Source organism: Saccharicrinis aurantiacus (assembly GCF_947489045.1).
Classification (GTDB): Bacteria; Bacteroidota; Bacteroidia; order Bacteroidales; family Marinilabiliaceae; genus Saccharicrinis; species Saccharicrinis aurantiacus.
The window spans coordinates 576714-807399 of sequence record NZ_CANLCN010000001.1 but is presented as its reverse complement, the minus strand read 5'-3'; the positions used below and the strand labels follow the sequence as shown (position 1 = coordinate 807399).

The window sequence follows — 230686 nt, the reverse complement described above, 5'->3', positions numbered from 1 at the left end:
GCCAATTGAAATCGATTCTCGATATAAACTCCCGATGTTTGAGACCATGCATTATGGCTCACCCGATTGGCAAAATTAATTTCCTCGATATAATCGACCGCATCAACAGGGGTAGAAATAGTAAACCAATAGGTTTCTGCACCAACAATAGCCGAATAAACATCGCTAATTTGAAGTTTAGATTGCATACTGGCGCCCCAATAATTATCAGAAAAATGCGTTGTTTCGGTATACGAAAGCATATACCCCGCCGCGGTATAAAACTTTTTTACCAACTCCCTACTTTCGTGCGAGTAGTATGCATTTATCTCGGTATTTTTAAATAAACCTTCGGAATCTATTTGATATTTTAAGGAATAATTATTTGAGTTCTCGTGGTGTGTTTGCACACGCATATAGTTGCTACCATTAAAACCAACAGGCTTTCCCCATGGTCCGCCTTTATGTGCATCTACATTAAACACCAAACGCTGTTGTTCTGAAAATTGATAGCCACTGGTTAAAAACAGATCCTTATCTGTATAAAAACTATTTTCGGCAATAGAACCATCTGGGTATCTAAAATTATCGGCATCGCGATAGCGAATACCCGACTTGATAGCAAATTTACCATCACTCCATCCGGCACAAGCCAACAGGTTACTTTCACTATTAACAGAACCGTATCCTGCTGTTAAGCGCGCATTAAAGCCCTCTTGCTTAAATGGCGATTTATCTATTAAATTTATGATGCCTGCCATAGCACCCGATCCGTATTGAACGGAGGCAGCTCCTTTTTCGACTTCAATTTTTTCTAAATCGTACACATTAATGGTGTGCGACATAAATCCCGACGGATAGCTACTAAAACGACGTGTTCCGTTACGCAAAACCAAAAGGCGTTTGCCCGACATACCGCGCAAAGTAAGTGGCGATTGATAGGCTTGTTTATTGGTAAAACCCACTTCCTCTTGTAATGCCTCTGCCACATTGCGAGGGCGAGTTGTTTGTATTTGTTTTTGATTTACAGTAATGGCTGAGACCGTACTTTTGCTTTGAATTGAATGTTGCTGCAGTACATTTATTTCTCCTATTGAATAATTGGCTTTTGCTAAACAATAATTGGCATTGTTGGCTGCAATTAAAAGCGTATCTGACTTAAATCCCAAAGCGCTCACCAATATATAATCTGGCATACCCTCAGTATAAGGTAACTGAAAATGTCCTTGTGGATCGCACATAACACCTTTACCTGCTTTTGAACATACGGCTGCATACGGAACCGGAATTCCATTCTCATCGGTAACGGTACCCAAAATGGCATTTTGCCCCATTAATGGTAACATTAAAAATAAGCTGTATGCGAGCAAGGTATGTTTCATTATTTAGTTTGTGGGTGTTTTATATTATTCGCTAATTACTTGCCACTGAACTAGGGTTTGTTTTTGGTTAGGTTGAGCTGGTTTAAACTGCTTTACCATAAACTTAACGTAAGCACCTTCTGCTGTTTTAACTAAATAAACAGCCTGTACTTCTTCTTCCGATTTTCCTTCTGGCACTTCTAACACACCGCTGCGAAACTTACGACCGATAATACATTTATCTACAGCCTCAAATAGCGACTCTCGCTCATAAAAACCTGTTTCTTCATCCTTATATTCATCATAATTAATAGTAGGTTCTGTAGTGAGTTGAGCAATCATTTCCTCTGTAATAGAGGTAAGTGATGTGAAAAAATCGAGGCCTTCACCCAACTTACAGGCCATTGTTGTAGGAGACAACAGCATAACTGGGCAACCTTCGTTTTTTAATTCGTTGTTATCTGTATAGTAATAACTTTTTACGGTATAAAACTTAATGTCGTACTCAAAATCATCGGAGGCATCTAAATATTTATAATCTAAATCTGTTTCTTGTTTTTTACATTCGCTGTGCACAAAATCCATACCTGCGCCCCATATGTTTACTTTAGGGTCGCGCTCTAAATAATATTCCTTAAGGGGATAATCGCCTTGATTAATAATTTGGGGTTCGTCGTCTTTCTGACATGATGTGAATAATCCAACTAATACTACCGCTAAACTTAAATACTGTTTCATTTGTCTATTTTTAGGTTATACTTTTAAGTGATACTGACGATGTACTTTTAGAAGTACCACGCCGATATTCTTTTCTCAGATAACGTGCCACAATATATACTCTAGTTTAACAGAATACTCAAACCATTATTTATCAGCCAATAATGAAACTAGCATGAATCTTAACTATATTTAATAACGAAACATTAATGTAGCGGTGAGATGGAAATACTACATTTTTGTAGGAATAATGACCTTTTAGCGCCCACAGTTATTATATTGTAAATGCCAAATGAACTTTATAATTGCGGCCAACTCCATACAAATAACTCCCGAAGGCCTGATATTCTGTATCAAGAATATTATTTACCGTAAACACCACACAAACATTCGATTTTAATAATCCGAAATTATAACTTACCCCTGCATCAAGCAAAGCATATGCATCCCGTTCGTTTTGTCCCCATGTTTTTTTTACGGCGTAAGGAGGCAATCTATTGTATGGAAGCACATAGGTATACTCGGTATATATATTGGCTAATTTATTATGTATATTTTTCCGATATTCGAGCTTACTCCTTACCCGACCAGGACTAATACCCTCTAAAGGAGTTCCTTCTCCTAGAATATTTGTACCACTAATATCGTCGCCAGCAGCAATGGTAAATGATGACGCGCTATTCCATTGACCTGCTTCGGATACTTTACCAGTATAAAGGTTAAGACTAGCATCAACGCCTAAAACTCGTGACTTTTCGATATTCTCAAATGTAAATTTATTTTGCTTTATAGCCACTTCGTTAATACGATTCACAAAGTAAGAAAACCAAGGATTAACAACGACATTTCCATGGTTAAACTTAAGCTTTAAATTCCATTCAAAATTATAACAAAGCTCAGGCTGAATATCTGGGTTACCTACAAAAACACCTCTGCCTCCGTAATGAACTCCTGCTGCTTCCATTGGGTCGGGAAAACGAAAATGCCTGCTTAAACTTAATGTGTTTTGCCAATATTTATTCACATCAACAGTCCAATCAGCCCCACCACTTATATTCGCATAAGTACCCGTATGCATCTGATCTTTTAAAAGTTTACCTATGTCTCCCCTAAGACTAAACCCCAATTGGTGTTTCTGCTTTTTATAGGTAATAACGGTATAAGCTCCTCCAATTTTTCGGTCTTGGCGCAATGTATCTTTATAATAATTATGAGTACTGTGTGCTATATCTCTAATTTGTAAATCCTGACTTAATATTTCTATATTTCCATCAATACCATATTCAGCACACCACACTTTGTTATATTGGTTTAGCAACTTTAGTTTTAGTCCTCCTGAGTTTTTAAATTGATAACGCGTTTCTGTTAGAGCAACTTTTTTTGTTCCTGCATTTACCTGATCTTGCTCCTGATCGGTATTAAGCGTATTAAACCAAATATTAGTGCTAAAACGATTATTATTTCTTGTTGTTTTATCGATATTTAAAACCGATTCAAAATTATACCTATCGTAAAATGTTCGATAATCGTAAGGGTTATTCTGGAAACCGAGGGGTTTCTGTCGCTCTCCATTGTAAAAGTTATTATTCCAATTAATGAATATCTTTTTTTCCTCGAAACAACGGCTAATTTTACAATTAAGATTATTGTATTGATATGCTGAATTTAAGGCCTCTACGTTGTTTGGATACCTAAAATTATCGGACCTTACAACACGTGCACCAAAACTTACTACCCCCTGATCGCTCTGGTGTTGCAGACGCAGATTACTTGCTTTCTCTTGATTATTATTGGCATACGATAATCCTACTTTTGCATGTAATCCTTTTTTAGAATAACTTGTTTTCTCATTAATAAGTAATACACCTCCAATACTTCCGCTACCAAAGGCGATACTACGAGCACCATGCAATAGTTGAATATCGGAAACATTATTGGGGTCAATATCCTCAAGAGTATAACCATTGCGACCTGTCCCTCTTTTTACAATACCATTTTTCTCAATATAAATTCTACTACCATACATCCCTCTGATTACAACCGGAAATGTAGCCTCATGAATTTTTGTTATACCAGGAAGCCGATCGACTATATTTACAAAATTCTCTGTATTTATAGCTTTTATATCCTCTTGCTTAAGACTAACTGCATTGAGGTTTGTTAAGGGCTTTTGGTATTTACAGCTTACCTCAACTTCTTTTATTTGTACATCGGTTATCGAATCTGATTTTGACTGAGCGACACCTATTGATTTAAGACCAATAATTATAGCAATTAATAAACATACTCGCATAATATATAAGTTATAGGGGTGGTATACCATCAGAACATTCAAATGCTTTTGATGATAAACTTCTGTATTAACTGACAGACTAAAGTGTTCTCAGCTTTTGTAATATTTTATTTGCAGCACTATTTTTCTATTTCATTATCTTTAAAAATATACCATCTGATAGGCACATGACCGCCTCCTTGGCGCTCTATATGTTGCCACTTTAATAGTTTTCCTTCGGTTGTTTCAATCAAGTACACAGGCGCCTCTACCTCCTCTAAACGTACGCCTCTACCACCAATTACTTGCGTATCGTATGCATCCATAAGTAATTGTTCGCTTATTTGTATGAAACCATCTTTCCAAGGATACTTTATCTCATCATCCGGATCAATGGGAAAGACTCCATCGGGCCTTAACCCTTCTATCATTTTCTTAGTTACAAAATTGAAACTATTAAACGCTTCGCGTCCTAATCCCATATCGTCAGATTCAGTCACATTCAATGCTTTTGTATTTGGATCTGTTGATTCATCGCCATATAAGATTACAATTGGTCGTCCGCCATAACTTCCTGTTTCTGGGTCCATTATACGCCATGCTTTCATACGCAAATCCCACTTAAAATCAGGAAATTCGTCAATTGACTTGATTTCTTCAGAAACAAAGTTAACACCAAACCCCTCGGGGTAATTTTGAGGTTTAGTCTCTAATGTACCTGTAGATGGTGTCTGATCGGCGTCAAATCCAAAATCAATATCATTATTTTTAGCACAACTAATTATAAGGCTTGCTAAAAAGGAAAGTATTAAAACTTTATGCGTTAAACTTTTCATAATAATTTGTTTACGTGGTTTAAAAATTAGTTGGAGATACTTTTGTAAGTAATACCTCATTGTAAAAGCACTGATTTAGATTACAGAACTAATTCGATTGTATTCAACCCCACTGGGTGTGCTTGCTTAGTAGGGTGTTAAACTCGCAATAGGTATTAGATTATTACTACTTGCTTTTTAAAGCTATTGCTTGATTGGGTAAGCCCAGTGGAGTGAATACAATTGAAAACATAGTTGATATAGTTAACCAGAAACTGGTCATATCTAATTTCAACCCGGGTTTGGTTTATTCTTCTTTCTCTATTGAAAAATAAATCTTTAGAGTGGGTATATTAGTACTATCGTTACCAAAATAATCTTTAGAGTAAAAACGTTTGGTGGTTCCTCCTCCGGCCTTTTCCTCATCGCCAATTAACATCCAACCATAATTCTCATTCGGATGATTAAGCCAATACCTAACATTCTGAGTCATTTTTTTGCTAGTCCAGTATTTAAAACCATATTCCTTATCGGTACCTACTTCAGTTGTGGCACTAGGCTCTAGTACATAATCGCCACCCGGTTTATTCCATTTGGTATTATAGTATGAGCTATAGTACCAACTTACATCACTTGTATCAGATGGTGCACCTTGCCCTCCCAAAAAGAAGGACTTTCCTTCTGTCCATTTACTGAGGACTTGATGTAAATTGATGCTACTACTAGCACCTGAAGTTCTATCGAAATACAAGCATAATATTACAGAATCAATTACACTATTGGTTTCGAGCAAAGAAGTAGTGCTTAAGTCAAATTGCAGCAAAGCTCGTCGGATACTCCTAATGGCACCATCAGAATCTTGCCTTGTTCTGCCTGCAAAGATATGCCCTAAACTATTGCTAAGCGATGGTGATGATTCATCGGGTATTTGAATTATGGTATTATCTATGGTAACCTGAAGGCTTATTGAATCAGCATCTCTTACTGTTGAGGTTTCAGGCTCATTATTCTCTGGCGCATCATTTTTTGGTAATAATGTTTCTTCTTTGCTACAACTAACTAATAATAGTACTGCAAAAAAAACTGCTTTTATAAGTTTCATAACTAATATTTTTTAGGGTTATTGTTTAATAAAACGTTGTGTTTTTACCTGATTTTGATACAACATTTGAAGAATATATGTACCCGATGCTAAAAAAGACACATCGATGTTAGCCAATTTGTCGCTTACAGTGTTAGTATAAACAAGCTGACCATTTATGTTAAAGATATTGATCACCGATTGATCTTCGATACCAGATGCTACGCACAAATGATCAATTACCGGATTAGGGTAAATTTTAAACTCAGAGCTTGTTTTACTCGGATTTAAAGTACTTACGGAAGTTGAATAATAAACAATTAATGTAGGTACATTATCAGAATTATCATCATTTAAATCTTTTGAATAAAACCTTTTGGCAGTGCCTCCTCCCGATTGAATTTCGTTACCCTTTAGCAACCATCCGAAATTTTTGCTAGGATTAGCTAACCAATAGCTAACATCATCAATAAGTGCATCATCCTCCCAATAAATAAATCCGTAATCATCACTGGTTCCTACTTCAGCTGTTGCACTTACTTTAGACTCAAAATCTCCACCCGGATTATCCCATTTACTGTTACTATAAGAGCGATAGTACCAACTTACATCACCATCTTGCGAAGGAGCGCCAATACCGCCATAAAAATAAGATGCTCCCTCGGTCCATCCGTTTAACACGCGATGTAAAGTTATATTTGCAGGATCACCGGAAGTTCTATCGAAATACAAACGTACTTTTACACTATCAATAACATAATTTGGCACTTCTGTTGGTAAGGATTCAATATCAAACTGAACAAGGCCTCGCCTTATACTTATGGTTGCTAAATCGCCAGGATCCTGACGCGTTCGCCCTGTAAAAATATGTCCTAAACTATTACTGAGTGAAGAAGATTCTTCATTTGCTAATTGAATAATTGTATTGTCTTGCACTACTTTAAATACCAAAGAATCGGGTTCATTGGCCAATACACGAATTGACAAAACAAATAATAATAAAACAAGGTTTAAACTTTTCATTTTATAGGTTTTTAGGAGTTATTAATACACCTAGCAGCATTAAAAAAAACACTACCAGGTATATTTAAAACAAATTATTAGGCTTCTACTTTTTTATAAATATCTGAGACGATATACCGTTACTGCTTTGCAAACTCACCATGTAACTTCCTTGCTTTAGGCTCGAAACATCAAGTTTGATAGATTTATCGGCAGCCATTTGATATGATTGTAAACATTGACCGCTCATACTTAAAATTCGTATGATATATTCGTTGCTATAAGGTACATTGATATTAATGCTATTTTGAGCTGGGTTTGGATATATACGAAGGTTCTCTGCCTCATCTTTCTTATCATCAAAGCCTGTTGGAGCGCCATCGTACGGTTCTACTTCATCATCGGAAAACACGTACCATCTAATGGGCACATGACCGCCACCCTGACGTTCTATATGCTGCCATTTTACAAACTTTCCTTCTGTAGTTTTTATCAGATAAACAGGAGCTTCACTTTCGGGCAACCTTACACCACGGCCTCCGATTACTTGAGTATCATAAGCATCAAATAGCAAACTCTCGCTCATGGTTATAAAACCATTAGCCCATGGATATAGCGCTTCATCATCAGGATTAATAGGAAAAACACCATCTGGCTTCAACTGCTTTTGCATATCAGCCGTAACGTATTTAAAGTTATCAAAGCCTAAATATGCCAATTCAACACCCGAAGATTCGCTCACATTAAGCCCCATTGTATTTGGGTTTGTTGATTCATCGCCGTAAAGAAACACAACGGGTCTTCCTCCGTAACTCATTGTTTCGGGATCCATGATACGCCAAGCTTTCATTTTTAAATCCCATTTAAAATCAGGATTTTCATCAAGCGACACAATCTCCTCCTTAACAAAGTTAACCCCAAAACCTGCAGGATATAGTTGTGGTTTTGTTTCTAACACTCCCGATGGATATAAGTATGCATTATAGTAGTTACTAAGATCAGTAGTTGATTCTCCTATTTCAAATGTACTTGAGCCACCTTTCCAATAGCAAACCGGAATAACCCTATCTGCAGGAAAAACAATCTCACTTAATTCATTTGAATAAAAAGCTTTTCTACCAATATATGTGAGCCTACTTGGTAGGGTAACTTCAGATATATCATTAGAGTAAAAAGTATACGACCCAATTCTATCTAATAAACTGTAATCTTCAAAATTAAGCGCTTCTATATTATTAAAAGCAAAAGTATAATCACCAATGGTGGTAACACTTTTAGGAATAGTTACTGTACTGAGTTGGTTATTTCTAAAAGCCCAATTACCTATAAAATTTAGCTTACTAGGTAACTGCAACACGGCAATGTCATTTTCATAAAAGGCTTTACTTTCAATTACTTCTACGGCAGAAGGCAAGCTTAACTCAGTTATTTTTAAAGATGCAAAGGCTTCTTGTGCAATTGTTTTTACCTGAGCGGGTAAAAAATTAATAAGCTTCGAACTTCCTCCGTACGAAACTACAGTACTATTATCCCACTGATAATCTTTGGTACGTTTAAAAATTAGACCATTTGATGCTTCACCATTAACCAATGTAATATTATTATTATTGAAAGCTGCAACACCAATAGAATCAATACCTTCTGAAAAAACGAGCGACGCTAGTTGATTTGAGCTGAATGAATACGCTCCGATTACCTTTGTGGATAAAGGAAATGTTAGATCTTGTAAATTGTTTCCTGAAAACGAATAAGAATCAAACTCTTTTAAGGTACTGCAATTGGTAAAATCCACTTGCGAAATTTTATTGTTACTAAAGGCCTCCTCGCCTATTTTCTCAATTAGAGCATTCTCTTCAAATAGTAATGTTTCTATTGCGTTTGTTTTAAAAGCACCTTTTTCAATGCTTATAATATAACTTGGAATAGTAAGTGATTGAAGTTTATTTACACTAAATGCTTCAACAGCGATGCTTTTTAAAGCCCCATCTGCACTAAAACTTATTGAGGTAATTTGATTATTCGCAAATGCATAGTATCCTATTTCTTCAACATTCTTTGGTATACTAATGGTTTCTAAACTATTCTCCCTAAAGGCTGAGTTACCAATTTTTGTTACTTTATCAGGAATAGAAACCGTAGTTAATTTATTCTTGTAAAAGGCATTTAAGCCAATATCTGTTATACCAGCCCCTAGCTTTACGCTGGCAATACTGTTGTTATAAAATGCCGAAGCTCCAATACCAACAAGCTCATCTGGTATTTCTAGGCTTGTAATTTTATTATAAGCAAAAGCATAAGTTTTTATCGCAATTAGGCTTTCGGGCAAAATTATCGCTTCTATTTTTTTATTGTAAAAGGTTTTCTCTTCTATATATTTAACTGTAGTCCCATCAATACTGTTGGGGATAATAATATTTTTATTTTCGAAATCGTAAGTACAATTGTGAATTACACCTAGCGATGTTATACTAATTTCATCTTTAGTTAAGGTATGGTAGGTAGTAGTATTCTCTTCGTGCAGCACAGCACCATTCCCAGTATCTTGATAGGATAGCAAGGCATGCCCTGCTTCAACATTAAATAGGTTAATAAATAGTACTAATAACAATAAACTGGTGGCTTTTAGTTTGGTACTTGGTTTTAATAGTTTCATAAAATGGTTTTTAAAGGATGTCTTATTATCTCATATGAGATAACGCTAGCTAAATTTTTTTGATGTTATTTTACGATAAGTTTGAATGAGCTAACACGCTGTGATTCTTGAGATATTTCGCATATATATATCCCTGGTATAAGGTTAGAAACATCAATGTGCTGACTGTTTTGATTGAGTTGAAGAAACTTAACCGGTGTACCCATGGAGTTATAAATAGATAAGGAACCATTAACCTTTAGGTTAGTTTCTAATATAAAAAACGAACTTGCTGGATTGGGATATGCTCTATGCCTTAGCTTTATTTGATCAGGTATATTAGTTGAAACTTGCTTTCGCTTACATCTAATTGATTGCCCTTCGGTATGGTGGCAGCCAGCAATCCACATATTGGCACTATTGGGCACAGCCATGCCGGGTGTTGTGCCATTATCTGACTTATCGCTAGGATAATCTCTATTTGTAATAACCATAGCCATACGTGCATTTGTCCATGGCTGAGAAGGTCGCATACGCTCCGTGCACCAGAAACGTGCGGTTTCGTCTAACTCACGATAATCAATAAGGGTAAATTGCGTTCCATTATACCTATTGCGAAAACCTGTAGCTAGCACATTAAACCCCGACGAGTTGGTTCCTTCTTCACCCGATTTCCAATAACTTGTGCTTTTTAATTCATAGCCTGCTCCGTTTACAAGTATGCTTCCAATATCGGTACCATTCATATTAATGGTACTATCATATTCTTCGCCCATAATATCTTTGGCCAAAGCCAAAAAATCATAAAACGATGGCAATTCCCATCCGCTTGGACACACATTTTTTTCGCTTACTGCAACATCCCACGAATAAAGTTTTCCATATGTTTCTGTGTAAGTTGGATCATCCTTAAAATCGAAAAAACCATCTGCAACATCAATGGGCGTGCCATCGTTGTATTTAGTTACCTTCAGGTTTTCAGTCATCCATTCTGTTGATCCGAATACTTTGGTGGAATACTCGTTTCCATCAATATCTATTACAGTACCTTCTTGCGCTGCAAGTGGCGTAATAGAAGCAATGGTTAATAGTGTTAAGAGTAATTGTTTTACTTTCATATATCTATCGGTTTTTGTTTACAATTGGTTTTGTTCGTTATATATCTTTAATAAGATAACCGCGATATACTTTCAACAGATAACGTGCCGCAATATAAAAAACCACTCCACCAAACAACCAAACAACTATATATCAACCCCCTAACAATATCACACCTCCAAATAATTAAAATTATTCATTGAACATAAATGTAATTCTATCGCCTTTAAATTACATTTATGTAGGATTTACACTTCAATTTTAGGACATAAAAAAAGCCACTTGAACTGAATCAAGCGACTTTCATATTTTTAGACTTTGAATTTATATTCAAGATTGAATACTTTAATTCTTACTATTATATAAGTGAATATGCTCAGTTAAATCTCTCCACTTACCATCAGGGTATGATTCAGCTATTTTTGAGTTATCACTCCAAAACATAGTAAATTGTTTTTGATAATCTTTCTTAGTCAATTTATAAGCCGCATTATCACTATTCTTTTTTAAGTAATATGATTTAGCAATTCCACCTGCTACATTAATGCCTCCAACACCTAATGATTTTGTTTCTTTAGCCTTTGGATCGTGGTAAACACTAATATTTTCACAAAAACTTGGATTTAATAATTGCACCAAGAGCATATTTGTTTTCTTCTTGATCTTAACATCAGTTTGTTCAAAATAAGCATATCCTTGATTTATTAGATCTTGATTTAAACGTTGATTATTCCACTTTTTAGAATCGAAGACAACATCATATGCTTTTGATAGCTTAGTTAAACCACTAGGTGGAAGATACATATGTTTAATATCATCCGGTTTCATTTTGTGCTTCTTTCCACTTCCATCTTTAATTTTAACCTGTTCAATTAGTCCTTTCTTTCTATCTAAATCTGTGATGTTTCCTTTTACTTCTGTTCCATCATTTAAGGTAACGTAAGCCAACTTTTTATGAGAAAAAGCAACAGAGGGGCTTAATAACATTTCTTGCTTAGATACTTTCTCCTCTACTACTTCTGGCTGCTCAGCTTGGGCTTGAGCAATTAAATTAGCACTACACACTAGTAGTGATAAGGAAAATAACGATAATAATTTCATGTATTAGGGTTTAATGTAATGCCTACTCTTTCGATTTTCGGCTAACTCGTTTTAGATTATATCCTATAACGGTATACATCGAGGTTATGTTACATAAACCCATCCATAGCATAACAATTTAGAATGATTATAAAAAAAGCCGCTTGAACTAAATCAAGCGGCTTTCATATATCTGAAACTATTTGTTTCTTAAATTAAATCGATGCTACGTTTAACAAACTTAGTTAAGGCCTCACCCTTAAGCATGTTGTTTGATAAAAGAGCCAAGTCAATTAATTGCGATACCAATTTATTATCAGTGCTAAACTTACTCAACACTTCTGTTTTCTTAGTATTTAACTCGCTAATTTTCTTGTCAACATCCGCTAACTCATCTTTCTGAGCTTGCTCAATCTCTTCTTCTTTTTTACCCTCTTTAGCTTTTTCAAGCTCTTGGCGCTTGCCATTTAAGCTCTCAATTTTGCTGCGTAAACTATCAGCTTCTTTACCTACAGCTTCGTTTTTATCAGCTAAAATACGCTCAACAATTGGGTGATTTTCGTTTACTACCAACTGGTAGCTATCTGGCATTTCGCCGTAGAAATTCATTCCACCGCCACCTTGCATAGCGCTCATCTCTTTCATACGACGCATAAACTCTTGCTGCGTAATAATAGCCGGACTAGAATCTTTACCCATTGCTTCAAAAGCAACAATAAAGTTCATTTTATCGCCATTAGGCACTTGTGCAGAGAATACCGAAGTTAAATCGTCTTTATCGCCAGCAGAAAGTTGCGACTCTAAAGTAGATTCTTTTGGTATTAATTTTTCAGCAACATCACTATCTACACGAACAAAACGCGATTTCTCAAACTTTTGCTCCAAGTGATTCACAAAGTGATTGTCAAGCTGACCATCCATTACTAACACATCGTAACCTTTGTTTTTAGCAGCCTCAATAAAGCTATGTTGCTCCTCAACATTAGTGGTGTATAAGTAAACTAACTGATCGTCTTTATCCGTTTGGTTTTCCTTAATAATATCTTTGTACTCATCAAAAGTAAAGTACTTACCATCGGTATTTTTAAATAAAGAGAACTTCTGTGCTTTATCGTAGAATTTCTCCTCAGTAAGCATTCCGTAACCAATAAATAATTTTAACGAGTCCCACTTGGCTTCAAAATCAGCTCTATCAGCTTTAAAAATTTCAGCCAAACGATCCGCTACTTTTTTAGTAATGTGGTTCGAAATCTTCTTCACATTACCATCAGCCTGAAGGTAAGAACGAGAAACGTTCAACGGAATATCTGGCGAATCAATAACACCATGTAAAAGCGTTAAAAACTCAGGTACAATATTCTCTACCGAATCGGTAATAAATACCTGGTTGCTATAAAGTTGAATTTTGTTCTTTTGAACCTCAACGTTATTCTTAATTTTTGGGAAATAAAGAACACCAGTTAAGTTAAACGGATAATCCACATTCAGGTGAATGTTAAAAATCGGATCTTCGCTCATCGGATATAAATCCTTGTAGAACTGATTGTAATCCTCATCTTTTAATTCAGATGGAGTACGTGTCCAAAGTGGAGCTACATCGTTAATTTGGTTCTCTTCAGCAGTCTCTTCTTCTTTACCATCTTTCCACTCAGTTTTGTTTCCAAAAACAACTGGTACAGGTAAAAATTTACAATACTTATTTAATAAAGTAGTGATCTCTGCTTTTTGCAAGAAGTTTTCGTTCTCCTCATCAATATGAAGCACAATATCAGTACCTCTATCCTCTTTCTCAACCTCTTCAAGCGTGTACTCAGGGCTACCATCACAAGTCCATTTAACAGCTTTAGCGCCATCTTTATGCGACTGTGTAATAATGTTTACCTTTTTAGCCACCATAAACGATGAGTAAAAACCTAAACCAAAGTGACCGATAATAGCGTTTGCATCATCCTTATATTTATCAACAAACTCCTCAGCTCCTGAAAAAGCAATCTGATTAATGTATTTCTCAATTTCTTCAGCCGTCATACCCACACCTCTATCAGAGATAGTAAGCGTTTTAGCCTTTTCATCAATACTAATCGAAACTTTTAATTCGCCTAGTTCACCGTTAAACTCACCAACGCTCGATAGCGTTTTCATTTTTTGCGATGCATCAACAGCATTCGAAACTAACTCACGTAAAAAGATCTCGTGATCTGAGTATAAAAACTTCTTAATGATGGGGAATATATTCTCGGTAGTAACCCCAATATTACCTTTTGACATAATATTTTAGTTTATATTGATAAAACAATTTCTTCACTCAGTTTATCAAAGCCTGTGCCAAGTCATTTCCCATGCCACAAAGGCAGTTTTGCTGACATCAGACTGACACATCTTCAAGCCAACACCCTTTGTTCTGACAAGCTTTCACCTCTCCCACAAATCACAATATAAACTTTCTATTATTTGGGCAGACAAACGGGCTATACACTATAATAAAGCTTCCGTTTTTGCAAACGCTGCATGGTCGGTGCGGGGGCTCCTATGGTCGCCTCCACTCTCCCTGCATCGTGGCAAAACAAAAGCTTTATTGCCGTTGCTATCCCTGCTGCACCCATGCACTACATCTTTGCACCTCGTCATGGCGAGGAACGCGGCCACCTCAAGGCGCCTTGAGATCGCTTCATGTTTTGCGAATACGAGCCGCATTAAAAATTCAAAAGCACTCTAATGCTTAGCAAACAAGCTATTGATATTTACGCCAACGTTAAACTCATAAAACTTATCACTAATGGATAAAGCACTATTATCATAAATACTACTAAATGGCGGACAATACTCAAATTCGATATAAACCAACTCTTTGTAATCAAAGCCAAGGCCTAATATTCCACTCAGTAATGTACTCTTATACTCATCAACAATCTCTTTATAAATGCCAATAGAATTCTCACCTTGCCCCACCTGAACATCGTTATATGCTATTAGAAAATCACTTCGTAAACCTAATAGTAAATAAGGTTTAAAAGTAGTCTCAATTGGTGTAAACCTACCTGCTAAATTTAGCACAATATTATGAAGCACTAGGTTCTGCTTTGTATCAGAAAATACAGGATCAGCCTCATCTGTCAAAATTTGAAGACTTTCGTTAAAGCCTTTCTGTGCATAGCCTATTTCAGGTCGGAGTGCTATAAACTTATTAAACTGCTTCTCAACATTGGCATAAACCGAGAAACCAGTGTAATTATCCTTCCAATCTGTTAAATCACCAAACATATCACTTTTATACTTCCATTGCTGATTAGCTAAACCCACCCCTAGTCGGATTCCATAATTATCAATCACTTGTGCTTTCGCAATACTACCTGCTACAAGTATTAGTACTAATACAATTACTTTTCTCATTATTATAGATTAAGTTAGTTAAAAATCGTGTTTCTCTTTTCTACTTATATTCCTTCATCAAGCTTTATGCAAGGCTCCATTGTTGGAATATAAATTATACCATCAAAAATATTTGCCCATTCCTTTTTCATTGAAACTTCATAAATGATATTGGCCGAAAACTTGGTGTTTTTATCAGGTAAACCCTTTAAATTAATAAATGAAGTTTGATGGTAATTCTTCTTCATCCAGGATTCCAATGATTTTGAGTTAGGCTTGTTTTTTTTACTTGCTACATTGCCACTTGCAAATTTAGAACAGCCATCGTATGAGGTGAAACCGATATTATACATATCCTCACCTAAAACATCGTGCAAGCCTGTACCAAAATAATAAAAAGACGTTTCAACATCTTTAGATATATGAACGTTATGCGCCCAAACAATAGCCTTTTTATTAGGATACCTTTCTTGTAACAACCACAATAAATTAGTAGTCATTGCACTATCCCTTACATTATGATATTCGTATTTTTTAACCCCTTTTCTATATTCTGTTTGCTTTAATTCAAAATACGCCAATAGGCATTTAACTTCTTGATGAAAAAAATCATTGTCTTCAATATGCCAGGCCTTAACATATTTAATTAGTTTACTTATTTCCTCTTTAGAGTTGCTGTTGCCAAACTTTAAGGACTTTCTAATGGCCGAATAAAACCAAGCAGTATCTGGTATAAGTACATTATTTTCGGTGCATAGCTCTTTTAATTCTGCAACATAGTCGAACTTATAGAAATACTTTTGGTTATCAATAGCACTTACAATTAGTGGCTTATTACTTTGGTAGCTTGATTCTAGATATGCAAATAAATCAGAACATTGGGTACAATTAGTCCAAATTGGAAAAATGTATTTCTTTACTTCATTAAAATCAGGATTGTCATCTTCTCGGAGTTTTTGTATGGGATAAAAATTAGATTCAAAAATGAGCAGATCAAAATCACACTCCTCATGAAGATACTTTACCAAACCTGTCTTAAATTGCATGGTAGTGCCATCGCCATGATTTTGTTCTCCCAATAGCACAACACGGGCATCTCCAATAGATTCTTTAATAATTTTAAAACGAGACTCATTATCAGAGTCTGATATTGAACTTACATTGGCCTCTAAATAAGTCTTTATATTTTGAGGTTGCGCATTGCTATTATGCGATAAGAATACTAGTAATAGAATTGTTAATTGTAGACATTTATGGTAGATCATGGTTCTGTTTATTATAAGGAATACCTAGAGTAATATCCCATTAAGGTTAATGCGCGCAAGTTAACAAAATATTTTATTGTGAATAAAAGCACCTCACTAGTAAATAATATTTGTCTATTCTTTAATTTGTTAATTCTTGTAAAATTATGAATACCCGAGGTTAATAAAACAATGACTTTGGTGAGCAAATATCTAGATCAATGCAACAGCTTAACGAAATTACGAAAGAACATAGTGCCAGCAGTGAGGAATTAAGTGCTAGTGCAGCACGCCTATTTCAGCAGTCGGATGATTTAAACAAACAGATTAGTGCTTTTGCAGTTTAGTGCTGCAATTCATTCAAAGAATACATATAAACAGGATAATCTAAATAACTCAGATAGCCTGTTTATGTATGGCAAATTCGTGACACTGTTTCATACACAACCCACACGAAGTGCAAGCATCAGTATTGATGTCGGCTTTGTTATTTCCCTTTATCCAAACTTTTAAACGCCCTTTAAACGGTAATTCCTTTACTTCATTTGATGATAAAGATTTAATGGATATAGCAGAAAATGGGCAAACATCAACACAGCTACCACAACCATCGCACGATGTTTGATTTACCTTAACAATACCATCCTTTATACTTAATTCTTCTGCTAACTTTTTAGCAATTATTTTCTGTTTAAAATTCTTCATTTTGTTTTCTTATTAATTTCAACACTTAGTTTTTGCCAAAAACGTTTTTAGTTAAGGCAACGATCCATTTAGAATAACTGAGTACATGGATTACAAAAAAGATGATTAATAATAAGCCAAATTTATTGTGTAATCCAAGCACTAGCTTTGAGCTACTTGTATCTTCCATAACAAGCCATGGTATTAGCGATGTGAGCGTTGTTGCTATAAATAGAATAAGTAAAATAAGGTTACGAATCCATTTTTTACTTTTGCCTACCTTGCTAAATAACTTTTTAAACCAACTTATATGCTGATATAAATGAACACACACCAAGCCTATTGTTATTAAGGATGTAACAATATGAGCATTAAGCCAGAAACCACTACTCATACTTAATGTATGATGAGAAGCAGGTTTACCTGCATGGTAGCCTAATAATATTATACCAGTAAATATCATTATCAGAAATGGCAACAGACTCGCCATATCCACATAATAATTCCTTTTGGCTTTCTGTAATTTATTAGGCTCCTTCATAACTCAATGCTGCTTCGTTTGTTTTTTTCTTTACCATCCCCCTTACTTTAATGCCAATACGCGTGCCAATAAGTAGCACAGAAAAACACAATACAATGGTACGCTCATTAACCGCAAGTCCTAAATGATCACCTGCAAAACCTGAACTCCATGAAGCAAATTCGTTAATGCCAATTTTTAATAGGTTACGAACCAAAGTGAATAATCCGAGAATGACAGGAATTATCGCATACTTCAAATTAGGATATTGATTTAAAACAGGGAATCGCTTTGTAAGCGGACTATATATATTGGTAATTTTTGTGTTAATGGTTTTATAAACCCATAACACAGCACTTTTGCCTTTTTGTAAAAATGTAGAATAAGTCATCTGTTGCAGCTTTAATTTTTGTACACCACAAAGTTGCGACTATACAAAACCTAAAACATTGACAAATGATAAAAAATCACTTTTTGGCCTTTATTCTGCTTAAACTTTCTTGAGTAATACCCAGATAACTGGCCAAGTTTTTATTGGAGAGACGCTGAACCATTTCTTTTTTATGAGTCAACAAATATTCATAACGTTCCTTGGCACTTAATCGTAAAAACGTTTCAATACGCCAGTGATTATTCAAATAAGTAGTTTCGAGCATTTTAATATAGAAATCTCTAAATAGAGTAGTTCTACTTATTAGTTTCTGAAAATCATTGTACGATATAAATTGCAATTCCGATGCTTCAATAGCATATATAAATTCAGTAGACGCAGTTTGTTTAATAAAGCTATGTAAGGAGGATAAGAACTGATTTTCGAAGGAAACATGACGAATGGTTTCTTGTCCTTTGGCATCAATAAAAGAAGTCTTTAAACTTCCACTAACAATAAAATAGAGCGAGTGACACACCATTCCGCTTTCTAACAAGAGCTCATCTTTGGCAACCTTAAGCGGTTTAAAATACTGAACAACTTCAGGTATCTCATTATCCGCATCGGTAAATCTATTGGCAAAAAATTGTTCTAAACTAGCTTTCATGTTGTTTCTGGTCTATTATCACAGGCAAAACAAATGTACAAAAAGCCTAGTCAACTTATTTACAATAATAAAATGATTTGATAAGTATGAAGGAAGTTTATAGCTATTTATTATTTTTGAGTCCTCACATAATATCTCGGAATATATGCGCTTTACTAAAAAAGTCACTCAAACTATAATACTCATACTTTGTATCTGTACGTATAGTCACGCACAAAGCATAGAATCGTTACAAAAGCAAATTAAAGATAGCTCGTCAGATACTGAAAGTCTGCGCCTTTACAATAAAATTGGCGTTGCCTACCGCGATATTAATTACCACAGCCAAGCCATACAAGCACACAATCAAGCATTAATATTGGCTAAACAAGGTAATGATAGTAGCACAATAGCTTCAACCCTTAGTTTATTGGGTACAGCCTATTTACGCAACATGCAAACAGAAGAGGCTGAAGGCAATTACCTAAAAGCTTTGTCCATAGCAAAAAACAATAATATCTATTCCGAAGAGATAAACACACTCAATAGTTTAGGTCTTTGCTACAAACAAATGGGCAAGCATACACAAGCGCTAAAATACCACAAACAAGCATTGGAGCTTATAAAAACCAACGATCAGACAGAGAAACAAGCTGCTACCTTAAATCACATTGCCAACCTATATTTATCAATGAATCAGCATAACAATGCGTTAAAATATTACAATGAGGCATTGGATTTTTATGCTTCTGAAAACGATAGTATTGGCATGGCAGATATCTATCGCAATTTAGGTATATCGTATCGTAACCAAGGGAAATATACCGATGCTGTGGCGCAAATAGATAATGCTATACAAATAGTACATAGCAGAAATATGGAAGCTAAAATGGCCGATTACCATCACTTATTAGGTGGTATTTATTGGCAAAGCAAAGCTTATAAAGATGCACTCGACAACTACCTAATTGCTTTGGAAATAAGGGAGCGCTTAAACTTGGCTATTCCAATGGCATCGACCTTAAATAACATTGGCCTCATTTATAAGGATCTTAATAATTATGAGATGGCCATTAATTATTACAAGCAATCGTTGGGTATCTATAAAAAGCTGAACGACATTAAACTAATGGCGCACATCTACAATTTATTGGGTAGTGTGAATTGGCAAATGAAGAATTTTGACCAAGCGTTGGATTATTACCTAGAAGCTTTGGCCCTCAGAGAGCAAATTAACGATCCTAAACTCATGGCTGCATCCTACAATAATTTAGGATTGGTTTATCGTAGTATGGGTGAATTAGAAACCTCGAAAGAAAATTACGAAACGGCACTTAATTTATATCAAAAAGCCAACGATAAAACCAACGTTGCGGCCGTATACCACAAACTGGGTAGCCTATATCTTAGTTTTGATGATGTAGCAAAAGCTGAAATTGAGTATAAAAAAGCGCTTGCTTTGCGCGAGGAAGCCAAGGACAAATTAGGAAAAGCCTCCACGCTGGTTGCTTTAGGTAAGATAGAACTAAACAAATCGAACACGGCCAAAGCAACGGAAATGTACAACGAAGCATTGGACATAGCTTTGGCTTACGATAATATTAACCTTGAAGCTAGCGTACGCAATGCCATTGCTGCTGCTTATGCAAAATTGGGTCAATATGATGAAGCCTACGAGCAGCTTCAGAAATACAATTCATTACGCTCTAAAATACTGAATAGCGAAAGCATCAAAAAAATTGCTGATATGCAAATTCGCTACGAAATGGAAAAGAAAGAACGTGCTTTGCAAGAGCAGAAACTAACCATATTCAAACAGCAAGAGCGCAACAAAAATCAACTCAACCTTATCTATTTTATATTAGCCATAGTATTGGTAACCTCGTATTTCTTGTTTTCTATTGCGCGCAAAAATAAGCTCATTAAAAAATCGAACTTACAATTGGCCGCTCAAAATACCGAGATATTAGAGCAGAAAGAGGAAATAATGGCGCAGCGCGATGCCATTGAAGTGCAAAAAAATGAAATTGAAAAACAACACGATATACTAGAGGTACAAAAGAAAAAAATAACCGATAGTATTTCCTATGCAGCCCGCATTCAACAGGCAGTTATGCCTCCCGAAGAACAAAAGAACAGCGTAATTCCTAATCATTTTATCCTGTTTAAACCTAAGGATATTGTGAGTGGCGATTTTTATTGGATGACCGAGATTGATGGTAAATCAATTGTGGCCACTGTAGATTGTACCGGACATGGTGTTCCGGGTGCTTTTATGAGTATGTTGGGTACTTCGTTACTTACCGAAATTGTGAATAGTCGCCAATGGAACGATGCCGCTGATATATTAAATGAATTAAGGACTAAAGTGAAAAAAGCCCTGCACCAAACAGGTAGTAAAAACGAAGCCCGCGATGGCATGGACTGTACACTTTGTATTATTGATTACAAAGCAATGCAGGTAAATTTTGCCGGTGCATACAATCCGCTTTATATTATCAGACAAGGCGAATTGATTGAGCAAAAATCGGATCGTATGCCTATTGGTGTATATGCCCGAGGCGAAAAACCATTTACCAACCATAATATACAATTACAAACTGATGACTTAATGTACACCTTCTCCGATGGTTATCACGATCAGTTTGGTGGCGAAAAAGGACGCAAGTTATTGGCCAAAAACTTTAAACAATTGCTACTCGATAATTCGCACCTACCAATGGAAAATCAGAAAGAAGTATTGGATTCGCATTTCGAAAACTGGAGAGGAAATTACAATCAGCTTGATGATGTTTTGGTTATTGGTGTTAAGGTGTGCCCTAAAGAAAAACAAATAGCAACAGAGCCTGAGTTGGTGGAGGCAAATACTTAGTAGTTTACAATGAAATGATATAAAAAAAACGCCCGATATTGATGGGCGTTTGAAATTATGGTTCCTCTTGTTTACAAATTATAAAGTAATACTTCATTTTCTACCCAATTACCATTAAATGCGCATTATTAGGTTTACACCATAACTGAAATAATTACTTATGCCAATTATTGACATTATGTAAATAATAAGTAATTTAGCGCACTTAATAAACCCAAAGCTATATTATGCGAATTATACATCTTGCCTTTACTATATCCTTATTCCTATTTAGTTTTTTAAATATCAATGGTCAATTCATACCCAAATGGTGTGAAACAGTTCATTATAACAAGGACTTTATTGCGCCTACAGAGTACCATTCTAGCGGCCTAAGCTATCTTTTATCCGATGTTCAAATAAATTTAATTTCAGAAGAATATTATACTCACATAGCATTAAAAATAACTGAAGAAAATGGTTTGGCTCAAGCATCTTCAATTACCCTAAATTATGATAGCACATATCAAACAGCAAAATTCCTTGCTATCAATATTATTAGAAACGGTACAGTGATTGATATCCTTAAATCTCAGAAACCTGAGATATTAAGACGGGAGCAATACCTCGAATTTGGGATAACAGATGGATCTTTAACTTCATATTTGGAGGTTAAAGATTTGCAAGTTGGTGATATATTAGAATATCGCTTTATAACTAAAGGGTTTAATCCAATATTAAAAGATTATTTACTAATATCTCAAAATACAAGTTATGATATTCCTATCGGCAAATTGCATATAAACTGTATTACAGACAAAACAAAAAAGTATAAACTAAACTTGACGAATAATGCGCCTACACCAATTATCAAAGAGGGTAATAATACTAGGCAATACATATGGGATATAAGCAATCCGCGTATTATTGATATCGAATCTGATATACCTTCGTGGTATTACCCAATACCAACTATTAACATTTCACCCGATACTAATTGGGAGTCTATAGCTAAATACGTTCTGAGCTTCTACAAATCAAACGAAAAATTTAGTGCCGAATATGAAACTTTATTAGATCGCATCAAATCTAGTTATACAACAAAGAGTGAACAAGCACGTTACGCAATACAGTATGTACAAAATAACATATACTATTTAGGTAATGAAGAAGGTATCTACAGCATCAAACCGAGACATCCAAACTTAGTTTTAAAGAAAAAATCAGGAGATTGTAAAGAGAAGAGTTGGCTTTTAACTTGTTTATTAAACGACATAGGTTACGAAGCCTACTCTGTATTGGTTAATACATTTCAAGGGCATGTTTTAGATGAAAAACCAATATCACTGGCAGCTTTCAATCATTGTGTAAATTGCTTAATCGACAATCAAGACACAATTTATATTGACCCAACAATAACAAATCAAGGGGGCAATTTGAATAATATTTTTTTTCCCAATTATGAAAAAGGACTGCTAATTAAAAATGGAACTACTAAGCTAAGTGCACTTCCTTTAAAGAATCCTGGCGAATCTAAAATAGAAGAAATATTTAATTCTAATAGCACCGAAGCTGCAACTCGTTTAGATGTAAAAACAATAATTACAGGTAGAAATGCAGATTTCAAACGTACAATATTCAAGAACATTTCGCTAAGTAACATTCAAAATGAATATTTAAAAAGCTATGCTAATAGATATTCTCGTATAGATACAATAGGTAAGTTTTGGTATAAAGATGATATTGAGGAAAATAGAATTGAAATTAGACACTCATATATAATTGATAATTTTTGGAATTATTTAGATTCCTTAAACACTAAAAACATATCTACAACATTGAGTGCTCGATCTATTCAAGATATATTACGACGTCAAACTTATCCGAACAGAAAGAGCCCATTAGCCTTAATTTATCCTTTAAATATTACTCAAACCATAATTGCAAACCTTCCCTATGAATGGCGCATAAAAAACGAAAAGGAAACCATAAGTGGTGATGGTTTCAATTTTTCAAGAACCGTTAAATACCATGATAAAGAACTCTATTTAAATTATAACTATAAGACTACGCAAGACCACATTAATAGTGATGATTATTTATCCTACCTTGATAACAATAAAAGTGTTTTCGATAAACTAAACTTTAATTTATGGTACAATACGGGCAGCCAAGCTAAAAATATTGAAGAAGGACCTCATCCATTTTTCGTACTCTTTATTGCCTTAATATTTGGCATCTGCATTATGCTTGCCTTTAAGGGGTATAAATATAATCCTGAAGTTGCACCTGAATTTAACGGAGCAAACAAAAAAATTAGGGGTTGGGTATTAATTCCTTCAATTGGCATAATAATATGGACACTATTAATGTTCGTATCCTTTCTTATTAAACTAAACTGGGGGATAAATTCTTGGCTTACACCAAATTTAAATAATAGCTCTAGTACAGATCTTTTATCTAGATTTGCTCTGCTCATAGGATTTATCTCAATAATAGTATTTGGCTTATTAAATTCAATCCTCTTTATCAAAAAACGAAGTAGCTTTCCAAAATTAATGATCGCCTACTTTATTTACTTTTTACTTTTTACTTTATTGGTTAGTACAATTATGTATTTTAGCTTAGGAGAAAAAGCACTCTTTTTAATAGGTTTGTGGCCTTTTATTAATTGCTGTATTTGGATTCCTTATTTTTTAAAGTCAAAACGAGTAATGGAAACTTTTACAAATAGAATAAAGTAACATCATGATAAATAAAATCTAATTAATACATTATCAAATGACATATATTTCATTGTAATGTTTTATATTTTAGCTTGACACATAGTTATGAACACTCTCCTCTGAGACACAAGCAAATCTCTCTGAATTTTAGATAATTTACTCACGGACTTCAAATTATTGCTCTGAAGCAGCTACTGCTTGCTCTGAAATTGCAAAAAGATACTCTGAGCGTTGCTAAAACTGCTCTGAGAATACCATAATTTACATTGAGACATAAAAAAAAGTCCCCGAGGAAGGGTAAGACCTACTCGGGGACTAGTAAAATAAGGGCTTTTGAGAATATTAACTAAGCACGTATTTCTTTTTCTTATCAGGATTATCCCAAAATATAAAACGGGCATACTCGCGCACTTCCCTATTTATATTAAGCAATAGCGTATATGCCTTATCGCGCAATACTTTAGATTCTGAGCTGCCATCACTATCACCATTGGCAATAGCCAATATTTCAGAAAGACTATGCGAAGTACTCCTTGAAACATCAAGCACTTCAAGATTAAAATTAATATCTGTTAGCGGATCAGGATATTTTTGTCCTAACACACCTAACTCTAATAAATCTTGAACCATATCAGCATTCCCGCTTCCTTCACGTATCCTACGCACCTTTTTCATTACATTAGGTAGTTTACGGTAAGCAAAGGTAAAATTACGCAACAAGTGCTTTTGTAATTCATACCCCTTAACACTTTCAATAGACCACTTTTGCTGTGCTTCCTTTTGGGCACGGTACTCGCCCATCCATTCTGCCTGGCAAAAGCGGAGTGCTCCCGCCAAGGGTTTAAGCTGCTCAATTAGGGTAGCATCCATTCCTACCGCTGTAAACGCCTCAACATCTTTGGCGGCCTCAATGGCTAGGGTTTCAGAATCAGCAGCAAGCTCATCGGCTGGAATTCTTAATTCAATAATTTCATCTGCTTTAACAGCATCAATTTTTTCTTCCCATAGTTCAAAATCACTTTGAAAACTCATATTTTATTCAATTTTAAATAAATATATTGCGGCAATTCCGTCGGCCTCTTCTTCCAAATCCATGGGTCCAATCAAGGTAGGTTGATGACCAGCCGACGGTTTATTACTGCAATACTTAAATTAAATTTAATAAAATAGATTAATATTATGTTGCGTTTTTAGAAGTTTTATTTTTCAACATCACACTAATAATGAACCAATAAGCTCTTGAAAACAGGACCTAGCTATACTAGAACAAGCTATTTGCATACTCGCGGCAACATTTCTTAGCACTTCAATCTGGAATTAATATAAATTAGATAGGATTTAGTTGGTTCTTTTGTTCCGAAAATATATTTGTTTACGTTTGCAGTCAAATAGGTGAACAATTAATGCGTCGCATTTTTTGTTAAAAGGGAATGCCGTTAAAATCGGCAACAGTGCCCGCTACTGTAAGTCTCACGTTCTTAATACAAGAACAGGCGTTTTACAACATACTCATTACCATTGCCAAGTTGGCGAGAAGGTTTTTGTAAAACAGAGATAAGTCAGGAAACCTGCCTATAGATTATACTAATGAAACTTCCGGGATAAGAAGTTAGTTTGTGACATTGAAATCCACATACTAAAACCACATTGCTTTATTGGCTATAAAGTAGTTATGGCATTCCCTCAGGTTTCAGTTTATAGAATATTTTAAACTGATCATGAAGACGAAAACTGTATTACTATTACTCATTTTGTGCTTGGGGCATCATCAGCTTAGTGCTTCTGACATTAAAGGAAGAGTGCTGAACAAGCATAAGCAACCCCTGCCCTTTACAACCATCAGTGTAAACCCAGGAGAACTTGGGGCTATTTGCGACAATAATGGAAACTTTGTATTAGAGAATCTGAAAAATGGTACTTATAATTTAACCATATCCTACCTTGGTTTTAATACCATTAAAAAAACCATCAACCTTAAAAACAAAGACTTAAACCTAAGCTTCATCCTTGAAGAAAACGACGAAAATATTGCAGAAGTAAGCGTTACCGCAGATAGGTATGCACGCGAAGTAAAAATGCAAAGTGTGGCTGCCGTTAAAGTTGATCAGCAATTTATTAGCGAAAATGCTTCGGGTAGTTTAATGCAAACGCTGAGTAAAATACCCGGCGTTAGTTCTATTGATGTGGGCTCATCGGCTTCAAAGCCGATAATTAGAGGCATGAGTTTTAACCGTGTGGCCGTAATTAATAATGGCGTTAAGTTAGAAGGTCAGCAATGGGGCGAAACACATGGACTTGAGCTCGATCAGTATGCCATTGAAAATGTAAAGGTGATAAAAGGCCCAGCCTCTATACAATTTGGTAGCGATGCCTTGGCCGGTGTTATTGAAATATTGCCCTCAAACATACCTGCTCCCAATAGTACGGTTGGCGAGGTGAAATTAATAGGTAAAACCAACAACGACCTTGTAGGAACTAGCTTTTTAATTAAGCAACGTAAAAATAAATATTACTATACATTGCGAGCCACTTATCTCGACTTTGCCGATTTGATGGTTCCTAAAGATTCTATTGAATACAACACCTACAATCTTATCCTTAACAACAATGTAAAAAACACGGCTGGACGCGAGGCTGCCATCACAACGGAAATAGGCAAACTGTTTGATCGGGGGAATACATCGTTTCAAATCTCAAACCTCTATCGAAAAACGGGCTTTTATGCCGATGCCTTTGGGGTGGAAATTAGAACACAAATTCCCATAGATCATGATGCAAGTAAACGCGATATCCAAATTCCGTATCAAATGGTAAATCACTTTCGAGTTTCGAACCATACGAGTATAAATTATGGCGAGAACCAGCTAAATACCAATATTGCCTATCAAAATAACATCCATAACGATTACGATCACCTTACGGATATTACAGGAAAAACTCAGGTATTTCCGGATGATCACCTCAATACCGGGCTGCAACTACACACCCTATCGGCCAATGCCAATTATAAAATAAAGTGGAGCACTGCTACACTAACTTCTGGCTTTAGCGGGCAGTACATTAAAAACCTGCGCAGTGGTTTTAACTTTAACATACCTGCCTACGAAAAGGCAATTGGTGGTATTTTTACGCACTACCAAAAACAACTTCGATCCGAAACTTTTTTTGATGCAGGATTAAGGTATGATTACGGATTTATTGATGTGGAAGAATACATTAATCCGCGTAACCAAAACGAAACGGATTCCATATTATCTACACCTATAAATCGAAGCTTTAGTAGTATTACAGGTACCATTGGTATATCTAGTCAATTGAGCGATAAGCTTCATGGCAAGGCCAGTTTTGGCAAAAGTTTCCGCGTTCCGTCAATACGAGAACTGAGTGCTTATGGTATGATTTGGAGCTCGGCACGCTTCGAAATAGGTAATCCTGAGCTAAACCCAGAAGAGGTGTATCAGCTTGATGGGGAATTGAGTTTCATAAGTGAATATATCGACCTTACGGGTGGTGCTTTCTATAGCTACTTTTCTAATTATATTTTTCCGCATCCTAGCGGTGGATTTAACGATATAGTGGGTGCCGGACAAATTTACAATTACCAAGAGACGGAAGCAATTAGAACTGGTGGCGAGCTTAGTTTATTTGTTAAGCCCAACGCTAATTTGGGTTTTGATGTATTGGCCGAATATGTATATGCCTTAAACCTGGATAACAATGCACCGCTACCGTTTACACCGCCTTTAAGTGTGGATGCATCTGTAAATTATAAAATCAAATTATCTAAAACCAAAGCGTATTTGCTCAATACCTTTTTAGGCGCCAAACATATGGCCGAACAAACTCGTGTGGTACAAAACGAGGTTCCTGGCAATTTTACCAATGCATCTACCATTGTATACTTGGGTGTAAGTGGCAAACTTGGAACTAAAAGCCAATCGCCCGATTTTATGCTGCGTGTAGATAATTTATTAAACACAGAATATTACAATCACCTAAGTATATACCGACGCATTAACATGCCCGAAGCAGGGCGCAACATACAACTCACAGTTAATATTCCATTCGGAAACTAATAGATAATCATAATAAATAAACAAACATGAAAAATTTTAAATCACTAGGCCTATTCGTAGCTATTGTTGCGTTAACATTCACATCGTGTGAAAAAGAAGACAATACCAAACAAGCTCTACACCCTGTTATTTCTGAATTTAGCGTTGGCGCAGAGATAGGCGATGGCGCAGAAATTCCTCTTGGCGGACAAGTATCATTTACTTTTAATGTAGAGATGGAAACTGAAGACAGAATTATCAGTTACCATGTTGAAATGCATAGCGAGGCAGCTACTGAAGCAGACGAATTTAAAGTTATTGATGAAACCTTTGAAGTTGCTGAATTACGAAATACCCATATTCACGATCATTTTGCTGTTCCTACAGATGCGCCGCTTGGCGCCTACCACTTTCATGTAAAAGTTACTAGTAAAGATGGTTACGAATCAGAAGTAGGTCAAGAGTTAAAAGTAATTGCCAACCCAGCCTTACCTATTATCCCAAACTTTTCGATTGAAGATGAATCTGGTGCACCTAAAAAAGACTTTAAAAAGGGCGATGTAATAGTTGTTAAATTTACTGCCGAAGCAACAGAGGGAAGTACCTTAGATCATTACGCATTAGAGATTCACGACGAGCCTAAATCGGGTGAGTTAGAAGATGAATTTAAACAAGTTGACGGTGAATTTACAACTGATACTGAAGGTACAACTGTAAAGGGTGAAACTAAGGTAAATGTAGTACACAAGGTGACCATTAACGAAGTTGGCGAAGCGGGCATAAACCACTTCCACCTGCATGTTTACGATAATAAAAATAACGGATCTGCCGCAACCGATAAATTAACGATCAATGAATAAGTTTATAATCAGTACGCTATTTGCAGGCATCCTATTATTAGGAGCCTGCTCTGAGGACAAAGAAGAGTTTGACACCGAGGCTCCAACTATTTCAGTTGAGTATCCGACCCCTTGTGCCATAGAAAAATTTGGCGATATGATTCGCCTAAAAGCCAATTTAAGCGACAACGAAGGTTTAGGAAGTTATAAGTTGAATATTCACCATAACTTCGACCACCATACACATGGCAACCACCAAGAAGTTTGTGAGATGGATGAGATAAAGACAGCCACAAATCCGTTTTTAAAAGACTGGTCGGCTAGTTTACCTAACGAAAAGTCAATGGTGCTGGATACCTCATTTCAGTTACCTGCCGATATGCAAGGTGGCGATTATCATGCATTATTATATGTAACCGATATTAACGGTAACCAAAGTTGGACAGGTATTAGCATTAAGATAATTGAAAACTAATAGAAGAGGTAAATGATAAGTGGTAAGTTATAAATTGACTTACTCCCTTGCCGTTAAATTACTTGATACTTGCTATTGTACAGCATAAAATAAACTAAGCCCATTGCAACACAAAAGCAATGGGCTTTTTTACGAATAATACTTACTTTAGCAGCATGACATCATTTGACTTTAGCAATCAAAACCATATTGTATTTTCCATTCTGGCTATCATTATTGTAGTCCTTATATTTTTATTACTGCGCTATAAAACCATTGCGTTCCTAAAGGAAAGAAAGGTAAAAAAACGCTTCGAACGAGGGAACAAACTCGAACTGCAAGCCAAGTCTTTTCTGAAAAGCAAAGGATATACGGTGGTAGATTATCAAAGCACCTACCAACATAAATACCGCGTGGATGGAGTTACCTATACTTCGGAAATTGAACCCGACTATATTGTAAAAAAGAAGGGCAAAAAATATATTGTTGAAGTTAAAAGTGGTACTTCGGCCATTAGTGTGCGTAACCGAAATACCCGCAGGCAATTGTTAGAGTATGATTATGTGGTTGAAAACGATGGTGTTTTTCTATTGGATATGGAGAATCGTAATTTACAACTCATCGAATTTAAACCCAAGGGTGAAAAACGTGCTAACAAATTGATTAAAGCCATAATAATATTGGCGATAATTGGAATAGCTATTCCCTATTGGCAAGTTAAAGTAGCCATTGGTGCTATTTTAGCTTTGGCCTTTTTTAAGGATCGGTTTTAGATAGATATCAGTAAACTAATCCTTTCTCAAAATTCGATAAGTCTCTAATTTCAATTTGAACAATGCGGAAATAAACGCCAAATATCTGTAAGCTATTTATTTTTACGGAAGCCAATAAGTATAGGTCGGGCAAGCCTACCCATACCCCGAGCATAGCTCACCAAGCCCAAAGCAAGGCTTACCTATACCCCAAGCAAGCCTTACCCTATCCCGGAGCAAGCCTTACCAGGCATCAAGCAATCACTTACCAAGCATGGAGCAATGCCTACCTATACCCGAAGCAAAGCAAACATTGAAGTGGCTTTATATAGCGAGCGTGACTCCCGCGACTAAGGAAGCGATCTCAAGCTTAGCTGCAATGCCTGTATTTTTACTTTTGGTTTGTCTTATTTATTGTTGCGCCTTGAGATTCCTTCGTGCCGCGGGACGGCTAGGCGCTTTGTTTTACTTCTTGCTTCACCCTCGCTCAGCGAAGCGTCTCCCTTCGATGTTGTAATCAGGTCTCTGCCCAACTAAATAAAAATGTTGCATTATAAGATTTGTACAAAACTGAAGCAAGAAGCCTTGCCAAATACGACATAGCGAGACGTTATGCCGAACTTATACTTTGTTACTTAGCTGAGGGGGCTAGTTATTCCTTCATTATTGTTGAAATATATTGCTTTTCGTCCTTACCTTTTGTTACTATTTCTATTTTATTTTCATCGATGCTGGCCATAAGTAATAATAATTCACAAATGCTTTTTTCTTGACAAGAAATATCATTCACAAATAATATTTCATCTCCTGCATGAATATTCGGCACCTTATCAGGTGACCAAACAAAACCCACTTGATACTTTCCATTTTTATAATTCGGATCTATTGGAAATTTAGCTTTATAGGCATTTTGTGAATCACTTTTAATAGGAGTGAAATAGATTCTTTCTTTTTTATAATCTAAAGTTACAACTGCATACTTCAAAATATCAGTGCCAATTCTTGAACTTGGGGACTTTGTAGTTTTTGCAGTTGCATTTTTTAATTCCATATTACCAAACCTGAACCTGTCAATTTGAAATTGGTAATGTAATGTGTCTTTAGTAATTCCAAAAAGTCCAATACTATTATTCCCTGATGCACTCTTTACTTTTGTAAATACTTCTAAGTTATTAAGAGTTGAAAAGTGACGTAAAGAAATGTCTAACAAACCTTCCATTCCTGTATCAAATAACAATTGCAACTTGTACTTATCATCTCCAACAAGCCTGATCCAAAATAAAGGGCAGCTCTGATTTGAAGTTAATACCATTCTTTGAGAACTCTTTCGCTCCAAATTTAGATTTTTTACCTTATTAGTAATTCTTACCTTCCTGTTTGGATAATCAAATTGGACAACAGAATTTCTTAATGAATTACTTCCAATATTACCATCTATGTCTAAGCACTTAAATAATAAATTATCACTATCTAATACTAGAGCAGGGGTATTCTTAATTGTTATATCCCCTATTTTTAGCGATTTCAAGGAAATAACATTAATGCTATCTTTTTCATTGTTCGCATCAAATATTTCTAATTTTCCAATTTTCGATGTGCTGAGTTTTTTATACAAATTATTTGAAACAGAGGTTGGAGCTCCAGTATCCAATGAAAACCGATAGGTTTTTCCCTCAATCGATACGTTTATTATAATTTGACCTTTCAAAAATTCAAAAGGCAATTCCTCGTAATACTCATTTGGCAAAAGACTCCCTTGATTTATAAGAAAATCAGTTTTCTGTGCAATGAGCACAAATGGGATGAAAAGAAAGAATAAAATCGTTTTCATTATTAGTTTATAGGTGATACTTGGTTTTAATAATTATGTCTGGCTTCGTTGTTCTTCTCAAGCCTTTAGCCTCTAATCTATTTTAAATGGCTCACCTACTCCCTGTTCAAAACCATTGTATATTTTATATACACACCTTTTATATTGCAGTAGGTTTATAATTGGCCAATGAAAATAGATAATTTAAATTTATATACAAGCGCTTATGTTCTATTTACATTGATACTAAACTGTAGGGATTGATGTAGAATACTAGGCAAAAGCCATCCGTATATGTAAGCTAGGAGCCTAATTAAAGAACATAGCGAATGCTATACCGAACGACCGCAAGTATTTTGCTATAATGAAAGAGGGAATGACTCAATAATATTCATCAATCCTTTTAATTTAAAGGTGAATTGTTTTTGGCACAATTCACCTTTGAAAAAGTTTATTAACGAATAACCACTTTGCCCTCTAAAATTACGGGTGGCTGATTATTTTGGAATATGGTAACTCTGGTATTTGCCACCTCGCCCCTATTGGCAAATTTACTTTTGTGCAGAGTGATGGTACTTTTTTGATAGGGTGCTATTGAAGCAATAACTGATTCGCCTAACTTAATCCATTTACCATCCTTAAATACCTCTATCAATAACTTAGAATTCTCAGACTTTACTTGTCCGAAATTCTGAAGCTCAATATCTACTTTCAATTTTTTAGAGTTTAATGAAAATGTAGGATAAGAGGCCGAAAGGGCAGCCTGATTATAATTTAACCAAGGCAAACGAGCAAAGCCAAACAATAAATCACCTCGCCTGGTTTTTCCCAATAACTTGGCTACAAAGTTAGCTTCTGTAAGTCCATTACCCTTGGCTTCAAAGGTTATAACTAGGTCATCACCTTGCTTGCGTGTGGCTTTAACTTTGGCTCCTCTTCCATAATCTACTTCTTCAGAAGCCCCAAAACGAAGCGACTTCAGGTTGATATCTTTATGCGGATTAAAAACGTCCTCAGCCTTTACTAAAACATCAATAGTTTTGGTATCATCGTTAATCGTATCAGTATCTAAAATGCTAATTAAACGACCCACAGTTAAAGGGATGCTGATGTTCTTTGAGCTATGATTATCACTCCCCTTATCTTGCTTTTTAATGGTATCGCAAACCGCAAAGTTGGCCTGCGTGGCTCTTCCATATTCATCTTGAAACATTTTAATCCGCTCAAATTTATACCAATCTTCTTTTATACCATTTTCATGGAAAGCAATACCGGGCGCATAGGCTTCTCCCTCATCAAGTTTCCAATGAATACCATCCTTTGAGCGCAGATAGTAAGCTATTCGTCCTAACCAATCGTTTACAATCATATGGTATTGAATATTGGTGCGCCAAACAACCGGATCTTCGTATTTTCCTTCAAAAGGAGGATAAGCACTTTTTTCGCTTACCTGATAATATGGAGGCAAACCGGTTTCGCTAATCCAGATACCACCTCCACGGCAAACCATTAAAAAGGAACCATCTTCGCGCTTGGCAAAAGTAAGGTTTGCCATGTGATCAAATATCGGTCGCCCCCGCTGATCGTATTCAAAGGCATATTTTTCCCAAGGGCCGTATAATGAGTTGGATAAATAATAAGCATCGCCAGCAAAATCGTTAACATAAATAAAATAGCGTCCATCACTAAGCTGTTGAATTTCGGGGTTATGCCCTTTGCCTATTGAATCCACAACCTGAAAAGGCCCAATAGTATTGTCACAAATAGCATGTACAACTTGCGAAGATGGCCATTGCATGTGTCCCTTAGGGGAATCCTCGCGCCAGCGACAAACGAATAAATGAAATTTCCCATCGTTGCCTTTAACAATATTGCCGCCCCAATACGACCAAGCATCATCTTCTAAACCATTACATATAATGCGAGGCTTAACAGCATCGGCACCCCAGGTTTCGCTACTTGGCTTGCAGGTAGATGGCATCGCTTTAAAGCGATCGATAAAACGCCCACCAGTAACAAGTTCATCCCAACCTTGGGGCAAAGGTCGTTCTACATCTTGGGCACTCAGGCTGAAACCTGAAAGTATCAAAACACAAATGGATATTAGATAGTTTCTCATGATTATATAGTTATAGTATTTTTAATTGCTTATGCGAATCAAGAGTTGAGCGTATTAGTTAACACTAAGGGATTTCATCCCTTAAACCCTGACTTACATTTCTTTTCTTGATAAAAGAAAGTAAGCAAAGAAAATCAAGGCTGCTTTTTAAATAGCCTTTTTATTATGCTAAAACTTAAGTGCGGCTGGGTGATCATCGAGCAAAGCTCTCTGCTTCCCAGTCTTACTAAAGTTTTATCACAAACAAAAGCTATTTAAAAATGAGGCCAATAAAACGAGGCGCTTTAAATAAATGCTTTTTAACCCTTGATTCACATCACTTAAATATAGTTGCAGTACATATCAGTTCAAATATAACTTACAGAAAATCCGCAAGACATATTTTTACTGAAATACACCTTGCGGAAATTCAGTTTATCTCATATATCTTTTATTGATTGGTAGAGAAGAAAACAGAACGGCCATTTGGTAATACCTTATTGGTACCCTTTATTAGAATATCGGCGCTCAGATGAATATCGGTACACGAACTCCCAATTTTAAACTCGTAGTTTCCTGCTTCAACTTCCCATGTTCCATTTTTATACTGAACCAATTGCTCTGGAGAAACATTAAATGTAATCAGTTTTTGTTCTCCTGCTTTTAGCTCCACCCTTTGGAAACCCTTTAATTGAATTGGCTTCATAGTTAAATTGGCCTCTTTTGGCGAAACGTACAATTGTACAATCTCTGTTCCATCTATCTTTCCCGTATTTTTCACACTACATGTAATAGAAAAACGTGCGTCATTTATGCCAACTTGTGTTGGAGCAGTAATTCCTGCGTAAGCATAACTAGTATAAGACAATCCATAACCAAAAGGATATTGAGGTTGATTATCGGAGGCATAGCCATTTTTATAGTTGATCTCTTGTTTTTTTCCGGTACTAGGATAAGTAACGCAAAGTTTAGCCGAAGGATTTACCTTACCGGTAAGAATATCTACCACAGCATTTCCACCTTCTTCGCCAGGGAACCAAGCTTGCAAAATAGCGGCACATTTACCCTCAAACTTATTCACCAACTGCTGTCTTCCACCAAAAATAACCAATACAACAGGCTTTCCTGTGGCAATCATTTTTTCAACAAACAACTCCTGATCTCCTGCCAGACTAATTCCTTTGCGCTGACGTCCCTCACCACACAGGTAAATATTTTCGCCCATGGCAGCCACAATCACATCGCTTTGATTGGCAATGTTAATGGCATTTTTCAAGTCTGGCTGCGGCAATCCTTTAATTGCAAGCATTTTTACCCTACTCAATCTATCATCTCCTAAACCATCGGTCATCACTTTTGATTCCAATTCGGCACTCCAATCACATCCGCGCTCGTGGGCTATTTTCACTTTGGCACCTAAGCTATTTTCTAAACCTTCTTTAAGGCTTACCAATTTAGGATTATTTGGATCGAAAGGCTTACTCCACCAAAACGAAGTCATGGATTGATAAGTGTAATCGCCCAATAAACCCTGCACAGTAGCAGCATTAGGCCCCACTAAAGCAATATTATCGATACCCTTTTGCAAAGGAAGAATTCCGTTATTCTTTAATAATACAATTGATTGACAAGCCGATTCATAGGCTAATTTTCTGTTAGCAGGAGGATCAAAATCTAGGTCACCATCAAATCCTATTTGCGGATTTTCATCCAGTAAACCTAATCTCGCCTTCATGGTAAGAGATCGCTTTACGGCAGCGTTAATCACATCCATAGAAATGATACCCTTTTCCACTGCCTCAACCAAAAATGGAAATGCATCAGGGTTTGACAATTCAATATCTATACCTGCTTCAATAGACTTTACTGCAGCATCCATAAGCGACTCCGCCTGCTTATGACCACGATAAACAAGACGAACAGCGCCATAATCACTTACCACAACTCCATCAAATTTCAATTCATCGCGCAGCATGGTGCCCAACATTTCTTTACTTATGGAAACTGCTTCGCCTTTATATTTTCCATAAGATGGCATCACACTTTTTGAACCCGCCACCTTAATAGCCGCTTCGTGAGGCATTATATACTCTTCGTATAATTCTTTCGGATTATTATTCTGAGTTCCATATCCTGCAAAATGCTTTGTTGTGGCAGCTACCCCCGTTTTTAAATCATCGCCTTGAAGGCCATTTACAAAGGCAACGCCTAAACGAGAAGTTAAATAAGCATCCTCACCATAACTCTCTTCAATACGTTCCCAATGTGCTGTTCTGCTAATATCGAGCATTGGCGACAAGGCAAATGTTGCTCCTGCAGCACGCATATTTAAACGAGTTGTATTGGCATTCTTTTCTATTAATTCCGGATTCCAAGTACAGCCCATTCCAATTTGCTGAGGAAAAGTAGTGGCTCCTAAAGTAGCAAAACCCGTTATGGCTTCCTCGTGAAATATCGCAGGTATTTGAGTTCGGGTTTCCGTTAATAAATAGTTTTGCACCTCTCTAACAAAATCGCGCAATTCGTTTGGACTCATGGTAAGCGAAGATGAAAACTGACAAAAGTGACCAATTCCATCTGGGATTACTTCTCTGGCTTTTTCTATTGAGAATTTACCATCCTCCATAACTTTGGTAGGTCTGATACCTTCTATTTGTACTAATTTCTCTTCTAATGTCATTTCATCCATAAGCGCATCAACTATTTTATCAGTTTCTGCAGTGGCAAACGGATGTTTAATTTCTTCTACTTTATTATTCTGGCATGCCACCAAAAGCGTTGTAAGCACAACAATAAAACTCATTGCTAATTTTTGTAATCTCATCATTATTAATTTAGATTTCATTTTTGATAAAGATGCAAGATGAGTAATGAAACCTCAAATATTTTATGTTAGTTTAAACATAGCAAGCCTTTTAATTTTTGAATTATTATATTAGCAAACCCTTAACATCACAAATACTAAACACTATAAAACAGCAGTTTATAAAACGATGCATATTACACAGCTCACATTTAAACTTTCAGTAGTAGTTCTGCTCAATTTCATAACAAACCTTGTTTTGGCCAATGATATTAATGCCGTTAGCTTTTATAAAGAAGGAAAGTTAACGCAATATAAAAACCCAGAAAAAGCATTAATACTTTACAACAAGAGCATAAAATACTTTGAGCAAATAAATGACACGAATACAATTGCTGATATTAAACTAAGGCAAATGGGTATTAACTCAGGGCTGGCAAAATATCAAACAGCATACGATATAGCTTGGTCGTTACAACCCTATTTAGAAAGCGACAGTTATATTAACGAGAGAATTGACCTTAATCTTAAAATAATTACTCTTTATCTTATTTATGAGCAATACAATAAGGCCGATACTTTAATAAAAAATACACATTCAATTGTAGCAAATGGTATTGCTGACACTGCGAAACAGCAAATTTTACAAGCTCAGATTAAATCACAAAAGGCATGGAGTATTAGCGAAAATACCAAACAATTTATAGAGGCTGAAAATTTAATACTAGATTGTATAAAAACCTTTACCGAGCACAAATTAGGAAGGCATAAAATAGATTACACCAGTTTACATTTGGCACAACTTTACATTACTATGGATAAGTTGGATGAAGCCTATAAAATACTCAGCTCCATTGAAAGCAAGCATCTGAATAAAAACAGTGCCATAAAATGCTTGCTCTACGAATACCTTGGCCGATATCATCAGAAATTGAATAATGATACATTAGCAATTTCATACTATAAAAAGGCCATAAACGCAATTGATAAACACAATGCCCATATTTCAAACAAGGTTAAGATTCTACAAAACTTATCTGACTTATACCAACAAAATGGGAACTTTAGTGAGGCATACGATTACCTGAAAGCTGCTAAGAACCTAAACGAATTAGTATTTAGCAGCACAAGTGAACAGAACAAAAAGTTGTTTGAGATTAAGGATGCTTATAAAACTAAATTAAAAGAGAATGAGGCTTCTTTGGATAAACAACAACTAAAGATACTACAACAAGAGAAACAATACTGGCTGCTACAAATGCTGAGTACTTCTGGTTTATTTATATTCCTACTGATAATAGCAATCGTGTTTTTTAGGAGAAGAAACAAACAACAAAAAATTAGCCGAGCATTTGAAGCTCAGAAACAGACCGAAATACTTGAAATTAAAAACAAGGAGCTTTTATCCTCAGCACTACAATTATTAGAACGCGATACGCAACAAGAGGAAATAAAGAAAAAATTAGAATCGATTAGTGTTAAAGATGAGAATGCGCAAATAATAAAGCAAATAGTAAAAACACTAGGCACAAATAAAAGCCAAAAGTGGGAAGAGTTTAATACTCACTTTACAGCCGTTAATACATCGTATTATGCCAAATTAAAGCTGCAGTTTCCTAACTTGACTGCAACCGATTTAAAAATATGTGCCTTTATTAAACTTGGGTTCTCAAGTAAAGAAATGGCCCAAATTATGGGTGTAGGGGTTGAAGGCTTAAACACGAGCCGAAGTCGATTACGGAAAAAAATGGACTTACGTAGAGAGGTAGTTTTAGTAGAATATTTGCAAAACTTTTAGATACTATTGTGGCTGTTTCTCTGTTTGAATAAACAGCCACAATAGGATATACCATCAGACATTATGAAGGAAGTATTGCCACTTACAGTAGGGGCAAAGCACCAACTATCTATATCCCTTTTAATTAAAACTGATTGAACCTTTATTCTCCTCATCAGATTCATAAGCATATATTTTACGGAGTAAATCAGCGTACTTATTATACAAAACTCTTCGCTTCAACTTTAATGTAGCTGATAACTCACCGCTAGCTGAGGTCCATGGTTCATAAACCACTCTAAAACGCTTTATTTGCTCGTGCTGCCCTATCTGCTTATTGGCTTTAGCAACTTCCTTTTGAAACACTTTTAAGAGTTCCTTATTTTTTATCAATTCTTTATTATCGCGATAGTGTATTTTATGATCGTGCGCCCACTTATGCAAATAATCAAAATTGGGAGACAATAGGGCACTCGCAAACTTTTCACTCTCGCCCACTACCATGGCTTGTTCAATATAATCTGATTCCTTCAGTAAATTTTCTATTGGCTGAGGTGCCACATACTTGCCACTTGATGTTTTAAACATCTCCTTTTTACGATCTGTAATCTTCAGGAATTTATTATCGACCAAAGTCCCAATATCTCCCGTATGAAACCATCCTTCGTTATCAATTACTTCCTTTGTTAACTCAGGCTCCTTGTAATAGCCCTTCATTATATTCGGACCTTTTACAAGGATCTCTCCATCCTTATCTATTTTAACTTCAACATTATTAATAACTGGCCCAACACTACCTATTAAAAGATTATCCGGTTCCGAAAGATGATTAGCAGCAATAACAGGTGCCGTTTCTGTTAAACCATAGCCTTCCATTAAATCAATACCTGCAGCTATAAACAATCTGCTCAATCGAGGCTGTAAAGCTGCCCCACCTGAAATTACAAAATCAAGTTCTCCTCCGAAGCTTTTTTGCCATTGACTAAAAACTAACTTACGTGCTAACTTTAACCTTAACTTATATATAAATCCGTTATCATTACGACTATTATACTTCTCACCTAGTTTCATCGACCAAAAGAATATAGTCTTTTTTATTCCGGATAAATCTTCTCCCTTAGATACAATTCTATCATAAATACGCTCAATTACGCGCGGAACAGTAACAAATGCATTAGCTTTAACAGAAGCCAAATCTGCAGCAATGGTTCCCAGATTCTCAGCATAATAAATACTACAGGCTTTTACCTGCATTAAGTAATTTACCATGCGCTCAAAAACATGGCACAATGGCAAAAAGCTAAGTGTACGAGAATTCTCACTCAAGGGATATAAATCATAAACTCCTTGCACATTACTCATGAAATTATCATGCGTAAGCATCACCCCTTTAGGCATTCCTGTAGTTCCTGATGTATAAATAATAGAGGCAACATCATCTGAAACAATCGAATCCCTTCTTTCAACAAGTTTGTTCTGAAACTCCGATTTATTAGCTTTTCCTAAATCCATGATTTTATGCCAATGATTCGCCCCTTTTATAGTATTAAAGGTATATACAGCTTCAACAGAATCAATTGGTTTTGTAAGGGGTTCAAGCTTTTTATGCAAGGCTAGATCTGATACAATAACTAAACGAACCTCGGAATGGGTAAATATATGCGTAAATTCCTCTTCGCTAATAGTTGGATATACGGGTACATGAATAACTCCAATCATACTCATACCCATATCTACAAAATTCCATTCAGGTCGATTGTTGGATACGGTTGCAATCTTATCTCCCTTTTTATAGCCTAATGCCAATAAACCTAGCGCAAAAAATTCCGCATTCTGCCTATAATCTGAAACACTATAAGCATTCCATTTTCCGTTTTGTTTTGAGCAAAGTATATCGGGTTTATTATGATTTTTTTCTAGGTGGCTTAGGATATCGAATGTCCTCTTTATATTCATAGCACTAATTATCAACCTTAATTAATTGTTAAGCATTGTAAATAAAGAAATCTATACGGACATGTACAATTATTGTTGCAAAAAAAATATAACTCTAATAAACCGAAATATTTTCACTCCTCCAATATTGTGCAGCATTGCAATACAATGTATATTTGCGTTATGTAACATCAAATAACTTCCTATATGAAATTAAACTTACTGGCTCTGTCAGTTATTCTATCAAGTATTAATGCCTTTTCACAAGAATCAAATCAGACCAAGAACCTCTCAAACTAGAACATGCAGAACCCCTATACATTGATTTAATAAGAGATTTGGGGGCACATAAAGGCGAAAAGGAATGGAATGTTGGGGTAGGTACCTTTGATAACAAAACCTTTGATAGTCATGAATTTTTAGTTGAATACGAATGGGCGGCAATTGACCGCTTAGGTTTTGAAGTTGAGCTTCCGTTTACCTTTTACAGTCCGATAACCGGGATATCCAACGATTCGTTACCTAGCAATAAACTAGAAAGTTTAAAACTGGCCACACAATATACATTTTTAGTATCTGAGAAGTACCACACCTCAATGGCCATAGGATATATGCACGAGTTTGAGTTTAGTTCGTTCAGAGATTGGGGTAACCCTACGGTACCAGGCATGGTATACAACCCGTTTTTTGTAGCTGCCAAAAAGTTTGCGAATAGCTTGCATACACTGCTTTATACAGGACCTATAATTACACAACATTTTAATAGCAATCATTGGGATTTTGACTACGAGTTTCATGCCAATTTCCATTATATGATACCGAACACCTCTAATTTTGTTGGAGTTGAAGTAAATAATTATGCAAATAGTGAGGGAATAGATTGTACAGTTCGCCCTCAAATGCGCGTTTCCTTAAACGAAGAACTGATGGTTGGTATTGTAACAGGAATACCCGTTGAAAGAAAAGAACAAGGATTTAGTATGTTTTTAAGGCTTATATGGGAGCCTCCTCATAAATAATAGAAGAGCTACAAATATAAAATGGGGTATCAGATGATACCCCATTTTATTTACCGTTATTTATTAAGTATGGTTTGGTAAAAATTCTATTATATCTTGAATAGTTACATAATATCTAAATAGAAGCTTTTAGGGCTTCTTGATCTGCAATCATTTTCTTAAGCGTGGCAGCTCCAGCTTTAAACGGGGTAATATTACCCGGACCATTCATACAGCCCCCTTCACATCCCATTACTTCAACAAAATTATAATCAGGCGTTTTTTTAGTAAAAGCTTTCATAAGCTTGATACTCTTCTTATTTAAACCATCTACTAAATACTCTTTGAATGCATAACCGTTTGGAATGGAACTACGAATTGCCTCTGCAACTCCTCCACTTAGGGCAAAACCACGAGCTTCAGCAGAAATGCTAGTTGCTAATAACTCATCGCTTGCTTGTTCAAGATTGATATCATAAGCCATAAAAAATGAGTGCAACTCTTCAAAGGTTAACACAAACTCAACGATGCCCGAGTTTTCTGCCTCTTGCCTTTTAGCTAAACATGGTCCAATAAAAACACGTTTCGCATTAGGATACCTTTGAGCCGCAATTTCGGCGGTATAATACATAGGCGTTTGCGTGTGTGAAACCATAGGTTTAATCTCAGGCAAATGCTTATCGGTTAATAAAAAATATGATGGACAACATGATGATGTTAAGAACGGCTCGTTTCTTTGCACAAAATCAATCCACTCAGCAGTTTCATTCTTTGCTGTTACATCAGCACCTTCAGCAACCTCCATTACATGAGTAAACCCAATAGCTTTCAGGGCTCCCATTAATTGCTCTGGTGCCGTTTTAAACTGACCGAAAATTGCCGGAGCAACCATTGCAACCATTTCTTGCTTATCCTTTAAACCGTGAGCAATTTGTAAAACCTGTGAACGCTCCATAATAGCACCAAATGGGCATGAAGTCATACACTTACCACAATAAATACATTTTGATGCATCAATAACTTCAATACCTTCCTCATTTTTCTTAATTGCCTTTACGGGGCAAGCTTCTTCACATGGAACAGGCAAGTATGCAATGGCATGAAAAGGACAAGCCTTTTGGCACAAACCGCAGTTTACGCAAGTTTGATGATCAATAATTGCTTTCCCATTTAAAACTCGAATAGAATCTTTTGGGCAGTTTACCTGACATGCTCGAGCCTCACAACCTTGGCATAAATTACTAACTGTATAATTTACTTGAACACATGAACTACATGCCTCATCCACTACAGTTAAGTGGTCGGATGGAAAGGAAGTCTTTTTTATGGCAGCTTTTGCATAATCTTTTAGAGGAGTTAATTCATCTACTTCATCATCTACACAAAACCCCATCATTGCCATAGTTTTGTATTTAATTACGGCCCTATCTTTATGTACACAACAACGTATTGGTGATTTTGATTTAGGACGCATTTCTAAAGGAATGCGATCTATCTTCTGATCTAATTCGTCGTCTTTTAATAACTTAATAATTCGCGTTAATAATTCACGTTTGGTCTGAATTGCGTTATTAAAGTAAGTCATATCTGCTTTTTAGTTTGTTTCTAGGATTTGAGATAAACAACTACCCCATTTTATGCGATTTCCTTAATCAAACCACATGCCAATTCGACCAAACAACTAACTAACAGTATATTGGTAAATTTAGAATTTAAATACTCTTTTAAAATACGTACTATTTAGATACAATATATCAATTTTATATTGAACTAAATTAGTACAATGAACTAAATTAGTACACAACAAAAGTATTATTTATTGAAGTAATTAAACACAATTAGGCTTTTGTATACTTTTTTACTTTTAAATACAAGGTATTCCTACTTATATTTAATATCGTAGCCGTTTTAGACATATTATTATTGTTTGCTTTTAATACACTCAAAATATAGTGCTTCTCCATTTCAGCTAAAGGTAAATTAAGCTGAGTTTGTTGAGAAACTAGGTCTTCAGAATGCGGTTGGTTTTTGGCTTTTATATTTTTAAAGCTATCTAAAGAAATATCACCCCCGAAGTTCACCAACTGCTCTACGTAATTCTCAAGTTCGCGAACATTTCCGGGCCAATCATAATCTAAAAGCTTTTGAAGGGCATCATATTCTAACATTGGCATATCCTTATGCAACATTGCACTTTTCTGATTTAAGAATAGACGTATTAGAACAGGAATATCGTCTTTCCTTTCACGTAAGGACGGAATACGCAATGGAATTACGCTAAGACGATAAAATAGATCCATACGGAAATTTCCTTTACCCACTTCTTCTAATAAATTCTTGTTCGTAGCAGCTATAATACGTACATCAATAGGTATATTTTTATCCCCGCCAATACGGGTAACACTACTTTCTTGAATGGCCCTTAATAGCTTAACTTGCATATTCAGCTCCATATCCCCAATTTCGTCAAGAAATATGGTACCATGATTGGCTAACTCAAACTTTCCAGGATGTCCTCCTTTTTTCGCCCCTGTATATGCACCGTCATCATATCCGAACAATTCACTCTCTATAAGATTCTCTGGCAAGGCAGCACAGTTAATTGCTACAAAAGAATTATGCTTACGGTTAGATGCATTATGAATACTCTGAGCAAAAACTTCTTTACCCGTTCCACTTTCCCCTTCAATTAATATGGTTGATGGACTATTTGATATTGTTTTTGCATAAGCCACGGTTTGCATTAACATTTTACTCTTTCCTATGATATCATCAAAAGAATAACGTGCTTGCATACCCGTATATTTATTTACCAACTGATATACCTTTTCAATTAGTCTAAAGGTAATTACATAGCCAATTTGATTTTGTTTGGCATTATTAATGGCAGAAATACTAACATTAAATCTGATAGAATCCTCGGGAGTAGTAAATACCCAATCATCATTATGAATTATTTCTCCATCTTGAATTGCTTGTACCGCATAATCCCAACGCGTAACCAAATCTTGAACTGGAATTTTGAGCAAGTCTCTCCTTCTAATATTTACAGTTCTACAGGCATGATCGTTTGCATATATAATTTCTCCCTTTGAATTAACTGCCATTACTCCAAAATGAGTAGAATTCATTATGGCGAAGGTAAACTGTTCATTATTATTAATGATTAACCTATTAATATTGGCATCTACAGCCTCCTTAGCAAGCAATTGCAGTAAATCGCAAAAAGATTTTGCAATAGGGTAAGGTTCTTTAATACAGAGTGCCATATAATATTTACGACGCGTAATAACCTCAAAACGCTGTACACATAAAGTCCACCCACCTACTGATTTTGGAATATGCTCTGTAGCAACAGCTTTTTCGAAACTATTAAAATCGAATGTACTTTCAGAATTATCAAATTTATAAAACAACTTCTTATGCTCATCGAGCAAAACCATAACATGATTACTTGGAATCAATTGTTTTAATTCCTTATTAAAATAGGTTTTAATAAAAGGGAGTTTCTTTGGGGTGCTAATTATCTTCATCCAAGCAAATATTTAGTCTACAAAACTATGCTTTTTTATAATAAATAAGCGACAATGGTTCGATAGTTTTTAGAGCAACTTAATGATTAAGCACAAGCGAAATTCTCTCAACAATAATCGACTATAAAACTCTCTGAAGATTGCAAAAGCAATTCTGTAGAATATTTTATATGATTCTTTCCTTTTTACGAAATTCGCTTGGCGTAAAGCCCGTAAGCTTTTTAAAAGTAGTATTAAATGCTGTTTTAGAATTAAAGCCCGAATCAAATGCAATTGAAAGCATTGTATTAACATCTTTACTTGGATCAACCAGCAGTTGCTTTGCATTATCAACCCTATACTTATTAATGAAACTAAAGAAATTTTCATTAAAACCTTCGTTTATTATATAAGATAATTGATGTGGAGAGACCAACAATCTATCAGCCAATTTTACCAAATTTAAATCATTATCGAGATAAACCTTATCCTCTAACATGAGTTGATTCAACTTTTGTTTATATATATGTAAATCGGCATCTGCAATAAGCTTTCTTTTTTCAATATTTCCAGAAACGTCCTCTTCGATAATAAATTCAATATCATCCTTTTGTTTTTCACTAATTGGGAAAAGCTCTTTTTGTTTTAAAGAATGGTATCCAATAAAATAGACTGTAAACAACAAAAAACTATTGGCAAATAAATTAAGCTGTTCAGAATTAACAACGATACTATAAACCGCTATTAAAACACTTATAATGATAACCTGAATAATTATATTCTCGAGCCACTTAAGGTTAAAATCGTTATTATCAGAAGCAAACTCTAAAATATTCTTTTGATGCTTGCGCAGTAATACAAAAGAAGCAAAGGAATAATATAACGCTTGAAGTAAAATAATGCTTAAAAGTACAAACTTCAACCATACTGAATCTGACAGAAAATAAGTACGCAAGAATACTAATGCTATGAACAGACATGGCAAAAACAAATGAATCAACTGTTGTTTCTTAAATACAAATTTGATGTTGGTAAAATGCCATACACACAAATAAAAACTAAACGGCGTAGATCCTTGTATGCCGTGCACTAATGACATAACGAATATATTAGGCTCATTAACACCCGCAAATTGGAAGATTTCTTCGAGCCAAAAAGATGAGAACAAGATAAGAAATAGCGCAAACCATCTATTTGCTCGCACGTTTATACTTTGAGGATTTGTTAGTTTGATAAAAGCCAGCAACAGTAATCCTCCGAAAATTAATATGACAGCAATATGATTTAAGGTATCTGCAATTATGCCCATTCTCAAACAATTCTTAACTATTACTAATGCAACAAAACCCTATTTGAAACCAACTAATTAGGTTTAATTTGTTTTACAATTTTTAATGAAAATGTTTTAGAGTCAGTATATAACTTAAGAATATAAAGTCCTGAAGGTAAAGCTGGGAAATCAAGTTTTATATCACAGCCCATTAAACCAACTTCGCCGAAATCAAGTTTTTGGCCATTTACACTATACAATTCATATCGCTTCACAAAATAATCATTGCTACATACGTGAACTGAATTTGTTGTAAACGGATTGGGTTTAACTACAATACCATCTCCGTCGGGAGTTGGAGTAATTGACGTATCACCTGACTCGATAATATCTACTAATGCATCAATCCATAGCGATGTATTGCCAATCCCATAATAATCAGAAGCTAACTTCCACTCGCCATTATCCTCGAGCATCATTGTATTTGACACCTTTGTTTGCCTATCTTCAACAGTGTGATATACGCTAAAGGTATCAACAACTGATGAAGCATACTCTAACTCATACGACACAAAAAAATTACCTTCGATATATATATCTGAATCAAAATCAATATATAATTCCTTATTAGATTTAAGATTACCTACCATAAATTCCTTTTCATATTTCAGATTTAATGGAGTTTCATTACCAGTGTATACACTAATCTTAACACTCTGACTTGAGCCTGAAACGTACTTGGATGGCATAATATAACATCCTCTCAAATTTGCTTTCTTAATTTGCCCAAACTTCTCTGCATATTTTTTTATTTGAGTAGCATTATGCCCTGTAATATATCCAAAGCCATCTGAAGGTCGTGTATTTCCATGCAGATTACCATATTCAACATTTGATATCCTATCATAGGCATCATTACCATATGGATCGATACCTGATATACTTTGCGCTCCTGTATTATCAGGATCTAAATATGTTTTCAGCTTATTAGATTGTGCAGTACTCGAATCCCAAGCTCTATTGAAACGCACAAAATAATCGTTTACGGAGTTTGCACAACTAGCCGCACCTCCAGATAAAGTACCTATTAAAAGATTGTTGGCATCAAATAATCCACAACCAGAAGAACCTCCTTCCGTAGTTCCTGAGTCCCATTCCTCAACATGCCAATGCATATCTGTATCAAATGGTGGTGAATAAAATGTTGTTTTACTTAATTCATTAAGTGCTGTACTTATTTTTTTCACATCCCCATTTGGGTGATGAATAGCCGCAAATGGAGCAATTGGTTGATCTACTAAAGACCATCCTACAAAATAAGGACGGTATGATTTTGGTGGCATCTCAGATAATTCCAATAAGGCGTAATCTTTACTTGTAACAATGCATTTCATATCTGCACCAGAAACCGACAAACTACCAACAACCATAGATTTATCGCCTTCAATTACAGAACTACAATGTGGTGTTTCGTAATTAAATAAAAAGACCGTTTTATCGTTAAATGGATCTCCTGTAAAACAATGCCCTGCTGTAATTACATAAGGTAATTTAGTATCGGAAGTATTATTAATTAAGGTGGCGGTACAATATTCTGTTCCATTTATAATCATTCGCATTACTCCGCGTTTGATATCTTCCACACCGTCAATATCACTGCAACTTACGTTTACATTACAACTTTGTGAATCACCGAACCATCCAACTTTCTCGTTATATTTTAAAATACCCACATAATCGTGATTTACAGATCCAATCAGTAATTCGCCTTCAAAATCTGCATCTAGTGGTTCTTGATATTCAACTATAATAGCATCCCCTACTATAGGACTTGTAGCTAAAACACCATTCTTTTTATTATTAGCACTAGTAAATGCTCCTTTTACATCCGACCTATCTTTGTTATATAAAAATAACTTTGCTCCATTTGGCAAAACATATCTATCAAAAATAAGATTAATTGAGTATGCTCCTGGGGATGTTATCTCTAACTGCCAGACTCTATAGTTGCCAATAATACGCCAATTCCCGGAATTCTGGGGCGTATAATCAACTTCAAACCCATGTGCGAAGGTGATGGATTCATGTTTCTGCATTGAAGCTATAGCCTGCTGCTTAAGTTTCGAATCTGTTTCATAATTCAAAACCTTTAAATTATCACTAGAGTTAAACTTTACCGATCCATTTGTTAAAGGTGCACCACCACTAGAAATTTGAGACAGAATGCTCACAGGGTAAAAAATGATGCACAAAAAAAATACAGCAGAATATATGATTCTCATCCTTATTAATTATCAATACTTGATTAGAATTTTAATGATTGAGCAATAGGCCTGAATTAAACATAAGACATAACAACTATGGTACTTATGTAAATGGATTACTTAATTACTCAATTGAAAGGGTTAAATATACGATAGATTATTAAAATTATTTTCATAAATATGATTTACAAATTGAATATTACAAACAACGCGATACAACAAAGCCAATGAAACAACTCATTGGCTTTGATAATAATTAAAAATATTTATTACTTATATATCTTTGTCTCCACTTTATTTTGAAGAACCATAAGTGCATTCTGCATTAAAGCAGTCATTTCATCCTCCCCAGGGTAAACGGCAACTGGAGCAATAAAATCGACCATATCCTTTATATAATTAACTACGTATTCAGAATGCGCAATACCACCAGTAAGAATAATACCGTTTATTTTTCCTTTTAGAACGGTAGCACATCCTCCAATGGTTTTACCAATTTGATAACACATGGCACTCAAAACAAGCTCAGCTTGCTTATCTCCTTTTTCAATACGCTGAACTACATCATAAGCTTGATTCGTTCCTAAGTGAGCCACCAAACCACCTTTACCATTCACCATTTTTTTCATTTCCTCATACGTATAGTCGCCACTATAGCAGGCCTTAATAATAGCGCCTGTTGGTAATGTACCGGCACGTTCAGGTGAAAATGGGCCATAACCCTCTAAGGCATTATTTACATCAATTACCTTTCCTTGTTTATGTGCTCCTACAGAAACTCCACCACCCATGTGAGCAACAATCAGGTTTAATTCTTCGTAAACAAAACCTCTTGTTTTAGCGAATACTCTAGCTACTGCTTTTTGATTAAGGGCGTGAAAAATAGAACGTCGTGGCATATCTGGATTACCTGTAATACGAGCTACATCTTCTAACTCATCTACCACAACAGGGTCCGTAATGAAAGCTCTAGCTCCGGGTAAACTTTTGGCAATATCATCAGCAATTAACCCCCCAAGATTACTCGCATGCTCACCCATAACCCCTTTGATCAAATCGTGCTTTAAAGCCTCATTAACTTCATAAACACCGGATTCAATAGGCTTAACAAGACCACCTCTACCCACAACTGCATTAATTTTTTCAATATCAATGTCCGCCTGAATTAATTCATTTAAAATTACTTCCTTTCTAAATTCAAATTGATCTGTTATTGATGCAAATTGATCAAGATCAGTATTTGAATGATTAATACTTTTAAGAAAAATTGATCTTTCATTATCAAACACAGCAATTTTGGTAGATGTTGATCCAGGATTAATTGCTAAAATTCTAAAATTATCCATTTATCGAGTTTATTTATCTGAGTTTTTGTCTTAATAATCTGTTAGAACCGTCTATGCTAAAGCTGCCAACAAAATACTATAGTATTTTGATTCATCTGAATCGCTGCGAGAGGTTAATACAATTGGTGCTGATGCTCCTAAAACTATTGATGCTACCTTCGCTTTTGCAAAAAACACCAAGGATTTATACAGCACATTTCCCACCTCAATATCGGGCATTAGCAAGATATCGGTATCTCCTGCCACAGCACTTTTAATATTTTTATGCTTGGCACTCTCAAAACTTACGGCGTTATCAAAAGCTAAAGGTCCGTCAATTATACAATTCTTAATTTGATCGCGCTGTTGCATTTTTGATAATAATGCAGCATCTAATGTAGCTTGCATATTTTCGTTAACCATCTCTATTGCTCCCAAAACAGCAACCTTCGGTTTTGGGATACCCATCTTATTTAAATAGGCTACTGAATTATTAACGATATGAATTTTATCTTTCAAGTTTGGTGCAATATTCATTGCTACATCCGTAACTCCGATAAGTTTATGGTAAGTATTTACCTCGAATAAAGCAAAATGTGATAACAAACTACTCTTTCTCAAACCCCACTCTCGGTTTAAAACCCCTTTTAACAATACTGGAGTTGCCACCTTCCCTTTCATTAGTGTATGCGCCTCTCCATCATGAACTAATGACACGGCAATTTTAACACACTTCTCATGATCTGACTCATCGATAAAACGAGCTCCTGTAAAATCATAATTATTAGCTTCTATAATTTCCTTTGTCAATTTCTCATCTCCAATTAAAATTGGTTTAATTATTCCCAATTGATAAGCTCGATGGACTGCATCTAAAGAATTGGAATCTTGCGAAACTGCTAACGCAAGAGTTCTACAAAGGCTATTTTTTATAATAAGCTGCTCTAAATCTGATAATTTCTTAAACATAGGCATAAATAAAAAAGACTACTAAATTTTACGATTTTGCTGTGATTCTAATTGTTAAAAGTACTAATGAATAGTATAATAACAACTAATATTTATCACGTAAAAATGTAAAACCTAGTAGTCTTTTTGTAAAACTTGAGCCTTAGCTTACCTGTTTGCTAATTCTTCAACAATTTGCTTCGTATCTTTCGCTATAACCATCTCTTCATCAGTAGGAACAACCATAACGGTTACTTTACTATCTGGTTTACTTATAGTAGTCTCTTCACTAAATAGCTTGTCGTTCTTCTCAACATCAAATTCTAATCCCATATATTCGAGATCAGCACAAACATCACGACGCACATAAAACGCATTTTCGCCTATACCTCCTGTAAAGATAATGATATCAATACCGCCCATAGCAGCGGCATAAGAACCAATAAATTTCTTAATTCGGTAAGTATACATATCCAAACCTAATTTGGCACGATCGTTACCCGCCTCTATAGCAGCAGTAATTTCACGCATATCAGAAGATACACCTGTTACGCCAAGCATACCACTCTGCTTATTAAATAGGATACTTGCCGATTTAGTACCAATTACTTCCTTATCCATAATGAATGTAGCAGCACCGATATCTAAATCACCAGCTCTTGTACCCATCATTAAACCTTCTAAAGGAGTAAAACCCATTGAAGTATCAACAGATTCTCCATCTTTAATTGCTGCAATAGATGCGCCATTACCTAGGTGACAAGAAATAATTTTTTGAGACTTATAATCAACACCCAATAGTTCACAAGCGCGAGCCGAAACATATTTATGACTTGTACCATGAAAACCATAACGACGAACGCCATATTTCTGATATAATGAATTAGGAATGGCATACATATAAGCATGCTTTGGCATTGTTTGGTGGAATGCTGTATCAAATACACCAACCTGAGGTACATGAGGTAATAATTGCTCGATAGCCTCAATACCTTTTAAGTTTGGTGGATTATGAAGAGGTGCTAACTCTATACACTCATTCATTTTCTCTATTACCTCGTTGGTAATAAACACACTAGAGTTGAAAGTCTCTCCCCCGTGTACAACCCTGTGACCTACAGCATCAATTTCTTCTAATTTAGAAATACAACCATGCTTATCACTTGACAATACACCTAATATATAATCAATTCCCGTTTGGTGATCTAAGATCTCACCTTCTAATAAAACTTTTTCTCCATTTTCTTTTTCGTGCTTTAAAAAAGAACCTTTTAGTGCAATCTTTTCAATTGCTCCTTTGGCCATCACTTCATGACCATTGTCATTCATATCGAACAACTGATATTTAATAGATGAACTACCGCAGTTTAAAACTAATATTTTCATTGTAACAAATTCTTTGTGAGTATAAATGGGATAATGATTTCGGATAAATAATATTATTCTCCTATTATTTTTCCTTGTTCATCGTACTTATAAAAACCTTCACCCGTGAGTTTGCCTAAATGCTTTGCACGAACTAAACGCTTTATAAGTGGTGATGGCTTATACTTACTATTTCCAAATTCCTCATAAAGATTATCCATCCATTTCGAAATCTTACTTAAACCAATGATATCTGCTGTTTCAAATGGTCCGAAACGCATTCCTAAACCAACCTGCATTGTTTTATCGATATTAGCCTTAGTTGCTACACCTTCCATAAAGGTTTGGCAAGCCTCGTTTAACAATGTTACGTACAAACGAACACTTACTAAGCCAGCTGATTCCTCTACCGGAATTACATCTCTATTAATGAGCTTAACAAAAGTACATACCTTAGAGTACACCTCTTCAGAAGTGTATAATCCTTTTACTACCTCAATAATTTTTGCCTCAGGAGATGTTACAAAGAAGTGTAAACTAATACAGCGCTCAGGCTTCTTCATTTCAGAAGCTAATTCTGTAATAATAATTGTTGTAGAGTTGGTTGCTATTATTGTATCTTCTCTAACAATCTCTTCAACCTTTGTAAACACCTCTTTGCGAGCATCTATACTTCTCGAACCTGTTTGATCGTCAGATCTAATGGCCTCAATTACAAAATCACAATCTGCCAAATCTTTATAATCCATCGTACCTTTAATACGACTCATGATAGCTTTTTTCTCGCTAGAAGTTAAACCCCAGCCTTCAATTCTATCATCTAATTCAGTACTTATATTGGTAATTGCAGTTGTTATTTTTTCTTCAGAAAGTTCAAGAAAAACCACTTCCATGCCATGCCAACTTGCAATACGCGCAATAGATTGTCCCTCTTTACCACATCCTATTACTCCAACCTTAGAAAAAAGAGTTGTGCTTTTCTTCTTTTTAGAACTTAGTGCATACCTTTCAATAGGTTCTACTAATATTTCAGCCATTATATATAGTATTTATTGATTCAAACTTAAATTATACAAGCCCTGCAGCTTGCGTTGCTGTGATGGCAACTAAATTTACAATATCACTTACAGAACATCCCCTTGATAAATCATTAATCGGTGCTGCCATCCCTTGCAAAACAGGACCAATTGCTTCAGCTCCAGCCATACGCTGTACTAATTTGTAAGAAATATTTCCTGTTTCTAAAGTTGGAAATACTAATACATTAGCCTTACCAGCAATTTCACTATCCGGAGCCTTAGATTTACCTATAGCTGGGATAATTGCAGCATCAGCTTGCATTTCACCATCAATTTTCATTTCAGGAGCCATTTTCTGAGCCAACTCAGTAGCTTCTCTTACTTTATCAACCATCTCGTGTTTAGCACTGCCTTTAGTTGAAAAGCTTAACATGGCAATTCTAGGCTCTATTCCTGCAATTGACTTGGTTGTTTTTCCTGTAGTAACTGCAATCTCAGCAAGTTCGCTCGCTGTTGGATTTGGATGAACCGCACAATCTGCAAAAACCATCATGCCGTTATCACCAAACTCTTTATCTTTCATTATCATGATAAAAGCTCCTGATACAACACTGATACCAGGCAATGTTTTAACAATCTGAAATGCAGGACGCAAAACATCTCCTGTTGCATTTAAAGCGCCTGCCACTTCTCCATCAGCATCACCATTTTTTATCATTAGTGTTGCCAAATAAAGTGGATCTTCAACTAAGGTAGCCGCCTTCTCCTCTGTTAAACCCTTACTTCTTCTGAGTTCTAGCAAAAGATTTATGTAATCTTCTTTTTTATCATTAGATAAAGGATTAACCACTGTTGCTTTTTCTATATTACCCAATCCATATTTAGCTTTACTCTCTGCAATTACTTCTGGATTACCTATCAAGATAATATTTGCAAAACCTTCACCAATTATGATATCTGCAGCCTTTAATGTTCTTTCTTCTTCCCCTTCTGGAAGAACAATTGTTTTTTTATTTGCTTTCGCCTTTGCCTTTAGTTGATTAATAAATTCCATTATGGAGCGAGTATTTTGTTATATAATTATAAAAATAAATGCGAGTGATTGTACAACCAATAATTGATTGTATAAAAAAGATGTATTTTTCTATTATGAGAATGCAAGTCTTCATTTAAGCTTTTATCGAAGTATTTGAATAAAAACCTGATTTGAAATTTGATAAACAATACATACCACGTGTAATTGTTCCTGAAAAACTCATCTTTCAATAATTATTATTGTGCTTGCTTTGAAGTGTGATGCAAAGTAAATGTAAAATATCGATATAATGAAACAAAGTTCAGTAAATCGTGGTTAAAATGTATTAAAACAATAGCTCTTTATCCAAAATTTAGAACAACCGAAAAAGAATCTCTAATAATAGAGTAAGCAACAAATTTACCTCAATACAAAATTAATCGGCACATTATATTGCACCCTGACAGGCTTCCCTCTTTGCTTACCTGAAGAAAATTTTGGTAATGACTCAATTACACGCAATGCTTCTTTATCAAGAGCAGGGTGAACACCTCTAACCACCTCAACATTTGTAACATTACCTTGTTCTGAAACAACAAAACTCACATAAACTCTACCGGTTATTCCTGTTTCTGCAGCTACAACAGGGTATCTTACCTCATTTGCCACATACTTCATTAATTCCAGTTTTCCTTCATCAGGTGTATCACAAATATCTGGTCGAAAAATTGGCATCTCTTCTACTACAATAAAGATTGGAGCTTCTACTACCTCCTCTTCTTCCTCTATCTCCCAATTAGTTGTATATTCAACATCATCATCTTCATTAATCTCTGAATCAACAATTTCCAATTCAACATCTATCTCAACATCATCGGCCACAATATTTAGAATATCAGAAGTGTTTATTACTTTAGGAATTTCAGGTGGCTTTGGAGTTAATTGCTTTGTTATGGGAATCATCTCTTCTTCTAAATAGATGACCTCATTTACAATTTGGAGATTTTTTGACTTTGGAGAGATATTTAGCTCTAAAGAAAACAGGACTATAGCTAAACTTACAATAAAACCTAGTTCAACAAAAGCAATTTTCTTATGCTCTAAATTCGCGTGCTCATACTTTTTAGGTAACATGACTCTGCCTTTATTAAATTATAGACAACCCTAAAATTGAATCACTCAAAAAATATATCAATGACCAAAATTAGGTATTCACATATTTCTTATTGCATTGAGCACTTCGTATTAACAATCTGCGAAAAGCCCAATAACAAGAATTATTAGACTCATAAAGAAGTTCACTAACTATACTTTTATACGCTTAGATTTCAGAAAAGTTACACTAATACATTTGATATTGAGGATAGGTTCCTCGCTTTGTTTCAATTACAACAACCCCATCCCTAGCATCCGAACCAAAGAGTGAAGTGGCCTTTTCTCCTTTTATAACACGTATTGATCTTACATTAAAATATTCAATTTCACTCAAGCCATTTACTTTTTTGTTATCAAGCACAAATAGCGGATTTTTTCCATTGCTGTACATAGGCTTTAATTTATTTGCCAGATCATGTTGTTCGGCAGATAATTTAAAATGTACCGGTATGGTTAATTGAGTATTCACTATTTCTCCATTCAATTTACCAGGCTTCCATTTTTTTAGCGATAGGACTGCTCTTAAAGCTTCTTTATTTAAAGTTTCTGTTAACCCCTCTACAACCTCAATATCTGACATAATTCCTTCTGCGGTTATTACAAAGCTCACTAACACTTCCCCCTCATTTTGAGCTATCATATCAGCAAAAGGATATTGCAGGGCCTTATTAATTGCTTTTTGAACGTTCCCATTATTCTGTTTCAAAACAGGTACCTTATCTACATTTATGTAAGCAGAGTCTGCTTGTGCATAGGCCAAACTGCTAAAAGTAAGAAGATAAATAAATAGAAGTAAATTTTTCATAGCACGATAATTTTTAAGAAGTACGAATGATTAGAAATTACAACAAAAACCATACCGACTAAAATAAAAAAGGCAAGATCTTAATTGACCTTGCCATATAATTTATTTTACTATTATTTTAGAAACTGTATGTTAAACCAGCTCCAAATAGTTGTTTTACTTGCAGACGTGCTCCTTGTTCAATACCTTCATCGCTTACATACTTAATATCATCATCATAAACTAAGTTACAAGTAAACAATGCACTTAAGTAATCATTAACTTTCATACTTATTCCAAATTCCCAATCCACATCAATATTCTGTGGGTTGTTGGTATAACTTGAAAATAAATCAAGACGTGTATAAACACCAACATTTTTAATTACATCGGCTTTCTTAGCCAATAATTTAGCACTAGCACCATACTCTTCCCTTACTTTTTCTCCAGGATCTACACCAAAAGCACCCTCAGTTGATAGACTATCGTTCAAAACAAAAGTTGTTTTTGATGTTATTGGGGACAAAAATACAGTGAAATTCTCTGATGGTTTATAATCCATACCCAAAGATAATTGCAGATAACCAGGAGCCATAAAGTCAGAAATAGTGATATCCTGCTTAATAGGATCCTTATAACCTACGGCAAACTGAGTTTTAAAATCTGCCATTACTGTATAATACCAATTTTTACCTGCTTCATATCCAAATTTAGAAACCAATTGAATACGGTCTTCTGATTTTGCAAGGTTTTCAGATCCTTGCTTTGTTAAACCATAACCAAAGTCGAGTGTATTATCCCAAGCAATATTATCTTTTTTATGATTTACAAAACCTTTAAATAGGAATGTTCCTGCTACAGAATTATTTCCTCCACCAGCCCAATTGGTAAGTGAAACTTGTGAAAAGTTAAGAGAAGTAACTGCTCCTGCAGTCCAAGCTTTAATTGTATCTCCTTCTTCTTGTGCAGATACACTCATCAGTAAAAAAAGAAGAATACTTGATATTAGGGTCTTTTTCATTTAATTGTTTTTTATTCGAAATCTCAATCTGAGATTTTAATTAAGGTTTATTAATCGTTTTTTTCTTTAAAAAGATGCACATCTCTTTGTGGGAATGGAATAGAAACTCCGTTTTGATCGAATTCTTTTTTCACCATTTCATTCATATAAAAGAAAACATCCCAATAATCTGGTCCGTTACACCATACTCTTGTAGTTAAGTTTACTGAGCTATCAGCAAGTTCGCCAACAGCAATAAATGGCTCCGGAGAGGTATGTATTTTATCATTACGTTTTGCAACATCCAAAATCAGATTTCTAGCTTTATCAATATCATCGCCATAACCTATACCAAATGAAAAATCAACTCTACGTGTAGGTTCTGCTGAGTAATTAATCAAACTTGAGGTTGATAAACCTCCATTAGGTATAATTACAATTTTATTATCGACAGTCTTTAATTTGGTATTGAAAATATGAATTTCTTCAACCACACCAAGATAACCTTGTGCCTCTATAAAATCGTTTTTCTTAAAAGGCTTTAGAACTAACAACATAACACCACCTGCAAAATTTTGAAGCGTACCAGATAGTGCCATACCAACAGCTAAACCTGCAGCACCTAGAACAGCAATGAAGGAAGTCATTTGAACACCTACCATGCCCATTACACTGATTACTAACAACACCTTTAAGGTATATCCAAGAATACCAATTAAGAAAGGCTGTAATGTTTCATCAATATGCTTATTGGCAAATATTGATTTAAAAGCCTTTACTATTTTTCCAATAACCCAAAAGCCAATAATTAAGGTAAGAATGGCTAATAAAACCTTACCACCATAGGTAACTATATATTCCCTAGATGATTCAAATAATTGATTTAACTGTTCCATAAGAAAGAATTTAAGATAAGTCTAAAACTTAGATACATACAACGAGCAATTTTGTTCAATACAAATCAATAAATTAACATAATGCTCAATTGCATATATTAACCAGATTACTCGAAATTATTAAACAAATTTAAATGCAAGTTCAGTTATAAAACAAATATATATTCACAATAGAATAAATATTTTGACAAAAGGAACATTCGATTTGATAATCTAATTATATAGATGCCCGATCGATGAACTTAGTTGGAATAAACTCATCAATCTTAATACCACTCGACACAAACGACGCAATCTTCATTCCCATCGTTTCAAAATCGGTAGATATAACACTAATACCATTTTTTATATACTTCTTAGTAGGGGTTTCGTTATATGATATTATGCCTAAATCAGTACCTAAAATAAATTGATTATCATGAATAAAATCTAATAATTTTGCAAGAATTCGGTCACTAACCGTGAAGTATAACTCCCCTTTTTGTGGATCTAGCTTACTCTCATCATATAATACTTCGTAATTGAACCCCTTATTCTTACAGAAGTTTTCGAAATAAAGGATACTTTCTTTAGGGTGATATGTTGTGGTTGGATAAACGAATATTAATTTCTTATAGTTACGCAGTCTTGACTCAGCAATCAATAAATTATCATAAACCGATTGACCAAAATCTTGCCCCACAAAAGAACTTTCACTAGGTAAATTCACTTTCCAATCAATACATAATAACTTTGATGCATCAATTTTATTAATACTTGATGCTACCTTCGGATGATCAAAATTCATTACAATGTAATGACTATACTTACCGATAGCATTATTAATTGTATCTCGAAAAACAACAGCGTTATAATGATGAAAATGAATATCAACCTTATAACTCATTGGTAAAGCATCGCGAAAAGCACCAAAAAGAACTTCTTTATAGGCTTTAAAAGTATCAAGCAATAAAAATATACGATGTGAGTTATCGCAAATATAATAACCTTTATTTCTCACAGATTCTATTACCTTACGGGCTTTCAGCTCACTATACGCCTTAAAAACAGTATCTCTAGAGAGAGAACACTCTTTCACCATATCATTAACCGATGGCAAAGCATCCCCTACCTCCAAGTCTCCATTTTGAACCGCATTTTCAATACTTTCAACTAACTGTAGAAATTTTGGTGTACTTAAATTTTCATTTATTTTAGGATAGAAATTATTCATGGTAATACTTTTAAATTTTAAATAGCCCAATCAAAAACTTACCCCTAAATTTTTGACGATGCTTTAAAAAGTTGCTTTTTACCACTCAATATTATTCTATGGTTTGCTTTCTTGCTTCTGTCAAAGATATCTTTTTATTACTTTTAAAAGCAACAATAAAGCAATCTTTCACATCCTTTTTGGCTTCTACCAACAACTTACTAATTTCATCATAATCAGAAGAGCTACCAATAGTATACTTATAATATTTACCCTCAGTATATTCAAACACATCGGTGTATTTTTTATAAATTGAAGTGCCTTCCTTTATTTGTTTCTTTGAACTCGTAATCTGAATTCGATATGTAATAGAATCTTCTTTTACACTTTCTTTCTTCTCTACTAAATCTAGGCTATTATTTGCTTCGTACTCATTTTTATAATCGCGAAAAGCTCTAAAAATACCTGAAGCCAAAAGCGATTGTCCCTCTTCAGAACCCAAATATCTTTCCTCGTTAGGGTTACTTAAAAAACCCAGCTCAACAAGAATTCCGGGCATTGCCGTTTCTCGTAAAACCAAAAAGCCGGCTTGTTTAACTCCTCTACTCCTTCTTCCAACCCTGGCTTTAAATTGTCCTTCTGCTAATTGAGCCATCCTGATACTCTGATCAAGGTAAATGTTTTGCATCAATTCAAATATGATATACGATTCTGGTACTTCTGGGTCAAATCCCTCATATGTTGTTGAGTAATCATCTTCTAATCTAATTACTGAATTTTCCTTTTTTGCAACCTCTAAATTATCCTCCGTTCTATGTAATCCTAGAGCAAAGGTTTCCGTACCTGTAACTTTAGAATTAGATATATAATTGGCATGAATAGAAATAAATAAATCAGCATTGGCTTTATTCGCAATTTCTGCACGTTCATTAAGTGGCACAAAAACATCCTTTTTTCTTGTATAAACAACTTTTACATCAGGCAAATACTGGTTAATATAACTTCCGAGTTTTAATGCTACATTGAGCACAACATCTTTCTCCCTAACCTTATGCCCATGAGCACCAGGGTCTTTACCTCCATGCCCAGCATCAATTACAACGCATTTTAATTTACCGGTTGTTTGAGCAGATAGTTTTGAGGCTCCCAAAAGCTCAATTACTAATATAATAACAAAAAAGAGACGAATAAACTTGAAATTCATTGAGGTCAGTATTTTACAGGAATTTAAATATTACGTTAATGATGCAAATATATAAATGGCGGAATAATAAATTGAAACATTTTGCTTATTTTCTTCTATAAAAAGATGGCTTAGCCAATTTTTGTATACTTTTGTGCTGCGCAAGGCAGTCTTTACATATATAAATGGATTATACTATTAAATTGAAAAAAAACACAATACATTCAATTATATTTATAGCTTCATATCTACTATGTTGTTTTCCACACAACCTTGTAGCTCAAGAACTACCTCCTGATAGTTTAAGTACGGTCATTAATGAAATCGACTCTACTTTTATCAGCCAAATTGATAGCTTAAATACACCAGTTGATACAACAGGTATTGATACACCCCAAGAATCAAATGGATTGGGAATTGATGCGGAAGTTGAATATACTGCAAAGGATTCCATCATCATGACGATGGATGGCTCGAAAAAAGTGTATTTATATGGCGATGCCGAAGTTAAATATTTAGATATCACTCTTACCGCAGCTTTTATTGAGTTAGATTTGGATAGTAGTCTTACCTATGCCAAAGGAATAGAAAACGACAGTACAGGTATCGCAGAAGGCTTACCCGTGTTTACCGATAAAAGTGGTTCTTATGAAATGAGAACCATTAAATACAATTTTAATACTGAAAAGGCAATTATTGAACATGTTGTTACTGAACAAGGAGAAGGCTATATAGTAAGTGACGTAGCTAAAAAAGCTCCTGATAATTCATTTTGCATAAAAGATGGCCACTATAGTACCTGTGACAATCACGATCATCCACACTTCTACCTTAACCTTACCAAAGCAAAGGTAATACCCGGAAAGAAAACAATAACCGGTCCGGCGTATATAGTAATTGAAGATGTCCCTTTATATCCTATAGGTATACCTTTTGGGTTTGTTCCAACTACTAGTTCATATAGCTCTGGTGTTATATTCCCATCCTACGGAGAAGAAAGCTCTCGAGGAATATTTTTAAGAGATGGAGGATACTATTGGGCCGCCAATGATTATTTTGACTTAGCAGTAACCGGAGATATTTATGCCAACACATCATGGGCAGTACGTGCAGCATCTAAATACAAAAACAGATACAAATACGGAGGAAACTTTAACCTTCAGTATATTGAGAATGTTACAGGTGAAAAAGATATTCCTGAAACCTATCTAAAAACGAAAGATTTTTCCATAACATGGTCGCATAGGCAAGATGCAAAGGCAAATCCTTATCAAACCTTTTCAGCAAGTGTAAATTATAGTACAAGCTCTTTTGATCAGAACAATGTAAACAGTATTGTAGACCCGAATAGAGTAGCCACAAACACAAAAAGATCAAGTATCTCATACAGCAGAAGATTTCCGAGTACACCATTTAATTTCTCGGCCAACCTTTTAGCCTCTCAAAACTCCAGAGATACTACTGTAAACTTTACAGCTCCTGATTTAACCCTAACAATGAACCGAGTTTTCCCCTTTAAAAACAAAAACAAGGTTGGTAGTAAAGAAGCCTGGTATGAGAAGCTTAGCTTATCGTATACCGGGAATATGAAAAACTACATTAATACAAAGGAATACGAGCTAAGTGACAAAAACTTCCCTCAGGATTGGGAAAATGGGGTGAAGCACACAATACCAGTTTCGCTTAACCTAAAATTATTAAAATACTTTACTGTAACACCTAACTTTAATTATACTGAACGATGGTACTCTAAATCTACCACTCAGGCTTATGATTCACTGAACAACCAAATAATACAGACAGATACAATAAATGGCTTTAACAGAGTATGGGATTATAATTTTGGAGCAAGTACATCTACAAAAATATATTCGTTTTATAGACCCTGGAGAAAGGTTTTTGGTGATAAAGTAGACGCTATTAGACACGTAATGACGCCATCTGCCTCTGTATCATTCAGACCCGACTTCGCAGACCCTAAATACGGCTATTACGATTATTTTGAATACTACGATAGAGATCGTGATGAAATAGTAGCACACGAATACTCAAGATATGAAGGATCACTGTACGGTACACCCGGAAAAGGAAAGTCAGGTAGTTTAGGACTAAGCCTCGGTAATACACTTGAAATGAAAGTAAAGAGTGATAGGGACAGTACCGGATTTAAAAAAATAAAGATTCTTGAAGGATTAAACTTTTCTACCTCTCATAACTTTTTGGCAGATTCATTAAAGTGGGGCGCTATTAATATGAATGGTCGTACCAAAATTGCGGGAACCAATATTAATTTTGGAGCTGTTTTTGATGGTTATGCGCTTGAAGAAACATATGAAGGTTCTGAACAAGCCGTACGAGTTAATAAATCTTACTTTTCAGAAACCGGAAAACCTCTTCGATTAGAAAGTGCCAACCTTAACTTTGGTGTTTCAATTGGTTCTGATAAAATAAAAAAATGGCGTGAAAAACGACAAGGGAGAGGTAGCAATGAAGACGACAACGAAGATGAGCTAGAAGATGATTTCCTTGATCCTCTTGATCGTATTGATCGTATTGAGGACGAATTTGCCAACACAAGAGGCACACAGGAAACTAGTTTGGATGATGATGGCTATACTCAATTTCAAATACCATGGAACCTCTCACTTAGCTATAGCTTTAGGCTAGTAAACGACACATTTGACCCCGTTGCAAAAACCTTTAGCCACAAAGTAACTTCAGATATTAATGTTAATGGAGATTTTTCGTTAACACCAAAATGGAAATTTTCTTTCACCACTGGTTATAATTTTGATTTAAAAGAAATAGCACATACTAACCTTAGAATCTCTCGTGATTTACACTGTTGGGGTATGAGCTTCAATGTTGTGCCAGTAGGTAGATATAAATCTTATTTCTTTTCAATCAGAGTTAACTCATCACTACTTCAAGATTTAAAACTTGAGAAACGTAGTAGTCCGAGAGACAACCCAGGTTACTATTAATCAATAAATACTATAGCGATGTCGAAAAAGATAATTAACACAACTAATGCTCCTGCAGCAATTGGCCCATATAGCCAAGCTATCGAAGCTAATGGCACCTTATATATTTCTGGTCAAGTACCTATTGTACCAGCCACAGGAAAGGTTATTGAAGGCGATATTACAGCTCAAACAGAGCAGGTAATGAAAAACATCGAAGCCATCCTAAGCGAAGCAGGATATTCATTTAAGGATGTTATAAAATCAACTTGCCTACTAAGTGATATGGCAAACTTTAAAGCCATGAATGAGGTATATGGGAAATACTATAACGAAAATCCTCCTGCACGAGCAGCTTTTGCAGTAAAAGAACTACCACTAGGAGTTATGGTTGAAATAGAGACCATCGCCATAAAATAAAACTCATTGAGCTTTATATAACGAGATCACAAAGGCTATTCAGAAGAATATTCTTTTTTTTATACAAAAAAATAGAAATCAAAAAAGCCATTACTAAAAGTAATGGCTTTAATCTGTTTGTTTGAAAATGTATCTCGTATAAGTTTATACTGTTTTATTCAGCAACTACTTCGAAGTTAACTTCTACTTTAACTTCTCTATGAAGTTTTACTGTTGCTACGTATTTACCAATTTCTTTCACTTGGTCTTCTTTGATAGAAATGTTTTTACGCTCAATAGTATAACCTTGCTTTTCTAACTGCTCTGCAATCTGAATTGTATTTACAGAACCGAAAATCTTACCAGTTGTACTTGTTTTAGCTCCAATAGAAAGAGATAAACCTTCCATTTTCTTAGCTGTTTCAAGCGCATCATTCTTAATCTTTTCTTCTTTATGAGCTCTTTGGCGCATATTCTCTTCATGTACTTTGATAGCAGAAGGAGTAGCCAAAATTGCAAGCCCTTGAGGAATAAGATAGTTTCTACCGTATCCAGCCTTTACCTTTACAACATCATTTTTGTGTCCTAGGCTGGCTAAATCATCTTTTAAAATTACTTCCATTTTTTAATCCTCCTGTTTTTATTTCATCAAATCAGTAACATAAGGCAACAATGCAAGGTGACGCGCACGCTTAACTGCAGTTGCAACTTTTCTTTGATACTTTAATGAAGTACCAGTTAGACGACGAGGAAGAATTTTACCTTGCTCGTTTAAAAACTTCTTAAGAAATTCAGGATCTTTGTAATCAATATACTTGATCTTTGATTTCTTAAAACGACAGTATTTTTTCTTTTTGATCTCTACTGACGGAGGAGTTAAATATCTGATTTCACTTTGATTTTGTGCCATGTCCTATTTCTCCTTTTTTTCTTTGATGTTTTTTCTTCTCTTCTCACTGTAAGCCTCTGCATACTTATCCATTCTAAAACTTAGAAAACGAATAACACGCTCGTCGCGACGAAAAGCAAGCTCAAGCTTTGCAATAACATCTGGTTCTACTTTAAAATCAAATAGGTTATAAAAACCTGTAGATTTTTTTTGAATTGGATACGCAAGTTTACGTAATCCCCAATTTTCTGCGTTTACAATTTCTCCTCCGTTCTCGGTGATAACACCTCGGAACTTTTCAACTGCTTCTTTCATCTGAACATCAGACAAAACAGGAGTCAAAATGAAAACGGCTTCATAATGATTCAACATAATTATTGTAAATTAAATTAATGTGGCGCAAAAGTAAATAATAAAAACTTAATATCAAAACAACTCAAACCACAAATACATATTCATCAGTTTTTTGTGGTTCAGCACATCACACTTACATCGCATATAAAATAAGTTATGCCATAAGGGATTTTAAGAAACACACTAGGCAAACATTGAAGCTATGTTCCAAACATTAACTTCAATGAGCTAAACCCTCCATATATAAACAAAGGGCAGAATCAAAAAATGATCCTGCCCTTGGCAATATTTTGTATGTTATAAATTACGAAATCATATGCTCACCAAAATACCTCATAAACTGAACTCGCTCAAAGCGCTCTGAGTTTTGATCAGGATCATGATGAACTGAACCTCTAAACTCATCAATACTTACATATCCTCTTTTTTCCATCCACTCTTTTATACCTTCAAGTATAGAAGAAATTACTTCAGGACCATCCATGTATATTTTAGATACTATTTGCACTGTTGTAGCACCTGCCATTAACATTTTTATAGCTGTTTCAGCATTGTGCACACCTGTACTTGCTGATAAGTCGGTATTCACTTTACCTGACATAATAGAAATCCATCGCAAAGCATTATAATACTCCTCATTAGTTGAATATGGACTACCTGCAATTACCTCATCAGTATATATATCAAAATCTACATTATAGAACCTATTAAACATAGTGATACCATCTACACCAATATCATCCATCTTTTTAATGCTTGCAGCCAAATTAGATGAATAAGGAGCTATTTTAACTGAAACAGGTATAGATACGTGTGATTTAACGGCAGAAACTATTGACTGATAAAATTGCTCTTGTTCATCTGCTTTCTGATTTACATCAGATGGCAACTTAAATAAGTTTAATTCTAAGGCATCAGCACCAGCATCGGCTAATATTTTAGCATAAGAAACCCACTCCCCCGAAGATGCACAGTTAATACTACCAATGATTGGAATGTCAACTTCCTTTTTTGCATCTTGAATTAAAGCGGCTGTTTTTTTAAGAACATCGCTCTTAATTTGGTAATCGAAATAATCTAAAAACTCAAGATTATTATCTTGATCGCCCAATTTATTCTTTAACACATCTTGGTGCTCCTGAATAATTTCTTCTTCGAATACTGATTTTACAACTACAGCTGCTGCGCCGTTTTCTGCTAGTTTTTTTATACTCTCTACTGAGTTTGTTAATCCACAACTCCCTACTATAATAGGGTTTTTGAGTCTCAATCCTAGGTACTTCGATTCTAATATCTTCATATAATGAGAATTCGAATTTATTATGTTTAATTTATTTTGTCAAGTATGAAACAATAATACGGCATTTTTGTTTAATTATTGTTCATTTTTCTTCAAAAAATTATCCATCGACTGTGCAGCTCTTCGTCCATCGCCCATTGCCAAGATGACAGTTGCACCTCCTCTTACGATATCTCCACCTGCAAAAACAGTATTAATTGAAGACTGTAAAGTATCCTCATTAACCTCAATAGTTCCCCACTTAGTTGTGGTTAACTCAGGCAAAGAATCCGGAATTAATGGATTTGGTGACACCCCAACACTTACAACAACGGTGCTTACCTGAATTAAGTATTCTGAACCCTCAATGGCAACAGGTCTTCTACGACCACTTGCATCAGGTTCACCTAATTCCATTTTTTGAATTTTTACTTTATTAACTCGGCCCTTTTCATCGGCAAAGTACTCAATTGGGTTAGCTAAAGTAATAAACTCAACACCTTCCTCAATTGCATGATGAATTTCTTCCTTACGTGCTGGCATTTCATCCATACCTCTACGGTATACAATCATGGCCCTATCGGCACCTAGCCTTTTAGCTGTACGAACTGAATCCATGGCTGTGTTACCTCCACCAATAACCATTACATTTTTACCGCTAACCACCGGAGTATCCGTATCTTGCTCAGCAGCATGCATTAGGTTAATTCGTGTAAGATATTCGTTTGAACTTTGAATGCCAATATAGTTTTCGCCAGGTATACCCATAAAACGAGGCAAACCAGCACCACTACCAGCAAAAAAGGCTTTGTAGCCTTCTTCTTTTAAATCATCAAAACTTACTGTTTTACCCACAACAAAGTTTGTTTCGAACTGAACCCCCATTTTCCTGAGGTTATCAATCTCCACATCAACAATATCATTCGGTAATCTAAACTCTGGAATACCGTATTTAAGCACTCCACCTATTTCGTGTAATGCCTCAAAAACAGTAATGGAGTATCCTTTTTTGGCCATTTCTCCTGCAAAGGTTAAACCTGCTGGTCCTGATCCAATTACTCCAATTTTTATATTATTACTCGTTGCTGTCTCAGGAACAGACATCTGACCTGATTCGCGCTCATAATCGGCAGCAAATCGCTCTAAATATCCAATCGCAACGGGTTCTTTCTTCAATTTTTGTGTATAAAAGCAATTGGCCTCACATTGCTTCTCTTGCGGACAAACACGACCACAAACAGCAGGCAAAGTACTTGTTTCTTTCAACACTTTGGCAGCCTCTAAAAATTCACCCTGCTCAATTCGCTTCACAAATTTAGGGATGTTTATTTCAACCGGACAACCATTTATACAAGTGGGATTCGCACAATCAATACATCTTGCTGCCTCTTGTTGTGCTTGCTCAACCGTTAAGCCACTATTTACCTCAACATACGATTTGATACGAACATTCGCATCAACCTCATTCATTTTAGCTCTAATTAAGGAAGTACGGTCTTTGGCTTTTATATTTTTTCTCAAATCTGAACGCCACGCTTCGTTTCGTTCAGTTTTTAACGATTCTGATCTATTTTCCATCGGAATAATCTATTCACACTGTTTTAGGTAATCTGTTTCTGCTTCCTTCTCAATTTCTTTGTATCCACCTAAGCGCAATAACATCTCATCAAAATCAACATCATGTGCATTAAATTCAGGACCATCGACACAAACAAATTTTGTTTTACCTGCCACTGTAATGCGGCAAGCACCACACATACCCGTACCGTCAACCATTATAGTATTTAAACTAGCTAAAGTTGGTATGTTATGTTTTTTTGTGGTTAAGGATGCAAATTTCATCATAACGGCAGGGCCAATAATCATTGCTTCAGCGATATCCTCATCTTTAATAATCTGCTCCATGCCATCAGTAATAAGTCCTTTTTGACCGTATGAACCATCATCAGTCATAATCACAAGCTTATCTGAGTATTCTCTAATCTGATCCTCAAGAATGATTAAATCTTTGTTACGAGCAGCAATTACAGTAACCACTCTATTACCCGCTTTTTTATAAGCCTCAACAATTGGTAAAAGAGGTGCAACCCCTACTCCACCGCCACAGGCTAAAACAGTACCTTTGTTGTCGATATGCGTGGCTTGTCCTAGTGGGCCAACTAAATCAGTTATATGATCTCCAACATTAAGTGCAGTAAGCTTTCGAGACGAAACACCAACCTTTTGAACCACAAGGGTAATTGTGCCTTTAACTCTATCAGCACCAGCTATAGTTAAGGGAAATCGCTCCCCCTTTTTTCCTATTTTTACAATTACAAAGTGCCCTGCCCTTCTAGCTTTAGCTATACGTGGCGCTTCAATTTCAAATTTCACAACGTTTTCTGAGAAAAACGTTTTCTCTATAATCTTGTACATTTAGAACTCTGCTCCTTTTTCTTTTTTAAGATTCAAAATAAGGTGGTGATTTTTCCGAATCGCAAAAGTATGATAAAATTCATAGTTACCACAACGTGAAAGCTAAAAATATACATCTTTTACAACATAAAACGCCATATTTTGAACCCTTGTTCATTAAAATTATACGAATATTAATATTAAAGAAAAATACTTTAGTATTGAGCTACACTAAAATGCTTCAAGAACTGTAAAGTATAATGCACTCTCGCCTTTGGGCCCAAATCCTAAATCGGCGCGGAAATGTATTTTTTTATCCGGAACAAGTTGAAAACGAAAGCCCGCACCATAACTATACTTTACATTTTCAAACATATGATTTCCTTCCGCTCCAAAATTATTGCCTAACTCAGTAAAAAGTGTACCCGATACGCGCCACCACAAATACTTACGATACTCTGCACGGGCAAGCCAAGCATGATCATCGATAAACATATGAGGATGGTTGATTCCGCGCATTAATATTTTATTTGCAATCATTGGAAGTTGATAAAAAGGCGCTTCGCCAAAAGTAAAGCTAGCGTATCCCTGAAACGCAAGCACATTATTTGAATTGCCAATTGAGCAGTATTTACGTAAATCAACTGTTGCTTGAGCGAAAGAATTCTCATTTCCGAAAAATTTTGGATAAAATACCGCGTAAGCCTGATGATAGGAACCTTTTTCTGGAAAGAATACATTATTGCGACTATCATATTTATAAATGGGACCTAAACCAAATGTTACTCCACCATCATATCCGTTTATCGAAGGATTTAAAACATCGCCATAGGTATCGCTTATTTTAGCAACATTAAGATCATACCTTAGTCCTAAAAAGCTTTCGTTACTTAATTGCTTTGCTAATTCTCCATTAAAAACCAAGTTCTTCATCTTATAAGGAGAAAAAGCGCCATCAGTAGCATTATTTCCTATTCCGTAAAAAGCCGTTTGGTAATCAGAATACCAAAGGAAAGATGAAACATTCCAACCATTTTGAGTAAACATAACGAATGTAAAATCAAGATCTAGTTGCCCCTTAGTTGAGTAACTAAGACGAGGAATTAAAGCTGTAGGTCTTTTTTGATCAGAAAGTAAAGTTGTATCTCTAGACTTAAACTGAATTACAGGCATAATACCGATTGCAACACCTGATAACTCCTCGTAGGTACACGTGGGATAAATTGAAATAGTTGCTCTAGGCTTCTCAAACGTAAACATGTCTGCAATTCTATCTAAAGAAGATACTTCTGGAATATCTTCTTTTGGAATAGTATCGTTTAATGTTTGTGCATCTGAAAATACGCAGCTTATTGCAAATATAGAGATAAGAAAAAATCTTCGGATTATTTTAATCATTGCCGATTGTATTATGTTATATCAAAGGGCTCGAATTTATCTTATTATTTCTATTATGAACATTATAAATATTTCGAAACATCCATAAATGAATTTGAATCGACTTTAAACTGAATCTAAGTTGATAAAGCTTATTTCTGATCACTGTTCTTTACGCAAAACTTAATTTTGGCTGTTGATTTATTTAAGAAGTAGTTTAATGTTATTCCGAAAATCTACACGCAACATCTTAATTCCATTAACTACTACTAATTAATTCCGCACTTATGGCTATGCAATAAAAGACTGAAATTTTACACTGATAATCAATCCATAAATCTGGAAATTCCTCTAAAACTTAAAATAACTTCGAAGCTCAATTTTAATTGATCAAATTGATATCAAAAAAATCTTAGTATTTTCGTGCCAAAGAATGATAAACAATGGCAAAGAATAGAAAAGACAGAGAAGGTATTGTATTTTCAACAGGTAGTAACTTTGATTACGACTATAACGAAGAAGCTAGCGAGGAAACTTTACCCCCACAACAGCAAAACCTACGTATAATGCTTGATAAAAAAGCCCGCAAAGGAAAAGCAGTTACTTTGGTTACTGGCTTTATTGGTGAAGAAAGCGATTTAAAAGACTTGGGAAAAGAGCTTAAATCGAAATGTGGTGTTGGTGGATCAGTAAAAAACGGTGAAATTATTATACAAGGCGATTTTAGAGACAAAGTGCTCGATCTTGTGATTAAAGCAGGGTATAAAGCCAAAAAATCAGGCGGTTAAGCCCAATACAACTGCATTTATCAGTATTTATAAGATTGAGATTTTCTTCATAAATATTTAAAAACCCCAACATATAGGGATAGTATCGCACCAATAATGTTTGCATTTTTGCATCAGCAATTATGAAAAGAACCCGAAAAATATTATCCCTATTATTAACAGCTCTTCTGTTATTCCTAAACGTTGGCTTGGCCGTCGGTTTCGGAAGTAAGTTGCATGCTCACATATTGGGGAATAATGAAATTCTAATTCACTTTCATAATTTAGGCGCAAATGGCGAACATGGCCAAGGCCACTCATCTGATGCCTCTCGCTGCTCCTTTGGAGACTTTAGCACTACCCTAACATTTCTGGACTCAAGCATTAGCTTAAATTTAAAAGAACTAACACTTAGTTGTTCTTATAAATACATTACAAACATACTTGAGTTACACATTGGTAACTTATACCACACATCACCACTCAGAGCTCCTCCTTACGTTTTAGCATAAACAGTATTGTTTTTACATGTAAAGACTAAAATCCTGAATGTTTTAAGCTCAGCTAAAGAACAATTTAATTACAAAACCGAAGCAGTATTATACGGCCTACCATGCTGGTAAGCTCAAGATATCTGTAATACATTATGTTATTGCATAGAATATGTATGCATTTGGTATTATAGCGCTAGCTCTAACCGATTTTAGCACTATGGCATACCTTATTTTATAGCACGAACAACAAAAAGTTATAAGAACAAATGAATAATTTACTAAGAAACCTCTCTATTTTTGCGCTATTTTTAACAGCAACTACACTGTTTGCTGCGGATAAACTACCTCCTGTTAAAGGAATGGTATCAACCAACGGCGAACCAATTCCGTTTGCCACAATAGCCATAGCCTCAACAACCCTAGGAACCGCTTCTGATGACAAAGGTGTATATACTTTTAGTAGTTTACCCGAAGGCCATTACACAATTATAGCGCAAGCAGTTGGTTACAAAGCCAAAGAAGTTGAGATTGACTATGAAATTGGAAAAAACTTGGTGATTAACTTCGACTTAGCTGAAGATGTACTAGGCCTAGAGCAAGTGGTTGTTACAGCCGATAAACATCAAAAGAAACGAGTTAACGCTTCGATGGTGGTAAATACCATGACTCCTAAAACTTTTAGCCAAACACAATCGGTTACTTTAAGCGAAGGATTAAGCTTTACACCTGGTATCAGAACCGAAAACAATTGCCAAAACTGTGGTGCCAATAGTGTTAGAATGAATGGTATGGAAGGTTCATACTCTCAGGTACTAATTAATGGTCGCCAGATATTCTCAGGCTTAGCCAGCGTATATGGTTTAGAAATGATACCTGCTAATATGATTGAGCAGGTTGAGGTTGTAAAAGGTGGCGGTTCTGCACTTTACGGAAGTAATGCAATTGCCGGAACTATTAACTTAATAACAAAAGAGCCTACAACAAATACTTTTGAAGCAGGTATCAATAACGGTATTATAGGTGTTGGTAAAGATGGTGCTGCTAACGATTTAAACATCAACTTAAATACCTCAATTGTTACTGAAGACAAAAACACAGGTATGAGTTTATATGGATCGCACAGAAACAGAGAAGGTTTTGATTATAATGGTGATGGCTTTACTGAGCTTGCTGAATTGAACAATGTTACTTTAGGAACCAGTGTTTATCACCGAATGGGATATAGAGATAAAATTACTTTTGATTATTTCCATATTCAAGAAGACAGAAGAGGTGGCGATCAATTAGACTTACCAAAACATGAGGCTGAAATTGCAGAAGCCGTAGAACACAAAATAAACACCGGAGCCATAAACTACACACGTTTTGTGGGTGAAAATAATGGTCAATTATCTGTATATGCATCGGCACAGCATATTGATAGAGGTTCGTATTATGGTGCAGAGAAGGATCCTAGTGGTTACGGGCACACTACTGATTTATCGTATGCAATAGGTACACAATACAAGGCTGACTACGGAAAATCGAACTTAGTAGCAGGTATTGAGAATAATGGTAGTAAGCTTAATGATAAAAAATTGGCTTATACTTACTTTGATGAAGAAAGTGGTACAATGCTTACCGAGGATACACGCCAAGTATCTAAACAAAACAGTAACATTTGGGGTGCATTCGGACAATATGAATATGCTTTTAATAAGTTAACTCTATCGGGAGGTTTAAGAGTAGATTATTACGATATAAACAATGAAGTGGATTCAAAAAACGATTTAGATAACGTTGTAGTTAGTCCGCGCTTAAATGCATTGTATTCTCCTAGTGATAAAATTAGAATTAGAGGTAGCTACTCGCAAGGATATAGAGCACCTCAAATTTTTGACGAGGATTTACACATTGAATCTTCTGCAGCCCGTAAAGTGGTACATGTAAATGGCGATAACCTAGAGCAAGAAACTAGTCACAGCATGATGGCCTCGTTCGATTACCACTCACAAATTGGTAGTGGGGAGTTTGAATTTTTAGTAGAAGGCTTTTATACATATTTAGAAAATGCATTTGTATTAGATCATGGTGCACCAGATGAAGATGGCGTTGCCTTGTATACTCGTTTTAATTCAGATGTTCCTGCTCGTGTTAAAGGTATCAATTTTGAGTTACGCTATGCTCCTTCTATTAAATTCGATTTTAACGGTGGCTATACCTTCCAATCAAGTCAGTTTGATGAGGAACAAGAGTATAATGACGCAGGAACACTTACTACAAAAGAGTTTTTAAGAACTCCGAATAACTACGGATTCTTTACGCTTAACTATAAACCAACACGCAAGCTTACTTTATCTGCTAACGCCACCCATACAGGATCTATGAATATTGCCTATTTTGGGCCAGAATTAGAAAAAGCTGAAGAAGGTGAATTAAGAACTACCGATCAGTTTTTTGATTTAGGTTTAAAAGCAGAATATACCCTTAAATCGAAAAGTGGTGTTGATGTGGCATTCTCAGCAGGTATTAAAAACATATTTAACAGTTATCAAAGTGACTTAGATACCGGTGTTAATAGAGACCCTGCTTATATGTATGGTCCGCAAATGCCAAGAACGGTTTATTTTGGTATTAAAATAGGAAACCTATTATAAAACAAACAATTACCTTCAGCTAAGCTGAGTGATAATATAACAATTAGTATTTAGATTAAAATCCCGGATGTAAGCCACATTCGGGATTTTTTTTTGCTTTAACTCTTGACATTGTACATAATTGTTATATTTTTACATACTCATTCTTAATACTTTATCCAAAACCCTAATAAAATGAACACCCATACTACTATCCATATCACTAACCCACACTCCATTTCTGCATCACATAATACTTCCAAAAAGGCAACACTTAGATTAGTGCCATTAGGTATCAATACCTAAATATTTGTTGATGCCAGTAAAAAAATATTGGTAAACACTCAAAAATGATTTTAAATTATTTTGGCCAGTTTAGCAATGTTTGCGCAAACATTAGCCAATTAAAACTTAAACAAGCTTTTTACTCGCACACAAAGCTCATTTAAAACTTGAACAAGCAATGTAAAAACAAACAAAGCCCATTTAAAACTTAATTAAAGCGTGTACAAACACACAAAGCCTATTTAAGTTTTGTTTTAACTTTTTAAGTATCAACAAAACTTAAACAAGCAAAATTGAAATTTACCCCTATTAATAAATTACAATCAAATAACTTATAATTAATAACCTTAAAACAATTATGATGATTAGCAAATTAAAAAGTCATAGCAGAGTAACTGAAGTTGATGCCACATGCAAACTTATTATTGAAGCCTATAATAAGGAAGATTTAAGTGCCGATACTTACATTACATCTGTTTTTGATCATCTTAAAACAAAAAGTAAGGCATTATCAAATGCCATTAGGCAAGATAAGGTTGAATCGGAGCTAGATGCTTTAGATACTGTGCGCGACGAATTGGTTAAATCGGCACATTACCTTTTAATAGGCTATGTGCGCAACCCAAACCAAACATACGCCACAGCAGCTACTGCCGTAAAAAAAGTATACGATAAGTATGGTATTAAAATGATTAACGAAAGTTATGCCGTACAAAGCTCTTTATCTGAATCGTTAAGCGCAGATATGGCACGACCAGAAATGCTGGTTCACATAAATACCTTACCAGGAGTTGGCGAAGCCTTTACCGCGCTAGGCACTGCACAAAGCAACTTCAGCACGGCCGAGTTAAAATATAAAGAAGAGCGATCGAAATTTGATGAGAAAGAAAGTGCTACTAGCATTAAAAAAGAAGTATGCCATATTATTAATAACGATGTGGTGTTTTATATAGGTGCCATGGCCAAATCAAACAAAGCCGTATACGGTAATTTGGCTTTAACCGTTGATAAAATTATTGATACCAATAATACTACGGTAATGAGCAGGCGCAAAACTAAAGTTGAGGCTTAATTGGCTATGAGGGGTGTTTTAATCACCCCTCATTATTTCTATATAACTACATAAAAGCAATTACTAATGAACAAGCTAATACAATTTACAAAAGAAAATAAAACAATAATTATTGTAACAATTTTCATAATCGCGTATCTAATATACAATAGAACAGATTTTATTAATGGATTTATGGAAGGTTACAACAGTGCCCGAAGATGAAAATAAACCAATGCAAATACATAAAAAGCTAGTACTCGCAATCCCAGCCCTATGGGCAAGTATTTTTGATTCTGTAATTACCATTGTTCATCAACCAAGTGAATATTGGGATGGTAATTTAAATAAAGCTAACGAGGCAAACCCTATCGGTAATTTTATGATGAATTATCATACCTCAGGTATATTTATACTGTGCGGATTATGGATTATCGCGATAGCATTACTGGGGCGATATTTACCCCTGAAGATAGCACGCGTTTTTCTGCTTTTTACCTTAATGGCGCATAGCTACGGAGCTTCAACTTGGTTAACTATGCATTATGGCTTTGGGTCGGCAATGCTTTTTATCTTATTCAATGCCATTTTATTTTATAAAATCCAGGATTTAAGCAGTAATACCAAAAACAATTAATTTTTAAAAACATTAAATACTCTAATATGAAAATAGCCTCAATAATTCTCGCCCTTATCGCTCTGATACAATTAATTATATGCTTTCTATTTTTCCAATAGTTATAAGCACCAGTTTGAGCAAACAAAATAAAAGTAGTATAGCCAACAAAAACTGGCTTATTACTTTAACATTGATACTAAACCTGATTTTTAAATAGATGAAGAAAAAACGGAAAAGGAAAATACTATTTCTATTAGTTACAGCAATAGTATTTTCTTTAATAAGCTTTCAGTGCTGCGAAGTAAAGGAAGAACCTAAGTTTGATTTCCCATATGATATTGATATTATCAAATAAATAATCTCATAAGAGGAAGAGTGGTGCAATAGAAAATTGATTAATAAATTTAAAACCTATAGTTAAATGAAAAATTCAAGACTTATTTGTTTACTAATTATTGGAATAGGATTCTCAATAAATAGCTATTGCAAAAAAAACAATCCACTAAATACTGCAAGTATTGATTCCGTTAAGTTTGATTTCAATTTCCATACTCACAAAACTATGGGACTGTCCATGAGTATTGTTTCCAACTGGAAGGTTATTGAGGATAAAGCAAATACTCCTCTTATCATAGCAAATCAAAATAAAAAATCTTTTTTAAAAATAAGCTTAAGTGAAATGTCCGATATTCGAGAAAGTATGAAATCTAGTACCGAACAGAAGGGTAAGTATAATTTAGATGACGATACAAAAAAAGAATTATTGCAAAAACTAGTCGTACTAAACTCTGATATCCAAGATCGCTTAAACTCCGAAATGAATATTACAAATACGACAGCATCAAAGCATAATAAAGATTGTTTCATGTCCATGACTTATAAGACAATCAATAAAAAGGGATACTTAATTGAAGCAACAGGTTTTATGTGTGAGGAGGAAATTAAATTTATGATTGAATCATTAAAGAGCTCTGAATAAAACATATGCAGATAATAGCTACGGAGGTCCAACTTGGTTAACTATGCATTATGACTATGGTCGGCTATGCTTTCTATTTTATAAAATCCAGGATTTATACCATAAATAAAAAAGAATACTTAATTGAAGCATTGGTAAAACAAACTATTACATATTAAATTCTAATACTAACCTCAGGCAAAATATTCATGTCCAACTCAAACATTCAAGCCAAACTTTTCAATTATTCAAAACCTCTCAGCAACTTTGAAACTGATATAAATAACGATTTAAATATTGAAGAAATATTCGCCAAAGTAAATAAAACACAATCGGCTTACGGCGCTCAGTTCTTATACAATTACCTGCTTACTACCAATTACTTTATTGATACAGGTATGATTGAGGAAGATCAGCGTAAGATTGAAAATCTGAGAACGCCAAAACTTGATAACTTATTACAGAAAGCCAATACCTATAGAGATTCACATGTAATTGATTTATTACACGCCAAACTCGAACTCCCCAAATGGATAAAAATATTGGCTATAGTACCAATATTATTATATGCTATTGGATTTGTAGGCATACTCCAGAATAACCTAATAATTTTAAGCATCCCCGCTGCACTTTGCTGCAACACTATCATATATATTTGGAGCAAAAGGGAACTATTATATCATATGTTTGGCCTCTCGGCACTTCGAAAGTTTATTAAAATAGCCAAACATATCCATCAAATAAAATCAGATCTAAAAGGTATTAAATCTGATAGCGCACCCAATTTAAGTATTTCAATAGCACTATTCTTTCAAGATTTAAATAATTCTACGGGCAAAGAACCCATTACAGGAACCATAATTGAAACGCTTAAACTAATTACAAATATCGAGTTCTATTCGTATTGGTATTGCATCAACAAAATACAAGACAACAACAAGTTATTGTTAGATCAATACAATTACATAGGCTACATAGATATGCTTCTATCCCTTTCCTCTATTGAGGAATGTTACAATACATGTAAACCACAATTTACTGATAAAAGCAAAATTGATTTAAAAGATGCCTATCATCCCTTAATAGAAAACTGCGTTACCAACTCTATTTATTCTGAGGATGGTAGAGTATTGATTACAGGGGCTAACATGAGTGGCAAAACCATTTTCTTGAAACAATTGGCGATTAATATCTACCTAGCACAAAAGTTAAACCTTTGCTTTGCCACGCACGCTATTGTACCTAAAGTACCTGTTTATTCATACATTAGCATTTCGGATAGTTTAGCTGAGGGAGAAAGCTATTACTCAAGCGAACTAAATAGAATAAAACACATCATTGCTAGTTGTAAAAAGAAACCTGGCTTAGTTATTATAGATGAAATTTTTAAAGGCACCAACCGTAACGAACAGGTTGCCATGGGATGCAGTGTATTAAAACACTTAAGCAAAACGGCTGCAAACACATTTGCCTCAACCCACGATATTGAATTGGTTAATTTGCTGAATGATTTTGAGAATTACTATTTTGAGATGAAGTACGATAGCAACAATTACTTTTTCGATTACAAAATACAAAAGGGAAATTTACTGCCTAAAAATGCCATTAAACTTGCTGAGATACTTAAACTTGATAAAGAAATTGTTAGCGATGCCAATAAACTTTATACAGAACTGAGTATGCAATAAACAGCCACAACAACATAACTACTCTAATAAAATGCTCACTTTTATAAAACACACCTACAAACTATACTTCAATTTACTTATTCGATTTATAATTGATTTAGGAATAAGGTATACGCTTATTACCTTATTGATTGCTTGCGTGGGTGTAAGTGTATTATTCGCCACAGAAAATGTAATTATTGCTGTTCTGTTAAACTTCTTATTAGTAGCCCTTGTTTTAAGCTCTCGAAAAGACAAGCCCTTTTTAGCTTTACAATCTAAATACGGGAGTATCATCATTGGCATAGATTGTATTTTATTAAGCACCCCCATAATTGTACGTTTATTAATTGAGGGAAAACTAATGCATTTAGCAGTCTATATAGCATTGTTAAGTGTGCTATTTTTAACAGCACCACATATTGATAAAACTTCCGTCTTAAATTTTCCCTTAAAAAAAATAAGCCAACTTAACCTTATTATTAAATCAAATGTTAGAAAGAATTCTGTAGTAATGGCAAGTTTAATGGCACTATTACATTTCTCAGTATTTTTCAATAGCGAGCATCATATTCAGGTTTACATATACCAAGTATTCCTTTTATTTGTATGCCTGCTACCTAGCGAAGCGGATAATAGTTGGCACATCAAAATGTTTGGTTCACCCAAAAACATACTATTAAAAAGGCTGAAAGATTTAAGTACAACATTTGGTATAATTAGTATTGCATGCATTGTGCCTTTTATCCTTAGTAATACCCTCAGTTTTTATATAATCATTTCCTTATCAGGATTACTCTCCATCAATATAAATAGCATTACATCAACACTGTTTGCCTCCAATAAACTACTTACAATTATTACACATTTAGTTAGTGTAAGCTGCATTTTCATAAGTTTCAAACTGCCTTATATTTTAATATTTCAGCTCATTGTATTAACTGCACTAAGCTTTTACACATACAACGCACTTAAAAGTAGATACCAATGGTAGAGATTAATAAACTATCGAAAAAGTACAATAACTACGCTGTATTCGATAACTTTTCGCACAGCTTTAGCAAGGGCATTAACGGCCTAATTGGAAAAAATGGAGCTGGCAAATCCACTTTGTTTAACTGCATTTTTGGCACCGAAAAATATGAGGGAATAATAAATAGATCTTCATCCATTTCTTATTTGCCCTCTAACTTGTATTTCTACCCGCGCATTAGGGGCATTGAGTATATTGAGTTTATATGTGGCGCAAAAAAACAAAAGGTAGATTACACCAAATTAGAGCACTTAAATTCCTTTTTAAAGTTGCCACTAAAAAAATATGCGGCCAATTATTCTACAGGCATGAAACAAAAGCTTGCTTTACTTAGCTTCTATCTATCTAGCGCTGATATATTACTCTTAGACGAACCCTTTAACGGATTAGATATTGAAGCGCAACACATTTGTTCAGAACTAATGTTTCTATTAAAGAAACAATACGACACCATAATTATATCATCTCACATTACATCGCAACTTACCAATACATGCGACAAGATATTCTACCTCAATAATAGTGTCATTTCAAATTCATATCAGAAAAATAATTTCCATTTAATTGAGGATGATATCAACGCGTCGTTTACTGAAATAACAGATCATATTAAAAACTATTTATAAGTTCTCACATTAATAACTTAACACAAATATTTATCTTAAAATGCAATTCAATAAACTAACTACACTTCTCTTTCTACTCCTACCCTTTTATAATAGCTAAAGTAATACTCAAATATCCTTTAAAAATAGAAACTCATGATCAAAGAATTGACCAATTACATAGTATCGCCTCATCATTATATATCAAAATACACAAAACCATTGCTTGTTATTAAATGGATTCTATTTTTGCTATTTATTAATATTTCAATCAAATATCTAATCGCAATTAGCTTTGAAAAAACAGGATTAAGCGAAGCTATATTCGGTCATTTACAAAACTCTAACGAATCAAATTATCTCCTATCTCAAATTATCATATTAGCAGTTGCAGAAGAAATAATATTCAGAGCACCTTTAAAGTATAGCACCTTTATCCCTCCATTATTCCTGTGCTTAATACTAACTTTTACTCTAACAATTTTACGAAACTTTTTAGAAATAGAACATGTCCTTGCAAAGGTCTCCGCCATAGTTATTCCTTTAATTCTTTCAACGTTATTCTATTTTGCTTTTAGAAAACATAAGTTTAATGATCTACTAAAATCTTTTTGGACTAAAAATTTTAAATATATTTTCTTTACAAGTGCGATTCTATTCTCATTACTTCACGCCATAGAGTTCGAAATAAATTCAGTTTTCGTTTTCATTATGGCTCTAATATTCTCTTCAAGTCAGTTTCTAGGCGCTTTAATATACAGTTTCGCTAGAATGAAAATTGGTTTATGGGCATCAATAGTAATACATATACTGTCCAATCTTGGAATTGATTACGTATGGAACCTAGGTGAATATTTATTAGAAACAATAAGTAGTCTTTAACTTTACAAACCAATTCCCTCACATTAATTACTTAACACAACCATTTATCTTAAAAATGCAATCCAATAAACTAACCACACTTCTCTTTCTCCTCCTACCCTTTTGTTTATCTGCCCAAACCATTGAAGGTCGTATCTCAAACAAGGAAACCAAAGAAGCCATTCCCTTTGTTAATGTGAGCCTAAAAGGAACCTATAACGGAACGGTATCAGATAGTAATGGCGATTATAAAATTAATATCCCTAGCAAAAAAACTTATACCCTATGTTTTAGCTGCATTGGTTACGAAACCTTAGAAATTGAGCAAGAGCAGCTCATAAAGCAGCCAAACATTACCTTACAAGCATCCCTTACCAATATTGGCGAAGTTGTGGTAATGCCCGATAGTACATTGCGTAGGTTTTTACGCAAGGCTTATAAAAAGATACCCGATAATTACCCATCAGAACCTAGCTCCTATGAAATTTTCTATCGCGAAGGATTAAAGGATAGCAATGCCAATTATTTGCGATTAACCGAAATATTGGGCACTGCCTATAAATCATCGTATAAAAATAATCAGGATGGCACCATTGAGGTGCATCAATCACGTAAGTACAACAATACTAAAAGAGCTAAAGAATTTAATCTGGTTTATTATGGGGGCATCCATTTAACGCATTCGTCAGATGATGTAAAAGCACGCACTGACTTTTTAAAGCCGCACAATAGTTACAACTACGAGCTAATTGGCATTGATAAATACAATGGTAGAGATGTATACATTATAGCATTTACGCCTAAACCCAATAGAATCAAAAAGAACTACGGTCGCTTTTATATTGATGCACAAACATTGGCTTACATAAAAATTGAGACACATTCTACCAATTATCGAGAAAAGAAACGCTATACTCAAAGACCTGGTTACAAGTGCCTAGGTATCGAATCTACCATTAACTATACCATAAAGGATTCCGTTGCTTATTTTCAATCAATACACCATGAAGAATCTGTAAAGAGAAATAATGACTCTATTTACACCACATTTGCCGATGCAGTGGTGAGTTCAGTACAAATAAACCTTGCTAAAAAAATCAAATACGATCAACAAATACCCATTTCATACATTCCGAGCGTTGAAGCAACAAACTATGCAAATAGCGACTGGAAAAATTACGCAACACTGGCTGATGTGATAAAACTAGATACTCTACAAACAAGTTCTGTTTTTAATGCCCCTGCTCCTAAACCAACATTTACTAGTATAGTAGTAAGTGTATTGCAACGCTTTGAAGTTTCGTTAGGAATTAGTTACGCAGCTTACCAAAAACAAAAAGGCTTACATCAGTTAAGCTACAATAATTTGCAATTTGAAAATCAAATTAACAACTCTGCTGGCAGCGTACTATACGCCTCATCTATTCTTCTTAAACTAACAAAACACCATGGAATTACCTACGATGATGTTTCCAACTTTGGCAGTGATAAAAATAAACTTGTAAACAACTATAGCCTGTGCTACAATTATAGGCTACCTGTTAAAACAATAGGCAAAAATATTTTTATTGATACTCAGCTAGGATATAGCTGGCTCAACTATGGTCAATATACAGGTAAAAGTAAAATAGTGGAGGATTTTAAGTTCGGAGGCAAATCCTTTAATTCAAATGATGTAAAAGCTTACACGGGTTTAAAACAAAATGGATACCAAGCCAATATTAGTGGACTATTTCAAGTAACAAACATACTTTACTTCACTGTTGGTGGAGGATATTTTTCACCCAACAAAACAGAAGAAACACTATACTTTAAAGAAGCAAATGGATTTTTTAAAACAACAGCTAATGAACCATTAAACAATGCCAATATCGAGTACACAATAAACAACAATGCAAGTACCAAAAGTGGTGTTATTAATAATAATTGGCAAGTTTATATGCGCATAGCCATTGTATTATAATTGAAAGGTACAGCACCTCATCTTTCAAATCGCTTCACATTAACTTCAATTGGTATATCAGCTGAATTCAGAATGCTATCCACCATAAGGGCAGAAAAATAAGGAGCGAGCATAACCCCTTTAGCTCCTAATCCATTGAAAATGGCTACTGATCTAAAGTTATTATTATATCCTAAAATGGGTCTGCGGTCTTTTACCGTAGGGCGCACTCCTGCATGCTGATTTACCACTTTGTAAGGAACATCAATAATCTTCTCCAGCTTCAGCTTGAGTTCTTCCAAGGCTTCATTTGTGTTTCGTTCACTTAAATCTTGCCAATTATAAGTGGCGCCAACTTTAAAATAATGATTACCCACAGGGAGCACAAACATGTTTTTGTTTAGTATTTTATCTTGAGGCAATTCTTCAGAATAAATAGTCAACAACTCTCCTTTTACAGGCTTCATCATCTCTAAATCGAAAAACGGATTATCCGTAACTCCCACGCCCTCGCAAAAAACCACCTTTGTATATTCTTTCCCTTTCCAGGTGCAACTATTCTCGCTTGCTACAAAATCATCGTAATTAATAGTAGCCTCTATAAAACAATCTAAAGCTTTCCATTTTTGTTGCAAGGCATCCAACATTACATTTAAATCAACGTAACCGCCTTTATTTACTATACCCGAACCATAAAAAGGTTTTAAGCCTCTCTCACTTATTGCATCACTCGGATCAGCCAAATAAGATGTAAGCGTATTATCCTCACTAATCTTATTCGTCCAAAAATCAAATTCCTCCTGACTAAGCAACTTCGATATGGCTACATTGTAATAGAATTCGCTTTGCAAATCGCGCTCCAGCTCCTTATAAAAGGTATGCATAAAAGGCAAACACTCCTCCACTGCCCAACTTTTGTTCAGCCGGCGAAATACAATCGGATTAATCATTCCTGCCGCTACCCTACTTGCCGTTGGCTTATTGCCACTAACAATGGTAAAGTCAACCCCCTTTTTATACAACTGATACGCTAGTGTGGCACCCGCTAAACCATGCCCTACAATTAATATGCTCATGCTTCATTCTATTTGAGTTGTTAAAACAAGCCTAGTGCAAATTGGTTCTTCAGTTGAGCAAATACTGCAGTAGTAATGGCATCAAAACAGAAAAGCCGTAACTACAAATATGCGGTTACGGCCATCCCGATCTCTAAAACTATTATTGAAGTTGTTTAATAATCCTTACTTTATGTCCTTCATCTCTTTTTGCATGCGCGTAAAAAACGGTTTTAATTCAGCATTAGTTTTACCTGTGATCTCACACATCGTCTGCTTAAAAGCAGCATTTATCTTATTTAACTTCGGCTTAAACTCTTCTTGGTTCAAATCGCCGTTTTTCTTCGCCTTATAAATGGCTTGCAATTCTGTTACGTATTCCGACCGTTCTTTGGTTAAGGTCTTCTTTTGCTTTTTATCTAAATCAAATTCCTCAACTGCTGCTTTAATAAAGTACTCCGACTTCTTTTCTGCAGGCGATTGTGCAAATGACACCATAAATAATGTTGCTAATACTAAACTTGCTAAAATTCTTCTCATATCTCCTCCTATTAGTATGTATTAATAATCTGTATACAAATAAACAAGCTTTATCAATAATGCAATTGCTCATTTTTATCTTCCAATAGCAGTATTTTACCCAATAATTGCTGATCACATGATATTGATATCGGGATAAACCTTTCAATATTTTTAAGATTGCCAATTAATCCTCATTTTAGCAAAAAATTAACTGCATGTCTGAATTAAAAATATACAAAGCTTCCGCTGGATCGGGAAAAACTTACACCCTAACCAAAGAGTACCTTTTTCTATTATATGCCGAGCCAAGCAATTACAGACAAACATTAGCAGTTACCTTTACAAACAAGGCTACGGCCGAAATGAAGCATCGTATCCTTGAAAAGTTATTTCAAATTGCCAGTAATAAATCAAACGATTATGTAGATGATTTGTGTAGTACATTTAAGCTTTCTGAAACAGATGTTAGAAAAAGAGCACGTATTTATTTAAGTCACCTACTACACGACTTTTCTAACTTTTCGGTAAGTACCATTGATAGTTTTTTTCAGCGAATAATAAGATCCTTTGCACGTGAAGCAGGCTTAGATAGCAGCTTTAAAATTGAACTGAATACAAATAAAATATTACAAAAAGCCATTGATCACCTATTAATGAAGGTGGATTTGCCCGAGAATAAAAAACTCAAAGAATGGCTGATTCTGTTTGCCGAGCAAAAACTGAACCTAGGTAAGCACTGGAGTTTAAAAACCGACCTTAATAAATTGGGTGCCGAACTGTTTAACGAGATTGTACAATTCAACAATCAATCTATTCATAATTTATACGATGACTCAGATACTTTGGCCAATTATCTAAAAAGCATCAACGCCATTATTAAGGATTTTGAGGATAAAATTAAAACCATTGGAAATGAGAGCTGTGATGCGATAAAGAAAATCGGACTAGAGTTTGAAGATTTCTATTATAAAGGCGCCGGAACAAGTAAGTACTTTGAAAAGCTTAGGAGTTTAACTGATATCACGCCTGATAAAAACAAAAGAGTGCTCACCTTAATTGACGAGCCTACTAAATGGGGACGCAAGGACAACTCAGCACAAACGACTAGCCAAATAGAAGAAATATATCCGCTTCTCAATAAAAACCTTAAGCAGGCGCTAAATATTATTGAGCAAGATCTTGAAAAATACATCACCGCTCTTTTAATAAAACAGAACTATTTTGCACTGGGTATTATTAATCAAATATCTGAAGAGATAAAGCAAATATGCCGAGACGAGAGTTTATTTTTAATTGCTGATGCTTCTAACTTTTTAAATAAAATCATTGATCAAAACGACACGCCTTTCATTTATGAGAAGATTGGCACACACATCAATAATTATATGATTGATGAATTTCAGGATACTTCTAAATTACAATGGAACAACTTTAAACCACTCATTGAACACTCGCTTTCTACGGCTAACAAAAGCCTTATTGTGGGCGATGTAAAGCAGTCGATATATCGCTGGCGTAATTCCGATTGGAATCTTCTGAACAGCGAAATAATGCACGATTTTGATTACAACTTAAATACCCTAGATTACAATTACAGAAGTGCGGCAAATGTAATTAAGTTTAACAACACCATTTTTTCACACGGCGTTATATTTCTTCAAAATGCCTTTAATACAGTATTCGAAAGCAAGCTAAATACCGAGGAACCCTATGCCGATGATTTAAAGCAAAAAATCATAAATGCCTACTCAAGCGTTCATCAGCATATTGGTGCTAACAACCTCGATAGTGGCGGAAATGTACAAGTAAATTTCATTGCCAAAAAGGAAGAAGAGAATTACACTGAGCAGATGCTTCCGCGATTAACGGAGGCCATTTTTAATGCCAAAGAAAATGGTTTTGATTACAAAGACATTTGTATTTTGGTACGTAAAAAAGGAGAAGGTGAGATTGTTACCAAGAGTTTACTCTCTGGAGAATACGCACCAAACGGAGAACCCATCCCTGTAATCTCCAACGAATCGTTGTTCTTATCATCATCTAGTGCCATCCGTTTTATTGTAGCGCAAGTAAAATATTTACAAAACACCGATAATAAAATTATACGTTCAGAAATTATACTTCTGAAAAACTTACTATTTAATGATAGTAATGAATTGCAACAGGAGATTGGACAATTTTTGAATGATAGTGACGATCAAGATAACTGGATTGACACACTTTTAACACAAAAACAAAAACCACTATTAGAATTAGTTGAATATTTAGTAAACCAATTACCAACTGCGGTTAAAACTGAGCAAGGAACCTTTTTACAGGCTTTTATCAATTGTACCAATCAATTTATTGCAGATGCATATCCGAATATTAGTGCCTTTATTGAATGGTGGGATGACAAAGGAATTTCCGAATCTGTTGCCATTCCGGAGGAGCAAGATGCCATAAAAGTGATGACGATTCACAAGTCTAAAGGGCTTGAATTTGAGGTTGTGCTTCTCCCTTTTTGTAATTGGCCTTTAGATGCCGAAATAAAGTCAGGTACAATTTGGTGTGCTCCAAAAACGGAACCATTCAATAACATCAAACTACTTCCGCTTAATTACACCTCAAAATTGCAAGATTCTGTGTTTAAACAAGAATACTTTACTGAGCTACTTTATCAATATGTTGATAGTATTAATATGCTTTATGTGGCATTTACCAGAGCTTGTAAATCCCTAATTACCTTCAGCAATAAGCCTACAGACACAGCATTTAAGAAGGGGCTTAATTCAATTGCTGATTTACTCTACTTCACCATTAATAACTCAAGCGCTTTGCATACTGAAGATGATGAAAAAGTGGCTCTTAATGAATATTTCGACACAGAAAGCATCGCTTTTAATTATGGCGAACTAAAAATGCAAGCTTCATCACACCATACAGAAAGCGAAATTACTACCCAGAAACTAGAGCCCTTTAACAATCGCCTATTAGAGGATGGTGAAATAAGCATCAAAAGAAATGGCGATCAATATTTCAACACCGATGGAACTACCAGTAAAGTTGATTACGGAAAAATAATGCACTCCGCTTTTGAATATATCCAAACCAAAGAAGACATTAGTTTTGCCTTGGATAAGTTAGTATTTGAAGGAAAAATAAACCACACTGAAAAGCAGAATTTAACAATAGAAATTGAAAACCTCTTAAATAAAGCGGAAGTATCTGAATGGTTTAATGGCGCTAACGAAATAAAAAACGAAGTTGATATCTTAGCTAAAAACAGTACCGCTCGTCCTGATAGAGTAGTTATTGCAAAAGACAAAACATACGTAATTGATTATAAGTTTGGTGAACTAGAAGATGCATCCCACACAAAACAAATACTGTTTTACATACAACAGCTCAACAAAATGGGCTATAAAAATGTAATAGGCTACATTTGGTACATTAGTCTGGATAAAATTACGGAGGTAAAGAATGAAGCGATACAAGGTTCTTTATTTTAACTGAATAACGACAATGAAATTATTAAAAAATAAACAGCTATAAATATTTCATTTACAATATAAAAACATTAATTTTGCGCCCGATTAATATAATCTGCATGTAATCTCTTATTAAACAAGTTGTTTACGTAATATTGCATGTATTTGTTAAATGCTTAAGATTTATTAAAATGGATTTAATTAAAGTTGCTGAAAGCGCATTTAAAACTGATACTGCAGAATGGCCTGCTTTTGGATCAGGGGACACAGTTTCTATTTCTTACAAAATTAAAGAGGGAAATAAAGAGCGTATCCAAATTTTTAAAGGAGTTGTTATCCAAACTAAAGGTACAGGAGCTACTAAAATGGTAACTGTTCGTAAAATTTCTGGTAACATTGGTGTTGAGAGAATTTTTCCAATCAACTCACCTTTAATTGACAATGTAGAAGTAAACCGTCATGGTAAAGTACGTAGAAAACGTATTTACTATCTACGTGATTTAACTGGTAAAAAAGCCAGAATCAAAGAAAGAAGATTATAAGTTATTCTTCATAAAGGTACCGCAATCTGAAAAGTTTGCGGTATTTTTTTGCCCATTTTTTTTAGCTGTAGATTCTCCGCCAAGAGCTTAATTAAATTCCAATCGTACAAACATAAACTAAGAGAAATATTCTCTCTAAATGTATTTATACAAAAAAAGGAAAGCTACCATTGTAACTTTCCTTCTTCTAACCTAAACCCTAATCTATGAAAAAAAACTTCTTATGTCTGTTTTGTATGTTTGAGTTCTTTTAAAAATCGGAATGCCGAAACGACATTCCGATCTAAACCTAAACCCTAACCTAATCTATGAAAAACTCTCTCATGCTCTTCGTAATAGTATTTATCAAAGCCTATGCCAATAATTACCCAAATACATTCCTTTAACTTCTATTAATACAATTGAGTATTCAATTGCTTAATCTTCTCAATATTTAACATCATCTTTATTTTTGAGAGCCCCTTTAGTACTTTAATATAAGAGTAAATGAAACTTGAAGGATTTCAAGTTCATAAATATTCACTCATTTACAGATAGAGAAAAATTACTAAAACCCATTATTTTTATCATAAGCGTTAACGTGATATAATATTTATTTAAAAGTATCAAATTACTTTAATACCTGTTTTATTGGTAAAGTTATTGTAAAGCACTTGCCATATGAACAACATAACTAATACACGCAAGTGTCCTTTAATACGAATTAAGGACTTGAGGAAACATGGGCTTATAATAATTGGGCTGCTTTTTTTAACTAATATTTATGCACAAGAACCAACCGAGCGTTTTGAACTTGATGCTCCAACAAAAACTACCGGTATAATCAACAACCTAGGAATTCAGCTATTCAATACTGCTGGTTACGATGATATAGAAGCAAGTTTTTGGGCTTCTGTGAGTAATAACCCTCGTCACAACGTAAACTTACGTTTATCACACCACAGGTTTGAAGGAGAATATTTCGGAATTGGACTGGGTTATGGATATGAATTTTATGCCAACAACCATTTATTCCTACCCTACTCAACGTACAATCACAATGTAGAAACTTGGAATAATGGAGCTCTTGTAAACGGTTTATATTACTCATATGGCGGTAGGTTTGATTTTGCAGTAGGTACAACTACCAATTTTACAAGAGGTACATATTCTAATAATTCTTTATGGCTTGATGCATACTACAACATAAAAGCTTTAGGTGGAATTCAACTGGGGGTAGAATATTGTGTAATGGCAGATACTAAAGATGTATACTGGGGTATTATTTTACAAAAAACACTCTGGAGAAGAAACAAATAACTTAGCGATATAAACTAAATAGCCCCTAGTAAATCAATAGACTTACTAGGGGCTATTCTTTTATAATAAACTGAATTAGTCTTGTAAAACTAATAGTCTACAAAGACTGTCCGTTATATTCTCCCGTTAAGGACTCTAGGAATTCAGTAATCAATGTAATTTCCTCTTGTGTTACATTTTCTTTTACTTGATATTTAGCCATTGCAGAAACAGCTTCTTCCAAGCTATTTGCCGAAGCATCGTGAAAATATGGAGCTGTTAAAGCAATATTTCTTAAGGTTGGTGTTTTCTGCTTAAAGTTATCCTTTTCATCACCTGTGAATTTTGCTCTTCCCTTATCTGCAGTTTCAATACTAGAACCTCTTAGCGCAAATCCATTATCAAATATACCCATGTGCTCAAACGACTGTCCTCCTATTGCTTCACCAACGTGACAACTAACACAACCTACTCTTTTAAATACATCATAACCCTCAGCCTGACGGACAGTAATCGCATCTTTATCACCTTTTAAATATTTATCAAATGGCGCATTGGGAGTTACTAAAGTTTTTTCAAACTCAGCAATAGCATCAGTAATTGAATTTTGAGTGATTCCTTCTGTATATAAATTAGCAAATTGCTTTACCAATTCCTTATCAGCACTTAAACGCTCTACAATATCATCAAACGAGTTATTTCCCATTTCTTTGGCATCCATTGGAGGTCCGGCAGCCTGAGCTTGTAAATCATGTGCACGACCATCCCAAAACTGAGCTAAATTATAAACTGCATTATAAACAGTTGGGGAATTAATAGGCCCTTCTTGATCATGAATACCGATAGAAACTGGTAATTGGTCTGTACCACCCTTTGCCAAATCATGACAAGTTGCGCATGAAATTGTGTTATTCGCAGATAAACGCGTATCGTGAAACAATTGATTACCTAAAGCAACTTTATTTGCATCTACAGCAAACTCCGTTTCAATTGGTCTAATTGGTTCTAAGGCAAATTCAGCAGAAGCGCTCATCGATTTATAGTTATTCATTCTCTCATGAGCAACCCATTTTTTAATAACTTCAGCCTCATTTTTCTTAATATTAGCACCCCAGTGAATAGCAGTATAGGGTTTAGGAGGCATTGTATTGGCATCAACCGCATGCTCAATCTTTGCTAAATCAACTTCTCCAACCAATCCGTCATTCTCTAGCGTAGCCACTACATCATCTAATAACAGACTTCGCTTTCCGAATTCCATATCCTTTTTAATTGTTTCTCCAATAATAGGAAGTACTGAATATGGTGGAGCAACCGAATTTACGGAGTGACATGCCATACAGTCATTATCTTTCAATACGGCTAGAGCCTGGTTTCTTACCGATTCCGTAGCGTGTTCCAGATGATATGTGTGATCACTAAATAAATTGTAAGCAATTGGAATCATAATAACTACGATAGCCAAAATAATAATAAGCTTTTTGTTCTTCATTCTTTAATATGTCTATTTTTTATTTTAAAGGTAATTATAAGCTTGGTATACTACATAGAAATAGTCAATTGAAGGATACGGCTGCAAAAATAAAAAATATAAATCATTAATTAAACAGCTCGAACATTGTTAATTAACAATTAAAACAACCTTAAGAAAAGACAAAAAAAGCCGGCTTTACCCCTAAAGCCGGCTTCTAACCTATAATTAACCTATATTAATAAATCCACTTCAAATTTAGATATCAAAATGGAATCTATTACAATTTAACATTCAACTTAAAGTTGAATTACAGTACCTCATCAAGAGGTACATATGGAATATCAAAAGCATCTGATACAGCCTTATAAACTACATCACCTTTGATAATATTTAATCCTAATCTTAAGGCAGAATCCTCTTTACAAGCTTGCTCCCACCCCTTATTTGCTAATTTAATGGCATAAGGAAGTGTTGCATTTGTAAGTGCCATGGTAGATGTAAACGGAACTGCACCTGGCATATTAGCAACTGTATAATGAATAATATCATCAACCATATAAGTTGGATCTTGATGCGTGGTAGGTTTTGACGTTTCAAAACATCCACCTTGATCTATTGCCACATCCACCAAAACTGTTCCTTGTTGCATAGTCGGCAACATATCACGCGTAATCAATTTCGGAGCTTTTGCTCCAGGAATCAATACTGCACCAATAATTAAATCAACATTCTGAACAAACTCACGCATACGCATTTCGTTTGGAACTAAAGTTTTCACATTAGCAGGCATAATATCATCTAACTGACGTAATCGCTCTAAGCTTAAATCCATAATAGTTACATCAGCACCTAATCCTGCAGCCATTTTTGCCGCCTGAGTACCTACTATTCCACCACCGATTACTAATACTTTGGCCGGAGGTACTCCTGGAACTCCGCCTAACAACACCCCACGTCCGCCATAAGTACGCTCTAAATACTTAGCGCCTTCTTGCGTAGCCATTCTTCCTGCTACTTCCGACATAGGTATCAACAAAGGTAACTTTCTATCCGGAGTTTCAACCGTTTCATAACTTAAACAAACCGCTTTTTGCTCAATCATAGCCCTAGTTAATGGCTCACACGAAGCAAAATGGAAATATGTAAATAATAATTGATTTTCTTTAATCAATTTATATTCTGGTTCTATTGGTTCTTTTACCTTCACAATCATATCTGCAATGCCATAAACATCTTCGATAGTTGGTAAAATTTTTGCGCCCGCTTTTTCATAATCCTCATCAAAAAAGTCGGTACCTATACCTGCTGTTGATTGCACATAAACAGTATGTCCTGCTTTAACCATCTCCAAAACCCCTGCTGGAGTCATACCGACCCTATTCTCGGCTGGCTTTATCTCTTTAGGAACTCCTATAATCATAGCTTAACGCATTAAAAAGTTATTGTTGTTTTTAAGTATTAATGATGTTTCAAATTAAATAAGAAGTTTGAATTTGAGAAATGAATATTATCACTGAAAAACGATGTTTAAAATCATATTATTAAACAAGGGGGTTGTTTGCAATATTTTTATATTATAAGCCATTTTAAAACATACAAACAGGGGTGTTTGTGAAATAAATGCACTTTTATAGATAAAATACACCCATTACGCACCCCTAACTCACAAAAAGAATCATTTTAAATACCCCGCTCCTATTTTATTAATATATCGCGCAAATACTTTTCACTTTTTGCTCATAAATGATAAAACGGCTTTATAGTATTTCCACTCTAGTACTCTCGCATTAACGCATATAGCTTTTTGATAACAGAATAATGAGAATTCATAAAAGATCATGATGGATTCAATATAAATTAATTAATTTTAATAAAGTCTATCATTACCATAGTAGTAGCACTCATATACAGATTAATAACACGCGTATTATGAAAACAAGAACCAACAAATCATTAATCGCATTATTCCTTTTCTATATTTTACTCTCGGTTAATGCAACGGGACAGAAATTTAATGGTCAAATCAGCTTTACAAGCGGAGCCCCTTGCTCCAACGTAAAAGTTGACATATATAATAATATTAATCCAGATAAGGTTTCAAGCACAACGAGTGACGAAAATGGAAACTATGCACTTGACCTCTCTGATATTTTTTCGAAGCACATTAAATATGCCTATGCTGTGGTTGACTGGCACTCTCAAATTATGAATTTTAATGTGGCACTAAAGAGTCAATCTAAATTAAGACTTGCCATCTATGACATTTCAGGAAGAGAAATTGACTTAATTATAAACAAAGATTTTGGTGCAGGTGTACATCAATTCTCGTATAACTGTTCAAACATAAAAGACTTTCTTGAAAACAAAATGTACTTTGTCAATTTTAAGTCTTCAAATAATAGCAAAAGTGTAAAGCTAATTCAGGCAGTAACTAATAGACTCGATTTCTACATTGAGGAATCAAATAGTAATGATTTAAGCACAACCGATTATAACAACTCCCTTTTTACAGCAACAATAAGTGGTGAAGGATTTCCTACCCACACAATACGCAATTTAAAGGCAAGCAATGAAACACAAAACTTCATTATTAATAAGGACACATTCTTACCTTTCCAATGCGGTCAGAAGTTTATAGAACAGCATAATGGCGATAAGAACATTCCATTTTATATAAAGGGCATCAACCTTGGAGCTGCAATCCCAGGAACTAGTCCTGCAGAAATGGCTCCCTCTAAAGAGTTATATGCAAAATGGTTTAAGATGATGGCCAACGCAGGCTATAATACAATTAGAATTTACACCATTCATTACCCTCGTTTTTATGAAGCCCTAAAGGAATTTAATGATGCCAATCAAGGAACTCCACTATACTTGATGCCAGGCGCATGGCTTGATGAGGAATATGAAAAGCCTACCGATTTTTATACTAGCGAAATTTGGTTCGTGAGAGATATAAATGAGAGTACCGAATTTGAAAAAATGCCATTAATGGATTACTTCGATGAACGAATTAGAGAAGCTATAGACGTAATACATGGAAATGCCAATTTACCCGAAAGATGGGGATGGGCATCAGGAAACTATACTGCAGATGTTTCTGAGTGGGTTATTGGCTACATAATTGGAAGAGAAATTTCTCCACACGAAGTAATCGAAACAGATGACGCCAATCCTGATATCAACTCTTACAATGGATTATCATTTAGTATTAACAATGCTAGTCCTACCGAGGCATGGGCTACAGAGCGCTTAGACAAAGCTGTTAACTACGAGATAGAAAAGTACAACCAACAGCATCCCATCAGTTTTTCAAGCTGGCCAACTTTAGACCCTTTGGATCATCCCACCGAAATAGGAGATGAAGATCTCACACAAATCGACCTAAACCACATAAACGAAGACAATGCCCCAGCAGGTTACTTTGCTAGCTATCATGCTTACACGTATTTTCCTGATTTTATATCATGTGATCCAGACTACCAAGAATATAGCGACTATGAAGGCTCAAACAGTTACTTAGGCTATTTAAACGATTTAAAAAACCATTACAATAACCGTCCCCTATTGATAGCCGAATTTGGTATACCCAATGGTTGGGGTGTTGTTAGATATAGTTCAAATGAAATGCATCAAGGGGGTGCCAATGAAGAAACTCAGGCTGCACAAACAATAAGAATGATGCATAACATTAAAGATGCAGATTGCGCAGGCGCAATACAGTTTGCCTGGATAGATGAGTGGTTTAAGGTAACCTGGATTTATCAGGAAAATGTAAATCCAGATACTCGATTACATTGGCATAATCTGTATAATCCAGAACAAAATTTTGGAATGATTACCTATATTCCTGAGGAAGCAGAATATTCAAATTACGATCAAGATTCCAAATCAGAAAAAATCAAAAACATTAAGCTAGATTCTGATATTGAAGGCTTCTACATTCAACTAGAACTTAAATCAGAACTTACAACAACAGATACTCTTTGGTTAGCATTGGATACCTACGATAAAAATAAAGGTGAGTCTATATTACCTAATAAAGAACCCGTGAATAATAGAGCTGAATTTTGTGTGAGACTTACTAATAAAGGAGGCAATTTATTTGTTACCAAGGCCTATGACATGTTTGGTATTGGCCTTGAAGGATACCCTGTTGAAGGTCAACATTTCTATTCTACAAAAAGTGATGGCTTAGGCTGGAATAAAGTATTATGGCGAAATAAACAAGAAGATGACTATTGTGCCGGAAGCGAATTTGATGCCAGCAAATTAAAATTAAGAGAAGGCAAAAACCCAATTAGAGAAGATGCTGTAATTATTAACGAAAACATTATTACCATAAAACTACCATGGCCCATTATTAACTTCAATAATCCTGCTCAAATGGAAGTTATGGATATATTAGATTATGAACCTAGAAGAGGTACTGGAAAAAACAACAAACAAGTAGAAACGTCTGATGGAATTGCGGTTACTGTTTTCTTTGAGGATTCAATGATTGAAACAGAAAGGTATAAATGGGAGAAATGGGATTCCGGTTCAATGCCATATACCAAAGAACACGTAAAATCCTCATTCTATATTATCAAAGAATCGTTAAAAAAATTTGAAACCTACTTTGAATAAAACAAATTTAAGTAACTAAAATGCCCTATAATTAAATGAGGTTATAACTACCTCAAATGGTTCTTGTTCTTCAACAGGAGATTTAATCAACCAAAGATTCATCCTGAACTTAGCTTGCTTTAGATTAAAGGCTTTTGGCCTTCTAAAAACACTATTCTGAAGCAAATTGAGAGGGTTAGTAGCATAACTACTTATGAAAATACTATCAGAGTACACCTTAAAAATGTGCTTCGTTTCATCTTGCACCTTGGGCAAATCGAATCTATTAACAATAAAGTCTTTATTAGAGTGTACTACATGCTGAGCATTTAACCCCTCAGGTACATTCCATTTAGATAACTCAAAATCAATTTCATTATAGGATGGTGGATTTTCCGTATCATATAAAAATAAGCCAAACACAACATTATTCGGTATAGTATTATTACTGTAGAAACTAACCTCGTAAACCCCTTCTTTCAATATAGAATCTGTAATCACTTCTGCACACGACCAATGTGTTTGTTTCTTTTTTAAACTTAGGTGAAGGTTTCCTAATCGATCTACAAAAACATTTTTCTTGTGCAAACCAAAATAATTAGGTCCAGGCCCAACCTTTATACTAGTCACCTTCTCAACCCACAAAAAATTGCTGAATCTTATCAAACCATCCTCAGCTATATAGCACTGACTTTTAGCTTCGGTAAAAAGCATACATGAAACATAAAACAACAGAAGCCTTAGAATCATAAAGTCAATTTTAATAATCTACGAACTAGTTCAATTTTTATCAAAATTAAATGCACGTACCTCTTTTAATAGCTCATCATGCTCAATCACAATATGCGACACCAACCATTTTTTCATGAAAATAATTATTCGAGGAATGATGGTGGTATTACGCATTCTATACTCTTGTTGAAATTGTTTTAACTTTTGATGAAAATATTGATGATGCTCTTTATGTAAATCCTCATTTGTATAAGCAACTTCGTGCATAACATTTTCTTCGAATTCAAAAACACTAACATACTCTGTGAGTACATCTAAAAGAAATTCTACATCAACAAACTCTTCAGACATTGAATTACTAGTACTTATTACATCCTTAAACTTACGGTCTTGGGCACATAATAGGTCTAGAATCATCTCTACTCTTCCGCTAATATTATTTTGTTGTAATTCCATCTTCAAGTATCGCTTTTAAATCCTTTACGACTCATTTTACCCCAACCCTTTCTTTTTCCTCTAATAAAAAAGTCGAAATTCCCTGCTAAAGCAAAAATTACATTTAGTGGATGATATATTAAGATTTCTAGTATTGATATTAGAAATATTTTAAACATAAAACTTACACCCTTATATCTATCATATAGATATTTCTCAGAAAATACAGAAAATGCAGAATAAAGGACAGAAAATGCGAGAACGAAAATCGTATATAATAACACAAACTTTAAATTAATACGTCCCAAAGCAGACATAATGATAAAGTAAGTAATACCAATAAACTCAAAAACCGGACCTAACCATTCAAACATTACCCAAAATGGGAATGCAATTAAACCTACTCTGCCATATTTAGGATTACCAAACATTTTACGGTGTTTTGATAAAGAATCTATCAACCCTCTGGTCCACCTATTTCTTTGACGATATAGAACACCCAGGCTATCGGGAACTTCAGTCCAACAAAGCGGATCCGGGATAAAAGCAATTCGATAGGGAACTTTTTCTACCTCATGCATATATTTTCGCATACGTATTACTAATTCTAAATCTTCACCAACAGTACTTGTATCATAGCCGCCCACTTTTTGCACCAAATCCTTATCAAATAAGCCAAAAGCGCCAGAAATAATTAATAAACCATTAATTCTACTCCAAGCCATTCTGCTCAAAATAAACGCTCTAAAATACTCTAGAATCTGAAATTGTGCCCATATATTCTTAGGAAAAACAACTTTCGTAAGTTGTCCATTCTCAACTGTACAAGAATTAGCCACGCGTATAACCCCGCCTGAGGCTATTACCTTTTTCATTCCATACTCCTCAAGAAAGGGTTTAACCATACGATATAGAGCATCGGGTTCTATAATGCAATCAACATCGATACCCAAAAATAAATTGGAGCGAGAAATATTAACTCCGGCATTTAGGGCGTCCCCCTTCCCATTATTCTCTTTATCAACTACAATTAGATTACTATAACTAGGGTTTGTCGATTTATATACACCTCGAACATTAGCTGTTTTTATAACGTGTTCATAAGCATAATTTATTTTAACTAATTGATATTCTTGAATAACTAATTTCAAACTATCATCAGTACTACCATCATTCACTACAATAACTTCAAGACTATTATAATGTAATGAAAGGAGACTCCTTATATTGTCAACAATACTCATTTCTTCATTATAACAAGGGGCAATAATGGAGATTGATGGTAAAACCTTAAACGTAGCTATCTTGGTGAAGTCAAAATATTTATTTCTGCGAGTATAAAACCTTAACTCAATACTGGATATAACACCAATGAGCAAATAGGATATGAATAACAGCGACCCATAAATGAAGAAAAAAACATTAAATCCTTTATGTAGATATTCGATCCATTCCATAATTAAACGCCTATGTGTATATCTGCAACTTCTCTTAAAACCACCTTAATATCAGAGTCCTCGCTCTTATAAAATTTACTAATCCTATCAAATCTTTCTTTAAATAATATTCGCATCGATTCTAACTTAACCTGTAAACACCCTTTAACAATGGCTTTCTCAAGTAAGTCGTAGAGTCTATTATTATAGATACCGTACGAACTTTTCAGAATCATTAGTTGTATTCGGTCATTTTCTTGAAAAAAACGATCTACAATAATATCAGCAGCTTCATCTTTTGGTACTAGATTCAAAAACGCATCCCATGCTAAATAATTAATCGTATAATCCTCATTGCCTATAAAATTCAAGATTAAGATTAAACTTTTTCTACTCTTACGATATCTATATTTTGATAAGATTAACCCTACAATGATTTTCCTCTTAATAGGAGATGCTAAGAAGTCGTGATAATCAATATTCATCTTAAAATTTTTAATTACCGCGCTTACAATAAAATTGATATCTAAGAGAGAAAGATCGTGAGATGTACCAACAAACTCAGCTAATTTATTGTCGCCCTCCACCATTCGTATCAAAGCTGCATAAGCATCGCTTCTTAATGCAAAATTATTAGATTTTGAATATTTAAATAAGCAATCTATATAACGCTGTTCCTTTATCCTTAAATAGGAGATGAAACGCATTGCCAAAATCCTATCACTTAAGTGATAAGAATACAAGAATTGATCTATATATTTTTCAATATTAATTTCCTTTATTAATTGCTTAAATTCTTCACTATGGTTTTCAGCAACCATTTCTTGTACCTTGGCAATAGACAAAAAAAAGGCCTCTACCCTCATCTTCTGATTCCCAAAGCGCTTCATTGTTTTTCGTAATCCATCGCGCTCTGCCTTGGTTTTATATTTATCAGCGTATAAATATTCTACAATTACATTTACATATAAGCTTGTTAATCGAGGTAAAAGGTTAGCCACCCTAGCTCTTTTGTAGGTAATATAACTACTCATTAGAACAAAGCCCAATACTCCGCCTGCACATATAAAAATAAAATAGCCTACTAAAATAGTCCACCATTCAAGATGGATAAAAGGATTAATATATTGCGCTCCGTTTATAGTAATACTTGGCAAGAATAATAAGTACAGTATCACAAAAGGAATTAGTAAAAGAACCACCCGAATAATCCACTTTATATAATGTAGTATATGTAATGAATATATCTGTCGCATAATCAAAACCTATGTTTAAAAAGAATATCAAAAATAAACCTATCTCGATAATAATTTTTTCTAATCTCTTCATGACCGTAACCTATCGACAACCTTAATTCGTTGGTTTTTCCAATTGCCGTATTTCTCTGTAAGCTAAATCTATAAACATTATGCCATTCATTATTTTTTCCTATTACATAAAAATACAAATCGTCAGGTGAATTGCCATAACCAAGCTCTGTACCCCAATAACTTATAGGATTGCGTCCGTACATACGTGCATTGAGTATACCCATAAAGTTATAACCTCCATCTTTTAAGGCGACATAAGGTCTTGCGCTAATCCACCAATTAGAGATATATTTTGCCATGGAGGCAGTAAAAACGATAGCATCACTACTCGGAAAATTAAGATATCGCGCACCTAAACTCGCCTCATAACCTCTTCCGAAAGGCATGTAGTATTCAAAACCTAATTTATGTTTTGAAAATAAGTTATTATTGAAACCAAAACCGTAGTTGGCGTAAAAATAGTTACCGTTGGAGAAGTTATGATACCAATCAACTTCAGGTTGATAATCTTGTAAATCAAATCGATTGGCATAATTTAAACGAACTATCCAGATATCCTTACTATTTCTCAATCCATAATCTACATAACCTAGATGCTGCGGATCAATCGATTCTTGATCAAACATCTCTAATCGATAATAAAACGAAACAACATTAGATTTATCTAAATTCATTAGATAGTTATATAAATCACTTACATCGGCTGAATCTAATAAATTGGGTTGTTGAATTATACTACGTATTCCGGCGGAATATTGTTTTAAGCCCTTATAAGCCAGAGCTTCTTTCATTGTTAGGTTATGCTGATTATCATATTCGTTTTTCTCTGCTATTTTAATTGTTTTCAACAATTCAGAATATTCGCTATTCCACAATAACACATTTAACCACGAATCATATAGATTTGATGTTTTAGGATCGTTATTATATACCTTTGTAATCTGATTTTTAGATTTATCAAACTCACCTTGCCAAGCATATACATTTGCAATAAACAGTCGAACATCATCTCTGGAAGAATCTAAAGTAAGGGTTTGTTGTGCTTTTGCAATAGCATCTGTGTATTCACTAACTCTTGCATGATTGATAGCAACATTGAATAAAGAATCAATATTTACTTGCGCATTACAGTTTAATGTAATCCAAAATAACAGTATTAATAAGCTTATATTTTTACATTTTTTTCTCATTCATTTACTAAAGTAGTAAAAAATTGTATTTGATCAACTAAACCATCTGGAACAAAAGGCTTATTAATCACTTTAGTAGCTCCTGCTTCAAGTGCTCCGTTTTCATCAAGAGTATTATTAGTGAAATATAATATTGGTGCACAAATTTCTTTATTATTGCGCAAATACGCTAAAAGTTCAAACTGAGAAGTACCAGCAATAAAGTTATCTAACAATACTGCATCATATACTTTACCTGATGAGTTTGATTTAAGCTCAAAAAGGTTATGACTCTGCGTAAAATTTATCTTTCCAAATCGATTTAACAACAAGCGATAAATGATTGATGAAAATATAGTGTCTTCCGTGATTATATGTATATTTGGTAATTTCATAATTCCTAAGATTTAATATAAATTTAACAATTAGGCCTGTTACTTGCTGTATATCAGCACCTTTTATTTATTAACTGCCAAAAACGATTGATTAATTATCGAAAAATAACGTCCAATGGTTAATGACAGCTTTAAGACTGTTGTTTAGATACTACTAGCGCTAATTTGTATCCTTAGAGTCCAAACAATAATTTGTTGGTGTTTCGTTAATTACAATTCAAAAATATATCATATCATTCATCTAAATTGTCATTCTCGGTAAGGGCACTTTATGCTTCGATGAATGGCATTGATGGACAGTTAAACTATACTACATCATCTACCCTAATGTGTTATGGAAGGTGTTTAGTGTACTTCAGTAAACTACATGAGAAAAGGAACTAGAACAACGAAAATCATAAAGACACCAACTAATAACTACACTGAATTATTTAAGAAGCCACCTACCTATGTTTAAGTAACATTCATATACCCTTTAAAAAACGAAAGTCATCAAGCATATTTATTACATTTGCTACTTCATTTAATTACGATTAATTATAGATGTCAGACATATATTTATTCAACCCTACTGGAGAAATGGCTATTGCAAATGGCAATCATAGTTACATGGCCCCTAAAATGCTTCGAATTTTTGAACGCGATTTAGCATTTATGCCTACATATTTTGCAAATGACCATGATATAATTATATGTGATGAAGAACCCTACGATTCATTTTTAAAGGAATGGCAAACGCTTGGTCTACCAAAAACAAATTACTTAAGCATTAAAGAAGCTCTTAAGGCTGATGACATAAACTATCTGAAACCATGGAGCTGGAATCCTGCCAGCCATCACCTACTAAGAAACTTAAAACTATTAGCTAGTGATGCGTTTAAAACATCTCCTAACCACAAATGGGATAACACTAACAAACTTTTCTTCAGCCGAGAATCGTGCAATAAGGTTCAGAAATATATTTTTAACAACATTAATAATTCATCTATTAAAATATCGAAACCAGCAATAAGTCTAAATTCAGTTGAGGAAATTAAAGAATGGCTTACTATCAATAAGAAAGCAGTAATAAAAATGCCCTGGAGCTCAAGTGGAAGGGGTATACACATTGTGGACTTACAAAATAACAGACCCTTAAATTTAGAGTGGGTATCTGGAGCAATTAAACAACAGGGCTTTGTTTGTATAGAACCTTTACTTAATAAGGTTAAGGATTTTTCATACCAACTTAAACTTAATAAAAATGGGGAAATTGATTTTTTAGGCATATCACATTTTAACAATGATTCTAAAGGTCACTTTACAGGAGGCATTATTAAATGGCCTCATAAGGAGAATGAAATCAGCAACTTCTTTAATGAAGAGGTTATTCAAGAAACATCAGAAGCCTTAATTCAAGCCATTTCGAGCATCAGCCCAAATAAACATTACGAAGGGCACTTAGGCGTAGATGGCATTATTTACAGAGATGAAAACAAGCAATTAAAGATTCACCCTTGTCTTGATATTAATTGGAGGTATAATATGGGGAATGTGAACATTATGCTCCCCAATTATGTGGCGCCTAATAGCAAAGGAGAATGGAAAATTGACTCATTCAAGACTGGTGAATGGAATGAGTTTACTAGAAGTGAGAGCAAAAAAAAGCCACTTAAAATAAGTGGCGGAAAAATATCTTCAGGCTTTAAAGCTCTAACTCCTCCTGCTGACAATGCAATGTTTGGAGCTTGGCTTGAGGTTTTTGAATAACAATACCTATCGCATTGCCTGAACTTGTCCTCTATAAATATCCTCTTCAAATACCTTTTTAAAATGAATGGTTCTTAGCTGAAATCCTAGGGATACATAAAACATTCTGGTTTTATTATAATTGCTAAAATCAACAGAACCTCTATTATAGTCGCTATTTAAAAAGTCTTCTAAATAATATTTAAACTGTAAATTTGCCCCCTTTGGTAACTGTATACCAACAAAAACCGAAGGCACAAAAGTATTTACTTTATCACTAAACCACTCTGAGGTTTTATATTTTTGGCCGGCTTCCCAATATTTCTCTTTATAGTGAAACATCCACTCATATTCTGCACCGCCATAAATAAAAAATCGCTTATCAAAAACCCCTAATTTAATTGCCAAAGGTACACCTAAACTATATGAACGATGTACTCGTTTTTCAATATCATAATCGGCATCATTGGTTATAAAACCAACATTTCTAATTGCTCCTCCTGTATACAGGCCAATATTATTGGTGAAATCAAAATTTAAATATTGTGCGTAATGAAACCACGCTGTAAAACGCATTGGGCTTCGAACATCAATATCTTCTCCCCCAATATCCATATTTACATCCGCACTTGAAAATATCAATTCAATACTAGTTGTTCCGTATACGTTTGTTTGTGCTTGGTTTACAAAAGGAATCGCAATAATTGCGATAAATAGCAGTAATCTCATCAGTAATCGTTTTAGGTATATTTTACTTGCGAATTTAAACAAAACAGCGAAACCTACAATTATTTTTCTATTCTGTAACTTTAATATAATACTCAGTTTATACTACTCATGTATAATTGGGCAAATTATTGAATAGGCAATTAATGTTGAATAAAGAAAAGTTTGGATCTAATTTTAAATGGGGCACTACCATATGCGCATTCCAAAACGAGGGTTGGGCTAACTCGGATAATAAAGGCCAATCTATTTGGGATGCTTTTACAAGTGACGCGAAGAACATTAAAAATAACGATGCAATAAATAATGCTAGTAATTTTTATAAAGACTACGAAAAAGACATCAGGATAGCTAGGTCGCTAAATCTTAATACTTTTCGTTTTTCACTCTCATGGACAAGGATATTTCCTGATGGTAAAGGCGAAATAAACCCTGAAGGTGTAAAGTTTTACCATAAGGTGATTGATTGCTGCATTGAGAATAATCTGGAGCCATGGATTACATTATACCATTGGGATTTACCCAAGAAATTAGAAGAACTTGGAGGATGGACTACTCGATCAATTATTAATTGGTTTAGCGAATATGCGAACTTCTGTAGTAATGAGTACGGCGAAAAAGTTAAGCATTGGATTGTACTTAATGAGCCCATGAGTTTCACTGGCCTTGGCTATTTTATGGGCTACCATGCACCAGCAAAAACAGGCATCTCTAACTTTTTAAAAGCAGCGCACCACACTGCACTTTGCAATGCCGATGGTGCACGAATAATAAGAAAAAACGTAAAAAATGCAACAATAGGTACAGCTTTCTCGTGCTCGTATGTTAAGCCAATAAATAAAAGCAGACTTAATGAAAAATCGGCTCAACGCGTTGAGGCTATGTTGAATCGATTTTACCTAGAACCTACTCTGGGGTTAGGATACCCTACTGATGTAATGCCCGGGTTAAATATGATCAATCGCTGTTTTAAAGATGGTGACCTTGAAAGATTAAAATTCGATTTTGACTTTATTGGAATTCAATATTATTTCAGAGTGGTTACTAAATTTAGTCTATTTCCACCTGTTTTATTCGCCAGTGAAATCGAACCTAAAAAACGCACTCGCAATTTAAACACAATGGGATTAGAGGTATACCCTCAGGGCCTTTCTAAAGTATTACAGTTTTACAATCAATACGACGGAATAAAAAATATAATTATTACAGAAAGTGGTGTTTGTTACGACGACCATTTAACAAACGGAAAAATATACGATATAAAAAGACTACGATACCACAGAAGGATGCTCAAAGAAATTTTAAAATGCAAAAAGAAAGGTATTAATATTACTGGCTACTTTATATGGACCTTGATAGATAACTTTGAATGGAGAGAAGGTTTTGAGCCAAGGTTTGGTTTGGTACATAACAATTTTGAAACTCAGGAAAGAACAATAAAATACAGCGGACTATGGTTCAGAAAATTCTTGAGAATATGATGCAACACATTATTGTAACTTTGGCCTTTTAAAGTTTACAAAAATGTAGCTTAATAATTACAGTCCCTGGTTGCTTCACATATGATAACAAGAACATAACTAGAGCATTATTAGCATACACAAATTGCAAGCCATATAGTAATAAGAGGTGGCATTATATTGGTTGTGGAATTAATTTCTACTAATTCTTATTTACTATGAAAGTTATATTTTTTGAAAAGCCAGGATGTATTAATAACACAAAACAAAAAGCGCTATTGGCTGAGCACAATGTGGAAGTTGAAGCCAAATCTTTACTTACAGAGCAATGGACAAAAGAAAGCTTGCGTCCTTTTTTTGGCAACTTACCGATTAATAAATGGTTTAATAGCACAGCTCCAAGTATAAAAAACGGAAGCATAAGCCCAAGTGATTTTGATGAAGAAAGTGCAATAGAGGCAATGCTGAAAGAACCATTATTAATTCGCCGACCTCTAGTGGTTATCGACGGTCATCGCGTATGTGGTTTTGATCACCCAAAAGTGCAAAAGTTAATTAACAACATTGATACTTCTGAATTATTGGTTTGCCCACAGCAAAATAATAAATGTGATTAAGCCTTACCTGCTTAAATCCGCATTATGCATTGGGATATTGTATATAAAAGCTTAAAATGCAATAAACCAATAACTTTATGAAATGAGACATAACATCGTTATGGTGAGTTGAAGAAAGTAAGCCAAGCATCTTGTTTTGAAGTAGTTTCAGCTTGTAATAGATAGCCTATTGCATATTGCGGGTTAAAAAGATAAAAGCCACACACCCTGCAATGCAAAGGTATATGGCTTTTGAGTCTAGATTAAAAATCTTTGGTATTAACTTGTTTACTCACACAAGTCCTATATTGCAGAGCTACCTCGCTCTTCAGTACGGATACGGATACATTGCTCAAGGGGTGTTACAAATATCTTTCCGTCTCCTACTTCACCTTCGTGACCGTTGTGCGATTTAGCTGCCTTAATAATTGCATCTATTGTTGTTTCAAGGTACTCTTCGTTTACTGCAACCTCAACACGCATTTTAGGCGTTAAGTTAGGCACTACTTCTTTACCTCTATATACTTCTTTTCTAATTTGGTTACCATGTCCTGATACACGCGTAACCGTAATTCTAGTAATACCAGCCGCTATTAAAGATTCTCTAACTTGGTCTAACTGATACTCTCTTATTATTGCTGTAATTAATTTCATAATACTAATAATTTGAAATGTTGCTAAAGGTTTCTACTAATGTAAAATTAATTTGGATTCATCATACCATAACCACGTTCTCCGTGATAAGAATGATCTAATCCCATCATTTCCTCTTCTTCGGTCGATTTCAAACCAAATACCTTTTCAACGAACCAAATAATTGCAATTGTTAATACAACTGAATATGCAATGGCAATAACAACAGTAATTGCTTGTACTCCGAACTGATCCCAAACAGACCACTCACCAGTAACTGAAGCAGCAGCTGCATCGGCCATCCACGAATCTCTAATGAAGAATGATAAAACAACTGCTCCTAAAATACCACCCATACCGTGAATACCAAAAGCATCTAATGAATCATCATATCCTAATTTATCTTTTACTATAAGTGCACCGTAACAAACTATCGTAGAAATAGCACCTAAGGCCATTGCTCCGGTAGTTTGTACAACACCAGCCGCAGGGGTAACGGCTACTAAACCAGCTAATACACCTGATGCAAAACCTAATGCAGTTGCTTTTCCGTGGTGTAATAACTCAACAATCACCCACATTAACGCTCCGGCTGCACCAGCAACTTGTGTTGCAGTTAAAGCTTGTGCTGTTTCAATACCACTAGAAACACTACTTCCGGCATTAAAACCAAACCAGCCTACCCAAAGTAAACCAACTCCCATCATTGTCATTACTAAGTTATTCGGACGTAGCTGACGCTGAGGATACCCTCTACGTGCTCCTAAATAAATAGCCGCAACCAAACCACTAATACCTGCAGAAATATGTACAACAGTACCTCCTGCAAAGTCAATAGCTCCTGCAGCACCCCAATGGTGTAAGAAACCATCTTCGGCCCAAACCCAGTGACATAGTGGATTATATACTAAAATACCCCATATTGCTATAAATACTAAATAGCCTTTAAATTGAACGCGCTCAGCAAAAGCACCTGCAATTAAAGCCGGAGTTATAATGGCAAACTTACCTTGAAACATAGAGAAAACTAAATCAGGTACACCGTCGGTTACTGTAGTGTCAATACCTTTTAAAAACACAAAATCACTATTCCAGCCACACCAGCCTCCTAGTACACTTTCTCCAAAACTCATTGAGTAACCAAAGATCACCCAAAGTACACTCATAACGCCCATAGCTGCGAAACTGTGCATCATTGTTCCTAATACGTTTTTTGATCTAACTAAACCGCCATAGAACATGGCTAATCCCGGAATCATTAGTAATACCAATGCGGTTGATGTGATCATCCAAGCTGTAGCGCCGGTATCAACTTGCGAGCCATCATTGGCCATTCCAGTCATAAAAAATCCAAGCAACATTGTTGCCATAAGAAGTATTCGCTTCATAAAATTCAATTAATAGGTGGTAATTTTCATTTCTCGGCGACAAACTTATAATTTTTACAGTTAACGTGCAAATTTTATTACTTTTTGAAAGTAGAACCCCCTTTATTTAGAACATATCGAAATAATATTAATAAAATACACCAAACATGACTACCAAAAAAACACCCTTAAATAAAATTATAATTGTTTTTAGGATACGCTTAGCTAAATAATTTCTGAATATGGAATCATGATCCATCTCTATGAGATAAATTCGGACTATTAGATTTGCAAAATCATACTATAATAAGTGCTTAAACACCCCCATTCTGATGCAGCATCAATGATAAAATCAATAAAGAATTAGAGAATATTAGTTATATATTTCCACTTCTACCTAAGCCCTAAACCATACATTTTTAGGCAATTCTAACCATTATAGAACCATAGAAATACTTACTCACCAATAAAATAGACCATCTTATGTAAAAAATAAAGGCTTTTAATTTATAAAGACTAATTTAAACATGGAGATAAGCCTATATATTAACATATAGATAGATGATAAGCTAGCAAAAATCTTTAACCTACCTTATAGATTAACTTTTAAGAAATCGACTTATGAAAAAGGTATTAATTGTTGAAGATGCTATGGATTCAAGAGTAGCAATGAGTAAAGTTTTATCGAAATTTAATATAGAAGTACTTGAAGCAGAAAATGGCAGAGAGGCATGGGATATAATTATTAAGCATCATCCGCATTTAATATTAATGGATGTTCACATTCCTGAAATTGACGGATTAGATATATTAAAGGAAATGAAAGCTGAGTGGATAGAAACCCCTGTTGTGATGCTTTCTGGTGACGAAAGTACCACCATACGTGAATCCTGTTTCATTCTTGGAGCCAAACAATTTATTAATAAACCAATTCTGGCTAACGACCTGAAAAATATCGTTAATGAGTATATATGATAAGGATTGTATAATTACCACAGTAGCGACGTATCCATACTCATAGATTATAGCATACTCTACATGTGCAAAACAATTATGCAAGCTGTGCTTGCAAAAGCGATACTTTACATTTAATTAAGTATTTCTTTAATACCAAAAGCCCCATTCATAACGAATAGGGCTTCTCTAATTTGGTATACTTTTGAACAGATGTATCTTAATTATGATCAACTGATTGCAATGCCCAGCTATTTAGTAATGTAGACTCATAAGCTTTTGTAATTGCATATAATTTCTCTTCTGTATCTGAATAAAATATGAATACGGGGATTGCATTAGAGATATTAACACTACCATTATTTGAAGTATAGTAGTTCTCTAAATTGATGGTTTTCTCGTAATTTAAATTAGTAGCATTAATAATTTCAATTTGACTCCCGTAGATTTCTCCCCAACTGTTTTGCGCACTAATTATAACAAATTGATCATTCGACGGTATATCCCAGGCACTTAAAATTGTTGTTGATGTTCCAAATTGACCAGAATCGATTACTTTTCCTGCATATTTCATATCACTTCCTTGATCTTCACTAATGGTGAATGTATTTCCATAGCTTGTTACAATACGCTGTCCATTATTTGTAATCCACAAGTCTGTTCCCATTGAATAGTCTCCATGGTAACTAGTTTTATAGGCGTATTCGGCAACATCACCATTGATAACATATTTATGAGTACTAGCAGGACTTACTCCATTTGTTACCGTGTAAATATAATCTTTGCCAGGATAAGATGCGAGCATAAATCTATAGTAAGGATTCTGACTGCCTGAAATACCACCTGAGGCCATGTTTATACTTGCTACAGTATAATAATCCCAATCATTCTCTAAATTGGAAACGTAAGCCCATTCATTGTTTTTCATAATAATATCCTTACATGTCATTGCAATGTTATGATTGCTTATTACTTTCTTATCAACTAAATCAATATATGAAACTGAAGCATCATGCCCAACAGCACACTTAGTCCCATCTGTTGAAATTGAAAGACAGGTAGGAGTATAAACTAAGTCAAACGTACTTTTTTGCTCAGTAGTAACATCAATTATCGTTAAGGCCGAAGGTGTTGATGAAGCAATAACCAATAAGTTGGTTGTATTATTAAAGTCCGCATCTATAACATTTAGGTTTAAATATGTTTTTAGTTCTGCTTTATAATCTATCGTAACAGGAATCGTAAATGTCTGATCATCGGTAGAAATTACAATTTCAGTTTCAATCAGTTGACTTTCATCTAAACTCTCGGTATTCAATCTAATATTTAAAGAAACTTCTTCATTTACCTTAATGGCAGGTTCACTATCTTCAATTATAAGAATATCTTCATCATAAGATAGCTGAACATTAGCATCAATATTTCCTTGATTTAGAACTGTAATTACGTTACTTACTACATAAGAGTCAAAATTTATCTCATTCTGATCAACAATAATATATGATGATGATGAAACTTCAATATTTACAGGTATATTTATTATATCTTCTGCATAATTTATCTTTACTGTATCACTGTAAATCCCTGCAGCTAATCCCGAAACATCTGAAGTAATTTCTATATCTACAGTATCACCCATACTTATAAAGTTACCATAGTAACTCTCACTACTTAACGCTCTCGCTTGCAACCAACCTGCGTTTGATTCTATCACATAATAAACATCACAATTACCTGTATTTGTAAGTTCTACAAGTTCTTTTGGGTTAGAAATATTTAATTTGATAATATCTGTAGGAGCATCTAATTGAGGAATTGCATCCACATACATAATGATATTTGCTTTCGCTAAGCCAGCCTTATCATTGATAATAAAAATACTATCATGATACATTCCTGCTTCTATATTATCTCGGTCTATAAGAAGTTCAATTTCAACAATTTCATTATCAATAGTACCATCCTCAGTTGGAGTACTTAACCAATCGGGCAGATCCGTTATTTTATATTTAGTACTATTGTGGCTTTGTGTCGATAAATAAATACTTTTACTAGCTTCTTCTTGTTTGAATACTACAACAGGCGGCGCCACACTTATAATGTGGCTGTCGGTACACTGAACATCACCTTCCTTCTCACAGGAAAAAAACATGACACATAGTGTCAAAATAAACATGAGATTTTTTTTCATAATCATAAGATTGAGATTAAGTTTTTATACTACTTTATTGTAAAAAATATTAGACTATATAAATATTCCTTTGTCGAACCTACCTGCCTTTTTCAATTAACAGGTTTCTTCATATTACGAGACAACTTTAATGCTTTATGTTTTAGACTTAATGCTTACATTTTGCTGACCTTAATATGCACAGAAGACTACTTTAGCGCAAACTTAACAAAATAACTACACTTTACAACAAGCTATTTTACAAACTACGAGCGACATATTACATATCGAAAACTAACTCTACTAAACTGCAGTTTGGACATTAGTTCGGCAGTTATCATTCTGTTAATCGTATTGATATTTGATTTTATAGACAAAAGGTCAAAATATTAGAATATTGCTATTGAGAAATTTATAAATAAGTGCAAACAATTTCATTTCAAATCTTGGCCATTCCTTTGCTGATTTCTTTCTAACAAACCCAGGCAATGTTTTTATGATTAAATTTAGGTATTGGTTCTCGATATAACTTTTAAATAGCTTACAAGACGACTATTAACTATAAACCACTAAATTACAAATACTGGTAAAACAAAAACCTTGTAATATTTTACTACTACAAGGTTTCTATTTTAAATTCTCAGCCAATTATATAATTACCATAGTAGCGCCCCATCCGTACTCCTGGAAAGAAGCATCTTGGTAATCGTGCCACTTGTATTTGCGGTCAAGCGATTTACGTATTTCAGTTTTCAAGGTTCCGTTACCAACCCCGTGTATAAAAACAATTTTTCGTTTTTTATTCTTCTCGTTGGCTGCCATTACCTCATGAAACTTTTTCAGCTGCACATCTAGCATATCTCTGTTTGATAGACCAGTGGTAATATCAAGCAACTCGTGAATGTGCAAATCAACCTCTAAAATTTCTTTATCATCTCTTCGCTTTACATTTGATTTTTTAGGAGCAGCAGGTGCTTTTTCTTTCATCGCCTTTTTAATATCCTTATCGGTTAATTCCTCAAGTTTTTTTGAGAAACTATCTTTTAACAAGTGCACTAAAACGGCTTTATCATTTAAATAATCATTTTCAACATACGATGCATCTTTCATCAACTTAGCACCTGAAAAACTAACTTTTTCAATAATAGGTTCTATCGGTGTGTAATCTTTATCTTTTTTATAAAAAATTACTTGAACCTGAAAACTGCTATCATCAATATAATTAATGGCTAAGGTATCTAAGATAACTTTGGTATTTGGTTCTAGAGTACCATTATATAATGGCGACATTACATCTTTATTAATTTTTGAGATGGTGTAAAAGGCAAAGTAATTGCTATCATTTATATAATACATGTTAACATTGCCTCCAATATTTACATCCTGAACTAATGCCAATAACATTTTTGGTTCATCGTCGGTTTCCGATTCCTCGTAATCAAAAGAATCTTGTTCTGCAACCTCTTGCTTTGAGTTTGCACTAGAAGTATCTGCTGATTTACGCTCCACTAATACTACCTCAGTCATTAAAGCAGGCACTTCAAAACCATCATCATCCAAAACGTAAACCATATCCTTACCTTCAATGCGGCTTACTTTACCTCCGCCCACTTCGTTTAAAAAGCGGACTTTATCTCCTATATTTAATTTCATATCTTTTTCAACTTTATTTATCTGAACAAACTGATTTGCATTTCACTCATTTTAGATAATTACAAATCGTATTATTCTGCCAAAGTTAATTATTTTTGCATCCGATTTACAGCAGATATTCCTGTATTAATAAAAGATAAATGAGTAGACCAGATATTTCAATAGCAGAATACACCTATAATTTGCCCGACGAACGAATTGCTAAATATCCTTTAGATAACAGATCCGATTCAAAACTTTTGGTATTTAACGATGGTAACATCCAAGAATTAAAATTTTCTGATATTGTAAACGAACTACCCAATAACAGTCTGCTTACTTTTAATAACACTAAAGTAATACAGGCACGTTTACCTTTTCAGAAAGTTACGGGCGCTAACATTGAAGTGTTTTGTTTAGAGCCTATTGAGCCCGTTGATATCAATCTTATTTTTCAAACTACAGACACTTGTACTTGGAAATGCATTGTGGGTAATTCTAAAAAATGGAAAACAGGCCCACTTGAAAAGAAGATTGAAATTAATGGTGAAGATGTTACCTTACAAATAAATAGAATATCAGCTGGTTTTGATTCTCAAACCATCCAGTTTAACTGGGATAAAAACATTTTATTTAGCGATTTAATTGAAGCCATTGGTAAAATTCCGATTCCTCCATACCTAAATAGAGAATCAGAAGAAATTGATAGCACACGTTATCAAACCGTGTATTCAAACCACAAAGGTTCTGTGGCTGCACCCACTGCTGGCCTACATTTTACGCCTGAAATATTAGAAAAGCTCAGTGATAAAGAAATTGATTTATCGTACGTTACTTTGCATGTTGGTGCAGGGACTTTTAAACCTGTTAAAACAGATAATGTTGCCGACCATGAAATGCACATTGAGCATTTTTTTGTAGAGCTTGATACTATTAACAACCTACTGAATCACGAAGGTAATATTACAAGTACTGGCACAACTACAGTTAGAACCTTAGAAAGTTTGTATTGGTTAGGGGTTAAACTTTTAGAGGGTAGTAATGAGTTTTACATTAAACAATGGGATGCCTATGAATTACCCCAGCATTATAGTTTTTCGGATGCGCTAAACAAACTAAAAGAACATCTTGAAACTAATGAGAGAGTAAGAATTGAGAGCCATACAGGTATTATGATTGCTCCTGGCTATCAGTTCAAAATTGTAGATCGTTTAATTACAAATTTCCACCAACCAACTAGTACATTATTATTGCTAATATCAGCCTTTACTGGAGGTGATAACTGGAAGAAGATTTATGATTATGCTTTAAGCAATGATTTCCGCTTTCTAAGCTATGGAGATAGCTCACTGTTACACCGAACAAAATAAAAAAAGGGGTTTAGTTTATAGTAACTAAGCCCCTTTTTCTTTCTATTTTTTTTCTCTTTTTTCAAGTTCTTCCTCTAATATTTCCTCTATATCAGCAAAACAACTACCGCATATTGTAGCAATATTTGTTTCATCTTGTATTTCATCCATTGTAGTAAAGTTATTATCCTGAATAATTTTTACTACGTCCTTTTTTTTCTTTAGCATGTGTCGGCATGCAAAATCATTATCTTCTAACATATTTAAAGTTTTTATATCCCATTTTTAATAAGTGCAAGTATAGCTACTTTTCATTGAAACTACGAAAATAATAAATGGTTCAATAGTATGATTAATTAATACAAATCTTACGGTAATTTGATTAAGCAATCAAGCCTGTATCTAAATCAATACCACGCTTAAAAATAGGCTTATTTTGCACCTCCTCGCATTCCTTAAAAAAGTTAAAACAAAAAGTTAACGAAGTGTTAAAATAGACGAACTACGGGATATTCGCACACGCTATTAACTTTTTTTAACAATCACTAACCCAATCAAGAAATGTAAAGGACTATTTTTGGAAACCTTAAATAGAAATTATAAAAAATACATATAAATCAATCGTCTCATGGAGCAATCAGTTGATATAAGAGAATTAAACGAGAGAATAAAAAATGAAAGTTCGTTTGTGGATTTACTAACCATTGAAATGAACAAAGTAATCGTAGGTCAAAAACACCTTATCGAAGGATTATTAGTAGGGCTTCTAAGTGATGGTCATATCCTACTTGAAGGTTTACCTGGTTTGGCAAAAACTTTAGCCATTAACACACTGGCTACAATTGTTGATGCTGATTTTAGTCGTATCCAATTTACTCCTGATTTATTACCAGCCGATTTATTGGGTACCATGATTTATAGCCAAAAAAAGGAGGAGTTTGTAATTAAAAAGGGACCTATCTTCACAAACTTCGTATTAGCCGATGAGATTAACCGTGCTCCTGCAAAAGTACAAAGTGCTTTACTTGAGGCCATGCAAGAGCGTCAGGTTACAATTGGCGACACCACTTACAAATTAGACAAACCATTCTTAGTAATGGCAACGCAAAACCCGATTGAGCAAGAAGGCACCTACCCGCTTCCTGAAGCACAGGTCGATCGTTTTATGCTAAAGCTTGTAATTGACTATCCTCAGAAACAAGAGGAGCAAATGATTATCCGCCATAACTTAGCGCAATCATTCCCAAAAGCATCAACTATTCTTAAGCCTGATGATATTATCAGAGCACGTACTGTAGTTAAAGATGTATACATGGATGAGAAGATTGAAAAATACATTGTAGATATTGTATTTGCCACTCGTTTCCCGGATGATTACAAAGGTTTAGAAAAATATAAAGATATGATTTCTACAGGATGTTCTCCTCGTGCTAGTATCAGTCTGTCAATGGCTGCTAAGGCTTATGCATTTATCAAGCGCAGAGGTTACGTAATTCCAGAGGATGTTAGAGCCGTTTGTATCGATGTATTACGTCACCGTATTGGTTTATCATACGAAGCAGAGGCAAACAACGTAACATCAGTAGAAATTATCAACGACATTTTAAATACTGTTGAGGTACCATAGTCAAAACTAAACTGCATCTGGCAGAATTAGTCTTTGGCAATTAGCTTATTAATATGTAATCAGCTTTCTCTTAACAAAAAGAGAAGGCTGCTAATTATTAAAGTTTCTTCAAGTCGATGAAAGCACCATTAAACTTGGTGCTATTCTGAAACTATAATCTTGAAAAATGAAACTTATTGAATATGGATACTACTGAATTATTAAAGCGGGTACGTAAAATAGAAATTAAAACTAGGGGGCTTTCTTCAAACATCTTTGCAGGAGAATACCATTCAGCTTTTAAAGGCAGGGGTATGACTTTTAGCGAGGTGCGCGAATACCAATATGGCGATGATGTAAGAAGCATCGATTGGAATGTTACCGCTCGTTTTAACTCCCCTTTTATTAAGGTTTTTGAAGAAGAACGTGAGTTAACTGTAATGTTAATGATTGATGTTTCAGGCTCGCGCGATTTTGGTTCTTCATTCGCTTTTAAAAAGAATATAATTACAGAAATTGCAGCTGTACTATCGTTTTCTGCCATTCAGAATAATGATAAGATTGGCGTAATCTTCTTCTCTGATAAAATTGAAAAGTTTATTTCTCCTCAAAAAGGACGAAAGCATATTTTACACATTATTAGAGAACTTATTTCTTTTGAGCCGGATAACAAAACCACTGATATTGGCATGGCACTTCGTTACTTAACCAATGCCATTAAAAAGCGTTGTACCACCTTTGTTATTTCCGATTTCTTAGATGAAGGATTTGAACAGCCACTTAAAATAGCCAATCAAAAGCACGATTTAGTGGCCCTAAAAATATACGACGAAAGAGAAACCGAAATGCCATCTATTGGATTGGTAAAACTTAAAGATGCAGAGTCTGGAGAATATTCATGGATTGATACATCTAGTAAAAAGGTACGCGACTCGTATAAAAAATGGTGGAATGAAAATGATGAATACACCAAAGACCTATTCAGTAAATCAGGCGTTGATGCTACTTCTATTCGTACCGACGAAGATTATGTGAAGGCCTTAATGTATTTATTTAAAACACGTATGTAATGCCTAAAAGTTTAAAACCAACACACAAAAACATACAGCGCTTAAAGCACCACTTTGCTTTTATATGCTTATTTGCTTTAAGCTTATTTGCACACAATAGCTTTGCGCAGGGAGTTAAAGCTTCTGCTACACTCGATTCAACATTAATTTTTATTGGTGGACAGATAGATTTAAAGCTTGAAGTGAGCCAGCCCATTGATGCCACAATTTCTTGGCCAGCATTTGCCGCTGATACCATAACCTCAAATATTGAAATAGTTGAACGAGGACAGGTAGATACCACAAAAGCTAATGATAGAATTGTACTTTCTCAGTTATTTAGAATTACCTCATTCGATAGTGGTCTACATTACATCCCTCCTATTGAGTTAGAATTAATCGGAGCCGAATCTAAAGAAATTGCAAAATCCAATTCCTTAAGCTTAATGGTTGTCAATCCTTTTCCGGTAGTCAACCCTGAAGATGGAATCACTGGCATAAAAGATCCAATCAATACACCCTTTAAGCTAAGTGAGATTGAAGATATTCTTACATATACTGGTATAGGTATATTGCTAATTGGCTTGTTAATATTCCTATACTCTAAGTACGGGCACCTAATATCTAAAAAGGAGAAACCCGCAGAAAAGGTTGTTCCTCTTGAGCCTGCGCACATTATTGCAATGCGAGAGTTAGATAGAATTCAGGAATCAAAACTTTGGGAGAAAAATAGAGAGAAAGAATATTACACAGATATTACAGATACGTTAAGAACTTATCTTGAGCATCGCTTTAATGTTACCGCAATGGAGCAAACCTCTGATGAAATATTAGACACATTAAAGTCGGTAGGCGAAATTGATAAGGGTTCTATGGCTGAGATTGACCAAGTACTTAAACTTGCTGACTTGGTTAAATTTGCGAAGTTCAATCCTCTTCCCGAAGAAAATAATAGAAGTATTAAAAATGCTTACGCCTTTGTGGATAAAACAAAACGTGCAGTTGTAGAAACTTCTGAAAAGGAAGAAACTGAAGCTGACGAAACTATTCCTGTTAAAACAGAAGAATAAGCATTTAGTATTTATTTTGATAGATTATCAATATGAACAATATAACTTTTTTACATCCTCAGTTTTTTTATTTGCTATTGGTACTCATACCAATGATAACTTGGTATGTGCTAAAACACAATAAAGCACAAGCTTCATTGCAAATATCAACGCTGAAAGGATTTTCAAAAGCACCCACTACTTTACGAGTTTATCTGCGTCATTTGCCAATAGTTTTGCGTTCGTTTGCCATTGTTATGATTGTATTTGTTTTGGCAAGACCACAATCGAGCAACAGCACTCAAAATGTAACTACTGAAGGAATTGATATTGTAATTACAATGGATATTTCGGGTAGTATGGAGGCACTAGATTTTAAACCAAACCGTATGGAAGCATCAAAAGATGTTGCTGTTCAGTTTGTATCGGCACGCGAAAACGATAAAATAGGACTAGTAATATTTGCCGGTGAAAGCTTTACCCAGTGTCCACTGACTACTGATAAAGCAACACTAGTAAATTTAATTAGGGATATGCGAACGGGTATGCTACCTAAAGATGGTACTGCCATTGGATCGGGTTTGGCTACTGCTGTTAGTCGCATAAAAGATAGTGATGCAAAATCGAAGGTAATTATATTACTTACCGATGGAGAAAACAACATGGGAGAAGTTGCCCCTTTAACAGCTGCCGAAATTGCTAAAACATTTGGCATCAGAGTTTATACTATTGGTGTAGGATCAAAAGGGATGGCTAAATTTCCGGTGCAAACACCATACGGAACGCAATACATTGAGCAAGAAACTCAGATTGACGAAAATATGATGTCGGAGATTGCCAACATTACAGGCGGTCAGTATTTTAGAGCCACTACAAAAAATGGACTAAAAAGCATCTATGCCGAGATTGATAAAATGGAGAAAACAAAAATTGAAGTAAAAGAATACACCAAGCGCTCTGAGGAGTTTTTGCTATTTGCTATTCTGGCTGTAGTTTTTGTAATAGCTGAAGTATTTATTAAGAGTACTTTATTGCGCAATTTACCATAACACAATATTAAAGACGAATTATGTTTAGATTTGAACATCCAGACTATTTATATTTATTGGTTCTAATTCCTGCATTGGCATTCATTAATTTAGTGATTAGCCAACGCCGAAAAAGTGCCCTCAAACGTTTTGGTAACCCAGAGCTACTAAAAACACTGATGCCAAGCGTATCTAAATTCAGACCAATCATTAAGTTTTATGTAATGTTATTAGTGCTAACTGCATTAATATTTACCATTGCTAATCCTCAGTTTGGCACTAAAACCGAAACCGTTAAACGCAATGGAATTGAGGTTATAATTGCGCTTGATGTATCCAATAGTATGAATGCACAAGACATTAAACCAAGCAGACTAGATAGAGCTAAACGTGCCATATACCAAATGGTTGATAAGTTTAGTAACGATAAGGTTGGGTTAGTTGTATTTGCCGGTAAAGCCTATACACAGCTACCTATAACCAGCGATTATGCTTCTGCAAAGATGTTTATCTCATCTATTAATACTGATATTATAAAAGCACAAGGTACCTCAATTGGTTCTGCTATTAATTTGGCAACTAACTCCTTCAGTGCTCAAGAAGATATTAATAGAGCTATTATAGTAATTACAGATGGTGAAAACCACGAAGATGATGCTATAGGCGCTGCCAAGGCTGCCGTTGCTAAAGGAATAAAAGTATACACGGTAGGAATGGGATTGCCAAAGGGCGCTCCTATACCAACGGGTAAAGGCGGCAACGACTTTATGAAAGATAGAGATGGTAATGTGGTAATTTCGAAACTAGATGAGCAAATGCTTATTGACATTGCTACTGCCGGAGAAGCTGAATTTATCTCTGCCAACAACATTCGCAAGGGAATGAATGATTTAGTTGGTCACCTATCTAAACTAGAAAAAAGTGAGATGGAATCGAAAATTTATACTGATTTCGATCACCAATTTCAATACATGGCGCTAATTGCACTGATTCTTATATTAATTGAATTTGTGGTATTAGAAAGAAAGAATAAATACATGAAAAACGTAAACCTATTTAAAGAGGAGGAGGACAAATAATGAAATATCTATTAATTGCGGTATTATTTATTGGCATAGGTACTACTCTATCTGCTCAGAAGGAACGTAAATTCATACGAAACGGAACTTCTTTCTATAACGATTCAAACTATATTGAATCGGAAATAGAGTATAAAAAAGCACTTGATAAACTCGAAGAAGGTGAACGCTCTTTCGAAGCAGAGTTCAACTTGGGAGATTCTTATTTTCAGCAAAAGAAATATGAAGATGCACTGAAGCAATTTCAAAGTATCGACACTGAAAAACTAAATAAAGAACAAAAGGGTGCGCTGCATCACAACATTGGCAATTCATATATGGCTCAACAACAGCCTGACCTGGACAATGCCATTGAATCGTACAAAACGGCTCTACGAAATAATCCTGCCGATAATGAAACTCGTTATAATCTGATTGCAGCCATGAAAATGAAGCAAGATCAGGAAAACGAAGATGAGAATCAGGATGAAAATGAAGATCAAGAAGATCAGCAGGATCAACAAGACCAGCAGAATCAGGATCAAAACCAAGATCAACAAGATCAGGAGCAAGACCAGCAAGATCAGCAGGATCAACAAGATCAGCAGCAAAACCAAGATCAACAACAGCAGCAACAAGAAAATCAAATTTCAGAAGAAGATGCACAGCGTATACTGGAATCATTAAATCAAGATGAACAGCAGTTACAAGAAGAAATGCAGAAAATTGAAGATTCAGCTCCTGTAAATATTGAGAAAAATTGGTAGGGTCATACCAATAATGTTATTACAAGTCACTAATTGTACTAATTTTGCGCTCAAATAGTAAAACTAAAATGAAGAATACCTTATTTACCATACTTACGTTTCTAATATGTGCAAGTTCTGCCATAGCTCAGGTAGAATTTTCGGCGCAAGCCAGAAATGCTGTACTGGTTGGAGAAAAATTCCAACTAGTATACTCTCTTAATGAAGAAGGTAGCGACCTAATGCTTGCCCCATTAAATGATTTTAATGTGTTAATGGGTCCTAGTGTTACATCTAGCTCGAGCACACAAATAATGAACGGTAAGGTTACCCGAAGTAAACAGTATACATATACCTACATACTAAAAGGTACCAAACCTGGTAAATACACTATTCAGCCAGCAAAAATTACGGTTGATGGTAAAAAGTATACCAGTAATGCAGTTACTATAGAAGTAGTAAAGGATGAAGGTGCCAGACAGAAACAAGAGCAGCAAAATGGCGGACAATCGAGCAACGGATTCTCTAAAGATGACTTATTTATACGTGTTGCCTATAATAAATCGAGCATTTACCAAGGCGAACCTTTGGTATTAACTACTAAGATTTACACACGTATTAATCTTGATAACATATCAGATATAAAGCATCCTGATTTCAGGAATTTTATTGTTCAGGATATTGAAAAGAGCGGAAATATTGAGTGGAACTACGAAACCATTAACAACAAACAATATAATGTTGGTGTATTAGAACAAAAAGTTCTTTATGCACAACGAACCGGGGAGCAAGTAATTGACCCTATGGAGATTGAATTCCTGATTAAGCAAAGAGTGAACCGAAGATCAACCAGCATCTTTGATGATTTCTTTAATGAAAGCTACCGAACTATTAAAAAACGTGTTAAGTCAAAACCTATTAAAGTTAATGTAAAGCCTTACCCTTCGGGCAAGCCGGCTAATTTTAATGGCACAGTAGGTAAATTTAACATGAAGGTTACTACCTCTCAAAACCAAGTAAAGGTAGATGATGGTATTACCATTAAAGTTGAAGTAAGTGGAACAGGGAATCATAAATTAATGTCGGCACCGAAATTAAAGGTACCAACCGACTTTGATAGCTTTGATGCAACGGTAAGCAATAATCTTAAGAATACCGTTTCGGGTATGAAAGGTAGTAAAACCTATGAATACCTCATTATTCCACGCTTTGGTGGTACGTTTACGATAGATCCTATTGAGTTTACTTATTTCGACCCTTCAGCTAAGAGTTACAAAACCATTACCTCGAAACCAATAGTAATTGAGGTAGAAAAAGGAGAAAGTAACGGAAGCAATAATAACAACGGTGGCTACGTACCAGGAAGTGTTAATAGAGAAGATGTAAAATTTGTTGGAAAAGACATTAGATATATAAAAACAGGAAAAACAGTATTGAAGCCTGTTGGAACTTTTATATTCGGATCAACGCCATTTATCTTAGGTTATATCATTCCTATTTTATTGCTGATAATTGCTTTACTGCTGAACAGAAAAAGAATGCACGAAAATGCGAATGTTCACCTAGTGAAAAATAAGCAAGCCAACAAAATGGCTACCAAAAGACTTAAAAAAGCTTCGGCATATTTGAAAGAAGGCAATAATGAGGCTTTCTATGATGAGATATTAAAAGCAAATTATGCCTACTTAAGCGATAAGTTATTTTTACCGGTTAGTGAACTAAGCAAGGATAAGGCAGCCACTCTCCTATCAGAAAAAGGTGTAAAAACTGAAACCATTGGAGAATTAACTGAAGTGCTAGATACTTGCGAATTTGCACGTTTTTCTCCTTCAGCAGGAGAAAGTCAGGAAATGGACAAACTGTATAAAAAAGCCATTTCTACCATTAGTAATATTGATGATCAGGTTAAAAAGTAAAAAGAGGTAAACATGAAGCTGGCATGGCCAGAGCAAATTATTAGGCACTCTAGAAGCATACTGGTAATTTGCATTGGTTATATAGGTTTTGACAAATTATAAATAGATGAAAAAGTTACTTATATATATAATATGTTCGTGGATGTTTTTGCCGCTTTGGGCTGAGGACACTCGCTTTGAACAAGGAAATGATTTATACAGCCAAGGTCAGTTTGAAGAGGCTATTGAAAGCTACAAAAGTATATTAGAAACTAATATTGAAAGTGCAGAGTTGTACTTTAACATGGCTAATGCCTATTACAAAATTGGCAAATTACCCGAGTCGATATTAAACTACGAGCGCGCTTTATTGCTCAAACCACATGATAAGGATATTATTTACAACCGCGATTTAGCTGCTACGCAGATTACAGATAAGATCGAAACTGTGGGTGAGTTCTTTTTGGTATCCTGGTTTAAATCGTTCCGCGATTCATCTAAATCGGATACATGGGCAATTATTTCGGTATGTTGCTTTATAGTTGCCATATTTTTAGCTGCGCTATTTTTCTTATCGAAGAAAAGCATCGTGAAGCAAATATCGTTTTATGGGGGTATTGTTTTATTGGTAGTCTGTTTTGCCACATTTAACTTTAGTGGTGCTCAAAAACGTACTTTAACACACAGAAATACTGCCATTGTATTTTCACCTTCAGCTACTGTTAAAAGCTCACCTTCGGCTCAGGGAACTGAATTATTTGTACTGCATGAAGGAACCAAAGTAAAGGTACTTGAAACCATTGGCGAATGGAATAGAATTGAAATTAGCGATGGTAGTGATGGTTGGTTACCTACAAATGCTATTGTTGTAATTTAAACGATATACAAACAAAATACGGAGCGAGTGGATTTTATTATTCACTCGCTTTTTTTATGCAATTTTTACTTCATCTAATACCAATCTCGTCCTAAACGTTTTTATATAATGTGCTGCACGCCTTGTTTAGTATCGACCTCAGCCAGTGAACCAAAAAACTGGATTGAAATGACGGTTAAAAATTGTTTTCTGTTTGAGTGCTTTGAGGCACGAAAAAGTACGAGTTTAAAACAATTTCAGTCATGAAACCTAGTTTTTTGAGTGAAATGGGTGCAGTCGACGGTCTTTTTGTCTACTTTTTTGACTGTAGAAAAAAGTAGAAGCCTTCACGGCTTGAGTGAAAGTTTAATTAGGACAACATTGATCTAATAGCAATTCTATTTTAAAGTGAGCCTTAAATTGTTTTGTGTATTTTTAGCTTAAACAAATCTGCCTTTCCGTTAGGCAGGGCGAAAATTGAGGCATAGCCTTAGCTATGGCGATGTTTTTTTTTACGATGGATAAGTTAAAAAGGACGAAAGAATAAGGCTCATTTTAATGTAGTATTGCTATAAAAGCTAGTTGCCGGATTGTTTATGCAGATTGGCTTAGGGATAGAAACGGCATCCTTTGTGAGCCCATTATGGCGAAACAAAGATATAGTGTATAGCCCGCCCCGCAGGGAAGCCCCTAATTATTGAAGCAAAAAAAACGGCTGAGCATAAAACCCAACCGCTATTGTTATTTGGAAAATCAATAAGGTGCTAATAGCAAAAACATCATTAAATGATGTATTTGGTATAATTAAAATCGCAAACCTAAACCTATTTGGAAACTGTTGTTTTTAATTCCGTTGTTGATTTCAGTTAAACCCCAGTGATAACGTGCATCAATAGTCATGAAAAGCACTTTAAATCCACCACCTACAAAGGCGTTAGTATCGTACCAACTTGATGAACTATCAAATGGATTGTTTTTCTCGTTTAACTTTACATTAAAAGCCGCTCCACCTAAGGCATATAAAGGACCTACCTTTGCTTTAATGGCTAATGGCGCCCCTAAATAGTTTATTTTGTAGTCTTGATTTTCAATGCTTGCTTCGCTTTGCGAATACTGCAAACCTGAGTGAAAAAATAGGAATGGTAATAATTTAGTATCCTTGTAAGCATTTACGTAGAATGAATTACCAGAGCTTCCTAGCTTGTTGCCATCAACAGACATTACACTGTTTTGATAACCCATGCGGAGTCCGATATTATTATCACTTGCTTGCGCGTTTAGTACCACTACAAATAATGCTAGTACTCCTAAAAATTTTTTAATCATGTTAAGTGTATATGTAATTAGTAAATATAAAATCTAATCATTATGTTATCTAATTCGAACTTGATGTAACAAATGTTATACCATAATTTATAGTTTGTATAACCCCTAAAACGGGCTAGTTGAACTTATTGCAATTTGCGCAACATAAGCTACTGTGAAATAACATAATAGATGATTAGAAGAATGTATCCTTTTTATTAATGAAACTCCCTTACAATTATTTACTACTTTTGCAGCAAATTTTTTTGTTATGATTAATCTTGAAGATACTGTGGTTGCTGTTTCTACAGCACAAGGAATGGGTGCTATTGCTGTTATTCGCTTAACAGGAAAGCAGAGTATTGCTATTTGCGATAGCGTTTTTAAATCAATCAAAAAAGGTAAAAGATTAATTGATCAGGCTGCTAACACTGTTCATTTTGGATCGTTAGTTGATGACGAAACCGAATTAGACGAGGTTTTAATCACAGTGTTTAAAGGTCCGCACTCATTTACTGGCGAAGATACGGCCGAGGTAGCATGCCATGGTGCTCCATATATACAACAAAAGGTATTAGAATTATTTATAAAAAATGGTGCCAAACTAGCCGCACCAGGCGAGTTTACCCAACGTGCCTTTTTAAATGGCAAAATGGATTTATCGCAAGCGGAGGCTGTGGCCGATTTAATAGCCAGCCGAAGCGAAGCGGCACGCAGAGTGGCCATGCAACAGATGAAGGGTGGTTTTTCGCAAGAGTTAACGCACCTGCGCGAACGCCTACTAAATTTTATATCGCTAGTAGAACTAGAACTTGATTTTAGCGAGGAAGATGTGGAGTTTGCCGACAGACAACAACTGGTTGGCTTGGTAAACGAAATTGAAACCTTATTATCCAAACTGATCAATTCGTTTCAATTGGGTAATGCCATTAAAAACGGTATTCCGGTTGCTATTGTTGGGCATACCAACGCGGGTAAGTCTACCCTACTCAATACCATTTTACAAGAGGATAGAGCCATTGTTTCGGATATTCACGGTACTACACGTGATGTAATTGAGGATACTATTAATATACAAGGTATTACTTTTAGGTTTATTGATACGGCTGGTATACGTAAAACTACAGACGAGATTGAAACCATTGGTATTGATCGTACTTTTAGTAAAATTGAGAGTGCTACCATAGTTATTTTAATGCTGGATATTAACGATCCTACAGAAAAGATACACGAGGCCATTGCGGATGTAAAGGCTAAAATGAATGAAGATCAGAAGTTAATTGTAGCTATTAATAAGGTGGATTTACTTTCGGAGGAAGAGATTAAAGAACGCTACAATAAATCGGCCTACCAAGAATTATCGGGTACGGATGCCATTGTTACCTTATCGGCCAAGCAGCAAACGGGCATTGAAGCTTTATCGGAAGAGCTAATTAAAACAATTAATCTTAAGGCGGTAGATAACGACGAAGTGATTGTGACTAACGCTCGCCATTATGAAGCTTTACAGCGTTCGCATGAGTCAATTTCTCGCGTTGCGGATGGTTTACAATCTGGCATATCAGGCGACTTTTTAGCTCAGGATATTAGAGAGGTATTGAGCCACTTGGCCGAGATTACTGGTGGTGAGATACAAACTGACGAGGTACTGGGTAACATCTTTAAGAACTTTTGTATTGGCAAATAAGCCATGCGATGGCAGAATTATTTAACACAAACCGAACAGACGCGATGCTTCGCGTCTATATCCCGATAACCGGGACTTACCTATCCCGATAACCGGGACTTACTTGTCCCGATAACCGGGACTTACTTATCCCGATAACCGGGACTTACTTATCCCGATGACCGGGACTTACTTATCCCGATGACCGGGACTTACTTGTCCCGGTGGTGTGGACTTAATTATCCACATTTAGTGTGCAATAAAAAATCCCCAGACTCATTAGCCTGAGGATTATAAAATGAATGCTTATAGCATCAAAACCATTACCGTTCTAATTGGTAGCAGTCATGTCAAAATTTGAGCGACCTACTCTTAAAGTACTACTTCTTCTAGCTTTAAGCCTCACTTCAATGGTAAATACACCACTTAAGCCTTCAGGGGCAAATACCAATAATTCCGATGGTTTGTTTTTAAACACATTACTGGCTCTGGTTTCGCTTTTATCGGCAGCAATAAAAAACACGCCTTGCTCGGCATCTTCTTCGTCAAACTTAATGTGACTACCCATTATGGATAATAGTTGCCCCGAAGTAAAATCTTCGTTAACGGCACCTGTTTTCACATTAGTAATTTTTTGAATTACAGGCATACTGCCCTTCACTTCAACCTTACGAAGTTCAATATCGCTTACGGCACTTGCCAAGCGCGGTCCTGCATTAAGGTTAAGTTTAACAGCATGTCTGCTAGCAGTAAAAGTATCCTCATCGTTAATAAATACACCACTAATGCTAGGGTATATTTTAAACAATTCGGTATTTACATTATTACCCTGCTTAATAGCATTAACTATAGCATACTCGTACTCTTCAATAACAGATAAAGCCTCGGCCTTAGTTACTGTTGAGCCTTTGCCAGCCATCATTTCTACTATTTTTTCTGTGGTAATGGTGTCGTTGTCGGTAACAACGCCCATTAAATCATCAGGATCTGCTGTCAGATGATTTGCAATTACTCCGTATCGTAACGGCATAATAAAAAATATTAGTTTATAAAATTAGAGCCCTCCGGCCATCATCTCCCAACACTTTTCAATTTACCGGAAGGCGAACCTACCGGGGGGTTATCTATGATTAAAATCATGTTGAAAATATAACCTCTATGGCACATAAGCAAACTTTTGTTGTGTTTTTTTTATTTAAATCATTAGCTCTCACTCGTGCAGCAGCAATGTAGTATTACCATGATGTTTTACTGCTTGCCTTGAGATCGCCGCGTGCCTCGCGATGATGCAATAAGGTATTTCTAAGATTCACAAGCTGTGCGCCTCGTCATTCCGTGGTACGAAGGAATCTCAAGGCGACCTTAATAGATTACCACACGTGAGGACACGTGAGGCAGCAATACGTAGCAGTGGCTCTAAATAATGGCTATTCAAACCTTGATTCTCATTTATAACTTATCATTTATCACTAATAACTTAAAAAAAGCTTGCCTTGGGATCGCCGCGTGCCTCCCGATGACGCAATAACGTGGTACTTAAACACAAGCAAGCTGCAAAGCATTTATCATTTATAACTTAACACTTATAACTTTTAAACCTTGATTCTCATTTATAACTTATCATTTATCACTAATAACTTAAACAAAGCTTGCCTATGATATTTTCAATATCTCTTTTTGGCTTAAGGCAATAGATTTTTTTTATGGCTTTCAAAAACGAACATCCTCGTTTCTATTTGTAAAGAAATTATTAATTAATGGTATAATAATTGATAAAAGAGCATTAAATATTACATACTACAATGATTTTTATTAGAGCTCTATTTCGCTTTTTAGCAATATGCGCAATCACATTATACTATGTTGTTATTGGCATTATCCAATATAAACTTGCCTATGATAAAGACCAAGTAAGGCAGTCTGTTGCTAAAAAATGGAGTCGCGCATGCATTAAGACACTTAATGTAAAAGTAACGGCTTCTATTAAAGGCAGTGGTAAACCCGAAGGTTTAATTATGAGTAACCATCGCAGTTATCTTGATATTTTTATTCTCTTATCCATATATCCGTCATCAATTGTTGCCAAGCATGAGATTGGACAATGGCCTGGTATTAAGCATGCCATTGAGTTAGGAGATATAATATTAGTAAAGCGTGGTCATCTGCATTCAATGGTTCAAACCATGCGTCAGATTAAAGAGCGCCTTGATAATGGCAAAAACGTAATTCTGTTTCCTGAAGGAAAAATTAACGATAGCCATATACCCGGGAAATTTAAAAATGGAAGTTTTCATATAGCTGCCAAACTAAATACACCTATAACTCCTATTGCTCTATGGTACCCGGATAAAGCTGATGCTTGGATTGGTGATGAATTGTTTATTAAACACTTTTTTAAACAGATGGGCAAAAAAGAAACCTTAGTAAAACTCTGTGTTATGGAACCTGAAAAAAATAGCGATCCAGAAACACTAAAGGAGAATGTTCATCGAAAAATTTACAATTCAGTACTTGATTTTGACATTGAGCAAGAACAGGCAAAAGGTATTAATCATCAATCTTGCTAAAAGCTTCTGTTGCGGTTTCATAACCTAATTTTATCATTTCTTTAGATTTATGAAACTCAAAAGTACTGCAAATATCTCGCGGTATTTTTATTAATACATCTGGCTTAATAGCTGCAATACTGGTTTTAGAAATTTGTTCTTGCATCATATCAAACATTTGTGTCATTAAGTTTACATAGGATATATCAAGCTTTTCACCATCCTTTCCCCCTCTTATACGCTGATTGAACCAATTCATCATTTCTGTAAGTCTTGGCGATTGAAATAAGCTTGGATTTTCATCCTCTTTTTCAACTAAATCGGTTCTATTGGGAACAAAAGCATTCAAATCTACGGCAACTAAAATATCTCCCTCTCTCCTTTCTACCCTATTAAGAGGAATTGGATTTATTACGCCCCCATCAAATAACCATTGATCATTACGCTTAAATGGTGCTAAAAATCCAGGCACTGCAACTGAGGCTCTTATGGCATCAGATAGATTGCCTGAGGTAAATACAATTTCTTCTCTATTTAATATATCACTGGCAACAGCAGAAAAAGGAATATCCAGATCTTCAATATTGTACTTATTCAACCACTGCTCCATGTGATTGAATACTTTATTACCTTTAATAATCCCTTCTGATTTTAACTGAAAATCCATTAAAGAAAAAACATCCCCTTTCCCCAATGAGCAAACCCATTTTTTATAATCATCCATATGTCCGGCTACATAAAGTCCACCGATTAACGCACCAATTGAGGTACCCGATATTGAAGTTATATTATAACCCAATTCTATAATCTTTTCAATAACCCCAATATGAGAAATTCCTCGTGCTCCTCCACTTGAAAGAACTAATGCTACATTTTTTGACATTCGATATATTTTGTTTTTTTTACAATATTCTCAATAATAGTTCAATTTTTCAAAAACCATCTACCCATTATACCTTTCTTTATGGTTTTTAACCAAAATTAGAAATATAACCAAGGGAATCGTGCCTTCTATGGTGGTTCTTTTCTTTAAAATCACATATAAAATTCAATTATCTTAGATAAGTGTTAAAAATTAAAATCAAAACTCACACCCACACAACACACACTAAACGAAGATATTAAACATTTACACAACAAGCTTTAAATAGTATTATAACCCAAAAGCACATTAATTAAACTTATAAGAACATTATTAGTTTAAATTGTTAAATATTTGCATTCGTATTTTAACACCTATAAACCAAACACCATTAACCTCTCTTCGTATAAAAACGCTCCTATGCAAAATTACACTGACTTGTGATAAACTATTAATTAAATTTTATAACATAATAAGGAACAAAACTTACATCATTCTCTAGTTTGTGAAAAAAAACACACTACTAACTACAACATACAAACGAGAATGAAACAACTACATGAGATTTTAAAACGCAAGGGATATCTACTTTGGGTTTTATTGCTTGCTGTTTGCATTGAATCGCAAGCTCAATCAAATAATATTGCCGTTACTGGTGTTATTATTTCGCATGAAGATAACTTACCTGTTCCCGGGGTAAGTGTTATGATTAAGGGAACATCTACGGGCACTATTACTGACTTTAACGGTAAGTATAGTATTAAAGCAAACGAAGGTGATATTTTAGTCTTTTCATTTATAGGGCTCCAAACAAGCGAAAAGAAAGTTAAAGATAAAACACTTAATGTATCATTAGCCCCTGAAACTATCGACTTAGGCGAGGTAGTAGCTATTGGATACGGATCTGTTAAAAAGAAAGAGTTAACCGGTTCGGTAGCTCATGTTAAGGGTGAAGATATTCAGAAAATTGTAACCTCCGATTTAGGAACAGCGCTACAAGGGCAAATTGCAGGAGTTAATGTCACTGCAAGTTCTGGTGCTCCAGGAGCATCTTCTAATATTCAAATTAGGGGTATTTCATCCGTTACTGGATCAAATTTACCTTTATACGTTGTGGATGGTATTCCACAAGACGGTGACCCTAGACTAAGTAACAACGAAATTGAAACTATCGACATACTTAAGGATGCTGCATCGTGTGCTATTTATGGTACTAGAGGTTCTGCAGGAGTTATTCTTATCACCACCAAACAAGGAGAAAGTGGACAGATTAAAATTAAAGCGGATGCAAGTTATGGTATCCAAAAAATTACATCGGGTACACCCTTAATGAATGCGCAAGAGCAAACCTACTTTGATATTCTTTTTGAACGAAATGTTAATGGGAATAACGATGATGAAGGAAATATCTTAATCAACCGTAATAAATACAATTACGTTAATGATAATAGCTTATCTCCTTTGGTGCACAACGATAATGCTGCTGTTCAAAATTATAACATCAACATTACTGGGGGTAGTAAAGATTTATCGTACAATGTGGTGTTTGGGTATTATAACCAGGATGGTATTGTAACCAACTCAGCTTTTGAAAGGTATAACGCACGTGCCAATACCATGTATAAAAAAGGTAAATGGCGTGTTAAAGCAGGCGTTGGTTTCACTGTTGAAGAAAATGACAAAGCCGCAGGTAACATCCTTACTCAAAACATAAGAATGATGCCGTACCAATATTTACCAAGTGATGGTGGTGATGTTTTTGAAACCGATGGTGTTGCCGGTGGACCTCAAGCAACAGCTTTAAATTCTGCCTTAAGAGCACTTCAAACAGAAGACAACAACACCCGAGATAAACTTTTTGGTAACGTAAGTGCCACGTATCAGGCAAGCAAAGAATTAAGTTTCACCACCAATTTTGGAGCCAATGTGCGTAACGACAGAAGACACCGTTTTTCTCCTCAATTTAAAATTGTGAATAACGATGGAACGCAAATTAATAACCCGCTTGATAGTTATGTTGAGATGACTAGTAGTAGAAATACTGCAGTAAGTTGGGATGGTAGTGTTAACTACACAAAAAAGATTAAAGATCATAAATTTACAGCTACAGGAGCCATGAGTTTAGAGGCTTATACTTTTGAAAGCTTCTATGGTGGAAAAAGAGGCGTAGTTGATAACGATATAAAAGTAATTGATGGTGCTATTCTTAACCCTTACATATACTCTAACGGGCGCGATAAGGCGGATAAGTTAGTGGGTACAATAGCACGTGCACAGTACGATTATAAAAGCCGCTATTTAATAAGTGCAAGTGTTAGATACGATGGATCATCACGCTTTGCGGAAGAATACAGATGGGGTATGTTCCCTTCTGTTTCGGCAGCTTGGAATATTTCTGACGAAGCTTTCTGGCAGCCACTTGCTGACGTAGCGAACAATTTTAAGTTTAGAGCTAGTTACGGTACTACCGGAAATCAAAATTTTGCTTCGTATAGTTTTTATAACAACATCACGCAAGGTATTTTCTATCCTTTCGGAGAATATGGTATGGAGTTATTGGCAAATGGTGCAGCCCAAACCCAATATGCAAACGAATTGGTTAAATGGGAAACTTCAATACAAGCCAACGTTGGTATAGACTTAGGTTTATTCAAAAACCGTTTAACCTTTTCTGCCGATTATTACGACACACGTAAAAATGATATGTTATTTCCAGTTCAATTACCCTCGTCTGCTGGTGTTGGAACAGGAGCTGAAAGCAGGGTTACTTTAAATGTTGGAGATATGGTAAACCAAGGGTTTGAGTTTGCCGCAGGATGGAGAACTCAAACCGGAAAAGTAAATTGGGGCGTTAGTACAACTTTTACCAAGAACACCAATGTGATTACTAATATGACCGGATCAGGTCCAATTTACTCTACTGACAGTGGATTAATAAGTGGTGATACAAATTCGAAAATTACAGTATTAGCTGAAGGTTATGAAGCAGGAGCTTTTTTCTTACATAAAACCGATGGCGTTATCAGAACTGAAGACGAACTGCAACAATATCGCCAGTTAGTACCTAGTGCACAAATGGGTGACTTAAGATATGTTGACACCAATGGTGATGGAGAAATTACTGCCGATGATCGTGAATATATGGGAAGTGGTCTTCCTGATTTTGAAATTGGCTTCAATACCAATCTTGAATACAAAGGCTTCGACTTTATGATGCAATGGTATGCATCTGTTGGTAACGACGTAATGAATGGTAGCAAAGCTGCAGCGTATAGTTACGGACGCCATGCCGATCAAGTTCATACTTGGTCTGCCGCAAATCCTAATGCCCCTCTCCCTGTTTACAGAGGCGATAGTAAAGCACATGATAACTACCGCGGATACACAGATATGTGGTTAGAGGATGGTTCTTTTTTACGTTTACGTGCTATTACACTTGGCTACACTTTCCCTAAGCCATTGGCCGAAAAGATGGGTATGGGCAAATTTAGAGCTTATGTAACTGCTCAAAATCCATTAACCTTCACTAATTACACAGGCTTCGATCCTGAGGTAGGCGGTAACGGTCTTACTAGTCGTGGACTTGATAAGGGAAATTATCCGGTAGCTGCGCAATATATCATGGGAATTGTTCTTGACTTTTAACGAATCTAAAACAACGCAAAAATGAAGATCAATAATATAAAATACCTTTTTATAACTCTTGCAGTGTGCGCTTTAACATCCTGCAGTGATTATCTAACGGAAACCAACCCCAACTTTAAACCCAAAGAAGATTATTATAAAACACTTGATGAAGCTGAAGCAACCTTAGTTACAGTATATGGTACAATGCTGAACCATTACATACTGAACATAGAAGAAGAGGCTTTACGTTCTGATTGTGGATACCCAGGGTTTAATCGCCCAAGTCCAACTGATCCAAATGCTGTATGGTACTATCAAACCTACAATAACGGAACGGTATCTGTATCTAAAAAATGGGAAGCCATTTATGAGGGCGTATTCAGAAGTAATCAAGTAATTGAGGGCCTTGAGCATCTAAAAGAAAACAACGAGAATATCGACTTAGATAGATGGTCGGAATTAATGGGTCAATCTAAATTCTTTAGGGCACTATATCACTTTTACGCCTATACTTCATTTAACAACGGCGAAGTAATCATACGCGATTTTGTTCCATCTTTAGAAAATGGTTTAGATGATTTCAACATTCCAGTTTCTGATCGCGAAGAGGTGGTAAATTTTGTAAGAAACGATCTTTACTATGCCTATAAAAATCTACATAGTCAATATCCAAACCTAGCTCGCAATAAGGGAAAGGTAACCAAAGGCGCGGCTGCAACAATCCTTGGCCTGAGTCATATTTACGATGTTGAGTATAAAGATGGTATTGCTATTAATAATACTGAGAGCATCGATTCAGCAATGTTTTATTTTGATGATGTAATCAACAACCCAGAATATGCATACGAATTAGTTGATGATATGGACTTATTATTTACATCGGCTGGGGAATTAAACAAAGAATCGATATTCGAAGTTGTTTATGCTTTAGGTCTTCGTCCTGAGTTAAATCACTTCGACGAAGCTAGTTTAACCAATCGTTTAGGCCGCTCTGCTCCTGGTGGAACAATTGGTGGCGGACGTAAATGGTTGCCAACTGCATGGTTAGCTTATGAGTATAGCCACGAAAAAATGGATAGTCAAGACCAACGTAACTGGGTAAATGATGACGATGGCACGCAGCGCATGCGTAATGTTCCATTACGAGCCTCTTCAATGGTAGCCTTGGTTAATGATATTGATACTAAATATTACATAATAGGTAATGTACCGCAGGTAGCCACTTTTTCAAACTACGAATTTGCTTATTACAAAAAATATACGAATCATGATATTACTGATAGTGAGCGAAATTTATCTGAAGGTCAAAACCGATCAGGAAAAAATGTAACCGTAAACCGCTTGGCTGAAGTAGTGTTATTAATGGCTGAATGTCATATTCAAAAAAATGAGATTCAAGAAGCACTTGATTTAATGAATGATGTTAGAGTGCGTTGGGGCTTAGAATTATTAGGCACTGAATCAGGTTCAAAACACGGCGCTAATCACGACTATAATAACATAGAATATGATCAAACATCGTTAATGAAGCAATTAATGCACATCGATAAACCATTAGAGTTATCTTCAGAGGGACATTCTATCAGAAATATTGACTTACGCCGCTGGGGTATTGCCAAACAAAATTTTGAGGATTTATATAAGCGTAAATATTGGGTAGATACTTTCACGTTTACCGACTTGGATGGTAAGGACAAAAATAACTGGAGAAGCTTGATCGTGGATTATGATCCGGGTAATGGGTCAATTATTATTGATGATTTCGAGGCTGCTTCACAGAACTACATCAACGAAGTACACGATTATTTACCTATTCCTTTAAGCGAAATATTGAATAACCCTAACATATTCAATAAGAAATAAGAAAATTGGAAGTTATGAATATCAAATTATATATAACGGCACTAATAATTGCAATAGGATTTGTTTCATGTAAAGACGAATCTATTGGCGGTGATTTTTCAGATGTTACCTGGACCAATACGTTAACAACCCATGCGATTGTTGACAAGGGTGACTTCGCCTCTTTTATGGATTTATCGCAAGGTGCTTTGAGCCATGAATGGCATATTTCTGAAGGAAATTATTTTATGTCGGATGATTTTGATCGCCAAGACACAAATCTTTACGATTTTATTCTGCCTGAAATGGGGCTAAAAACTGAAAATGAAGTAATCCATGTTTTATTCGACAGCATTGGATTACAGGAGGTAAGGTTGTTTAATACCTTTAGCGAAGAGGTTACATTTAATGGTAATGATACTTTAACAGCCATTGAAAAAGATGGCATTTGGGTTATTGATACTACATTCTTTGTAGATGTATATGGCGATATGGAACCTGCTTTTAAAATTTATAAAAGTATATTAAACGAAGAAGGTAATATTACAGATTGGGAAGAAGTGTTAGAAGTATTAGCTAGTGATAATCCTGAAACTACTGATTCTATCAATTGGCCAGTATTAGATATCGAAGCAGGTGAGTCGCTTAAATTTGTTGATTTAACCACTATTGACCGACCAGAAGGCAGAACATGGAGAATACATAATGGTAATAGCTATGAAAATCTCACAGATTCTGTATGTATCATTAACTATTTAAAGTTAGGAGCTTTACCTCAATTATTAGGAACTATGCGCTCTGAGCGCGAAGGAGATGAGCACATTCCAAGGTCTAACGTAAGCAAACAAATTCCTTTACATGTTAATGTAGTACCATCCACAAAACCATTAATTATTGATGGTGATATTTTACAAAATTTAGATGGTTCAATCAGCTTTAAAGTAAATGGCCTACTCAATCCATTTAGCAATGAAGAAGGTGAATTTAAGGTGTACGTTACCAATGCTGCAAGCGGATTTGATGATTTTATAGAAGTAAAAAGTGCTCAAGTCAGCAAGAAAGACAATAGCGTAATTGATTTGGAACTTGATTCAAGAATATATAACTCAGATGTGGTTACTGTGAGCTATACCGGTAATGGAATTGAATCAACTGATTATAGAATGTTAAGCCAATTCGACAATATTAAGGTTAAACCATTTTACTTTGAAGGAATTGATCTTGAATTCGGAGGTTTTGAAATACTTAACCCAAGTGCGAACGCAATGTCAGCCTCTGCACAGGGTTGGTGGATGAATGGCTCAAACATTGATATTGATGGTCAATCGTGGATTTTTAAGCGAGTTGAATCTGATGAATTTAGTCAAGTTATTGGTGAAGCTTCTATGCGTGTAAAAGGCACCTACCCTTCAGGAAACTGTAGAATTGATTATACATTCTTGGATATGGATAAAATGCCTGCTGGCAGCTACCGTTTATCATTCATGATATATATAAAGCAGGGTTCTGGTATGGATGAATTGCAGATACAAACAGCCAACCCTAACTCTAACTTAACTTTTATTGATGTTAGCGAATCAATAGTACCAAGAGACACTTGGGTTAAAATTACAGAAGATGTAGTTATAACTAGTGATTTGGTTAGTGATAAGGTAAAACTGCGAATCAATCCGAAAGCCGGAAACTTCGAAGGCCATCAAGAATGGTACATGGATAGTTTCTCATGGATAAATATTGAAGAAAGACCTTAAATAAGTACTATATATTTCCAATTAAAGAGCGACGATCTGTATTAGAACGTCGCTCTTTCTATATCTTAAGAATTAAGCTCCCACTACAAAGGCCCTCATCTTAATAACTTTATCATTAATCTCCTTTATCCTTTTATCATTAACAAAGGCATCTGCTGAGTCCATCCCTGTAAACTCATTTAAGTTTAAGGATTCACACATATCGTTGAGCGCAACAAAGTCGTTATAAATCGCATTATTTTCATTAGTGACTTTATACAAATCAATTAAATTTAATAAATGTGGTAGCTGCTTTAACTGCTCCTTTGTCACTATAACCAACCTTGAGGATAAGGCTAACTTCTCGTTAGGAGATAATTCCTCCGGCAGTTCCGTTATGCTGTTAAAAAGGATAAACTGCTTCTCAATGTATGCTCCAGCTAACATAGCACTGAAAACACGCATGGCATCTTGTTCTGTCAATACATCTTCACAATTGAAAACCACCTCTTTTAATTTATCAAGAACTTCATCCGAAGGTGCTGCACCTTGATTTAGGGTATTAATTACCATATCCTCAAAGGCATCTTCAGCATGAATCTTTTCAGCAATTGATTTACCTGCCATAAAGCTTAAGTAACCATTTCTATTTTCACTATATGCGGCTTCATATAGTCCATCAACAATGTATAAACCCATATTAGCAGCCATTTGCATTTCGCTGCCCTGATATTGAGCCCAAAGATTAGGATCGTGACGGAGCTCTGGTTTATAATCAACCCCCGACAACTTTAGCATAGTACTGATGTCTTCTACACTCTTTATGCTTGACCTAATATGCTCAACCTCATCGGCAAAATGACGTATGGAATCATTGCTAGTTTGTTGGCTTTCCTTTAGATTACAGCTAGTTAAAAACAATGTACCTACTATTAATACAATTTGAATTTTTCGCATAACTTTAATTTTTATAAGTGTTTATTGTATCTCATAAAAGTCATATATACTGAGCTCCAATTATAGACCAAGAAGACTTTTGAGTAATCCATAAAGACATAGAAGATATCTTCATAAACGGTAAATTATCTCTCCTATTGAGATTATAATAAAAGTACCTTACCTTTATTTAGAATCGATAAAAATAAAATACTATGGCAACTATTAATGTTTATCTAACTTTTAACGGCAACTGTCGCGAGGCTTTTACTTTTTACAAAACCGTGTTTAACAAAGATTTTGAAATGATTAGTACATTTGGTGAAATGCCACCGATGGATGGAGTTGTTATTAGCGATGATGAAAAAGATAAAATTATGCATGTTTCATTATCTATTAGTAAAGAAACTGTTTTAATGGGTAGCGATGTTGGCGGCGGATGGTCAACAGAGGTAACTGTTGGTGATAACTTTGCTATTTCTTTATCCGTAGACTCAAAAGAAGAAGCCGATGCTTTTTTTAATCAACTATCAACTGAAGGTAAAATAGGCATGCCAATGGCTGATACTTTTTGGGAATCGTACTTTGGGATGTGTACTGACAAATTCGGAATTAATTGGATGATAAGTACCGACAAAAAATAAAACATTAGGAGAACACAAACATGTTCTCCCCAATTTTTCAAGCTCCAAATAGCATTACTTTTTCAACTCCTTTTTCTTGATACCTTACTGAAAAAGTTTTGCTAATTTCATCTAATAATTCAGCTTCGCTCTCCTTAACTGAAGCAACAAGCAATTGCCCAAACCAACGCTGACTAAAACCTGTTCTATCCTTAGAAATATCTCTTAATTCTTTAAAAAACAGATTTATGGCAGTACGCGATTTTCTATCTTGATGATTCTCTAAAGGCTTACCTTCTGTTATATAATTATTGAACACTTTTACTGCCGAAACTAAACTCTGAACTTCTTTCATTTTAGGTATTGTAACGCCAGCAATAAAACTACTCTTTTCATCATGAATATCATCGGATAATTTGTGTGCCCAGCGCTTATAACTTGAGGGGTATGCACCTGATGTAATGCTTTCAAGGGTTCCTATATGCCTAAAACTATTCAATATTATTTTCGAATAGAAATTAATTCGATCCGACATATTATTACTTTCCTCTATCTTTTTTGTAGGTAGAATAGCTATTGCCATTGCTCTAGCAATGGTCTCTTCATTCATATAATCATCTAAGGCAGAGAGTACATTTGTAAAAAGTACATTTGAAATACTGATTTTAGTTTCATAGCTTACCTCGCCAGTTTTAAATACCTTTTCCCACAATTTATCTGTATAGTCTGCACTTGCATTTCCATCAATTATTCCCCAACATACTGCTGTAGTTATAAAAGCCTTTAAATCCTTAACCTCATTTTTTCGTACTTTATTATCAAATTTTGTGGCAATTAACGAAAGTGTGTTATCCAATTCATCGTATGTAATATCATCGTCTGGTACATTACTCTCACTCGCCATAGAAACTTCATACTTCAGTTTCTCCTTTCCATTAGTTATTTCTTTATTAAATAAGTAGGCAATTGAAACAGTACGTTTATCATTAAAATCGTGATACTTTTTATCGATAGAATAAACTTCTTCCTTTGAAGATTGCAATGCCCAGTTGCCTATGGAAAGTCCAAATGAAAAGTTACGTTCAAATGTGATTGATTTCTCATTAAAATATGAATTTACAGAAATATCCTTACTTCCGTTTTTCGCCTTTTCAATTAAAGGTCGCATATCCAATATCAAAATCTCCTTTAAATGTTTCTTCAATAAGTTTAAGGAGATATCGGCATCTAAAAAGGTTCCTGTCTCTACTACCTTTTTAAAACTACAATCTAAGCCTATTTTAACCGTTTGTTGAACAAGCTTTAATACAGCTTCTTTTGCCGATTCTACTTTTAGTTTATACTCCTGATAATGCGATTTTAACCCCTCAATTGAATCACCTACATATTTAATTTTCTCAACCAGTTTTAAAATAAAGTTATCCTCTTTGTAACTCTCATACTTGTTTAAAATAGCATCAATACCCGAGATTGTATCACCCAAATAATCTTCAAAATATTGATCAATAAGGTCAGTTAACATTTCCTTATCTGATTGAAGTAAACTAATTGATAAACTGGCGCCTAAGGAAAGCTGATTAATTGCAATCTTCTTTTTATTAATTCTAATACGGAAATCATCAACATTCTTCTTTTGAATCAAACATTCAAATACATCTTTTTTTGAGGCTTCTACTTTTACTGATAAGGAAGGATTTATTTCTAATGGTATTTTAAATCCTGACTTGCACAATGAAAACACTGGTGCAAAAACAACACTCAATAGTTGAACTAAATTTACCTCAACACTAAAATCTATTTCTCCATCATAAATATATGAGAAGGCCTCATTAATTTGCCTCGACTCCCAAAAACCGATTTCGTTCCCATTGGTAACTAGAGATTTAAAATTGCTTAAATCATTCAGTAATGCTTCTTTTACGGTTAATTGATTTTCATACGGTTTATACCAATTTAATTGAATCTCTTTTCGCATACCCAAATCAAATTGTAAAATCTCCTTAATAGGAATTCCCCCGGTAGCATTTAACCTTCCGTTGAGAGAATGTATTACAATTACCTTACGCTCAATCACCTTAGACAGTTCCTCTTCCGACAAGTAAAAATTCTCTAAATTGGCAGCTTCAATATCATCAATACCATTAATGATGTACGAATTTAATTTACTAGAGGATTCTATATTCAGATTCAATTTTGAATCAATAGCTGGTATCTCCTTCTTTATATTATCCGAAAAACTTACTTCGTTGTAAAGGTTCAAATCAGCCTCCCCTAACTTCTTATCATTCCCTTTGGGCAAGGGTAAAATGCTTTTTAGATCCATACTATTTAAAATATAATTAGTAAACTTATTTAGTTGGAGTATCTGTTTTTTCTTGAGATCCTGATCCTCTCAATTTAATTAATCTATTCAATAAATCGAACCAAAATGGTGCTCCTAACGATAATGCAACAGCGGTAATTAAACATCCAAACAAATAACTAAACCACGATTCCCATGTAGCATCACTGGCAACTGATGGATATTTAATTTCCATTATTGAAGTTACCTCTTGAGATTCTTCAAATAGATCATGTACTTTCTTAGATAACTCAACATCTGGTTTCCCTTGAGAATTCTTGGCATATTCAGAAGCTGCTTCCACCATAGCCAATCTCATTTGAGGGTCTGTTCCTAGTTTCTTACTAATTTCTATGGTATTCAAATTTAATCCTAAGGCAATAATTAGCCCTACACAAAAAGTTATGGTTTGAATTCTTCGTTTATACCAACCTGCCGCTCTGTCCATCGTTTCATTAAACCATTCTTCAAGCAACTTTTGAAATTTACTTACACTACCTTCTGCCTCATCAATTAAATGAATTATCATTTGATGTGTTTCATTATCAGAATTAAGTTTTGCTTTTAAATCACTTAGGATCAATGCTTCTGATTTTATATATCCCAAGGTATTCAAAAATCCTTTTGCAAATGTTACCGGTTTAATATAAGATGGGTATCTTACTTTTCCGCTTTTTAACTTTCTACCTAGATATTTTATTTGGGGTAATTTAAAGAATTCCTCACTAAAATTCTCTTTTGTATTGGTTTCTTCAGTGTCCGAATCGAGCATTCGCTGAATACCTTTACGAAGATATTTTCCTCGCTCATTAAAAATGGATGCAATTAACTCGGTAATTGTTGTTGCTAATAAACTATACAAAGCATAAATAAAAAATAGCCCAATGGCTACATCAAGAGCAATATTACTAAACATAAATTATAACATTAAGTGGATACTGTAAAGCTACACTTTTTAAAAATATGTTAATTAAGAATGAGAATCAAATATTATTTTAGGCGTATTATGTATTTTTTTACTTTTACTTATTTAAAAACAATGTATTAATGAAACCATTTGATAACATAACAGCAAGCAGCAGTAGAGAAGATATAATTACTGAATTGGTTAAGCTTTTTGCAACGTATGCGAAAGAGTTGTTGAACTCGGGTGGTGATTTTAGCTACATGAATATGTTTGCCGATAATTTTAAGCACACCATACTCAAACAAACAAATTTGGATGAGTTTGAAGTGTTTGAAATATTAAACGAGGCCTGTGATGTTAGCTGGAAGAGCCAAACAGAATAGTTAGTTACTATAGTGTAGAACTAATTTTTTGTAAAAATATGAAGAGATATCCATGCCTCCTTATTAATTCAATAGAAGGCATGGATATTTTTATTTTTTCACATTAACCAATAGAGGATTCTCGTAGTATATTTTGCTATCAGCTACAAAATCGTATAAGGTAAGTTCGCGTAAACGATAATAAGCAACCCAATAAGATTCAAGCGACGAAATATAATCGCGCTTAGCTTTTTCTCTATCTGATAAAGAAATATTTAAATCGGTAATACTTATTTCTCCATTCTGAAATTTCTTAATGGCAATTTCGTATCCATTACCTGCTACTTTATCAGCTTCCTTGGCAATCTCTAGTTGCTCTTTTAACAAACCAAATTGCTCTACTTGCACAACTACGGTACGCTCAAAATTTTCTCTATCCTGCTGCACATCAAATAAAACTAAATCTCGCTTACTCTCCGCTAATTTTACGTTTGAGCTTGATTTACCCCAATCTAAAATAGGAATTGCAACGGATAGACGCACCGCTTTCTGATTGGCAGGATCATCATATACCCCAGCTAAATCAGGCGAAATGTTTGAAGTACCATAACTTCCGTGCAAAGTAGCAGCCAAGCCACTATTTCGCTTTGCTTTGGTCAAATCTCTATCTGCTTCGATTAACCTACGTTCATACTCTTCTTTTTCTTTACGATTTTTGTTGGCTTCTTCTAATGCTTTTTCAGCATCTACCTTAAACAAAGTCATATTAAGAGGCATCGATAACTCAATTGCAGTAGCCTGTTCTAGGCCGATATAAGATTTTAACTCAAAATCGGCATTTTTAAGGTCCATATTGGCCTGCGTTAATGCTTTACGAGCTGTTAAAACTGATAAACGAATACGCGAAAAATCGTTGGCACTAATGGTTCCTAACTGCATTTTCACTTTAGCAATACGCAAATTATCTTCACTGTTAGCTAAATTGTTTTCTGCCAATTTATAATTGGTTTGTACTCGCATATATCTAAAAAAACGCGATGTCGCTGTCCTTGATATTTGCTCAATGGATTGTATATAAAACTTCTGTGCTTCGGTATAAATTAAGGGCTCTGTTTTTTTTGACCATTTCATCCAATTGTAAGCAAATATGGGCTGGGTAAAACCAACCAAAAATGGATCTCCTGAAAAGTTAATGTCGTCTTTTATTAAATCTTCATTCCTAAATATAGAACTACTGGCATAAATGCGAGTGCCTGTTTGTGGTATAGACTGGTTAACTGATAAAGACGCTGTATTTTGAAAACGACCTACTTCTTTAAACTCAATACTACCATCATTTTGCTTTACTGGTTCCGTACCTTCAACATACTCTGGCAAATTACCACGTAAAACTAACTGTGGCCTAAACTGAGCTTGAAAATTCTTCCATCTCCAGAAGTAATTTTCATATCTATTTTGCGCATATTTTACAGAGGATGACTGACTAATTGCCAAGTCTACAACATTCTGCAAACTTAGAGGAATGCTCTTCTTAACTCTTTCTTCTTTTGGAGGTTGTATTGCAAACGCACCAATAAAACCCGACAGAAATAGGAATACTATAAATGCTCTCATTGGATCTGTTTTTAATTATTCTCGATATAATATGCAGGCAATTTTTGAAGTTGAAAATCTGAAGATATAATTACCTCATCTCCTTCTTCTAACCCTTCCTTTACTTCAATGTATTGATCAGCAACTAAACCTAGTTTAACTGTTTTCAGGATGGCACTATCCCCTTTAACAACCAATAATTCATTATCGTTTTTATCGGTAATTGAACCACCAACCTTTAATCGGTTTACATTATATTTACCAGCCCTAACAATCTCAACATCTACGCGCTGATTAGGAATTAACTTCGCATGTAAATCATCAGATAAATGAATTGAGAAACGTAATTTACCATTCTCTATTTGCGGCATTACTGAACCTATACGACCTGGAAAACGCTCTCCATCAACAATTACATAGGCGCGCTTACCCGTTTTAATCATCCGTTTACGTTTACTTTCTACTGATGCCGCAATTTTTAGTCTACTCAAATCAGACATGTTTACCAATACCTTCTCTCCTTGAATCTTCTCTCCTGCTTTGGCTTCTACACTTAAAATTATACCATCAGAAGGGGCTTTTACTATCATCTTCTGTAATAACTCCTTCTTTAAAGCTAGGTCCTTTTCTTGCATTGAAATTTGCAACAATAAACCTTTCTCTTCCGTGGCAAGTTGAGCCAATTTAATAACGTTTTTTTCTTGAACGAGCTTTAGATCCTTCTGAGCTAAAACCAATTCTTGTTGCGTTTTATCAAACTTTGCTTGAGAGATTCCACCTACATCTAACAATTGTTTCTGATCTTCAATGGTTGATTTTATGGATGCTATTTTTAGTTTTTTAGTTTCGGAATTATATGCCAAATCGGCTTTTGTAGCACGAGCACTTAATCTTGTTTTCTCAAGGTTGTTATATTTTACCGCAAGTTGGTCGTTAATCTGTTCTATTGAACTTTCAACACCCTTGGTATCTAACATGATAATTGCGTCTCCTTGCTTTACTCTTTGTCCTGGTTCTTTGTAAATCTTTTTTACTATACTAGGTACAGGACTAAGCAAAATAACTTTACTTGAAGGTTGTGCGGTTCCCTCAGCAGGCTCAAGCACTTCAATATTTCCCTTATCAACTGTGACTGATTGGAAGTTTCCGCGAACTAACTTAGTATGTTTTGATTGGCAAGAAAGCGTTAATAGCATGCCACATATAGCAAAGACTTTTATATACGACACCATGCTAGCAGTGTTTTTGTTTTTAAACATAGATTAAAAAATATTTCATTATTGGGAATGCTCAAAACTAATTAATGATTCTCAGAAATACAGGTAAAAAGGATCTAAATAGGGGGGTGAACTCAAAAATATTTGGCCAATAAAACAATCTTCAAACACTTATTAACATTAAGTTATATATTTAAACAAAAAAAACCGAACTCTACAAGTAGAGTTCTGGTTAATATTATAATGAAGTGTTATTTATCTAACTGCCTCAATTAACTCTTTTACGGTAAGAAGAGTTTGCTCACCAGAGTTCATATTTTTTAGAGTGATTTTTCCTTCCTTCATTTCATTTTCTCCCACCAATGCTACAAATGCAATTTCTTTTTTATTGGCGTAATTCATTTGCTTTTTCATTTTTGCTGCGTCAGGAAATAACTCTGCATTAATACCAGCTTTTCTAATTTCTTGTAAGGCATTTAGTGAATAAAGTGCTTCTTGTTCTCCAAAATTGATAAACAATAAACGAGTAGATACAATAGAATCTTTAGGATATAAATCTAATTGATTCATTACATCGTATATTCTATCGGCACCAAATGAAATACCAACTCCTGATACATCTTTTAAACCAAAGATACCCGTTAAGTCATCATAACGTCCACCTCCGGTAATGCTACCAATTTCCATATCTAAAGCTTTTACTTCAAAAATAGCTCCGGTATAATAATTAAGTCCTCGAGCTAAAGTAAGGTCTAGTTCAACCTCTGTTTTTACACCAACTCCTTCAATATAATTTAATACTTTCTCAATCTCCTCAACTCCCTTTAAACCAACTTCCGACGAAGCCAATACAGTTTTAAGAGTTTCAATTTTATCGGTATTTGTACCTCCTAAATTGATAATCGGTTGTAGCTTATCTATGGCCTCAGTGTTTAATCCTTTAGCAGCTAATTCTTCATTTACCTTATCTAAACCAATTTTATCAAGCTTATCAATGGCTACAGTTATATCTATAATTTTATCAGCCTCGCCGATAATTTCAGCAATTCCTGTTAAAATTTTACGGTTATTCATTTTTACAAGCACATTAATATTTAGTGCTTTGTATACAACATCAACAATCTGAATTAATTCAACTTCGTTAAATAATGAATTTGAACCCACCACATCAACATCGCATTGAAAGAACTCGCGATAACGCCCTTTTTGTGGACGATCAGCTCTCCAAACTGGTTGAATTTGATAACGCTTAAATGGAAATGTTATCTCATTTTGATGCTGCACAACAAATCTTGCAAAAGGCACAGTTAAATCGTAACGCAAACCTTTTTCAGAGATTTGAGTGGTTGTTTTAACAGAATTCTTTTGTGCCAATAAACTCTCATCAGCCTTAGCTAAATAATCGCCTGAATTCAATATTTTAAATAAAAGTTTGTCGCCTTCTTCACCATACTTACCCATTAAAGTACTGAGGTTTTCCATTGCCGGAGTTTCAATAGGCTGATATCCATATTTTAAAAATACCGATTTAATTGTATCGAAAATATAGTTACGCTTTGCCATTTCAACAGGCGAAAAATCTCTTGTTCCCTTTGGTATACTTGGTTTTTGAGCCATTTTATTTTATTGTTTTATTATTGAAGCCGCAAAGTTATGAATTTAACTGAGATGTGGAAAGCTTAATTAAACGAGTTGAATATAATTTGGAAATTCTTGTGGTTTGAAAAATATTTAAATTGTTGTAATATACAAAGAGGGGATTCAAATTTGAATCCCCTCTACTCTATTCTGATTGAATATTAATTCTTAGAAATTATAGGAATTTGAACATTCCACGAATGAATCACTCCATCAGAGTCAATGGTATCAGCAGCACAAACTATGGCTACGGCTTTTCCATCCTCCAAATACATTTGCGGACGTTCAAGATGGTTTAGTTTCATTACATTTCCATCTTTTAACTTAATCTGAAGTTTTGATGCTAGGGGTTTTGGGGCCAATTTCCAATCGAAACCATCCTCTGAATCAAAGTAGACTAAAGCTTGTCCTTCGCTAGTAAAAGCTCCATGCATGTCTTTAACTATTGCTCGGTATTTACCATTCTGATACCAGATAAAAGGATCTTCAGCAGGAAAATCGTGCCCATCGGCTGTAAACACAGGGAAGTCGTATTTCTTAAATGGACCGGTTGGACTATTAGATGTTGCCACACAATGTACCACTGGGCCTCCAGAAATTCTCTTTTTCTTTTTACCAACAGCCTTGTATATCATCAGGTAATTTCCATCGGGCCCTTGGGTTATGGATGGGTTACTAACCAATAAGGCATCCATAGCAGTACTATCTTTACTCACATCAATTAAGGGAGTATCCATACGTTTCCATGGTCCATTAGGGTCATCGGCCACAGCCACACCGATACGCTGGTTATTGCGTTGCTCCCAATTGTATACTATTTTATTTGGCAAACATGGGTTTACACCATCGCCGGTATTACCCATATAATACAAATAGTACTTACCATTGTATTTATGTACTGTTGGATTGTGTGTACATAAACCATCCCAATACTCAGCACCTCTTCGTGGCAAAGCAACATCTTTGTGTTCAAAAGGCCCAAAGGGAGAATTTGACACAGCATGTGCAATCTCTGAGTGCGTAACCCAAGCCCAATGCTGATCTCTTTCCCATCTTGAGTAAAACATATGATAGCGTCCATCATCGTCTTTAATTATAGAACCACCCCAATGTAGCATAGAGTCGCCACCCGAAAAAATAGATTGTTCGCTTACTTCGCCAAAGACTAAATCTAATACAGTTGACTTCGGCTGCTGACAAGCACTTAAAATTACTATTACCAAACTTGCTATGATACAATTAAGCTTCATGAGTTTTGTTTTTTACAAATGGCTACTTTCTTCAATTAGATTTCACCACGATATGTTTAGATTCTTTACCTATTAGGAGATACTTTAATTACTTGTGACCAATTACTTTCGTCGTCATTAAGCATTCTCTTCACCTTAAAATAGAGCATTTCTTCACCCTCTAAATCAATAGAAACCATACCTCTCACATTTGAAGTAAACTCTTTGTCTAAATTATTTTTAGACTTTCCATATTTAAAGGTAAAATCGCCATCTTCAAAATCACTTGAATAGCCAATTACCAACTTATTATCAGCTATAAACGAATCCCAAATAACAGGAGGCAGTATTTTGCTATTTGTTGTTTCCTCTTTTACTGCAGATGGCTTACTTAAACCATTATCGTTAAGTGCATACAGTTTAAAAGTATATTTTATACCACTTTCTAAACTATCAATATCAATACGGTTAGTTATTGTTTTATAAGATTCATATTCAACACCATCAGTTCCGGTATACTTTACAAAGTATTCTGTGGCATTCGGAACCTTATCAAACAGAATTCTTACAGCATTCTTTCCAGGAATTATTTCTGATATTTCTGGGGTAATAGCGTTCTGAAACGAAATGGTTTTATCTAACCTTGAATAATTGGTTGGTGTTACCAAACTAACCGTCAAATCTAAAATATCAGAAGGTAGAGTCTTCCATGAGATAGTACCTTTCCATTCCTCATCAGTAGGTTTTAAATTTGGCAACTCAATGCTATCTTCCGAAATAATTTCGCCCTTACTATTCCTAAATTTATAAACCAATGTATAGTTATACATGGCATGGCTAGGGTAATCACTTGCGCTGCGAATGGGCATTCGGATATTTGCTGTATTACTGTTAAAATCGATATTACTAATTTCGATATCAGTTACCGGAGCATGCTCTTTTTTTATACGATCAAACAATCGTCTTTTTTGTCGCCAAGATGTTATTACACCCCAAACTCTATTTTCCTCAGCCGTTGTAGCTGCATAACCACTGCGATAATCATTAAATGTCCACATGGAAGTTCCAATTACAAACTCGTTTTTGTGTCGGAAGTTATTGGTCCACTCCGAGAATATTTCTTTATCAGAATCTAAAGCCGTAGATGGGAAAGGATCGAAACCAAACTCGGATATAAAAATTGGTTTATCAGGCCATTTGGTGCGTAAGGCATCCAATATTTCTTGAGGTTTACCTTGCCAGCGGTACATATTATGCATGATAATATCTACAAAAGTATTCGGGTCAGTTTCGGGTGTATAATCTTTCTTTTGTCCGGAATTACTAACACAAGTAAGCAAACGATAAGGGTCGAGCTCCGTTCTTACGTAATCCATTACATCGCGACCATATTCGTAATGGTTGTTCAACTCGTTTCCTACACTCCAACCAATAATACTTGGATGATTCATATCGCGCTCAATCATACCTTTTAACCAATATTTTGCTAAAAAGTAGTTCTTTTCTGAAACTTCGATGCCATGCTTTTTTGTTAGCATAACGTAAGGTTCATCAAGCATTAAGATTTCTTCTTCTTCAGGATTAAGCTTAATTCCTTTTTCCTTTTCAAGCTTAGCAAGCGGATAATAGTTTGCCCTAAATTCATCATTATCCAAATCTCTTACATTAATCTCCTCAAATATTAAGATTCCCTTTTTATCGCATAAATCCATTAACTTTTCATTCTGAGTTCCATGCATAATGCGCATAAAATTAGCCCCAGCTTCTTTCATCAAATCAACGTCCTTTTCAAGCACCTCCAATGGTTCAGAAGATCCCCAATAGCGATGCTCACTTACCCTGTTAAACCCAGCCAAACGGACAGCCTCTCCATTTAATAGCATTTTAGAATTCGTTAGTTCAACTTTACGTATTCCGAAATGATCATCCTTTCTATTTAATACAGTTTTCCCTTCCGAGATGCTGGTTTGTATCCGATATAACTTTGGGTTATCAAAATGCCACAATTCAACATCCTTCGATTTCAAACTACTTTCTAAATAAACATCTTCTGCACTATTTGGCCCGACTTTTACTGTGCCTTTTAAAGTGGCTATTTTAGAACCATCCAATATATTACTATTTATTTTGATGGATCTTTCCGTTGATGAATTATTCTCAATTCTAAGTTTAAGCTTTAATTGGGCTGTACCTTTTTCTAAATTAGGTTCTGCATGAATGTATTGATAATCAATCCTAACATGTTTATTCTTTGTGAGCGTAACATCACGAATAATCCCTCCCCAATTCCATGTGGCTCCAACAATAGCACTATTATCAGCTTCAATTGCAATAAGGTTTTTTCCATCAAAATTCAAAGCGTCTGTTACATCAAACTCAAAAGGAGTAAACCCTCCCCTATTCTTTCCGATAAACTTTCCGTTTAAATAAACCCGCGAAATATGATAAACGCCAGCAAATTTCAAATAATACCTTTCATCCGACTCTTTCTTCCAAGTTTGTGGAATTTGTATTTCTTTACGGTACCACGCTTTACCCGTGTAATTCGAAAATTCATTAATCATTCCCCAATGGCCAGGTACTTTTAGGTTATGCCACTCTGAATCGTCGAAATTGGTTAAGTAAACTTGCGAAGGCAATTTTTTTGCTTGTAGATATTGTTCCTTAGATATTTCTCTGAACATTACCGCATCGGCTGCAACGCCTCCACTAACAATAGCACTTAATTCAACATAGTTTTTATCCTTAGTGTCAAACTCATAAATACCTAAACTATTCCATTCGCCACAGAAAACCCGTTGACTCACAAAGCGTGTATCAACACCATTTGCATGCTTTATTTTGTATTTAGCAGTTAAGTGCGATGCAAAAGGGTAAGTAGTAAACACCTCGTAATATCCTGATTTTTCTAGATTAGGTAGAAACCTAAAATAAGAATCGTCTGTTTTATCACCACCATTAAGTTCTGTTAATGTGAAATAATGTTGGGCGTAATCAACTTTATGAGAATTTGTTTCTCGTGCTCCATTCTTGGATATCTTCCATTTCCCTTTTTGTTCAGTATATGAATCCGCATTATCAATAATTATATCTCTATCATTCGCCTGGATATTCATATAGTTTGAACCTTCGCCATCGATCGCATAGAATTTCCAATCGCCATTTAAAGAGAGTTGTTCTTCGCCTGTTTGAGCATAGCTATTGGTTGAAAATATTATTGCAATAAAAAGGCAAAATTGCCATGCTTTGCGAATTATAAGTTTATTTGTCATAGTAGTATTTCTTATCTGTTTATGAAGGTGTTTAAAGCTATTTTAGTCGTTCCAATGTTTTGTGATCACTTCCTGAATGTGGGGATAATCTTCATCTTCTTCATTTAAATCTGCTCGCTTTTGTAAAAGATCTTCTTTCATATTAGCAATTACACCGGCATATTTTGGATTGTTATACTCATTTTGCATTTCTTCGGGACCTTGCCTTAAATTATAAAACTCCCAAGCTACAGGAGTATCAAAATCGTACCTCCCCCAGGTATCAGACTTTGTTCCTGGTTTATAATATCTGCCATAAAAGAAAATTAATTTATAATCTTTAGTTCTAATACCAAAATGTGCTGGGTTTGCATGTCGACTGCCCATGTGCATCCAATACCTGTAATAAGTTGATGTGCGCCAATCAGCGGGCTGTACTCCTGTATCTAAATAACTTTTAAAACTAGAACCTTGCATATACTTTGGTATAATCCCTCCTGCCATTTCAATAATTGAAGGAGCAAAATCAGTATTATTAATTAGCATATCACTATGTATCCCTTTTTTAAATGCTTTTGGATAACGCACAATGAAAGGCATGCGCATTGATTCTTCGTACATCCAACGTTTGTCAGTATAATCATGCTCCCCTAGCATAAAACCTTGATCAGCTGTATAAATAATAATGGTATTGTCTAACTCTCCCGTTTCCTCAAGATAATCTAAAAGACGTTTAATATTATCGTCAACTCCCTTTACACAACGCAAATAACGCTTCAAATACTCTTGATAAGCCTTGTGTTTATGCTGTGGGTCATTAGGATCTAATCCCATTTTTAAAGTACGCCCCATCCCTCTAATGGTATTACGCATTCCTACAGAAGAACCAATATCGTGTATTAGAGCATCATTTTCTCCCCTAGTCGCTATGGAACCATGGTTTCCCGATTGATACAAACTAGCTGGTTCAGGAATATAAGTATCCTCAAGGTAAGTACTGTATCGCTCGGCATACTCAAACATATCATGAGGTGCTTTAAACTGATGCAGCAGCATAAATGGTTTAGATTTATCGCGCTTATTTTTAAGCCAATTTAGCGATCGATCAGTAATAATGTCTGAGGAATGACCTTTGTATGAATTAACCTTAAGCTCACGCTTATGCCCATTTCCAAAGTTGATGTTTTTTGTAATACTTCCATCTCTGCATATTAAATCTGGATTATGGTATTTTCCTTGCAGAGGAAGCACTTCGTAATAATCAAAATTACTGGGTTCATTTTTCAAATGCCACTTTCCTATAACTGCAGTTTGATAACCAAGTTTTTTCATTTCCTGCGGCAGATACTGTTTCTCAATTGGTAGGGCAGCGTGCAAATCGAGTACTCCATTGGTTTGTGGATATTGTCCAGTAAGAATACTAGCCCGGCTAGGCGTACAAATAGCATTGTTACAAAATACATTATCGAATACAATTCCATCCGCCGCCAAGGCATCAATATTTGGCGTTGGATTTAATTTTGCAAGTCTACTTCCATATACACCAATGCCCTGTGTGGTATGATCATCAGACATGATATATAAAATATTAACAGGCTTTGTTTCTTTAGCACACGATACAATAGTTAATACTAGAATTGGTATATAGAGTAAATAGTTTTTAATCATAGAAAATAATAGTTAGTACTCAAATCCATATTTTATTTATCTAGGGCTATTTTTAGCTAAACTCCATTTCAATAAAAACCTAACTATCCGAAGCCTTAAATGCTAAGTACTTCGGATAATACAAATTGTTTTAACAGATAACTTCAAAGATCGAAGCAGGCACATCTTTTGATGGGTGCTCCACTTCTATGATTAAACCTTTGGTTTTAATTGCTTCATCAATTTGTATATAATTCATGGTCTGATAATTCCCTCTTACTTCCTTAATTACAACGCCATCGAGTGTTTTAATTGTAAAATTGCGAACACAAAATGGAACTACTTCCTCTGGATGTCCATACTGAACTGTTTCCATAGCATGATCATAATCTGTATCGAAAAATAAACGTATAGAAGAGAGTTCTTTTTCTGTATTCCATTCAATTTTTAATGTTGGATGACTATCGTTAATGTCAGCAACCCAAGCATTGGCTTGCAACCAAGGACGCACATAGCCATTTCCAATATTATTTACATCAAAGGATGAAATAGCTGGACTTATTTGCATGGCTATATTTTTACCTTCTGGACGACGATTTGGAATCCAAAACTCAAACTCATCAACTCCAATTCCATCAGGAGGCGTTTGTTTACCATTATTAGATACCTTTTCGTTTACCCCATTAAACACGGTCATTACACCACTTACTAGTGTATTACTCTCAGCTATACTTAAGTGCTCATTTGCCATGAAAGTTATAAATCCATACAAATCTTCATCAACTGTAGTATCAAATTCAAACGTAACATCTTGTATTCCTTTACTGATGGTGATTGTTTTACTTTCCAAAATTAGTTCGGGTGCATAGTTACTCGCCAATTCTGATCTTCGCAATTGCACTTCCAATTCGGTATCGGCATCAGCTTTTAACTGCACGCTAAATGCATATTTCTGATTGGCCTTTAATGGTAGCATTTGCGCTGCAGAAACACCTAACTTTAACCATTCTCCACTATTTGGCAGCGTTGTTAATTGTAAAGATGAAGAAGCTGTAAGTTCTGCATCGTTAACTAAATTCACACTTCTTTCAATTGGTTTATTTAAAATACTTTGCCCTGTTTTATTTAATTCGTTTTGAAGATGCTTTATTTTGCCATTCTCCAAGATTTGTGCTGGCAACAAGTTATCCTCATTACAAATAGCAGCTGCCATCCCTACTGCCTGAGCACCAAAACCACAGGTAAGCATTACCCGCGTAGAACCAAATGCAATATGAGAAGCACTAATATTACGACCTGAAAGGAATAAATTGTCGATATCCTTACTTACAAAACTGCGATAAGGAATATCGTACACACCTTTTGAATGCCATTGTGTACAACTTGATAATTCGCTATAAACACCATCTGCAGGATGTAAATCGACAGCCCATCCCCCAAATGCAACCGCATCATCGAATTTCTGTTGGCCTAATACATCTTGTTGCTTCATCATATATAAACCTTCGAACCTGCGACTTTCGCGTTTACCCGGAACATTGGCAACCCATTCTAAAGAGAGGTTTTCTACGCCTTCGAATTCACCAGAATTTTTAATGTAATCCCAAACGCCGTATATTACTTTCCACAACTCCCATTTAATATCTTCGGTTTCATGTATTGTATCTAAACGACCTCCATACTCAAACCACCAGAAATTACAACCCGTTTGATCTTTACGGATGATTTTATAGCGAGGAATGGCACTAATATCTTTTAATGCATAGGATGGCGCCACATACTTAACGGGCTTATCGCTTGGCTTGCTATAGAAGAACATGGAATGTCCTAATAACTCCCCATAGGATTTATCTGGAGCAAAAAGCTCTCCGAATTCTTCTTTAGATTCTGCACCAATTCTGAAACTCGCACCCGCCTGAAAAGCAACCAAACCATCACCTGTAGAATCACAGAACAATGGTGCACTTATTTTGTATTCAGTTGAATTTTGACTATTAAAGCCTATTATACTTTTTATATTTCTATCATTCTTCTTTTCCACCTCAGAAACCGAAGTATTTAAAAGCAATATGATATTGCTCTCGCTAACTACCTTATCCAATAAAATGGTATCAAAAATAACTGGATTACCTTCTTTATTGCGATATAAGTTTTCTACCAATATCTCATCAATAACTCCGCCTTCGCGAGACCAGCGGTTGTTGTTTCCCATATGCGAAGTTGCCCCTAAAGCCCATAGGCGAACCTCTGACGATGCATTCCCTCCCAATACAGGTCTATCCTGAACTAAGATGGTTTTAGTTCCTTTACGTGCTGCTGTTATTGCGGCACAAACACCCGATAATCCTCCTCCGACTACTACAAAATCAGCTTGCATGTGCACGGTATTATTATCGCGCTTTTTTGTTGAGAAATTCTCTTGAATCATTTTTCAATTTCTTTTGAATCGTTTATTTGATGCCTTTAGCTAGTCATCAAATTATATGCTCTTATTTAAACCACACAAAATGGATGAGATTGGATAATCTAAGTCTCGCGAGAACCTTGAAACACCCATATATAAATGTGATTAAAGAACTAATATTACTTATTTTTATAAACTATTATTGCTCCAACTATTAATACAATAAGCCCCATACTACCAACTAAGGTAGCGCCATTTTCGGCGATAAAAGATAGGCCTAAAATTAACGAGCCCGTTGCTCCAACACCTATACCAATTACTCTGGCTCCTTTCTTATTTCCTGCAGTTTCGTCTTCCTCTACCTTAACCTTTGCATTATTTTTTGTTTGATACATTTCATATTCAGTACCCTTGGAAGGAGAACCACTTATAATAAATTCCGATATCAATAATAAAACAATAGGTAACCCAACACCAAGCATCATTTCTGGGGCTCTTCCTAACTCAACGTTTATAAGAGATGGGGCTAAGAATTTAAAAAATGCATTTACAATTAATGAAATAACAGTAACTGTTAAGGCTGATTTACCTGTAATATTTTTAGAAAACAAGGACCATAATGGCGGTAAAAACATTGCACCTCCTGTTAAAGCAGCTAAACTCATAACCACCTCTACTATGCCGCCTAACATAGGTACAAGTAAGGCAACAATGATGGTGATGACACCTAAAGAAATTGTAGCAATTTTACCAACCTTTACTAACTGTTCATCGCTCGCATTGGGTTTTAGGTTTTTATATACATCATTAGCTAAAACACCTGCTGATATATTTAGGGTAGTATTTACAGAACTTGATGTGGCAAATACCATTCCGCCTAACATTAAACCAAGCATACCAACTGGTAATACTTCTTTACACATTAAAAGATAAGCACCTTCATCGGCCAAGCCACCTAAATCGGGATTTAAAACACGATAAATCATTGGTGGCAACATCCAAATAAGTGGACTAAAAACGTAAAGACCACCAAACAGCAAGCCTACTTTTTTAGCGTCCTTTGGGCTACCTACCGAGGTATAACGCTGTACATAGGCCCAGTTTCCTGCTATAAAAAAGAGATTATACAATCCGAAGGCAACCATAAATAACGGCGAGTATTCATCGTTCACAAAATCGAAGAAATGATCAGGTGCATTATTTACGAATTCACTTATTCCACCAATTTTATCAAAGGACATTGGTACTACAATAAGCACTGCTGCTGTTAATACAACAAATTGCAGCACATCAGTAACAATTACCGCCCAAAGTCCACCAACTGTGGTATATATTAATATTAATACGCCCAAAAATACTATACTCGCATAAATAGGAATACCGGTAGATACTTCAACAATTTTTGCAACGGGATATAAAAATGCGCCCGTTGTAAATACCGAGATCAATAAAAACAAGTAAGTATAAACCTTTTGTGTTTTATACCCCAAACGGTCTGTTATATATTCGGCTGCTGTTAATGCGCCCGTTTTTTGCCAACGGGGTGCAATAAATAAACCTATTATAATACCTGCAATACACATGGTCCACTGAATGGCAATGGCCACCCATCCACTTTGATAGGCAATGGAACCCCAAACAACAAATGTACCTGCAGAGAAGAAACTCATGAATAATGATAGCCCACTCATCCACCAGGGTAAAGCACCTCCGGCTGCAAAAAAGGATTTCATGTTTTTGCCCGAACGAGAAAAACTCATACCGCAGATAAAAACTAAAAGTGTAAATACTAAGATTACTGTTAAATCAATTGCTCCCATGTTTATTTTTTGTTTGATGCTAAATAAGCTAATTCAATTAGCTTGAACTAACAAATAATCGCAATATTTTTCGGAAACGTTTCTGAAAACGTTTTTATTTTTCGGAAACGTTTCCGAAATTAGCCGCACAAAATCCAGCACTATATATGAAACATATTACCATAAAGGATGTCGCAAAAGAGTTAAATCTTGCAGTATCAACAATATCGCGAGCATTTAATGATAAGTACGATATTAAACCCGAAACTAGAGAGTTGATTTTAAAAACTGCAGAAGAAATGGGCTATCGCCCCAATCCCATTGCCCGAAAACTAATTCAGCAGCGATCTTTTAATGTAGGTATAGTAGTGCCCGAGTTTGTAAATAGTTTTTTCCCAGAGGTTTTACTGGGTGCACAAGAAGTTTTGCACGAAAAAGGCTATCAGGTATTAATTATGCAGTCGAACGAATCGGAAGAAACAGAGCTGAAAAATGTAGAAACCTTGGTAGATAATATGGTGGATGGACTACTTGTTTCGCTCACTTCAGAAAACAATAACAATTCTTTTTATGAGAAATTATTGAAACGAAACATGCCAATAGTATTCTTCAATAGAGTAGCTGAGAATTTAAATACTAGTAAAGTGGTTTTTGATGATTACAAATGGGCATTTTTTGCGACTGAACACCTAATTGTTCAGGGTTATACTGACATTACCCATATTGCTGGTCCTAAAAACTTATTACTTAGTAAAGAACGAAGTAGAGGTTTTAATGATGCACACCGAAAGTATAAATTAACTCCTGGCCATATAATCAGCTGTGGATTTAGCATGCGTGAGGGTGAAGAGTTAGCACAACAAATGGTGGAAGAAGATACTGTACCTCGTGCTATTTTTGCAGCAAGTGACCAAAGTGCCATCGGCTTTATGAAGACACTTAAGAACAATGGTTATAAGATACCCGAAGATGTGGCTATTGTAGGTTTCTCAGAATCAAAATTAGCCGAGCATGTATGTCCTAGCCTAACTTCGGTAAAACAGCCAACTTACGAAATTGGAAAGGCTGCTGCCGAATTATTGGTAGAACAGATTAATAACAAGGGTATATTTGTTCCGCAAAGCATAGTTCTTAACGGTAAATTAAATATTAGAGAATCATCTGTTCAAATTACCAATGGGTAAATGAAATCTCACCATTTCATAAAACATAATTTACTCACAAGTATTACTACAGTAAATCCGATTCCTTTTTATATATTTGCCGAACTGAAATAAGGAGAGGTGACAGAGTGGCCGATCGTGTGCGCTTGGAAAGCGTATGTACCTTTACCGGTACCGGGGGTTCGAATCCCCCTCTCTCCGCTGAGTGCGAAAGCAATTTAAAGAAACCCCTGTAAGTCAATACTTACAGGGGTCTTTCATACGCAAAAGTATAATTGAAGTATATTTGAATATGGACTAAAGTTTGACGTTTTTAGTCTAAATCAAAAAATGTAAAGTATTCCGCTGTGCCTGCAACGTTTTAATCTTGATTCCTTCTCGATGAACTCATAGATGTAACTTCACAATAAAATTTAAACATTCTATGAAAGTTAGAAAATAACACTATGATCTTGTTCTATACTAATTAATAAAAACTTCTTAAAAAAGGTAATGTTCCACTATGGAATCCAAACATAAACCCTTCTTTTTTATCTTATTATCAGACACTTAAACACTTACTGCACTCTAAATAAACTGCTCCAGTTCAGTTAACTGATCGTTACTTAAACCAACAGGATCAAATCCGGCAGCCCAAGCTGTTAATAATAATTTCGCACCCTTATTGGCTACATCAAGATAATCAAATGCTTTCTCAACATCTTCACCTGTTGCTGTTGCTCCGTGTTTCTCCCATAAAGATACGTTATGGTTCTTTAAGCCATCAATTGTTTTATCTGCCAAATCTTCAGAGCTTGAATATGAAACGGCTCTGACACAGAATTATGAACATACCCATGATAGAGGGTGTCAATTGGGTTTGATACCCTCTTTTTACAAGCATACCTTAACTTTGCACCACCACACCTTGCCTTTTCATGACAAGGAGTCACTTTTAACCTTAGGGAAATGCCTTTTTATGATTGGGAATTGCCTTTTTGCCTATAGGAACAGCCTTTTTCTGACAAAAAGCCACTCTTTAGACTTGGACATTACCTATTTTACCCTAGGCACAGGCTTTGCGGCTATAAGAGGCTTGTTTATGATATAAGGCACATCAAATTTTAAAGTAAGCAGTGCATTTTCATTCCTAAATTAACATATGTAGCTGAACATAAACTAAACCACTATGGACTGAAAGTCCATAGTGGTTTAGTCATTTTAATATCGGAATGCCCTATGATAACATTTCTCCTGGGGTTTTCATTTTTAAAATAAATGAACATATAAAGGAGAAATTACAGATAATAAAGCAACATCTAAATTATGAACAATCGAAATTTAGTTTTTATTCTAGCCTAGCTATTCAATCATTAATAAGTAGCTTATTAGCTCACTTACCAGAAGATAGCTGGAATTTAGTTACTACAAATTATAGAATTTTAGATGTGATAAACTTCATCGAAAACAACATTAATGAAGAACTAACAAATCCAATATTGGCTGAACAAGCAAGGTTGGCAACGAATGCATTTACGAGACTTTTTACTGAAGAAACAGGTATATCACCTCAAAAATATGTGAAGAAAAAACGAATTGACAAAGCATGTATTTTACTACATCACTCAGAATTATCTATAGAAGATATTGCTTCTCAAACTGGGTTTGCAGATAGATATCACTTCTCTCGGATTTTTAAGAATATCACAAGTGTTTCTCCAGCTAAATATAAAAAGGAATTTGGCATGAAGTAAGCTAAACAAGGAATAAAAAAAGGGTGCCCATTTCTCAACGGACACCCCATTATCATTCAGGAAGTGTACTAATTATTTATTACGCCCCCACCATCTATTCATTTGATTTTTAGAGGTTGCTGCAACCAACTTATCATTAGTTTCTTTACTTAATGCCGTATACACCTCTTTATCAATGGTCTCTCCATTTTTCTTTCGTGCATAAAGCTTACTGTTTTGTTGTTGTCTTTCTATTAAGATCTCAGTAACATCAATTTGCTGTTGCTTAGTTAAAGACATAATCTCTGTCATTTCTTTTACTTGAGCTTCAATTTTTTTACTTTGCTTTTCATTTAATGAAGATTTTTTAGCAGTTTTCGTAGGTTTCTTCTGGTTGCAGCTTGTCCACTTTTTCCATTGATCATCTGAAACAACTTTCTTTACTTGGGCATCAAACTTTTTCCCTTGCTCTTGCCAGGCTTTTTTTGCTTCAGGAGTTCCTTTTGTAACTGTCTTTCCGATTTCTTGTGAGTCAATAACTTGAGCTGTTTTAATCTTTGTAATTTTCTTCACTTGTTTTTCACTCAAGCCCATTACTTCAGTCATCTGAGTAACTTCTTTTTCTACTTTTTGTTTTTGCCAATTATTTAGCTCCTGAGCAAATGCACTTGTTGATAAAACTAAACAAAGTGCAACTAATAAATTCTTCATAGATATCTTCTTTAATAATTTAAACCGTTATTTTTATTCCATTTAATTCTTCATTTCTTTTCTATAGGTCCACCACATATTCATTTGCTTTTTTGATGTGGCTTCTAGTAAACCATCTGAGGTATCTTTTGATAGCTTATCATATGCTTCTTTTTGCTCGGCAGAACCCTTTGCATAATCTTTCATAATTTTTTGAGACCTCTTACTTTGCGCTGCTTTAACATCAACCACTTTAATTTGCTGCTCTTGTGTAAGCGACATCACTTTTGTCATTTCAGCAAGCTCTTTATTTACTTTACCCAGCTGATAAGAAGTAAGTCCTTTAGATTGGATATATGCGCTTGTTTGTTCGCTTAAACCCTCTGCTGTATTTGCTTTGCTTTTATTATTTGCCGACTTATTTTTATTTTGACTATCAATCCATGTTTTCCATTGCTCCTCTGATACTACTTTCTTTACTTGTCCGTTAAACTTTCTTCCATGATCTTGCCATGCTTTTTTTGCTTCAGCAGTTCCTTTTGTTACAGACTTCATAATCTTATCCGCATCAAGAGCTTGCGCTGTTTTGATTTTCGTTAGTTTTTTCACCTGCTTTTCATTTAACTCCATAACTTCTGTCATTTGAGTTAACTCTTTCTCTAATTTCTGTTTTTGCCAATTATTTAATTCTTGTGCAAATGTGTTAGCTGACAATAATAGAACTACTGCAATAACTAAATTCTTCATGTGTTTATTATTTTTGATTTATAAATGGTTTCCATAATCTGACTGCATAAAAATAGGTCTGACATTAAATATTAATGGTGGAAAGAAAGTTGTTTTATAAGGGATAAACAAAAAAAGGGAGGCTACTGCCTCCCTTTTCTATTATGGGGATTATATATTCACTAGTTATAAACTTCTACTTCGGTTAATGTACCATTAATTAAAACAACATCTTGACTTGATTCCTTAACGGGATCACCAACTCCAATTGACTCTGATCCATCTTCATTAACAATAGTAGTAGTGGTAACTGATGATGACTCTGTATTAATTTCAATATTAAGGTCTCCAATATTCTCTTCAGGACTTCCACCTAAATCATATTTCTCAATTGTATTTATAGTAGTAACTATTTCTTGGGTAGTGGTTTCACTTAATATATTTATTACGGTATCAACTGATTCTGTTAATACAACAAAAGAAACATCATAACTCTCCTCTGTAGAAGCATCAACATAATCTGTAGTCACAAATGAAGAAACAGTTAAATCTTTATTCTCAATTAGTAAAAGATCTTTTTCCTTATAGATATCGATTAGAAAATAATCATCATTCTCTGTTTCGGAGATATGATAAATAGGAACTAGTTTAATATCTGGCGTCGCATATTTATCAGGCTCACATGAATACATTGCAGCGAATAATACAACACATATTATTTTTATAAAATTTTTCATCTTATTGTATTTTTATAGTTGCACTACTGCTGATTGGCAGTAGTGCAATAAATTGATTTATTAAGGTCTATCTGATTTAGCAGCGATAAAGAAATCATCATAATAGAAAGTACCAGCCTTCGGATTCACCTGTAAAGTAAAATACGCATCAGCATAATCTTTATCAGCCGTCCACTCAAACTCCATCTCATACCATACATCTGTAGGTTTACCTGAAAACACATTACATTTTTGACTTGGATCAAGTAAATTTGTAGCTGCATTAATTTGCTTAACATTCGTTGAAGTACCTTGTCCAAAATACAGTTTATCTCCACCTGCAATATCTGAGTCTCCAGTTACAAACCTCTTGTATTTTACGGTATAAGTTACGCCAGACTTAATATTTAATAACTCACCAGCACTACCTGAGAATCTCATTTGATTACCACTTGTTCCTGGATTTTCTCCTTTTATACTTTGACTACCTGTAGCTGCTTGCTCAGTTGAATATTCAGCTGTTCCGGTTCCTTTAACAGTAGATACCCAATAATTACTATTTATTAGCACATCTGCATCCTCGAAACCTGCAACTGATTCGTCAAGAATATTTCCAATATTAATAGCAACTAATTCATCTGTAAAAATTTCTAACACACGCTCATCTAATGATTCAATTTCATTACCGCTATAGCTCACTTTAATAACATCGTTATTATAAATTTCTTCAGCAAGCACTAAATCAATAATTGTAGCATCTAAAACATTTACTTTTGCTTCACTAACAAGTACACTTGCATCATATCCATTAGGATTAGTTACGTGAACAGTAAATGTACTTTCTTGCCCAGTAAACGGTGCAATACCTCCAGAAGTTTGCAACTCAATAACTGTTGACGAGGCTTTATTAGCTTCTTTAAAGATTAAATCTTCATTTGAAGGAACTACTTTAATTTTCAGAGGAACAATTTTTGTTTTGGTAGCTGCTAAATCTTCATCAGACCTAGATGCTGTAAATTTACCGGTAAATGTACCTATTGAATTAAATGCAATCATAGAAACGGAATCCTCGCTGATTTCAGGAGTTGCATTTTTAAATTCCCAGCTATAAGTATCAGGTCTACCTTTCTCTGTTAAATCAACAAAAGTTAAGGAATTACCAAAAGTTACTTCAACTTCAGTCCATAAATCTTTTTCTGATTGAAGAGGGATTGAATCATAAGCAACACTTATAATTTCAACATCATCCTTATACACTTTAAAGGCTGGTTGAATTGAGTCATAAACATCTATTACAAAAGTTGTATCAATAACCCAAATGCCATCTTTGTATTCAGAATAAAGGGTATCATTACCGAAGAACGTAACCTCATCGCTAAAAGTATTATAAAGACGTAGAGATTGCATCCCTTCTTTTGTAAATAATACATGTACTGTTTTATCCGAAGATTCATTACCTGCATCAGGGTCAATGAATTGTTCATATTCTTTATCTTGCGTAGTAATAGAACCTTTTAAAAACTTACACCCACTGGTATCTGAAAAAGACCATGAATGACTTAAGGCTTGATGAGACAAATCAGAATAAGACATATATTTTCCGATAGACACTTTAGCTTCATTTCCAAAAGCTGTTGTATACCAGTCCACTGCCGAATAATCATTTAATGCTTCATACTCAGGCTCACAAGCCATTAGACTTGAAAGAATAGTGAATATGAATAAAATTTTTATATTTTTCATTATGGTATCTTTTATTAGTTAATCTCCGAGTTTGCTGTAGTTTCTTCTACAGGAATAGGCCAATAGGCGTGATCTCTTTCTCTGTAGTTAATTGCTGCCTGAGTAAATTCAGTAAGATCAGTTCCTGTATATGTTGGATCTTCTCCCTCTGTCATAATACCCCTTTTAGACTTATTTTTTCCTTCACCATTAACCCACTTATAGATATCTAAATAGTATTTTTTAGCTGCTAAATACTCAAAACGTTCCTTTGTAATACCCCAGCGTCTTAAATCGATTTGGCGGATAGAATAACCTTCTCCTGAAAGTTCCATTGGGCGCTCTTTATGCATTAAATGCTCCATTACATCAGTTGAACTATAAATATTCTCATCATACGTAGAGCTTGCATATTGTCCCTTTGCACTTTCTCCTAATAAAATTACAGCTGAACGATAACGTACTTGGTTAATAATATCGAGGGCCGCTTGTACCCCACCTTCATTACTTCCACCTTCTAGAAGACACTCGGCATACATTAATAATATTTCGGCATAACGAATAACTCGGTAATTAATACCTGACTTATCGAAAATATCATTTTCACTAGAAACAGTTTCCCAGTTTGTCATTTTCTTCCAATACGCAGATTCTCCATTTTTAAATGCATTAATGTCTGCCATAATTTCGTTACCGTAGTATGGTTCGCAATCTTCATCATCAATTAAAGCAATGGAGTATGATGTTCTTAAAGAGAACTTTCTAACTATAGGTGCATCAAACTCATCAACACCAACATGATTACGCGCATCACTTGGATCTGGAGCATCGTTTCTATAAGCTAATATTAACCAGTTTGCTGGATATAAAGATCTAAATCCACCAATGTTACTATATAAATTTGGATAGGTATTAGTGGTTCCTTGTTGAGATCCACCACCCTCATCAACTTTTGTATTTAGATTATATCCAATTTCAAGAATAGACTCTTGATTAAATTCGTTTTTGGCAGTAAAATTATCATTGATATTATCCATCAATCTATAAACCCCGCTATCAATAATCTCTTTAAAATAAGTAGCTGCTGTTTGATAATCATTCTCAAATAAATAACTTTTACCTAGCACTGCAGTAGCTGCTCCTGAAGTTACTCTACCTAAATTAATGTTATTCACAGGGCTCCCTTCTGAACTTTCCTCACCTGGACCCGCATAGTCTGTCCAAGAAGCAGGTAGATTTTCTTTAGCAAACTCTAAATCAGCTCTTAAAAACTCTTTTATCTTGCTAGATGGTGTAAGTGGTTGATTGAAGTCTTCCTCACTTTGAGGTAAAAAATCATATAGAATTACATCTCCATTATTGTATGATGAATTTAAATAATGGTAAAATAAACCCCTAAAAAAACGGGCTTGTCCCATTTGATATTGCCAATCAAGCAACTCATCTTCAGATACCATGTTATCTTTAATTCCCTCCAAACCGAAAATAACTTGGTTGGCACGGAAAATACCTAAATAAATTTTCTCCCATTTTTTATTGGCTCCATCTGTTGATGCAGTGAATATTTGGAGATAATACTCATTTGTAGTATTTGGTCGCCCCCAACCTGGATAAGAAGCATCACTTCGTGGTATTTCAAACCTGGTGCCCATTACATCCATATCTCTAAATGCATTATACACACTTGTTAATCCACCTTTAGTATCTGACAGATTTCTCCAATAACTATCAGTGGTTATTTCATTAGGATTTACCTGAGTTAGGAAATCCTCACAACTACTCATTAATATTGCTATTAATGATGCTGCTATATATTTTAATATATTTTTCGTTTTCATTTCTATTAATTTAGATATTAGAAACCTAATTGAACACCTGCTCTATATTGCGCACTAACTGGATAATTTCCTTTGTCAAGACCACGTGTAGCAAGTCCATCTCCTCCAACTTCCGGATCATATCCTGTGTATTTCGTTAAGGTTAATGGATTATCTGTAGCGATATATATGCGTAGTTTTGAAACACCCAATTTAGATAACATTTTCTTTGGCAAAGTATACCCTAGTGTTACATTACGTAAACGAACAAATGATCCATCTTCAATCCATATATCAGACCACGCTCTATAGTTCATATGGTTACCTTTTCGGTTAGCTGGCATCACACCTAACGGATTATCTGTAGACCACTGATATAATTGATCTCTATGCGTACCGGTTGTATGCGCGTAAATTCTTGATCCATTAATTATCTCTTGCCCAAAAGCACCGAACCATTGCATAGAGAAATCAAATCCTTTATAATCGCAATTAAGATTTAGGCCTAACTCAAATTCTGGAGTACCACTACCGCCATAAACACGATCTGATTCATCAATTACATTATCACCGTTCTGATCAACGTAAATTAAATCACCCATTCTAGCTCCGGAGTCAATTTTCTGATATTCAGCTAACTTTTCTTTAGTATTGATAATGCCATTTGTTTGCATTACCATAAATGCTCCTGCCTCATAACCTTCAGTGATCACTGTAATTTTATCAGCATTACCACTTGTTTGAATTGGATTTCCGTTTGAGAAGTAAGAGATCGGATTTGAACCTTTCATCTTCTTAATCTCATTCTGATTTTTAGTGAAAGTTCCACCTATATTCCAACTAAACTTACCATGGTGACGATAATTAGCAGCTAACTCTATACCCCTGTTATTCATATCTCCAATATTGAGGTATACCTTTTGGTTACGTCCAATTCCGGCAGCTGTTGGCACTAAAAGAGGAAATAATAATTCTTCTTTATCAGTATTATAGACATCTACATTAAATGTTAACTTATTCTTAAAAAACCCAAAGTCAACACCTAAATTTGTTTGTTTTGACCTCTCCCAATGCACCAACGGGTTTGCAAAAGCAGCTTGAGTTTGTCCGAATAATAGGTATGGATTTCCCTCTACTCCGAAAGGATAATCATAGCCAGAACTAATTGTTGGAGCATAAGAATAATCAGGTATACTATTGTTACCAACTTGTCCGTGTGATGCTCTTACTTTAAAAGCATTTACAACTGAAGACATTCCACTCCAAAAAGCCTCATCAGCAACATTCCAACTGGCAGAAACTGAAGGGAAAGTTTCCCATCTATTATCTTTTGAAAATTTTGAGGAAGCATCTCTACGAGCACTTACACTTAAATTATATCGTCCACCTTTATAACTATATTGAGCACGAGCTAATAAACCAATTAAAGTACGAGTAACATCTTTACCCGAGCCTATTGATGGCTCTTGTGTTGTTTGTTCTAAAACTGGGACTTCATTGCTTGTGATATCTTTACCCTGCGCATAAAATGTTGAAGAAGTATATTTTTCACTTGTTGCAACAGCCAATACCTTAATCTGATGCTTACCAAACTTTTTGGTATAGTTGGCTCCACCTTCAAAAGTACTTTTAGAATTTTTGTCACTTTGATTCCTAACTCCTGATCTGGTTTGAGGGTTTACTACTAACTCGCCATCATTATCATAAACTTCGAATAATGGGTTAATTTTAACTCTAGTATTATTACCATAAATTACACCCCCACGAGCATTTAAGCTTAAACCTTTCATTACTTCAAAGGCAACTGTAACATTTCCGTTAAAACTTTCGCCATTACGAACATCTGTTTGCTTTAATTTAGCCATAACATTACCCGTTTGGATTTTATCGTTTCCTGAACCATCATCGCTAACTACAGAAGCATTAGGGTCAAGAACCTTTTGGAATGGCTTGTACTTATAAGCTTCATATAATAAATTACCAGCTGCATATTCCTGCTCATCAACTTTGAAACCTAAGCTAGTTCTAACTGTCCATCTTCCCTTTTTTAATGATGAATTAGCTCTAACATTAAAACGCTCATAACCTGTATTAATTAAAGTACCATCTTGTTGAAAAAATGATCCTACAACATTATACGTTAAGTCCTTTGTTCCTCCAGAAACATTTACACTATAATTTTGAATCTTAGCGTTATCTTGCTCAATAACATTCATAATATTAGTGTTATTGGTAAAGTTATCAGGAGTATTTTCCATTGCAGTCCAACTATTATCTGAATTATCGTTGGGATTTAGTTGCCCTAGATATGTAAAATGCTGCGCCCAATAATCTTCAAATTCCAACAATTCAATACCTGATGTAATTTTTTGAATACCATAATAACCATCAGCTGTAATCTTCATCTCTCCGGCTTTACCCGTTTTAGTGGTAATTAGAATAACACCTCCTGATCCGCGCACACCATAAATAGCAGCAGAAGCAGCATCCTTAAGAACATCTACACTCTCTATTTCACTATTACTTAATTGAGGATCGGTTTCTTGTGGAATACCATCTACAACAAATAATGGTGCATTTGTTCCGGAAATTGAGTTTACTCCGCGTATTTGAATATTAGAATTGGCACCCGGTTGACCAGAGCTTAATTGAACACTTACCCCAGCAATAGATCCCTGTAAAGCGGTACCTAAATCTGATGTAGATATTTTTTGAATATCCTCAGCCTTAACCTGCACAACAGCTCCAGAAAGCTCTTTCTTTTTCTGTGTACCGTAACCAATGGCAACTACTTCATCAATGTCGATACTACTAGGTTTAAGTTTGGCATTAATTTTTACTTTTCCCTCAACAGGTATTTCTTGTAAATTGAAACCTATAAAAGAGAACTGAAGGGTACCGGTTTGTGGCCCTTTAATTGAATAATTACCTGAGAAATCGGTAATTGTACCATTAGATGTACCTTTAAAGACAATAGCAACCCCGGGCAAAGGCTCGCCAGTTTCTCCATCGGTAACTGTTCCGCTAATGTTTACAGATTGCGCATTTGCGATTCCAACCTGCATCATAAATACGAGTAATAGAAAAATCCCCCGTTTTAGCAATTGATTAAAATTGTGTCGTTTCATAGATGTAATTTTGTTTTCTTTCATTCATCATTTGTTACAGGTAAAATTAGATGAAGAAGGCAAGTTTATGTGGGTAGAGGCAAGTCTAAAAAGTGGGTAATAATTGTTAATTTTCCCTAAAATAGGCGGATTTAGGGCATATTATAAAACTTAGTGCAAGTATAAATATATTTCACGTAGTCTTTTAATTTACTAGGTACATATGGAGAACTGCACACAAATTAATTACGCTGGAGAATTTTATTACTTTACTCTTTTTAACATTTGATAATATTCATTATTTCGTTCAAACGAGAATAAACAAAAAACCCTAAGTAAATAACTAGTATCTACTCAGGGTAATATTTATGATATCAAATATCCTTTATTCTTCGTCTTCTAAATCATCTGAATCTGAAGTAAGTTGTTCTGAGAACTTCTTTTTATATTCTGAAGGAGAAAGAGAGAATTCTGTTTTAAAACACGTTCTAAAATATTTTAAATCTGAAAACCCGACCTCATAAGTTACTTCAGCCACAGTATAACGACCCAACGAAAGCAGCTGTGCAGCACGTTTCAAACGTATGGTTCTGATAAATATTTTAGCTGTTTTACCGGTAAGCGCTTTCAGTTTTCTATTCATGATAACCTTTGAAATACCATAATCCGAAGCTAATTCTTCTACGGTAAATAAAGGTTCGTCTATTTTTGATTCAATAATGGAAATAATCTTTGCTAAGAATTTTTCATCCATTGATGTTGATGCAATTTCTGTTGGCGTTACTTCTATCTTTTTATCAAACTTATTTATTATCAAACTCCGCTTTTCTATGATCGCGTCAATTTGGGCTAGCAGAACGTCCATATCAAATGGCTTCGATACATATGCATCAGCACCCAAGCTATACCCTTTAACTTTATGCTCACTTAAATTTTTTGCTGTTAGTAATATAATTGGGATATGGCTTATACTTACATCTGCTTTTATGGCCTCGCACATTTCAAAGCCATCCATTATTGGCATCATAACATCACTGATAATAAGATCGGGATTGTATTCCTTACATATTTCTAACCCCTCCTTACCATTTTTAGCTTGAAGCACTTCGTATTTACTCTCTAAATTATCAACTACATACTCGCGCAATTCAAAATTATCTTCAACTATTAATAATTTTATTTTGTCATCTGAAGATACTATACCTTCAGCTTTCTTTTGGTCGCTCTGAATTATTCCTGTTTGGATAACATCTTCTTGAACCTGATATGTTGAGGTACTCCTTACTTCTTCTCTTTTAAGATGTTGCTTCCCTTTTAATAATTCAACAATAAAACTAGTGCCTTCGCCTTCTGTACTTTGAGCAGTTATAGTTCCATGGTGCATTTCAACTAAACTTTTAGAATAGGATAAACCAATCCCAGAACTCCCTTGCTTATTGTTAATTTTTCCGGCATTATAAAACCTATCAAAAACATGTTTTAATACATTTTTTGACATGCCAATACCAGTATCATTAACTTCAATAGATATCGTCGTCTTCTCTTCTTTTACATTTATATTTATCACACCTCCATTATCAGTATACTTAAATGCATTAGAAAGGAGGTTATATATTATCTTTTCTAGCTTATCAGGATCAAACCAAAGCTTAATAGAATCAGAGGTGGTATTGAACTTAAATTCAATATTCTTTTCCTCAGCAACCATTTCAAAGGCTCTTGAAACTTCTTTAATAAACAACACAACATTTGCTTCACTTGCCTCAATTTTCATTTTGCCTTGTTCGTACTTTCTAAAATCCATCAACTGATTAATTAAGCGCAATAAAACGTTGGTATTTCTATGAATTGTTTGATGAATTTTATCAACCTTATCTTCGGGCAATGTATTTTTCTCTTTTATAAGTTTTTCTATTGGCCCCAATATTAAGGTTAAAGGAGTACGAAACTCATGAGAAATATTCGTAAAAAACTTAAGTTTCATCTGCGAAAGCTCCTGTACTTTTTCTTTCTCGAAGCGCTCCATTAATAATTGACTTTTTTGCTGCACTCCGATAAGAGAGAACTGGCGGAAAAACCAAAGTAACAGTACGAAGATTACTAGGTATGCAATCATAGCAGGGGTAGACATCCACCAAGGTGCAATAACAGTTATACTAATGGTACGGGCTTCGTTACTCCATAAACCATCGCTATTGGTCGCCATTACTTTTAAAGTATAATTACCGGGTTTAAGGTTGGTATACTTGGCAAAACGAGCATCTGAGTCAGTGTAAACCCATTCAGAATCAAAACCCTCTAGTATATATTTATACTTATTTTTATGCGGAGCTACAAAATGTAATCCGGCAAAGTACATGGTAAAACTATTCTCTTCGTATTTTAAAGAAATCTGTTCAGTTGCATTAATATCTTTTTGCAATGGCACCCTGCCCCTTACTTCTTCCCCAACTTCAATTGGCTGATTTAGAATATCAAGCCGTGTAAAAGCGAGTTCAGCAACGGTAGTATCTTCAGCAATATCCAAAGGCTTAAAAACACTTAGTCCGTTTACTCCTCCGAAGATTAACTCGCCATTTTTATTCTTATAACTCGCCAACTCCGAAAACTCATTATCTTGCAACCCATCTGCTACATCATAGTTTCGTATTTCTTTTGTAGTTGGATTATAACAGCTTAAGCCTTGGTTTGACGAAAGCCATAAGTTTTGGTTATCATCCTCTTGTATTCCCTTTATTACATTATTAGGTAAACCATCCTTAGTTGTGATGGATTCAAAAGACTCGACCCCTATATCTGATATAACATATTTATTCAGTCCTCCACCCATAGTGCCAACCCAAATATCGCCTGACTTAGACTCATATATTGGCAGTATATAGTTGTGACTTAAGGATTTTTCGTTGTCCTTAATGTTTTTATGAACGAAAAATCGGGGATTCCTAGTATGGCTTTCTTTATAAGAGATTTTATTTAGACCGTTTGATGTACCAACCCAAATATTACCATGTTTATCCTCCATTAAGCTTCTAATAATGTTTGATGACAAAGAGTAACTCTTATCTTCCATCACAAATTGTCTGCGATAATAAGTACCATCTTTTTTTCTTTTTAGACGCCACAAGCCATCGCCATAGGTACCTAGCCAAACATTGCTTTTACTATCTACTAATATTGAGAAAACTGATTTCGTTTTAGGTACACCTAGCCTGTAAGGATCAATATTTTGATTGTTCTTAGTATTATAAACATATACCTCACTCGGATAAATAGCTCCCATCCAAAGCAGATCGTTCTGCTCATCTTCATCTATACAATAAACTAAATTATCCTTTAATTTTTGCTGATCAATATTCTTGTTGTCTGATTGTTCTTCAAGGATATTCTCAGAAATAAAACTTAAACCTTCGGCTGTACCAACCCACAAATTATTTCTTTTATCAGAAAATACACTACGCACCTTATTGTATGATGTTGTAGTTTGATCTTGTTGGATATTATAATGTTTGAAAGGCTTGTATTTTGGATTGTAAATATTAACACCTCCACCATTTGTACCTATCCATATTAAGCCTGATTTATCTTTAAACAAGGCAGTAATATAGTTTGCAGTTAAGCCGTCTGAATTAGTACTTGCGGTAAATATCTTTTTCTTTTTAAAACGCAATGGAGCACCCCCCTCAAGCTCGCACAAAAGCAAGCCGTTTGCACTACCTACCCATAATTCGCCCGAATCATCAATCAGCATTCTAGTGGATCTTGATAATTTTAAGCTTTTATGATATTCTTTCGCTTTTTTATCGAAAATACGCACAGTACTGCCATTACTTACAACTAGGTAATCTCCGTACTCTTGTATATTTGTTACCAACGAGGGTCTAATACTTGGTGTATAAACATAGGATACTTTGTGTTTTATTGGATCCATTTTTGCCAAGCCTTTGTAGGTACCAATCCATATATTACGCTCGGAATCCTCAAGTATTGTACGGCCAAAATTGCCTTGAAAACTACCTTTACTTACCCCCAAATCAGCTAGGGTTAAATGAATAACCTCATTGGTGGCAGTAATAATTACATCAACTCCCTTATCAGTAACCGACCAAATATTACCGTAACTATCAGCCTTAATTTGTATGATTCGATTGGAGGTTAATATATTAGGATTTTCAGTTGAATTTGAAAAATGCGTGAACACATTATTATCAACATCAAATTTACAAATTCCATTATCACTAGAGCCAATCCAAAGATGTCCTTCTGCATCCTCCGTAATGGTAAAAACGATGTTACTAACTAAACCATCATCTTGCCGTGGTTCCATGCGATACACTTTAAAGTTGTATCCATCGTATCTGTTTAAACCATCGTGTGTACCAATCCAAATAAATCCCCTACTATCCTGAAATATACAGTTTACATCATTTTGCGATAAGCCATCTAATGTGGTTAAGTTTTTAAAGCTCGAACTCCATACACCAAACGAAAAGCAAACGAAAAACAGTAATAATGATATTTTTTTTAGCATAACTTTCAGGATTGAGATATAAATAACGCAAGTACGGTGTGCGTAATGAACAAGTATTTTTTATATAGTGTGAAAATAGAAAGATAGCGGGTAAAAACAAACTTTAACACAAATCAAAACCTTTTTATAAAACGCAAAATTTTTCCGCATAAATGCTAATTACAAGCTTCAAAAAACTAGTCAATTCATATTCTCAATACATGTCAATTATAAAATCTCACACACTAAATGTCAAGTTTTCAAAATCTTACATGCATAAGAAAATACTTCACACCTAATCGTAAAATCTTAGTTACTAATATAAATAACAGATAAGAACTACTACATTGATGCGCATTTATCCCCTAATTTTACAACTATTATTAAGTCATTTTATGTGAAAGGGATTCCATATTTGTGATTGCAGGTATTATTGAATATTGCTTGATGAAGAATCTAGAATAATCTACACTTAAAATCACACAATGAAAAACTTAATAATTTACATATTACTAATTATTCCCAATATATTTTATGCCAACGAGACTGTTTTTTACAGCGGCTTTGAAAATGAAATTTCTACGGATTGGGCAAGCATTCTAAGTACAAGCATGCCCTTATTTAAACGAAACACCATTTCGAAAAGAAACGATGCTTACGGTTTAAATATGATTTTTAATTCACCATCGCAGAAAGGCAATTTAACTACGAGCTCCTTTTTACTGGAAGAAGGAGAAAACTATGAAATAACGTTTTGGTATAAATTTGTGGATAACCCCAATGATAACTCAGCCACCAATATCAAAATATTTGCAGAAGATGGAACTAAACTTCATCAAATAAACCTGAGCAATTGGGATAAGACAGAATGGACACAATACAAAACAAGCTATAGAGCAACCCAAACGGATGCCAATGCCTATATACTGTTTAGCTTTAGACCAAACAATGCAGGTAACTCGGAGATATACTTAGACGACTTTAAAATTGAATGGATTGAAGAGGAAGAAAGCTTTTTTAATGATTTAAAAACCAAAAATGTAAGCTCTAATCCAGATATTGTTTGGCAACAGTTTGGCCCGGGGATGAGTGGTAATTGCAAATCGGCATTTTGGCATCCTACAGAGCCTGATGTACTATTCATTAGTCCTAATATGGGCAACTCATACGGAACATGGGATGCCGGTTACACATACAACACCATTCTGAATGTAGATGAAACAGATTATAAAAAAGGATATCGTGGCCCCATAGAGCTAACTTGTGTTGACTTTGCACGTGGCAATACCAACTTTGGTATGAGTACCGACGAGAGAAACAATGGTATATTTTATACCGAAGATTTGGGACATACCTGGACCAGAATGCCTGTTACTACTTTTGATGGCATTTATGTAGATGCAGTAGCTGTTGACCCTAAAAATGATAATATTTGGTATGCTGGAGGTGGTAGATTACGCAACTTAGGGAGTAACCTTTACCCGCACTCGCAGCCCAAGGGTACACTGGCCCATGCGCCTAGTTTAAATAAAATATGGAAAAGCACAAACAAAGGTGCCTCGTGGAATTTAATGAACAACGGACTTGAATCGGAAACAGGTATTGAAACGCTATTGGTAGATCCGGCTAATTCTGATATTGTATATGCGTCTACAAGTACAGGCTTTTACAAAAGCACCAATGGTGGCGGCCTTTGGGTGAAAAAGGATAGTGGTATGGATTACGACATGCTCCGTGCCATGGATTATCATTACAATGCAGACGATGATTTGCTTACCATCATAGTAATCAGCAACCCTATGTGGAAGGCCGATGGAACTACTATAACAGACGAAAAGGGTGGTTTATTTAAAAGTACTGACCGTGGTGAAACATGGCAAAAAATCAGTGGCAACCTAGCCATGGATATGAGTCACTTTCAGAATAATGCCGACATTAAAAAAAGCTACTCGCACTGTGCTGCCTATATTTTCGATATGGATGATGATGCTTTCTTGGCTGAATATCCCGATATGCCAAGCAAGATTACCATCAGATATAATACCATTGAGATAGATCCGAACGATGTAAATAACATCTACCTCAATAACGAATATTCAAATGCCTCGCGCAATAACTTTAAACCAGGTGGAGTTTGGCGAAGTACCGATGGTGGAGAAAATTGGCACGTATGCCTACGTAATGGAAAGACTTGGGAATCGGGCTCTACAGATGCAAGCTATTGGGCGCAACGAAATAACCCAATGGAAACCAACATTAGTCTAAAATATAAAAAGGAATGGGTTAACCGTGACTTCTACGAGCGCAAGGGCTGTAACTTTGTAAAATTCAATGCAGATGGTTCTGTGCTACATACACAGCTTGCCAAAATATCCTTAATGAGTTACGATAAAGGCGAAACTTGGGTTGATATTGACGACGAGTATACTGGAGATTCAGAGGAAGAAAGTTACGTTGGCGCAGGCAATAGCAACGTTCCCGGTCATGGATTTTTTCAGCACCCACTTATCCCAAATAAGGTGTTTTGCCATGCCGGAGAAAATAGTTTATGGATAACCAACTTAGATGGTGATAATGTGAGAGAAAATGCCCAAGCAGCTAACTTCCATAAGCTATTAAACGACGAGAACTCATTAAGTTGGTATGCTATTCACCCTAATAATATTAATATTCATTACGCATTATTTTTCCGTCAGGCCAAAAAAGGGAAACTAATGCGATCAACCGATAATGGCGCTACTTTTCATGAACATGGAGAGGCGGTTCCTTATTGGGATATAACAGGACATTCGGGCGACCAATCGGTGCATCAAACACACCTAACTATAGATCCGGTGCACCCTGATAACATGTATTTTGTAGTACCTCAAAAATCGAGGAACATGGAATATGTTGGCAATTCCATTACACATTGGGGCTTTCATAAATCGAGCGATGGTGGTGCCAATTGGACTGACTCAAATAATGGTTTGCCCGAATCATTAGATGCCACCATGGTTGCCATTGACCCGAATGACAACAGCACTTTGTACGTAAGCATACAAAACTCCAACGGTGGACTATTTAAATCAACGGACTATGGTGATAATTGGCTTGAAGTTGAATCTACTCAAGCCATAGCTGGTAATTATGGTATTAACGATGTGCACTTTGCAAAAGATGGCAAAATATACATTACCGCAGGGGCTAGTTACGCTAATAGTAACGATGGTGGCCTTTGGGTAAGTGAAGATCGCATGGTTAGTTGGACTAAAATATTCGATTTTCCGTGGACTAACCGAATTGAAACCGCGTCTTATGATCCGAATATCATTTTAGTTTCAACCCTATCCAATGCTAAAATAGATGGGCGCAATGCAGGAGTCTACCTTTCTAAAGATGCTGGTGTTACATGGGAAAAGGTTAATACCGGCAACGGCCAGTCAGATAGAGTTAATGATATTGCCATTGATAATTATACACCGGGTAAATTTTACGCTTCTACTTTTGGTAGTGGATGGTACACAGCAACTGACCCAAACACAAACCCCATAGTCGAAGCCACCGGTATTCTTATAAATCCGCAAACTTTAATCTTAAAAAAGGATGAAGAACAACAGTTACAAGTTATTGTGAGTCCTTCAAATGCATCGTTTCAAACTGTAAATTGGCAAATTGATGATCCTACAATAGCAAGCATAGACGCCTTAGGCAGAGTAGCTGCTCTAAAAAAAGGTACTACCACAATAACAGCCACTTTGGTTAATACCAACATCAGCCATAGCATTGTTCTTAAGGTTGATGACGAAAGTGCTTCGGTAAATCAACTTAAAACACAAAGTTTAAACATTTATCCCAACCCTAGTAACAATCACATATTTGTATCTAGTAACGAAAGACTTGCTACTGAAGCATATTTGAACGTTTACAATACATTAGGTGAAGTGGTAATCAATAAAAAAGTTAATGATGCCAATGAAGCTATTGATATATCTTCTTTAAATCAAGGCTTACACTTAGTGGTGATAAAAACCAATAGTGACATGTTATATGGAAGATTTATAAAAGAATAATGATACCAGTTTTCCATAAATAGAGCATTCTTTTTTTAGAAGGAGAATACCTCCCCTATTATTTCACTAAAGGTAACCGCTAGCTTTTGTCGAATTGAATTATTTTTCGGGAAACAATAGATTAAAAGAATCACATGAAAAACAGCTTAACGCTCATCCATCTTATCTGCCTTTTATTTGCAGGCATTAACATGAATGCAAAAACTCAGCAAAAACCCAATGTAATACTTATTTTAACCGATGATTTAGGCATTGGTGACTTAGCATGCGAGGGAAACCCGTGGATTAAAACCCCAAATATCGATGCCTTTTATAACGAATCTGTACGCCTAAGCGATTTTCATGTAAGTCCGCTTTGTGCCCCTACGCGCGGTGCCATCATGACAGGGCAATATCCGGTTAACAATGGAGTTTGGGCTACTTTTAAAGGGCGTGATGCTTTAAATGAAAAGGCAATTACCATGGCGGATATATTTAAAGACAATGGCTACCATACTGCTATGTTTGGCAAATGGCATTTGGGCGATAATTACCCTAGCCGACCAACAGATTCGGGCTTTGAAACTGTAATTCAGCATTTAGCTGGCGGTGTTGGGGAATTATCAGACCATTGGGGAAATACTTATTTTGACGATGTGTATTACGTAAATAACGAAGCACAACAGTTTACTGGATATTGTACCGATGTTTGGTTTAGCGAAACGCAAAAATACATTGAACAGACAAAGGACAAACCATTTTTCATATACCTACCAACCAATGCTCCGCACGACCCACTTATTGTAGCTGAGAAATATGAAAAACCATACCAACACCTTGAAGGAAAAGAAGTGGTAAGTGCCAAGCAAATGGGCATGATTGCCAATATTGATGAAAACATGGGCCAACTCAACCAGTTTTTAATTGACAACAATTTAGCCGATAATACCATTGTAATTTTCATGAGTGATAACGGAAGTCGTTATGGATATAGTAATGATGGCAAACTAGGCTACAATAAAAACTTTAGAGGAATTAAAGGCTCTAAGTTAGAGGGCGGACATCGCGTACCTTTTTACATTCGCTGGCCCGAGGGTAACATTGGTGGTGGAAAAGATATTTCGCAGTTGAGTGCCCATGTTGATATACTGCCTACACTTGCTGCTCTTTGTAATATTGAGCTAGCACAAAATATGGATTTAGATGGTATTGATGTTTCTGATTTACTAAGAGGTAAAAAGAACAAGCCCAATAATAGGAGTGTATTTGTACACCATCGACAAGATTGGCGCGCTCCTGAAGCTGTGAATCAAACTTGCATTATGAAAGATAGTTGGCGACTGATTAATGGTAAAGAGCTGTATGACATTGAAAAAGATCCGAGCCAAAGAAACAACGTGGCAGCTCAACATCCTGAATTAATTACGTCGTTATTGCAGCAGAATAAAAAGTTTATTGAAAAGGCAAAACTTAGAACTGAGTATCAAGAACTACCGGTTAACATTGTGGGCAATGCGGCGCAAGAGAAGATAAAACTAACAGTACAACATGCCATTGGCGACGACAGAGGCATTTGGAAGTGTGAGCAAGTTGCAGAAGGCCTCACAAATAAAAACAACAAGCACGCCATTGGAATTGAAAAAGATGGTTTATATGAAATCAGCTTATGCCGTTGGCCTAAAGAATGCCCTGGTGCTATTTGGGGTGTGCCTGCAGTAAATAAAAACCATTACGATTATACGGTTATTAAACCAACAGAGGCGCGTATTAAAATACAAAATCGAGAGTTTACTAAAGCAATTAAGGGCAACGAAGAAGCCATTATTTTTAAAGTGCACCTTAAAAAAGGACATACAATATTGGAGAATGACTTTATTGAAGCTGATAACACTTATGGCGTTAACTATTGTTATATAAAGTATTTAAACTAGAGGAAATACCTCACTGTAATTAGTAACTTACTCAATAACAAATCCGGAATCAATTACTTCATAATCATAATTTACTATCGCTGTATTATTGTAACCTTTTATTTCTGGATATACATTTTTATAAAAATCAAAAACATTGCCTATAAAAAACATATCTTCTGAATGTAAAATTCCTATCCTGTGTTCTTTTACGTAATCTATAATAGGAACAAAACTTAAAAAATGTGCTGAAGTCTCAATACTATTTCTACCTATTTTAATCCACTTAGCTTCTACTTGTCTATTTTCATTAAGGTTAATATTCCAAATAATATATTGTACAAATATTACATTAATTAAAACAATTGACATTACTTTTTTCTGTAATACCATTTTCACAGATACGATCTTTACACTAAAAAAAAGAAATAGTAGAAATGTAAGTATATGATAATATCTAATCGAGAACCCTCTAGTATACAAACAAACAACTCCTATATAAACAACAATAAAGTAAGAAAATATCGGAGTTTTCTTTTTTGAAAAATCTATAATTAGCTCATATATTATGAATCCAAAGATCACAATTGCAGCAGCCATAAAATATAAATTAAAAAATACGGGAACCTCATATGAGAATAATCTCAATAAGACTACTTCATTTTGAAAAACATCAAATAGTTTTAAACTGTGATATTTTATAAAAGATATGAATACTACCCCTATCAAAAATGGCTTGAAGACTATTTTTGAAAAAGAAAATTTATATAAGTACCGCAATATAATTTCAACAAGGCTTTTAGTTCTATCAAAAAAAAGAAGTTCGATAATTATTAGAACGCCAGGAGCAATAAAAACTACAACTCCAAGATTACTCCATAACACATCAATGTACAGAGTCATTACAATAAAAGCACAAATTATATTAAAAAGAGAAATAAATGCTAAAGAAATACAATTTAGAATAAATTGAGATATAGAAACTTTTTCTATTAATAAATATGTTATAATACTAACAACTAGGGCTAAAACAACACTAGAAAAAATTATATGATTATATGATCCTAATATAGACACTGAAAGAAAAATAAATAAGTACAAAAATCGCTCTCTACTACATATTTCTTCAAGTTTATGAATAGAATATAAGAGAATTGAAATTAATACAAAATTAAAAGAACACACCTCCCACGCAATCTTTGAATAACACAATAAAAATACAGATTGAGCAAATAACAAAAGAAAAACAATTGCTGCTCTACGACTTACCCTTATTGTTAAAACCTTTGTAACTACAAATAGTGATAAAATATTAAAAAAAACGCCTCCAATTCTAAGGGAGAATACGTCAATTTTCCATATCCTAAATAAAACAGAATCTAATAAGGCTTGTAATATTCCTGTATAATAATTTAATCCATATGGTTGTGCAATCCCATTCTCCAATATATCAACTCCATAAAGGCCTATAGCAGCTTCATCACCATGAAGACCAATTTTATCAATATACGTTATCAAATAAACTATTATTACTGATAATAGAAATACGAAAAACAAGTTTAATATTTTCATTTTTGAATAAATCAGATCAAGCCTATTTTGCATATTCAATGTATTTGAATAATTAATTCCTGTGAATAGTTCTTAATACAAAACTATTCACAAACGTAACAAATAATAAGAAAAAACTGCAAGCTATAATTAGATAATAAATATGCCTAAACTTACCTGTGAAGTAAGCTATTTTTCTAAGGGAATAATCATGTTATTCCAAGTTCAATTAAAGGATACAAACCTTTAAGTTTAGGACAAAAAGGTAATTAAACTTATAAAATGACTCGATTAGATTACCGGGACCATATTATAACCACTATAAATACAATACATACCAACAATATCACAACACCCATAACTAACTTGTACTGTATCTTTGTATCGTAAATAAATCATGATGATTACGATAGGTTTTTGAATACTAAAATTTAAAACATAAAGAAATGAACTACACAGGACCAGTTTACAGACCACCCTACGAGGCTAACACCTTATTATTAGAAGTAACAGTGGGTTGTGCACATAACGAATGTACATTCTGCACCATGTATCGCGATGTTAGGTTTTCTGTGGCTAAAACCGAGCAGATAGAACAAGATTTGCAGGAAGCACAAAAGCTATATCCTAATGTGCAGCGTGTATTTTTAGTGAATGGTGATGCCTTTGTTTTATCGGGAAGACGCTTAAAAAACATTGCTGAAATGATACACAAGTATCTGCCAGAGGTTAAAATTATTACCATGTATGCTTCCATTAATAATATAATGGGGAAATCGGATGATGAATTGGCCGAGCTTAAGGAACTTGGGATTGGCGATTTATGGATTGGCGCAGAAACGGGCTTAGGTGATGCGCTGGATTATTTAAATAAAGGCGCGTCATTGGCTGATACCGAAGAGCAATTGGGCCGATTGAATAAGGCTGGAATTAGTTTCTTTTATGGCTTTATGTTTGGTGCTGCTGGCAAAGGTAGAGGTATTGAAAATGCTGAAGCAAATGCCCGATTAATTAATAAGTATAAGCCTATTGGTATTGTGCCTACTTCGTTAAATGTTAATGAGGGAACGCAGCTTGAGGCTGATGTGAATAAGGGTAGCTTTGAAATGGCTACTGAACGCGAGGTGCTTGAGGAGCAAAAAAAATTAATTGAATTGGTTGAGGTAGATACTTATTACATGGGGATTCATGTTATTAATACGGTTAGTTTTGATTCGCAGTTACCGAAGGACAAACAGGCTTCGATTGATAGAATTAATTATGTACTAAGTGATAAAAGTGCAAGCGAATTGGATAGTGTACCAGTGAGGCATACGATTTAATGCTGCATAGCAAATACAACTAATAATCATCCGGATTTGGTAATGCTGAATCCGGATTTTTTTTACTTACTATTTGAGGGGGGAGATAAACCTAGTTGTTTATGCCAATGCGCCCCTGATAGTAATGGTAGCCCTTTGTTGGTTTGCTTTAGTGGGACTTATGGCACGGATGCGACCGCAGGAAGCACACGTAGCCATTAGTACTACTTAAGTAAAACAATAAAGGCTAGAATGGATAGCAGGTTAAGGCGCCCAAATTATGGCTACTTAAATTCTCCTAAACCAAACCTTGTTGCGTTTAAGTTGGTTATATCAAAAACATCATCAAATAATTGATAATGCATTTGGTATTAGTTATTGATGATATCGTTCCATAGGTCTTTTTTGCCGTGTTGTGGTGGTGGAAAGGTAGACGACTCCTGTTTCCAGATGCTTTTTAATTGCTTGGCTTTCTTTTTCTCTGATTCGATTTTGTTATCGCGCTCCTGAGGGTCGTTTTTAATATTGTACATTTCGTAATAAGCAGGTCGTCCATCGGGATATTCTTTATAGAGATGCTCAACCGTTTCGCCTACGTAACGCCACAAATACCCTTCTTTAATTACCACAGAGGCAAAGGTTGCGCGCTTGCGGGTTTCGTTAAATTGGTGGAAGCTATGACTGCACATAAAACCCCATGCCCAAGAATGGATACCGGAGCATACGTAATGATTGCGGACTGGCTTTTTTGAGGTTCCTGATAAATAAGGGGTCAAATCCTTTCCGTCGATATCTTCTGGAATATCGACTCCTGCTGCTGACAATACAGTGGGGATGATATCAATGGTGGATACCAAATTTTTCTCTTCGTGAGCCTTGGGGATTCCCTTGGGCCATGAGATAAACATAGGCACGCGGATACCGCCCAATAGATACATTCCTTTGTGACCGCGGTAGGGCGCATTGCCCGGCAGTGGAGAATCCCAACCTACTGAACCGCCATTATCAGATGTGAAAATAATGATGGTATTGTCATCGATATTATGCTGTTGAAGGAAGGTTTTTACGCGCTTTATATTCTGATCGACACCATAGATGTGGGCATAAAAGTTATTGAGTAGGTAGGAATCGGAGTTGAACTGCTTAAAATAATTATCGGGTGCCTTGGGGTTTAGGGGAGCATGCACGGCGTGTAGGTGCAGCTGCACATAAAATGGTTTATCGCCCTCTATACTTTGCTGCATAAATTCTAGCGCCTTATCGGTAAACAGGTCGGTGTTATACTTGGGGTTTTTCTCTAATTTTTTATATCCTTCCCAAACATTATCAGCGTTATAAAAGGGACTATCGTACATGTTATATCCGTAATAGTAATCGAAACCGTGTTGATAGGGATGATCGTTTTTATGGGTAGATCCGCGATATTGTTTGCGGTAGTTGGGATCTTGACGGCCTACATGCCATTTACCAATATGGGCTGTGGCATAACCGCTATCTTTTAGGTTTTGTACAAGTAAGGCGCCTTTATTGGGGCCACGTGCTTCGCAATCGGTATTGGTATAAATACCTAGTTTATTGGGCATAGTTCCGGTTGCAATGGCAATACGCGATGGCGCACATAGGTTAGATGCTGCATAGGCATTGCTGAAAATAACGCCCTCGCTGGCCATTTTATCAATGGTTGGTGTGGCCCTACGCGCAAACTCAATGGCTTGCTGTGGTGTATAGCTGTTTTTTGTTTTATAGCGTTCGGCGGTATACTCAACAAAAAGCGGATCTAAATCGGCTTCGGTGATGCCCTGACTCATATAGCCTGTTTGTGAAAAGCCTAAATCGTCGAGCAAAACAAATACAACATTGGGTTTCTGCGGCTCCTGGGCCTGAATGAAACCACATGTTATAATAAGCGATAGCATAATTAATATGCGTTTGCTAAAATTAATTTGATGAAGTAATATTTGCATAGTAACTGTATTTAAATTGTAGTTGATTTATAGATTAATAACCGTTTTGATTATGCTAATATATACGAAGTGAATGTATGCCTAGGGGCACTGATTTATTAAAAAGGGTGTGTAATTGAAAGCAATGTAACAGAGGTATAGGTATTGTCTAGTTTTTTACTGAACAAGAGAAGGGAGGGATAATTATTAATGGTTAATTATAAATTGTTAATGTAATTTACAACTTGCTTTGAGATGGAGTTGTTAGGGTGATGTTATGCCAGATTGCTCATGGGCGAATTGTTTCAAATTCATTTTAAACCATTTAGTAAATAGGAATGCAAACAACAACGAAATTCAAATACGAACACAGTTTAAATTGGCTGCTATTTAACATTTAAATAACACTTTACTCTAACATAAATTTTTTCTAGTTTTGTATTTTTACTATCTCAATTCTTGATTAATTTAAGATCCTATTTTACATGAAATTACTTACCTATTGCCTAATTACATTAAGCCTATGCGCTAATATCAATGCCCAAAAAACCTATCAATATCCTAAAGCTTTTAAGGATAGCTCGGTAGTAAATACCTATTTTGGTGATGAAGTGGCAGATCCGTATCAATGGATGGAAAACCCCAATGATTTACATATTAATGCTTGGCTTGAAGAGCAAGATAAACTAGCAAAAAAAGTCCAAAGTCAACAAACTAACGCAAGGTACCTCGATAGACAAATACAATCTATTCTATTTGATGGTCAAACTATTGAGAAGAATAAAAAAAGTAAAAAGGATACCACTTATCAATTTACACTTGAAACTATACAATTAAATAAATCTCCGAATCTGAGGTACAAAAAAGGCGATATGGGAACCTACAAAACCCTAATGCGCGGCAAAGACTATGTTAGCAACAAAGATGACAATATATTGTACCGTGATATGCTAGTTAATAAAGCCAATACAATTGTTGCCATAACCACTAGTATAAATGGCGATGACTGGGTAACGGTATACTTTTTCGACTTAAAAACGGGTAAACGCTTAGCTGACGAACTACACCACTTGAGGTCGGGATCTACCCTATATTGGGGCAAATCAGGATTATATTATGATGCCTTTAACAAGCCAAAAGAAGGACAAGAGCATCTTGACTTAGCAACTGGGCAAAAGCTATTTCACCACACAATGGGTACTTCGCAATCTAGTGACCCAGTACTATTTATCAATCCTGATAAAAATGACCAAAATAATTTTTCTTTCTCAGGCATTAGTGATAGACTATTTATTAAACGATACCAATATGTAAACAATAAAATTTTTCAAAGCCATGCCTTTGCCAACGACAGCATTGAGAACTTTTCAATAAAGGATTTCATTATATTTCCAAATAAAAATAATACACTGGTAAGTATAGAAGAAGTAATTGGTGATACAGTTTTACTTAAAACGAATATTGAAGCTCCTAACTGGCGCATTATGAAAGCCAATATTAATACACTCAACGATGTTAAAGAAATTATACCTGAATACGATGTTACTCTAAAGAATGTAAATTATCTAAAAAGTAATAGGCTAGCTTGCACCTATATAAAAAATGCAGAGTCATTTGTAATGATCTTTGATTTAAGTGGTCAACTCCTGAAAAAGATGGATTTTCCTGTGGGTAAAACAGTAAACTTTATATCTAATGAAGATGAAGAAAACCCGAAATATGCCAAATACATAGTAAGTTCATTTTATCATCCTCCTCTTACATTTAAGATATCGTTAGAAATGCTTAAAACAGAGGCAGAAGAAACACTGTTTTTACCGTATAACGTTAACCGAATTGAAACGCGATATGTACTTTATAAATCAAAAGATGGTACTGAGATACCAATGTATATTACCTGTTTAAAAAACACAAAATTAAATGGTAAGAATCCAACTCTGATATATGGTTATGGCGGATACGGTACCACTATTTCTCCTAGGTATGATGCCTGGAAAACTGCTTGGATTATAAATGGAGGAATTCTTGCTGTACCAAACATTAGAGGTGGTGGTGCATTAGGTTCTGATTGGGCACTGCAAGGACGTGGGGTAAACAAACAAAATACAATAGACGACTTTATTGCTTCTGCTGAGTATTTAAGTTCTGAGGGATATACGAATGCTAGCAAAATAGCAATTAATGGTAAATCACATGGAGGCTTGCTGGTTGCAGCTGCATTTACACAACGCCCCGATTTATTTAAAGCTGTGGTAGCAGAGGCTGGCCCTTATGATATGTTGCGCTGTTCTAAATTTACAGTAGGGCAGGCTAGCACTAATTTAATTGAATTTGGTAATGTAACTGATTCATTAGAGTATAAAGCTCTGTCAAACTACTCACCACTGCATCAAATTAAAGAAGATACTGTTTACCCAAATGTATTACTTATTACTGGCGACTCCGATGATAGGGTTCCTCCATTACACTCCTACAAATTTTTAGCTACTCTTCAGGAAAAGGGTTCGCCTAAATCACAATACGTAATGTACCGTACCCATGGAGCCGGCCATAATGGTGGATTAACATACACCGACAGAAATATTACCCAACTACTTAAATATTGTTTTTTATATAAACAACTGAATCTAAGGTATTATTAATCGGATAAAAAAATCCCCACGCAGAGGGCATACCTGCTGTGGGGATTCATATAGTCAAGTCTTTCGGGGAAAGCCTTGATTTTTTTTTGAAGTTATTTAAAACTCTTATATGCTGTAAGATTAAAGGGTAACACCACTTTTAAAAATAGCCAACTCCTTTGAGTGAGTCAATTCATGTTTTAGCTTCTTGCCATTGGCTATTTCTGTAATAAAATCAATAAACTCGCTTAACAAAGCATCCTTTGAAGTGCTATCAATTAACTGACCAGCATCAAAATCCATCCAATTGGTTTTTCTATTATACAAAGCAGAGTTACTGGCAATTTTCATGGTAGGCACAAAGCTACCAAACGGAGTGCCTCGTCCTGTGGTAAACAATACCATCTGGCACGAAGCCATACCTAAAGCAGAACTCGATACCAAGTCGTTGCCTGGTGACCATAATAAGTTTAAACCATGTTCTTTTATCTGCTCGCCATAATCTAACACATCCACCACTAAAGATGAACCACCCTTTTGTACATTTCCCAAAGATTTTTCTTCAAGAGTAGTAATACCTCCATCTTTATTTCCGGGTGATGGATTTTCGTAAATCACCTGATTATTATTTCTGAAATAATCTTTAAAACCGTTTATTAAACCAACTGTTTTTTCAAAAACCGAACGATTTTTGGCTCTATTCATCAATGTGGTTTCGGCACCAAACATTTCGGGCACTTCGGTTAAAACCGTGCTACCGCCTTGCTGTACCAACCAATCAGAAAAAGCACCCAATAGCGGATTAGCTGTAATACCTGAAAAGGCATCGCTACCACCACATTTTAAACCAATGCTAAGTTGTGACATAGGCACCTCTACTCTACTATCTTTTTTCATGTTTAAACAAAGCTGCTTGGCCAATTCAAAACCGGCCTCAACTTCATCTTCAACTTCCTGAGCCACTAAAAACTTCACACGGTCTTCGTCAAACTCGCCCATGGCTTCTTTTAGGGCACTAATCTGATTATTTTCGCAACCCAAGCCCATCACTAACACTCCACCGGCATTGGGATGTTTGATGGCAGCCGCCAAAGCTTTACGCGTATTTTCATGATCGCCCCCAAGCTGCGAACAACCATACTGATGGTTTAGCACCAGCAAATCATCCATAAACGAAGTATCCATATCGGCCTTTAGCATCTCAATAATTTGCTTAGCCTGTCCATTAACACAACCTACGGTAGGAACAATCCAAAACTCGTTTCTAATACCAACCTTACCTAACTTACGTTGATATCCCATAAACGTAGCGTTTGCTTTTTTAGCTTCTGCTTTAAATTCAAGGGGCTCATATACGTATGTCAGGTTATCCGACAAAAGCGTACTTAGATTATGCGAATGCACATGCTCGCCTTGTTTTATTGCTTTTGATGCCCCTCCGATTGGAGCGCCATACTTGCTTACTAAACCACCTTTGGCAATAGCTTCCGTTGCTATTTTATGTCCGAAAGGAATGGTTTCGGCAATGGTAATTTTAGTGTTATTTACTTCAATTACATCGCCACTGTTCATGGCCTTTAGTGCCACTACAACATTATCTTTTGACTGTATTTTTAATATATCTGACACTTGATTAATTTTTAATGAGTAACTATTCAGGATGATTTTTACGGCATGGCGTCATTGGTAAGAACGAAGCAATCTTAAGGCATTTTTACTTTTGCATCTCGCCTTGAGATGGCCACGTACCTCACCATGACGAGGCGCTTAGGTATTATTTGCTTATTAGTTATACTAATATTAATCAAACGTTAAAACCCTTGTATTCATAATGCTTCATACTAAATAGTTACATTAATTGTTTATAATTAATTTAGTTTTTAGGCCGTTCACCGAGGCGCAAACAGACGACTGACTAGCTACAAACTTGCAATACGTGCTGCATTCCTTTTTCTGTAATTAGCGTAAAAAATGTTGCCACTTTATCCGATAATCCGCCTATTTGGTTTAAGTCCTCGCCCCAAATTTCAGTATTGGACAAAATGCTTTTTACCTGCTCTGCTATTGATGTATCCGAAGTCCAAACTTGATTTATCTGCGTAAGCAATTCAGGCGTATCGTTTGCTTTAAAACCGATTTTATTTTCGGGATGATACAAAGCTAATAAAGCTGCTAGTGATAAGGATAGGCGCTCAGGTAACTCCGTAGTTTTAGACTGATAATCCTTTAACGAAGGTAAATCACGTGTTACCCATTTCGATAAAGAATTCAGCGAAATATCCTTTAAATAATGTTTGATATAGGGATTGAAAAAGCGATCTAATATTTCAGCGGCAAAAGCTTTTAACTCCTCTGTATCACCTTCAATGTTTGGTAAAACTTCAGCGTCAACCATACCACGTATAAAGGCCTCAACATCCGCCTCGGCGAAAGCCTCTTTTACGGTTTCGTGCCCTGCTAATAAACCCACAGGAACCAATGCGGTATGTGCGCCATTAAGCACACGTACTTTTTTGTCTCTAAAGGTTTTCATATCGCTGACCCACTCCACATGCAAGCCTGCTTTATGTAATGGAAATTTCTCCATTACCGTTGGATTGGCATCAATAGCCCAAAGGTGATAATACTCGGCAGTTACCAACATATTATCTTCAAAACCAATCTCCGCCTGCAGCTCCTTAATGGTATCTTTAGGGAAACCGGTTACAATACGATCGACCAAAGAATTACAGAAATGACAAGCACTATTAATCCATGATACAAACGCTGCATCTAAATTATTTTGCGCTGCCAACTCCAACACTATCTCCTTAAGTGTAGTAGCATTGTTTTCAATCAACTCGCAACAAATAAAAGTTAGTCCTTTGGCTGTGTCACCATTGTACTTTTTAAAACGCTCAAGCAATAAAGCACATACTTTACCCGGGAACGATTGTGGAGGCGTAGCATAAATATCCTCGTTCTGAACTCTACTGATACCGGCCTCGGTGGTGTTGGAAATTACAAACTCTAAATCCTCGCTTAAAAAGTAGTTTTTATATTGTTCGTATTCGTTGTAAGGATTAACAGCATCTACAATACAATCTACACAATCAATTTCGCGAACCGGCTTACCCTCTTTGATTCCCTCAAGTACCACGTGGTACAAATTATCTTGTGCTTTTAGCATCGGAACCATTCCGTTTGCCAATGGCTGAACAAGCACCACACCCTTATTTAGATTATTTGAGTGATTGGCTTTGTTTATCATCCAATCAACAAAGGCTCGTAAAAAATTCCCCTCGCCAAACTGTAATACTTTAACAGGATAATTGGGTTTTGTTATTTCTGATTTGTTTATATTTTTCATAATTCCTTGATTTAATATCAATATCAGTTTGATTAACAATTCGTATTGGCCCTTATGCCCAAACCTGCCTAACGACAGGTAAGCCCGACTTACTTTATAATTTACATCCTCCCTTGAGATTGCTTCCTTCGTCGCAATGACGAGGCGCACATTTTATATTCGTGTAGAACACGATATTGCGTCATCGCGAGGAACGCGGCGATCTAAAGGCATTTTTTTTAGATGTTAAACTGTTAGATAAAAGACTTATTTACACGACGTAAAAATCTATTGTCTTTTGTCTCTTATCTATTGTCTAAAATCTCTTATCTAAAACTATTCTAACTCCAATTTTAATACTGTGGCAATTGGGTTGTATTCCACTTCGGGCATATTAATTTGTAGGGTTTGTGGTGTTAATTTCCATTTTACTTGAGCATTTGATCCAATCAGCTTAATATCCTTAATTGGCGAAGGAGGCTGGTTACGGTGAAATCCTCCTATTGCTCTCATATTAATACGTTTTCCACCTTCGGGCACACCTAAAAAGAAAACATACATCGATTTTTTATCTTTGGCAACGGTATAACGAACATCGTTTGCTGTATACTTAATTTTAGCCGACTGACCATCATGCGAGGCATCTGAAGCATTGGCTGTACCGTAACCGAAGATATGAAACGGACGCGTACCATAGACTGCTTCGCCATGCACATTCATCCAGTCACCAATATCTTTTAAAATATCGCGTTGCTCCTGATTTATTACACCATCGGCACGAGGCGAAATGTTTAACAATACTGTTCCGTTTTTACTCCACACATCAATCATGTTACGCACCACAAGGGCAGCTTCTTTATAAGGCTCTCCTTCAACATACATCCATCGCTTGTTCGAAAGCGTTACGTCAGTCATCCATGGCAATGGATAAATATCTCTACGTCCACCTTGCTCCATATCGTCAACACCATACTCCCACGGAATATCTTGATGCTTGCTACAAACCACAACTTCTTGCTTGTTTTTCAACCCACTATTGAAATGATAAGCTACCATTTCGTTAATTTTTTCTTCAGGAATCATGTTCAACCACGAGTCGTACCAAAGGATATCTGGTTGGTATTTATCAACCACTTCCACAACCTGATCTAACCAATATTGGTTAAAATCTTCTATATTTTCCCAATTTCCGAACAGCTTACGAAGCTTGGGATCGGTTGTTGCTGTTGGTAAATCAGGATGATAAGGGTAATGACTATTAAAACCATTTTTTAGCCAATATTCTGGCGTATTTGCATTACGCTGTCCGTTACGGGCATGATGCAAGGTGGCGATTGTTTTTATATCACGTTTTCGAAGAGCAGCAAATAACTCGCCAGTAATATCTCGTTTTGGTCCCATATCTAAACAGTTCCATGGATTAACATCACTATCCCACATAGCAAAACCATCGTGGTGTTGTGCAATAGGTCCTGCAAATTTAGCACCTGTCATTTTAAATAAATCAGCCCACTCTTCAGCATCAAAATGCTCGCCCTTAAACATTGGAATGAAATCTTCGTACCCAAACTCTTCTATTGGCCCAAAATTCTTCTCGTGAAATTGATTTACCTTACTTCCTTTTATGTACATATTGGCAGGGTACCATGCCGATCCGTATGCAGGAACGCTATACGGTCCCCAATGAAAATACATTCCTAATTTAGCATCCTGAAACCATTCTGGAGCTGCTTCGTGCTGGCTCAAAGACTCAAATATTGGCTGATACTCTTTTACCTCATCCGATGCTGAATTTGTATTGCTAGTGGTACATGCATATGATAAAAACAGAACCGCAGCAGATGAAATTATTGTTTTAATTTTCATATTTTCAATATTAGTTTCAAGATTCAAGACACAAAACTGTTTTACAAACCTTAGTTAATCATTGCCTTGTGTATTTAAAACTTAATCGTGATGTTTATAAATTCTTAAAATATAGACTACAACTTACAGACTAAGAAATTCGATTCGTCTCTGTATCCACTTTTCTTTATTCTTATCGCCACCTCCCGTTTTCAGCAAGGCCTCGGCATTCAACACAAATTCTAAGTCTGAATCCAATGTTTTTAATAAAGTAGCTGAATTGAGTATCAATAAAATTTCAAGTGGATTTTGATTATTGCTTAAAAGAGTCTCGAAAATTTTAACAGGGTTTTGCTCTCCTATTAAAGCAAGGTATTCCGCAGCCCTTAGTTTTACTAAAACTTCAGAATCGTTTTTTACGATTTGTTTTGCTTCAGGTATAAATTCTTTTGCTTCTTCGCCAAAAGAGCTACATACAATTAAAGCCCAATAACGTTTCCACGGATTAGTTGAAACCAAGGCCTTTTTTATATCTGATTTTACCTCATTAAAAGGCTTCAACTCTAAATCAGCAATAGCCATTAATTCCGCAATTTCTTTATGATGATCTAGTCCGAATTGAACTGGATTTTCCAAAGCCTCTTTCTCTAAATAAGCTTCAGGATAAAAACTCAAATCATTTATGGATAAGAACTGCTGGCTTAAACCCTTTCTCATCTTTGCTAAGGTTTTAGCATAAGCTGGATCTGCTGCTAAGTTTACCGTTTCGTGCGGATCAGCTTCTATATCGTACAAAGCTTCAGGAGCACGCTTCTCGAAAAATGCGGATTGGATGGCATTTAGTTTATTGGCATCATATAAGGATCTCCATTCTTTATAGCCCACTTGTTGGTATCTATAATCATTATACAAACCATCAATATTAAATGGCTGATAACTGCGCATATACTTATACTTTCCTTTGCGATAGCTACGCACCAAATCGTACTTTTCATCAAACCTATCGGCATGACCGTAAGTTTCTTCTCTTTTATTGAGTTTACTTAGCTTCACTCCTTCGCCTAAAAATGGAATTCCATCCATCTGTTTTGGTACCTCTATACCCGCTAAATTTAAGATTGTTGGTGCAAAATCAACAAAACTCACGAAACCATCAATTCTCTCTCCTGCTTGAGCAGGAAAAAGATGTTTCCATTTTTCAGGGATATAAACCACAAAAGGAACTTGCAAACCGCTTTCGTAGATATATCCCTTTGAACGCGGCAAAGTACCACCATGATCTCCATAATAAAATATGATGGTATTATCCATTAAGTCATCTTCTTCTAACTGCTGAATTAAAGCTCCAATACGCTTGTCATCATCGCGATGCTTATCGTAATAATGTGCATACGATTTACGGAATGCTGGCGTATTTGGGTGGTAAGGATATATTTTCACTGAGTTAGGGCGTGTAATAAGTGTAGCTTCATCTCTATTATCTAAGAGTTTGTGCATTCTACTTTCGTGCGTATCCTGTAAGCTCCACACCTGCAAAAATGGCTGTCCTGGTTTTCTATTTCTAAACGATGCTTGTTTTGAACAGGCATCCCAAATGCCATTCACATCAACATCAAAATTGTAATCGGTTTTGGCACAGTTAGCGGTGTAGTAACCGGCCTCTTTAAAATACTCAGGATAAGTTTTTAATCCATTAGGCATAGGAACTGCAAAGGCATGGCGGTGAAACTGACTGCCAACCCTTGGCCCATAGCAACCCGTTAACAAAGTACTACGCGCCACCGAACAAACAGCTCCGTTTGAAAAGGCATTGTTAAAAACCAGTCCATGATCAGCCAACTTCTCAACATTGGGCATCGGCACGCCATTTTCAGCATCGTACAAACGTAACCATCGAGCAGAATTATCTTCGGTGGTTATCCAAACAATATTTGGTTTTTCTTGTGCAGATATACCTTCAATAATTAAAAGAAATACTACAAATAAAATGACTGCTTTTTTAATCATAATGAACTCGTCTTTAAACATAATCCTGAGCTTGATATTACTTAATCTTTAACTTGTAATCGTGAGCACCTGGTGCATAATTACTATGGTAAGTATCGGTACCGCTGCCCCATTTCTCCCAATTGACTTCAACTCGGTTGTCGCCTAAAACAATAGACATGAGTTTCTCTTTCATAACCATTGCTATTTTTTCGTATTCCTTATTGTAAGCCAAGTTATTTAACTCTTTCGGATCATTAGGCATGTAATACAACGCTGCATCTAATTGCTCGTAATCAGCATTTCGTGCCCAATTTATATTCTCTCCGCGTACTTTATTTGGTCGGGTTTGCATTGAAAATACATAATCTTTTGTGCGAATATAGGCCCTTGGCCCAGTTGCGGCGTGGCTTTCGCCAATAATATAATCTCTAACAGGAGCACTTCCATCGGCAATTTTTGCCATATCCATACCATCTAAATAACTATATTTCTCATCCTTTATATTGGCACCACCTGCAGATAATATAGTTGGTGCTATATCTACAAACTCAGTATAATTACGCACCACCTTACCTGCAGGGTATTTCTTTTTATCCGATGAAACTACAACTATTGGATTGTGCGTATCCACATCCCAAGGTGTACATTTTGAAACCGCCCCATGGTCGTTCAACTTCCAACCGTGATCTCCGTTTACATAAACAATCATCCAAGGCTGCTTTTTGTCTTCGCTATACTTTATAAAAGCATCAACTGATTGTCCAACTAACGCATCACCATAAGCACAAAAGGCATAATAATCTTGAATCATTTTTTGTTTTTCTTCATCTGTATAATGATCAGATGCCGCATGATTACGGTACCTTTTAATTTGCTTCGGCATTTTTTCTAGCTCCTTCTCATCAAACTCAGGCACCTTATAGGTATGCTTTTGAAAACGCTCTCTGTAGTCGGCAGGTGGAATTACGGGCGTATGTGGAAAATCATAACCTATGTGGGCAAACAAAGGTTTTGAAGGATCAATGCCATTAACCGTTTGCGAACCTATAGAAAACTTCTCCTCGGTATTATTGAGGTAATCAACTAGAGTTGAGGTGTAATACCCATCGCGCGTTTTACCTGCTGGTTGCGAACTTACCCCTGAAAGTATCATACCCTTATCTAGGTATTTTCCTTTCTTTGGAGTGTGATGACGCAATAAATCGTATTTTTTTATTACCTCTTCACTCATCCCTTTAAATTCGGGCTTTTGTTTTTCAAGCTCCAATGAATTGTATTCAAACTTACCATCAGGAGTAACAAAAAACACCAAATTTTGAATAGGTTTCTCTAACTTTTCTCCTTCAAATTCTCTGAACCAATCTTTACCCCAATCTGTAAAGCCATCTTTGGCCATTGTTTTAAAGCTGATATCGTTCTGATAAATAGGATGCGGTTTTGTTTTTCCATCTTTAATTGTTTTTATACGTACCCCCAATTTTCCAACATGGAAAGTCTGATATCCCATACTAGCCATCTGTTCTGGTAATGTTGGCTTACAGTGTTCTGCATTGTTATTGTGGTACTCAAACTCATAAACTCCTGATCGGAATGGATAGCGGCCATAATGCATAGCGGCACGCGATGGTGCACAAACAGCAGAGTGGCAATAGGAATTAATGAAAGTAGTTCCCATCTCTGTTAAGCGGTCGATATTTGGGGACTCAACATAACCTAGTTCGCTCATTTCGCGATTATGCAGCATTTTATTAAATGCACGTATGGCATCGTAACGGTGGTCATCGGTTACAATCCAAAGCACATTGGGCTGCTGTTGGGCATAAGCGGCATTCTTAAATAGTAGTAGGCTTAGGCTAATTAAAAAGACAATTTTTATATCTGTTGTTTTTTTCATATCTAGAAAATTAGAATCTATTACACTGAAAGCAAACTAATTTCAGTGTGTGTATTATTGAAGGTTAATTAACTATTTAATTTATTCTAAACACATAAGCATTTTCGCATGGCTTCGTATCTGGTAAGTGAATCTCTAAAGAGAGTTGCTTACGTTCAAACTTGATTTCGCCCTTATGACCGATTAACTCAATCTTCTTTATTTCATCACTAAAAGAAGCTGCACCTAGGGCTTTAATAGGTAAAATACCTGACTCTGGCCAGCCTAATGCAATAGCATATAATTGTCCATCGCGAGTAGTAAAGCGAATATCTTGATCAGAGAAACCATCAAATTTTTGATCGGCTAAATGACCCGTTTTAGTCTCCGTAGGCCCCTCGCCATATATGGTCCAAGGCCTACTTTCGTAAATAGCTTCACCGTTTAGTTTAAGCCATTTACCCATTTCGCGTAAACGTTGTTGCTGCTCTTCTGGAATGAAACCATCAGGATGCGGTGCCACATTAAGAAGCAAACAGCCATTTTTACTTACAATATCTACTAAATCATGAATTAATCGATCGGTTGTATAACACTCTAAGTCAGAAGTAAAACTCCACGAATCTCTTGATATTGAATTATCAGTAAGCCAAGGCTCTGGATAAATATCTGGCATACGCGAACGTTCCAAATCAACAGTTCCTGTACCCAAAGGAAAATCGGGGCGCTTATAGGTTAATACAAATTCCTGATCGTTTTTTGCAGCATGATTATAAGCATAAGCCATCATCTCTTGGCGTACTCCTTCTGAAAGTATTTGAATACGATTATCGAACCATAATAAATCTGGCGAGTAGCCATCCACTACCTCTTTTACTTTTTCGAGCCAAACACGTTCAAAATTATCACTAGGTCTTGGATCTACAGTATAATAACCTTTGGCACCTTTAACTCTCCATGCCGATTCGGGTAGTTTTTCTCCGTAAAGAGAGCCTTCATCTGCATTGTAACAATCTGTTCCTTCCATCCAGGTTGGGAACCAACCCCATAACCAAGAGTGGTGCATACTCACTACATATTTCATTCCTCGCTTACGGATTGCTTTGGCCATCTCAGCCACCACATCGCGCTTTGGGCCCATATCAACAGAATTCCAAGGGTTAACTTTAGAATCCCACATTGAAAATCCATCGGCATGCTCACCTGCAGGACCTGCAAACTGTGCACCTGCCTCTACAAATAAATCGGCCCATTCATCAGCATTAAACTTTTCCGCTTTGAACATCGGAACAAAATCCTCGTATCCAAACTCTTCAGCAGAACCATAGTTTTTTTTATGGAACTTATAATTTTTATGCCAGCTGTTATACATATTACGACCATACCAATCGCTATGACCCTCAGCCTTAGGCACAGAATAAACACCCCAATGGGTATAAATACCGAATTTAGCATCTTGAAACCATGTTGGACACTCGTACTGTTGCAGAGATTCCCAAGTTGGTTCAAAGTGTTTTACTGATTTTTTATTTGATGGCTGTTGGCAGGATAGCAACACTAGCATAAAAAGCCCCATCGTAACCTTAAAGTAAGTATTCATAATAAATTGATTATTTAATTAACTAAATTAAAGAGCGTGTATTCTCTTACTTAAAACTCTCTCAAAATTAGTGATTCAACCAATTTAAGATAGGAGTTAAACGCTCTTTGATTACGACGGTATTTCAATTATTCAAACTCTTTTACTCTGGGCATTAACTCATCTGCCTGCTTTACACCCCTGGTTCCGTTTAAACCTTCAAAGTATCTGAAATAATTGTGCGGGCCATATTTCTCTTTCTTATCAATCGCCTCTTGTCCTATCTCTCTTAATCGAGGTAAATCAACTTTCTCATCGCCAACTAACAACAAGTAGTCGTTTACAGAAACTACCTCTCCTGATTTATCACGCATCTCTAACTCTACATGAAATTGGTCTCCTAAATTCCCTGGAACTTTGCAGTTAACCGTAGCATACTCTTTAGAGCTATCTGGGCCAATATTTCCAAGCTTAATGCTTTCTCTACTTACTTCTTTCTTCTTATCATCTAAGAACACCACATCAACGGTACATCCTTTAACTTCTTTGTAGAAATCATTCACAACCCAAATTTTACCTTCTAATTGCTCTCCTGGCAACCATCTTCTTCTATCGTGCTGAAGCGAAACCAATAAAGGTTGGAAAGCATTCTTTACATAGTTGTACGAAATTTTAGGTTGTTGATAGTAATCAACAATACCCCATTTCATATCTGGTGCAAAAGTGATGTAGTGACAAATACAAATGGCACTCGACTTTGGCTTTCTTCTTCGGTAATACTCAATACCGTACTGAAAAATAACTCCTTGTGCTATTTGAGTGGCATCCACAAACTCCTGCATACTGCCCGTTGCTTGTGAACCTACTATTTCGAAATTAAGAGTACGAAATGTGTCGAAATCCGTCCAGTGATGTCCCCAACTTGGTCCGGGAGGCCATAGCTCATCTTCAGGAATAAACTTCTTAATACTCTCAACATTTGGGCATGATGAAATAGCTAATTCGGCCACAGCAGCATAATCTTGTCCATTAAAAAATTGCTCTGTATTTCTTCTACCTTCGCTATAAAACAAACCGTTGGCATGAATACTCTCTTTAGATTTGAAACCTAATTTTTTACCAATATGATCACTTAAGGGTGAAACTGGCACATAATGTAAATTTGAGTATGGCCTAACTACTTCGCCCAACTCTTTCATTAAATTAAGGTTGTGCACTGGATCTGAAGCTGTCATTAAAATTTCTTCGCCTCCCTCTAAAATCACCATACAAGGATTGTTACGCAGGTCTTTTACTACAGAGATAGCCTCAGAGAAAATAGCCTCTTTAAACTCTTCTGATTTTGGTAAAGATAAACTTGCAATAGGCAGAATATCTTGCCAAACGGTAATACCCTCGCGATTACACAACTCATAGAAATAAGGTATTTCAGTAGGATGCCACCCGAAAATTCGGAGGTTATTCATGTTACCTGCTTTAGCTAAGCGAACAAACTCTTCGTACTTCTCGTTAGATGCACGTCCGAAAAAGATATCCGGAGGTCCACCCCATGTTCCTGAACGCATAAAGTGACGTTTACCATTAATCATCACTGTCCAAGGATTTTCAACTTCATCCTTAGTATAACCGGGATTCATAGTCATTTCAATTTCACGAATACCAAATAATTTTGAATCGGCATGCAAAATATTGTCTTTACTTCCTTTTAAAGAAACCTTAGCTAGGTATAAATTTTGATCTCCCAAATCCCATGGATACCAAAGCTTCGCATCAGGCACACGTATATTTGTTTTAATTTCATTTATACCAGGAGCGAGTTTTTGCTTAATTGTAGCTGTGTATGATTTCGACTTGAAATTCTCCCCTTGGATATCAATTTCTATATCAACTATTTTTTCTGTTTTACCAGGATTTTCAACTTCAAGTTGGATATCTAAATCAGCAGAACTCTTTTTTCCTAACTTAGTTTGAACGTAAATGTCTTTTACTTTTGCATCTTCATAAGCTTCTAATTTAACCGGCTTCCAAATACCTGTGGGAACTAAATCCACCCAATAGTCACCATGCCATGCAGGTTTTCTTCCGGCCACCTGACTATATCTGCGCGGAGCAGGATGTAAACGAATGGTCAGTACATTTCTACCTCTACGCTTATGCTCAAAGCTAATTAAGTGCGTAATATCGAAAGACGCTGAGGTAAACATTCCCTCATGCGATCCTAAAAGTTCACCGTTGAGGAATACATCGTATGCATAGTCAACACCTTCTAAAGTAATCTCAACTTTTTTACCCTTCATTTCTTTGGGTACATTAAAAGTTCGCAGGTACCACCATTCGTATTCGTTTACCCATTTGGCTCTTGTACTATTTCTTCCGAAATGAGGATCATCAATGCGTCCTATTCGCCATAGATCGGTAAATACGTCTCCTGGCACATGAGCAGGTGCCCAATTTAAGGCATCACCCATATGATCGTAACTAATTTCAGGGATTTTTTCTTCGAGACCTCTACCCGGTAATGCACCTTGAATTTTCCAAAGGTGACCACTAAGGTCGTAAGTCAATGGATTATCGTTCTGTGTACCATAATCTGACTGCTCATCTTGCCTAAAATAATCGTTGGCTATATCTTTATCCTTTTGAGCTAAAGTAGGCTGGGAAATCAATAACACTGCCAGTAAGCTCATTATATAACTTATATAAGACTTTATTTTATATTTCATTATTTCTGATTTTTAAGCTCCCTGGTTTGCTGTTGAATACGTTTTTTTTGCTTTCCGTTTAAACGGTGCTTATAAAGGTATTCTGGAGTATAATTGTAATAGTGATCTTTCATATCCTGATCATCTACATCTTGACTTAAATCACAATCGAAACGTACTAATATGGTATGTCTCCAATTTCCGCCAGCATTAATAACATGGGATATTCCCCAAGTGATACCTCTACCGTCTTTTGTATCAGTAAATGCATCTGGCACAAATGGACCTGCAGCCACTGGTAACATTTCGGTGATAGAGGCAATTTCAAAATTCACCCAATCTTTGGCATACTGAATGGTATTGTGCTCTTGTCCATCGCGCTGTATAATTGCTGCAACACCCTCTTTAAATGGAAATAAGGTAGTTTCGTGCCCTGAATTAATAACCGGATTTAATGGATGCTTTACAAAAGGGCCCAATGGATCTTCAGCAATGGCTAAACCTTGCATACGAATTTTTGAAGGCTTAAACTCTTCTCGCTTATCGAAATCTCCTTTATAATACAAGTAGATTTTACCATCGTGCACCAATGGATAAGGATCGTGAATAGAATATTGATCCCATGAACCTTCTGGCCCGTTAGGAATAACAATTTTTCCTGTGTGATGCCATGGTCCGTCAGGCGAATCGGCCCAAGCTACTGAAACCGGACAGAAATCGCCACGCAAACCGCTGGCTTCCATAAATGCCTGAAAATACAAATAAAATTTTCCATTGAATTTTAAGATATCGGTGGTGGTTACTGAACGCCAGCCAGGTTGTGGTTTTGGCGGACGAGGCACAGCAATACCTTGCTCCTCCCATGTAAAACCATCTTCAGAAGTTGCATACCAGATATCTGATAAATCCCAATCGGCAGAAGGAATAACATCTGTAGCTTCTTTAGCGCGTGACATCCCAACTGGTTTAACCGGAGACTTACGACCTGTGTAGTACACATAGTATTTTCCGTTCTCAAAAATTACTTTTGATGGATCGCGACGCGTTATAGTTCCATCACCCCCATTATAATCAAATCCATCAAGCTTGGTATACTTAAATTGAGTGTATAGTTCAGAAGCCTCTGGACGAATGTGCTCGTAAGCCTCATAATTACGCTCAACGGCAGCACTTAATGGACGATTAGGTTTTTCATCGGGTATAAAAAATGGGAATTCCTCAGTGTTCTGGGTCTGTTTTAAATTGCACGACAAGGCAAGCAATGCCACTGCCAATACATATAAGTTTTTATTCATGGTTTACGATATTATATAATAGAAAACTGTGTGGTTTAAAATTCAAATGTTAAATCAATTAATATAGGCTCGTCTACATTTCCGAAATAGTTTTTATCGCTTCCTTGAGGCCCTGAGTCTTCTGATTTCATAAACTTGGTTCCAATTCCTGGAATATTTTTCACAAAAGAAATGTCTCCCTTAGGAAATTCAGTTACAGTTGCTCCCTTGCCAGGATCTTCAGGTTGATCGGGTGTGAGCATTCTTAAAAAGGTAAGATCTGAATGGCAATAAACCGTAAAACCATTGTTGTTGTTTCCATTTACTTTGGCCCAATTTAAGCTTGAGAAAAAACCTTTAAACTCAGGATATACAAAACCCGATTCTCCAGTTATGGTATTGTTATAATCATTCTCCCAAATATTAAACTGTGTACCTTTCATACGATTTCGCCACACACGGTAAGGCCCATCGCCCAACCATTTCATACCTTTAACTTCTTCCTCAGGAAAAGAGAAAGTTATACCCATAAAACCTTCTACTATTTTGTTATTTCTAAGCTCAACATTTAAATCTACTATCCCATTTGGATATACTGTCCACTTAAAGAAATCCTGAGTCATTTCGTTATTCTCTTTCCAATCCCAGTATTTTTTTCTTTCCTTAAAAAATCCAGTGATTTCCACTTTATCATTTAAGGTATTTACTTTTACATCCTTTAGGTCTGTTTTATTTCCCAACAGAATAGGGCCATCTTTTAAAGGTATTAAAACACCATTTTTAGTGACTGATTTAAGCAGTCCGGTTTTCTCTGAAAACTTAAATTCAACATCGCCAGCATTTACAATAATCAACTCATTTGATGTAGTTGCATTAATTTTTCCATCCTTACCATAAGTGATTTTATCGCTATTGATTTGTTGGGCTGTTTTAACAGGATAAGACCATGTGAAAATCTCCTTTCCATGTATATCTGTTGCCTTTAAATACAAAGCGTCAGCATTTTTCCAATTACTAGGTTTCTCAACATTAAAAACACCTTTTGCTCCCGGCTCAAGTTTTGGCAATTGCACTTTACTATCATTCAATACATTTACTTTGCTTGATCCATTGGGCCCGCCGTTAAAAGCAACCCACTGTGCAGTCATTTCACACTCATCAAGATTGGTGTAGTGATAACGATTTTCAACATTGAATATCCCCGAAAAGTCATTTCTGATATAACGCACTGGTATATGAATTGGCGACCAGACTTCTTTGATGGTAAAATAACTTCCTTCCTTTTCACCATAAGGTCCAACAATACCATCGGGAGCATGATTACCATCTAAATCGATTATCCCATCCTTATCAGTACGTACAACACCTTCATCGGCAAAATCCCATAAAAAGCCTCCAGCTGCCAAAGGCATATTCCACATTTGTTTCCAATAATCATCCAATCCTGCTCCATGCCCACCATCATATAATCCGTGCAGAAACTCGGTTGGAAAGTAGATTTTATCCTTAACAGGAGAATCAAAAGCAAACTTATAGTAATCGGGATAATGCATGGAATTCATTTTATTAAACGAATTCCAAGGATGAATTACTTCGCGCTGCTGAATATCCCATTTTGCGAACTGATCGTCTAACTTTAGATTCCATCCGGTTTCGTTGCCATTGGCCCAAATTACAATGGATGGATGATTTACATCGCGTACAATTAGTTCTTCAACTAGTTTTGTTCCCACCTCAGTATCGAGGTACGGTGTATGCCAGGTGCAAAGTTCATCTATTACAAATAGACCTAATGAATCGCAAACATCTAAAAAGTGAACATCTGGCGGATAATGAGACATACGAACAGCATTCATATTCATATCCTTAATCATATTAACGTGCTCAATACTTAACTCTTTCGAAGTTGTACGTCCAGACTCTGGGTGAAAACTATGACGATTCACACCCTTGAACTTGATTTTCTGATTGTTTACATAAATACCATCACTTTCTCTAATCTCTACTGTTCTGAATCCAATTCTATTGGTAACAGTGTGAAGGGTATTTCCTTTTTTATCGAGCAAACTCAACTGTAGTTGATACAAGTTTGGTTTCTCAGGATTCCAGGTAAGAATATTAGAAGCTTTTGTAGAAAGCCTCCATTTTCCGGCTTCCTTTTTAATATCTGAGATATTTAAATCTTGTACTTTTTTACCATGTACATCATTCAAAACTAATTTTGCATCAACAGCCTTTTTTGAAATTATAAAAATATCTGCTTGTATATTTCCATCAGCTTTGGCATCAACAGCAACACGCTCGATATGCTCTTTGGGAAATACCTGTAAATAAACCGAGCGGTAAATCCCCCCGAATATCCAAAAATCAGTATTACGCTCTGCTGAATTGATAGATGCATTTGACGACATCTTATCGACTTTAACTTCTAATAAATTATCCGCTCCGTATTTAATTAGTTTACTAATCGAATATTTAAACTCGTAAAATGCACCTTGATGAATTTCTCCAGCTAACTTCCCGTTAATTTTCACCTCACAATCGGTCATTACACCTTCGAATACTATTTTTACTTCTTTATTCTTCCAATCCGCAGGAACATTAAAGGTGTGTTTATAAAGTCCGTGTTCCTTATGATATTCTTTTGGAATTTTATAATCTCGACCATAGTTATAGTTCCCAAATCCTTGTAATTCCCAACAAGAAGGAACAGCTATCTTAGTCCATTCTCCACTTTGCCTTCCTTCAGAACAAAAGAAACTCCAGTCTACTGTATGGTCTTTTCCTGTTCCTGACAAGTACTTTATTTGGGTTGTATTTTGCGCAAATAACTCTCCTGTACTACCTAATAATAAAGCGGTAAGAATAAGAAAAGAAGAAAAAATATTTTTCATGATAATATCATTTTATTATGGCATGCGTATAATACAAGTGCCAAAGAATATGAGTTGCTGTTATTAGAATTCAAAAGTTAAATCAAGTACAATAGGCTCATCATCGTTACCGAAATAGTGCTCTTTATTTCCGTGTGGACCTGTTGATTCCGGATAATCAAACTTTGTACCCATACCAGATATGTTCATCAGAAAAGAGATATCTCCTTCGGGAAAATCAGGATGCGTTTTACCCTTTCTGTTTTCCTTAGGTTCCTGTGGTGTTAGCATTCGCAAATAAGTATGAGGCGTTTTACAGTATACAGTAAAGCCATTATCTCTATTTCCTTTTACTTTTGACCAGTAAAGACTTGAAAAGAATCCTTTAAACTCAGGGTATACAAAACCTGATTCGCCGGTAACTGTATTGTTGTAATCGTTTTCCCAAACTTGGAAACGAGTTCCTTTCATTCTATTTCGCCAAACGCGATAAGGGCCATCTCCTAACCATTTCATTCCTGCTACTTCCTCTTCCGGAAATGAGAATGTAATCCCTCTGAAACCTTTTAAATTTCTGAAGCCTTTAAGTTCTACCTTCAAATCCAATAAACCATTGGCATATATTGTCCATTTAATAATATCAGAACGTTTTTCTCTGATAGTAGACCAAGCAGGCATCCATTTCTTTTCCTCGAAAGTGACCAAAACCTCCGTTTTCCCGTCTAGCTCACTCACTTTTAAATCAATAACTCTATCTTTTTGATTTAAGATGATTGGCCCATTATTTAAAGGAATAACTTTGCTTCCTTTTTTTACTTCTAGCAACAAACCTGTTTCTTCAGAGAAACTATAAGTTATATTACTAGCTTCAACTTTTATTGTTTTATCGCTAGTTATTGTTTTAACAGTTCCTTTAGCTGTATAATCAATTTTTGGCGCACTTACTTGCTTTGGGGTAGACACAGGGTAAGACCATGTGAAAATTTCTTTTCCATTAGCGTCAGTAGCTATTAAATGTAAAGCATCAGCTGTAGTCCAATTTTGAGGTTTATCAACTGTAAATTTGCCTTTTGAAGATGGACTTAAATTTGGTAATTGAACCTTACTTTCAGCAATCACTTCAAAGTTATCCTTATCCTCTGGACCATTAAACTTGAGCCATTTGGCAGTCATCGCACATTTATCCAAATTGGTGTAGTGGTAACGGTTTTCTAATCTGAAAATACCATTAAAATCACTTTTAATAAATCGATCTTCGATATAGATAGGCGACCAAATTTCTTTAATAGTGAAATAACTGGCTTCTTTTTCGCCATAAGGACCTACAATACCATCTGCGGCTTTGTTTCCTTGTAAATCTATCTCGTTATTTCTATCGGTACGCTCAATACCTTCATCGGCAAAATCCCAAAGAAACCCTCCTGCACTTAAAGGTAAATTCCACATTATATTCCAGTAGTCATCTAAACCAGTACCATGTCCGCCATCGTATAAGCCATGCAAAAATTCTGTTGGAAATAGTATCTTCTCTTTTGTGTAAGAATCATTTATCAAAGAATGATAATGACTATAATGAATGGTATTCGTCTTTTTATAGATACTCCAAGGATGAATTACCTCTCTGTTTTGAATATCCCAAAGGGCATAATCATCATCTACTTCAGGATTCCAACCTTGCTCATTCCCGTTAGCCCAAAGTAAAATAGAAGGGTGATTCACATCACGAACTACTGTTTCTTTTACAATTTTACGAGCTACTTTAGTATCTAGCATCGGATTGTGCCAGGTACAAATTTCGTCAATAACAAAAAGCCCTAATGAATCACAAACTTCTAAAAAATGCTTTTCGGGCGGATAATGTGCCATACGAACTGCATTCATATTCATATCCAAAATTTGTTCTGCTTGCTCAATACTCCAAGCTTTTGAAGTGGTACGACCGGAAGATGGGTGAAAAGCATGACGGTTTACACCTTTAAATTTAATACGCTCACCATTTACATAAATACCGTCACCTTCAAGTATCTCAACAGTACGAAAACCAATATGTTGCTTAACTTGATGAAGCACATTGCCTTTTTTATTTAATAAATTAATTTGAAGACTATATAAGTTGGGTTCCTCAGCATTCCAAGTCAGAATGTTTGAAGCCTTAGCGCTTACATTCCATTTTTCATTGCCTTTAATAAGATTCTCAACTTTTAAATCTTGTACTTTTTTTCCTTTTAAATCGAATAGCGCCAAAGAAACATTACTAGCTGATGAAACATCAACAAATAAATCGGCTGATATATTTCCATTGGCCTTTGCATCAATTGCTACACGATCGATATTCTCTTTTGGTGACACTGCTAAATAAACAGGACGATAAATACCTCCGAAAATCCAAAAATCCGCATCACGCTCGGCATGGTTAATAGATTCGTTAGCTGACACTTTGCTCACTTTAACCTCTAATAAGTTATCGGCACCATACTTTAATAATTTACTAATAGTATAATTAAACTCGTAAAAAGCACCTTGGTGAATTTCGCCAGCAAGCTTACCGTTTACTTTAACCTCGGCATCAGTCATTACACCTTCAAAAACAATTTTAATACTCTTACCTTTCCAATCTTTCGGAACTGTAAATTTATGCTTGTACAAACCATATTCTTCAGCGCGATCATCTAAGGGGTCTTGACCGTAATTGTAGGCTCCAAAACCTTTTTGTTCCCAACAAGAAGGAACGCCTATGGTAGTCCACTCACCACTTTTTCGTCCATCAGAAACAAAGAACTCCCAATCTATAAGATTGTCTTTATCGGTACCTGACAGGTATTTTATTATGGTTTCATTATTATTTGTTGTTACCTGTGCATTTGCTGAAAACACAGAGCAAATGAAGCATACAATTATGGATAGAATAGAATAATACTTTTGCATGAGGTATATTTTATTTTAAAGTTCTTTAAATTACTGAAACAAAATTAGGGATACGATCACATTACATCAAATACTATACTTAGCTAGAGTAATACTATATTTTAAATATTTATATATTTACAGCCAAATAATTAAATTATACTATGCGTGCTACTCTAAAACCTGTGATTAAATCTGCCAACCAGAGCATTTTGGTTAAAAACGATCAGCTAAAAACCTTTTACGCACCTCACCATTTTCATCCTGAATATGAAATTATCTATATAAAGAAAAGCTATGGTACTAAGATTATTGGTAATTACGTTGACAATTATCAAACTGGAGAATTGGTAATATTAGGTCCAGGACTACCACATTTTCATGTAGTGGGTAACGGGCAGGATAATGAAGAATATCCGATTGAAACCATTGCAGTACTTTTTCCGGCTTCAATATTCGAAAACAGCATTTCATTTCCTGAGTTTAATATGGCCTTTCATTTATTGGAACAGATGAAATATGGTCTCGAATTGTTTGATCACACTAAAAAAGAAGTAGTTAAGGTATTAGAAAGTATGACCTTAGAGCCTTCAATAGGCAACTATGTGGCTTTGTTTAAGATTATAGAAATTATTAGTCTGCCTGATAGCTCATATCAGAAACTATCGAGCGTAAAATTCGATAATAAGAAGTTATATAACGACAAAACTGCTATTGTTCTTAATTTTTTAGCCAACAACTATCTTAATAGCATTGCCATTGATGATGTTGCCAAAGAAGTTGACATGAGCAAGTCTGCATTCTGCAATTTTTTTAAAACACAAACAGGACATACCTTTTCGCACTACATAAATATGCTACGCATAAGTAAGGCATGCGAACTTTTAGCTACCACGCCCAAAAGCATCTCTGAAATTGCTTTTGAAATTGGATTTGAAAACTTAGCTTACTTTAACCGTCGTTTTAAAGAAATTAAAAAACTAACTCCGAAAGAATTTAGACTAAAAATTGAAGTTGCTTCATAGTGATATTAAAATAACTTGATAGTAAAAGCTAGTGGTAAATAGCTCCTTCGAATTTAACCTGCAATATGCATTAGCTATCTGTTACGCATTGAAATTGCTTCAAAACAAGTTACTTCGTAGCTTTATCTCAACTCACCAGAATCGTGCTATGCCTCGTATCGATAAACCCTTGTTTTATTGCACTTTCAATGCTCATTACGATATTCTAATACATAATCCAGGTTTAATGTATTCCATGGTACATGGCTTACAAATCAAAATTACTCCATTTAATCGCAATTTTGCCCCCGATGTTTTACTTCCCTTTACCTTACTTTTATCCAAAGAAATTAAATGATAAACAAATGAATTGTATGTATAAACTTCAGAGCCTAATTAGATGCACTTTAATAGCTGCGTTAATTAGTTTAATAGCTATGCCAGCCATGGCACAGAAAAATTCGAAACCTAATATAATAGTTATATTGGCCGATGATTTAGGCGTAGGAGATGTATCAAAATACCGACGCTTACACAATCCTGACATTAAACTAGAAACTCCGAATATAGATCAGTTAGCCGAAAGCGGGATGATGTTTACCAATGCTCACGCCCCTGCTGCACTTTGTGCCACATCGCGCTATGCGATAATGACCGGGAATTTAAATTATCGTAGTCCTTTACCATGGGGTGTTTGGAGTGGTTATGCTGAATCTGTATTTACTCCTTCAACCCTAACGCTTGGAAGATTGATGCAACAAGCCGATTACAATACTTCGTTTATAGGCAAATGGCATTTAGGAACCGGATTTGCAGATCAGGACAAGTCGAAAGAAATTTATAAGCTTGTTAAAGGTAAAGGGAAAAAGAATTTGAGAGCTGATATCTCAAAAATTATTGCTGATGGCCCTAGTCAAAATGGTTTTGATTACAACTTTACGCTTCCTTCTGGAATTCAAAACGAACCCTATGCTGCCTACGAAAATGACATTTGGTATCCCTTACATGAAGAGTCAATGATTGCTCTTATAGATTCAGGATATTGCAAACGCAATGGATTTGTAATGGAAAAGAAAGAAGGATTAGGTGACTCTTATTGGCAACCAAGTGATATTGGTCCTTTAATTGCCAACAAAGCTGTTGAGTATATCTCAAGCCATGCCAAAGACGACAAACCATTTTTTATGTACTATTGCTCGCAAGCCGTGCATACTCCTCACGAAGCACCAAACGAACTTAACGGTGTGAAGATAAAAGGAACCACTCCTAGCAAGCACATGGATATGATTAAAGAGCTAGATCAGCAACTTGCGATGATGGTGCAGACTTTGAAGAAAGAAGGTATTTACGAAAATACCGTTATCATATTTACATCGGATAATGGCGGCTTGCATGTTGATGGAGATACTTGGAATGCACGTCACGAGCCTAGTGATATTTACCGAGGGTGTAAAAACGATCCGTACGAAGGCGGCAGTCGTGTACCATTTATAGTATCGTGGCCTAATGGCATTAAAGGAAATACCAAGTCTAACAATCCGGTTATTGGTTTAGATATTTTAGCAACTCTAGCTGGCATTACAGGCACTAGCATTGAGGGTGAAGGTGCTTTAGATTCATACAACTTATATCCTACTTTGCTACAAGAAAAAGGAGATAAACCACGCCCTTATGTAATGTTACAAGGAGGTTCTCAGAAAGAATGTATGATTGTAAAGGATGGCTGGAAATTAATTGTACAGTTTGATAAGCGTGATAAAACAGATAGTAAAAGAACGCCAATTGCTCTCTTTGATTTAAATACCAATATTTGGGAACATGAAGAGCTCAACTATATCAACAATCCTAAATATGCTAAAAAGGTAAAACAATTAATGAGTCTTTATAATACAACCCGAGACAGCGGAAAACCAACAAGAAGAATGTAATACATCATTAAATAATGGAATTGTTAATGTTGCTTTTAAATAGAACGAGCGCCTTATTAGGGTGCTCGTTTTTTTTGTTATATACCCTAAGGAATAAATAGATAATTTCCGATATTCTAATTATTTTGCATCAGCAATTAAATACTAATACCTATTGAATTTTAAGCTACACACATTGACACATGAATATTTTAAGCTTACTAAATAATGTATCTTATAATCTCTCATCCATTGCACACTGTACATTGGGGAAAGAATGGAATTACGAAAACATCATCAGCCCTTTTTCGCGATTGTATTTGATAACGGAGGGAGAAGCCCATATGCTGATAGGTGATAAATCGCTAAAACTTAAGAAAGGGTACCTCTATTTGGTTCCGAGCTTTATTCAGTGTACGTATAAATGCCCCAAATATATGGAGCAATATTATGCCACTTTCTCAATTAAACTTGCTGATGGATTAAATATTTATCAGCTTTTTAATTTTATTAATGAAATAAAAGCAGAACCACATCATTTTAGTTTTTTCAACAAACTTTACGATTTAAACAAAGGGATGCATCTCCCAACAGGTAACCCCAATGTTTATCAGAAAAGGATGAAGCTAGGAATCAATAAAAATAAAATTAGTGATGCAGGTAATATTTTAAAATCAGCTGGACTGCTAGATTTATTAATCTCTGATTTTATTAGCACTCCAAAAATGAACTTAGAAAGCGAAGTACACAATCGGATTTCTCACTCAATAAAATACATACACAGTAACATTCAAAGAAATATAACCATTGGTCAACTCGCCAGCTTATGTCATCTCTCGCCTGATCATTATACTAGAAAATTTAAAGAGCTTACCTATCAAACGCCACTCGACTATATTAACAAACAACGCATAGAAAAGGCACTACTATTGCTAGATACTTCTTCAAAACCAATTGGAGAGATAGCAGATTTATGCGGATTCTCATGCCCAACAAACTTCGGAAAGGTTTTTAAAAAATATATACATCAATCTCCAAGAGACTATAAAAACAGCATTAATTTTAAGAATGAATATCAATTGTAATTAACAATTCAGCAACTCTATAAAATAAGGTTAAGGGTATAAAAAAAGGACACCTAATGGTATCCTTTTGCATTGTTAAAATAATTATCTCTTTACCTTTTCAGGGTTTCTATACTTAACCGTTTGTAGGTGTTCGCAATATAAAACCAATTCTCCCGGCTGTTTATAAACCTCATAACTTACAGTTATCAATCCCATTTTATCATATTTAGCTTGCTTGTTCAGGTGCGTTCTAATGGTATAAATGGTATCACCTATAAACACAGGCTTAATAAAACGTAGTTTATCGTATCCATAGCTAAAAGTATTTACATTGTTATTGGCCATAAGGCCAAGTCCCATACTAAATACCAAAGCACCTGCAACAAGTCTTTTGCCAAATAGCCCCTCTTCTTCGGCAAACTTCTGGTCGCCAACATATGGGTGCATATCTAGCACAAGACCGTTAAATGTCATCGATTCTCCTTCGGAGATGGTTCTACTAATGGAACGATCTTTTTGTCCGATTACAAAATCCTCATAAAGCCAATCTTCTGTATTATAAAGCTTAATATCTTTGTGATTCTCTATTGGTGTATTTTCTGGCATATCAATTAATTTAAAATTTAATCCTATAACTCTTTTTTTTCAATATTATCCTAAACGACTTTACTTATTGGGATTTCATCCCAAACCCTGACTTACTTTTTGTTCTTGATGACAAAAACTAAGAAAAAAACATCAAGGCTGCTTTATAAATTACTTCCGATGAAAAATTAAAACTTAAGTGCGGCTGAGTGATCTTCGAGCACGCTCTCAGCTTCTCAGTCTTACTAAAGCTTTAACTTACATCAAAAGCATTTTATAAAGAGGCCATCTACCAAGGCGCCTAAATGCAGCTCCTAATAATCACAACCTTAAAATTTATTATATGAAGTTTCCGATTCCCCTTTGAACTTACATAGCATCCAACTTTAGTTGTGCTTCATTTAATATATCTTCAATATCTTTTTCCGTATTAATTACCTCTAATACTAATTTATCAATTACGCTGGCTACTTTTGGCCAATGGGCTAGCTTTGGTAATGCTCTGGTATTTTTATGAAGCTCTTCTAATTTATGATAATAAGGAACAACACTATTCACTTCAGCATCTATCCACGTTGATTTTCGGCAACCAATTCCTCCTTCCAAAGTAAGAAGTTTATCATTTTCGGCATTAATGGCAAAACGCATAAAATCGTAAGCCACTTGCTTATGCTTACTGCCTGTTCCCAGAGCATAAAGCCAATAGGCATTTAAGGATACACCTTCTCCCTCTTCACCTGCAGGCACATAGGCAATATCAACCTTTCCTTTTACCTTTGATTTCTCATAAACCTCGCACATAGAAGCAAAACCAAACCAATTTACCATCATAGCCACTTCGCCATTGGCAAATGCCATCCCTGATTGCACAGAATCAAAATCCCGCGATTTTGGATGGATTATAGCAGAATTACACAATATCGACCTATAATACTCCATCCCCACAATGGCCTGTTCGGAGTTAAGAATGATAGAACCATCTTTTGTTATTAACTCGCCGCCTCTCGTCCATAATTGCAAACAAAAATCGAACACGGTGTTATGACCATCTGGGTAGGCAGCAAACACAGTCCCATATATACTTTTATCAGGTCGCTGAAAAAATTCGGCCACTTCACTAAATTCATCCCATGTAGATGGAACAGCTAATTCACGCCCATATTTAATTTTAAAAGCTTCTTTTTCGATTCTACTTTCAAATAAATCCTTTCTGTAAATCAAACATTCTGGTCCGTTGTGCATAGGCAAACCATAAACAGATGCATCAAACTCTTGCATCTGCAAAAGCGATGATGACCAATTTTCAGGATAAGAATCAGGTGCAGACCTTTTTATATAGGCATCTAGCTTTTCAACATGACCATCTTTAACCGCCTCAGTAATCCAATCGGTATTGATAAATGTAATATCCCAATCCCCTTTTTTTAGTCCACCTTTAACAATGATCTCCTCATATAAAGGATGCAAATCAAGAGGGACCAACTCAAGCTCAAGAGGGCAAGCTGTAATATCTTTAAATTTCTGCCATATTTTTGCGATGGCAGATTCAAAGGGATCGTATTTGCGAACAGCAATTCGTAACTTATTAGGATTCATAGCTAATTAATTTTAAATACGAAAGCATGCTCGCATGGCTTTGCCGATGGCAATTGAATATTTAAAGACGTTTTAGTTTGTTCCCAAGTTAGTTTACTCTTTGATCCGATTAACTCGATGCGCTTAATATCTCCATTAAAAGAAGTAGAACTTAACGACTTTACTGAAAGTACATTTGACTTTGGCCAACCTAAAGCTATGGCATATAATTGTCCATTGCGTGTTGTAAAACGAATATCTTCATCACCAAATCCATCGAAATGCATATCTGCTAAATGACCTGTTTTTGTTTCGGTAGGCCCTTCGCCATAAACTAGCCAAGGACGAGTTTCGTAGATGGCCTCACCATTTAACTTCAACCATTGCCCCATCTCCCTCAATCTCTGTTTCTGATCCTCAGGAATAGTGCCATCAGGGTGTGGCGCTACATTTAATAATAGGTTACCATTTTTACTAACGATATCAACCAAATCGTCAATAAGGTTATTGGTTGGATAGCATTTTAGGTCTTTATGCCAAATCCATTTTTGTTTAGAGATAGAATTATCCGTTAACCAAGGTTCTGGATAAATATCGGGCATTCGATTGCGTTCTAAATCAACAGTTCCTGTACCCAAAGGAAAATCAGGTCGCTTAAATGTTAACACAAACTCCTGATTGTTCTTCGCAGCATTGTTATAAGCGTAGGCCATCATCTCTTGGCGAACTTTTTCTGAAAGTATTTGAACTCGATTATCGAACCATAGTAAATCAGGATTATAACCATCAACAACTTCTTTTACTTTCTCAAGCCACAACTTTTCAAACTTGGCACTTGGCATTGGATCAACCTTGTAATATCCACGTTCACCTTCAACTCTCCATGCGCTTGATGCAACTTTTTCGCCATATAAAGATTCGTTGGCAGGATTGGCACAATCCGTATTCTCACCCCATGTGGGAAACCAACCCCAAAGCCACGAATGATGAAGGCTAACAACATACTTTAATCCTCGCTTTCGAATGGCAGTTTCTAGCTCGGCAACAATATCGCGTTTAGGTCCCATATCCACCGAATTCCATGGATTTGCTTTTGAGTCCCACATCGAAAAACCATCGGCATGTTCGCCAGCAGGACCTGCAAAACGAGCTCCTGACTCCACAAATAAATCAGCCCATTCATCGGCATCAAACTTAGGTGCTGTAAAAAGAGGTACCAAATCTTTGTATCCAAATTCCTTTGGGTCGCCATAGTTTTCCTTATGAGTGGTATTATTAGGATGTCCTTCGGTGTACATATAAGTTCCATACCAATCCGATTCATCCTCTGGTACAGAATATACACCCCAGTGTGTGTAAATACCAAACTTAGCATCGCGGAACCATTCAGGGCATTCGTATTGAGATAGAGATTCCCAGTTGGCTTTAAATTTCTTTTGACTATGCAGCTGTGTAACTGTAATTAACAGAACTGCAATAAAGCTTATTTTCAATGCACTCTTCATTGTTTAAATATTTTAGATAATGATATATTTTAAACTTCTTTACAGGATGTAAAACTATGAAGAGTCCTATTTTTAAATAAATACAAAAACAATCAATAATCGATCATTTCCGATATTACAACTGAATTTACACTGAGGATATAAAAACAAAAATGCCCCTACACTTCTCAGCATAGGGGCATTTCTATTTCAATAGAATATGTTTATAAAGTAATCTCTTTCTCTATTGATTTATAAATCAAAGTTGCACTGCTATCATCCTCACAATTCTCATGCATCTCGCCGTAATCGAGTAATAGCTCGATACCTTCTACTTCAATATCTAACTCACCACTTCTAATATAACGGCAGTTAGCTGAATGATATAAAGGCGCATCAGCATCTGCTTTAAAAATGTAACTGTATCCTTTTGAAGAAATACCACTTTGAGTTCCTACAATCTCATGCGCATCATCTTCATAAATTAATGGGGTTGAATCCCCTTCTACTTTAGTATGTGTAGTATTTTGAGTATACGTAATTACCTCACCTGATGATTTTGTGACCTTACCATTATCTAAACTGACTTCAAATACAGGAGCTCCCATAACATCAGCCTTTCTTTCCGATTTATAGGTTCCTTCAACTTTACTAGTTTCTTGATAATAGTTGACCAAACTTATATTTTGCTTATCCCCCTCATGAGTTCCCCATCCATTTTCAAGAATAATCTGCATCTTTCCACTTCTTAGAACCCCATCAATACCACGAACTCCGTCGCCAAAATCGATAGTAACTGTTTTGGGGAAACTTTGATCATAAGGTACAATTGTTATAATAGCATCTGTAGATTTTGTAGTTCCTTGGCCGAATCTTATTTCTGTTTCTGCTTGAGCTACATATGATGCGCCGGTTAATTTAACTTGAGCAAATTCTTTAGATGCTAAGCCAAAATCAACAATGGCATCAGCTGCTTTATCCATATTCTGAATATCTTCAACAGAATCTTGCAGGTCATCAATTACCTCGCAGGCAAAAAGGGAAGCTACCATAATAACTCCTCCAACTAAAGTATTTAGTTTCATAAGTGTAAAGTTTATTTGTGATAAATACGCTTTACTTGCATTAAGGTTTCAGTAATTAGATGCTTAAAACCAATAAGCTCACAAGAAGGGGTAGTGCACTATTAATTAATCGCAACCTTTATCTTTAAATGAATATAATTCCACTAAAAATATAAATCGCGGGTGCCGCTTTTTATGTTTTCTAAACGCTGTAATAAACGCGATTTAAAACGTTCATCTTCGTAATTAGCGAGTTCCTCTTCTATTAGTTTATAACCTTTTTCTTTGGTGGATTGTGGTGCATAATCCTCAAGGTACTCCGCCAAAGTAAGCATGGCATTGGGTTGGCAAAAACTTTTGATAAATCCGGGTACCGAAAACTCCATAAAGTGCTCACCCGTTCTATCTTTACGATAACATGCCGTACAGAATGATGGGATAAAACCTTTCTGAACCAGCTCATCCATCACTTCATTAAGACTGCGGTTATCTGAAATTACAAATTGCTCTTTATCCAAGTTTTGTTCTTCCTCATCGGCCGAATAGCCTTTTAATTCAATATTGGTTCCGCCGTCTATTTGCGACACGCCATATTGCAATACCTCATCTCTGATTTCGGCTGGCTCACGAGCGGTTAGTATTAGCCCTGTATAAGGAACTGCTAATCGGAGGATAGCCACTAATCGGGTAAAATCGGCATCAGATACTTTCCATTTTGAATCTACATCAATGCCCGAGGCATCTTGCAAGCGTGGAAATGAAATGGTATGCGGACCGATATTAAAAACGGACTCAAGATGGTTCACATGACGCAACAAACCTAATATTTCGAAACGCCAATCGTACAAACCCAATAGAGCACCAATGCCCAAATCGTCGATGCCTCCTGCCATGGCTCTATCTAAGCCTGTAACACGCCAATCGTAATCCTTCTTTGGACCGCTTTTATGCACTTTATCGTAGGTTTCGCGATGGTAGGTTTCCTGAAATATCTGGTAGGTACCAATACCTGCATCAGCCACTGTTTTAAATCCTTCAACATCAAGTGGAGCAGCATTAATATTTAAGCGACGGATTTCGCCATTTTTATGCTTCACTCCGTAAACTGTTTTAACGGTTTCAGCTATAAAATTAGCATCGTATTTTGGGTGCTCACCATAAACCAATATCAACCTTTTATGTCCGGCATCCTCTAGGGCTTTCACCTCTAGTTTTAAATCATCTAGTGTAAGCGTGGTTCTTTTTTGATCCTTATTCTCGTTACGGAAACCACAATAAGTACAATTATTAATACATAAGTTACCCACATAAAGTGGTGCAAAAAGCACAATTCGCTTACCATACACTCGCTCTTTTAACTCCTTGGCAGCGTCTTTAATTTCTTGTATTAGTTCAGGCGAATCGGCATTTAGCAACACAGCCGTTTCTTGAAGTGAAAGGCGCTCCTTGTTTAAGGATTTGCTTATGATACGACGGACATCATCAGCATGAGGGCTTTTTGCCGCCTCTAATATTTGATGAATCTCATCGGCATCAATAAAATTCTCTTGGGCTTTATCTGCTAACTTATATTGTTGCGGGGTATAGATAATTGACATGTACTTTTTGTTTAAGCCGCAAAAATAGTGATTTGAAATTAAAGTCACTCTAATAAGCAAGCATTTACCTAATAAAAGTATAAAAGGCCACCATTTGGCAGCCTTTGCATTGTCTTGTCTTTTGTTTTACTCAATATTTAATCAATAGAAGTCACTCTATTTTCTAAGTACAAAATTAATTGGAACAGTAAATTCAACATTCACATACTTTCCTCCTTGCATACCTGGTTTCCAATCTGGCATAGCTGAAACCACCCTAACAGCCTCTTCATCAATTGAAGCAAAACCAGCTGATCTGGCAATCTTAGCATCCTTTACTTTACCATCATTACCCACCACAAATAGCACATACGCTCTACCTTCTTTGCCTTGTTTCTGAGCATCCTCAGGATAACGAACATTGGACGCAATATACTCTCTTAAACCTAAATCTCCCCCTGGGTATTGTGGCATAACTTCTACAATTTTAAATGTAGTGTCATCTAGTATATCAACCTGTTCAACATCTGACTGCCCTGAATTAGTCATATCAAATTCAGGCCCTTCATCGCTATTTGTGCAAGCAAAAAAAGCAGTTATACATACCAACATGGCCACTGCCATAATTGATTTTATCAGTAATATATTTTTTAGTGTTTTATTAGTCATCATCTTAAATCGTTTTTTAGTGATACTCTGATTTAGGTTGTTAACCGGAAACAAGCGGGCACCTGTGACCTGGTTAAGCAACAACAATTTATACTCGCCAACATGCATACCGCTTTTTAATACAGTTTTATCGGCTTGAAACTCGTGTAACTCCTTTAATAAAAATTTAGTGAACCATACAAAGGGGTTAAACCACTGAACTATTAATAGTAGCTCAAACAGTATAACATCAACAGAATGTTTTAATCGAACGTGGGCTTTTTCGTGAATCATTATTTTCTCTAAATCGGACGAAGAGTAAAGGGTTTGATTCACAAAAATAATTTGAAAGAACGAGAAAGGATTAAAGCGCCCAGGCAAATTGGCCACTCTAACACCATTCTCCTTTGTCCAGCTTGCTTTTTTAGATAATCCGCCCAATCGGATAAATCCCCAAAGCAACCTACACAACAGTGCCACTGCTCCCAACACATAAAGGAGTTTAAACATGTTACTTTTAGCTACTACAGGCACAATTAACTCGCGCACATTATTGGCGTAAACATTAACCGTACCCAGTAAATTACTAAAATTATCTGCCTCCACTCCAGCACTTGTGGTACCTAAAGAAAAACTTAAAAAGGGCACTACTGTTGCCAGAACAACAGACATCAGTAGGTAAAACCTATTGAATTTAAAAAGCGTTTCGTTGTGCAAAAACGACTTATAAAAGAGGGTTAATATTCCTAATATTAAAGCGGATTCTATAAGATATGCTATAAAGGTTTCCATATTAATCCTCCTTATTTTTTAAATCGTTTTTAACTTCGTTCATTAGCTCTTCCAACTGACTTATATCCATCTTATCTTCTTTAGCAAAAAAGGAAACAAAATCTTTAAGTGAATCTTGGAAGTAATGCGACATAAAACGCTTCATAAACTTCTTTTTATAAGCTTCTTTGGTAACAATGGCAAAATACACATATCCTTTGCCTACCTTTTTATGATCTACAAAACCTTTGTTTTCTAAAATCCTAACTATGGTGGATACTGTATTATATGCCGGCTTGGGTTCCGACATTTGTTCAATAATGCTTTTTACATTGGTTTCGCCCAAATTCCAAAGTTGCTGCATTACCTGTTCTTCTGCTTTTGTTAATTCCTTCATCGTTCAACTAAATTAATAGTTCAAACTTATAACTAATATTTTAGTTGAACAAATTATTCAACTACTTTTTTAGTTTCAAAACTTGTATCCCTCTAAAATTGGGCATAAAAAAAGCGTAACCACTATGCAGTTACGCTATTAATTCTATAATATTTAAATTTATTTCTCTAATGAAAATACCATCTGAACTTTAATGGTATCTAATTTACCATCTCCATCAATATCTTCTTTCTGCGATTCTGAAGCTGCAATATGAAGTTCGGTTTCTGTAAGTTTAGTGATCTCAAAATTAACTACCTCAACTGAATCTTTTAATGTTAATTCAGTATTATCGTCATTAACTTCCCAAGTTCCAGTATAAGTTTCATTAGTATCTGGATCTGTTTGTGCAAAAGTACCATCAGCTTTAAATTCAATATCACCAAAATCTGCTAGTTCAATTTGGACTTTAAATTGATTATAAGCTTCTTTAGCAAAAGCAGAAGGCACACCTGCATCAACCATATAGGATACAAAGTCCTTTCCGTTAACATAGATTTCTGCATCAGCTTCAATAAAAGACCATAGGCCCACAATTGAGAATTTAGGATCATCGTCTTTAGAACAAGCCGTAAAAAACATAGTAAGCGCACAGAATAACATCAGAGCTGATGTTTTAATTGTTTTCAAATTTTTCATCATTATTAAAGATTATGTTAGACCGTAAATGTAGGTAATTGTTTGCTAACAAGAAAGCGCAACCACAATGCAGTTACGCTATTCTTTTTGTTATCAATTATAAATGACTTATTCTTGTCTTGAGATCGTTTCAGGTATCGCCATAAAGTAATCCCTCTCAATTGTAAGGTGCAGAGCATGCTAAAAACAAACAATTTATACCAAATACATTATTAAATGATTGATAAATAAAAAATGGTGTTTTTGGTATTACTATAGTCGGCCAACACTACCCGAGGCATTTTCTTCTTGTTTTAAAATGGTTGGGTTTCCTTTATATTTAAAGCTTCCTGATCCGTTTATGGTAACACTCAATTCGTCTTTTACATGCGCTTTAACGCTGCCCGATCCATTTTGTGTTGAAGACCATTTACTCACAACAGCACTCACTACGTCTATTGAACCCGATCCACTAGAGTTTACATCTGCCACATTAAAAAACGAATCGTCGGATGATTTAATAGTAATCTCTCCACTGCCTTCCGACTTGGCATAAAACTGATTGGCAATTAGGGTACTATTACTAATTTTAATATTTCCGCTTCCCGAGTTCTCTAACTTAAGTTCGGAACCATCCATAGTAATATCTGATAATGTAATAGAACCACTACCCTGACCTTTACAATATATAGCCGCATAACCTTCCATATTAGAAACATTTAATCGGCCCGAGCCATTGTGTTTTAAAGTCAACTCCTCGGTAACATCGGTAGCCAACATATCCGAAACATCAATTTTACCCGAACCATTCATTTGCGCATAATTAATTTCTGGCATTGTAATTTCAATACTTAAGCTATAGTTTTTGTAGTTCCCATTTTTAAGTTCAAAATTCCACACGCCATTATCAATATAAGTTTCTATTCTATCAATAATATTAGCCTCTCCTTTTGCTGTAACTTTTAAGGCATCGCCATAATTAATGCTAACTGTATGCGAGGTATTATTACTAACTCCTGTAAAATAATCTATATCTAATTCTTGTGTTACAACAGGACCTTCACCGCTTATTTTCTCGCACGATGTAAATGATAAAACTGCGATTACTATAATTGCTAATGAGCAAATCTTCGTTTTCATAGTATTTCTATTATAATGTTTGTTATTGCTTCAAATCAATGTTATACACTCAATCAATCACTAAAATCTAATGGTTAAACCTGCGTTTAAACCAATCCATCCAAACAGTTTTCCTCTATCAAACTCATGCTCTAAAACCGGATCGTAGGGCATATCAATATTTCCCCATTGTCCGCCGTTATTAAGCTCGGTATAATATCCATTAATACTTGGGCCGAAGGTTATGCCAATATTCTGAGTAATTAAGAAAGTATAATCCAAATTAATCTGACCCAAAACATTAACCACATCCCATTCATTATCCTCAACAATTTGGTGCCCCACCAATTCAATTCCTAATAAATGATGCTTACCCAATCTTTTTTGCGTACCCACACCATAACCAACAGAATACTGCGATAAATTTGAATAGTCGAGAAGACCTACCGAGAATATATTATAAAAAGCATCCACACCCATTTTATATTGCAGCGTAGTATGGTAAATTTCAGAAGTACTCAGCTCCAAACCAAAATAACCATTGCCAACCACGCTAAATAAACCAATAGGCACAACACCATCATCATTGCCCACAACATTCACCACACCCAGCTGCGAACCGCTTGCTTTGGTAGCATAATTCACCACACCCAACTGAAAACTGCTTGAAATACTATCGCTAGTATTTACCACACCAATTTGCGATCCACTCACATTTGTGGCATAATTTACTACGCCCACCTGAGCTCCATCCACACGCTTACTTTGCACATTAACCACACCAAACTGCGCACCTTTTGCATTGCCTACACCCACATTAACAGGTGCAAAAACAGCTCCATTCAAACTATGCTGGTAATAATTAACACCTCCTGAAAATAATGCACCGCGCACCGAATCACTTGATACATTTACTGCCGTTGCAAAAGCGGCACCCGTAGTTTTACCCTTTGTAATATTACTAACGCCGGCAAACTGAGCACCCTTTACATCTCCTAAATTATGATTTCCTATGCCACCAAGTTCGACACCATCTAAACCTCCGTTTACACCATAAAACAAGTTAAACGATACATTATTCGCTTTCGTCATCGATGCCTCGCCGTTGGTTCCCCACGGATAAATAATAGTAGCCTGTGCTTTAGGCATGGCAATTGAGTCTGTTTTTGATACCAAAATACTATCCGACTTCTGAGCATTTATATTTGGCATAAATAAAATAACCCATACCAACACTGTTATAATTCTTGTTTTCATTTTCCTAATCTTAATAATAAATTGTTTTAAGCGCCTTTCATTATCACGACAACTCAAAACAATTTTCCCCCACCCCTCCACCTAAAGTTTTTTTAAATTTAATTAGGGTGTGCCCCTGCGGGTCGTGCTTTTCGCTATATCTTTTTGGCCCGAAAAAGGCCAAAAAGGATGCCGCTGCAATCACTCACACAAAACATAATACGGAATAAAATTTGCAATTATTAATAATAAAACTAACTTAGCCGCTCATTTAAAAACATATACCTATATAAAACAAACCTATATTATGAAAAACCCAAATTTCTCATTACTACTCGTCAAATTAGTAGCCATTACACCAACAATCTACACTCTGTAAATTCCTTTTTCTCTATTTGCACCAGATTTTTTTACTCTTGTACCATTAAATTCTGCTCCTGTACCAAGTACATAAGCACAAAAAAACGGTACAAAAGCAAAATCAAACGGTACAAGAGAAAAGTAAGTGGTACAATACCAAAATATGATGGTACGGAAGCAAAAGTAAGTGGTACAGAAACTGAAAAGTTGGTACAAAACCAGAATAAAGTGATCCCAATATAAAAAATACAGATCCCGCTTAAAAGGAGGGACTACAGTTATAAATTAAACCTTAATACTGGAAAAATGATTAAAACAAATGCTAAAATCGATGAACTCATTCAAAAATCTACACTAAGAATTAATAATTCGATTAACGATGCCGACATTTCAGCATCCCTAAGCCAATTTGGTTATACCCCTGAAAAGTTAGGCACTGGCGAGCTAATTTTAAAGGAAGCAATTACCGCCAATCAAACGTATTTTAAAGAATATGGTGATGTGGTCAAAGCGCAAGAAAGTAAAACTAATGAGTTAGAAAAGTCTCAACAAGAATACCTGCAACATCTGAGCGTATGCCGTGTGGTCTTTAAAAATGATTTAGATGCCTATTTTACACTTAAACTAAATGGCAAACGTGAACGCACCTTCAGTAGTGCTATAAATCAGATGATTAATTTTTATCAAATTTTATTAGGTAATGAAGTTTGGCTTGCCAAAGCCAGCAATTTTGGTTGTACCGCCGAAAGACTTGAGAGTTCGTTAAATAAAGTGAATAAAACAGCAAGCTACCAGCAACAAATTATGCTTGAAAAAGGCGAAGCACAACAAGCCACCGTTGATAGAGATCAAATGCTTGATAAGCTTAATGATTGGATGCACGACTTTAAACAAATAGCTAAAGTTGCCCTTTACGACAAACCGCAACATCTAGAAAAATTACAAATCACAGTTAAGAAAAAATAAAGGTTAATAAGGGCTGTCCAGAAAGCATTACATTTCACCAAAGTTCGCAAAGCAAAAAAACACAAAGAACACAATAGCTTAAATAACAAGACAATAAGCTTTGCTTTATTCGCAAAATCCTTGGCGTTCTTAGCGTGAAATAGTATTTTTTGGACACCCTCTTCTTTATTTAAACATTAAAAGCGCAAACCAAATTGCCAGCCAAGCCAAGCTTTAGCAACTCCATCTTGATAAGATGATTGAATAATATGCTGCCCATAATACAATTCTTCTGGTATGGCTCCATGAAACTCAAGGTGGCTCAAGTCCTTGCTATTAGGCACAAATATATTAAAGCTAGGACCAAGGTAACAGCCCATTCCATTGCGTAAATTAAAACCAAGCGACAGAGATGTTTTAAACAAGCCACCATAAAAAGGCAGGTTGGCTTCATTAATTCTTTCGGTATCAAAAGCTGCGGAGGCCACCATATCTAAATTAAGGGCTACTGTTTTATAAGGGCTGCTCTGAAAGCCAATGCCAAAACCCACGTCAGAAATACTACCTGCCCCTACTTTTAAAATACTATATATGTGCTCCGAACCGGTCTTTAAAGCCAAGTCAGCATAGTATAACTCATTTGTTTCTATTTGCAAACGCTGATATCCCTTACGGGTGATGTTAACGAGGCCGATTGGCAGACCATTTTCGATGGTATCACTGTAATTTACCAATCCGACTTGAAGACCTTTGAGAACCTTTGTTTTATTAAAAACCCCACTCACCTGAATACCGTTGGCTAAAGAGTCGGCTATATTATAAACACCCGCTATTTGTACTCCTTTTGTCGATTTAGATGTATTGCCTAAACCAGAAACCTGGATACTATTATTTTTTGCCACCGATTGCAGTCCGGATATCTGAATGTTGGCATCTGAACCGGCATAACTCAACAAGCCAGAAACTTGCATTCCATCAACTTTACCAAGGGTTGTATTTACAACTCCTGCAGCTTGTAAGCCACGCATATTTCCTTGGCTCAAATTATAAATACCCGAAGTCTGTAAACCATTAACACTTTCACCTAGAATATTAAATAAGCCAGCAGCTTGCAAACCATTTACTCCACCCAAGTTTATATTAAACAAGCCTCCTAGTTCAATACCATCTACTCCAGCTGTATATCCTCCTAAAACATTCAGTGATATTTTACTTTTAACAGTACCACTATGCAAAGCATTGGTGCTGACGGATGGAATTACTGAAACCTGACCTGGTACAGTTTCTAATAATGGCAGGTAGCTTGATATATAACGCTTTTTTTCAGGAACCACAAAATCAACAATACCAATATTATTAATGGGCTTAACATCTAATTTGCTGATGCTTTTATTCTCAAATTTCTGAAACTGCAGCGTATCCTTTTCAAAGCGTGTTAAATAAACATTGATCGCATCTTCAGGAGCTTGCGTAAAATGCAATAGTGTATCTTTAAAATTTGGGTGCGATATACTGATGTCATAAGAAGCTAAATCGTTTTTTATTTTTAGACTAAAGGCTCCATTATTACTTATGGTACTTTTATTTTGATACAATGAAAACACGATGGCACCATCTAATAAATTGCCCTCATCATCAAACACGGTTCCTTTTAAAGCATCACTCTTTCCTTTTTCTTGCTTGGCGTTTCTTAGTTGCAACACCAAGTGTTTACCTACCAATTTATAGGTGATGTCTTTACCTAGTATTTGATTAAGAACATACTCTAATGTTTGGTTTTCTACAGTTATAGTGACAAGCTTATCTTCCTCAAAAATAGATGGATTATAAGCAAAACGAACTTCACACTGATCTTCTATTTCTTTAAAAACGGCTTCAATAGCTTGTTCATTTATATTGATAGATAGTTTCGTATCCAACATACTTTGACCATTCATGCTGAAACAAAATAGATTGCACACAACAAGAATCCCTAAAACTATATTTATTTTAAAACTAAACATCTATTCCTTGTCTCTTATTGAAAGCACAAAATGATCATCCGCAACAGTACGCAATTCTAGGTTATAAGTACTGGCAATAACTTGCAGCACCTCATCAATTGTTTGGTCATTAAACGAAGAGGTAAATAAGATATCCGTAAATTCACTAGTATTCCAATCAATATCAACACAGTAAGCCTCTTCAAGCTTTTGTAATACTACGTTGAGTTCAGTTCTATTAAAATGGATCTGTTTATTTAACCAATAAGTGCTGAGCGGCGCCATGCTGCGTTTGAATAAAGTATCACCCGTGGCATCAAAGATTCCCTCTTCATTAGGTTTTAACAGGATATTTATATCTGAGCTATTATTACGCTTGTAATTTAAAGACACCGACCCTTTTAATAATGCCACTTTTATAAACGTTGTATCCGTGGCATCTACATTAAATTCGGTACCCAAAACTTTTATGCTCCCGAGTGGTACATCCACGATAAAAGGACGTTCTGCATCATGTTTTACGTCAAAAAAGGCTTCACCTTTTAAACTGACTTCTCTTTGGTTGGCATTTTTATTCAACGCATATCGAATAGAAGCATCTGTATTTAAAGTTACAAATGAACCATCAGGAAGCGTATCATTAATTGAGGTATTAGCATCCGCATTAGCGAAGTTATATATTTCCATCTCTGAATGTGAGACAGTAGGCTTGAGGTAGAGTGATATAATTAATGCTATGGATGCCGCAGCCGCAGCCACAAACCAGCTTAGTTTTCTTTTCTTATGCTTGGCTTCCTTATCTTCAAATCTTTTAATTCGTTGCTCTAATTTATTCCAAGCTTTTTGCTTATCAACTTTAGCTTGAATCTCCGGCATCTTACCTAAGTCGAGCCAAAGACGCTCTACGGTTTCAAAATAAGAGCGATTTTTCTCACTTGCGCCAAGCCATAGTAGTATCTCCTTACGGCTTTCGGCAGTAATATGGCCCTCTAAAAAAGCCACTAATTTTGCTTCGTCAATATGTGTATTTTGCTCTTCCAAAAATTATTAATTAGTATCTCTCATTAACACGACAACTCAAATTACTTTTACCCTACCCTCTAATTTAATTTCCATTAAAAAAGAATACAGCCAACATTAAAAATTCACCCAACTCGGTGCGCATAAACTTAAGAGCTGCGCTCATTTGCTTCTCAACAGTGCGAATAGAAATGCCTAATTCATCGGCGATTTGCTGATATTTTAAACAATCATACCTACTCATTAAAAAAATCTTTTTCCGCTGCAGCGGTAAAGCATTTATGCTACGCTTTATCTTTTTTTGTAAGTCACTCAGTTCAGCAGCATCAGAAACCTGTTGTTCAAATTGCTCAATACTAAGCTTATTGTGGTTTTTATATTCCTCGGTAATTTTGAGATGCTTAATTAAGTTTAATGATGCATTACGAACCATACTGTACAAATAACCACGTACCGTACTTTTAATATTTACTTTATCACGTTGCGTCCACAATTTGAAAAAAACTTCTTGTACCAATTCCTCCGCTGCATCATACTCCTCAACAAACGAGCAGGCGTAAGCCACCAATGATTCATAATGATCATTGAACAAAGTTTCGAAACCTTTTTTATGCTTCCATGGTGCTATTTCAGTCTGTTTACTCACAATGCGGCAAATATAAGCTAAAGCCCTAATACGAAACAAGAGCATACAAAAAAAGGGTAGAAAATGAATGAATCATCTCTACCCTTAATATATTATTGGAGTATAGTACTACTATTGTAATCCTGGTATTTGAACCATTTCATCAATATCAGTACCATATTCAACACCCTCTACTTTAAACCCAAATAGGTTATAGAAATCGTCGCTGTACATACTTAAATCACCTAATTCTTTTAATGATTCAGTATCTACTTTAGCCCAAAGGTCACTAACAATCTCCTGAACGTCTTCGCGCATTTCCCAATCGTCAACACGAATAAAACCTTCCTCATCAACATCAATGCCATTTTTGAACATTTTATCAGCGTATAAACGCTGTATTTGCTCAATACAACCTTCGTGAATTCCTTTTTCTTTCATCACCTTAAATAATAAGGAAACATATAATGGAATTACTGGAATTGCAGAACTAGCTTGTGTTACAAGTGCTTTATTTACCGAAACGTAAGCGTTACCTTTAATACCTTCTAATTTAGTAGATAATACTTTCGCGGTTTCTGCCAAGTGTTTTTTAGCCTGACCAATAGTACCGTTTGTGTAAATTGGAGTTGTAACATCAGGGCCAATGTAAGAATAAGCCATTGTTAGGAAACCTTCTTCTAAAACGTCAGCTTCTTTAAGAGCATCAATCCACATTTCCCAATCTTCGCCACCCATTACAGCAACTGTATTGTCAATATCCTCTTGACCTGAACATGGCTCAATGGTAATTTCAGATACTTCTCCTGTATGGAAATCTACCGTTTTATTTGTGTAAGGCTTTCCTATAGGTTTTAATACTGAACGGTGCTTAACACCAGTTTCAGGATGAACACGTAAAGGAGAAGCTAAACTGTAAACTACCATATCAACTTTTCCAAAATCTTCTTTGATTAAGTCGATCGTTTGTTGCTTCACCTCTTTTGAAAAAGCATCGCCGTTTATACTTTTTGCATATAAACCATCTGCCTGTGCAATTTTTTCAAATGCAGCAGTGTTATACCATCCAGCACTTGCAGGTTTTCCTGGTTTAGGATCTTTTTCAAAATAAACTCCTATTGTTGAAGCGCCACATCCGTAGGCACTACTTATTCTTGATGCTAAACCAAATCCTGTTGATGAACCAATAACCAATACTTTTTTTGGTCCGGCTATTTCACCTTTTGATTTAACGTAATTAATTTGATTGATCACATTTTGCTCACATCCTTTTGGGTGCGCTGTTAAGCAAATAAACCCACGAGTTTTAGCTTCTATAATCATTTTATATACTTTATGATTTTAATTTTTTTCAATATTTTCTTGCTAGTTGCTCATTCATTTTACCGAAAAGCAAAACAAATGTACAAATTTTACCGACATCACCCACTTACTTTTCTATTCTTTATAATAGCTAATGATTTTATAACATAAACAATCATTTTGCTCATTTATAAAGACCTAAAATAAGCCCTGTGAATCAGGTAAATATACGACTCCAATATTTATATAAAATAAAAAACCTCGTAGCATTTTTCGGCCACGAGGAGAATAATATTTTATAGAAATCTATTTAGTTTCCGTTAGAATCTTTTACGATAACATCGTGGGCTCCACCTTCAATAATACTTGTTGATGAAACCATTGTTAATTTACCATTGGTTTGAAGTTCTTGAAGATTAATTACACCAGCACTACACATAGTAGATTTAACTTTACCCAATGTAATTTCTAAATTATCTTTTAGCTTACCGGCATATGGTACATAACTATCCACACCTTCTTCAAATTTAAGATTGCTGCTTCCTCCCATATCGTAACGCTGCCAATTACGTGCTCTATTAGAACCTTCGCCCCAATATTCTTTCACATAACTACCACCTACAACTAATTTACGAGTAGGACTTTCGTCGAAACGTGCAAAATAACGACCCATCATTAAAAAGTCGGCACCCATAGCTAGTGCTAAAGTCATATGGTAATCTTGTACAATACCACCATCAGAACAAATTGGAATGTAAATTCCTGTGCGAGCATAGTAATCATCACGAGCATTAGCTACTTCAATTAATGCCGTTGCTTGGCCACGACCAATACCTTTGGTTTCGCGTGTAATACAAATAGAACCACCACCAACACCAACTTTCACAAAATCAGCACCAGCTTCGGCAAGGTATAAAAAGCCTTCTCTGTCAACAACATTACCAGCTCCAACAAGTACGTCTTCGCCATGCTTTGTTTTAATTTGCTCAATGGTTACTTTTTGCCACTCTGAGAATCCATCAGAAGAATCGATACAAAGTACATCAACCCCTGCTTCAACTAAGGCAGGTACTCTTTCTTCATGATCACGTGAATTAATTCCTGCACCAACAACCAAACGTTTATTTTCATCTAGTAGTTCGTTGCTATATTGTTTGTGATTATCGTAATCTTTACGGAAAACAAAATATTTCAGATTGCCCTCGTCATCAACAATCGGAAGTGTATTTAATTTATGATCCCAAATTATATCATTAGCTTCTGATAAAGAAATTCCGTCCTTACCTGTAATGATTTTCTCTACAGGCGTCATAAACTCGCTTACTTTTTTATCGTGGCTATCTTTTGTTGGTCTGTAATCTCTACCTGTTACAACACCTAAGAATTTTCCGTTTGCAGTTCCATCAGATGTTACACCAATATTAGAAAAACCTGTTTTTTGCTTTAGGGCAACGATATCACCTAAAGTAGAATCAGGAGTAATATTTGCTCTACTTTCAACAAAACCTGCTTTGTAGTTTTTTACCTCACGAACCATTCTTGCCTGGTCTTCAACTGACTGAGAACCAAAAATGAATGATAAGCCACCTTGCTTAGCAAGTGCAATGGCCATTCCGCTATCAGAAACTGATTGCATAATTGAAGATACGAAAGGTACATTTAAAGTAATTTTCGATTTTTCTCCTCTTTTAAACTTTACCAGTGGAGTTTGCAAACTAACATTATCAGGCGTATGCTGCTTAGTTGTTAATCCTGGAATAATAAGGTACTCATTAAAGGTCCTTGATACTTCGTTAATGATATTAGCCATAGTCTTTCAGTAAAAAAATTGCGCGAAAATATGAAAAAAAATCCATTCAGTGACTACAAAAAGTACTTTTATTTTTGACAGACTAAATTTAACGAGATATTGATTAACTATCAAACTTTTTCACCCTTGCGTTTACACATTTATAAACCTACTAGAATACTTTGTGTTATGAAGATTACAAACTTGCTTTTTAGGCAAAATGTAATGTCTATTTTTTGCAATTATATCGTAAATAAAGTCGCGAATAAAAGGGGGAATGATTATAAACGTATAAAGTAATTTTAATGGCCATGTAAATTCTTTAGCCACCTTAAGAGCAGCTGTTGATTTTTGAAAGGCCGTTCCATTTTTAATTAAAACTACTGA

Annotated in this window: 164 protein-coding genes, 1 tRNA gene and 1 riboswitch (2 of these 166 only partly in view); of the genes, 56 read left to right on the top strand and 109 right to left on the bottom strand. The window is 35.3% G+C overall.

The features are described from left to right. From QMO11_RS02940 to QMO11_RS02885, 12 genes are all read right to left on the bottom strand, one after another. On the bottom strand, positions 1-1361 hold the 5' portion of the coding sequence (locus QMO11_RS02940; RefSeq protein WP_282035960.1) for a TonB-dependent receptor. 892 nt of this gene lie to the left of the window's left edge; the window shows 1361 of its 2253 coding nt (coding positions 1-1361); its start codon is at positions 1359-1361; the stop codon falls past the left edge of the window. A gap of 24 nt (positions 1362-1385) precedes the next feature. After that, on the bottom strand, positions 1386-2078 hold the full coding sequence (locus QMO11_RS02935) for a hypothetical protein (RefSeq protein ID WP_282035959.1): 693 nt from the start codon (positions 2076-2078) through the stop codon (positions 1386-1388). Positions 2079-2331: 253 nt separating this feature from the next. Next, on the bottom strand, positions 2332-4350 hold the full coding sequence (locus tag QMO11_RS02930; RefSeq protein WP_282035958.1) for a TonB-dependent receptor: 2019 nt from the start codon (positions 4348-4350) through the stop codon (positions 2332-2334). Between the two features lie 119 nt (positions 4351-4469). Beyond that, positions 4470-5165 (bottom strand): hypothetical protein, encoded by a 696-nt coding sequence (locus QMO11_RS02925; protein WP_282035957.1) that lies wholly within the window; start codon positions 5163-5165, stop codon positions 4470-4472. A gap of 286 nt (positions 5166-5451) precedes the next feature. Further along, positions 5452-6246 (bottom strand): DNRLRE domain-containing protein, encoded by a 795-nt coding sequence (locus QMO11_RS02920; RefSeq protein WP_282035956.1) that lies wholly within the window; start codon positions 6244-6246, stop codon positions 5452-5454. Between the two features lie 18 nt (positions 6247-6264). After that, positions 6265-7248: a T9SS type A sorting domain-containing protein gene (locus tag QMO11_RS02915; RefSeq protein ID WP_282035955.1), complete on the bottom strand. Its 984-nt coding sequence runs from the start codon at positions 7246-7248 to the stop codon at positions 6265-6267. An 85-nt stretch (positions 7249-7333) separates the two neighbouring features. Continuing rightward, entirely contained in the window at positions 7334-9880 is a 2547-nt protein-coding gene (locus tag QMO11_RS02910; protein ID WP_282035954.1) for a leucine-rich repeat protein, read from the bottom strand. Positions 9881-9945: 65 nt separating this feature from the next. Further along, the gene (locus tag QMO11_RS02905; protein WP_282035953.1) at positions 9946-10977 is read right to left on the bottom strand and encodes a T9SS type A sorting domain-containing protein; all 1032 of its coding nucleotides are present in this window, start codon (positions 10975-10977) and stop codon (positions 9946-9948) included. 325 nt (positions 10978-11302) lie between these two features. Further along, positions 11303-12058, bottom strand: a complete 756-nt coding sequence (locus tag QMO11_RS02900) for a YgdI/YgdR family lipoprotein (protein WP_282035952.1) — start codon at positions 12056-12058, stop codon at positions 11303-11305. A 189-nt stretch (positions 12059-12247) separates the two neighbouring features. After that, entirely contained in the window at positions 12248-14305 is a 2058-nt protein-coding gene (gene htpG, locus QMO11_RS02895) for a molecular chaperone HtpG (RefSeq protein WP_282035951.1), read from the bottom strand. A 444-nt stretch (positions 14306-14749) separates the two neighbouring features. Continuing rightward, complete coding sequence (locus QMO11_RS02890; protein ID WP_282035950.1) at positions 14750-15427, bottom strand: outer membrane beta-barrel protein; 678 nt, start codon at positions 15425-15427, stop codon at positions 14750-14752. A gap of 44 nt (positions 15428-15471) precedes the next feature. Continuing rightward, positions 15472-16671, bottom strand: a complete 1200-nt coding sequence (locus QMO11_RS02885) for an erythromycin esterase family protein (RefSeq protein WP_282035949.1) — start codon at positions 16669-16671, stop codon at positions 15472-15474. Positions 16672-16871: 200 nt separating this feature from the next. On the opposite strand from QMO11_RS02885, the gene QMO11_RS02880 reads away from it, so the two are divergent. Next, positions 16872-16997 (top strand): hypothetical protein, encoded by a 126-nt coding sequence (locus QMO11_RS02880; protein WP_282035948.1) that lies wholly within the window; start codon positions 16872-16874, stop codon positions 16995-16997. Positions 16998-17046: 49 nt separating this feature from the next. On the opposite strand, the gene QMO11_RS02875 is transcribed toward QMO11_RS02880, so the two are convergent. The 4 genes from QMO11_RS02875 to QMO11_RS02860 all read right to left on the bottom strand — a co-directional run bounded on the left by QMO11_RS02875 (position 17047) and on the right by QMO11_RS02860 (position 18891). Continuing rightward, the gene (locus QMO11_RS02875; RefSeq protein ID WP_282035947.1) at positions 17047-17355 is read right to left on the bottom strand and encodes a 4Fe-4S binding protein; all 309 of its coding nucleotides are present in this window, start codon (positions 17353-17355) and stop codon (positions 17047-17049) included. A 25-nt stretch (positions 17356-17380) separates the two neighbouring features. Then, a complete protein-coding gene (locus QMO11_RS02870; protein WP_282035946.1) occupies positions 17381-17875 on the bottom strand; it encodes a DUF4405 domain-containing protein in 495 nt (164 codons plus the stop codon). Continuing rightward, positions 17862-18245 carry a hypothetical protein gene (locus QMO11_RS02865; protein WP_282035945.1) on the bottom strand — a complete coding sequence of 128 codons (384 nt, stop codon included), beginning with the start codon at positions 18243-18245 and terminating at the stop codon, positions 17862-17864. The genes QMO11_RS02870 and QMO11_RS02865 overlap by 14 nt, the downstream gene beginning before the upstream one ends. Before the next feature lie 76 nt (positions 18246-18321). Beyond that, entirely contained in the window at positions 18322-18891 is a 570-nt protein-coding gene (locus QMO11_RS02860) for a Crp/Fnr family transcriptional regulator (RefSeq protein WP_282035944.1), read from the bottom strand. Positions 18892-19036: 145 nt separating this feature from the next. On the opposite strand from QMO11_RS02860, the gene QMO11_RS02855 reads away from it, so the two are divergent. Both QMO11_RS02855 and QMO11_RS02850 read left to right on the top strand, forming a co-directional pair. After that, a complete protein-coding gene (locus tag QMO11_RS02855) occupies positions 19037-21742 on the top strand; it encodes a tetratricopeptide repeat protein (protein ID WP_282035943.1) in 2706 nt (901 codons plus the stop codon). A gap of 227 nt (positions 21743-21969) precedes the next feature. After that, positions 21970-24465 (top strand): DUF3857 domain-containing protein, encoded by a 2496-nt coding sequence (locus tag QMO11_RS02850; protein ID WP_282035942.1) that lies wholly within the window; start codon positions 21970-21972, stop codon positions 24463-24465. A gap of 324 nt (positions 24466-24789) precedes the next feature. On the opposite strand, the gene QMO11_RS02845 is transcribed toward QMO11_RS02850, so the two are convergent. Next, positions 24790-25479 (bottom strand): hypothetical protein, encoded by a 690-nt coding sequence (locus tag QMO11_RS02845; RefSeq protein ID WP_282035941.1) that lies wholly within the window; start codon positions 25477-25479, stop codon positions 24790-24792. 341 nt (positions 25480-25820) lie between these two features. After that, positions 25821-26037, top strand: a riboswitch (cobalamin riboswitch). Positions 26038-26165: 128 nt separating this feature from the next. Here QMO11_RS02845 and QMO11_RS02840 point away from each other — a divergent pair. The 4 genes from QMO11_RS02840 (at position 26166) to QMO11_RS02825 (ending at position 30568) form a co-directional block, all read left to right on the top strand. Beyond that, the gene (locus tag QMO11_RS02840; protein ID WP_282035940.1) at positions 26166-28523 is read left to right on the top strand and encodes a TonB-dependent receptor; all 2358 of its coding nucleotides are present in this window, start codon (positions 26166-26168) and stop codon (positions 28521-28523) included. A gap of 26 nt (positions 28524-28549) precedes the next feature. Continuing rightward, a complete protein-coding gene (locus QMO11_RS02835) occupies positions 28550-29362 on the top strand; it encodes a DUF4625 domain-containing protein (RefSeq protein ID WP_282035939.1) in 813 nt (270 codons plus the stop codon). Further along, positions 29355-29816: a DUF4625 domain-containing protein gene (locus QMO11_RS02830; RefSeq protein ID WP_282035938.1), complete on the top strand. Its 462-nt coding sequence runs from the start codon at positions 29355-29357 to the stop codon at positions 29814-29816. The genes QMO11_RS02835 and QMO11_RS02830 overlap by 8 nt, the downstream gene beginning before the upstream one ends. A 155-nt stretch (positions 29817-29971) precedes the next feature. After that, the gene (locus QMO11_RS02825) at positions 29972-30568 is read left to right on the top strand and encodes a hypothetical protein (RefSeq protein ID WP_282035937.1); all 597 of its coding nucleotides are present in this window, start codon (positions 29972-29974) and stop codon (positions 30566-30568) included. 631 nt (positions 30569-31199) lie between these two features. On the opposite strand, the gene QMO11_RS02820 is transcribed toward QMO11_RS02825, so the two are convergent. The 3 genes from QMO11_RS02820 to QMO11_RS02810 all read right to left on the bottom strand — a co-directional run bounded on the left by QMO11_RS02820 (position 31200) and on the right by QMO11_RS02810 (position 37279). Continuing rightward, entirely contained in the window at positions 31200-32378 is a 1179-nt protein-coding gene (locus QMO11_RS02820; protein WP_282035936.1) for a retropepsin-like aspartic protease, read from the bottom strand. Between the two features lie 433 nt (positions 32379-32811). After that, complete coding sequence (locus QMO11_RS02815) at positions 32812-34476, bottom strand: glycoside hydrolase family protein (RefSeq protein WP_282035935.1); 1665 nt, start codon at positions 34474-34476, stop codon at positions 32812-32814. A gap of 430 nt (positions 34477-34906) precedes the next feature. After that, positions 34907-37279: a glycoside hydrolase family 3 N-terminal domain-containing protein gene (locus QMO11_RS02810; RefSeq protein ID WP_282035934.1), complete on the bottom strand. Its 2373-nt coding sequence runs from the start codon at positions 37277-37279 to the stop codon at positions 34907-34909. Between the two features lie 169 nt (positions 37280-37448). On the opposite strand from QMO11_RS02810, the gene QMO11_RS02805 reads away from it, so the two are divergent. Then, positions 37449-39056: a hypothetical protein gene (locus QMO11_RS02805; RefSeq protein ID WP_282035933.1), complete on the top strand. Its 1608-nt coding sequence runs from the start codon at positions 37449-37451 to the stop codon at positions 39054-39056. A 120-nt stretch (positions 39057-39176) separates the two neighbouring features. Here QMO11_RS02805 and QMO11_RS02800 read toward each other — a convergent pair whose 3' ends face one another. Next, a complete protein-coding gene (locus QMO11_RS02800) occupies positions 39177-40991 on the bottom strand; it encodes an AMP-dependent synthetase/ligase (protein ID WP_282035932.1) in 1815 nt (604 codons plus the stop codon). 248 nt (positions 40992-41239) lie between these two features. Here QMO11_RS02800 and QMO11_RS02795 point away from each other — a divergent pair, with 248 nt between their 5' ends. Continuing rightward, positions 41240-41989: an HAEPLYID family protein gene (locus QMO11_RS02795; protein ID WP_282036008.1), complete on the top strand. Its 750-nt coding sequence runs from the start codon at positions 41240-41242 to the stop codon at positions 41987-41989. Positions 41990-42104: 115 nt separating this feature from the next. Here the strand turns inward: QMO11_RS02795 and QMO11_RS02790 are convergent, their stop codons facing one another. The 15 genes from QMO11_RS02790 to QMO11_RS02720 form a co-directional block, all read right to left on the bottom strand. Continuing rightward, on the bottom strand, positions 42105-43553 hold the full coding sequence (locus QMO11_RS02790) for a monomeric [FeFe] hydrogenase (RefSeq protein ID WP_282035931.1): 1449 nt from the start codon (positions 43551-43553) through the stop codon (positions 42105-42107). A 253-nt stretch (positions 43554-43806) separates the two neighbouring features. Beyond that, positions 43807-45501, bottom strand: a complete 1695-nt coding sequence (locus QMO11_RS02785; protein ID WP_282035930.1) for a sigma-54 interaction domain-containing protein — start codon at positions 45499-45501, stop codon at positions 43807-43809. A 166-nt stretch (positions 45502-45667) separates the two neighbouring features. Continuing rightward, complete coding sequence (locus QMO11_RS02780; protein WP_282035929.1) at positions 45668-46789, bottom strand: helix-turn-helix domain-containing protein; 1122 nt, start codon at positions 46787-46789, stop codon at positions 45668-45670. 53 nt (positions 46790-46842) lie between these two features. Further along, on the bottom strand, positions 46843-48981 hold the full coding sequence (locus QMO11_RS02775; RefSeq protein WP_282035928.1) for a T9SS type A sorting domain-containing protein: 2139 nt from the start codon (positions 48979-48981) through the stop codon (positions 46843-46845). 302 nt (positions 48982-49283) lie between these two features. After that, positions 49284-50360, bottom strand: coding sequence for a butyrate kinase (gene buk, locus QMO11_RS02770; protein ID WP_068472532.1), 1077 nt, complete (start codon positions 50358-50360; stop codon positions 49284-49286). A 51-nt stretch (positions 50361-50411) separates the two neighbouring features. Continuing rightward, on the bottom strand, positions 50412-51308 hold the full coding sequence (locus tag QMO11_RS02765) for a bifunctional enoyl-CoA hydratase/phosphate acetyltransferase (protein ID WP_282035927.1): 897 nt from the start codon (positions 51306-51308) through the stop codon (positions 50412-50414). A 147-nt stretch (positions 51309-51455) separates the two neighbouring features. Next, entirely contained in the window at positions 51456-52673 is a 1218-nt protein-coding gene (locus tag QMO11_RS02760; RefSeq protein ID WP_068472536.1) for an acetate/propionate family kinase, read from the bottom strand. Positions 52674-52726: 53 nt separating this feature from the next. Further along, the gene (locus QMO11_RS02755; RefSeq protein WP_068472538.1) at positions 52727-53689 is read right to left on the bottom strand and encodes a 3-hydroxyacyl-CoA dehydrogenase family protein; all 963 of its coding nucleotides are present in this window, start codon (positions 53687-53689) and stop codon (positions 52727-52729) included. 31 nt (positions 53690-53720) lie between these two features. Beyond that, positions 53721-54725, bottom strand: coding sequence for a phosphate acetyltransferase (gene pta, locus QMO11_RS02750; protein ID WP_282035926.1), 1005 nt, complete (start codon positions 54723-54725; stop codon positions 53721-53723). A 381-nt stretch (positions 54726-55106) separates the two neighbouring features. After that, on the bottom strand, positions 55107-55820 hold the full coding sequence (locus tag QMO11_RS02745) for an energy transducer TonB (protein ID WP_282035925.1): 714 nt from the start codon (positions 55818-55820) through the stop codon (positions 55107-55109). Between the two features lie 208 nt (positions 55821-56028). Further along, a complete protein-coding gene (locus QMO11_RS02740; RefSeq protein WP_282035924.1) occupies positions 56029-56646 on the bottom strand; it encodes a TonB family protein in 618 nt (205 codons plus the stop codon). A 118-nt stretch (positions 56647-56764) separates the two neighbouring features. Further along, positions 56765-57646, bottom strand: a complete 882-nt coding sequence (locus tag QMO11_RS02735; protein ID WP_282035923.1) for a DUF3078 domain-containing protein — start codon at positions 57644-57646, stop codon at positions 56765-56767. Between the two features lie 50 nt (positions 57647-57696). After that, a complete protein-coding gene (locus QMO11_RS02730) occupies positions 57697-58521 on the bottom strand; it encodes a mechanosensitive ion channel family protein (RefSeq protein ID WP_282035922.1) in 825 nt (274 codons plus the stop codon). A gap of 217 nt (positions 58522-58738) precedes the next feature. Further along, positions 58739-59734, bottom strand: coding sequence for a GntR family transcriptional regulator (locus tag QMO11_RS02725; protein ID WP_282035921.1), 996 nt, complete (start codon positions 59732-59734; stop codon positions 58739-58741). 91 nt (positions 59735-59825) lie between these two features. Beyond that, complete coding sequence (locus tag QMO11_RS02720; RefSeq protein ID WP_282035920.1) at positions 59826-60917, bottom strand: N-acetylmuramoyl-L-alanine amidase family protein; 1092 nt, start codon at positions 60915-60917, stop codon at positions 59826-59828. Between the two features lie 182 nt (positions 60918-61099). Here QMO11_RS02720 and QMO11_RS02715 point away from each other — a divergent pair, with 182 nt between their 5' ends. Together QMO11_RS02715 and QMO11_RS02710 are read left to right on the top strand one after the other, a co-directional pair. Next, positions 61100-63880, top strand: a complete 2781-nt coding sequence (locus QMO11_RS02715) for a putative LPS assembly protein LptD (protein ID WP_282035918.1) — start codon at positions 61100-61102, stop codon at positions 63878-63880. A gap of 18 nt (positions 63881-63898) precedes the next feature. After that, positions 63899-64279: a RidA family protein gene (locus tag QMO11_RS02710; protein WP_282035917.1), complete on the top strand. Its 381-nt coding sequence runs from the start codon at positions 63899-63901 to the stop codon at positions 64277-64279. 154 nt (positions 64280-64433) lie between these two features. On the opposite strand, the gene rplI is transcribed toward QMO11_RS02710, so the two are convergent. From rplI to QMO11_RS02675, 7 genes are all read right to left on the bottom strand, one after another. Next, positions 64434-64880 (bottom strand): 50S ribosomal protein L9, encoded by a 447-nt coding sequence (rplI, locus tag QMO11_RS02705; RefSeq protein ID WP_068472555.1) that lies wholly within the window; start codon positions 64878-64880, stop codon positions 64434-64436. An 18-nt stretch (positions 64881-64898) separates the two neighbouring features. Continuing rightward, a complete protein-coding gene (gene rpsR / locus QMO11_RS02700) occupies positions 64899-65168 on the bottom strand; it encodes a 30S ribosomal protein S18 (protein ID WP_068472558.1) in 270 nt (89 codons plus the stop codon). Positions 65169-65171: 3 nt separating this feature from the next. Continuing rightward, a complete protein-coding gene (gene rpsF, locus QMO11_RS02695) occupies positions 65172-65519 on the bottom strand; it encodes a 30S ribosomal protein S6 (RefSeq protein ID WP_222844139.1) in 348 nt (115 codons plus the stop codon). A gap of 286 nt (positions 65520-65805) precedes the next feature. Then, on the bottom strand, positions 65806-66801 hold the full coding sequence (locus QMO11_RS02690; protein WP_282035916.1) for a dihydroorotate dehydrogenase-like protein: 996 nt from the start codon (positions 66799-66801) through the stop codon (positions 65806-65808). Between the two features lie 75 nt (positions 66802-66876). Next, positions 66877-68358: an NADPH-dependent glutamate synthase gene (gltA, locus tag QMO11_RS02685; protein ID WP_282035915.1), complete on the bottom strand. Its 1482-nt coding sequence runs from the start codon at positions 68356-68358 to the stop codon at positions 66877-66879. A 9-nt stretch (positions 68359-68367) separates the two neighbouring features. Then, positions 68368-69195: a sulfide/dihydroorotate dehydrogenase-like FAD/NAD-binding protein gene (locus QMO11_RS02680; RefSeq protein ID WP_068472562.1), complete on the bottom strand. Its 828-nt coding sequence runs from the start codon at positions 69193-69195 to the stop codon at positions 68368-68370. A 210-nt stretch (positions 69196-69405) separates the two neighbouring features. Beyond that, a complete protein-coding gene (locus tag QMO11_RS02675; protein ID WP_282035914.1) occupies positions 69406-70572 on the bottom strand; it encodes a BamA/TamA family outer membrane protein in 1167 nt (388 codons plus the stop codon). Positions 70573-70994: 422 nt separating this feature from the next. Between QMO11_RS02675 and QMO11_RS02670 the strand changes: the two genes are divergently transcribed. From QMO11_RS02670 to QMO11_RS02625, 10 genes are all read left to right on the top strand, one after another. Continuing rightward, positions 70995-71339 (top strand): translation initiation factor, encoded by a 345-nt coding sequence (locus QMO11_RS02670; protein WP_282035913.1) that lies wholly within the window; start codon positions 70995-70997, stop codon positions 71337-71339. 122 nt (positions 71340-71461) lie between these two features. Next, the gene (locus tag QMO11_RS02665; RefSeq protein WP_282035912.1) at positions 71462-71830 is read left to right on the top strand and encodes a hypothetical protein; all 369 of its coding nucleotides are present in this window, start codon (positions 71462-71464) and stop codon (positions 71828-71830) included. Between the two features lie 248 nt (positions 71831-72078). Next, positions 72079-74448 (top strand): TonB-dependent receptor, encoded by a 2370-nt coding sequence (locus QMO11_RS02660; protein ID WP_282035911.1) that lies wholly within the window; start codon positions 72079-72081, stop codon positions 74446-74448. A gap of 625 nt (positions 74449-75073) precedes the next feature. Next, positions 75074-75784 carry a DUF6261 family protein gene (locus QMO11_RS02655; RefSeq protein ID WP_282035910.1) on the top strand — a complete coding sequence of 237 codons (711 nt, stop codon included), beginning with the start codon at positions 75074-75076 and terminating at the stop codon, positions 75782-75784. Positions 75785-75950: 166 nt separating this feature from the next. Beyond that, positions 75951-76400, top strand: a complete 450-nt coding sequence (locus QMO11_RS02650) for a hypothetical protein (protein ID WP_282035909.1) — start codon at positions 75951-75953, stop codon at positions 76398-76400. A 403-nt stretch (positions 76401-76803) separates the two neighbouring features. Beyond that, on the top strand, positions 76804-77361 hold the full coding sequence (locus QMO11_RS02645) for a hypothetical protein (RefSeq protein ID WP_282035908.1): 558 nt from the start codon (positions 76804-76806) through the stop codon (positions 77359-77361). Between the two features lie 188 nt (positions 77362-77549). Further along, positions 77550-79028, top strand: coding sequence for a MutS-related protein (locus tag QMO11_RS02640; RefSeq protein WP_282035907.1), 1479 nt, complete (start codon positions 77550-77552; stop codon positions 79026-79028). A gap of 31 nt (positions 79029-79059) precedes the next feature. Then, a complete protein-coding gene (locus QMO11_RS02635) occupies positions 79060-80001 on the top strand; it encodes a hypothetical protein (protein WP_282035906.1) in 942 nt (313 codons plus the stop codon). After that, entirely contained in the window at positions 79995-80666 is a 672-nt protein-coding gene (locus tag QMO11_RS02630) for an ATP-binding cassette domain-containing protein (RefSeq protein ID WP_282035905.1), read from the top strand. The genes QMO11_RS02635 and QMO11_RS02630 overlap by 7 nt, the downstream gene beginning before the upstream one ends. Positions 80667-81582: 916 nt before the next feature. Further along, positions 81583-83469: a carboxypeptidase-like regulatory domain-containing protein gene (locus QMO11_RS02625; RefSeq protein ID WP_282035904.1), complete on the top strand. Its 1887-nt coding sequence runs from the start codon at positions 81583-81585 to the stop codon at positions 83467-83469. Between the two features lie 17 nt (positions 83470-83486). Here the strand turns inward: QMO11_RS02625 and QMO11_RS02620 are convergent, their stop codons facing one another. After that, positions 83487-84524 (bottom strand): NAD(P)/FAD-dependent oxidoreductase, encoded by a 1038-nt coding sequence (locus tag QMO11_RS02620; RefSeq protein WP_282035903.1) that lies wholly within the window; start codon positions 84522-84524, stop codon positions 83487-83489. Between the two features lie 165 nt (positions 84525-84689). Next, a complete protein-coding gene (locus tag QMO11_RS02615) occupies positions 84690-85043 on the bottom strand; it encodes a hypothetical protein (RefSeq protein ID WP_282035902.1) in 354 nt (117 codons plus the stop codon). 197 nt (positions 85044-85240) lie between these two features. Between QMO11_RS02615 and QMO11_RS02610 the strand changes: the two genes are divergently transcribed. From QMO11_RS02610 to QMO11_RS02600, 3 genes are all read left to right on the top strand, one after another. Then, the gene (locus QMO11_RS02610; RefSeq protein ID WP_282035901.1) at positions 85241-88516 is read left to right on the top strand and encodes a UvrD-helicase domain-containing protein; all 3276 of its coding nucleotides are present in this window, start codon (positions 85241-85243) and stop codon (positions 88514-88516) included. Between the two features lie 170 nt (positions 88517-88686). Then, a complete protein-coding gene (rplS, locus tag QMO11_RS02605; RefSeq protein WP_068473160.1) occupies positions 88687-89037 on the top strand; it encodes a 50S ribosomal protein L19 in 351 nt (116 codons plus the stop codon). Positions 89038-89697: 660 nt separating this feature from the next. Continuing rightward, positions 89698-90336 (top strand): hypothetical protein, encoded by a 639-nt coding sequence (locus tag QMO11_RS02600; protein WP_282035900.1) that lies wholly within the window; start codon positions 89698-89700, stop codon positions 90334-90336. A 97-nt stretch (positions 90337-90433) separates the two neighbouring features. Here QMO11_RS02600 and QMO11_RS02595 read toward each other — a convergent pair whose 3' ends face one another. Beyond that, positions 90434-91807, bottom strand: coding sequence for a cytochrome c peroxidase (locus tag QMO11_RS02595; protein ID WP_282035899.1), 1374 nt, complete (start codon positions 91805-91807; stop codon positions 90434-90436). A 289-nt stretch (positions 91808-92096) separates the two neighbouring features. After that, on the bottom strand, positions 92097-93209 hold the full coding sequence (ald, locus tag QMO11_RS02590; protein WP_068473524.1) for an alanine dehydrogenase: 1113 nt from the start codon (positions 93207-93209) through the stop codon (positions 92097-92099). 509 nt (positions 93210-93718) lie between these two features. Here ald and QMO11_RS02585 point away from each other — a divergent pair. Continuing rightward, positions 93719-96418, top strand: a complete 2700-nt coding sequence (locus QMO11_RS02585; RefSeq protein ID WP_282035898.1) for a hypothetical protein — start codon at positions 93719-93721, stop codon at positions 96416-96418. Between the two features lie 15 nt (positions 96419-96433). Here the strand turns inward: QMO11_RS02585 and QMO11_RS02580 are convergent, their stop codons facing one another. The 6 genes from QMO11_RS02580 to QMO11_RS02555 are packed head-to-tail and all read right to left on the bottom strand — an operon-like array spanning position 96434 to position 101874. Next, complete coding sequence (locus QMO11_RS02580) at positions 96434-97147, bottom strand: LamG domain-containing protein (RefSeq protein WP_282035897.1); 714 nt, start codon at positions 97145-97147, stop codon at positions 96434-96436. 30 nt (positions 97148-97177) lie between these two features. After that, on the bottom strand, positions 97178-97585 hold the full coding sequence (locus tag QMO11_RS02575; RefSeq protein ID WP_068473516.1) for a hemerythrin family protein: 408 nt from the start codon (positions 97583-97585) through the stop codon (positions 97178-97180). Between the two features lie 2 nt (positions 97586-97587). Beyond that, positions 97588-99021 (bottom strand): glycosyltransferase family 2 protein, encoded by a 1434-nt coding sequence (locus tag QMO11_RS02570; RefSeq protein ID WP_068473513.1) that lies wholly within the window; start codon positions 99019-99021, stop codon positions 97588-97590. A 2-nt stretch (positions 99022-99023) separates the two neighbouring features. Further along, positions 99024-100256, bottom strand: a complete 1233-nt coding sequence (locus tag QMO11_RS02565) for a hypothetical protein (RefSeq protein ID WP_075603176.1) — start codon at positions 100254-100256, stop codon at positions 99024-99026. A 2-nt stretch (positions 100257-100258) separates the two neighbouring features. Next, positions 100259-101500 (bottom strand): YaiO family outer membrane beta-barrel protein, encoded by a 1242-nt coding sequence (locus tag QMO11_RS02560; protein ID WP_282035896.1) that lies wholly within the window; start codon positions 101498-101500, stop codon positions 100259-100261. Next, positions 101497-101874, bottom strand: a complete 378-nt coding sequence (locus QMO11_RS02555; protein WP_282035895.1) for a PleD family two-component system response regulator — start codon at positions 101872-101874, stop codon at positions 101497-101499. Before QMO11_RS02555 ends, QMO11_RS02560 begins: the two co-directional genes overlap by 4 nt. 543 nt (positions 101875-102417) lie before the next feature. Here QMO11_RS02555 and QMO11_RS02550 point away from each other — a divergent pair. Next, positions 102418-103623, top strand: coding sequence for a hypothetical protein (locus QMO11_RS02550; protein WP_282035894.1), 1206 nt, complete (start codon positions 102418-102420; stop codon positions 103621-103623). A 6-nt stretch (positions 103624-103629) separates the two neighbouring features. On the opposite strand, the gene QMO11_RS02545 is transcribed toward QMO11_RS02550, so the two are convergent. Then, on the bottom strand, positions 103630-104331 hold the full coding sequence (locus QMO11_RS02545) for a hypothetical protein (RefSeq protein ID WP_282035893.1): 702 nt from the start codon (positions 104329-104331) through the stop codon (positions 103630-103632). Positions 104332-104474: 143 nt separating this feature from the next. Here QMO11_RS02545 and QMO11_RS02540 point away from each other — a divergent pair, with 143 nt between their 5' ends. Further along, positions 104475-105809, top strand: a complete 1335-nt coding sequence (locus QMO11_RS02540) for a glycoside hydrolase family 1 protein (protein ID WP_282035892.1) — start codon at positions 104475-104477, stop codon at positions 105807-105809. Positions 105810-106006: 197 nt separating this feature from the next. After that, entirely contained in the window at positions 106007-106405 is a 399-nt protein-coding gene (locus tag QMO11_RS02535; RefSeq protein WP_282035891.1) for an ArsC/Spx/MgsR family protein, read from the top strand. A 282-nt stretch (positions 106406-106687) separates the two neighbouring features. Here QMO11_RS02535 and QMO11_RS02530 read toward each other — a convergent pair whose 3' ends face one another. Both QMO11_RS02530 and QMO11_RS02525 read right to left on the bottom strand, forming a co-directional pair. Beyond that, on the bottom strand, positions 106688-107038 hold the full coding sequence (locus QMO11_RS02530) for a P-II family nitrogen regulator (protein ID WP_068473490.1): 351 nt from the start codon (positions 107036-107038) through the stop codon (positions 106688-106690). 47 nt (positions 107039-107085) lie between these two features. Beyond that, the gene (locus QMO11_RS02525; RefSeq protein ID WP_282035890.1) at positions 107086-108405 is read right to left on the bottom strand and encodes an ammonium transporter; all 1320 of its coding nucleotides are present in this window, start codon (positions 108403-108405) and stop codon (positions 107086-107088) included. 600 nt (positions 108406-109005) lie between these two features. On the opposite strand from QMO11_RS02525, the gene QMO11_RS02520 reads away from it, so the two are divergent. After that, positions 109006-109359 (top strand): response regulator, encoded by a 354-nt coding sequence (locus tag QMO11_RS02520; RefSeq protein ID WP_282035889.1) that lies wholly within the window; start codon positions 109006-109008, stop codon positions 109357-109359. A gap of 199 nt (positions 109360-109558) precedes the next feature. Here QMO11_RS02520 and QMO11_RS02515 read toward each other — a convergent pair whose 3' ends face one another. After that, positions 109559-111490 (bottom strand): hypothetical protein, encoded by a 1932-nt coding sequence (locus QMO11_RS02515; protein WP_282035888.1) that lies wholly within the window; start codon positions 111488-111490, stop codon positions 109559-109561. Between the two features lie 666 nt (positions 111491-112156). Beyond that, a complete protein-coding gene (locus tag QMO11_RS02510) occupies positions 112157-113161 on the bottom strand; it encodes a DUF2027 domain-containing protein (RefSeq protein WP_282035887.1) in 1005 nt (334 codons plus the stop codon). Between the two features lie 140 nt (positions 113162-113301). Between QMO11_RS02510 and QMO11_RS02505 the strand changes: the two genes are divergently transcribed. Further along, positions 113302-114510: an S-adenosylmethionine:tRNA ribosyltransferase-isomerase gene (locus QMO11_RS02505; protein WP_282035886.1), complete on the top strand. Its 1209-nt coding sequence runs from the start codon at positions 113302-113304 to the stop codon at positions 114508-114510. Between the two features lie 42 nt (positions 114511-114552). On the opposite strand, the gene QMO11_RS02500 is transcribed toward QMO11_RS02505, so the two are convergent. After that, a complete protein-coding gene (locus tag QMO11_RS02500) occupies positions 114553-114750 on the bottom strand; it encodes a (2Fe-2S)-binding protein (RefSeq protein ID WP_282035885.1) in 198 nt (65 codons plus the stop codon). Positions 114751-115117: 367 nt separating this feature from the next. Between QMO11_RS02500 and QMO11_RS02495 the strand changes: the two genes are divergently transcribed. The 8 genes from QMO11_RS02495 to QMO11_RS02460 all read left to right on the top strand — a co-directional run bounded on the left by QMO11_RS02495 (position 115118) and on the right by QMO11_RS02460 (position 123797). Next, positions 115118-116116 carry an AAA family ATPase gene (locus QMO11_RS02495; protein ID WP_068473471.1) on the top strand — a complete coding sequence of 333 codons (999 nt, stop codon included), beginning with the start codon at positions 115118-115120 and terminating at the stop codon, positions 116114-116116. Between the two features lie 182 nt (positions 116117-116298). Beyond that, a complete protein-coding gene (locus tag QMO11_RS02490; RefSeq protein ID WP_068473468.1) occupies positions 116299-117165 on the top strand; it encodes a DUF58 domain-containing protein in 867 nt (288 codons plus the stop codon). Beyond that, complete coding sequence (locus QMO11_RS02485) at positions 117165-118214, top strand: hypothetical protein (protein WP_282035884.1); 1050 nt, start codon at positions 117165-117167, stop codon at positions 118212-118214. Before QMO11_RS02490 ends, QMO11_RS02485 begins: the two co-directional genes overlap by 1 nt. Positions 118215-118246: 32 nt before the next feature. Then, positions 118247-119242 carry a vWA domain-containing protein gene (locus tag QMO11_RS02480; RefSeq protein WP_282035883.1) on the top strand — a complete coding sequence of 332 codons (996 nt, stop codon included), beginning with the start codon at positions 118247-118249 and terminating at the stop codon, positions 119240-119242. Between the two features lie 20 nt (positions 119243-119262). Further along, on the top strand, positions 119263-120300 hold the full coding sequence (locus QMO11_RS02475; protein ID WP_068473463.1) for a vWA domain-containing protein: 1038 nt from the start codon (positions 119263-119265) through the stop codon (positions 120298-120300). Next, positions 120300-121046, top strand: a complete 747-nt coding sequence (locus tag QMO11_RS02470) for a tetratricopeptide repeat protein (RefSeq protein ID WP_282035882.1) — start codon at positions 120300-120302, stop codon at positions 121044-121046. Before QMO11_RS02475 ends, QMO11_RS02470 begins: the two co-directional genes overlap by 1 nt. A gap of 68 nt (positions 121047-121114) precedes the next feature. Beyond that, on the top strand, positions 121115-122941 hold the full coding sequence (locus QMO11_RS02465) for a BatD family protein (RefSeq protein WP_282035881.1): 1827 nt from the start codon (positions 121115-121117) through the stop codon (positions 122939-122941). A gap of 106 nt (positions 122942-123047) precedes the next feature. After that, entirely contained in the window at positions 123048-123797 is a 750-nt protein-coding gene (locus tag QMO11_RS02460; RefSeq protein ID WP_068473455.1) for a tetratricopeptide repeat protein, read from the top strand. 783 nt (positions 123798-124580) lie between these two features. On the opposite strand, the gene QMO11_RS02455 is transcribed toward QMO11_RS02460, so the two are convergent. After that, positions 124581-125102: an outer membrane beta-barrel protein gene (locus QMO11_RS02455; RefSeq protein WP_068473452.1), complete on the bottom strand. Its 522-nt coding sequence runs from the start codon at positions 125100-125102 to the stop codon at positions 124581-124583. A gap of 250 nt (positions 125103-125352) precedes the next feature. Here QMO11_RS02455 and mnmE point away from each other — a divergent pair, with 250 nt between their 5' ends. Next, the gene (gene mnmE / locus QMO11_RS02450; protein WP_282035880.1) at positions 125353-126768 is read left to right on the top strand and encodes a tRNA uridine-5-carboxymethylaminomethyl(34) synthesis GTPase MnmE; all 1416 of its coding nucleotides are present in this window, start codon (positions 125353-125355) and stop codon (positions 126766-126768) included. A 310-nt stretch (positions 126769-127078) separates the two neighbouring features. On the opposite strand, the gene QMO11_RS02445 is transcribed toward mnmE, so the two are convergent. Further along, on the bottom strand, positions 127079-127777 hold the full coding sequence (locus QMO11_RS02445; protein WP_282035879.1) for a DNA-binding domain-containing protein: 699 nt from the start codon (positions 127775-127777) through the stop codon (positions 127079-127081). Between the two features lie 772 nt (positions 127778-128549). Here QMO11_RS02445 and QMO11_RS02440 point away from each other — a divergent pair. Further along, positions 128550-129314: a lysophospholipid acyltransferase family protein gene (locus QMO11_RS02440; protein WP_282035878.1), complete on the top strand. Its 765-nt coding sequence runs from the start codon at positions 128550-128552 to the stop codon at positions 129312-129314. Here QMO11_RS02440 and QMO11_RS02435 read toward each other — a convergent pair. Then, positions 129295-130176: a patatin-like phospholipase family protein gene (locus QMO11_RS02435; RefSeq protein WP_282035877.1), complete on the bottom strand. Its 882-nt coding sequence runs from the start codon at positions 130174-130176 to the stop codon at positions 129295-129297. The two genes, QMO11_RS02440 and QMO11_RS02435, sit on opposite strands and share 20 nt — an antisense overlap. A 525-nt stretch (positions 130177-130701) precedes the next feature. Here QMO11_RS02435 and QMO11_RS02430 point away from each other — a divergent pair. From QMO11_RS02430 to QMO11_RS02420, 3 genes are read left to right on the top strand one after another with little or no spacing between them, the layout of a single operon-like run. Beyond that, positions 130702-133800, top strand: a complete 3099-nt coding sequence (locus tag QMO11_RS02430; RefSeq protein ID WP_282035876.1) for a SusC/RagA family TonB-linked outer membrane protein — start codon at positions 130702-130704, stop codon at positions 133798-133800. A 21-nt stretch (positions 133801-133821) separates the two neighbouring features. Further along, positions 133822-135645, top strand: a complete 1824-nt coding sequence (locus QMO11_RS02425; RefSeq protein WP_282035875.1) for a RagB/SusD family nutrient uptake outer membrane protein — start codon at positions 133822-133824, stop codon at positions 135643-135645. 14 nt (positions 135646-135659) lie between these two features. Continuing rightward, on the top strand, positions 135660-137375 hold the full coding sequence (locus tag QMO11_RS02420) for a hypothetical protein (protein WP_282035874.1): 1716 nt from the start codon (positions 135660-135662) through the stop codon (positions 137373-137375). 72 nt (positions 137376-137447) lie between these two features. Here the strand turns inward: QMO11_RS02420 and QMO11_RS02415 are convergent, their stop codons facing one another. Further along, a complete protein-coding gene (locus tag QMO11_RS02415; protein ID WP_282035873.1) occupies positions 137448-138311 on the bottom strand; it encodes a hypothetical protein in 864 nt (287 codons plus the stop codon). 194 nt (positions 138312-138505) lie between these two features. Here QMO11_RS02415 and QMO11_RS02410 point away from each other — a divergent pair, with 194 nt between their 5' ends. After that, positions 138506-138934 carry a VOC family protein gene (locus tag QMO11_RS02410; RefSeq protein ID WP_282035872.1) on the top strand — a complete coding sequence of 143 codons (429 nt, stop codon included), beginning with the start codon at positions 138506-138508 and terminating at the stop codon, positions 138932-138934. Between the two features lie 37 nt (positions 138935-138971). Here the strand turns inward: QMO11_RS02410 and QMO11_RS02405 are convergent, their stop codons facing one another. Continuing rightward, a complete protein-coding gene (locus QMO11_RS02405; RefSeq protein ID WP_282035871.1) occupies positions 138972-141236 on the bottom strand; it encodes a hypothetical protein in 2265 nt (754 codons plus the stop codon). A gap of 25 nt (positions 141237-141261) precedes the next feature. Beyond that, complete coding sequence (locus QMO11_RS02400; protein WP_282035870.1) at positions 141262-142170, bottom strand: hypothetical protein; 909 nt, start codon at positions 142168-142170, stop codon at positions 141262-141264. A 131-nt stretch (positions 142171-142301) separates the two neighbouring features. Here QMO11_RS02400 and QMO11_RS02395 point away from each other — a divergent pair, with 131 nt between their 5' ends. Next, positions 142302-142544, top strand: a complete 243-nt coding sequence (locus QMO11_RS02395) for a hypothetical protein (RefSeq protein WP_282035869.1) — start codon at positions 142302-142304, stop codon at positions 142542-142544. A 90-nt stretch (positions 142545-142634) separates the two neighbouring features. Here QMO11_RS02395 and QMO11_RS02390 read toward each other — a convergent pair whose 3' ends face one another. From QMO11_RS02390 to QMO11_RS02355, 8 genes are all read right to left on the bottom strand, one after another. Next, the gene (locus tag QMO11_RS02390; protein ID WP_282035868.1) at positions 142635-144137 is read right to left on the bottom strand and encodes a TolC family protein; all 1503 of its coding nucleotides are present in this window, start codon (positions 144135-144137) and stop codon (positions 142635-142637) included. An 11-nt stretch (positions 144138-144148) separates the two neighbouring features. After that, positions 144149-145375, bottom strand: coding sequence for an efflux RND transporter periplasmic adaptor subunit (locus QMO11_RS02385; protein ID WP_282035867.1), 1227 nt, complete (start codon positions 145373-145375; stop codon positions 144149-144151). A 213-nt stretch (positions 145376-145588) separates the two neighbouring features. Further along, a complete protein-coding gene (gene hisS / locus QMO11_RS02380) occupies positions 145589-146950 on the bottom strand; it encodes a histidine--tRNA ligase (RefSeq protein WP_282035866.1) in 1362 nt (453 codons plus the stop codon). Positions 146951-147132: 182 nt separating this feature from the next. Further along, positions 147133-148221 carry a glycoside hydrolase family protein gene (locus tag QMO11_RS02375; RefSeq protein ID WP_282035865.1) on the bottom strand — a complete coding sequence of 363 codons (1089 nt, stop codon included), beginning with the start codon at positions 148219-148221 and terminating at the stop codon, positions 147133-147135. Positions 148222-148286: 65 nt separating this feature from the next. Next, positions 148287-151472, bottom strand: coding sequence for a glycoside hydrolase family 2 TIM barrel-domain containing protein (locus tag QMO11_RS02370; protein ID WP_282035864.1), 3186 nt, complete (start codon positions 151470-151472; stop codon positions 148287-148289). 42 nt (positions 151473-151514) lie between these two features. Continuing rightward, entirely contained in the window at positions 151515-153119 is a 1605-nt protein-coding gene (locus tag QMO11_RS02365; RefSeq protein WP_282035863.1) for a sulfatase family protein, read from the bottom strand. A gap of 130 nt (positions 153120-153249) precedes the next feature. Further along, positions 153250-155526: an FAD-dependent oxidoreductase gene (locus QMO11_RS02360; protein ID WP_282035862.1), complete on the bottom strand. Its 2277-nt coding sequence runs from the start codon at positions 155524-155526 to the stop codon at positions 153250-153252. A 155-nt stretch (positions 155527-155681) separates the two neighbouring features. Continuing rightward, positions 155682-157322, bottom strand: coding sequence for a sodium:solute symporter family protein (locus tag QMO11_RS02355; RefSeq protein ID WP_282035861.1), 1641 nt, complete (start codon positions 157320-157322; stop codon positions 155682-155684). 146 nt (positions 157323-157468) lie between these two features. Between QMO11_RS02355 and QMO11_RS02350 the strand changes: the two genes are divergently transcribed. Both QMO11_RS02350 and QMO11_RS02345 read left to right on the top strand, forming a co-directional pair. After that, the gene (locus QMO11_RS02350; RefSeq protein WP_282035860.1) at positions 157469-158485 is read left to right on the top strand and encodes a LacI family DNA-binding transcriptional regulator; all 1017 of its coding nucleotides are present in this window, start codon (positions 157469-157471) and stop codon (positions 158483-158485) included. 93 nt (positions 158486-158578) lie between these two features. Beyond that, positions 158579-158665 (top strand) — tRNA-Ser (locus QMO11_RS02345). Positions 158666-159031: 366 nt separating this feature from the next. On the opposite strand, the gene QMO11_RS02340 is transcribed toward QMO11_RS02345, so the two are convergent. Next, positions 159032-159247 carry a class II aldolase/adducin family protein gene (locus QMO11_RS02340; protein ID WP_282035859.1) on the bottom strand — a complete coding sequence of 72 codons (216 nt, stop codon included), beginning with the start codon at positions 159245-159247 and terminating at the stop codon, positions 159032-159034. 428 nt (positions 159248-159675) lie between these two features. Here QMO11_RS02340 and QMO11_RS02335 point away from each other — a divergent pair, with 428 nt between their 5' ends. Next, complete coding sequence (locus QMO11_RS02335) at positions 159676-160197, top strand: helix-turn-helix domain-containing protein (RefSeq protein ID WP_282035858.1); 522 nt, start codon at positions 159676-159678, stop codon at positions 160195-160197. A gap of 72 nt (positions 160198-160269) precedes the next feature. Here QMO11_RS02335 and QMO11_RS02330 read toward each other — a convergent pair whose 3' ends face one another. The 7 genes from QMO11_RS02330 to QMO11_RS02300 all read right to left on the bottom strand — a co-directional run bounded on the left by QMO11_RS02330 (position 160270) and on the right by QMO11_RS02300 (position 173482). Further along, a complete protein-coding gene (locus QMO11_RS02330) occupies positions 160270-160887 on the bottom strand; it encodes a hypothetical protein (RefSeq protein WP_282035857.1) in 618 nt (205 codons plus the stop codon). Between the two features lie 42 nt (positions 160888-160929). Next, positions 160930-161613 (bottom strand): hypothetical protein, encoded by a 684-nt coding sequence (locus tag QMO11_RS02325; RefSeq protein ID WP_282035856.1) that lies wholly within the window; start codon positions 161611-161613, stop codon positions 160930-160932. A 161-nt stretch (positions 161614-161774) separates the two neighbouring features. Next, positions 161775-162329: a hypothetical protein gene (locus tag QMO11_RS02320; RefSeq protein WP_282035855.1), complete on the bottom strand. Its 555-nt coding sequence runs from the start codon at positions 162327-162329 to the stop codon at positions 161775-161777. A gap of 60 nt (positions 162330-162389) precedes the next feature. Beyond that, on the bottom strand, positions 162390-164051 hold the full coding sequence (locus tag QMO11_RS02315; protein WP_282035854.1) for a hypothetical protein: 1662 nt from the start codon (positions 164049-164051) through the stop codon (positions 162390-162392). A 14-nt stretch (positions 164052-164065) separates the two neighbouring features. Then, positions 164066-165868 (bottom strand): RagB/SusD family nutrient uptake outer membrane protein, encoded by a 1803-nt coding sequence (locus tag QMO11_RS02310; RefSeq protein ID WP_282035853.1) that lies wholly within the window; start codon positions 165866-165868, stop codon positions 164066-164068. Between the two features lie 17 nt (positions 165869-165885). After that, positions 165886-168975, bottom strand: a complete 3090-nt coding sequence (locus QMO11_RS02305; RefSeq protein WP_282035852.1) for a SusC/RagA family TonB-linked outer membrane protein — start codon at positions 168973-168975, stop codon at positions 165886-165888. 364 nt (positions 168976-169339) lie between these two features. Continuing rightward, a complete protein-coding gene (locus tag QMO11_RS02300) occupies positions 169340-173482 on the bottom strand; it encodes a hybrid sensor histidine kinase/response regulator transcription factor (RefSeq protein ID WP_282035851.1) in 4143 nt (1380 codons plus the stop codon). 464 nt (positions 173483-173946) lie between these two features. On the opposite strand from QMO11_RS02300, the gene QMO11_RS02295 reads away from it, so the two are divergent. Both QMO11_RS02295 and QMO11_RS02290 read left to right on the top strand, forming a co-directional pair. Further along, positions 173947-177513: an Ig-like domain-containing protein gene (locus QMO11_RS02295; RefSeq protein ID WP_282035850.1), complete on the top strand. Its 3567-nt coding sequence runs from the start codon at positions 173947-173949 to the stop codon at positions 177511-177513. 134 nt (positions 177514-177647) lie between these two features. Next, on the top strand, positions 177648-179423 hold the full coding sequence (locus QMO11_RS02290; protein ID WP_282035849.1) for an arylsulfatase: 1776 nt from the start codon (positions 177648-177650) through the stop codon (positions 179421-179423). A gap of 27 nt (positions 179424-179450) precedes the next feature. Here the strand turns inward: QMO11_RS02290 and QMO11_RS02285 are convergent, their stop codons facing one another. Further along, positions 179451-181007, bottom strand: a complete 1557-nt coding sequence (locus tag QMO11_RS02285) for a hypothetical protein (protein WP_282035848.1) — start codon at positions 181005-181007, stop codon at positions 179451-179453. 392 nt (positions 181008-181399) lie between these two features. Between QMO11_RS02285 and QMO11_RS02280 the strand changes: the two genes are divergently transcribed. Then, positions 181400-182275, top strand: a complete 876-nt coding sequence (locus QMO11_RS02280; protein ID WP_282035847.1) for a radical SAM protein — start codon at positions 181400-181402, stop codon at positions 182273-182275. A 350-nt stretch (positions 182276-182625) separates the two neighbouring features. Here QMO11_RS02280 and QMO11_RS02275 read toward each other — a convergent pair whose 3' ends face one another. Continuing rightward, positions 182626-184218 carry a sulfatase-like hydrolase/transferase gene (locus QMO11_RS02275; protein WP_282035846.1) on the bottom strand — a complete coding sequence of 531 codons (1593 nt, stop codon included), beginning with the start codon at positions 184216-184218 and terminating at the stop codon, positions 182626-182628. A gap of 464 nt (positions 184219-184682) precedes the next feature. Here QMO11_RS02275 and QMO11_RS02270 point away from each other — a divergent pair, with 464 nt between their 5' ends. Next, positions 184683-186839 (top strand): prolyl oligopeptidase family serine peptidase, encoded by a 2157-nt coding sequence (locus QMO11_RS02270; protein ID WP_282035845.1) that lies wholly within the window; start codon positions 184683-184685, stop codon positions 186837-186839. 120 nt (positions 186840-186959) lie between these two features. Here QMO11_RS02270 and QMO11_RS02265 read toward each other — a convergent pair whose 3' ends face one another. From QMO11_RS02265 to QMO11_RS02220, 10 genes are all read right to left on the bottom strand, one after another. Next, entirely contained in the window at positions 186960-188447 is a 1488-nt protein-coding gene (locus tag QMO11_RS02265; RefSeq protein ID WP_282035844.1) for a UxaA family hydrolase, read from the bottom strand. 286 nt (positions 188448-188733) lie between these two features. Continuing rightward, positions 188734-190167, bottom strand: coding sequence for a tagaturonate reductase (locus QMO11_RS02260; RefSeq protein WP_282035843.1), 1434 nt, complete (start codon positions 190165-190167; stop codon positions 188734-188736). Positions 190168-190482: 315 nt separating this feature from the next. After that, complete coding sequence (locus QMO11_RS02255; RefSeq protein ID WP_282035842.1) at positions 190483-192012, bottom strand: alpha-L-fucosidase; 1530 nt, start codon at positions 192010-192012, stop codon at positions 190483-190485. 123 nt (positions 192013-192135) lie between these two features. Beyond that, a complete protein-coding gene (locus QMO11_RS02250) occupies positions 192136-193998 on the bottom strand; it encodes a sulfatase family protein (protein ID WP_282035841.1) in 1863 nt (620 codons plus the stop codon). 37 nt (positions 193999-194035) lie between these two features. Continuing rightward, complete coding sequence (locus tag QMO11_RS02245; protein WP_282035840.1) at positions 194036-195874, bottom strand: sulfatase-like hydrolase/transferase; 1839 nt, start codon at positions 195872-195874, stop codon at positions 194036-194038. 76 nt (positions 195875-195950) lie between these two features. Beyond that, positions 195951-197453: an alpha-L-fucosidase gene (locus QMO11_RS02240; RefSeq protein ID WP_282035839.1), complete on the bottom strand. Its 1503-nt coding sequence runs from the start codon at positions 197451-197453 to the stop codon at positions 195951-195953. 128 nt (positions 197454-197581) lie between these two features. Beyond that, entirely contained in the window at positions 197582-200155 is a 2574-nt protein-coding gene (locus QMO11_RS02235) for a glycoside hydrolase family 2 protein (protein WP_282035838.1), read from the bottom strand. Beyond that, a complete protein-coding gene (locus tag QMO11_RS02230) occupies positions 200155-201429 on the bottom strand; it encodes a glycoside hydrolase family 117 protein (protein WP_282035837.1) in 1275 nt (424 codons plus the stop codon). Before QMO11_RS02230 ends, QMO11_RS02235 begins: the two co-directional genes overlap by 1 nt. 35 nt (positions 201430-201464) lie before the next feature. Then, a complete protein-coding gene (locus QMO11_RS02225) occupies positions 201465-204302 on the bottom strand; it encodes a glycoside hydrolase family 2 protein (protein ID WP_282035836.1) in 2838 nt (945 codons plus the stop codon). 63 nt (positions 204303-204365) lie between these two features. Beyond that, a complete protein-coding gene (locus QMO11_RS02220) occupies positions 204366-207206 on the bottom strand; it encodes a glycoside hydrolase family 2 protein (protein ID WP_282035835.1) in 2841 nt (946 codons plus the stop codon). A 143-nt stretch (positions 207207-207349) separates the two neighbouring features. On the opposite strand from QMO11_RS02220, the gene QMO11_RS02215 reads away from it, so the two are divergent. From QMO11_RS02215 to QMO11_RS02205, 3 genes are all read left to right on the top strand, one after another. Next, a complete protein-coding gene (locus QMO11_RS02215) occupies positions 207350-208210 on the top strand; it encodes an AraC family transcriptional regulator (RefSeq protein ID WP_282035834.1) in 861 nt (286 codons plus the stop codon). Positions 208211-208563: 353 nt separating this feature from the next. Then, entirely contained in the window at positions 208564-210117 is a 1554-nt protein-coding gene (locus QMO11_RS02210; RefSeq protein ID WP_282035833.1) for a sulfatase family protein, read from the top strand. A 182-nt stretch (positions 210118-210299) separates the two neighbouring features. After that, positions 210300-211181 carry an AraC family transcriptional regulator gene (locus tag QMO11_RS02205; protein WP_282035832.1) on the top strand — a complete coding sequence of 294 codons (882 nt, stop codon included), beginning with the start codon at positions 210300-210302 and terminating at the stop codon, positions 211179-211181. 84 nt (positions 211182-211265) lie between these two features. Here QMO11_RS02205 and QMO11_RS02200 read toward each other — a convergent pair whose 3' ends face one another. The 10 genes from QMO11_RS02200 to QMO11_RS02155 form a co-directional block, all read right to left on the bottom strand. Next, positions 211266-211769 (bottom strand): MaoC/PaaZ C-terminal domain-containing protein, encoded by a 504-nt coding sequence (locus tag QMO11_RS02200; RefSeq protein WP_282035831.1) that lies wholly within the window; start codon positions 211767-211769, stop codon positions 211266-211268. Positions 211770-212117: 348 nt separating this feature from the next. Next, entirely contained in the window at positions 212118-213344 is a 1227-nt protein-coding gene (locus QMO11_RS02195) for an extracellular solute-binding protein (RefSeq protein WP_282035830.1), read from the bottom strand. 2 nt (positions 213345-213346) lie between these two features. Then, the gene (locus QMO11_RS02190) at positions 213347-214828 is read right to left on the bottom strand and encodes an alpha-L-fucosidase (RefSeq protein WP_282035829.1); all 1482 of its coding nucleotides are present in this window, start codon (positions 214826-214828) and stop codon (positions 213347-213349) included. A gap of 203 nt (positions 214829-215031) precedes the next feature. Continuing rightward, positions 215032-215892 (bottom strand): hypothetical protein, encoded by an 861-nt coding sequence (locus QMO11_RS02185; RefSeq protein ID WP_282035828.1) that lies wholly within the window; start codon positions 215890-215892, stop codon positions 215032-215034. Between the two features lie 143 nt (positions 215893-216035). Then, positions 216036-217469, bottom strand: coding sequence for a [FeFe] hydrogenase H-cluster radical SAM maturase HydG (gene hydG, locus QMO11_RS02180; RefSeq protein WP_282035827.1), 1434 nt, complete (start codon positions 217467-217469; stop codon positions 216036-216038). Positions 217470-217625: 156 nt separating this feature from the next. Beyond that, a complete protein-coding gene (locus tag QMO11_RS02175; protein ID WP_282035826.1) occupies positions 217626-218888 on the bottom strand; it encodes a M56 family metallopeptidase in 1263 nt (420 codons plus the stop codon). Position 218889: 1 nt separating this feature from the next. Continuing rightward, positions 218890-219264: a BlaI/MecI/CopY family transcriptional regulator gene (locus tag QMO11_RS02170; protein WP_282035825.1), complete on the bottom strand. Its 375-nt coding sequence runs from the start codon at positions 219262-219264 to the stop codon at positions 218890-218892. A 159-nt stretch (positions 219265-219423) separates the two neighbouring features. Continuing rightward, the gene (locus QMO11_RS02165) at positions 219424-219945 is read right to left on the bottom strand and encodes a lipocalin family protein (protein ID WP_282035824.1); all 522 of its coding nucleotides are present in this window, start codon (positions 219943-219945) and stop codon (positions 219424-219426) included. A gap of 249 nt (positions 219946-220194) precedes the next feature. Then, on the bottom strand, positions 220195-221061 hold the full coding sequence (locus QMO11_RS02160) for a GIN domain-containing protein (protein WP_282035823.1): 867 nt from the start codon (positions 221059-221061) through the stop codon (positions 220195-220197). 60 nt (positions 221062-221121) lie between these two features. Beyond that, entirely contained in the window at positions 221122-222297 is a 1176-nt protein-coding gene (locus QMO11_RS02155; RefSeq protein WP_282035822.1) for an LA_2272 family surface repeat-containing protein, read from the bottom strand. Between the two features lie 645 nt (positions 222298-222942). Here QMO11_RS02155 and QMO11_RS02150 point away from each other — a divergent pair. Then, complete coding sequence (locus QMO11_RS02150) at positions 222943-223602, top strand: PQLLE family protein (RefSeq protein ID WP_282035821.1); 660 nt, start codon at positions 222943-222945, stop codon at positions 223600-223602. Between the two features lie 176 nt (positions 223603-223778). Here QMO11_RS02150 and QMO11_RS02145 read toward each other — a convergent pair whose 3' ends face one another. The 6 genes from QMO11_RS02145 to QMO11_RS02120 all read right to left on the bottom strand — a co-directional run. Next, the gene (locus tag QMO11_RS02145) at positions 223779-225503 is read right to left on the bottom strand and encodes an STN domain-containing protein (RefSeq protein ID WP_282035820.1); all 1725 of its coding nucleotides are present in this window, start codon (positions 225501-225503) and stop codon (positions 223779-223781) included. A gap of 81 nt (positions 225504-225584) precedes the next feature. Further along, positions 225585-226604: a FecR family protein gene (locus tag QMO11_RS02140; RefSeq protein WP_282035819.1), complete on the bottom strand. Its 1020-nt coding sequence runs from the start codon at positions 226602-226604 to the stop codon at positions 225585-225587. Between the two features lie 64 nt (positions 226605-226668). Continuing rightward, positions 226669-227229, bottom strand: coding sequence for an RNA polymerase sigma-70 factor (locus QMO11_RS02135; protein WP_282035818.1), 561 nt, complete (start codon positions 227227-227229; stop codon positions 226669-226671). 111 nt (positions 227230-227340) lie between these two features. Then, the gene (gene fabV, locus QMO11_RS02130) at positions 227341-228531 is read right to left on the bottom strand and encodes an enoyl-ACP reductase FabV (RefSeq protein ID WP_068472944.1); all 1191 of its coding nucleotides are present in this window, start codon (positions 228529-228531) and stop codon (positions 227341-227343) included. A gap of 289 nt (positions 228532-228820) precedes the next feature. Next, positions 228821-230320: an IMP dehydrogenase gene (locus QMO11_RS02125; RefSeq protein WP_282035817.1), complete on the bottom strand. Its 1500-nt coding sequence runs from the start codon at positions 230318-230320 to the stop codon at positions 228821-228823. Between the two features lie 132 nt (positions 230321-230452). Further along, positions 230453-230686, bottom strand: the 3' portion of a protein-coding gene (locus QMO11_RS02120; protein ID WP_282035816.1) for a thiol-disulfide oxidoreductase DCC family protein. Its footprint extends 174 nt past the window's final position; 234 of the gene's 408 nt are visible here — the last part of the coding sequence; its start codon lies beyond the right edge, outside the window — the gene reads right to left on this strand; the stop codon is at positions 230453-230455.

Excerpts from the sequence above, each read along its gene's own strand:
- QMO11_RS02150 (WP_282035821.1), top strand. The coding sequence starts at position 222,943 with ATGATTAAAACAAATGCTAAAATCGATGAACTCATTCAAAAATCTACA.
- QMO11_RS02760 (WP_068472536.1), bottom strand. The coding sequence starts at position 52,673 with ATGAAAATATTAGTTTTAAACTGCGGTAGTTCATCTATTAAATATCAG.
- QMO11_RS02600 (WP_282035900.1), top strand. The coding sequence starts at position 89,698 with ATGAACAACATAACTAATACACGCAAGTGTCCTTTAATACGAATTAAG.
- htpG (WP_282035951.1), bottom strand. The coding sequence starts at position 14,305 with ATGTCAAAAGGTAATATTGGGGTTACTACCGAGAATATATTCCCCATC.
- QMO11_RS02530 (WP_068473490.1), bottom strand. The coding sequence starts at position 107,038 with ATGAAATTAATTACAGCAATAATAAGAGAGTATCAGTTAGACCAAGTT.
- buk (WP_068472532.1), bottom strand. The coding sequence starts at position 50,360 with ATGGATAATTTTAGAATTTTAGCAATTAATCCTGGATCAACATCTACC.
- QMO11_RS02235 (WP_282035838.1), bottom strand. The coding sequence starts at position 200,155 with ATGAAATATAAAATAAAGTCTTATATAAGTTATATAATGAGCTTACTG.
- QMO11_RS02290 (WP_282035849.1), top strand. The coding sequence starts at position 177,648 with ATGAAAAACAGCTTAACGCTCATCCATCTTATCTGCCTTTTATTTGCA.
- QMO11_RS02385 (WP_282035867.1), bottom strand. The coding sequence starts at position 145,375 with ATGTTTAAAAACAAAAACACTGCTAGCATGGTGTCGTATATAAAAGTC.
- QMO11_RS02825 (WP_282035937.1), top strand. The coding sequence starts at position 29,972 with ATGACATCATTTGACTTTAGCAATCAAAACCATATTGTATTTTCCATT.
- QMO11_RS02495 (WP_068473471.1), top strand. The coding sequence starts at position 115,118 with ATGGAGCAATCAGTTGATATAAGAGAATTAAACGAGAGAATAAAAAAT.
- QMO11_RS02480 (WP_282035883.1), top strand. The coding sequence starts at position 118,247 with ATGAACAATATAACTTTTTTACATCCTCAGTTTTTTTATTTGCTATTG.
- QMO11_RS02350 (WP_282035860.1), top strand. The coding sequence starts at position 157,469 with ATGAAACATATTACCATAAAGGATGTCGCAAAAGAGTTAAATCTTGCA.
- QMO11_RS02155 (WP_282035822.1), bottom strand. The coding sequence starts at position 222,297 with ATGAAAACAAGAATTATAACAGTGTTGGTATGGGTTATTTTATTTATG.
- QMO11_RS02445 (WP_282035879.1), bottom strand. The coding sequence starts at position 127,777 with ATGCCGTTACGATACGGAGTAATTGCAAATCATCTGACAGCAGATCCT.
- QMO11_RS02915 (WP_282035955.1), bottom strand. The coding sequence starts at position 7,248 with ATGAAAAGTTTAAACCTTGTTTTATTATTATTTGTTTTGTCAATTCGT.
- QMO11_RS02280 (WP_282035847.1), top strand. The coding sequence starts at position 181,400 with ATGAACTACACAGGACCAGTTTACAGACCACCCTACGAGGCTAACACC.
- QMO11_RS02855 (WP_282035943.1), top strand. The coding sequence starts at position 19,037 with ATGCGCTTTACTAAAAAAGTCACTCAAACTATAATACTCATACTTTGT.
- QMO11_RS02675 (WP_282035914.1), bottom strand. The coding sequence starts at position 70,572 with ATGATTAAAATAATCCGAAGATTTTTTCTTATCTCTATATTTGCAATA.
- QMO11_RS02790 (WP_282035931.1), bottom strand. The coding sequence starts at position 43,553 with ATGACTTACTTTAATAACGCAATTCAGACCAAACGTGAATTATTAACG.
- QMO11_RS02125 (WP_282035817.1), bottom strand. The coding sequence starts at position 230,320 with ATGGCTAATATCATTAACGAAGTATCAAGGACCTTTAATGAGTACCTT.
- QMO11_RS02375 (WP_282035865.1), bottom strand. The coding sequence starts at position 148,221 with ATGAAGCTTAATTGTATCATAGCAAGTTTGGTAATAGTAATTTTAAGT.
- QMO11_RS02360 (WP_282035862.1), bottom strand. The coding sequence starts at position 155,526 with ATGATTCAAGAGAATTTCTCAACAAAAAAGCGCGATAATAATACCGTG.
- rpsF (WP_222844139.1), bottom strand. The coding sequence starts at position 65,519 with ATGTTGAATCATTATGAAGCCGTTTTCATTTTGACTCCTGTTTTGTCT.
- QMO11_RS02195 (WP_282035830.1), bottom strand. The coding sequence starts at position 213,344 with ATGAATCCTAATAAGTTACGAATTGCTGTTCGCAAATACGATCCCTTT.
- QMO11_RS02520 (WP_282035889.1), top strand. The coding sequence starts at position 109,006 with ATGAAAAAGGTATTAATTGTTGAAGATGCTATGGATTCAAGAGTAGCA.
- QMO11_RS02425 (WP_282035875.1), top strand. The coding sequence starts at position 133,822 with ATGAAGATCAATAATATAAAATACCTTTTTATAACTCTTGCAGTGTGC.
- QMO11_RS02310 (WP_282035853.1), bottom strand. The coding sequence starts at position 165,868 with ATGAAAACGAAAAATATATTAAAATATATAGCAGCATCATTAATAGCA.
- QMO11_RS02485 (WP_282035884.1), top strand. The coding sequence starts at position 117,165 with ATGCCTAAAAGTTTAAAACCAACACACAAAAACATACAGCGCTTAAAG.
- QMO11_RS02865 (WP_282035945.1), bottom strand. The coding sequence starts at position 18,245 with ATGACTTATTCTACATTTTTACAAAAAGGCAAAAGTGCTGTGTTATGG.
- QMO11_RS02510 (WP_282035887.1), bottom strand. The coding sequence starts at position 113,161 with ATGAAATTAAATATAGGAGATAAAGTCCGCTTTTTAAACGAAGTGGGC.
- QMO11_RS02840 (WP_282035940.1), top strand. The coding sequence starts at position 26,166 with ATGAAGACGAAAACTGTATTACTATTACTCATTTTGTGCTTGGGGCAT.
- QMO11_RS02560 (WP_282035896.1), bottom strand. The coding sequence starts at position 101,500 with ATGAGAAAAAAATGTAAAAATATAAGCTTATTAATACTGTTATTTTGG.
- QMO11_RS02860 (WP_282035944.1), bottom strand. The coding sequence starts at position 18,891 with ATGAAAGCTAGTTTAGAACAATTTTTTGCCAATAGATTTACCGATGCG.
- QMO11_RS02905 (WP_282035953.1), bottom strand. The coding sequence starts at position 10,977 with ATGAAAGTAAAACAATTACTCTTAACACTATTAACCATTGCTTCTATT.
- QMO11_RS02710 (WP_282035917.1), top strand. The coding sequence starts at position 63,899 with ATGTCGAAAAAGATAATTAACACAACTAATGCTCCTGCAGCAATTGGC.
- QMO11_RS02680 (WP_068472562.1), bottom strand. The coding sequence starts at position 69,195 with ATGTACAAGATTATAGAGAAAACGTTTTTCTCAGAAAACGTTGTGAAA.
- QMO11_RS02190 (WP_282035829.1), bottom strand. The coding sequence starts at position 214,828 with ATGAAGAGTGCATTGAAAATAAGCTTTATTGCAGTTCTGTTAATTACA.
- QMO11_RS02240 (WP_282035839.1), bottom strand. The coding sequence starts at position 197,453 with ATGAATACTTACTTTAAGGTTACGATGGGGCTTTTTATGCTAGTGTTG.
- QMO11_RS02305 (WP_282035852.1), bottom strand. The coding sequence starts at position 168,975 with ATGAAACGACACAATTTTAATCAATTGCTAAAACGGGGGATTTTTCTA.
- QMO11_RS02215 (WP_282035834.1), top strand. The coding sequence starts at position 207,350 with ATGCGTGCTACTCTAAAACCTGTGATTAAATCTGCCAACCAGAGCATT.
- QMO11_RS02545 (WP_282035893.1), bottom strand. The coding sequence starts at position 104,331 with ATGAGATTACTGCTATTTATCGCAATTATTGCGATTCCTTTTGTAAAC.
- QMO11_RS02625 (WP_282035904.1), top strand. The coding sequence starts at position 81,583 with ATGCAATCCAATAAACTAACCACACTTCTCTTTCTCCTCCTACCCTTT.
- QMO11_RS02160 (WP_282035823.1), bottom strand. The coding sequence starts at position 221,061 with ATGAAAACGAAGATTTGCTCATTAGCAATTATAGTAATCGCAGTTTTA.
- QMO11_RS02330 (WP_282035857.1), bottom strand. The coding sequence starts at position 160,887 with ATGAAGAATTTATTAGTTGCACTTTGTTTAGTTTTATCAACAAGTGCA.
- QMO11_RS02145 (WP_282035820.1), bottom strand. The coding sequence starts at position 225,503 with ATGTTGGATACGAAACTATCTATCAATATAAATGAACAAGCTATTGAA.
- QMO11_RS02620 (WP_282035903.1), bottom strand. The coding sequence starts at position 84,524 with ATGAGCATATTAATTGTAGGGCATGGTTTAGCGGGTGCCACACTAGCG.
- QMO11_RS02670 (WP_282035913.1), top strand. The coding sequence starts at position 70,995 with ATGGCAAAGAATAGAAAAGACAGAGAAGGTATTGTATTTTCAACAGGT.
- QMO11_RS02755 (WP_068472538.1), bottom strand. The coding sequence starts at position 53,689 with ATGGCTGAAATATTAGTAGAACCTATTGAAAGGTATGCACTAAGTTCT.
- QMO11_RS02470 (WP_282035882.1), top strand. The coding sequence starts at position 120,300 with ATGAAATATCTATTAATTGCGGTATTATTTATTGGCATAGGTACTACT.
- QMO11_RS02635 (WP_282035906.1), top strand. The coding sequence starts at position 79,060 with ATGCTCACTTTTATAAAACACACCTACAAACTATACTTCAATTTACTT.
- QMO11_RS02220 (WP_282035835.1), bottom strand. The coding sequence starts at position 207,206 with ATGCAAAAGTATTATTCTATTCTATCCATAATTGTATGCTTCATTTGC.
- QMO11_RS02205 (WP_282035832.1), top strand. The coding sequence starts at position 210,300 with ATGAATATTTTAAGCTTACTAAATAATGTATCTTATAATCTCTCATCC.
- QMO11_RS02745 (WP_282035925.1), bottom strand. The coding sequence starts at position 55,820 with ATGTTACCTAAAAAGTATGAGCACGCGAATTTAGAGCATAAGAAAATT.
- rplI (WP_068472555.1), bottom strand. The coding sequence starts at position 64,880 with ATGGAAGTAATTTTAAAAGATGATTTAGCCAGCCTAGGACACAAAAAT.
- QMO11_RS02315 (WP_282035854.1), bottom strand. The coding sequence starts at position 164,051 with ATGAAAAATATAAAAATTTTATTCATATTCACTATTCTTTCAAGTCTA.
- QMO11_RS02230 (WP_282035837.1), bottom strand. The coding sequence starts at position 201,429 with ATGAATAAAAACTTATATGTATTGGCAGTGGCATTGCTTGCCTTGTCG.
- QMO11_RS02465 (WP_282035881.1), top strand. The coding sequence starts at position 121,115 with ATGAAGAATACCTTATTTACCATACTTACGTTTCTAATATGTGCAAGT.
- QMO11_RS02275 (WP_282035846.1), bottom strand. The coding sequence starts at position 184,218 with ATGCAAATATTACTTCATCAAATTAATTTTAGCAAACGCATATTAATT.
- QMO11_RS02930 (WP_282035958.1), bottom strand. The coding sequence starts at position 4,350 with ATGCGAGTATGTTTATTAATTGCTATAATTATTGGTCTTAAATCAATA.
- QMO11_RS02210 (WP_282035833.1), top strand. The coding sequence starts at position 208,564 with ATGTATAAACTTCAGAGCCTAATTAGATGCACTTTAATAGCTGCGTTA.
- QMO11_RS02565 (WP_075603176.1), bottom strand. The coding sequence starts at position 100,256 with ATGCGACAGATATATTCATTACATATACTACATTATATAAAGTGGATT.
- QMO11_RS02415 (WP_282035873.1), bottom strand. The coding sequence starts at position 138,311 with ATGCGAAAAATTCAAATTGTATTAATAGTAGGTACATTGTTTTTAACT.
- QMO11_RS02365 (WP_282035863.1), bottom strand. The coding sequence starts at position 153,119 with ATGATTAAAAACTATTTACTCTATATACCAATTCTAGTATTAACTATT.
- QMO11_RS02725 (WP_282035921.1), bottom strand. The coding sequence starts at position 59,734 with ATGAATAATTTCTATCCTAAAATAAATGAAAATTTAAGTACACCAAAA.
- QMO11_RS02355 (WP_282035861.1), bottom strand. The coding sequence starts at position 157,322 with ATGGGAGCAATTGATTTAACAGTAATCTTAGTATTTACACTTTTAGTT.
- QMO11_RS02525 (WP_282035890.1), bottom strand. The coding sequence starts at position 108,405 with ATGAAGCGAATACTTCTTATGGCAACAATGTTGCTTGGATTTTTTATG.
- QMO11_RS02260 (WP_282035843.1), bottom strand. The coding sequence starts at position 190,167 with ATGAAAAATATAAACAAATCAGAAATAACAAAACCCAATTATCCTGTT.
- QMO11_RS02880 (WP_282035948.1), top strand. The coding sequence starts at position 16,872 with ATGCAACAGCTTAACGAAATTACGAAAGAACATAGTGCCAGCAGTGAG.
- QMO11_RS02800 (WP_282035932.1), bottom strand. The coding sequence starts at position 40,991 with ATGAATATAAAGAGGACATTCGATATCCTAAGCCACCTAGAAAAAAAT.
- QMO11_RS02460 (WP_068473455.1), top strand. The coding sequence starts at position 123,048 with ATGAAAAAGTTACTTATATATATAATATGTTCGTGGATGTTTTTGCCG.
- QMO11_RS02250 (WP_282035841.1), bottom strand. The coding sequence starts at position 193,998 with ATGATTAAAAAAGCAGTCATTTTATTTGTAGTATTTCTTTTAATTATT.
- QMO11_RS02455 (WP_068473452.1), bottom strand. The coding sequence starts at position 125,102 with ATGATTAAAAAATTTTTAGGAGTACTAGCATTATTTGTAGTGGTACTA.
- QMO11_RS02920 (WP_282035956.1), bottom strand. The coding sequence starts at position 6,246 with ATGAAACTTATAAAAGCAGTTTTTTTTGCAGTACTATTATTAGTTAGT.
- QMO11_RS02200 (WP_282035831.1), bottom strand. The coding sequence starts at position 211,769 with ATGCCAGAAAATACACCAATAGAGAATCACAAAGATATTAAGCTTTAT.
- QMO11_RS02690 (WP_282035916.1), bottom strand. The coding sequence starts at position 66,801 with ATGAAGATATTAGAATCGAAGTACCTAGGATTGAGACTCAAAAACCCT.
- QMO11_RS02500 (WP_282035885.1), bottom strand. The coding sequence starts at position 114,750 with ATGTTAGAAGATAATGATTTTGCATGCCGACACATGCTAAAGAAAAAA.
- QMO11_RS02610 (WP_282035901.1), top strand. The coding sequence starts at position 85,241 with ATGTCTGAATTAAAAATATACAAAGCTTCCGCTGGATCGGGAAAAACT.
- QMO11_RS02645 (WP_282035908.1), top strand. The coding sequence starts at position 76,804 with ATGAAAAATTCAAGACTTATTTGTTTACTAATTATTGGAATAGGATTC.
- QMO11_RS02575 (WP_068473516.1), bottom strand. The coding sequence starts at position 97,585 with ATGGAATTACAACAAAATAATATTAGCGGAAGAGTAGAGATGATTCTA.
- QMO11_RS02835 (WP_282035939.1), top strand. The coding sequence starts at position 28,550 with ATGAAAAATTTTAAATCACTAGGCCTATTCGTAGCTATTGTTGCGTTA.
- QMO11_RS02640 (WP_282035907.1), top strand. The coding sequence starts at position 77,550 with ATGTCCAACTCAAACATTCAAGCCAAACTTTTCAATTATTCAAAACCT.
- QMO11_RS02630 (WP_282035905.1), top strand. The coding sequence starts at position 79,995 with ATGGTAGAGATTAATAAACTATCGAAAAAGTACAATAACTACGCTGTA.
- QMO11_RS02935 (WP_282035959.1), bottom strand. The coding sequence starts at position 2,078 with ATGAAACAGTATTTAAGTTTAGCGGTAGTATTAGTTGGATTATTCACA.
- QMO11_RS02570 (WP_068473513.1), bottom strand. The coding sequence starts at position 99,021 with ATGGAATGGATCGAATATCTACATAAAGGATTTAATGTTTTTTTCTTC.
- QMO11_RS02615 (WP_282035902.1), bottom strand. The coding sequence starts at position 85,043 with ATGAGAAGAATTTTAGCAAGTTTAGTATTAGCAACATTATTTATGGTG.
- QMO11_RS02665 (WP_282035912.1), top strand. The coding sequence starts at position 71,462 with ATGAAAAGAACCCGAAAAATATTATCCCTATTATTAACAGCTCTTCTG.
- QMO11_RS02890 (WP_282035950.1), bottom strand. The coding sequence starts at position 15,427 with ATGAGAAAAGTAATTGTATTAGTACTAATACTTGTAGCAGGTAGTATT.
- QMO11_RS02650 (WP_282035909.1), top strand. The coding sequence starts at position 75,951 with ATGGATTTATGGAAGGTTACAACAGTGCCCGAAGATGAAAATAAACCA.
- QMO11_RS02515 (WP_282035888.1), bottom strand. The coding sequence starts at position 111,490 with ATGTTTTTTTCCTGTGAGAAGGAAGGTGATGTTCAGTGTACCGACAGC.
- QMO11_RS02720 (WP_282035920.1), bottom strand. The coding sequence starts at position 60,917 with ATGAATTTCAAGTTTATTCGTCTCTTTTTTGTTATTATATTAGTAATT.
- QMO11_RS02270 (WP_282035845.1), top strand. The coding sequence starts at position 184,683 with ATGAAATTACTTACCTATTGCCTAATTACATTAAGCCTATGCGCTAAT.
- fabV (WP_068472944.1), bottom strand. The coding sequence starts at position 228,531 with ATGATTATAGAAGCTAAAACTCGTGGGTTTATTTGCTTAACAGCGCAC.
- QMO11_RS02420 (WP_282035874.1), top strand. The coding sequence starts at position 135,660 with ATGAATATCAAATTATATATAACGGCACTAATAATTGCAATAGGATTT.
- hydG (WP_282035827.1), bottom strand. The coding sequence starts at position 217,469 with ATGTCAATTATCTATACCCCGCAACAATATAAGTTAGCAGATAAAGCC.
- QMO11_RS02885 (WP_282035949.1), bottom strand. The coding sequence starts at position 16,671 with ATGATCTACCATAAATGTCTACAATTAACAATTCTATTACTAGTATTC.
- QMO11_RS02780 (WP_282035929.1), bottom strand. The coding sequence starts at position 46,789 with ATGGGCATAATTGCAGATACCTTAAATCATATTGCTGTCATATTAATT.
- QMO11_RS02845 (WP_282035941.1), bottom strand. The coding sequence starts at position 25,479 with ATGAGTTTTCAAAGTGATTTTGAACTATGGGAAGAAAAAATTGATGCT.
- QMO11_RS02660 (WP_282035911.1), top strand. The coding sequence starts at position 72,079 with ATGAATAATTTACTAAGAAACCTCTCTATTTTTGCGCTATTTTTAACA.
- QMO11_RS02785 (WP_282035930.1), bottom strand. The coding sequence starts at position 45,501 with ATGAAGATAATTAGCACCCCAAAGAAACTCCCTTTTATTAAAACCTAT.
- QMO11_RS02370 (WP_282035864.1), bottom strand. The coding sequence starts at position 151,472 with ATGACAAATAAACTTATAATTCGCAAAGCATGGCAATTTTGCCTTTTT.
- QMO11_RS02335 (WP_282035858.1), top strand. The coding sequence starts at position 159,676 with ATGCCCTATGATAACATTTCTCCTGGGGTTTTCATTTTTAAAATAAAT.
- QMO11_RS02585 (WP_282035898.1), top strand. The coding sequence starts at position 93,719 with ATGAAAACAAGAACCAACAAATCATTAATCGCATTATTCCTTTTCTAT.
- QMO11_RS02820 (WP_282035936.1), bottom strand. The coding sequence starts at position 32,378 with ATGAAAACGATTTTATTCTTTCTTTTCATCCCATTTGTGCTCATTGCA.
- QMO11_RS02535 (WP_282035891.1), top strand. The coding sequence starts at position 106,007 with ATGAAAGTTATATTTTTTGAAAAGCCAGGATGTATTAATAACACAAAA.
- QMO11_RS02300 (WP_282035851.1), bottom strand. The coding sequence starts at position 173,482 with ATGCTAAAAAAAATATCATTATTACTGTTTTTCGTTTGCTTTTCGTTT.
- QMO11_RS02175 (WP_282035826.1), bottom strand. The coding sequence starts at position 218,888 with ATGGAAACCTTTATAGCATATCTTATAGAATCCGCTTTAATATTAGGA.
- QMO11_RS02730 (WP_282035922.1), bottom strand. The coding sequence starts at position 58,521 with ATGGAACAGTTAAATCAATTATTTGAATCATCTAGGGAATATATAGTT.
- QMO11_RS02410 (WP_282035872.1), top strand. The coding sequence starts at position 138,506 with ATGGCAACTATTAATGTTTATCTAACTTTTAACGGCAACTGTCGCGAG.
- rplS (WP_068473160.1), top strand. The coding sequence starts at position 88,687 with ATGGATTTAATTAAAGTTGCTGAAAGCGCATTTAAAACTGATACTGCA.
- QMO11_RS02810 (WP_282035934.1), bottom strand. The coding sequence starts at position 37,279 with ATGAGATTACAAAAATTAGCAATGAGTTTTATTGTTGTGCTTACAACG.
- QMO11_RS02505 (WP_282035886.1), top strand. The coding sequence starts at position 113,302 with ATGAGTAGACCAGATATTTCAATAGCAGAATACACCTATAATTTGCCC.
- pta (WP_282035926.1), bottom strand. The coding sequence starts at position 54,725 with ATGGAATTTATTAATCAACTAAAGGCAAAGGCGAAAGCAAATAAAAAA.
- QMO11_RS02875 (WP_282035947.1), bottom strand. The coding sequence starts at position 17,355 with ATGAAGAATTTTAAACAGAAAATAATTGCTAAAAAGTTAGCAGAAGAA.
- QMO11_RS02295 (WP_282035850.1), top strand. The coding sequence starts at position 173,947 with ATGAAAAACTTAATAATTTACATATTACTAATTATTCCCAATATATTT.
- QMO11_RS02910 (WP_282035954.1), bottom strand. The coding sequence starts at position 9,880 with ATGAAACTATTAAAACCAAGTACCAAACTAAAAGCCACCAGTTTATTG.
- QMO11_RS02655 (WP_282035910.1), top strand. The coding sequence starts at position 75,074 with ATGATTAGCAAATTAAAAAGTCATAGCAGAGTAACTGAAGTTGATGCC.
- QMO11_RS02765 (WP_282035927.1), bottom strand. The coding sequence starts at position 51,308 with ATGTTTAAGAAATTATCAGATTTAGAGCAGCTTATTATAAAAAATAGC.
- QMO11_RS02245 (WP_282035840.1), bottom strand. The coding sequence starts at position 195,874 with ATGAAAAAAACAACAGATATAAAAATTGTCTTTTTAATTAGCCTAAGC.
- QMO11_RS02390 (WP_282035868.1), bottom strand. The coding sequence starts at position 144,137 with ATGAGAGCATTTATAGTATTCCTATTTCTGTCGGGTTTTATTGGTGCG.
- QMO11_RS02395 (WP_282035869.1), top strand. The coding sequence starts at position 142,302 with ATGAAACCATTTGATAACATAACAGCAAGCAGCAGTAGAGAAGATATA.
- QMO11_RS02815 (WP_282035935.1), bottom strand. The coding sequence starts at position 34,476 with ATGAGAAACTATCTAATATCCATTTGTGTTTTGATACTTTCAGGTTTC.
- QMO11_RS02225 (WP_282035836.1), bottom strand. The coding sequence starts at position 204,302 with ATGAAAAATATTTTTTCTTCTTTTCTTATTCTTACCGCTTTATTATTA.
- QMO11_RS02255 (WP_282035842.1), bottom strand. The coding sequence starts at position 192,012 with ATGAAAATTAAAACAATAATTTCATCTGCTGCGGTTCTGTTTTTATCA.
- QMO11_RS02490 (WP_068473468.1), top strand. The coding sequence starts at position 116,299 with ATGGATACTACTGAATTATTAAAGCGGGTACGTAAAATAGAAATTAAA.
- QMO11_RS02540 (WP_282035892.1), top strand. The coding sequence starts at position 104,475 with ATGTTGAATAAAGAAAAGTTTGGATCTAATTTTAAATGGGGCACTACC.
- QMO11_RS02325 (WP_282035856.1), bottom strand. The coding sequence starts at position 161,613 with ATGAAGAATTTAGTTATTGCAGTAGTTCTATTATTGTCAGCTAACACA.
- QMO11_RS02475 (WP_068473463.1), top strand. The coding sequence starts at position 119,263 with ATGTTTAGATTTGAACATCCAGACTATTTATATTTATTGGTTCTAATT.
- QMO11_RS02320 (WP_282035855.1), bottom strand. The coding sequence starts at position 162,329 with ATGAAAAATTTTATAAAAATAATATGTGTTGTATTATTCGCTGCAATG.
- QMO11_RS02435 (WP_282035877.1), bottom strand. The coding sequence starts at position 130,176 with ATGTCAAAAAATGTAGCATTAGTTCTTTCAAGTGGAGGAGCACGAGGA.
- QMO11_RS02185 (WP_282035828.1), bottom strand. The coding sequence starts at position 215,892 with ATGAAACTAAATACTTTAGTTGGAGGAGTTATTATGGTAGCTTCCCTT.
- gltA (WP_282035915.1), bottom strand. The coding sequence starts at position 68,358 with ATGGAAAATAGATCAGAATCGTTAAAAACTGAACGAAACGAAGCGTGG.
- QMO11_RS02170 (WP_282035825.1), bottom strand. The coding sequence starts at position 219,264 with ATGAAGGAATTAACAAAAGCAGAAGAACAGGTAATGCAGCAACTTTGG.
- QMO11_RS02900 (WP_282035952.1), bottom strand. The coding sequence starts at position 12,058 with ATGAAATTATTATCGTTATTTTCCTTATCACTACTAGTGTGTAGTGCT.
- QMO11_RS02740 (WP_282035924.1), bottom strand. The coding sequence starts at position 56,646 with ATGAAAAATTTACTTCTATTTATTTATCTTCTTACTTTTAGCAGTTTG.
- QMO11_RS02595 (WP_282035899.1), bottom strand. The coding sequence starts at position 91,807 with ATGAAGAACAAAAAGCTTATTATTATTTTGGCTATCGTAGTTATTATG.
- QMO11_RS02550 (WP_282035894.1), top strand. The coding sequence starts at position 102,418 with ATGTCAGACATATATTTATTCAACCCTACTGGAGAAATGGCTATTGCA.
- QMO11_RS02580 (WP_282035897.1), bottom strand. The coding sequence starts at position 97,147 with ATGATTCTAAGGCTTCTGTTGTTTTATGTTTCATGTATGCTTTTTACC.
- rpsR (WP_068472558.1), bottom strand. The coding sequence starts at position 65,168 with ATGGCACAAAATCAAAGTGAAATCAGATATTTAACTCCTCCGTCAGTA.
- QMO11_RS02555 (WP_282035895.1), bottom strand. The coding sequence starts at position 101,874 with ATGAAATTACCAAATATACATATAATCACGGAAGACACTATATTTTCA.
- QMO11_RS02400 (WP_282035870.1), bottom strand. The coding sequence starts at position 142,170 with ATGTTTAGTAATATTGCTCTTGATGTAGCCATTGGGCTATTTTTTATT.
- QMO11_RS02440 (WP_282035878.1), top strand. The coding sequence starts at position 128,550 with ATGATTTTTATTAGAGCTCTATTTCGCTTTTTAGCAATATGCGCAATC.
- QMO11_RS02925 (WP_282035957.1), bottom strand. The coding sequence starts at position 5,165 with ATGAAAAGTTTAACGCATAAAGTTTTAATACTTTCCTTTTTAGCAAGC.
- QMO11_RS02870 (WP_282035946.1), bottom strand. The coding sequence starts at position 17,875 with ATGAAGGAGCCTAATAAATTACAGAAAGCCAAAAGGAATTATTATGTG.
- QMO11_RS02830 (WP_282035938.1), top strand. The coding sequence starts at position 29,355 with ATGAATAAGTTTATAATCAGTACGCTATTTGCAGGCATCCTATTATTA.
- QMO11_RS02430 (WP_282035876.1), top strand. The coding sequence starts at position 130,702 with ATGAAACAACTACATGAGATTTTAAAACGCAAGGGATATCTACTTTGG.
- hisS (WP_282035866.1), bottom strand. The coding sequence starts at position 146,950 with ATGGCTCAAAAACCAAGTATACCAAAGGGAACAAGAGATTTTTCGCCT.
- mnmE (WP_282035880.1), top strand. The coding sequence starts at position 125,353 with ATGATTAATCTTGAAGATACTGTGGTTGCTGTTTCTACAGCACAAGGA.
- QMO11_RS02285 (WP_282035848.1), bottom strand. The coding sequence starts at position 181,007 with ATGCAAAATAGGCTTGATCTGATTTATTCAAAAATGAAAATATTAAAC.
- ald (WP_068473524.1), bottom strand. The coding sequence starts at position 93,209 with ATGATTATAGGAGTTCCTAAAGAGATAAAGCCAGCCGAGAATAGGGTC.
- QMO11_RS02735 (WP_282035923.1), bottom strand. The coding sequence starts at position 57,646 with ATGAAAAAGACCCTAATATCAAGTATTCTTCTTTTTTTACTGATGAGT.
- QMO11_RS02805 (WP_282035933.1), top strand. The coding sequence starts at position 37,449 with ATGCATATTACACAGCTCACATTTAAACTTTCAGTAGTAGTTCTGCTC.
- QMO11_RS02850 (WP_282035942.1), top strand. The coding sequence starts at position 21,970 with ATGCGAATTATACATCTTGCCTTTACTATATCCTTATTCCTATTTAGT.
- QMO11_RS02405 (WP_282035871.1), bottom strand. The coding sequence starts at position 141,236 with ATGGATCTAAAAAGCATTTTACCCTTGCCCAAAGGGAATGATAAGAAG.
- QMO11_RS02165 (WP_282035824.1), bottom strand. The coding sequence starts at position 219,945 with ATGATGAAAAATTTGAAAACAATTAAAACATCAGCTCTGATGTTATTC.